The 222,229-nt window shown below is 61.1% G+C and carries 245 protein-coding genes, 4 tRNA genes, 1 other RNA gene and 1 riboswitch (2 of these 251 running past the window's edge); of the genes, 119 read left to right on the forward strand and 131 right to left on the reverse strand.

Translation table 11 applies throughout. The features are described from left to right. Window positions 1-800 carry the 5' portion of an RluA family pseudouridine synthase gene (locus Q0974_RS11050; protein WP_299327550.1) on the reverse strand. 157 nt of this gene lie to the left of the window's left edge, so 800 of the gene's 957 nt are visible here — the first part of the coding sequence; it begins with the start codon at window positions 798-800; its stop codon lies off the left edge, out of view. 17 nt (window positions 801-817) lie between these two features. Here Q0974_RS11050 and Q0974_RS11055 point away from each other — a divergent pair, with 17 nt between their 5' ends. Together Q0974_RS11055 and Q0974_RS11060 are read left to right on the forward strand one after the other, a co-directional pair. Beyond that, on the forward strand, window positions 818-1,231 hold the full coding sequence (locus Q0974_RS11055; RefSeq protein ID WP_366943594.1) for a M67 family metallopeptidase: 414 nt from the start codon (window positions 818-820) through the stop codon (window positions 1,229-1,231). A gap of 33 nt (window positions 1,232-1,264) precedes the next feature. Further along, window positions 1,265-1,894 (forward strand): histidine phosphotransferase family protein, encoded by a 630-nt coding sequence (locus Q0974_RS11060; RefSeq protein WP_299327552.1) that lies wholly within the window; start codon window positions 1,265-1,267, stop codon window positions 1,892-1,894. 94 nt (window positions 1,895-1,988) lie between these two features. On the opposite strand, the gene Q0974_RS11065 is transcribed toward Q0974_RS11060, so the two are convergent. The 24 genes from Q0974_RS11065 to Q0974_RS11180 form a co-directional block, all read right to left on the reverse strand. Then, on the reverse strand, window positions 1,989-2,819 hold the full coding sequence (locus Q0974_RS11065) for a tyrosine-type recombinase/integrase (protein ID WP_299327554.1): 831 nt from the start codon (window positions 2,817-2,819) through the stop codon (window positions 1,989-1,991). Window positions 2,820-3,207: 388 nt separating this feature from the next. Continuing rightward, window positions 3,208-3,369 (reverse strand): hypothetical protein, encoded by a 162-nt coding sequence (locus Q0974_RS11070; RefSeq protein WP_299327556.1) that lies wholly within the window; start codon window positions 3,367-3,369, stop codon window positions 3,208-3,210. A 4-nt stretch (window positions 3,370-3,373) separates the two neighbouring features. Beyond that, complete coding sequence (locus Q0974_RS11075; protein ID WP_299327558.1) at window positions 3,374-3,811, reverse strand: hypothetical protein; 438 nt, start codon at window positions 3,809-3,811, stop codon at window positions 3,374-3,376. Beyond that, window positions 3,812-4,081 carry a hypothetical protein gene (locus tag Q0974_RS11080; protein ID WP_299327560.1) on the reverse strand — a complete coding sequence of 90 codons (270 nt, stop codon included), beginning with the start codon at window positions 4,079-4,081 and terminating at the stop codon, window positions 3,812-3,814. A gap of 309 nt (window positions 4,082-4,390) precedes the next feature. Then, window positions 4,391-4,630 carry a hypothetical protein gene (locus Q0974_RS11085; RefSeq protein WP_299327562.1) on the reverse strand — a complete coding sequence of 80 codons (240 nt, stop codon included), beginning with the start codon at window positions 4,628-4,630 and terminating at the stop codon, window positions 4,391-4,393. A gap of 6 nt (window positions 4,631-4,636) precedes the next feature. Continuing rightward, complete coding sequence (locus tag Q0974_RS11090; protein ID WP_299327564.1) at window positions 4,637-5,542, reverse strand: hypothetical protein; 906 nt, start codon at window positions 5,540-5,542, stop codon at window positions 4,637-4,639. Window positions 5,543-5,744: 202 nt separating this feature from the next. After that, complete coding sequence (locus tag Q0974_RS11095; protein WP_299327566.1) at window positions 5,745-6,104, reverse strand: hypothetical protein; 360 nt, start codon at window positions 6,102-6,104, stop codon at window positions 5,745-5,747. Then, window positions 6,101-6,487: a hypothetical protein gene (locus tag Q0974_RS11100; protein ID WP_299327568.1), complete on the reverse strand. Its 387-nt coding sequence runs from the start codon at window positions 6,485-6,487 to the stop codon at window positions 6,101-6,103. Before Q0974_RS11100 ends, Q0974_RS11095 begins: the two co-directional genes overlap by 4 nt. Continuing rightward, on the reverse strand, window positions 6,484-6,678 hold the full coding sequence (locus Q0974_RS11105) for a hypothetical protein (protein ID WP_299327570.1): 195 nt from the start codon (window positions 6,676-6,678) through the stop codon (window positions 6,484-6,486). The genes Q0974_RS11100 and Q0974_RS11105 overlap by 4 nt, the downstream gene beginning before the upstream one ends. A gap of 5 nt (window positions 6,679-6,683) precedes the next feature. Next, the gene (locus Q0974_RS11110; RefSeq protein ID WP_299327572.1) at window positions 6,684-7,010 is read right to left on the reverse strand and encodes a hypothetical protein; all 327 of its coding nucleotides are present in this window, start codon (window positions 7,008-7,010) and stop codon (window positions 6,684-6,686) included. Next, window positions 7,003-7,287, reverse strand: a complete 285-nt coding sequence (locus Q0974_RS11115; protein WP_299327573.1) for a hypothetical protein — start codon at window positions 7,285-7,287, stop codon at window positions 7,003-7,005. The genes Q0974_RS11110 and Q0974_RS11115 overlap by 8 nt, the downstream gene beginning before the upstream one ends. A 44-nt stretch (window positions 7,288-7,331) precedes the next feature. Next, window positions 7,332-7,532, reverse strand: coding sequence for a hypothetical protein (locus Q0974_RS11120; RefSeq protein WP_299327574.1), 201 nt, complete (start codon window positions 7,530-7,532; stop codon window positions 7,332-7,334). After that, on the reverse strand, window positions 7,532-8,038 hold the full coding sequence (gene ssb, locus Q0974_RS11125; protein WP_299327575.1) for a single-stranded DNA-binding protein: 507 nt from the start codon (window positions 8,036-8,038) through the stop codon (window positions 7,532-7,534). The genes Q0974_RS11120 and ssb overlap by 1 nt, the downstream gene beginning before the upstream one ends. After that, window positions 8,038-8,241 carry a hypothetical protein gene (locus Q0974_RS11130; RefSeq protein WP_299327577.1) on the reverse strand — a complete coding sequence of 68 codons (204 nt, stop codon included), beginning with the start codon at window positions 8,239-8,241 and terminating at the stop codon, window positions 8,038-8,040. The genes ssb and Q0974_RS11130 overlap by 1 nt, the downstream gene beginning before the upstream one ends. After that, the gene (locus Q0974_RS11135) at window positions 8,241-8,921 is read right to left on the reverse strand and encodes a hypothetical protein (protein ID WP_299327579.1); all 681 of its coding nucleotides are present in this window, start codon (window positions 8,919-8,921) and stop codon (window positions 8,241-8,243) included. The genes Q0974_RS11130 and Q0974_RS11135 overlap by 1 nt, the downstream gene beginning before the upstream one ends. Continuing rightward, window positions 8,918-9,643: a hypothetical protein gene (locus tag Q0974_RS11140; protein WP_299327581.1), complete on the reverse strand. Its 726-nt coding sequence runs from the start codon at window positions 9,641-9,643 to the stop codon at window positions 8,918-8,920. Before Q0974_RS11140 ends, Q0974_RS11135 begins: the two co-directional genes overlap by 4 nt. Next, a complete protein-coding gene (locus Q0974_RS11145) occupies window positions 9,640-9,855 on the reverse strand; it encodes a hypothetical protein (RefSeq protein WP_299327583.1) in 216 nt (71 codons plus the stop codon). Before Q0974_RS11145 ends, Q0974_RS11140 begins: the two co-directional genes overlap by 4 nt. Window positions 9,856-9,928: 73 nt before the next feature. Then, window positions 9,929-10,198: a hypothetical protein gene (locus Q0974_RS11150; protein ID WP_299327585.1), complete on the reverse strand. Its 270-nt coding sequence runs from the start codon at window positions 10,196-10,198 to the stop codon at window positions 9,929-9,931. Beyond that, the gene (locus Q0974_RS11155; RefSeq protein ID WP_299327587.1) at window positions 10,195-10,494 is read right to left on the reverse strand and encodes a hypothetical protein; all 300 of its coding nucleotides are present in this window, start codon (window positions 10,492-10,494) and stop codon (window positions 10,195-10,197) included. Before Q0974_RS11155 ends, Q0974_RS11150 begins: the two co-directional genes overlap by 4 nt. Next, entirely contained in the window at window positions 10,487-10,669 is a 183-nt protein-coding gene (locus Q0974_RS11160; RefSeq protein WP_299327589.1) for a hypothetical protein, read from the reverse strand. Before Q0974_RS11160 ends, Q0974_RS11155 begins: the two co-directional genes overlap by 8 nt. Continuing rightward, window positions 10,666-10,851, reverse strand: coding sequence for a hypothetical protein (locus Q0974_RS11165; protein ID WP_299327591.1), 186 nt, complete (start codon window positions 10,849-10,851; stop codon window positions 10,666-10,668). The genes Q0974_RS11160 and Q0974_RS11165 overlap by 4 nt, the downstream gene beginning before the upstream one ends. After that, window positions 10,851-11,114, reverse strand: a complete 264-nt coding sequence (locus tag Q0974_RS11170; RefSeq protein WP_299327593.1) for a hypothetical protein — start codon at window positions 11,112-11,114, stop codon at window positions 10,851-10,853. Before Q0974_RS11170 ends, Q0974_RS11165 begins: the two co-directional genes overlap by 1 nt. 116 nt (window positions 11,115-11,230) lie before the next feature. Next, complete coding sequence (locus tag Q0974_RS11175; protein ID WP_299327595.1) at window positions 11,231-11,548, reverse strand: hypothetical protein; 318 nt, start codon at window positions 11,546-11,548, stop codon at window positions 11,231-11,233. Window positions 11,549-11,594: 46 nt separating this feature from the next. After that, entirely contained in the window at window positions 11,595-11,912 is a 318-nt protein-coding gene (locus Q0974_RS11180; RefSeq protein WP_299327597.1) for a helix-turn-helix transcriptional regulator, read from the reverse strand. Between Q0974_RS11180 and Q0974_RS11185 the strand changes: the two genes are divergently transcribed. Then, window positions 11,911-12,204, forward strand: a complete 294-nt coding sequence (locus tag Q0974_RS11185; protein ID WP_299327599.1) for a helix-turn-helix transcriptional regulator — start codon at window positions 11,911-11,913, stop codon at window positions 12,202-12,204. The two genes, Q0974_RS11180 and Q0974_RS11185, sit on opposite strands and share 2 nt — an antisense overlap. Before the next feature lie 2 nt (window positions 12,205-12,206). Here Q0974_RS11185 and Q0974_RS11190 read toward each other — a convergent pair whose 3' ends face one another. After that, window positions 12,207-12,530: a hypothetical protein gene (locus Q0974_RS11190; RefSeq protein WP_299327601.1), complete on the reverse strand. Its 324-nt coding sequence runs from the start codon at window positions 12,528-12,530 to the stop codon at window positions 12,207-12,209. Window positions 12,531-12,718: 188 nt separating this feature from the next. On the opposite strand from Q0974_RS11190, the gene Q0974_RS11195 reads away from it, so the two are divergent. The 33 genes from Q0974_RS11195 to Q0974_RS11355 all read left to right on the forward strand — a co-directional run bounded on the left by Q0974_RS11195 (window position 12,719) and on the right by Q0974_RS11355 (window position 37,009). Then, complete coding sequence (locus tag Q0974_RS11195; protein ID WP_299327603.1) at window positions 12,719-12,865, forward strand: hypothetical protein; 147 nt, start codon at window positions 12,719-12,721, stop codon at window positions 12,863-12,865. Next, window positions 12,819-13,580 carry a hypothetical protein gene (locus tag Q0974_RS11200; protein ID WP_299327605.1) on the forward strand — a complete coding sequence of 254 codons (762 nt, stop codon included), beginning with the start codon at window positions 12,819-12,821 and terminating at the stop codon, window positions 13,578-13,580. The genes Q0974_RS11195 and Q0974_RS11200 overlap by 47 nt, the downstream gene beginning before the upstream one ends. Continuing rightward, a complete protein-coding gene (locus Q0974_RS11205; protein WP_299327607.1) occupies window positions 13,573-13,986 on the forward strand; it encodes a hypothetical protein in 414 nt (137 codons plus the stop codon). The genes Q0974_RS11200 and Q0974_RS11205 overlap by 8 nt, the downstream gene beginning before the upstream one ends. Then, on the forward strand, window positions 13,983-14,132 hold the full coding sequence (locus Q0974_RS11210) for a hypothetical protein (protein ID WP_299327609.1): 150 nt from the start codon (window positions 13,983-13,985) through the stop codon (window positions 14,130-14,132). The genes Q0974_RS11205 and Q0974_RS11210 overlap by 4 nt, the downstream gene beginning before the upstream one ends. Further along, complete coding sequence (locus tag Q0974_RS11215) at window positions 14,125-14,463, forward strand: hypothetical protein (RefSeq protein ID WP_299327611.1); 339 nt, start codon at window positions 14,125-14,127, stop codon at window positions 14,461-14,463. Before Q0974_RS11210 ends, Q0974_RS11215 begins: the two co-directional genes overlap by 8 nt. A gap of 202 nt (window positions 14,464-14,665) precedes the next feature. Next, entirely contained in the window at window positions 14,666-15,334 is a 669-nt protein-coding gene (locus tag Q0974_RS11220; RefSeq protein WP_299327613.1) for a hypothetical protein, read from the forward strand. A 141-nt stretch (window positions 15,335-15,475) separates the two neighbouring features. Next, a complete protein-coding gene (locus Q0974_RS11225) occupies window positions 15,476-16,909 on the forward strand; it encodes a DnaB-like helicase C-terminal domain-containing protein (RefSeq protein WP_299327615.1) in 1,434 nt (477 codons plus the stop codon). 183 nt (window positions 16,910-17,092) lie between these two features. Continuing rightward, window positions 17,093-17,401: a hypothetical protein gene (locus Q0974_RS11230; protein WP_299327617.1), complete on the forward strand. Its 309-nt coding sequence runs from the start codon at window positions 17,093-17,095 to the stop codon at window positions 17,399-17,401. Continuing rightward, window positions 17,398-17,673 carry a hypothetical protein gene (locus Q0974_RS11235; RefSeq protein WP_299327619.1) on the forward strand — a complete coding sequence of 92 codons (276 nt, stop codon included), beginning with the start codon at window positions 17,398-17,400 and terminating at the stop codon, window positions 17,671-17,673. The genes Q0974_RS11230 and Q0974_RS11235 overlap by 4 nt, the downstream gene beginning before the upstream one ends. After that, window positions 17,666-18,235, forward strand: a complete 570-nt coding sequence (locus Q0974_RS11240; RefSeq protein ID WP_299327621.1) for a hypothetical protein — start codon at window positions 17,666-17,668, stop codon at window positions 18,233-18,235. Before Q0974_RS11235 ends, Q0974_RS11240 begins: the two co-directional genes overlap by 8 nt. Window positions 18,236-18,425: 190 nt before the next feature. Next, window positions 18,426-19,163: a hypothetical protein gene (locus tag Q0974_RS11245; protein WP_299327623.1), complete on the forward strand. Its 738-nt coding sequence runs from the start codon at window positions 18,426-18,428 to the stop codon at window positions 19,161-19,163. A gap of 27 nt (window positions 19,164-19,190) precedes the next feature. Next, entirely contained in the window at window positions 19,191-19,454 is a 264-nt protein-coding gene (locus Q0974_RS11250) for a hypothetical protein (RefSeq protein ID WP_299327625.1), read from the forward strand. A gap of 1 nt (window position 19,455) precedes the next feature. Then, window positions 19,456-19,926, forward strand: coding sequence for a hypothetical protein (locus tag Q0974_RS11255; protein WP_299327627.1), 471 nt, complete (start codon window positions 19,456-19,458; stop codon window positions 19,924-19,926). Between the two features lie 91 nt (window positions 19,927-20,017). Then, complete coding sequence (locus Q0974_RS11260; protein ID WP_299327629.1) at window positions 20,018-21,268, forward strand: terminase family protein; 1,251 nt, start codon at window positions 20,018-20,020, stop codon at window positions 21,266-21,268. Beyond that, window positions 21,253-23,091, forward strand: a complete 1,839-nt coding sequence (locus Q0974_RS11265) for a hypothetical protein (protein ID WP_299327631.1) — start codon at window positions 21,253-21,255, stop codon at window positions 23,089-23,091. Before Q0974_RS11260 ends, Q0974_RS11265 begins: the two co-directional genes overlap by 16 nt. Before the next feature lie 282 nt (window positions 23,092-23,373). After that, entirely contained in the window at window positions 23,374-24,090 is a 717-nt protein-coding gene (locus Q0974_RS11270) for a hypothetical protein (RefSeq protein WP_299327633.1), read from the forward strand. A gap of 16 nt (window positions 24,091-24,106) precedes the next feature. Continuing rightward, window positions 24,107-25,195: a N4-gp56 family major capsid protein gene (locus Q0974_RS11275; RefSeq protein ID WP_299327635.1), complete on the forward strand. Its 1,089-nt coding sequence runs from the start codon at window positions 24,107-24,109 to the stop codon at window positions 25,193-25,195. A 51-nt stretch (window positions 25,196-25,246) separates the two neighbouring features. Then, on the forward strand, window positions 25,247-25,399 hold the full coding sequence (locus Q0974_RS11280) for a hypothetical protein (RefSeq protein WP_299327637.1): 153 nt from the start codon (window positions 25,247-25,249) through the stop codon (window positions 25,397-25,399). Continuing rightward, the gene (locus Q0974_RS11285; RefSeq protein ID WP_299327638.1) at window positions 25,396-25,977 is read left to right on the forward strand and encodes a hypothetical protein; all 582 of its coding nucleotides are present in this window, start codon (window positions 25,396-25,398) and stop codon (window positions 25,975-25,977) included. The genes Q0974_RS11280 and Q0974_RS11285 overlap by 4 nt, the downstream gene beginning before the upstream one ends. Beyond that, entirely contained in the window at window positions 25,970-27,361 is a 1,392-nt protein-coding gene (locus tag Q0974_RS11290; RefSeq protein ID WP_299327640.1) for a packaged DNA stabilization protein, read from the forward strand. Before Q0974_RS11285 ends, Q0974_RS11290 begins: the two co-directional genes overlap by 8 nt. Further along, the gene (locus tag Q0974_RS11295) at window positions 27,354-27,899 is read left to right on the forward strand and encodes a hypothetical protein (protein WP_299327642.1); all 546 of its coding nucleotides are present in this window, start codon (window positions 27,354-27,356) and stop codon (window positions 27,897-27,899) included. Before Q0974_RS11290 ends, Q0974_RS11295 begins: the two co-directional genes overlap by 8 nt. Then, window positions 27,896-28,264 (forward strand): hypothetical protein, encoded by a 369-nt coding sequence (locus Q0974_RS11300; protein WP_299327644.1) that lies wholly within the window; start codon window positions 27,896-27,898, stop codon window positions 28,262-28,264. Before Q0974_RS11295 ends, Q0974_RS11300 begins: the two co-directional genes overlap by 4 nt. 1 nt (window position 28,265) lies before the next feature. Further along, window positions 28,266-30,257 carry a hypothetical protein gene (locus Q0974_RS11305; protein WP_299327646.1) on the forward strand — a complete coding sequence of 664 codons (1,992 nt, stop codon included), beginning with the start codon at window positions 28,266-28,268 and terminating at the stop codon, window positions 30,255-30,257. Further along, window positions 30,257-30,985, forward strand: coding sequence for a hypothetical protein (locus Q0974_RS11310; protein ID WP_299327648.1), 729 nt, complete (start codon window positions 30,257-30,259; stop codon window positions 30,983-30,985). Before Q0974_RS11305 ends, Q0974_RS11310 begins: the two co-directional genes overlap by 1 nt. A 661-nt stretch (window positions 30,986-31,646) precedes the next feature. Then, window positions 31,647-34,118 carry a hypothetical protein gene (locus Q0974_RS11315; protein ID WP_299327650.1) on the forward strand — a complete coding sequence of 824 codons (2,472 nt, stop codon included), beginning with the start codon at window positions 31,647-31,649 and terminating at the stop codon, window positions 34,116-34,118. Between the two features lie 201 nt (window positions 34,119-34,319). Further along, window positions 34,320-34,727 carry a hypothetical protein gene (locus tag Q0974_RS11320; RefSeq protein WP_299327652.1) on the forward strand — a complete coding sequence of 136 codons (408 nt, stop codon included), beginning with the start codon at window positions 34,320-34,322 and terminating at the stop codon, window positions 34,725-34,727. Then, window positions 34,720-35,052, forward strand: a complete 333-nt coding sequence (locus tag Q0974_RS11325) for a hypothetical protein (RefSeq protein WP_299327654.1) — start codon at window positions 34,720-34,722, stop codon at window positions 35,050-35,052. The genes Q0974_RS11320 and Q0974_RS11325 overlap by 8 nt, the downstream gene beginning before the upstream one ends. Next, window positions 35,049-35,666 carry an N-acetylmuramoyl-L-alanine amidase gene (locus Q0974_RS11330; protein WP_299327656.1) on the forward strand — a complete coding sequence of 206 codons (618 nt, stop codon included), beginning with the start codon at window positions 35,049-35,051 and terminating at the stop codon, window positions 35,664-35,666. Before Q0974_RS11325 ends, Q0974_RS11330 begins: the two co-directional genes overlap by 4 nt. Further along, window positions 35,663-35,905 (forward strand): hypothetical protein, encoded by a 243-nt coding sequence (locus tag Q0974_RS11335; RefSeq protein ID WP_299327658.1) that lies wholly within the window; start codon window positions 35,663-35,665, stop codon window positions 35,903-35,905. The genes Q0974_RS11330 and Q0974_RS11335 overlap by 4 nt, the downstream gene beginning before the upstream one ends. A gap of 61 nt (window positions 35,906-35,966) precedes the next feature. Beyond that, on the forward strand, window positions 35,967-36,206 hold the full coding sequence (locus Q0974_RS11340) for a hypothetical protein (RefSeq protein ID WP_299327660.1): 240 nt from the start codon (window positions 35,967-35,969) through the stop codon (window positions 36,204-36,206). An 8-nt stretch (window positions 36,207-36,214) separates the two neighbouring features. Further along, window positions 36,215-36,406 (forward strand): hypothetical protein, encoded by a 192-nt coding sequence (locus tag Q0974_RS11345; RefSeq protein ID WP_299327662.1) that lies wholly within the window; start codon window positions 36,215-36,217, stop codon window positions 36,404-36,406. After that, window positions 36,406-36,771 (forward strand): hypothetical protein, encoded by a 366-nt coding sequence (locus tag Q0974_RS11350; RefSeq protein ID WP_299327664.1) that lies wholly within the window; start codon window positions 36,406-36,408, stop codon window positions 36,769-36,771. The genes Q0974_RS11345 and Q0974_RS11350 overlap by 1 nt, the downstream gene beginning before the upstream one ends. Further along, window positions 36,752-37,009 carry a hypothetical protein gene (locus Q0974_RS11355; protein ID WP_299327666.1) on the forward strand — a complete coding sequence of 86 codons (258 nt, stop codon included), beginning with the start codon at window positions 36,752-36,754 and terminating at the stop codon, window positions 37,007-37,009. Before Q0974_RS11350 ends, Q0974_RS11355 begins: the two co-directional genes overlap by 20 nt. Before the next feature lie 229 nt (window positions 37,010-37,238). On the opposite strand, the gene Q0974_RS11360 is transcribed toward Q0974_RS11355, so the two are convergent. The 4 genes from Q0974_RS11360 to Q0974_RS11375 all read right to left on the reverse strand — a co-directional run bounded on the left by Q0974_RS11360 (window position 37,239) and on the right by Q0974_RS11375 (window position 38,688). Then, the gene (locus Q0974_RS11360; RefSeq protein WP_299327668.1) at window positions 37,239-37,520 is read right to left on the reverse strand and encodes a hypothetical protein; all 282 of its coding nucleotides are present in this window, start codon (window positions 37,518-37,520) and stop codon (window positions 37,239-37,241) included. Window positions 37,521-37,592: 72 nt separating this feature from the next. Further along, on the reverse strand, window positions 37,593-37,781 hold the full coding sequence (locus Q0974_RS11365; protein WP_299327670.1) for a hypothetical protein: 189 nt from the start codon (window positions 37,779-37,781) through the stop codon (window positions 37,593-37,595). A 399-nt stretch (window positions 37,782-38,180) separates the two neighbouring features. Then, entirely contained in the window at window positions 38,181-38,408 is a 228-nt protein-coding gene (locus Q0974_RS11370; RefSeq protein WP_299327672.1) for a hypothetical protein, read from the reverse strand. A 28-nt stretch (window positions 38,409-38,436) separates the two neighbouring features. Then, on the reverse strand, window positions 38,437-38,688 hold the full coding sequence (locus Q0974_RS11375) for a hypothetical protein (protein WP_299327675.1): 252 nt from the start codon (window positions 38,686-38,688) through the stop codon (window positions 38,437-38,439). A 182-nt stretch (window positions 38,689-38,870) separates the two neighbouring features. Here Q0974_RS11375 and Q0974_RS11380 point away from each other — a divergent pair, with 182 nt between their 5' ends. The 10 genes from Q0974_RS11380 to Q0974_RS11425 all read left to right on the forward strand — a co-directional run bounded on the left by Q0974_RS11380 (window position 38,871) and on the right by Q0974_RS11425 (window position 46,814). Then, window positions 38,871-41,222 carry a chemotaxis protein CheA gene (locus tag Q0974_RS11380; RefSeq protein ID WP_299327677.1) on the forward strand — a complete coding sequence of 784 codons (2,352 nt, stop codon included), beginning with the start codon at window positions 38,871-38,873 and terminating at the stop codon, window positions 41,220-41,222. Then, window positions 41,219-41,653, forward strand: a complete 435-nt coding sequence (locus Q0974_RS11385) for a chemotaxis protein CheW (protein WP_299327679.1) — start codon at window positions 41,219-41,221, stop codon at window positions 41,651-41,653. The genes Q0974_RS11380 and Q0974_RS11385 overlap by 4 nt, the downstream gene beginning before the upstream one ends. Before the next feature lie 86 nt (window positions 41,654-41,739). After that, the gene (locus Q0974_RS11390; protein ID WP_299327681.1) at window positions 41,740-42,126 is read left to right on the forward strand and encodes a response regulator; all 387 of its coding nucleotides are present in this window, start codon (window positions 41,740-41,742) and stop codon (window positions 42,124-42,126) included. 52 nt (window positions 42,127-42,178) lie between these two features. Continuing rightward, a complete protein-coding gene (gene cheB, locus Q0974_RS11395; protein ID WP_299327683.1) occupies window positions 42,179-43,192 on the forward strand; it encodes a chemotaxis-specific protein-glutamate methyltransferase CheB in 1,014 nt (337 codons plus the stop codon). Continuing rightward, a complete protein-coding gene (locus Q0974_RS11400) occupies window positions 43,189-44,043 on the forward strand; it encodes a CheR family methyltransferase (protein ID WP_299327685.1) in 855 nt (284 codons plus the stop codon). Before cheB ends, Q0974_RS11400 begins: the two co-directional genes overlap by 4 nt. 38 nt (window positions 44,044-44,081) lie before the next feature. Further along, window positions 44,082-44,774 (forward strand): N-acetylmuramoyl-L-alanine amidase, encoded by a 693-nt coding sequence (locus tag Q0974_RS11405; protein ID WP_299327687.1) that lies wholly within the window; start codon window positions 44,082-44,084, stop codon window positions 44,772-44,774. Between the two features lie 6 nt (window positions 44,775-44,780). Continuing rightward, window positions 44,781-45,162, forward strand: an RNA gene (gene rnpB / locus Q0974_RS11410) — RNase P RNA component class A. A 60-nt stretch (window positions 45,163-45,222) separates the two neighbouring features. Continuing rightward, window positions 45,223-45,858 carry a Yip1 family protein gene (locus Q0974_RS11415; RefSeq protein ID WP_299327689.1) on the forward strand — a complete coding sequence of 212 codons (636 nt, stop codon included), beginning with the start codon at window positions 45,223-45,225 and terminating at the stop codon, window positions 45,856-45,858. A gap of 114 nt (window positions 45,859-45,972) precedes the next feature. After that, on the forward strand, window positions 45,973-46,521 hold the full coding sequence (locus Q0974_RS11420) for a J domain-containing protein (protein ID WP_299327692.1): 549 nt from the start codon (window positions 45,973-45,975) through the stop codon (window positions 46,519-46,521). Continuing rightward, window positions 46,494-46,814, forward strand: a complete 321-nt coding sequence (locus Q0974_RS11425) for a hypothetical protein (RefSeq protein ID WP_299327694.1) — start codon at window positions 46,494-46,496, stop codon at window positions 46,812-46,814. Before Q0974_RS11420 ends, Q0974_RS11425 begins: the two co-directional genes overlap by 28 nt. Here the strand turns inward: Q0974_RS11425 and Q0974_RS11430 are convergent. From Q0974_RS11430 to Q0974_RS11475, 10 genes are all read right to left on the reverse strand, one after another. Beyond that, window positions 46,805-47,233, reverse strand: coding sequence for a SufE family protein (locus tag Q0974_RS11430; RefSeq protein WP_299327696.1), 429 nt, complete (start codon window positions 47,231-47,233; stop codon window positions 46,805-46,807). The genes Q0974_RS11425 and Q0974_RS11430 overlap by 10 nt on opposite strands. Before the next feature lie 128 nt (window positions 47,234-47,361). Further along, a complete protein-coding gene (locus Q0974_RS11435; RefSeq protein ID WP_299327697.1) occupies window positions 47,362-47,604 on the reverse strand; it encodes a hypothetical protein in 243 nt (80 codons plus the stop codon). A 36-nt stretch (window positions 47,605-47,640) separates the two neighbouring features. Next, the gene (locus tag Q0974_RS11440) at window positions 47,641-47,910 is read right to left on the reverse strand and encodes a hypothetical protein (protein WP_299327699.1); all 270 of its coding nucleotides are present in this window, start codon (window positions 47,908-47,910) and stop codon (window positions 47,641-47,643) included. Between the two features lie 28 nt (window positions 47,911-47,938). After that, window positions 47,939-48,208, reverse strand: coding sequence for a hypothetical protein (locus tag Q0974_RS11445; RefSeq protein ID WP_299327701.1), 270 nt, complete (start codon window positions 48,206-48,208; stop codon window positions 47,939-47,941). A 12-nt stretch (window positions 48,209-48,220) separates the two neighbouring features. Then, a complete protein-coding gene (locus tag Q0974_RS11450; protein ID WP_299327703.1) occupies window positions 48,221-48,547 on the reverse strand; it encodes a hypothetical protein in 327 nt (108 codons plus the stop codon). Window positions 48,548-48,558: 11 nt separating this feature from the next. Continuing rightward, on the reverse strand, window positions 48,559-48,861 hold the full coding sequence (locus Q0974_RS11455) for a hypothetical protein (protein ID WP_299327705.1): 303 nt from the start codon (window positions 48,859-48,861) through the stop codon (window positions 48,559-48,561). 48 nt (window positions 48,862-48,909) lie between these two features. Further along, window positions 48,910-49,287 carry an envelope stress response membrane protein PspC gene (gene pspC / locus Q0974_RS11460; RefSeq protein WP_299327707.1) on the reverse strand — a complete coding sequence of 126 codons (378 nt, stop codon included), beginning with the start codon at window positions 49,285-49,287 and terminating at the stop codon, window positions 48,910-48,912. Between the two features lie 25 nt (window positions 49,288-49,312). Continuing rightward, window positions 49,313-49,648, reverse strand: coding sequence for an envelope stress response membrane protein PspB (gene pspB, locus Q0974_RS11465; protein ID WP_299327709.1), 336 nt, complete (start codon window positions 49,646-49,648; stop codon window positions 49,313-49,315). A gap of 3 nt (window positions 49,649-49,651) precedes the next feature. Then, entirely contained in the window at window positions 49,652-50,338 is a 687-nt protein-coding gene (gene pspA, locus Q0974_RS11470; protein ID WP_299327711.1) for a phage shock protein PspA, read from the reverse strand. An 85-nt stretch (window positions 50,339-50,423) separates the two neighbouring features. Further along, entirely contained in the window at window positions 50,424-50,597 is a 174-nt protein-coding gene (locus Q0974_RS11475; protein ID WP_299327713.1) for a hypothetical protein, read from the reverse strand. A 198-nt stretch (window positions 50,598-50,795) separates the two neighbouring features. On the opposite strand from Q0974_RS11475, the gene pspF reads away from it, so the two are divergent. The 4 genes from pspF (at window position 50,796) to Q0974_RS11495 (ending at window position 53,908) form a co-directional block, all read left to right on the forward strand. Then, window positions 50,796-51,812, forward strand: coding sequence for a phage shock protein operon transcriptional activator (gene pspF / locus Q0974_RS11480; protein ID WP_299327715.1), 1,017 nt, complete (start codon window positions 50,796-50,798; stop codon window positions 51,810-51,812). Window positions 51,813-51,866: 54 nt separating this feature from the next. Then, window positions 51,867-52,433, forward strand: a complete 567-nt coding sequence (locus tag Q0974_RS11485) for a tetratricopeptide repeat protein (RefSeq protein ID WP_299327717.1) — start codon at window positions 51,867-51,869, stop codon at window positions 52,431-52,433. 128 nt (window positions 52,434-52,561) lie between these two features. Continuing rightward, the gene (locus tag Q0974_RS11490) at window positions 52,562-53,125 is read left to right on the forward strand and encodes a tetratricopeptide repeat protein (protein ID WP_299327719.1); all 564 of its coding nucleotides are present in this window, start codon (window positions 52,562-52,564) and stop codon (window positions 53,123-53,125) included. Window positions 53,126-53,290: 165 nt separating this feature from the next. Further along, window positions 53,291-53,908 carry a superoxide dismutase gene (locus Q0974_RS11495; RefSeq protein WP_299327721.1) on the forward strand — a complete coding sequence of 206 codons (618 nt, stop codon included), beginning with the start codon at window positions 53,291-53,293 and terminating at the stop codon, window positions 53,906-53,908. Between the two features lie 33 nt (window positions 53,909-53,941). On the opposite strand, the gene Q0974_RS11500 is transcribed toward Q0974_RS11495, so the two are convergent. From Q0974_RS11500 to Q0974_RS11520, 5 genes are read right to left on the reverse strand one after another with little or no spacing between them, the layout of a single operon-like run. After that, a complete protein-coding gene (locus Q0974_RS11500; protein WP_299327723.1) occupies window positions 53,942-54,568 on the reverse strand; it encodes a septation protein A in 627 nt (208 codons plus the stop codon). A gap of 3 nt (window positions 54,569-54,571) precedes the next feature. Next, window positions 54,572-55,513: a signal recognition particle-docking protein FtsY gene (ftsY, locus tag Q0974_RS11505; RefSeq protein ID WP_299327725.1), complete on the reverse strand. Its 942-nt coding sequence runs from the start codon at window positions 55,511-55,513 to the stop codon at window positions 54,572-54,574. Then, window positions 55,510-56,754 (reverse strand): tRNA (N(6)-L-threonylcarbamoyladenosine(37)-C(2))-methylthiotransferase MtaB, encoded by a 1,245-nt coding sequence (gene mtaB, locus Q0974_RS11510; RefSeq protein ID WP_299327727.1) that lies wholly within the window; start codon window positions 56,752-56,754, stop codon window positions 55,510-55,512. Before mtaB ends, ftsY begins: the two co-directional genes overlap by 4 nt. After that, a complete protein-coding gene (gene dapF, locus Q0974_RS11515; RefSeq protein ID WP_299327729.1) occupies window positions 56,751-57,563 on the reverse strand; it encodes a diaminopimelate epimerase in 813 nt (270 codons plus the stop codon). Before dapF ends, mtaB begins: the two co-directional genes overlap by 4 nt. 57 nt (window positions 57,564-57,620) lie before the next feature. Next, a complete protein-coding gene (locus Q0974_RS11520) occupies window positions 57,621-59,273 on the reverse strand; it encodes an EAL domain-containing protein (protein WP_299327731.1) in 1,653 nt (550 codons plus the stop codon). 240 nt (window positions 59,274-59,513) lie between these two features. Between Q0974_RS11520 and ffh the strand changes: the two genes are divergently transcribed. The 8 genes from ffh to Q0974_RS11560 all read left to right on the forward strand — a co-directional run bounded on the left by ffh (window position 59,514) and on the right by Q0974_RS11560 (window position 66,491). After that, window positions 59,514-60,968, forward strand: coding sequence for a signal recognition particle protein (gene ffh, locus Q0974_RS11525; protein WP_299327733.1), 1,455 nt, complete (start codon window positions 59,514-59,516; stop codon window positions 60,966-60,968). A gap of 33 nt (window positions 60,969-61,001) precedes the next feature. After that, complete coding sequence (rpsP, locus tag Q0974_RS11530; protein ID WP_299327735.1) at window positions 61,002-61,601, forward strand: 30S ribosomal protein S16; 600 nt, start codon at window positions 61,002-61,004, stop codon at window positions 61,599-61,601. A 3-nt stretch (window positions 61,602-61,604) separates the two neighbouring features. Continuing rightward, window positions 61,605-62,084 (forward strand): ribosome maturation factor RimM, encoded by a 480-nt coding sequence (gene rimM / locus Q0974_RS11535; protein ID WP_299327737.1) that lies wholly within the window; start codon window positions 61,605-61,607, stop codon window positions 62,082-62,084. Continuing rightward, window positions 62,081-62,434 carry a hypothetical protein gene (locus tag Q0974_RS11540; RefSeq protein WP_299327739.1) on the forward strand — a complete coding sequence of 118 codons (354 nt, stop codon included), beginning with the start codon at window positions 62,081-62,083 and terminating at the stop codon, window positions 62,432-62,434. Before rimM ends, Q0974_RS11540 begins: the two co-directional genes overlap by 4 nt. Then, on the forward strand, window positions 62,431-63,174 hold the full coding sequence (trmD, locus tag Q0974_RS11545; protein WP_299327741.1) for a tRNA (guanosine(37)-N1)-methyltransferase TrmD: 744 nt from the start codon (window positions 62,431-62,433) through the stop codon (window positions 63,172-63,174). Before Q0974_RS11540 ends, trmD begins: the two co-directional genes overlap by 4 nt. 1 nt (window position 63,175) lies before the next feature. Then, on the forward strand, window positions 63,176-63,586 hold the full coding sequence (gene rplS / locus Q0974_RS11550) for a 50S ribosomal protein L19 (protein ID WP_299327743.1): 411 nt from the start codon (window positions 63,176-63,178) through the stop codon (window positions 63,584-63,586). A gap of 78 nt (window positions 63,587-63,664) precedes the next feature. Next, complete coding sequence (locus tag Q0974_RS11555) at window positions 63,665-64,132, forward strand: GNAT family N-acetyltransferase (RefSeq protein ID WP_299327745.1); 468 nt, start codon at window positions 63,665-63,667, stop codon at window positions 64,130-64,132. A 154-nt stretch (window positions 64,133-64,286) separates the two neighbouring features. Beyond that, window positions 64,287-66,491, forward strand: coding sequence for a DPP IV N-terminal domain-containing protein (locus Q0974_RS11560; RefSeq protein ID WP_299327747.1), 2,205 nt, complete (start codon window positions 64,287-64,289; stop codon window positions 66,489-66,491). Here Q0974_RS11560 and Q0974_RS11565 read toward each other — a convergent pair. Continuing rightward, a complete protein-coding gene (locus tag Q0974_RS11565) occupies window positions 66,488-67,282 on the reverse strand; it encodes a DUF2189 domain-containing protein (protein WP_299327749.1) in 795 nt (264 codons plus the stop codon). The genes Q0974_RS11560 and Q0974_RS11565 overlap by 4 nt on opposite strands. Before the next feature lie 214 nt (window positions 67,283-67,496). Between Q0974_RS11565 and Q0974_RS11570 the strand changes: the two genes are divergently transcribed. Next, window positions 67,497-68,525, forward strand: a complete 1,029-nt coding sequence (locus tag Q0974_RS11570) for an aspartate-semialdehyde dehydrogenase (RefSeq protein ID WP_299327751.1) — start codon at window positions 67,497-67,499, stop codon at window positions 68,523-68,525. Between the two features lie 143 nt (window positions 68,526-68,668). Here Q0974_RS11570 and Q0974_RS11575 read toward each other — a convergent pair whose 3' ends face one another. Then, on the reverse strand, window positions 68,669-70,246 hold the full coding sequence (locus Q0974_RS11575) for a DHA2 family efflux MFS transporter permease subunit (RefSeq protein ID WP_299327753.1): 1,578 nt from the start codon (window positions 70,244-70,246) through the stop codon (window positions 68,669-68,671). A 77-nt stretch (window positions 70,247-70,323) separates the two neighbouring features. Continuing rightward, window positions 70,324-71,367, reverse strand: a complete 1,044-nt coding sequence (locus Q0974_RS11580; protein ID WP_299327755.1) for an HlyD family secretion protein — start codon at window positions 71,365-71,367, stop codon at window positions 70,324-70,326. A gap of 208 nt (window positions 71,368-71,575) precedes the next feature. On the opposite strand from Q0974_RS11580, the gene Q0974_RS11585 reads away from it, so the two are divergent. The 5 genes from Q0974_RS11585 to Q0974_RS11605 all read left to right on the forward strand — a co-directional run bounded on the left by Q0974_RS11585 (window position 71,576) and on the right by Q0974_RS11605 (window position 75,008). Continuing rightward, window positions 71,576-72,223 (forward strand): DsbA family protein, encoded by a 648-nt coding sequence (locus tag Q0974_RS11585; protein WP_299327757.1) that lies wholly within the window; start codon window positions 71,576-71,578, stop codon window positions 72,221-72,223. Beyond that, window positions 72,220-72,672, forward strand: coding sequence for a GFA family protein (locus Q0974_RS11590; RefSeq protein WP_299327759.1), 453 nt, complete (start codon window positions 72,220-72,222; stop codon window positions 72,670-72,672). Before Q0974_RS11585 ends, Q0974_RS11590 begins: the two co-directional genes overlap by 4 nt. Beyond that, window positions 72,669-73,433, forward strand: coding sequence for an alpha/beta fold hydrolase (locus Q0974_RS11595; protein ID WP_299327761.1), 765 nt, complete (start codon window positions 72,669-72,671; stop codon window positions 73,431-73,433). The genes Q0974_RS11590 and Q0974_RS11595 overlap by 4 nt, the downstream gene beginning before the upstream one ends. A gap of 38 nt (window positions 73,434-73,471) precedes the next feature. Beyond that, window positions 73,472-74,047 (forward strand): TetR/AcrR family transcriptional regulator, encoded by a 576-nt coding sequence (locus Q0974_RS11600; protein WP_299327764.1) that lies wholly within the window; start codon window positions 73,472-73,474, stop codon window positions 74,045-74,047. A gap of 76 nt (window positions 74,048-74,123) precedes the next feature. After that, window positions 74,124-75,008 carry an SDR family NAD(P)-dependent oxidoreductase gene (locus Q0974_RS11605; RefSeq protein WP_299327766.1) on the forward strand — a complete coding sequence of 295 codons (885 nt, stop codon included), beginning with the start codon at window positions 74,124-74,126 and terminating at the stop codon, window positions 75,006-75,008. Between the two features lie 54 nt (window positions 75,009-75,062). Here the strand turns inward: Q0974_RS11605 and Q0974_RS11610 are convergent, their stop codons facing one another. The 4 genes from Q0974_RS11610 to Q0974_RS11625 form a co-directional block, all read right to left on the reverse strand. Beyond that, complete coding sequence (locus Q0974_RS11610; protein WP_299327767.1) at window positions 75,063-75,440, reverse strand: hypothetical protein; 378 nt, start codon at window positions 75,438-75,440, stop codon at window positions 75,063-75,065. Between the two features lie 137 nt (window positions 75,441-75,577). Beyond that, window positions 75,578-77,038: an AMP nucleosidase gene (locus Q0974_RS11615; RefSeq protein ID WP_299327768.1), complete on the reverse strand. Its 1,461-nt coding sequence runs from the start codon at window positions 77,036-77,038 to the stop codon at window positions 75,578-75,580. Next, a complete protein-coding gene (locus tag Q0974_RS11620; RefSeq protein WP_299327769.1) occupies window positions 77,031-77,507 on the reverse strand; it encodes a peroxiredoxin in 477 nt (158 codons plus the stop codon). Before Q0974_RS11620 ends, Q0974_RS11615 begins: the two co-directional genes overlap by 8 nt. A gap of 85 nt (window positions 77,508-77,592) precedes the next feature. Then, the gene (locus tag Q0974_RS11625) at window positions 77,593-78,555 is read right to left on the reverse strand and encodes an NAD-dependent epimerase/dehydratase family protein (RefSeq protein WP_299327771.1); all 963 of its coding nucleotides are present in this window, start codon (window positions 78,553-78,555) and stop codon (window positions 77,593-77,595) included. 92 nt (window positions 78,556-78,647) lie between these two features. Between Q0974_RS11625 and Q0974_RS11630 the strand changes: the two genes are divergently transcribed. Together Q0974_RS11630 and Q0974_RS11635 are read left to right on the forward strand one after the other, a co-directional pair. Continuing rightward, a complete protein-coding gene (locus Q0974_RS11630) occupies window positions 78,648-78,929 on the forward strand; it encodes a hypothetical protein (protein WP_299327773.1) in 282 nt (93 codons plus the stop codon). Window positions 78,930-78,989: 60 nt separating this feature from the next. Then, window positions 78,990-79,499 (forward strand): YqgE/AlgH family protein, encoded by a 510-nt coding sequence (locus tag Q0974_RS11635; RefSeq protein ID WP_299328503.1) that lies wholly within the window; start codon window positions 78,990-78,992, stop codon window positions 79,497-79,499. On the opposite strand, the gene Q0974_RS11640 is transcribed toward Q0974_RS11635, so the two are convergent. Together Q0974_RS11640 and Q0974_RS11645 are read right to left on the reverse strand one after the other, a co-directional pair. Next, window positions 79,496-81,208: a bifunctional sulfate adenylyltransferase/adenylylsulfate kinase gene (locus tag Q0974_RS11640; RefSeq protein ID WP_299327775.1), complete on the reverse strand. Its 1,713-nt coding sequence runs from the start codon at window positions 81,206-81,208 to the stop codon at window positions 79,496-79,498. The two genes, Q0974_RS11635 and Q0974_RS11640, sit on opposite strands and share 4 nt — an antisense overlap. A gap of 4 nt (window positions 81,209-81,212) precedes the next feature. Next, window positions 81,213-81,632, reverse strand: a complete 420-nt coding sequence (locus Q0974_RS11645) for a hypothetical protein (protein ID WP_299327777.1) — start codon at window positions 81,630-81,632, stop codon at window positions 81,213-81,215. Between the two features lie 18 nt (window positions 81,633-81,650). On the opposite strand from Q0974_RS11645, the gene ahcY reads away from it, so the two are divergent. From ahcY to trxA, 9 genes are all read left to right on the forward strand, one after another. After that, window positions 81,651-83,060, forward strand: coding sequence for an adenosylhomocysteinase (gene ahcY, locus Q0974_RS11650; RefSeq protein ID WP_299327778.1), 1,410 nt, complete (start codon window positions 81,651-81,653; stop codon window positions 83,058-83,060). A 196-nt stretch (window positions 83,061-83,256) separates the two neighbouring features. Continuing rightward, window positions 83,257-85,389, forward strand: a complete 2,133-nt coding sequence (locus Q0974_RS11655; RefSeq protein WP_299327780.1) for a TonB-dependent receptor — start codon at window positions 83,257-83,259, stop codon at window positions 85,387-85,389. 116 nt (window positions 85,390-85,505) lie between these two features. Then, complete coding sequence (locus tag Q0974_RS11660; RefSeq protein WP_299327782.1) at window positions 85,506-87,866, forward strand: PAS domain-containing sensor histidine kinase; 2,361 nt, start codon at window positions 85,506-85,508, stop codon at window positions 87,864-87,866. Window positions 87,867-88,187: 321 nt separating this feature from the next. Next, window positions 88,188-88,670 carry a tRNA (adenosine(37)-N6)-threonylcarbamoyltransferase complex ATPase subunit type 1 TsaE gene (gene tsaE / locus Q0974_RS11665; RefSeq protein WP_299327784.1) on the forward strand — a complete coding sequence of 161 codons (483 nt, stop codon included), beginning with the start codon at window positions 88,188-88,190 and terminating at the stop codon, window positions 88,668-88,670. Further along, window positions 88,667-89,659 carry a phosphotransferase gene (locus Q0974_RS11670; RefSeq protein WP_299328505.1) on the forward strand — a complete coding sequence of 331 codons (993 nt, stop codon included), beginning with the start codon at window positions 88,667-88,669 and terminating at the stop codon, window positions 89,657-89,659. Before tsaE ends, Q0974_RS11670 begins: the two co-directional genes overlap by 4 nt. Next, window positions 89,656-90,417 carry a nucleotidyltransferase family protein gene (locus Q0974_RS11675; RefSeq protein ID WP_299327786.1) on the forward strand — a complete coding sequence of 254 codons (762 nt, stop codon included), beginning with the start codon at window positions 89,656-89,658 and terminating at the stop codon, window positions 90,415-90,417. The genes Q0974_RS11670 and Q0974_RS11675 overlap by 4 nt, the downstream gene beginning before the upstream one ends. Continuing rightward, window positions 90,410-93,385, forward strand: a complete 2,976-nt coding sequence (addB, locus tag Q0974_RS11680; RefSeq protein ID WP_299327788.1) for a double-strand break repair protein AddB — start codon at window positions 90,410-90,412, stop codon at window positions 93,383-93,385. Before Q0974_RS11675 ends, addB begins: the two co-directional genes overlap by 8 nt. Window positions 93,386-93,615: 230 nt before the next feature. Next, window positions 93,616-97,095 carry a double-strand break repair helicase AddA gene (gene addA, locus Q0974_RS11685; RefSeq protein ID WP_299327790.1) on the forward strand — a complete coding sequence of 1,160 codons (3,480 nt, stop codon included), beginning with the start codon at window positions 93,616-93,618 and terminating at the stop codon, window positions 97,093-97,095. 53 nt (window positions 97,096-97,148) lie between these two features. Continuing rightward, complete coding sequence (trxA, locus tag Q0974_RS11690) at window positions 97,149-97,475, forward strand: thioredoxin TrxA (protein WP_299327792.1); 327 nt, start codon at window positions 97,149-97,151, stop codon at window positions 97,473-97,475. A gap of 1 nt (window position 97,476) precedes the next feature. Here trxA and Q0974_RS11695 read toward each other — a convergent pair whose 3' ends face one another. Further along, window positions 97,477-98,274 (reverse strand): inositol monophosphatase, encoded by a 798-nt coding sequence (locus Q0974_RS11695; protein WP_299327794.1) that lies wholly within the window; start codon window positions 98,272-98,274, stop codon window positions 97,477-97,479. Further along, the gene (argJ, locus tag Q0974_RS11700) at window positions 98,271-99,470 is read right to left on the reverse strand and encodes a bifunctional glutamate N-acetyltransferase/amino-acid acetyltransferase ArgJ (protein WP_299328507.1); all 1,200 of its coding nucleotides are present in this window, start codon (window positions 99,468-99,470) and stop codon (window positions 98,271-98,273) included. Before argJ ends, Q0974_RS11695 begins: the two co-directional genes overlap by 4 nt. A gap of 131 nt (window positions 99,471-99,601) precedes the next feature. On the opposite strand from argJ, the gene Q0974_RS11705 reads away from it, so the two are divergent. From Q0974_RS11705 to Q0974_RS11715, 3 genes are all read left to right on the forward strand, one after another. Further along, a complete protein-coding gene (locus Q0974_RS11705) occupies window positions 99,602-100,270 on the forward strand; it encodes an energy transducer TonB (protein WP_299327796.1) in 669 nt (222 codons plus the stop codon). A 103-nt stretch (window positions 100,271-100,373) separates the two neighbouring features. Next, window positions 100,374-103,115: a preprotein translocase subunit SecA gene (secA, locus tag Q0974_RS11710; RefSeq protein ID WP_299327798.1), complete on the forward strand. Its 2,742-nt coding sequence runs from the start codon at window positions 100,374-100,376 to the stop codon at window positions 103,113-103,115. Between the two features lie 31 nt (window positions 103,116-103,146). Beyond that, window positions 103,147-104,934 carry an adenylate/guanylate cyclase domain-containing protein gene (locus Q0974_RS11715; protein ID WP_299327800.1) on the forward strand — a complete coding sequence of 596 codons (1,788 nt, stop codon included), beginning with the start codon at window positions 103,147-103,149 and terminating at the stop codon, window positions 104,932-104,934. Between the two features lies 1 nt (window position 104,935). On the opposite strand, the gene Q0974_RS11720 is transcribed toward Q0974_RS11715, so the two are convergent. From Q0974_RS11720 to moaA, 3 genes are all read right to left on the reverse strand, one after another. Further along, window positions 104,936-105,010, reverse strand: a tRNA-Asn gene (locus tag Q0974_RS11720). A gap of 85 nt (window positions 105,011-105,095) precedes the next feature. Then, window positions 105,096-105,872, reverse strand: coding sequence for an NAD kinase (locus Q0974_RS11725; RefSeq protein WP_299327801.1), 777 nt, complete (start codon window positions 105,870-105,872; stop codon window positions 105,096-105,098). Further along, window positions 105,869-106,888 carry a GTP 3',8-cyclase MoaA gene (gene moaA / locus Q0974_RS11730; protein WP_299327802.1) on the reverse strand — a complete coding sequence of 340 codons (1,020 nt, stop codon included), beginning with the start codon at window positions 106,886-106,888 and terminating at the stop codon, window positions 105,869-105,871. The genes Q0974_RS11725 and moaA overlap by 4 nt, the downstream gene beginning before the upstream one ends. A 189-nt stretch (window positions 106,889-107,077) precedes the next feature. Between moaA and Q0974_RS11735 the strand changes: the two genes are divergently transcribed. Next, window positions 107,078-109,057, forward strand: coding sequence for an EAL domain-containing protein (locus Q0974_RS11735; protein WP_299327803.1), 1,980 nt, complete (start codon window positions 107,078-107,080; stop codon window positions 109,055-109,057). Here Q0974_RS11735 and mfd read toward each other — a convergent pair. Continuing rightward, entirely contained in the window at window positions 109,054-112,512 is a 3,459-nt protein-coding gene (gene mfd, locus Q0974_RS11740; RefSeq protein WP_299327804.1) for a transcription-repair coupling factor, read from the reverse strand. The two genes, Q0974_RS11735 and mfd, sit on opposite strands and share 4 nt — an antisense overlap. Beyond that, complete coding sequence (locus Q0974_RS11745; protein WP_299327805.1) at window positions 112,509-112,775, reverse strand: succinate dehydrogenase assembly factor 2; 267 nt, start codon at window positions 112,773-112,775, stop codon at window positions 112,509-112,511. Before Q0974_RS11745 ends, mfd begins: the two co-directional genes overlap by 4 nt. A 72-nt stretch (window positions 112,776-112,847) precedes the next feature. Here Q0974_RS11745 and recG point away from each other — a divergent pair, with 72 nt between their 5' ends. After that, window positions 112,848-114,908: an ATP-dependent DNA helicase RecG gene (gene recG / locus Q0974_RS11750; protein WP_299327806.1), complete on the forward strand. Its 2,061-nt coding sequence runs from the start codon at window positions 112,848-112,850 to the stop codon at window positions 114,906-114,908. Here recG and Q0974_RS11755 read toward each other — a convergent pair. Beyond that, entirely contained in the window at window positions 114,905-115,249 is a 345-nt protein-coding gene (locus tag Q0974_RS11755) for a PilZ domain-containing protein (RefSeq protein ID WP_299327807.1), read from the reverse strand. The two genes, recG and Q0974_RS11755, sit on opposite strands and share 4 nt — an antisense overlap. Window positions 115,250-115,398: 149 nt before the next feature. Between Q0974_RS11755 and Q0974_RS11760 the strand changes: the two genes are divergently transcribed. After that, complete coding sequence (locus Q0974_RS11760) at window positions 115,399-116,778, forward strand: MATE family efflux transporter (protein WP_299327808.1); 1,380 nt, start codon at window positions 115,399-115,401, stop codon at window positions 116,776-116,778. On the opposite strand, the gene tyrS is transcribed toward Q0974_RS11760, so the two are convergent. Continuing rightward, on the reverse strand, window positions 116,775-118,007 hold the full coding sequence (tyrS, locus tag Q0974_RS11765) for a tyrosine--tRNA ligase (RefSeq protein WP_299327809.1): 1,233 nt from the start codon (window positions 118,005-118,007) through the stop codon (window positions 116,775-116,777). The genes Q0974_RS11760 and tyrS overlap by 4 nt on opposite strands. Window positions 118,008-118,084: 77 nt before the next feature. Between tyrS and Q0974_RS11770 the strand changes: the two genes are divergently transcribed. Both Q0974_RS11770 and Q0974_RS11775 read left to right on the forward strand, forming a co-directional pair. Further along, entirely contained in the window at window positions 118,085-118,633 is a 549-nt protein-coding gene (locus tag Q0974_RS11770; RefSeq protein WP_299327810.1) for a DOMON-like domain-containing protein, read from the forward strand. Further along, window positions 118,630-119,841, forward strand: a complete 1,212-nt coding sequence (locus Q0974_RS11775) for a DUF1343 domain-containing protein (protein WP_299327811.1) — start codon at window positions 118,630-118,632, stop codon at window positions 119,839-119,841. Before Q0974_RS11770 ends, Q0974_RS11775 begins: the two co-directional genes overlap by 4 nt. Here the strand turns inward: Q0974_RS11775 and Q0974_RS11780 are convergent. From Q0974_RS11780 to Q0974_RS11790, 3 genes are read right to left on the reverse strand one after another with little or no spacing between them, the layout of a single operon-like run. Next, entirely contained in the window at window positions 119,838-120,557 is a 720-nt protein-coding gene (locus tag Q0974_RS11780; protein ID WP_299327812.1) for a VIT family protein, read from the reverse strand. The genes Q0974_RS11775 and Q0974_RS11780 overlap by 4 nt on opposite strands. Before the next feature lies 1 nt (window position 120,558). Further along, window positions 120,559-120,972: a hypothetical protein gene (locus tag Q0974_RS11785; RefSeq protein ID WP_299327813.1), complete on the reverse strand. Its 414-nt coding sequence runs from the start codon at window positions 120,970-120,972 to the stop codon at window positions 120,559-120,561. After that, window positions 120,972-122,156, reverse strand: a complete 1,185-nt coding sequence (locus Q0974_RS11790; RefSeq protein ID WP_299327814.1) for a VWA domain-containing protein — start codon at window positions 122,154-122,156, stop codon at window positions 120,972-120,974. The genes Q0974_RS11785 and Q0974_RS11790 overlap by 1 nt, the downstream gene beginning before the upstream one ends. A 153-nt stretch (window positions 122,157-122,309) precedes the next feature. On the opposite strand from Q0974_RS11790, the gene Q0974_RS11795 reads away from it, so the two are divergent. Next, complete coding sequence (locus tag Q0974_RS11795; RefSeq protein WP_299327815.1) at window positions 122,310-123,026, forward strand: SDR family NAD(P)-dependent oxidoreductase; 717 nt, start codon at window positions 122,310-122,312, stop codon at window positions 123,024-123,026. A 22-nt stretch (window positions 123,027-123,048) separates the two neighbouring features. Here the strand turns inward: Q0974_RS11795 and Q0974_RS11800 are convergent, their stop codons facing one another. Together Q0974_RS11800 and Q0974_RS11805 are read right to left on the reverse strand one after the other, a co-directional pair. Continuing rightward, window positions 123,049-123,894, reverse strand: a complete 846-nt coding sequence (locus tag Q0974_RS11800) for a MoxR family ATPase (RefSeq protein ID WP_299327816.1) — start codon at window positions 123,892-123,894, stop codon at window positions 123,049-123,051. Between the two features lie 145 nt (window positions 123,895-124,039). Then, window positions 124,040-124,714, reverse strand: a complete 675-nt coding sequence (locus Q0974_RS11805; RefSeq protein WP_366943596.1) for a hypothetical protein — start codon at window positions 124,712-124,714, stop codon at window positions 124,040-124,042. Between the two features lie 196 nt (window positions 124,715-124,910). On the opposite strand from Q0974_RS11805, the gene Q0974_RS11810 reads away from it, so the two are divergent. Both Q0974_RS11810 and Q0974_RS11815 read left to right on the forward strand, forming a co-directional pair. Next, complete coding sequence (locus tag Q0974_RS11810) at window positions 124,911-126,815, forward strand: glycosyltransferase family 4 protein (protein ID WP_299327817.1); 1,905 nt, start codon at window positions 124,911-124,913, stop codon at window positions 126,813-126,815. Further along, window positions 126,812-127,963 carry a glycosyltransferase gene (locus tag Q0974_RS11815; RefSeq protein ID WP_299327818.1) on the forward strand — a complete coding sequence of 384 codons (1,152 nt, stop codon included), beginning with the start codon at window positions 126,812-126,814 and terminating at the stop codon, window positions 127,961-127,963. Before Q0974_RS11810 ends, Q0974_RS11815 begins: the two co-directional genes overlap by 4 nt. 18 nt (window positions 127,964-127,981) lie before the next feature. Here Q0974_RS11815 and rpoD read toward each other — a convergent pair whose 3' ends face one another. The 4 genes from rpoD to Q0974_RS11835 form a co-directional block, all read right to left on the reverse strand. Further along, the gene (rpoD, locus tag Q0974_RS11820; RefSeq protein ID WP_299327819.1) at window positions 127,982-130,003 is read right to left on the reverse strand and encodes an RNA polymerase sigma factor RpoD; all 2,022 of its coding nucleotides are present in this window, start codon (window positions 130,001-130,003) and stop codon (window positions 127,982-127,984) included. A gap of 23 nt (window positions 130,004-130,026) precedes the next feature. Beyond that, entirely contained in the window at window positions 130,027-131,847 is a 1,821-nt protein-coding gene (dnaG, locus tag Q0974_RS11825; RefSeq protein WP_299327820.1) for a DNA primase, read from the reverse strand. A gap of 44 nt (window positions 131,848-131,891) precedes the next feature. Further along, complete coding sequence (locus Q0974_RS11830; RefSeq protein WP_299327821.1) at window positions 131,892-132,608, reverse strand: hypothetical protein; 717 nt, start codon at window positions 132,606-132,608, stop codon at window positions 131,892-131,894. Between the two features lie 78 nt (window positions 132,609-132,686). Next, window positions 132,687-133,145: a GatB/YqeY domain-containing protein gene (locus tag Q0974_RS11835; RefSeq protein ID WP_299327822.1), complete on the reverse strand. Its 459-nt coding sequence runs from the start codon at window positions 133,143-133,145 to the stop codon at window positions 132,687-132,689. A gap of 140 nt (window positions 133,146-133,285) precedes the next feature. Between Q0974_RS11835 and carA the strand changes: the two genes are divergently transcribed. From carA to Q0974_RS11860, 5 genes are all read left to right on the forward strand, one after another. Beyond that, entirely contained in the window at window positions 133,286-134,527 is a 1,242-nt protein-coding gene (gene carA, locus Q0974_RS11840; protein ID WP_299327824.1) for a glutamine-hydrolyzing carbamoyl-phosphate synthase small subunit, read from the forward strand. Then, window positions 134,524-135,177 carry a hypothetical protein gene (locus Q0974_RS11845; RefSeq protein ID WP_299327826.1) on the forward strand — a complete coding sequence of 218 codons (654 nt, stop codon included), beginning with the start codon at window positions 134,524-134,526 and terminating at the stop codon, window positions 135,175-135,177. The genes carA and Q0974_RS11845 overlap by 4 nt, the downstream gene beginning before the upstream one ends. Next, window positions 135,178-138,510: a carbamoyl-phosphate synthase large subunit gene (gene carB, locus Q0974_RS11850; RefSeq protein ID WP_299327828.1), complete on the forward strand. Its 3,333-nt coding sequence runs from the start codon at window positions 135,178-135,180 to the stop codon at window positions 138,508-138,510. It begins immediately after the preceding gene. Window positions 138,511-138,588: 78 nt separating this feature from the next. After that, a complete protein-coding gene (gene greA, locus Q0974_RS11855) occupies window positions 138,589-139,068 on the forward strand; it encodes a transcription elongation factor GreA (RefSeq protein WP_299327830.1) in 480 nt (159 codons plus the stop codon). Window positions 139,069-139,093: 25 nt separating this feature from the next. Next, on the forward strand, window positions 139,094-139,720 hold the full coding sequence (locus tag Q0974_RS11860; RefSeq protein ID WP_299327832.1) for a rhomboid family intramembrane serine protease: 627 nt from the start codon (window positions 139,094-139,096) through the stop codon (window positions 139,718-139,720). 3 nt (window positions 139,721-139,723) lie between these two features. On the opposite strand, the gene Q0974_RS11865 is transcribed toward Q0974_RS11860, so the two are convergent. The 6 genes from Q0974_RS11865 to Q0974_RS11890 form a co-directional block, all read right to left on the reverse strand. Further along, on the reverse strand, window positions 139,724-139,960 hold the full coding sequence (locus tag Q0974_RS11865; RefSeq protein WP_299327834.1) for a DUF4170 domain-containing protein: 237 nt from the start codon (window positions 139,958-139,960) through the stop codon (window positions 139,724-139,726). 71 nt (window positions 139,961-140,031) lie between these two features. Then, window positions 140,032-140,640 carry a phospholipid-binding protein MlaC gene (locus Q0974_RS11870; RefSeq protein ID WP_299327836.1) on the reverse strand — a complete coding sequence of 203 codons (609 nt, stop codon included), beginning with the start codon at window positions 140,638-140,640 and terminating at the stop codon, window positions 140,032-140,034. 89 nt (window positions 140,641-140,729) lie between these two features. Then, window positions 140,730-141,200: a hypothetical protein gene (locus Q0974_RS11875; RefSeq protein WP_299327838.1), complete on the reverse strand. Its 471-nt coding sequence runs from the start codon at window positions 141,198-141,200 to the stop codon at window positions 140,730-140,732. A gap of 2 nt (window positions 141,201-141,202) precedes the next feature. Next, window positions 141,203-141,589 carry a hypothetical protein gene (locus tag Q0974_RS11880; RefSeq protein ID WP_299327840.1) on the reverse strand — a complete coding sequence of 129 codons (387 nt, stop codon included), beginning with the start codon at window positions 141,587-141,589 and terminating at the stop codon, window positions 141,203-141,205. Next, entirely contained in the window at window positions 141,586-142,008 is a 423-nt protein-coding gene (locus Q0974_RS11885; RefSeq protein ID WP_299327842.1) for a phage holin family protein, read from the reverse strand. The genes Q0974_RS11880 and Q0974_RS11885 overlap by 4 nt, the downstream gene beginning before the upstream one ends. Continuing rightward, window positions 142,005-142,466, reverse strand: coding sequence for a hypothetical protein (locus Q0974_RS11890; protein WP_299327844.1), 462 nt, complete (start codon window positions 142,464-142,466; stop codon window positions 142,005-142,007). The genes Q0974_RS11885 and Q0974_RS11890 overlap by 4 nt, the downstream gene beginning before the upstream one ends. A 153-nt stretch (window positions 142,467-142,619) precedes the next feature. Here Q0974_RS11890 and eno point away from each other — a divergent pair, with 153 nt between their 5' ends. The 4 genes from eno (at window position 142,620) to Q0974_RS11910 (ending at window position 146,874) form a co-directional block, all read left to right on the forward strand. Continuing rightward, window positions 142,620-143,894: a phosphopyruvate hydratase gene (eno, locus tag Q0974_RS11895; protein WP_299327846.1), complete on the forward strand. Its 1,275-nt coding sequence runs from the start codon at window positions 142,620-142,622 to the stop codon at window positions 143,892-143,894. A 97-nt stretch (window positions 143,895-143,991) separates the two neighbouring features. Beyond that, window positions 143,992-144,303, forward strand: a complete 312-nt coding sequence (locus Q0974_RS11900; RefSeq protein ID WP_299327848.1) for a septum formation initiator family protein — start codon at window positions 143,992-143,994, stop codon at window positions 144,301-144,303. 226 nt (window positions 144,304-144,529) lie between these two features. Beyond that, entirely contained in the window at window positions 144,530-145,480 is a 951-nt protein-coding gene (gene pdhA / locus Q0974_RS11905) for a pyruvate dehydrogenase (acetyl-transferring) E1 component subunit alpha (RefSeq protein ID WP_299328512.1), read from the forward strand. Further along, window positions 145,480-146,874 carry a pyruvate dehydrogenase complex E1 component subunit beta gene (locus tag Q0974_RS11910; protein WP_299327850.1) on the forward strand — a complete coding sequence of 465 codons (1,395 nt, stop codon included), beginning with the start codon at window positions 145,480-145,482 and terminating at the stop codon, window positions 146,872-146,874. Before pdhA ends, Q0974_RS11910 begins: the two co-directional genes overlap by 1 nt. Window positions 146,875-146,901: 27 nt before the next feature. Here the strand turns inward: Q0974_RS11910 and Q0974_RS11915 are convergent, their stop codons facing one another. Genes Q0974_RS11915 through Q0974_RS11925 form a run of 3 tightly spaced genes read right to left on the reverse strand, consistent with a single transcriptional unit; the run spans window position 146,902 to window position 149,752 of the window. Further along, a complete protein-coding gene (locus tag Q0974_RS11915) occupies window positions 146,902-147,555 on the reverse strand; it encodes a TadE family protein (RefSeq protein WP_299327852.1) in 654 nt (217 codons plus the stop codon). After that, complete coding sequence (locus Q0974_RS11920; protein WP_299327854.1) at window positions 147,555-148,172, reverse strand: TadE/TadG family type IV pilus assembly protein; 618 nt, start codon at window positions 148,170-148,172, stop codon at window positions 147,555-147,557. The genes Q0974_RS11915 and Q0974_RS11920 overlap by 1 nt, the downstream gene beginning before the upstream one ends. Then, complete coding sequence (locus tag Q0974_RS11925; RefSeq protein WP_366943597.1) at window positions 148,169-149,752, reverse strand: pilus assembly protein TadG-related protein; 1,584 nt, start codon at window positions 149,750-149,752, stop codon at window positions 148,169-148,171. Before Q0974_RS11925 ends, Q0974_RS11920 begins: the two co-directional genes overlap by 4 nt. Before the next feature lie 99 nt (window positions 149,753-149,851). Between Q0974_RS11925 and Q0974_RS11930 the strand changes: the two genes are divergently transcribed. The 3 genes from Q0974_RS11930 (at window position 149,852) to Q0974_RS11940 (ending at window position 152,364) form a co-directional block, all read left to right on the forward strand. Continuing rightward, a complete protein-coding gene (locus Q0974_RS11930; protein WP_299327859.1) occupies window positions 149,852-150,499 on the forward strand; it encodes a squalene/phytoene synthase family protein in 648 nt (215 codons plus the stop codon). A 56-nt stretch (window positions 150,500-150,555) separates the two neighbouring features. Continuing rightward, complete coding sequence (locus Q0974_RS11935) at window positions 150,556-151,023, forward strand: EF-hand domain-containing protein (RefSeq protein ID WP_299327861.1); 468 nt, start codon at window positions 150,556-150,558, stop codon at window positions 151,021-151,023. Window positions 151,024-151,176: 153 nt separating this feature from the next. Next, window positions 151,177-152,364: a M20/M25/M40 family metallo-hydrolase gene (locus tag Q0974_RS11940; RefSeq protein ID WP_299327863.1), complete on the forward strand. Its 1,188-nt coding sequence runs from the start codon at window positions 151,177-151,179 to the stop codon at window positions 152,362-152,364. On the opposite strand, the gene trmFO is transcribed toward Q0974_RS11940, so the two are convergent. Further along, the gene (gene trmFO / locus Q0974_RS11945) at window positions 152,361-153,740 is read right to left on the reverse strand and encodes a methylenetetrahydrofolate--tRNA-(uracil(54)-C(5))-methyltransferase (FADH(2)-oxidizing) TrmFO (RefSeq protein ID WP_299327865.1); all 1,380 of its coding nucleotides are present in this window, start codon (window positions 153,738-153,740) and stop codon (window positions 152,361-152,363) included. The two genes, Q0974_RS11940 and trmFO, sit on opposite strands and share 4 nt — an antisense overlap. A gap of 101 nt (window positions 153,741-153,841) precedes the next feature. Between trmFO and Q0974_RS11950 the strand changes: the two genes are divergently transcribed. After that, window positions 153,842-154,507 carry a lysoplasmalogenase gene (locus Q0974_RS11950; RefSeq protein ID WP_299327867.1) on the forward strand — a complete coding sequence of 222 codons (666 nt, stop codon included), beginning with the start codon at window positions 153,842-153,844 and terminating at the stop codon, window positions 154,505-154,507. A gap of 10 nt (window positions 154,508-154,517) precedes the next feature. Here Q0974_RS11950 and Q0974_RS11955 read toward each other — a convergent pair whose 3' ends face one another. From Q0974_RS11955 to yaaA, 4 genes are all read right to left on the reverse strand, one after another. Beyond that, window positions 154,518-155,363: a TauD/TfdA family dioxygenase gene (locus tag Q0974_RS11955; RefSeq protein ID WP_299327869.1), complete on the reverse strand. Its 846-nt coding sequence runs from the start codon at window positions 155,361-155,363 to the stop codon at window positions 154,518-154,520. 105 nt (window positions 155,364-155,468) lie between these two features. Further along, complete coding sequence (gyrA, locus tag Q0974_RS11960; RefSeq protein ID WP_299328515.1) at window positions 155,469-158,156, reverse strand: DNA gyrase subunit A; 2,688 nt, start codon at window positions 158,154-158,156, stop codon at window positions 155,469-155,471. 122 nt (window positions 158,157-158,278) lie between these two features. Beyond that, complete coding sequence (locus Q0974_RS11965) at window positions 158,279-158,977, reverse strand: SDR family NAD(P)-dependent oxidoreductase (protein WP_299327871.1); 699 nt, start codon at window positions 158,975-158,977, stop codon at window positions 158,279-158,281. Continuing rightward, window positions 158,974-159,732: a peroxide stress protein YaaA gene (yaaA, locus tag Q0974_RS11970; protein ID WP_299327873.1), complete on the reverse strand. Its 759-nt coding sequence runs from the start codon at window positions 159,730-159,732 to the stop codon at window positions 158,974-158,976. Before yaaA ends, Q0974_RS11965 begins: the two co-directional genes overlap by 4 nt. Window positions 159,733-159,928: 196 nt before the next feature. On the opposite strand from yaaA, the gene Q0974_RS11975 reads away from it, so the two are divergent. Continuing rightward, entirely contained in the window at window positions 159,929-161,239 is a 1,311-nt protein-coding gene (locus Q0974_RS11975) for a hypothetical protein (protein ID WP_299327875.1), read from the forward strand. 105 nt (window positions 161,240-161,344) lie between these two features. Beyond that, on the forward strand, window positions 161,345-162,604 hold the full coding sequence (locus tag Q0974_RS11980; protein ID WP_299327877.1) for a hypothetical protein: 1,260 nt from the start codon (window positions 161,345-161,347) through the stop codon (window positions 162,602-162,604). Window positions 162,605-162,610: 6 nt separating this feature from the next. Here Q0974_RS11980 and Q0974_RS11985 read toward each other — a convergent pair whose 3' ends face one another. Beyond that, window positions 162,611-163,096, reverse strand: coding sequence for an Lrp/AsnC family transcriptional regulator (locus tag Q0974_RS11985; RefSeq protein WP_299327879.1), 486 nt, complete (start codon window positions 163,094-163,096; stop codon window positions 162,611-162,613). A 166-nt stretch (window positions 163,097-163,262) separates the two neighbouring features. On the opposite strand from Q0974_RS11985, the gene Q0974_RS11990 reads away from it, so the two are divergent. The 4 genes from Q0974_RS11990 to Q0974_RS12005 all read left to right on the forward strand — a co-directional run bounded on the left by Q0974_RS11990 (window position 163,263) and on the right by Q0974_RS12005 (window position 166,338). Continuing rightward, a complete protein-coding gene (locus Q0974_RS11990) occupies window positions 163,263-164,945 on the forward strand; it encodes a HAMP domain-containing sensor histidine kinase (protein ID WP_299327880.1) in 1,683 nt (560 codons plus the stop codon). After that, on the forward strand, window positions 164,929-166,005 hold the full coding sequence (locus Q0974_RS11995; RefSeq protein WP_299327882.1) for a polysaccharide deacetylase family protein: 1,077 nt from the start codon (window positions 164,929-164,931) through the stop codon (window positions 166,003-166,005). Before Q0974_RS11990 ends, Q0974_RS11995 begins: the two co-directional genes overlap by 17 nt. A 71-nt stretch (window positions 166,006-166,076) precedes the next feature. After that, window positions 166,077-166,151, forward strand: a tRNA-Ile gene (locus Q0974_RS12000). Between the two features lie 110 nt (window positions 166,152-166,261). After that, a tRNA-Pro gene (locus Q0974_RS12005) sits at window positions 166,262-166,338 on the forward strand. A gap of 43 nt (window positions 166,339-166,381) precedes the next feature. On the opposite strand, the gene Q0974_RS12010 is transcribed toward Q0974_RS12005, so the two are convergent. Both Q0974_RS12010 and Q0974_RS12015 read right to left on the reverse strand, forming a co-directional pair. Further along, window positions 166,382-167,176: a transporter substrate-binding domain-containing protein gene (locus Q0974_RS12010; protein ID WP_299327883.1), complete on the reverse strand. Its 795-nt coding sequence runs from the start codon at window positions 167,174-167,176 to the stop codon at window positions 166,382-166,384. 183 nt (window positions 167,177-167,359) lie between these two features. After that, a complete protein-coding gene (locus Q0974_RS12015; protein WP_299327885.1) occupies window positions 167,360-167,632 on the reverse strand; it encodes a hypothetical protein in 273 nt (90 codons plus the stop codon). A gap of 386 nt (window positions 167,633-168,018) precedes the next feature. Here Q0974_RS12015 and ettA point away from each other — a divergent pair, with 386 nt between their 5' ends. Together ettA and Q0974_RS12025 are read left to right on the forward strand one after the other, a co-directional pair. After that, window positions 168,019-169,698, forward strand: a complete 1,680-nt coding sequence (gene ettA, locus Q0974_RS12020; RefSeq protein WP_299327887.1) for an energy-dependent translational throttle protein EttA — start codon at window positions 168,019-168,021, stop codon at window positions 169,696-169,698. A gap of 51 nt (window positions 169,699-169,749) precedes the next feature. Beyond that, complete coding sequence (locus Q0974_RS12025; protein WP_299327889.1) at window positions 169,750-170,052, forward strand: hypothetical protein; 303 nt, start codon at window positions 169,750-169,752, stop codon at window positions 170,050-170,052. A gap of 10 nt (window positions 170,053-170,062) precedes the next feature. On the opposite strand, the gene Q0974_RS12030 is transcribed toward Q0974_RS12025, so the two are convergent. From Q0974_RS12030 to Q0974_RS12050, 5 genes are read right to left on the reverse strand one after another with little or no spacing between them, the layout of a single operon-like run. Then, the gene (locus Q0974_RS12030; protein WP_299327891.1) at window positions 170,063-170,785 is read right to left on the reverse strand and encodes an NYN domain-containing protein; all 723 of its coding nucleotides are present in this window, start codon (window positions 170,783-170,785) and stop codon (window positions 170,063-170,065) included. A 16-nt stretch (window positions 170,786-170,801) separates the two neighbouring features. Then, on the reverse strand, window positions 170,802-172,292 hold the full coding sequence (gene putP / locus Q0974_RS12035) for a sodium/proline symporter PutP (RefSeq protein WP_299327892.1): 1,491 nt from the start codon (window positions 172,290-172,292) through the stop codon (window positions 170,802-170,804). Between the two features lie 52 nt (window positions 172,293-172,344). Then, on the reverse strand, window positions 172,345-172,980 hold the full coding sequence (locus Q0974_RS12040) for a carbonic anhydrase (protein ID WP_299327893.1): 636 nt from the start codon (window positions 172,978-172,980) through the stop codon (window positions 172,345-172,347). Then, window positions 172,980-173,291, reverse strand: a complete 312-nt coding sequence (locus Q0974_RS12045) for a hypothetical protein (protein WP_299327895.1) — start codon at window positions 173,289-173,291, stop codon at window positions 172,980-172,982. The genes Q0974_RS12040 and Q0974_RS12045 overlap by 1 nt, the downstream gene beginning before the upstream one ends. A 2-nt stretch (window positions 173,292-173,293) precedes the next feature. Next, window positions 173,294-174,256, reverse strand: coding sequence for a sodium-dependent bicarbonate transport family permease (locus Q0974_RS12050; RefSeq protein WP_299327897.1), 963 nt, complete (start codon window positions 174,254-174,256; stop codon window positions 173,294-173,296). A 76-nt stretch (window positions 174,257-174,332) separates the two neighbouring features. Between Q0974_RS12050 and lipA the strand changes: the two genes are divergently transcribed. Then, a complete protein-coding gene (gene lipA / locus Q0974_RS12055) occupies window positions 174,333-175,265 on the forward strand; it encodes a lipoyl synthase (protein WP_299327899.1) in 933 nt (310 codons plus the stop codon). Window positions 175,266-175,275: 10 nt separating this feature from the next. Continuing rightward, complete coding sequence (locus tag Q0974_RS12060; protein WP_299327901.1) at window positions 175,276-175,761, forward strand: type II toxin-antitoxin system RatA family toxin; 486 nt, start codon at window positions 175,276-175,278, stop codon at window positions 175,759-175,761. Here the strand turns inward: Q0974_RS12060 and Q0974_RS12065 are convergent. The 3 genes from Q0974_RS12065 to Q0974_RS12075 are packed head-to-tail and all read right to left on the reverse strand — an operon-like array spanning window position 175,719 to window position 177,908. After that, window positions 175,719-176,222, reverse strand: a complete 504-nt coding sequence (locus tag Q0974_RS12065; protein ID WP_299327903.1) for a CinA family protein — start codon at window positions 176,220-176,222, stop codon at window positions 175,719-175,721. The two genes, Q0974_RS12060 and Q0974_RS12065, sit on opposite strands and share 43 nt — an antisense overlap. Before the next feature lie 2 nt (window positions 176,223-176,224). Next, window positions 176,225-176,758 (reverse strand): hypothetical protein, encoded by a 534-nt coding sequence (locus tag Q0974_RS12070; protein ID WP_299327905.1) that lies wholly within the window; start codon window positions 176,756-176,758, stop codon window positions 176,225-176,227. A 1-nt stretch (window position 176,759) separates the two neighbouring features. Then, window positions 176,760-177,908, reverse strand: coding sequence for a bifunctional 2-C-methyl-D-erythritol 4-phosphate cytidylyltransferase/2-C-methyl-D-erythritol 2,4-cyclodiphosphate synthase (locus Q0974_RS12075; protein ID WP_299327907.1), 1,149 nt, complete (start codon window positions 177,906-177,908; stop codon window positions 176,760-176,762). A 71-nt stretch (window positions 177,909-177,979) separates the two neighbouring features. On the opposite strand from Q0974_RS12075, the gene dusB reads away from it, so the two are divergent. The 5 genes from dusB (at window position 177,980) to hflX (ending at window position 184,661) form a co-directional block, all read left to right on the forward strand. Further along, on the forward strand, window positions 177,980-178,978 hold the full coding sequence (gene dusB, locus Q0974_RS12080; protein WP_299328517.1) for a tRNA dihydrouridine synthase DusB: 999 nt from the start codon (window positions 177,980-177,982) through the stop codon (window positions 178,976-178,978). A 111-nt stretch (window positions 178,979-179,089) separates the two neighbouring features. Beyond that, window positions 179,090-181,357, forward strand: coding sequence for an ATP-binding protein (locus tag Q0974_RS12085; RefSeq protein ID WP_299327909.1), 2,268 nt, complete (start codon window positions 179,090-179,092; stop codon window positions 181,355-181,357). Then, window positions 181,357-182,742 carry a sigma-54 dependent transcriptional regulator gene (locus tag Q0974_RS12090; protein ID WP_299327911.1) on the forward strand — a complete coding sequence of 462 codons (1,386 nt, stop codon included), beginning with the start codon at window positions 181,357-181,359 and terminating at the stop codon, window positions 182,740-182,742. The genes Q0974_RS12085 and Q0974_RS12090 overlap by 1 nt, the downstream gene beginning before the upstream one ends. Window positions 182,743-182,854: 112 nt before the next feature. Continuing rightward, on the forward strand, window positions 182,855-183,340 hold the full coding sequence (hfq, locus tag Q0974_RS12095; RefSeq protein ID WP_299327913.1) for an RNA chaperone Hfq: 486 nt from the start codon (window positions 182,855-182,857) through the stop codon (window positions 183,338-183,340). 10 nt (window positions 183,341-183,350) lie between these two features. After that, window positions 183,351-184,661: a GTPase HflX gene (gene hflX, locus Q0974_RS12100; RefSeq protein WP_299328520.1), complete on the forward strand. Its 1,311-nt coding sequence runs from the start codon at window positions 183,351-183,353 to the stop codon at window positions 184,659-184,661. On the opposite strand, the gene mazG is transcribed toward hflX, so the two are convergent. The 11 genes from mazG to Q0974_RS12155 form a co-directional block, all read right to left on the reverse strand. Beyond that, entirely contained in the window at window positions 184,658-185,443 is a 786-nt protein-coding gene (gene mazG, locus Q0974_RS12105) for a nucleoside triphosphate pyrophosphohydrolase (protein ID WP_299328523.1), read from the reverse strand. The genes hflX and mazG overlap by 4 nt on opposite strands. A gap of 152 nt (window positions 185,444-185,595) precedes the next feature. Beyond that, the gene (locus Q0974_RS12110; RefSeq protein WP_299327915.1) at window positions 185,596-185,928 is read right to left on the reverse strand and encodes a hypothetical protein; all 333 of its coding nucleotides are present in this window, start codon (window positions 185,926-185,928) and stop codon (window positions 185,596-185,598) included. An 80-nt stretch (window positions 185,929-186,008) separates the two neighbouring features. Next, window positions 186,009-186,602: a TIGR02281 family clan AA aspartic protease gene (locus Q0974_RS12115; RefSeq protein ID WP_299327917.1), complete on the reverse strand. Its 594-nt coding sequence runs from the start codon at window positions 186,600-186,602 to the stop codon at window positions 186,009-186,011. Next, window positions 186,599-187,366: an MBL fold metallo-hydrolase gene (locus tag Q0974_RS12120; protein WP_299327919.1), complete on the reverse strand. Its 768-nt coding sequence runs from the start codon at window positions 187,364-187,366 to the stop codon at window positions 186,599-186,601. The genes Q0974_RS12115 and Q0974_RS12120 overlap by 4 nt, the downstream gene beginning before the upstream one ends. Beyond that, complete coding sequence (locus Q0974_RS12125) at window positions 187,363-188,139, reverse strand: TatD family hydrolase (protein WP_299327921.1); 777 nt, start codon at window positions 188,137-188,139, stop codon at window positions 187,363-187,365. The genes Q0974_RS12120 and Q0974_RS12125 overlap by 4 nt, the downstream gene beginning before the upstream one ends. Before the next feature lie 24 nt (window positions 188,140-188,163). Further along, a complete protein-coding gene (metG, locus tag Q0974_RS12130) occupies window positions 188,164-189,729 on the reverse strand; it encodes a methionine--tRNA ligase (RefSeq protein WP_299327923.1) in 1,566 nt (521 codons plus the stop codon). Beyond that, window positions 189,719-190,702: a DNA polymerase III subunit delta' gene (locus Q0974_RS12135; RefSeq protein ID WP_299327925.1), complete on the reverse strand. Its 984-nt coding sequence runs from the start codon at window positions 190,700-190,702 to the stop codon at window positions 189,719-189,721. Before Q0974_RS12135 ends, metG begins: the two co-directional genes overlap by 11 nt. Next, complete coding sequence (gene tmk / locus Q0974_RS12140; protein WP_299327927.1) at window positions 190,699-191,322, reverse strand: dTMP kinase; 624 nt, start codon at window positions 191,320-191,322, stop codon at window positions 190,699-190,701. Before tmk ends, Q0974_RS12135 begins: the two co-directional genes overlap by 4 nt. A 6-nt stretch (window positions 191,323-191,328) precedes the next feature. Further along, window positions 191,329-192,474 carry a D-alanyl-D-alanine carboxypeptidase family protein gene (locus Q0974_RS12145; RefSeq protein WP_299328526.1) on the reverse strand — a complete coding sequence of 382 codons (1,146 nt, stop codon included), beginning with the start codon at window positions 192,472-192,474 and terminating at the stop codon, window positions 191,329-191,331. A 45-nt stretch (window positions 192,475-192,519) separates the two neighbouring features. Next, a complete protein-coding gene (locus Q0974_RS12150) occupies window positions 192,520-193,512 on the reverse strand; it encodes a septal ring lytic transglycosylase RlpA family protein (protein WP_299327929.1) in 993 nt (330 codons plus the stop codon). Beyond that, window positions 193,496-194,425 carry a lytic transglycosylase domain-containing protein gene (locus Q0974_RS12155; RefSeq protein WP_299328529.1) on the reverse strand — a complete coding sequence of 310 codons (930 nt, stop codon included), beginning with the start codon at window positions 194,423-194,425 and terminating at the stop codon, window positions 193,496-193,498. The genes Q0974_RS12150 and Q0974_RS12155 overlap by 17 nt, the downstream gene beginning before the upstream one ends. Window positions 194,426-194,636: 211 nt before the next feature. Between Q0974_RS12155 and Q0974_RS12160 the strand changes: the two genes are divergently transcribed. Both Q0974_RS12160 and Q0974_RS12165 read left to right on the forward strand, forming a co-directional pair. Next, window positions 194,637-194,726: transfer RNA gene (locus tag Q0974_RS12160), tRNA-Ser, on the forward strand. Between the two features lie 255 nt (window positions 194,727-194,981). Next, the gene (locus Q0974_RS12165; RefSeq protein ID WP_299327931.1) at window positions 194,982-195,635 is read left to right on the forward strand and encodes a glutathione S-transferase family protein; all 654 of its coding nucleotides are present in this window, start codon (window positions 194,982-194,984) and stop codon (window positions 195,633-195,635) included. Here the strand turns inward: Q0974_RS12165 and Q0974_RS12170 are convergent. Both Q0974_RS12170 and rpmE read right to left on the reverse strand, forming a co-directional pair. After that, the gene (locus Q0974_RS12170; RefSeq protein ID WP_299327933.1) at window positions 195,632-195,877 is read right to left on the reverse strand and encodes a hypothetical protein; all 246 of its coding nucleotides are present in this window, start codon (window positions 195,875-195,877) and stop codon (window positions 195,632-195,634) included. The genes Q0974_RS12165 and Q0974_RS12170 overlap by 4 nt on opposite strands. An 81-nt stretch (window positions 195,878-195,958) precedes the next feature. Then, complete coding sequence (gene rpmE / locus Q0974_RS12175; RefSeq protein ID WP_299327935.1) at window positions 195,959-196,189, reverse strand: 50S ribosomal protein L31; 231 nt, start codon at window positions 196,187-196,189, stop codon at window positions 195,959-195,961. A 109-nt stretch (window positions 196,190-196,298) separates the two neighbouring features. Then, window positions 196,299-196,448, forward strand: a riboswitch (cobalamin riboswitch). A gap of 22 nt (window positions 196,449-196,470) precedes the next feature. Between rpmE and Q0974_RS12180 the strand changes: the two genes are divergently transcribed. After that, window positions 196,471-196,776 carry an ABC transporter ATP-binding protein gene (locus tag Q0974_RS12180; RefSeq protein WP_299327937.1) on the forward strand — a complete coding sequence of 102 codons (306 nt, stop codon included), beginning with the start codon at window positions 196,471-196,473 and terminating at the stop codon, window positions 196,774-196,776. A gap of 3 nt (window positions 196,777-196,779) precedes the next feature. Here the strand turns inward: Q0974_RS12180 and fabZ are convergent, their stop codons facing one another. From fabZ to Q0974_RS12245, 13 genes are all read right to left on the reverse strand, one after another. Beyond that, the gene (gene fabZ / locus Q0974_RS12185; protein ID WP_299327939.1) at window positions 196,780-197,262 is read right to left on the reverse strand and encodes a 3-hydroxyacyl-ACP dehydratase FabZ; all 483 of its coding nucleotides are present in this window, start codon (window positions 197,260-197,262) and stop codon (window positions 196,780-196,782) included. Next, entirely contained in the window at window positions 197,259-197,867 is a 609-nt protein-coding gene (locus Q0974_RS12190; protein WP_299327941.1) for an OmpH family outer membrane protein, read from the reverse strand. The genes fabZ and Q0974_RS12190 overlap by 4 nt, the downstream gene beginning before the upstream one ends. A 35-nt stretch (window positions 197,868-197,902) precedes the next feature. Then, on the reverse strand, window positions 197,903-200,647 hold the full coding sequence (bamA, locus tag Q0974_RS12195) for an outer membrane protein assembly factor BamA (protein WP_299327943.1): 2,745 nt from the start codon (window positions 200,645-200,647) through the stop codon (window positions 197,903-197,905). 54 nt (window positions 200,648-200,701) lie between these two features. Further along, a complete protein-coding gene (rseP, locus tag Q0974_RS12200) occupies window positions 200,702-201,835 on the reverse strand; it encodes an RIP metalloprotease RseP (RefSeq protein ID WP_299327945.1) in 1,134 nt (377 codons plus the stop codon). Then, window positions 201,832-202,998, reverse strand: a complete 1,167-nt coding sequence (locus Q0974_RS12205) for a 1-deoxy-D-xylulose-5-phosphate reductoisomerase (protein ID WP_299327946.1) — start codon at window positions 202,996-202,998, stop codon at window positions 201,832-201,834. The genes rseP and Q0974_RS12205 overlap by 4 nt, the downstream gene beginning before the upstream one ends. Beyond that, window positions 202,995-203,783, reverse strand: coding sequence for a phosphatidate cytidylyltransferase (locus Q0974_RS12210; protein WP_299327948.1), 789 nt, complete (start codon window positions 203,781-203,783; stop codon window positions 202,995-202,997). Before Q0974_RS12210 ends, Q0974_RS12205 begins: the two co-directional genes overlap by 4 nt. Further along, complete coding sequence (locus tag Q0974_RS12215; RefSeq protein ID WP_299327950.1) at window positions 203,780-204,535, reverse strand: isoprenyl transferase; 756 nt, start codon at window positions 204,533-204,535, stop codon at window positions 203,780-203,782. Before Q0974_RS12215 ends, Q0974_RS12210 begins: the two co-directional genes overlap by 4 nt. Continuing rightward, window positions 204,532-205,089: a ribosome recycling factor gene (gene frr / locus Q0974_RS12220; protein WP_299327952.1), complete on the reverse strand. Its 558-nt coding sequence runs from the start codon at window positions 205,087-205,089 to the stop codon at window positions 204,532-204,534. The genes Q0974_RS12215 and frr overlap by 4 nt, the downstream gene beginning before the upstream one ends. Further along, entirely contained in the window at window positions 205,089-205,817 is a 729-nt protein-coding gene (pyrH, locus tag Q0974_RS12225) for a UMP kinase (protein WP_299327954.1), read from the reverse strand. The genes frr and pyrH overlap by 1 nt, the downstream gene beginning before the upstream one ends. 118 nt (window positions 205,818-205,935) lie before the next feature. Continuing rightward, window positions 205,936-206,859, reverse strand: coding sequence for a translation elongation factor Ts (gene tsf / locus Q0974_RS12230; protein WP_299327956.1), 924 nt, complete (start codon window positions 206,857-206,859; stop codon window positions 205,936-205,938). Between the two features lie 89 nt (window positions 206,860-206,948). Next, window positions 206,949-207,707: a 30S ribosomal protein S2 gene (gene rpsB / locus Q0974_RS12235; RefSeq protein ID WP_299327958.1), complete on the reverse strand. Its 759-nt coding sequence runs from the start codon at window positions 207,705-207,707 to the stop codon at window positions 206,949-206,951. Between the two features lie 433 nt (window positions 207,708-208,140). Beyond that, window positions 208,141-208,926, reverse strand: coding sequence for a CDP-diacylglycerol--serine O-phosphatidyltransferase (gene pssA / locus Q0974_RS12240; protein WP_299327960.1), 786 nt, complete (start codon window positions 208,924-208,926; stop codon window positions 208,141-208,143). Next, a complete protein-coding gene (locus Q0974_RS12245) occupies window positions 208,923-209,657 on the reverse strand; it encodes a phosphatidylserine decarboxylase (RefSeq protein WP_299327962.1) in 735 nt (244 codons plus the stop codon). The genes pssA and Q0974_RS12245 overlap by 4 nt, the downstream gene beginning before the upstream one ends. A gap of 137 nt (window positions 209,658-209,794) precedes the next feature. Here Q0974_RS12245 and Q0974_RS12250 point away from each other — a divergent pair, with 137 nt between their 5' ends. Continuing rightward, window positions 209,795-211,015, forward strand: a complete 1,221-nt coding sequence (locus Q0974_RS12250; protein ID WP_299327964.1) for an NADP-dependent isocitrate dehydrogenase — start codon at window positions 209,795-209,797, stop codon at window positions 211,013-211,015. A gap of 54 nt (window positions 211,016-211,069) precedes the next feature. Further along, window positions 211,070-212,845 (forward strand): cation:proton antiporter, encoded by a 1,776-nt coding sequence (locus Q0974_RS12255; RefSeq protein ID WP_299327966.1) that lies wholly within the window; start codon window positions 211,070-211,072, stop codon window positions 212,843-212,845. A 266-nt stretch (window positions 212,846-213,111) separates the two neighbouring features. On the opposite strand, the gene alaS is transcribed toward Q0974_RS12255, so the two are convergent. The 8 genes from alaS to smpB all read right to left on the reverse strand — a co-directional run. After that, entirely contained in the window at window positions 213,112-215,748 is a 2,637-nt protein-coding gene (gene alaS / locus Q0974_RS12260) for an alanine--tRNA ligase (RefSeq protein WP_299327968.1), read from the reverse strand. Between the two features lie 70 nt (window positions 215,749-215,818). Next, entirely contained in the window at window positions 215,819-216,445 is a 627-nt protein-coding gene (locus tag Q0974_RS12265; protein WP_299327970.1) for a glutathione S-transferase, read from the reverse strand. A gap of 132 nt (window positions 216,446-216,577) precedes the next feature. Further along, on the reverse strand, window positions 216,578-217,093 hold the full coding sequence (locus tag Q0974_RS12270) for a hypothetical protein (protein WP_299327972.1): 516 nt from the start codon (window positions 217,091-217,093) through the stop codon (window positions 216,578-216,580). Window positions 217,094-217,300: 207 nt separating this feature from the next. Continuing rightward, window positions 217,301-218,377 carry a recombinase RecA gene (gene recA / locus Q0974_RS12275; protein ID WP_299327974.1) on the reverse strand — a complete coding sequence of 359 codons (1,077 nt, stop codon included), beginning with the start codon at window positions 218,375-218,377 and terminating at the stop codon, window positions 217,301-217,303. An 88-nt stretch (window positions 218,378-218,465) separates the two neighbouring features. Beyond that, window positions 218,466-218,825: a response regulator gene (locus Q0974_RS12280; RefSeq protein ID WP_299327975.1), complete on the reverse strand. Its 360-nt coding sequence runs from the start codon at window positions 218,823-218,825 to the stop codon at window positions 218,466-218,468. Window positions 218,826-218,903: 78 nt separating this feature from the next. After that, entirely contained in the window at window positions 218,904-221,354 is a 2,451-nt protein-coding gene (locus Q0974_RS12285) for a response regulator (protein WP_299327977.1), read from the reverse strand. Continuing rightward, complete coding sequence (locus tag Q0974_RS12290; protein ID WP_299327979.1) at window positions 221,354-221,908, reverse strand: DUF2062 domain-containing protein; 555 nt, start codon at window positions 221,906-221,908, stop codon at window positions 221,354-221,356. Before Q0974_RS12290 ends, Q0974_RS12285 begins: the two co-directional genes overlap by 1 nt. Window positions 221,909-221,930: 22 nt before the next feature. After that, window positions 221,931-222,229 carry the 3' portion of an SsrA-binding protein SmpB gene (gene smpB, locus Q0974_RS12295; RefSeq protein WP_299327981.1) on the reverse strand. The gene runs 184 nt beyond the window's last position, so the window shows 299 of its 483 coding nt (coding positions 185-483); its start codon lies off the right edge, out of view; the stop codon is at window positions 221,931-221,933.

Here is a 222,229-nt window from a genome sequence, read left to right on the forward strand (position 1 = left end):
GGTTTGGGCCTGCCATAGACCGGATCGCCGATCAGCGAATGGCCGATATGCGCCATATGGACGCGAATCTGGTGCGTTCGCCCGGTTTCCAGCCGGCATTCGATCAATGTCGCATTATTCAGCGCCTCAATGCGCTTGTAGCGTGTGATCGCATGTTTGCCGTGCGGCGGCTCGACAACCGCTATTTTCTTGCGATTGCGCGGTGATCGCGCGAGGTTGGTTTCAATTTTATCCTCAGACTTATTCACAAGGTTATGCACTATCGCCTTGTAAACACGGTCGATGCTGTGGGCAGCGAACTGTTTGGCGAGGCCTTCATGCGCCTTGTCGGTCTTCGCCGCGACGATCAGCCCGGACGTATCCTTGTCGATCCGATGGACGATTCCCGGCCGCGCAACGCCGCCAATCCCCGATAACCGCCCCGCACAATGATGCAGCAGCGCATTGACCAGCGTGCCGTCCGCATTGCCCGCTGCAGGGTGAACGACCAGACCGGCCGGCTTGTCGATCACGATCAGGTGCTCGTCCTCGAATACGATATCGAGCGGAATATCCTGCGGTGCCGCTTCCGCGGGCTCCGGTGCGGGCACCGAAACCGTGAAATTCTGCCCTTTTTCGACGGCGCTTTTCGGGTCACGCGCTTCCGAGCCATCGGCCTTCCGCACATGGCCTGAGGCGATCAGCTTTTTCAGTCTTTCGCGCGAGAATTGCGGCAATGCGGCCGCCAACGCCCGGTCCAGGCGCCAGCCATCGGCTTCGGCGGCGATACAGGCTTCCAATGTCGACAAGTCCCCCGCCATTGCGTAACAATTTGGGGGTGATCGTCACAATTTCAAGTGCCGCAAAGCGCGAAATTCTGCGCCATTGCGCGGAATCTCCCGATATCGAGGCATGCGGCCTGTTATTCGGCCAAGAAGACCGTATCGAACGCGCGAAACCGGCCGAAAATGTCGCGGAAAGCCCAGCGGACAGCTTCGAAATCGATCCGGCGGCGTTGTTCGCCGCCATTCGCGCCGAACGGGCCGGCGGTGATGCGATTATCGGCCATTATCATTCCCATCCCACGGGCGCAGCCACACCGTCAGCGCGGGACGCCGCGATGGCGCTCGATACAGGCCGGTTGTGGCTGATCGTGTCCGGCGCGGAAATGCGGCTCTGGCGTGCCATCGAACCCGGTCGGCTCGCACCTGTGGAGCTAGCCCTTGCAAGCCCCGCGTCCAGCCGACATTAGGGGCTAAGGGCCAGCAACGGGAACTGCGAGACGATGGACAGCAAAAGCGTTGAATTTGCGAGCCTTTTGGCCTCGCGCCTATGCCATGACCTGTTGAGCCCGATCGGCGCGCTCAATAACGGAATCGAGCTGCTCGCGGACGAGCATGACCCGGAAATGCGCGAACGCTGCATGGAATTGCTGGCCGAGAGCGCGAAAACTTCGGCCACCAAGCTCAAATTCTTCCGGCTGGCTTTTGGCGCGGCGGGCGGTTTCGACGACGAGATCGACAGTCGCGAGGCGAAGACGGCGATCGAGGGCCTGGTGGGCACACAGGGCCGGGTGGAACTGGAATGGCTGGTGGAACAGCCGAGCATGTCCAAAGCGAAGATCAAGATCCTGCTCAATCTTGCGCTGATCGCTGCCGACGCGCTGGTGCGCGGCGGGGCGCTGCTGGTCGGCGCCGAGGGCAGCGAGATCGTCGTGCGCGCGGAAGGGGACCGGATCGTGCTCGATCCTGAGCTTAAAACCGCGTTGCTCGGCAAGACCGATGCCGAGGCGCTGACGCCGCGTGCTGCGGCCGCCTGGCTCGTCCATATTCTCGTGCGCGAAGGCGGTGGTGAGGTGCAGGTCTCCGAACCGGAGGATAATGTGCTGCTTTTCGGCGTAACTTTCGCCGATTGAAGCCGCCAAGAAACTGGTATTCGTAAACGACATCTTTAGGTAATCTCCCGGTTTTCTGCGGTTTTGCCGCGATATTTTCCAGATATTTTCCAGTTCACTTTTTGTTTTCCCATTTCAGGATAGCCGCTGTACCCATCTTTTCCTGGTCGATCTTCTTCGCGTAATGCTCGACCATCTTGTACGACTGACCGCTGATGGCCGCTGTCTCGGCAACGGAGCACCCGGCTTCCAATAGTGCGATGACGGCGTTCTTTCTGAGGCCGTGCGGAACGATGTCAGCACCATGCCCCTTTGCCCATAGCTTGATGCGCCGCCGAAGCGCCTCGGGCTTGGCAGGATGACCCAAGAGCGTGATACCTTCCGGTCGGCCTAGTATCTCGACCAGCCCGCTGTGGAGCTGGATCACGAGCGGTGTGCCGGTCTTTTGCTGCACAACCTTAATACGGCCATGCTCAATGTCCCGCCATGTCATTCGACACACGTCGCCGATGCGCTGCGCGGTGTAATATAACAGGCCGACGCTGCGCCGGATTAGCGGATCGGGGTCGACCAGCGCTTTCTCAACCAGCCATACGGGCCACGGATCGTGCTCGCCAAGCTCGTGCCGATCGATCCCGTCGCATGGATTGCGCTCGATCATATCGCGCTTCACCGCGACCGCGAACACGTTGCGCGTGACGGCCAGCATCAAATTTGCTGCCCCGAGATTGCCCCTGTCTTCAAACGGGCGGATCATCTTGCGGACGTGCCGCCGCTCGACAAGTTTGACCGGGGCCTTGCCGTGCTCGGTTGCGAGTCGGTGTAGATAGAAGCCATATGTGCGCTGCGTTCCGGCCGACTTGCTGGGCAATACCGTGCGCTCGTACAGTGCGACAAGACTGGCGAGCGTTTCCATCTTGCGGTTGCGGTTCGAGCGCGCACCCATGCAGCGCGCATAGGCCTGCCCAAATTCCGGGTCGGCAATGTCAGGCAGGCGCACGAGCTTTTCGCCGCGAAAATAGTAGTACGTCTTGCCGCCCGCCCGGACGGGTTTCACATGCAACGGCAATTTCCTAGCCAAGGCCCGCCTCCTTTTCCCATTGCGGAGCGCCTTGCCCTGTCAGTCGATCAAGGCTTTCATCGATTGCGCCCTTCTCCCATAGCTTGCGCTTTCCGAGCGTGACGGGCAAGGGCAGTTCCCCCGCGTCAACCTGGCGCTCAAATTCCGCGCCGGACAGACCGCAATACGCAGCCGCCCAGCGACGTGGCAGCATACGCGGCCAATCAGGCAAGGCAGCCCGCTGCGTCACGCCGCCCCTTGGGGGTGGGAGGGGTTAGTCATTTGTCGGCCTCATCTCGCGAATGCCCTTGCGCCAGCATTTGTCACGTCCGGTTCGGCGCAGGAAATCGCGCACTGGCTGTTCGTCCTGCGCCATGAAATCGGAGCTAGTGCTGCCGTGGTTCTGCGGCTGTAGGGGGATGGGCTTGGCGGTCATGCGCCTATCCCCAAGTCCGGTGTTTTTCGGCGACCCATTCGAGCCCGTCATATTCTTCGATGGAGTATTCGACGCCATCCGGTATCTCGACGACGCTCAGGGCTGCAAAACGAGAATTGGCTGCATCGCCGTACTCTTTGATTGTCGCCACAAGATCGGGATCGGAACGGAAGCCGTCTTCGTCGCTCAAGTCGTATAGCCACCACCCATGTTTTTTCCTGGCTTCGATGTAGGTCGCGTATTCTTCGGGCCGCTCTTCACGCTCCGTGATACTGACAAACGGCGGCTGTTCGGACGGCGGGATTGTCCAAAATTCGTCATTACCAAATTCTGTTTCTCTACCCCAAACCTTGATGCCTTTGCGGGAGGCCAGCGCCAGCGTGGCGTCTTTGCTCAGCCCGAACCCGCCGTGGCATTTGTTGATGACAATCTCCTGCATCATTCAATCTCCTGCCGGGTCAGTGCCGCCCGGCTCGGCTTTGGTGAGGTAGTTGCGGACGGCTAGGCCGGTTTTGTTTAGCCCAATAACGAGGTTGCCGCGCGTTCCGACCAGCCCCTTGGTATCGAGCGCCCGAAGCACGCTGCATGAAACGCCGTATGCCGATTTGGTAATCATGGTTGGCCAGTTGACGCCGACAAACACTGGCAGTTTATGCACCGCCCGCCGCTGCGCCTCACTCAGCCCCTCTGCTATTTGTGGTATGTCAGTCATGAGATGCGTCCATCTCGCTCGCGGAGCGTTGGACCTCTTCCCCAAACTTGGACAGTCGAAAGCCCCACTCAAGATTGCCGCTGCTCATTATAAGTTTCGGTTCGCGAAGAATGCCAAATCTGCTGTCTTTTCCGCGCCAAAGCGAGTAGACTTCTTGATAGCGGGTGTAGGGAGTTCCTGGGATCGTCCGCCTTGCGCTCAGCCACTTCAAAGCGCGCTTGCTCCTAGCGGTTAGGCGAGAGGCCACCTTTGTGGCGTCCATCTCCCAATTAGATAGCTCGTCAGGCGCAAGTATTAGGTCTTTGAGGCTCACGACCGCTTCTCCTTTTCGGCAAGCATGGCGTCGGCGAACATGCCGCAACGCTTTGCCACGTCTTCGGGTTTGTGGTTTTCCCAAATGTCTCGCGATGCCTGAGCAAGTGCGTGGGCAGCGTACCAATCCCAAAGCGACATGCCCGGCGTAATGTTCTGATAAATGACAGCCGATCCGGCGCGCTTCTCTTGCGTCACATACGGAAACGCTGGCCCGCCGTCTTTTTCCTGTGTCATAACCTATTACTTATCTGTGAGGGTGGAGAGGGCGGCTTCAAGGCCGTCGTACGAGCGAATTAGCCTAACGACGGGCGCGCTGCTCCAGCTCTGCTTGGAGGCGTCTTTGTCTGTCCTGACCGCCTCAGCATCAACTTCTTTGCGAGCATCTAGTACCTCCCGTGCCGCCTCTACGATCTTCGCTGTTCTGGCCAAGGTTTCCTCAAGCTCGATTTCCATCGCGAAGGTCTCGTCAGCCATGATGCGCCCACGCTCGATATGCTGGGCGGCAAGCTCTAGGTGCATCTTTTCCTGATCGCATTCCGACCGACTGGCGATCTCGCGCAGCTCGTCAGCCACTTGCTTGTCATCTTCGCCGGGGCCGTACTCTTGCAGGCGTTTGGCTGTTCTGGCGCGCTCGGCGGTGATATCCGCGCCGGACAAAACGCACCCGTCATCGTCACCATATCCCGCAGCCATCATAATGTTGGCGAATGTGCCGATCACGTCATCCTCTAGGTTCCCGTGACCATCACATCCGGCGTATTCTTTGGCTCCTACGCTGTCAGCAAAGACCCTGAGCGCAAAGTCTATTCCGGGAGTCAGCACATCATCGGAAGGGGCGGGGAGGGACGAAGGCGCAGCCTCCCCGTCTGCCAGTGCGCGAATTTCCTCTATTTCCGCGCCGTGCTCCTGCTGAAATATGCTATTGGGGTGCCACGCTCCCTCATAGAGATACAGCAATCGCCTGATCTTGGCGCGCAGCCGTTCGATTTCCGGCGTTGCTGGCGCTGTTTCGGATAGGGCTGCGATGGCCGCATCACGTTGCTTGGCAGCCAGTTCGTACCGCTCCTTCCATGACAGAGCATGCCAGTCAGCGCCGGTTATTTCATTTTCCAGTGCTTCGCGCAGCCGTTCGGTGTCTCGGGTCATGGGCGGGGTTCCTTGGTCTTACCGCCGCACTTCTCGCGCGGGCCTTCGCAACCGGCACAGGGCGATTTACCGGCCATGACCTCAGCCCAAACCGTTGCGCCGCCAAGTAGGCAGTCCGCAGGAACGTAGCCCTGCATCTTTGCCATGCCGAGCTGCATGTCATCGCGGTCTGCCTCGTCTTGATCGAAATAGTGTAGCTTCATCACCCCTCTCCCTTGAGCTTGGCGAGACGTTCTAGCGCCTCTATGACCTCTCCCATATCGAGTGGGGGAGGTGAGGCCGCCAAAGCGTCGTCGAGCGCGATCAGCCAGCGCATACCGCCGTCCGGGCAGTCGTCCGCATCGACAACCTTTTCGATCCAGTTACGCGCGCCTGTGGCCGCCTCCCGCAGCCCGGCATCGGGTGTGGCGCGGAGGGCGGCGAGAGCGCGCTTCATGGTCGCGCCTTCATCGTAATGTCCCGCACGATAGCCATTCTTCCACATGCCATCTTCACTGCTGCCGCGATGGCATTTGTCGTCCAACAGGATCGCAATCTCCCGCGCCTGCTCAATATCTGTCATGCTGATTGCTCCTGTTCGGCGCGGGCTGCGCTAGTCGCCCACTCGACATACGCGTCCCATGTGAGGCCGAGATATTTGTGAAGGGGGTGTACGCTGTCGCTGTCGTGCCATTCCGCAACTTTGCGCTCTATTTCATCGACCGGCTCGCGAAGGGCGGATAGGACCGCATCGACGATCACGCTTACCGAGTAGCTGTCGCAATTGATGGCGGCCAACTTCGCCCGCTCTATCTGCTCATCGGTGAAGTTGAGTGCATCGGTGCGGGCTTCGGCCATTGCTTCGAGGGTTATCGGGCTGCTCTCTCTGAGAACGTTTTCCTCAACCGGAAGGCCATGCCGCTCATAAGCCGCCGCCAATATCTCTCTGTTTCGCTTCTCGGTCATGCTTGGTGCTCCCAAGGGTCATGGTCGGCGCGATCCACAACAAAGCGGCGCAGCTTGTCGCGAACCTCCTCCATGACGGCCGTCATGCCTTCGATGTGCATTTGCGGTGGTAGGCTCACGGCCTGCATCGCGAGCGCGCTGTCGAGGCTGTCTGACATTTGGCCTAGCTCGTCCAATTCTTCTTCGGTCATGCTGCTTACCTCAAATTCATCCTTGCGCGTTCGGTGGATTGCTCGGTACGCCATGCTTCAAAGGCCAGTCTCTTTGCGACGGCACGGGCCTCGGTCTTGCGATAGTCGTAATTTGCCAGCTCCCATTCGGCGGCGGCTGTCTTGTATGCCTCATCTGCCTGTGCGCGGTGCTCGGCCTCACCGATTGCCAGGCCATCGCCACGGTATTTGACGAACATTGTCGAGCGGACTTGCTTGCGACGTTCGTCCATGGCCTCTGCTTTGGCGCGGGCGTTCCCAGCCTCCACAAGCAGCTCCTCCATGTCGGCTATGGCGCGGTCTAGGTCAGGCACCTTCCGTCTCCTGATAGTGCGCCAGATTCCATGCCGCCGCGTAGAGAAGATCAACGCCGTACCGCTCGAAAAACTGACCATGGTTAAGCGCCTCAACGCTGTTCTTGCTGTCCCATATGATCTGGTGCAGATCGGCCCGTAGCGGCACGACAAGCCAGTGTGAGCGCGATCTGCGCCCGCCATCGCGGGTTGAGGTCACATGATGCAGGGTTACGTCGTCATAGCGGCACGACACGCAGCATGGCCGTTCAAGCGTCCATGCGTGGTAGCGCTTCATTGCGGCTGTTTTCTGCACCGATGGCTTGAAGAGGAAATGGGCTGTCATTTGGCGTAGCGGTTCCGCACTGGGACGAGTGAACGGGTCAAGTCCATGCTCGCCCGCTTCATCGCGGCGACCTCTTTGCAGCCAGAAATCCCGGCATATTCATCAGAATGGAGTCGCTTTTTTGCTTCAATGGCTAGCCGTGAAAACCGCTCCGCTTCGTTCAAAGCGCCATTGATGATTTTCAGATAGTCGTCCATCACCGACACCGCCTTTCATGCGTATCGGAGAAGGGTGTGGCGAACGGAACGCCATCTGAATCCAGATCGTCATCGAACGCGCCGCCACCGCCGCCCTGGTTTGCCTGATAATCGCCAGTGGTGTTTTGGCCGCCCGTGCTGGCTTGACCTTCGCCCTGCCCGTCGAGCATCGTCATGCTGCCGTTGAAGCCGTCGATCACGACCTCGGTCGAATAGCGGTCGTTGCCGGACTGGTCCTGCCATTTTCGGGTGCGGAGCTGGCCTTCGATATAGACCTTGCTGCCTTTGCGTAGATAGCGTTCGGCGACACCAGCCAGTCCCTCGGAAAAGATCGCCACGCTATGCCATTCGGTTCGCTCGCGGCGTTCGCCGGTCTGCCTGTCCTTCCAGCTTTCCGAGGTCGCGATCCGCAGATTGCAGACCTTGCCGCCATTATTGAAGGTGCGCGTCTCGGGATCGCGCCCGAGATTGCCGATCAGGATTACGCGGTTAACTGAGCCGGCCATTATTCGCCCTCCAACTCGTGTTCAAAGTCGTATTGCTCGGCAAGTTCGCGCGTCAGGACTTGCGCCTCGTGATCGGCGTTGCTTTCGGCTTCCTGTATCCATTGCTGGTAGGCGGCTTCGTCGGCCTCCTTCTGGCTTGCGGCCTCAATGACCTCATAGCTGCGGCCATATCCCGCATCCCACATGATTAGATATTTCTGCACTATGCGTTCTCCTTTGCCTGTTTTGCGATCCAGCGCTTTGCCTTCTCAAAGTCCGTCGCAACCATATCCGTCACGGCGTTGGCCTCGGGATCAGCTTTGCGGAGCATGTTCACGACGTCCTGAGACGTGACGCCCGGCGCTGCATCGATAAGCACGGTAATTTCGTTCAGTTGGGCGGGGCTGATCTTCTGTGGGCGCTCTACGGGCTTCTTTTCATCCGCGCCGAACTCCGCGCGCATCTGCTCCACATATTTGTCGTCATCGTGCTGTCCCATGTGAATGTCAGCGCCGATGCCAAGAAATTTGAGCGCATTGTTGACCGCGTCGGTGAACGCTTTCTTGAAAGCCTCGTCATCGCAGAAGTCGTTACCGGTGCGCTGCGAACGAACCTTATCGCCGCCCACACCATAAACGATGTTTTCACGGTCGCCGTGCCAGATTGAAGCGGTGCAGTAGACCAGTGACTCTTTCTCGCAATGCACCATCTCAAATCGGGGTTCGCCGATACCCCAGCCCTGCCCACAAGGGCCGAATTGCTCGGTCATCTTTTTGATGATCCAGATGGGCTTGAGCGACGTTCCCTTGAAGCCGCCAGGGCGAGTGAATGGTTTGGTGTGTGCCGGGTCACTCTTGCCGAGCGCATCCCAAAGCATAAGGTTTTCGTCTAGGCTGTCGCTCATGCCGCCACCTTTTCATCGGTAAACTGAACGCCCGGCACGTCATGCTTCTTTGCCCGTGCGTCGGCATCCGCGAGCTTCTGGATCAACTCGACAAAAGCATCCGGGTTTGTGCGGACGTAGTGGTTCAGAGCGTCGCGGCGATTGACGATTGTCGCCGTCCAGTGCGTACGCAGTCCGATGGCCCGCGCGCCGCCCTTTGCGTGCGTCTTTTCGCGTTCGATCTTGGCGGCGGCCTTTTCGGCTTCCTCCGCCTCTTTGATCTTTGCCTCTGCTTCCGCACGGGCGGCAAGGCCATCGGTTTGCGCTGCCTGATGGGCTTTGCGTGCCTCTTCGGCCTTCCGCTCCGCTTCTTCACGGGCGAGGCGTTCGCGCTCTAGGCGCTCGGCTTCCAGCTTCTTCAACCATGGAGCCATCGCGTCTTTGGCGACCTTGACCGCCATGTCTGCGCGTTCGAGTATCGGCTTCCATTTGGCCTGCACGGCCTTGCCAGCGTCATCGTGCGGCTTCTTTTCCGCCCGGCGCTGTGCATCCGCATCCTTTTTCGCCGTGCGCAATTCGTCTATGATGCGGGAAACGCCATCGGCTTCGGCTTCGGAATTGACGCCGGACCCGTCGAGGAAATTCTGCGCCTCGACAAGCAAATCTTCGATATGCGTCTTGAAGCCGTCGATAGGCTCGGGCGGGTTATTTCCGCCAATCGTGGCGCGTGGGTTGTCGGTCATGCCGCTTCTCCATATTGCCGGGCCACGGCGTCATCGTAGGCCTCTTGGATCGTCGCCCCGCGTCCGATATCCTCGGACAGGTGCCAGCCAATAAGACGGACGTGAAAGCTCTCTTCGGGCAGCAATTCTGTCGGTGCCCGGCGCGTGACGGTCTGCACGTCATTGTCGCGCATCCATTGTTCGATCATGCCATTATACTCCCAGCGATCCACACAGCCCCGATGGCAAGGGCAGCCCATGCCTTGGGATCATGTGCGGCGTTTAGAATGATGGTTAGGGGGCGGTTCATCGCCGGTATTCGAGGACATATTCTTTAGCCTCGTCCCTAGTCATGTCCTCGCCGGTCCAGTCATTAGTGATCGGCCCGTCAACCGCATCGATCATGTCGCAGATCGCTTGCTTCTGTGTGTCTGTATCACGCTGCTGCATTGCGCCCATTGAGGTCGGCTCTTCATGGTAGCGCTTGAAAGCCTCATGGGCGGCGCTGCCTTCGTTGAAAGACCAGCCTTTGAGAGTGCCCCATTTGAGCAAAAGGTGTTCGGTCGTATCGCTCATGTCGTCGCTCCATATTTACGGTCCAGCGCGGCCTCCATTTCCTCGGCTGTGTGCGGACACGACAGCGAGCTTTCGCCACAGATCGGGCAAGGTGGGTACGGCGCGGCGGGGTTGAGGGGCTGTGGCAGATCGTCGATAGGCTGAAGGGCTTCAATGGACGGCATTCCGCACAAGTCGAGAAAGTCGCCAGCGGTGTATTTGCCGCGCACCATTTCCTCGCGCGCCGCCTCCATCGCCTCAACACGGCACAGATCGCACCTGTCCTCATAGGGAAGGTCACAGCAGGGGTTAGGCATTGAAGCTCTCCCCGCATAACGGGCAGTAGTCTTTGCCTGTCTCGTAAAGGTGTTCGCCGCGCTTGCATGATGGCGTTTGCACGATACGGCGCTTTGCATCACGCTGGGCGATGTCCCGCCTGCGCTGTGCAATGCGGCCGGCCCTGGAAAGGGGATCGTGCGTTTCGTCGCTCATGCCGCCAGCTCCGCCATCTCGCGCCGCGCACGTTCGGCCGGTGTCTCGGCATCTTCACGCATACGCTCGGCAACATCGTCTGCGTTCAGGTCGTACCCATGGCAGTGCGTGCCAAGCCATTCGATCAGGTCGGCCAGCGCAAAATCGTCCAGCGCTGTTATCTGTGCTTTGAGGGAGGGCATTAGGCCGTGGCCTTGGGGAGCGCCTTGACGTCCATGGCGTCGGCGGTCATCATCTTGGCGGTTTCGCGGCCAGCGCTTGCAGCCTCATCGGCAACAATTTCAACAATGCGCCGCGAAAGATCAGCGGAAAGGTTTAACTTGACCTCTCCACGCTCGCCCTGAACTTCTATGGTGGCTTCAAACGGCGCGGAAGCTTTTACCTTTCTGTAGCTGCCGTAGTAGTCGCCTTGGCGCCGAACTGTCAGAGACTTGAGGATCATCATTCGCTCCTGCATTATGCAAGAGCGGGGTGCCCTTGCTTACAGGGGCGTTGTAACAATTTGTTGCAATTGATGCAAGGGAAAAATGCAACTATTTGTTGCAATCGAGTTGGGCTAGGTCATTCGCATGCCAGCGGCGGGCGCTCAAAGCCCGTCATAACCCACGTTTCCAGATTATCATCCCAACGACCGTACATTGTGTAGGCGCAGCGGTGATTAATAGGCTGTCCGCCGCTGATCTGCGTGTTCTGAGACCAGTAGACGCTATTGCCGATTGCGGTCGCGCTTCCGGTGTTGCTTTGGTAGGTCGGCGTGACATACGAGCGATCCATTACCCATTGAAAGGCGCGGGTGCCGTCCGGCATGTCGAAAGCGTTGGCTGGAGGCCCGTACCGCACCATCACTTGTTGTATAGGATCGCCGACGAAGCCGTCCATTATTGAGCTAGCACAGCCTGTTAGCGCCAAAAAAACTGCTAGCGGCCTAATCATCGGTGCCGGTTTTGGTGATTGTTTTGGCAATTTCGGTTAACTGCCTTTTCTCGCGTAAGCTGGCGTGAGCCCATATATCAATAATGTCTGCGTCCAAATCGGATGGGTCGTGTTCCAGCAGCATGCCTGGTGTCGTGTCAAGTGCGGGCGCAATCTTGCGAAGCCACTTTGCCGACAATTCCGTTCGCCCTCGCTCCAAATAGCCAACAACCTGGTGGCTCGTACCGATCCGTTCGCCCAACTCCGCCTGCGACAGCCCGCGATGTTCACGCCATGCGCGCAGGTAGTTAGGAGCGTCTGTTTCGGACATGGCAACATTTTGGCGCAATCCCGTATCCGTCGCGATAGGCGGGCTGTTGCAAAAAGTTCTTGCATTATATGCAACAATATGTTGCAATACAGTCATGGCGAAGATTCACGATGACATTGCGGCGGAAACGGGTGTGACTGCGGCATATGCGCGAATGCTAGACAATGGCACGCGCACTCCCTCGCGCGATCTTGCGTACGAGATACACGAGAAGTTCGGCCTAAAGTTCGGCCATCTTGCCAATATGTCGGATAAAGACATTGCGACGCTCCGCAAGTTGGAGCGCGCATGACCCTACGCCCTGCTATCGAACGCGACGACAGACGCTTGTTCAGCATTCCATTTTTCGATGGCGTCCTGGACCCTCGCGCTGGTCTGCATGGCATGGGGGATCGACATGGAGCGTATAACCCTCTGCGATCCGCTGTAGCTGGTGAGATAGACCATGCCGTTTCGGATTTCGGCTTCGGACGGTTCCGTAAGCTCAACAATGGCCGTGGTTTCGGGAACGATAATTTGACCGCTTTTCGCGGTTTTGACGGCGATAATGATGACGCCAACCGCACAAACGCACGCGGCAATGCAAATAACAAACCACATAATCGGATAATCGGACATTCAGGCTCCCCCTCCATGCGACGCTGGGGTTCCCATGTCATCGCCTTATTTCGACCCGATCGAACAGCATTACGCCCATTTGCGGCGGTTACAATATTAAGACCACCTTTACGGGTGATTACTTGTTCGCTGCGGACCTTTTTGGGGGGGTATAGTTTCGCGTCCAACCTGTCCTTTCGGGTGGGTGCATGACCATCCTCGGTATCATCATCGCCACTGTCTGTTCCACTCTCGCGGCTGTCGTCATCGCTGCGAACCTCTTGCTCCGCTCGCTTGGCGACGATCCCGATGAGTATCGGGCGGATGATATCGGCGAGGGGTCTAGCCATGGGTAGCGCCCTTATCGCTTGTGAGTTTTCCGGCATTGTCTGTGCCGAGTTCCGTAGACGCGGGCACGAGGCCTGGTCGTGCGACGTGCTGCCGACCGAAGGCAATCCGGCGTGGCATATCCAGGGCGATGCAATTGAAGCCGCCTATTCGCGGCCATGGGATATTCTGATCGCGCATCCGCCCTGCACCTATCTGGCGAACAGCGGTGCGAAGCATCTGTATGCGGGCATGAAGAAAGAGAACGGCCCGAATGCCGAACGCTGGGCAAATCTCGGGGCGGCTGCGCAGTTTTTCCTGACCCTCTGGAATGCGCCGATCCCGCGCAAGTGCATCGAAAACCCGATCATGCTGGGCCATGCCCGGCGACTGTTCGGTATTCCGAAACACAACCAGATCATTCAACCGTATGAGTACGGGCATGGGGAGACCAAGGCGACCTGTCTGTGGCTGCACAATCTGCCTGATCTTGAGCCGACAGACGAGGTTGCGGGCCGCGAACAGAAAGTGTTTCGCATGGCCCCGTCGCCTGATCGCTGGAAAGACCGCTCGCGCACCTTCCGGGGCATCGCGCAGGCCATGGCTGACCAGTGGGGCGCACTTATCACCGACACGCCTAACGGCGTTAGCGCGGCCAGCGCTCCCTCCGCCCGGTCGTGCGATGTTTCTTCTCCTTTCCATGAGGCAAACACTGGCACGAAAGGTCAACGGAATAATGGCTGACGAAAACGCGATCATGCGCGATACGCTGCTGACGATCCGGCATGAGCTGGACAGGCGGCGCATTCCCTTAAAGGTGTGTGCGGCCAATGCAGAGGTGTCCTATTCGACGTTTCTGTCGTGGTTCCCGGCCAACGGCACGCCGCAAATACCATCGCTGGCGTCTTTGCCTAGATTATCGCGCGCCCTGCCTGACGATCTGCTTTCGCTACTGGTTCCCGATGGCCTGTATATCGTGCCCGGCCCGGAAGGCGTTGACTATGACGATGTAGCAAGGGGCTGCCACGCCTTCCTGAAAGCCAAAACTGACGCCCACCATCCCGATAGCCCGGACGGTCGCGAGATAAGCGACTGTGAGCGCGACACGCTTGATGCGCGGGTGATTCCGTTGCGGGGGAAGGTGGGGTGAAGATCAAAAAACGCATAGCCCTATGGAAGCTGGAACGCCGCCGCCAACGCAATCTGGCGAGCCTCGATCTGCAATCATGGTTGAAAAACCACAACGCACAGATGCGCCGCCTGGGACGGCGGGAGAAGGTGTTGGGGGATGGGTAGTGTGATCGTGCTCCCATTCCCCCCTGCGAAGCTCTCAGGCCATAATACGGGCCATTGGGGCGGCAAGAGTGGCGACATAGCCGCCCTGCGTCTCGTGGCGAAGCGAAAGACGCGAGAGGCGGCCCCGGAGATACCCGAAAAGGGCGACATAAATATCCATTTCCGTTTCGTGCCGCCGAACCGGCGCGGAGACCGGGTGAACTTCCCCAACAGAATTAAGCCGCTGATCGACGGGATCGCGGACGGGCTGGACGTGAACGATGCGCGGTTCCTGCCCAGCTATGAATTTGCCGAGCCCGCAAAGCCCGGATGGGTTGAGGTGACGCTGTGATAGCCACACTCAACCGATCGGATGGCACCTATGAGCGGCTGCGATTCGTGAAGACGCCCCGCGACATAGAGATAGACGAGATCAACCGCAGGCGGGCCTACAGGCGCGAACGGAGCGCGCGGCGGCTCGGAATAGCCCAGGACCGCCGATACGGCTTGCAGACGCTTGGAGAGGCCGCATGGCGCGTTGTGGAGCGAAGCCAATGACAGGGTTCGTGAAACTGCATAGGGGTTGGCGCGACAGCCCGATCTTTCGCGGCAAATTCAGCCGTGGCGAAGCTTGGCTATGGCTGCTTGAAAACGCCTGTTGGAAAGACACGCAATTCGACATCAACGGCAAAACGGTGATGCTTCGCCGGGGGCAATTGGTGACGTCACGCGCCAAATTGGCGGGTGCCTGGGGGTGGTCTGGAAGCGCCGTAGAGCGGTTTTTGACCCGTTTAAAAACCGAACAGATGATCGAACAGGAAACCGGACAGGGGCGATCAGTCATAACCATCACAAATTACAGGAAATATCAGGATAGAGAAAGCGAAACCGGACAAGAAGGCGAACAGGAAACCGGACAGCGACCGGACAGCGACCGGACAGCAAAAGAAGAAAGGGAAGAAAAGAAAGAAGATAAGAACAATAATGATTACGCGTTTTTTGGTCGCGTCATCAAGCTGACGCCCATCGACTTCGGCAAGTGGGAGAAGGCGTACGACCGGCTAGACCTTCGCGCCGCCCTCCAATCCCGCGACGACTGGCTGGCGTCCGAGGCCGATCCAAGTCTGCGCAAAAAGTGGTTTGTCTCAACGTCGAACTGGCTGGCGAAAAAGCAGCAAGAGGGTTTTGGCGGCGAAGAGATGGGGGAGTTTGCGAGTGTATGACTTGGCGACCAAAGCGAGCGGGCAAGCAGCTTTGCCCCGAGTGCAGCCACACGCGGAAAAACAAAAAGGATCGGTGCCTGTCGGTATCGAAAACGGAAACGGGTTTCGTGTGGTTTTGCCACAATTGCGGATGGAGTGGGCATGACGGAACAGATTCACGAGCGGCATCTGGATTGGATCGAACGGCGCGGGATAAGCTTGGAGCTAGCCGTCGCCATGGGGCTGCACACGAAAAGCGAAGGCGGAAAAAACTGGCTGGCAATTCCGTATCAGGAAAACGGGCAGGCAGTGAATCACAAATACCGGCTAACCAGCGAAAAGGCGCACCGCATGGACGAGGGCGCGCCGCTCACGCTGTGGAACCACGATGCGCTGCACGAGGACCGATCGGGGCCGGTTTTGATAACGGAGGGGGAGTGGGATGCGCTGGCGGCGATAACATCCGGGTTCACGCGGGCGGTGTCGGTGCCGAACGGCGCGCCACAAAGCTGGACAGAGAATGTGGAGGACGCGACCCGCTACCAGTTCATGCGGCGGAACCAGGCTCAACTAGACCGGATCGAAAGTTTCATCGTGGCGACCGATAATGACGAGCCGGGGCGTATCCTCGCGGCGGAATTGGTTCGATTGCTAGGCCCCGAACGCTGCAAGACAGTTCGCTATCCCGATGACTGCAAAGACCTGAACGATGTTTTGATCCTGCATGGGGGCGGCGCGGTGCGGGACTGTATCGATGCGGCAAAGGACTATCCGGTCAAAGGACTCTATCGTGCCGACGATTTCCCCGAGCCACCGCCTATTCAATCGCTTGATATCGGGATCGACGGAATGGATCGGCTGTTCAAGCTCGTGCCGGGAACGTTTGCGGTCCTGACGGGCTGGGCCGGGCAGGGCAAGACAAGCCTGTTGCTGGCAATGCTGGCGAAGCTCCTAAAGCGCGGTGTGCCGATGGCGGTCGCATCGTTCGAGACGATGGTGAAGCCGATCCTTATCCGCAAAATGAAGGCGGCTATTCACGAGTGCGCGGAGTTCGACGACCTTGCCCTTAAGCGCAACGATGCCGACGAATTGCTCAACACCAAGTTCGGGATCATCGCCCACTCACCATCGGATGACGATACGGAAATTGATCTGGAGTATCTGTTGGAGCTGGCAAAGGTCGCCGTATTGAGGGATGGCATTCGGCTTTTGGTCATCGATCCATGGAATGAAATCGAGCATAAGCGCGACGCTAACGAAACCGAGACGGAATATGTCGGCCGAGCTATCCGCGAGCTGAAAAAATTTGCGAAAAACTACCAGTGTGCGGTGTGGCTGGTTGCCCATCCTCGTAAGCCGCAATCGGACGGCGCTGGTCGTGCGCCGGGCCTATACGATCTGGCGGGATCGGCGAATTTTGCGAACAAGGCGGATTATGGGCTGGTCGTCCATCGCGGCGATCTGACTGGCAGCATTATCGATGTGAAGGTCGTGAAGGTTCGCATGGGCCTGCCCGGCATGGTCGGCAAGGTGACGCTCGACTTTGACCCGCAGACATCGAGCTACACGCCGTTCCGCATGGCGCACGCAGCATAGGAGACAAAACACCATGACCGAATGGCAAGACATATCGACAGTGGGCGATGGACGCGACAAGCGCATCAAAGAGCTTGAGCGACGCGTTGCGCAGCTAGAGGCTCGCCTTGACATGCTGTGCAGTTCTGGCTGCGTCCCTGCTTGGGCTATCGGCTATGACGCACCCCCACCGGAGCAAGACACATGAGCCGCTATCGTTCAAAGCCGTGCGAAATTGAAGCGGTACAGATCACGGCTGCCGACTTTAACGGTAAAAGCTGGGATGGCTCACCGTTTAGCGAAAAGCCTGATTGGCTGCTGAGCGCAATTGACGACGGCCGTATCACGGTCGCGCCGGAGAGCAACGAACACGACTACGCTATCTGGCACATCAATACCATTGAAGGCGAAGTGATAGCGCGCCCTGGTCACTGGATCATTCTGGGCATGGAGGGAGAGTTGTACCCCTGCAAGCCAAGTGTGTTCGAACGCCGCTGGGAGAAGGTCACATGAGCGAGATGGTTGAGCGCGTGGCGCGGGCGATAGCAACGGCGCAGTGGGGCGAAGATGATCGCATAGCGACTGAGGGTGACTTCATGGCTGCCCGCGCCGCCACCAAGGCCATGCGCGATCCTACGGATGAGATGGTGCGCAAGGGCGGTCATGCGAATGCGGAAGATTGGGACGGCGATGCTTACTCGAAAGACCCGCAGCGATGGGATGAAGACTCCCGCCGCGTTTGGCAATCCATGATCGACACAGCCCTAGGGGATGAGGATGGCTAGATCGGGCCGCAAGCGCAAACAGGGCGTCAAGCGCTACTCCAAAGGCAAGTCCAAGGGCCGTATCCAGCGCGCTCAGCCCCATGACAAGGGTAGCGAGGGCTATCAGCGCCGCAGAGCCGAGCATGAGGCGCTATGGGGCCGTAGAGCATCACAAGCCTATGACGCGCCGGGCAGGGCATGGGCGGCCGGATTGATAAGCGATCTGGAGCGCGATGCGTGCCGCGTGTTCAACATGGCCTATTGGTCAATGATACCAGGCAAGCCTAGATCAACCACGCTTTCGCAATTCGTTCCCGAGGCGCGCAACATGCGCGTTGGCGAATGGCTGACCGAAATGGAAAGGCAGGAACGCGAGCGCCGCCGGGAGGCCATGATAATCGACGTGACGAACCGGATCGATGCCTTGGGCAGGCACGTGCGCCGGGCTTTCGACATGGTGGCTGTAGACGACACCGCAGATGAAGGACCTGCATGGCTGGACCGGCTGACAAGCGCCCGCCCGCATGACGTTGACCGGGAGATGATGAAATATTGCAGGCGCGGCATCCGGGAGCTGTTTTGAGGGGCTTGACTTTTGGCGGCAACATCTGTATGCGCAAATGCAAAGTAGGAATTGCGCCTAGCGCACAGGGCTCGACGGGAAACTGCCGGGCCTTTCCGCAGCGAAATAACCTATTCCCGCATCCGCCACCCGGCGCACCTCACATAAACCTTAGTGGATAAGCACGTCCGGCAATGGCTGGCGCGGGGAGATGGCTATGCTGGGAATTGGGTTTGGCCTAACGACAATTCGGTATCCCGGTATAGACCGGCGCGTAGCATCACTCTCTCCAACCGCATGGTATGACCCATCCGACCTTTCGACGCTCTGGCAGGATACAGGCAAGACAACGGCTGTAACCGCTGCTGACGATCCCGTTCGTGTTGTCGAGGATATCAGCGGCAATGGCAATGATCTCGTTGCGCCATCTGACGCTGCGCGGCCGCTCTATAAGACAGCCGGTGGCCTTCGCTGGTTGGAGTTTGACGGCACCGACGATGCGATGGCGGATGCTTTCACGCTGGTCCGGCCTTGGGAGAGGATTACAGCCCTACGTGTGTTGACCTATGTCAATAGCACGGCGATGTTAGACGGTTACACGCTCAGCGGCGGTCGGCTGCGGATGATCGCCCCCGATCCGGGGCTGAACTTTTTTGCCGGTTCAAGCTTGGATTTCACAGACGAAGTGGCAACCGGCAATGATTTTGTCGCAACGATGCGCGGAGATGGGTCGTCAAGCCGTGTTGCGATTGATGGCAACGCCTATGCGACGGGCAATGCGGGCACAAATGACCCTGATGGGGTTTCGGTAGGCGCGCGGGGCGGGCTAACCGCGCTCTTTTCGAACATGCGCTATTATGGCGACTTCATCAAATCAGGAACCATGTCTGACGCAGACATCGCAACCGTTCGCACGTGGGCGGCGGGTAAGGCTGGGGTGTCGCTATGACGCAATACGCAAATCTAAGGAAAAGCAATGGCTGACACATTTGGATATGAAAACGCGGTGGCGGATCCCGCCTCAACAGCCGTTGCGGTTACGCCAAATGACTCGACCGCACTCGCCCGCACGACAAAAGCTCTTTATGTCGGAACAGTCGGTGACGTTGCCGTAAAGATGCGGGATAGTGGGAATACAGTGACATTCCCGAACGTACAGACCGGCTCAATCCTGCCCGTCCGTGTAACGCATGTGATGAGCACAAATACAACCGCCTCTGACATTGTTGCGCTAAGTTAAGATGCCGCGCGTATTTGAAGACGACCAAATTCAGGAGCTTTTGGACCGCACCGAAAAAGGTGAGTCTCTCACAAGCATCACCGCCGATTCAAGAATGCCGGGACGAACGACGGTCTACAATTGGCAAGACAGTGATCCCGATTTTTCCGAACGTTTCCGTGTAGCCAGAGCGCGCGGCGTCCATGCGTTGGCTGAGGAATGTTTGGAGATAGCGGACACAGCAAAGCCTGAGGATGTGGCCGTCGCCCGCGTTCGCATAGATACGCGGCTCAGGCTGGCCGGGAAGTGGCTTCCCAAGATTTACGGCAATTCGGTTGATGTGAAGCATAGCGGGGAGATTCGGAACCGCCATGACCTCAGCCGCCACACAGCCGATGAACTCGACGCGCTTGAACGCCTTGTCGCAAAAGGTTCCGACGCTGAGGGAGATAAGAGCGGAGAAGGCCAGGCGGGGTCTGATACCGTTCACTAATTACACCAACCCAAGCTATCAGCCTGCCAATCATCACAGGCTAATCGCGGACAAGCTGGAAGCCGTTGAGCGCGGTGAAATAGATCGCTTGATGATCTTCATGCCGCCACGCCATGGCAAGTCTGAGCTGGCCTCTCGGAAATTCCCGGCGCGGTATCTTGGTCTGCACCCGTCAAGGCATGTCATTGCCGCGAGCTACAACAGCGATCTCGCCAAGGATTTTGGCCGGGACGTGAAGCATCTCATGCTCGGGCCTGAGTTCGGTGACATATACCCCGGCGTTCGGCTGAGAGACGACAGCCAAGCCGCTGACCGCATGAATACGGAGCAAGGCGGGGCTTATTACGCTGTTGGCGTCGGTACCGCGACGACGGGCCGTGGCGCGCACTTGGCGATTATTGATGACCCGCTCAAGGATCGGGAAGAGGCGGATTCGCAAAACACACGCGAGAAGGTTTGGGATTGGTATCGCTCGACATTGTTTACGCGCCTCATGCCTGGAGGGGCGATAGTTCTTATCCAGACGCGCTGGCATGAAGACGACTTAGCTGGGAGGCTTTTAGAGGCGCAGCCGGGGCAATGGGATGTGTTGGAGCTGCCAGCCATTGACAAGGCTGGTCAGGCTTTGTGGCCCGAATGGTATCCGAGAGATGTTCTCGATAGGATAAGAGACACTATCGGCCCGCGCGAATGGTCTGCGCTTTACCAGCAGCAACCGCAACCAGACGAAGGCACATATTTCCAGCGCGAATGGTTCAAGACATGGCGAAAGCTTCCCCAACTGCGGGTTTATGGCACGTCAGACTATGCCGTTACCGAAGGCGGCGGGGATTACACAGTCCACACCGTTTGGGGCGTGGACGCAGATGACAATATCTATCGCATAGCAAAGTGGAGCGGCCAAACTGCCGCAGACGAATGGATCGAGCGCAAGCTGGACCTGATTGCCAAGTACAAGCCGCTGGCCTGGTTCGGGGAGGGCGGGGTGATCCGCAAGGCAATTGAGCCGATGCTGACCCGCAGGATGCGCGAGCGCAAGATATTTTGCCGCATGGAATGGATTGCGAGCGTTGCCGACAAGCCGACGCGCGCAAGGGGCTTCCAGTCACGCGCGGCGATGGGGAAGGTGTTCTTTGAACCCGGAGCCGATCTGAGCGAGTTTCTTATGTTCCCGGCCGGTAAGCATGATGACGAAGTCGATACGGCCAGCTTGCTTGGTCAGGCGTTAGACCAGGCGCACCCGGCCATCGTGCAACGCAAGCGGCGCAATGAAAATGAAGATGCTTGGGATCGGGCGTTTGCCGGTACCGAAGGCGAGGAGGGCGGATGGAAAACGATCTGACTCGCCCGGCCCCGGAGGTCGCGCCCATGGTGGCAATGTTCGATGAGTACGAACAGGCGACGCAAGAAGAGCGTCCGCGCAATGAGCGAGACATCGACTATTACCACAACCATCAGTTGACGGCCAAAGAGATAGCCGAGCTAAACCGCAAGAATCAGCCCGTCGTCACTTACAACCGCATTCGGCGCAAGATTAACTATCTGTTGGGCATGGAGCGTCAGGCGCGCCGCGACCCCAAGGGCTTCCCGCGCAATCCAGGTGACGATGAGGCGGCCAAGGCGGCCACTGACGGTATCCGTTACGTGTGCGACAGCGAGGATTGGGACGAAGTCAAGTCAACGGCTTGGGAGGACATTCTTGTTCCCGGCACCGGGGCGGTGATGGTCGGCTTGAAACAGGACAAATACGGCCTGACACCGTCGTTGATGGGGATACGCTGGGACAGGCATTTTGCGGACCCGCATTCTATCCGCCACGACTATAAGGACGCGACCTATCAGGGCATCGTCACCTGGTATGATCGCGATCCAGCGATTGCCCAATGGCCTGACGGAAAAGAGGCCATCGAAACGACCATATCTCGTTTTTCGATGACCAGCACGTTCGATGACAAGCCGCAATGGTCAAAAATGTGGGCAGACCGCCAACGTAATCGTATCCGGGTTATCGAGCTTTACTATCTGTCCGAGGGTGTCTGGCATCGCTGCGTATTTACGCATGGCGGCTTTTTGGAGGACCCTGAGCCATCGCCCTATCTTGATGAGGAGGGCGAGCCGACAAACCCGATTGAAGCGCAGAGCTTGTATGTGGATCGGGACCTAAACCGCTACGGCGACGTGCGGGACATGATTTCCCCGCAGGACGAAATCAACAATCGCAGACGGCGTGCTCTGCATCTCTCCAATGCCCGTCAGGTCCGGCTCGGTTCCAATGCCCTTATGGGGCCGAAAGAGGTCAAGAAAGAGCTGGCGCTGGCCGATGGCGTTCTTGAGGGCGATGACATCGAAATTCTGCAGACGGGCGATATGAGCGCGCTGAACATTAACCTGCTGCAGGATGCAAAGAACGAGATCGATCTGTTGGGCGCTAATGCTGCCCTACAGGGCAAGAATGAAAACGACATGTCCGGCCGGGCCATTCTCGCCCAACAGCAGGGGGGCATGGTTGAAGTGGCAATGCCGTTGGATCGGCTGCGCCATCTGACGCTGCGGGTGTATCAGGCGATTTGGAGCCGCATTCGTCAGTCATGGGATGGCCCGCGCTGGGTCCGGGTCACAGAAGAACAGGGCAATACGCGTTTTGTCGGCTTTAATCAGCCCGTCACGGTCGGTCAGGTCATGCAGGAGCGCATTGAACAGGATGAGGCCCTGCAGGCAAGGGTGGCAAGCGATCCCGCCGCCCAGCAGCGCCTACAGGCGTTTATGCAGAGCCCGCAGGCGCAGCAGGTGGCCGAAGTGCGCAACATGCCGCTGGAAATCGACATAGACATTGTGATCGATGAGGGCATGGACGCCCCGAGCGTTGAGGCCGAACAGTTTACCGAGCTGGCGAAGCTCGCGCAAAGCGGTCTGCCGATCCCGCCCGACATTCTGATTGAGGCGTCTGCCCTTCGCGATAAGGAAAAGATACTTGAAAGGCTGCGTCAGCCCGATCCTGCACAGCAGCAGGCTCAGCAGGTTGCGCAGGAATTGGCGATGCGGCGCGAAACGGCCGAAATCGGCAAGATCGAATCCGAGACATATGAGAATATGGCAGAGGCTGAGCGTGATGCGACGGAGGCCAATGCGAGGGCAATCGAAACTGGCCTGAGGGTGGTGGAATGACGCTCTTGGACCGCATCGGCAAACGTATCTCGCGTAGACTTTACCGGGCATCTTTTGCGGACTGGCGCTTGGAAAGCAGGGCTCGGATTTTCGCCGATAGTTGGCCGTGGTCATGGCGCAAAGATGGGCGCTGGCGACACATACTGCCGGGCATCAAAAGACTGAAACAGGACAGCCGCCGCCGGGCTTAACGGGCGTTTCGATAGTCAGTGGTCGTTTTCACTGGCCCCGCCGCCGGGGACCGGGCGTTTCGTCATGCCTACGACACAGGCAAGGGAAAGCATGGATAAGGAATTAGAGGAAGCACTTGAAGAGCAGCCGGTAGAAGAGGTTCAACCCGATTCTGCCGTCCCGACTGAGCCCGAGGTTCCAACCGAACCGAGGGTGCCGACAGAGGCCGATGCGGTGGCAGCGCCGCCGGGGCTTTTGGAGGAACGGGACAAGCGCAAAGAAGCAGAGTTTGAAGCGCGACAATTGCGCCAGCAACTCGAACATCTGACCCGTCAAGAGCCGGAGCCTGAAAAGGTGCCGGATGTATTCGAAGAGCCCGAAAAGTTCGTCGAATATATGCGTGGCGAGATGCAGAGGTCTCAGGCCTCAACTGCGGAAGCGCTGTTCAATCAGAACCTCAACTGGTCTGAGCGTATGGCTGTGCAGCAGCACGGCCGGGAATTGACCGAGGAAGTCAAGAATTGGGTCATTACCGACCTGAATCAGAGCGACCCGGCACGAGCGCAGGCCATTATCCAGAATGCGGACCCGTACGGAACGGCCATTCAGCTTTACCAGGAACAGAAGAACGCACAGCAATTTGAGGGCATGGACGCCTCTCAGATTGCGGCGTTCAAGGCGTTTCTGGCGCAACAGGATGGCAAAACAGCGGAGGCCCCGAAAGCCCCCGTTGCCACAGCAAACGCGCCGTCCAAAGCTCCGTCAACCAAGACCCCTCCAGTGGCTTCGCCGGAGGATATTGACCTTGATGAGATTTTCGGCGGCTGATCTCAAGGAATGAAAAATGGCACAGACTGCAGCCGCTGCGGGCCTTACGCCCCAGCAGTGGGATGCTCAGTTCAATACTGAGTATCTCGGTAACAACCCGTTCAAGCCCTATATGGGCACGGGCACCAACTCGATTATCCAGGTCAAGCGGAACCTGACGAAGAAAAAGGGTGACTCGATCACCTATGCCCTCGTCAATAAGTTCACCGGCTCGGCCAATGACGGTACCTCAAAGCTGGAAGGCAATGAGGAGGCGGGTGTCAGCCGGTCACACAAGCTGACCGTAGGCCTTCGCCGCAACGCGTTCTCGACGACCGAGTTCGAAGAGCAGAAATCAGCGATTCCTTTGCGCAAGGCGTTCAAGGATGAGATGATGAATTGGGCGATTGAAGAAGATATCGATCGCGTGATTGAGCAGCTCTATTCGATCAACGGCGTCGTCTATGGTTCGGCTTCCGAGGCAAACAAGGATGCATGGCTTGTCGATAATGCCGACCGCGTGCTTTTCGGCGCGGCGAAGGCCAACAATTCGTCCAACGATCATTCGGCTTCACTGGCGAATGTCGATGCGACGAATGACAAGCTGACGCCGGACGCGCTCTCGCTGATGAAGCGGATTGCGCTGTCAGCCAATCCGAAAATCAAGCCGGTACGGGTCGGCGGGAATAACAAGCGGTACTATGTGGTTTTTGCACACCCGCTGTGTTTCCGTGATCTGAAAGCCAATTCGACGATCCAGCAGGCCCAGCGCGAGGTCACTCTTGCCAACCAGAACAACAAATTGTTCCAGGGCGGCGACCTCGAATGGGACGGCATGATTATCCATGAAGTGGATGACATGACCACCCTGTCGGGTGTTGGTGCAGCCAGCATCGATGTTGGCGGCGTGTTCTTGTGCGGTGCGCAGGCCATGGGTCTTGGCATCGCCAAGCCTTGGAACACCGTCGAGAAGACCGAAACGGACTATGACAACGAGTATGGCTGCGGTGTTCGCTGCATCGACGGACTCGACAAGATGACGTTCGGATCGGGCTCCGCTGACACCGACGATCTCAAGGATCATGGCGTTGTGACCGGCTATTTCGCCGCCGTCGCCGACGCGTAATCCTGAACCGGGGCGGGCTTTCGGGTCCGCCCCTTTTTACGGAGAACCGAAATGGCAAAGTTCAAGCACAATGTCCCGGGGGGCCCTGTCCCTGTGTACGGGCAGAAAAAGAAGATCAAAGCCGGAGTCGTTTTTGAAATCAAGGACGAACGTTTGGCTGAGAAGGCGCGTTCGAACCCGGATTTTGAAGAGGTCAAGAAGTGACTACCTGTGCGGAAGTCATCGCGTTTGCCATGCGGCGAGCGCGGGTCATTGAGCCCAGCTCAAGCCCGACGACAGAAGAGGAAGCGGACGGCATGATCGTTCTGCAGGACCTCTACAGTTCATGGGTCGCCAATGGTATTTTCGGGCCGCTGACGCAGGTCTACAAGACCGAGGATTACACGGCAAAAGAGGGCGAGCGGGTCACTACCACGGGGTCGCCGACGATCACGGTTCCTGACGTCTACACCGACAATGATGTGCTGGACACGCCGCGCACGCCGTACGACCTTTCCGTTGTACAGGTAGCCGATACGGTGGCGGACACGGTCAACACCTATATTTACGACCGCACGCAATGGGTAGATATTGAGGGGCTGGTCAAGACCGACAATGCGCCATTGGAGGGGTTTGGCGTTGGCGGGCTGGGGGCCTGTCTTGCATTCGAATTGGGCGAGTTTTTCGGGTCATCGGCTAGTCCGGGCCTTATCCGCGCCCGCAACAGGTTCATAGGCGCACTGAGAACGACATCAGGCCGCGCTTGTCATGTCGAGCCGACCGAGAACACCGACTATGCCTAACGCGTTCCTGGGTACGTCTCATTTTGACCGCGAGCAATTTGCCGAGATCATTCTGGAGAACATGCTACCCGAGCGTGTGCCGACCGAGGACGAGCCGGTTGCGCTGCTTTCACGGCGTGGACTTGTTGAGGAATTGGAGGTCACGGGAGTTGGTGAAGTAGAGGGCGTTTTCAGCCAAGATGGAACGCTCGGCGGGGACTTGTTTACGACGGTTTTGGGAACGCTTTACCGTGAAACAACCTCGCTCGGCGCGATGGGAGTGACAAGAGTCCCATCTTTCGCTGGCGGCGATGACCAGATTGTTGCCACCACGGGGGCTCGCCTTAAGCACTATAACGGAACAACCTTCTCGACGCCAACATTCCCCGATAGCGCCAATGTTGTTGCTGTCGGCTATCTCGACGGCAGATTTCTTGCCGTTCGCGAAAATTCGGACCGGGTGTATTATTCGGCTATTGGCGACGGAACGTCTTGGGATGGGGCGGACTTTATTGAGGCCGAAAGCGAACCGGACGCGCTGCGCGATATTCGGATATTGAACGGTACGGCTGCGCTTCTCGGTTCGCAGACAATAGAGTTTTTTGCGACCACTGCTAACGCATCACTGCCCTACCAAAGGATTCAGCTCCGTAGCTATGGTCAAGGCCTGCTAAACGTTAATGCCTGTGATGTCGTATCGATCGGCGCGCGGGACAGTCTGGCTTTCGTAAGTGCTGATTTTGGTGTTTATTTGGATACAGAGAAAGTGTCGCCGCCTTGGCTAGACCGCAAAATCGAAGACGTGGCGGGCGCTGAAATATTGCTGTTCGGCTTTGTGTTGGACGGACATCATTGCTTTGCTGTTTCGCTAGTCACGGAAACCTTTGTGTTCGATACGCAAACTGGCGCGTGGGCTGACTTTGGGTCATCGGGGAATAAATGGGGTGCTATCGGCTCCGCTGTCCATAATGGCCTGACTGTTTTTGCCGCCGCCGGGATCGCCAAGGTAGTTAAGTTCGGAGGCGAAACAGAAAATACCGATAGTGCGCTTGACGGCAACACAGAATTTACCCGCACCGCAACCGCTATCATCAGGTCAGATTATCCATTCCCGATAGACGACATCACCGCCGAAATGGCGGTGGGGCAAACTACCTCCTCCACGCCTCCAACGTGCGACATGAGACTTTCGCGTGATCAGGGCGAGACATGGACAAGCTGGCGCTCGGCTTCTTTCGGCGCGACAGGTAAATATCGGACTCGGGCGACAATTCGCCGATGGGGCATGATCGACGCGCCGGGTGCTGTGATTCAGTGGCGCTATACGGGAAATGATGCGGCAGTAAGGCCAAGGCTTTCTGCGATAAAATATAACACTCTGGCAGCGAGCCGTGACCGTGGCTGATCTGGAGCGACTCGAGGCGTTTGAGCCCATCGTCACGCCTGACGGAATGCCTGAGACGCAGTTCCAGTACCTCATGCAGCGCATCATGGAGGAACTCGAAAACAGGCTGTCGCTGGAAGGCGGCACGCTGACGGGCGGTTTGACGATTGATGGTGACTTAACGGCTTCGGGCAATAATGACTTTACTGGACTTACGGATTTATCCAGGTCCGGCACTGTCCAAATGCGGGTTGGTTACGCCACTGGCGGGGTCCGAAACAGCCGCATTGATTTCTATAATGGCGAAACGACTCTTGTTGCCAATATGCAGCAGGTCTCCGGCAGTCAGGTTAGAATAACCAACGAAAGCACCGGCGACTATCTCAATCTCGGCAACGCCGCTGGCGAACTAGAGTATCATAGCGGATCGGCCACTTATGACATCGGCTATTCGGACGGCACGACAGGCGGTTCCGGGTCTGCGGGCGCAGGCAATCAATATGTCGAGCTGAACATAGGCGGCGCGACGTACAAAGTGCTGCATGACGGAACGGTTTGACCCGCTCATTCGACGCAAACGTAATTTCGCAAATCATTGGAAAGAATGTTTGGGCAGCGGTCGCCAACCGCTTGAACGTGTTCCTTATTGATCCTGCGGGACTGTTTGCTTTCGAATGGCGCGGGCCGGGCAATTTTGAGGGTCATTGGGCGGCCACAAGCGATAGTGCGATCAAATGCGTGCGGGCGGGGAGAGAGGCCCTGCGCCTGATGTTCGCAGAATATGGCGCGGAACAGATTTGGGGCGCGACTCCGATAGCCAATGAGGTGGCGCGTCGATTCAACACACTGTGCGGGATGCAATCGCTCGGCATTGTCGAAATGCCGGATCGCGGACCTGCGGAGATATTCGTGAAAAGGATGTAGTATGCCGACAAGCCTTATAAGCGCTGGCATCAGCGCCATCGGCTCTATTGGTGGTTCACTGCTTGGCGGCAGCTCTACCAAAAAGGCCGCGCAGACCGCTTCCGATACGTCTCTTGCCGTCAACCAGCAGAATAACGCGCTTGCACAGAATATCTACAATCAGAATGTCAATCGTTCTAATCCATTCGTGCAATCGGGGATCGGTGCAACAAATCGTCTGAACAGTATTCTCGGGCTTGGGTCCGTATCTAGTGGTAACAATGCGGCTCCGAGCTTTCCCAGCTACGGGGGTGGTGGCTCACCGAGTTTCGGGGGCACATTCCCGATAATCCCAGGATACACGCCGCCAACGTCAGGCAACGCCTTCTCTGGTATTCGTCGCGAGGGCATGATGCCGGGCCTTGTCCATCCCAATTCAGGTGGCGAGCCCATTATGCTTCCGGGCTTCGGCCCGCCTGCGTCTATAGCGCCCGGCGGTTCACCCCCTTTCACCAACGTGCCCGGCGGGCTTGTGCCGGGCTTTGGCAATCAGCCGCAGAGCAACCAGACATATACGCCAACCGCTCAGACCACATCTCAGCCCGCACCGCAGGGCGACCCGTTCGCCAATTTCCTGAGCGCGGGCAATCTTGATGCTGGCGGCCCTGCCGCGCAGTCGCTTTCGTCCGATGTTGAGTATACACCTGCATCTCGCGGCTCGAACTTTTCAACGAGGGTGAGGTATACACCCGCTTCGCAGGGCCGGCTGTTCTCAACCAGAGTAAGGTTCCAGCCCGCTTCGCAAGGCGAAGAGATCGAAAATGCGGACAGGTTCGTAAGTACGCTTGCAGGTCCATCCTATTCCAGCCTGTCAAGAAACCAAGACCCGAGAACCGGTCGTGCCCAGACCTCACTATCGCAGTTCCGTCCGACACGTGTCGGGGGCGAGCTGACAAGCGGTATGATCGGCACCGCGCTCGATCCCGGATCGTTTGACGATTACAGGGAAAGCACCGGTTATGATTACCGGCTTGGGCAGGGCGTAGAGGCCTTGCAACAGGCAGCGGCTTTTGGCGGTTCGCTCAATAGCGGCGACACGATGCGTTCCCTCATCCGCTTTGGTCAGGATATCGGCTCTGCCGAGCGCCAGAATTATCGAGGCGAGCTGGACAACTACATCCGCTACAATGACGCCTTTGCGCAAAATGAGCGAGGCTATCGCGATGACAGGTCCGACCTGCACGAGGCTCGTCTGACCGATAACAGGCGCTACACCGACACATTCCGGCGCGGCGAGCGGTCCTATCTCGATAATCGCTCTGATTTGAACCAAGCTCTCGACAGGGACAATCAGCGCTATGTGGACGCCTACCGGCGCGGGGAAAGAGGGTATCGCGACGACCGCCGGGACTTGAATGTTGACCGCCTGACTGACAATCGGCGCTATGCCAACAGCTTTGCGGAAGCGCAGCGCGGTTACGTCGATGCTCGCTCGGATGCTGATTTTGCGCGCCGCTTTGCCGTTGGTCAATATGGCGATCAGTTCGCAGAAGCAAAGCGCGCTTATGTCGATAGTCGCTCAGACGCAGATTTTGAGCGGCGTTTTGCGCTTGGCCAGTATGGCGACCAGTTCGCTCAGAACCGCCGGGAATATGCCGATAGCCGCTCGGATGCGGACTTTGCCCGCCGGTTCGCAGTTGGGCAGTATGGCGACAATTTCGCACGTTCGGAACGCGCCTACCAAGACAGCCGGGGCGACTATGACCGTGCGCTGAGAAACGATCTGTTCCAGCTCTACTTGCAGCAGCTTTCTCAGCAGCAGGGCGTGGGGCTGTCAGCCTCTAACGCACTTGCGGGTGTCGGAACCAACTATGTCGGTCAGGTATCCAGCAACAACCGAGCTGCTGCCGACATAGCCGCTCAAGCTGCTATCGCGCGTGGCGCGGCCAACAATAATACATATAGCAGTATCGGTAATGCGCTTGGGTCATTTATCGGGGGGATTAACTTCTGATGGTTGATTTTTCGCCGCTCCTGCAGACGCAGGAACGCATCGCCCCGATGTTTCAGGCGGGGCTTGCGCTCGGCCAGCAAAGGAATGCGCTGGCACGGCTGTATGATAGCGAAACAGGCAATGATAACGAAGCGCTTGGCGATCTGTATCGCGTAAACCCGCAATTGGGCGCGCAGCAGGAGCGCCGCCGCCGCGACGATCAGCTTATCGATTTGCGCACACAACAAGCCGCCGCCGCCCAACAGGAGGCCCAACGTGAGCAAGCAATGAGCCTGCAGTTGCTCGGTGCGCGGTTCATGGCCCCTGCGAACCAAGAAGATTATCAGGCGAGACGCTCAGCAGCGATTAGCCGAGGGGTGCCGGAGCAGGCTATTCCACCCGCTTACGATCCGGGCTTTATCGAACAGCAACGCCTTATTGTGGAGGGCTCGTCTTCTCCCGATCAAACGGCGTTGATGCAGAATATCGAATATATTCGCTCGCTTGATCCAAGCATAACGCCACAGCGCGCTGCTGAGATTGCGCGGCAGAATATTGTGAGGCCCATCACGATAGGCAGTCCAGCGACCGGCGTTGACGTTATCGACACGACGCGTCCAACGAATGCCTCGCCGATCCGCCGCAACCCCGAAACGGGTGAGATGGTGCGCTGGAATCCTCAGACCGGCCAATGGGAGCCCTATACAGGAGACGCTGGCGGCAACGCTGGCGGCGGGTTTCCGCAGTAGCGGACGGTCGCGCGGGGAGCGCAACAACAACTATGGAAACATCATGGACGGGCGCTTTGCCCGATCGCAGCCGGGCTATGCTGGTTCGGATGGCACGTTCGCCCGGTTTGAGACGCCTGCGCATGGCCGCCGTGCTATGGTCGCTTTGCTCGGCAACAATGGATACAGCCGCGTGGCGCGTCAGAACGGCTTGTTAGGCGTGATGTCCCGCTATGCGCCGTCTGGTCACGGAAACAACGATCCTCGGGCCTATGCACGGGCCGTAGCGCGGGAAATGGGTATCAACCCTACCGCACCCTTGGATATGAGCAACAGGGCGCTGCGCGAGCGTATGGCAACGGCAATGGAGCGCGTTGAGACCGGCGGCGCGACAACCCGCAACAGATGGTTTGGAAGGTAGCGTATGCAAAACATTCCCCCGCCGCCTCCCGGCTTCACTGAGGATGTGGCCCCGCAGGGCTCTATCTACTCGCGCCCTGCATCACCCCCTCCGCCTCCACCGCCCAATCCAGGCACGGGCTACCGAATGAACCCGGACGGCACGGCTGATCCTATACCGGGCGGTTCGGCTGATCCGTCACGTCCCGGCGCGCCCCCGCCTCCCGGGCCCTCGCAATCAGAGCAAAGGGCACAGGGCCGCCGTCAGCGCGCAGCAGAGGCATTGCGCCAACTTGATGAGGTGGAACGCCTATTCGAGCAGCATTTTGAGGGCGAGGGGGATCGCGGCGTTGTTGAATATGTGCCGGGCTTTGCCAACCCAACTAACCAAAATTTCAATCAGGCGAGCCAGCGACTACTTGCCTTGGTCCGCCCCGCTATCGCTATGTCTGCACGCGAAGGTGATTCCGACAGGGAAATGGCGATCTTTGAGAGCTATATTCCAAGCTCAACGTCATTCGACGTAACCAATCGCAACACCATTAACACGCTTCGGTCCATGCTTGAGAATCTATCGCAAGGCGTGCTGCCTAGCGAAACAGAAGCGCAAATGGGCGGCTCGCAGAGAGCGGCACCGGCTAACAATGCGCCACAAAGCGGTGTCATTCCTCCGCAGGAAGTGCCGCCGCGCCAAGATGTTGGCAACGGGCTTGGCAATATGGCAGTCGATGAAACGCGCCGTCAGGTGGCGCGTTCCACTGCCATTGCGGGCCTTGGCGAGAATGCAGGGCAGGAAAGGGGAATTGTAGAAGCGGGCGATGATCGTCTGCTTTCCGCTGTTGACGAGTTGATACGCGATCCGAATGTCAGCACATCGCAGATTGTGCAGTTTCTCAGCGAGCGCCGCGTGGATTTAACGCCCGAACAGGTTGCTGCCATTCGTTTTTATAAGGAAAACCCCGACCAGCCCGCCCCCGATGCAGTTTATGATGGCGAGGTACGGGATGCGACAATGCCAGAGGCCTATCTTACGGGCGCGGCCGACTTTCTAACGGCGGGCTTTGGCGATGAACTTGGTCTGTATGACAGCGAAGTTGCTAACCAAGCGCAGGAGGACCGCCCGCTTTCATATTTCGGCGGACAGCTCATAGCGGGCGGGCTCACTACGCCTGCGGCAGCCGTCGCCACTCCCGGACGCGCAGCCGCCACCGCTTCCGCTTTTGGCGGCGCGCATTCAGCGGGCTCCACGGACGGAGATGTGAGCGACCGCCTGTCTGCGGCGGGGCGGGGCGCGGTTCTTGGCGGCGCAACTGGCTATCTAGGTCAGCGCTTTGTGGGCAGCCTTAGCGACCGGATTGCGGCGCGCACCCAAAGACGGGCGGCCCGGCAAGCGGAGCGGAGCGATGTTTTTCAAGCTGCGCAACGCCAAGGGATTGATCCACTGCCCGCCGATGTCGGAGGCCCCGCAACGCGGCGCTTGAGTGGCGGCGCTGCGCAAGGATTTGTTTCCGGCCCTCCTGTTATACGCGCAGCTGAAGCGGCCAATGAGGCTACTGGCGACGCCCTTGCGCGCACGGCACAAAATGTCGGCAATGTTGCTGACCGCACTGGTGCGGGACAGGCCGCACAACGCGGTGCGCGAGAGTTCCTAGACGAAAGCGCGCGGCGCGAGCGCGATCTTTTTGAAGCGGTGCCTATCCCAGATGACACCGCAGCAGTGACGACTAATTCGCGCGAGGCGCTGCAAGAAATAGCGGGGCAGTTTGAGAGTAACCCGCGCTTGCGTGAGGCCTTTGCCGACGAACGTCTTGCGACATATGCCCAGGCCCTAGAAGACGGGCTGTCTTATCAAGACTTGCGTGCGTTCCGGTCGCGGATCGGCGAAATGGTTGAGAGTGCCCAAGTCGGAGCAGAAGGCTCCTCTCGCGCATCCTTGCGCCGCCTCTATGGAGCGCTGTCAGATGACATAACGGAAACCGCCCGCGCCGTTTCCCCGCGCGCCCTCGCGCTGGCTAATCGGGCCGTACAGTATTCGCGTGGGCGTCACTCCCGCCGCGAAGGCGTCTTGCGTATGATTTTGGGGCGCGATTTTAACGCCACGCCCGAACAGGCGTTTAATGCTATCGAACGGCTGACTACGCAAAAGGGTAGCGTCTCCGAATTATCCCGCGCCCTGCGTTCGATGCCCGCAAGCGAGGCGGCTTCGGTGCGCGCAACGATGATCGAACGCCTTGGTTTGGCAAGGGCTGGCGGCCAAAACGCGGATGGTGATGCGTTTTCAATCGCAACATTTTTAACCAACTGGAACAACATGAGCCCGCGCGCGCGCGCCGTTCTTGCTGGTAATCAGCCGACATCATTGGCTCTTAACGACTTGGCTCGCTACGCCGGGGCCGCGAAAGATTCGGCTCGCTACGCAAATTCGTCCAACACGACAGGCGCTGTGCTGACGCAATCTGCGCTTACAAGCGCCCCGGCAATCTTCATGCAAGACCTAACGGGCGTTTTATTGGCGGGAACGGCGCTAGGCGCTCAATACGGCGCTGGCCGACTGCTTGCTTCGCCTAGCGTTGCTAGATGGATGGCACGCGCCCCGCGCCAAGGGGCGCGTCCGTCTCGCGTCCGCGCATGGATTAGGAATGCCCCCAAGGGGATCGGGCTACAGCCGCAAGCGCGAGAGGCTCTAGAAGCTCTATTCCGAGGCCCGCGCCCTGCAATGTCAGGTGACGATCCAGAAGAGAGCGCAGAACAGTAGGGCTGATTTTAGCGCTTTCACCCGCCCGCAGGGATAATTTCCAAGATCACGCCTCTGTATAGCGGATTTCATCACCAATGAAAAGGATGCGGCCCGACCCTGTGCGCTCACACGGGGCCGAGCCTGACCGCAACCGTTCATGAAGGGAACGATTATGGCTGACAGCTCTATAATTGCCGACAAAGCAAAAAGTCGAATCCGATGACCAAAACCCTGACGCTGGCCGGCCTGAGTGCGTTGCCGGTATCCATAGCCGCCACCATCCCGATCTCGACGAATGGCGAGCTGAACACAACCGGCATGATGATTGCCGCTGTCATCGGTTCTCTGGCCGCTGCGATGTATGCGGCGCGTAATGCTCGGCAAGACAAGAAGTCTGCTGGCGATGCAGCGTTCGATGTTCTGGTCGCGATCACATCCGGTATCGGTATTGGATATTATCTCGGTCAGCCTGCTGAACGCGTCATAGACCGCGTTGTGGACATACCGCCGGAAGCTGGCGCGCTGCTGATGGCTGCATCCGGCGCACAAATCATTGGCTGGCTGGTTGAGGGCAATCTGTTTGGCTGGGTACTCGACCGCCTTGGCAGGAATAACAAAGATGTATGATGTTTACGCGGCCGCCCACTTGGCGGTGATGGCCGTCAACGCTGTCTGTGTTGGCATCTTTTTCGTGGTGCTGCTCAAGGCCTCCTATTTCGATGATCGGCCGGGCTGGCGCTGGGCTTTTCTGGTCGCCTGCATTGTCGCTGCAAGCGGCCTCTTAGCCGACATCGTCAACTGGCAATATTACGCCCGCGAGGTCCATTGGGAATCTCTCATCCGATACGCGGGCAACATGGGCATCAACTTCTGCGCAATCGGTTTGCATTGGCAGCTCTGGCGTAGCTCGCTTGTCAAAGGGTCCATGCTGGATCGGGAGGGGCGGCGATGAAGTGGATAGCACAATGGATCGCAGACGCATTCAAGGAGGCTGAGAAGGCTATGAAACCGAGCGGCAAGAAAGTCTTTATCAATATCGGTCACGGCAAGAAGCCCGGCCGCCACGATCCAGGGGCGGTGCATGCGGGCACCGGCAAGACAGAATACGACCTCAACGTCATCGCCGCCAACGCCTGCAAAGCCTTTCTGGAAGGCAAGGGCCATAGCGTCACGCTCGGCGGCAACGAAGGCGGAAACTATGCAGGCGGCAAGCTGGCGCGCGGCCACGATGTAGGCGTATCCCTGCACCATAATTCCGCTGTTGCATCGGCGCAGGGCTCTGAGTGCCTGTACCATCGTCGCAAACACACCGCCGAAGACATCGCATTATCCGGTATGATCGCGGGCGAGCTGGCTACGGAGTTAGGCATCCGCAATCGCGGCGCAAAGTCGCTTGGGGCGTCCGTCCTGTCCGGCATGAAAGACGTGGGCGTTCCGGTCGCCGTGCTGCCCGAGTTGTATTTCATTCACGAGCAACCCAACAATCCCGATCCGGCAGTCTTTGAGGAATGGTCAAAGCGCGGCGGGGAGGCGGTTGGGCGTGCAATTCACGAGTATCTGTCATGAACATCTTCAACGCAGAATCCCGCAAGAACGCACTCAAGCTATGGAGCAATTGGCTAGCTGTTTTTGCTGCGTCCGCCGCTGCATGGGCGGTCGAAAACCAAGCCGTTATTCTCGCATGGGTTGAAACCATCGAACAGCCGTATCGTTCAGTGCTGACGTTCTTTTTCGTTGCCGCTGTGCCGATCTTTATTCGGATGCTGAATCAGCCGGGGCTGCATGAGGAAACAGACAAGAACTGAGTTTCGGTAAAATACCGGGAGCCGAGCGCGGGCAACAGCGCACAGAAGAAGGAAAAGAAGAATGTTCACAGTGAAAAGCATCAAGCCGGATGGTTCGGAGTATATCTGCGGTCCGTTTCAGTCGGTAGGCCGAACGCCTGACCATCGCGAAGTTAACTGCTTTGGCGACGGGCCGGGCGCGGTACACACCTTTTCGGAACGGGAGACTGACGAGCAGTTAGACGAAGGATTGGCGCGTCAATCTACCCGCATTTACGTCATGAATGAGCGCGGCGCGACCGTTGCTCAATACAACATATAGGCTTGACGATGGCACGATACGGCACCGTTTCTCGCCGCATCACGAGCGAGGAAATCGAATGGTATGACGACGAAGAGCCGTTGATGCCGGATATCCAAGTTGATTTATCGGAAGCTGTCGAGACGGGTTTAGTCGATCCGTCCGGCAGCACAATCTACCGACTGCCCAATGGCATCGGTTTCTGTGCGGAGGTAGATTGATGGCATTTGCACTCGCAAACTGGAAATACGTCACCATGGGCGCGCTCACCCTACTGGCGGGGTGGTTCTATCTCGAATGGGGTAACGCGGAAGCCGAGGCGGATCGCTACGAGATGGCGCTGTCCGTATCCAATGCCAGCGTCGATGTTTTGGAAGCTGAGGCCGCCGAACGGATGCAAGAGGCCCGCGAGCGCGACGAACGCGCAAGACAGGCTGCCGAGGATGCCCGGAGAGACGCAGAACGCTTCGCCCGTGACCGGGAAGCCCTAACCGAGCGCAATCGTGCCCTGACGGCGCTTGTACGGGACCGTGGCGATTCCTGCCCGGCTGATGAGGAGGTGCTAGATGCGCTGGATAATCTTTAGTCTGTTGTTCGCAGGGTGTGCGGGCACGCCGGCCATCCAGGTTCGCACTGTTGAAATTCCGGTCGTTGAACTGCGGCACTGCCTAAGCACAGACGATATTCCCGCCACTCCCGAGCCGTTTGATCGCGGCGATGAAACCGACGCCCGCAACCTTCTGGCGCTGGCAACCGCCAATCTGCGCGAGTGGCGACAGTATGGTGTTGAAAGCCAAGCGACCATGCGGAGATGCGCAGAATAGGCTTGCGATTCCAGTGGTTTTGGGGTAGAGAAATAGGGCGCAGGTGGGAAGCTGGCGCTCATAGGCTGCGGCGGCGCTGAAAGCAGAAGCGCTTAAGTCACGTGGTAAGGCCCGGAGAGCCACAGCGGCAGAGATGCCTGAGTCATGGCGAAAGTCCATGCTCGACTGCACCGGGGAGCCTCAGTTGCGCGAGGCCCGCAGCCTACCCAAACACCCGTAGATCGGCCATTCAAGATATTCCTGCGATGGTCTCGGCCCTGCGCTCCCCGTTTAATCCGTCGCGATCATCTCTGAAATCAGCGACGTTGGCACCGAGCGCCTTCGCCGCATTAATGATGAGTTCGTTTTGGCCGCGGCGATTGTTGAGCCCCTCGATTTCCGGCGACTTAAAAACCCCAAGATCACCCGCGACCTTTCGGGCGAGCGCAAGCTGTTCATCCGTAATACGATGAGCATAGGTCCGGTCTTGGTGCCCATCTTCGAATATGGTTAGTCTGAGTTCTATGCCCATCAATTCCTCCAATATAAGATAGCTACCACAACCCCCGCCATAGCGATAGCAGCCGTTACTAGGGGGAAGGGGTCAGGCCGGGTCATCTTTGAGGGCCACCGCAATGCACCACGTGATCGCGAATAGAATTGGAGCGAAAAAGGCCGCCAAGGCTGCTGCGATGCCAAGTCGATTTTCGATCACTACCATGAGCGCGACGACGGCCAGCGCCACAGCAATGATAGCCGACACTAACCCCATGGCCTTAATCCAGTGCACCATCACTCTCCATATCACGGGCACGTAGGGCGGCCGCGCAGAGGGCTAGCGCCGGAGTGGTCGCCTCGGCTCGCGAAATCACATCACTTCTATCGCCTGACCATAATCTGGCTATCGGCTTTTCGCCCAGCGTCGTTATCACCGGCCTGAGGCCTTCCGGCACCAGCGTCATCGCTGCGTCGAGAGAAGCCGTGTAGCGCGGACAAAGGTCGTCTAGGTCATCGGAGTTTATAACGCTACGATAGGTTTCCAGATAGCCTGATAATGTGCCGGGGCGAGGATTGTTTGGCGGCCCATCCTGCCCAAATGGACGGTCGCCGAACGCGGCTAAATGAACCTCAACGTCAGTTACCCGGCTCGGCCCGTCCAGCCCTTCTATTCTATCTGCTAGGTCTGAGAGGGTCATTGGGCGTCGCCATGAACCCACGGGCAGTCGCGCCCAGCCTTGCGATACAGCGCAGCAAGCCAGCCATATGCGAGGCCGTCAAGGGCATCGTCGTCAAGGTCGGCAATGGAGATGGCGGGCGCTGCTTTCATGCCATCCTCTCGCTTGCCGGGCTTCTGTTTGACCCGCGCAAAGTTCGGCGGCTTCCACTCTTCAAGTTCGACGCTTTGCGTAATTGTCATCATCTCTTCCTATATGCCGGGGGTTGGTGGGTTAGGCGGGTGCCGTCAGGTTAACGGAGCGCGTGAACGTTGCCGGCTTATCAGGCAGGCCAAGCGATAGAGACACTGGCGGCACAATGATCTGGCCGGGCTTGATCCTCTCGCCGTCGGCATAGGCGCGCCCGGCCCGTATCAATTCGCTGGCATCGCCAGTATTCTTGGCCAATCCAGCCTCTTTAAGGGCGAGACCGCAGGGCATCCGTGCCATGCTTGCCGCAATGTAGTTTCTCTGCGCCATCATCATTCTCCTTTATTGCTCGGGACGCCGCAGAACATTTTCCAATATCGCTGCGGAATGGCGGGCTTTCGTGGCCAATTTTCCAGCCTGATTGACTATAAACGGCGGAATGCTGCGGAATTTGTATAACGACATCTTAACCATCGCAGCCCATCAAGCCTGTCAGGCGGATTTCCTGGACGGGCTCGATGGACGATCTTCTCGCTGAATTCATTGCCGAAACGCGCGAGACGCTGGATACGATCTCCGGCGAAATCGTCGCCTGGGAGGCCGATCCGGGCGACCGGAAGCGTCTCGACGCGATTTTCCGCTTTTTCCATACCGTCAAGGGCAGCTGCGGATTTCTCGATCTGACCCATATCCAGCGTGTCGCGCATGAGGCCGAACAGGCACTGTCCGAGCTACGTGACGGCACGCGCGAACCCACGCCGCGCCTTGTCAGCACCATTCTCGCCGTCATGGACCGCATCGGGGCGATGGCCGATGCGCTCGAACGCGGCGAAGAGATTGACGAAAGCCACGATGAGCCGCTGATCGCCGCACTTGGCGGCAAGGACGACGAAGCGGCCGCTCCTGCGCTTCGGACGGCAACGGAAATGCGACACCCTGCGCGCAGCATTCGTGTCCCGCTCGAACTGCTGGACCGGCTGATGGGCGGCGTATCGGATCTTGTCCTCGCCCGGAACGAATTGTCGCGTCAGTTGCGCCGCACGGCCGGCGAGGATCAGGTCGAAACGGCGTTCGAGCGGATGTCGACCTGTGTCGCGGAAATGCGCGACGCAATTACCTGGGCGCGCATGCAGCGGATCGAGAGCCTGTTTGCCGCTTTGCCTCGGCTCGTGCGCGATCTCTCGGCTGAGCTTGGAAAATCGGTCCAGCTCGATATCGACGGGGCCGATGTGGAGCTCGATCGCGAGATGATCGAAATGCTGCGCGATCCTTTGACCCATATCGTCCGCAACGCGCTCGATCACGGCATCGAGCCGCCCGAGGGCCGCCGCGCCGCAGGCAAGCCGGAAACCAGCATATTGCGGATCGGCGCGCGCCAGTCCGGCAATCAGATCCAGATCAGCATCGCCGACGATGGACGCGGTATCGATCCGCATATGCTCAAGGATCGGGCGGTGCAGGGCGCGAGTCTGAGCGCTGAGGCCGCGCAATCGATGAGCGATGTGGATGCACTGGAACTCATCTTCCAGCCGGGGCTGTCGACGGCAGATGCGGTCAGTACCGTGTCGGGACGGGGCGTGGGCATGGATGTAGTGCGCTCCAATGTCGAACGCATCGGTGGCTCGATCGATATCGAGAGCGTGGTCGGCCAAGGCACGACATTGTCGCTTCTCGTCCCACTGACGCTGACGATCATTCCCGCTTTGATTTTCGGCGTCGGCGAAGGCCGCTACGCCATTCCGCGCGCGAATATCGAGGAAATCGTGTCGCTGGGTCGGGACCGCGCGGAGATCGAGGCGATAGGCGGCACCGAGGCGGCTCTGATACGCCGGAAGCGATTGCCGGTGGTCCGCTTGGCTGCGGTCATGGATATGGATCACGCCGAGAGCGCTGCATCCGGTACGGATCGTGCGCAACATCTCGTGGTCGTGCGTGCGAGCCGGAGGGAGCGGTTTGCCGTCATGGTGTCAGCCGTGTTCGATCATGAGGAGCTGGTCGTCAAACCGGCCGCACCCTCAGTCATGCAGGCTGGCTTTTACGCGGGAACCGCGCTTCCCGACAATGGTATGCCCTTGCTATTGCTCGATATTGCTGGTCTGGCAGCCGTTGCCGGGCTCCGCCTGGGTATGGCCGATCCGCAGGAGAATCGGGTCGCAGCTGAGCCGGACGCCGCGACCGATGTTTTGATATTTACCGATCTGGATGGCTGCCGCCGCGCCGTGCGTATGGCACTGGTCAACCGGATCGTCGATGCCGATGCTGACCAGATCGTCGAACGCGCGGGCGGCCTTCGCCTCGTCATCGACGAGGAAACGGTGCCCGTTGTCGCAAGCGGCGATCTGCCGAAAACGGGACATGTCCGGCTTTTGCGGCTGAGCGACGGCGAAAGCGCGATAGCCTATGCGATCGGCGAAGGCGCCGCCGATGTCGGTAAGTTTCCCGAAACATTCGATCGCGCACGTGGGACCGGCCGCATATTAGGCGTGGCCGTCGTCGATGGCGAGCCGGTGGAACTGCTCGACGCACATTTCCTGTTCGCCGAATTTTCCGAACGTCCGGCGATATCAGTCGAACAGCCGCGATGCCTGGTGATCGGCGGGGACGATTTGTGGCGGCGCGAATTGCTCGCACCGCTCATCGAACAGGCGGGCTATCGCGTGACCTTCGACGAAGACGCAGAATATGACGTCGCGATCGACGCCAGCGGCACGGACCAAGATTCAGACGGCCAAGATTTCGAAGGAACGGAGGCGGACGTCGTTCGGCTCAGTGCTGATCCATCGCCCGGAAAGGACAGGATCTACCGCTACGACCGCACGGGAATTGTCGATGCGCTGCATGCGCGACGGAAAAGGAGGGCTTCCGGATGAGTCAGCTCTATCTTGTCGCCGAGATCGCCGGCACGCGTTTCGCAATGCCGGCCGATACGGTGGAATCCGTCGTTACCGCGTCGGACATCATTCCGGTGCCCCGGGCCGCGCCAACGGTTGCCGGCATTGCCGCCTTGCGGAGCAAGGTTATCACGGTGATCGACACGCGCGCGGCCATCAACGGCAGCAAGGCGCGCATTGCTGCCAGTCAGTTGTTGATCGTCGCCAAGCTCGACGACTTTCTGTACGGCTTGGCCGTCGACAAGGTTCATGACGTTTGCGAATATGCGACCGCGCCCCGGAAGCTCGGCGCGGCATTCGAACCCGGCTGGCGGCGCGTATCGACCGGCATCATCGAACTGGATGGCGCGGCCATCGTCGTCCTGAACCCTGCAACGCTCGTCGCCGGCTCGGATTCCGTAGCGGCCTGACGGCTTCATACCGGTCCCGAAATTAACGCTGCGGTTACTCCGATCCATTATGGACGGAGTGTTGGGAACGAATGGGAGCGTCCTTCGTGAAGAAATGTCTTGTGGTCGATGATTCGAAGGTCATTCGAAAAGTCGCGTGCCATATGCTCGAAACGCTGGATTTCTCGGTCGTCGAGGCCGATCATGGCGGCGAAGCGCTGGAGCGGCTGAAGACCGATATTCCCGATGTCGTTCTGCTCGACTGGAACATGCCGGTGATGGACGGCATGGAGTTTCTCGACGCCATGAAGGCGCTTGCGCTCGAAACACGCCCCAAGGTCATCTTCTGCACCACCGAAAACGATGTCGACCATATCCGGCGCGCCATGGCCGCGGGAGCCGACGAATATATCATGAAGCCGTTCGATCGGGAGACGCTGCAGAGCAAGATCGAAATCGTGCAGGCCGGTGCGGTGAATGGCCAGTCAGCCTGATCGCCCGCTTCCAGACGAACACGCGCGCTCCCGACCCCGGAACATCCTGGTCGTGGACGATTCCGCCGTCGCCCGGCTGATCGTCCAACGGGTAGTCAACGATACCAAGGGTCTGAAAGTTGCCGGCCATGCGATTAGCGCCGAAGATGCGCTGGAAAAGCTACGCACCATCTCTCCCGATCTCGTCATCCTCGACATTGAAATGCCGGGTATCGGTGGCATCGAGGCGATGCCCGACATCATCCGCGAAAGCGGCAACGCACCCATATTGATCGTCTCCTCGCATTGCCGGGAGGGCGCGGAAGCGTCGATCAAGGCGATGGCGATGGGCGCCAGCGATATCGTGCTGAAACCCGACAGCCCGGATGCCAATGGACGCTTTGCGGCCGTATTGACCGAAAAAATGTGTCGCCTGACCGATCCGCTGAGTTCGGGTAAGGCGCCGCGCAATATCGCCGGGCGAACGGCTCCGACGCCATCCCCGCACCCGGTGCATTGCCTGGCGATCGGGGCATCGACAGGCGGGATCCACGCGCTCTCTATTTTCCTGTCGTCTTTGCGGGATGACGTGACCGCGCCGATCCTCGTCACCCAGCATTTGCCCGCAGACTTCATGATCTATTTCGCACGACAACTGTCCGCGATCTCGGGACGCAAGGCCGCGCCTGCACGTGACGGCCAGTCGCTCATCGGCGGCGAGATAGTGGTTGCGCCTGGCGATGCGCATCTCGCGCTTCAACAGCATGAAGGCATCGTGCGCGTGGCGCTCGACCGGAGTCCCATGCCGAGCGGCGTCTGCCCGTCCGTCGATGTCATGCTTTCGAGCGTTGCCGAGATTTTCGGAGACACTGCGGTGGGTGTGGTGCTGACCGGGATGGGACGGGATGGTGCGCACGGTGCCGAGGCGCTGGCACGGGCAGGAGGCGAGATACTCGCCCAGGATCGCGAAAGCGCGGTGGTATGGGGTATGCCGGGCGCCGTCGCCGAACAGGGCTTTGCCAGCCTAGTCGCCACGCCAGCCGAACTCGCCGCGCATATCGGCCAGCGGGAAAGGACGGTCCGATGACCATAGCGCCGTCGACCATGCGGATACTATCGTCGCTGCTCGAAGCGCGGACTGGTCAATGTTTGTCCGAAGGCCGGCATTGGCGCGTCGAGATGGCGCTGAACCCCATTCTCAAGAAACGCGGGATCGAGGACTGCAACGCGCTGGCCGCGAGTCTGGCCGCGCCCGACGCGCGCCGACTGAGCGATGAAACTGTCGAAGCGCTGCTTAACAATGAGACCTATTTCTTCCGCGATCATGACGCATTTGCCGACCTGCCGCGCGTGTTCGAGGCGATCGCGGCCAACCGCAAAGGCCGCAAGACGCTCCGGATCTGGTCCGCGGGTTGTTCGACCGGTCAGGAAATCTATTCGGTGGCCATGCAACTGCGCGATGACGAACGGCGCTGGCGGGACTGGTCCATCGAGCTGCTCGGTACGGATATTTCCCAATCCGTCATCGATCGCGCGAAACGCGCGGATTTCAGCCAGTTCGAGATTCAGCGCGGCCTGGCCGCCGGCCATATGCTGCGCTGGTTCGAAAATAGCGATGGCCGATGGCAGGCGCGCGATACATTGCGGGATATGGTGCACTTCCGGCGGCATAACGTGTTGGATGTGCCGCCGCCCGGCCAGTTCGACGTCATATTGTGCCGCAATGTGATGCTGTATTTTCCGGGTATCAATCGGGCGAAGGCGCTCGCCAATCTGGCCCGCGCATTGGCACCCGATGGCGCCCTTATGCTTGGCGCGGGAGAAACGGTTCTGGGCTATAGCGACCGTTTCGAGATATTGCCGGGCGTGCGCTCGCTCTACCGGCTGGCTGCCGCCGAACCGCCGCAAATCCTCAGGGTTGCCGCCGCCGGCTCTTGACCTTCGACGGGAAAACGGGCGGTATCGCAAAACACGCCATGCCCATCGTCGAAACGCCTTCGCCGAATTTCAACGACCGCGAGCTGCCGGTCTCGATGATCGTCATGCATTATACGGGCATGGTGGACGCCGCTTCCGCGATCCGCAGGCTGACGATGGCGGGTTCGGGCGTATCCTCGCATTATCTTGTCAACGAGGACGGGACGGTGCTGCGCATGGTCGATGAGGGCAAGCGCGCCTGGCATGCCGGTGTCTCCTATTGGCGGGGGATTACCGACGTCAATTCGGCGAGTATCGGGATCGAAATCGTCAATCCCGGTCATGAATATGGATATCGGCCCTTTCCGGACGATCAGGTCGCGGCCGTCGTCCGGCTGACCCACGAAATCCGCAAGCGCCACGATATTCCGCGCGCGAATGTCGTCGGGCATTCCGACGTCGCGCCGGCGCGCAAACAGGACCCCGGCGAACTCTTTCCCTGGGAAAAGCTGGCGCGGCTCGGGGACGCCTTGGCGCGGCCGGAAAATGCGACGACCGATCCGGGATGGACGGACAGCGCCTTTCTCGTTGCACTTGAGCGCTTTGGCTACGATATCGAAGACAAACTTGCGGCGGTCGTCGCCTTTCAGCGGCGGTTCCGGCCCGAACTGATTGACGGAACGATTGACGGACAGAGCCGCGCCATTCTTTTCCGCCTGCTCTTGGATCGGGAGCAGGGCGAGTCTAGATAGAAAGGGCCAGAGGGCCGGGCGGCCGCGGGGCTTTATGCCGCGAGGAAAGTCCGGGCTCCATGGACCCACGGCGCCGGATAACTTCCGGCGGCCCTGAGCGCGTCGAAGGGCTAGGGAAAGTGCCACAGAGAGCAGGTCACCACATCCTCTTGCGAGGACGGTGAAAAGTGAAAGGGTGCGGTAAGAGCGCACCGCGCGCGCCGGCAACGGCCGCGGCACGGCAAACCCCGCCGGGAGCAAGACCGAATAGGGATGGCATATGGGCCCGGGTCCGGCTCGCCGTCCGGGTTGGTTGCTTGAGGGCGGGAGCAATCCCGTTCCTAGAGGAATGGCCGCACAGGCGGAGTGATCCGCTGGACAGAACCCGGCTTACAGGCCCTCTGGCAGTGATCTCCGGCACAGCCGTTCAGAACCCCGTCTGCTTTACGAATCGGGCAATTTCGTTCACATGAACGGTATCAAAAGGGGAAGAATTATGAGCTTAATCGATCGCGCGAAGAATATTCTGTTGTCGCCGCAAACCGAGTGGCCGAAGATCGACGGAGAAACCAATACCGTGGGCGGCCTTTTCACCGGCTATGCCATGATTCTGGCGATCCTGCCGGCGATCGGCTCTGTCATCAGCTCGGTGGCGATTTCGGGCGCACTTGGCGTGCCGGGCCTTGGGATGGGCTTTGTGCTCGTTTCCGCCGTAGTAAGCTACGTCATCAGCCTTGGGGTTATGTATCTCATGGGTATCATCGCCAACGCGCTGTCGCCCAGCTTCGACGGCCAGAAAGACCAGCTCGCCGCCATGAAGACGGTGGTCTATTCGGGTACGCCGATCTGGGTTGCTGGCTTGCTGAGCTGGATTCCGATTCTTGGATGGCTTCTCGCACTCGCAGCCTTTGGCTATGCGGGCTATCAGATTTATCTCGGATCGCAGGCGACTTCGAAAGTGCCGCAGGACAAGGCGGTCGGCTTTACGATCGTGCTCATCCTGATCTGGATCGTCACTTACATCGTGATTTCCGGTATCATCACAGCCATGCTGATCGGTAGCATGTTCACCGGTGCCATGGGTGCAGCAGCGCTCTATGGCTAGATAAATGGCTAGATAACCGGACATGCCGGGGCACCAAGCGCCGGCGAAAAAGAAACGGGCCATGGCCAATTTGGCTGTGGCCCGTTCTCTTTTCGGACGCTAGGATTGTAGGCGATGGCAGGTACAAGACGATCGAATGATTGGGGTTTCCCCCGCTGGCGCGGCTATGATTCTGCGCGCGATACAGTTGAAGTGCGCATTTGCGACCGGCATGGTTGCAACGAGCCAGGGACCTGTCCCGCGCCGAAGTCGCCGAACAGCCCGGAACGCTGGTATTTCTGCGAAAAGCACGCCGCCGAATACAATCGCAACTACAATTATTTCGAGGGCCTGACCAAGGAGCAGCGCGATCAGCGCGCCCGCGAGGAGCAGCGCGATGCAAGCGGGTTTGGCCAAGCGTCCCATTATGGTTGGGGCGGGCCCGGAGACGGGACGCGTAGCGCCGACGAGATGCGCGCGCTTGAGATTTTCGAACTCGACAGCGATGCCGATTTCGCGGCCGTCAAAAAAGCCTGGCGCGCGCTCGCCAAGGAAAACCACCCGGACGTCAAGCCGGACGATGCGGAGGCTGCCAAGCGGTTCCAGGCAGGGCAGGCGGCGTTCGAAGTGTTGCGCGCGGCCGAGGAACGGCGCGAATGGAAGGGCGCGGCATCAAGACCGTAAGATCCGAATGGGAAACCGCCATTTTGGTCTGCCGCAAATGCTCGAAACGCGCGGGCGGCGGTTTCGGGCCGAAGGGCAAGACGCCGCTCGCTAAGGCGCTGCGCAAACATGTCGGCGGCAAGAAGGGCCGCAAGGCGAAAACTGCCATTCTCGAAACCAAATGCCTGTCGGCCTGCCCCAAAAAGGCGGTGACGGTCGTACGCACCGACGATCTGCTCAACTGGAAGCTCTTCAAGCCCGGTACGCCGATCGATCAGGTCGCCGATGCGCTGGGTGTCGCCGCTCAGGAATAGCGTTCGGCGGTCTCGCGGATCAGCGCGATCATGTTTGGAATGCCCTGGGTCCGGTTCGAACTGAGCTGGTTTTTCAGGTCGAAAGGCCCGAGACCGTCCTCGATATCGGTTGCCAGGATATCGGCCGGTTCGCGATCCTGCACGGTGAGCAGCACGAGCGCGATGATGCCTTTGGTGATCGCCGCATTGCTGTCTGCGAGAAAATGCAACCGCCCGTCATCGGTTCGCGTGGGATAGACCCACACGGCCGCCGAACAGCCCCGGACGAGCGTCGCATCGGTTTTCAGCGCATCGGGCATGTCTTCGAGGCTCTGGCCGAGATCGATGAGCAGCCGGTACCGGTCGTCGCTTTCGAGGAATTCATATTCCTCGCGCACATCATCAAGAGAAGAAGGGTCGAGAGAGGGGAGATTGGTCATGGCCGCCCATTTAGGGGCTGGCCGGCCACTCGTCACCCCGGCACGAAGCCGGGGCCTTTCCGGCGGGAGTTTCTGGCCGAGCCGAAAAGATTCCGCGGGGCAAGCGGAATGACGAAACTGGGGAAATCCTAGGGTTCGATCCCTGCGGCGATGGCTTCCAGCTTGCGGACCCGTTCCTTGAGATCGGCGACCTCGATCCGCGATCCGGTGCTCGGCGCGGGCACGTCGGCGGACATCGCCGCCTTTTGCTGGAGTTCGAGCCGTTTCAGCTCCAGCCAGCCGCGCCATCCCCGGAGCGCCGCGTAGCTCGCGATTATCAGCCCGATCAATCCGGTGGCTGCCATCGCCAATGTCGGTATCTGATCCTGCATGATTATACCTTTCTTTCCTGAACCTTATTCTCTTCTCTAGCTGTGCGTTCTGTCGCGCAGAGCTTCGATTTCCTGTTCGAGCCGATTGCCCTTGTCGGTGGCGATCCGCTCGAGAACGGCGATCCGCTCTTTCAGCTGTTTGATCTCGTCCCGCATCCGGCCGGCATCGGGGTCGACGATCCGGCGATCATTGCCATCATCGTCTTCAACGATTCCGTGCTCAGCCTTGTATTTCGCTCTCAATACGCCGGCGATGGAAACGATCAGAACGATCGCAACGACCATCGAAAAAGGATTGTCAAACATCTATGGTCTCCCTGAACCTTTTCCCTGTTTAGTTGAGCGGTTTATCCCGCAGATTTTCGATTTCATCAGCCAGTCCCGTCGAACGATCCGTCAGGATGCGCTCGAGCGTCGCGACCCGCTGTTCGAGCCGTTCGGTCTTGGCCGCATATTGCGCGGCTTTCTCCGCGGCTTCTTGCGACAGCGTTTCCATTTGCGCCTGCCTAAAGTCTGTCCAGCGATGGAAAGCGATATAGCCGAACACAATCGTAACCGGGATCACGACGACCATGAAAAGAATGGCGAGTGTGTTGAAATCCATCTTGCGCGTCCTCTACTTCGCTTTGTCTTCGAGCTTGGCGATCTCCTGATCGAGACCATAGCCGCTGTCGGTGACGATGCGTTCGATGACGCCGAGCCGATCCTTGAGGCCCGCCAGCTCGTCGCGCAGCTGCGTGTTTTCCTGGTTGAGCAATTTGATCTGATCCTTGCTCTCGCGGTCAATCTTCGGCTGCACCGAATGGCCCCAGCTATTTTCCAGCGGATAACCATGTTTGATCCGCATCCAGGTTGTCACAACCCAGCCGATGACGCCGACCGTAACGATGACCGCGATAAACGGCGCCAGATCGCTGAGCAGTCCGGGATTGTCTGAAAACATCGCTTATCCTCCTATTTCGCCGCGTCGCGGAGATTTTCGATTTCATCCGCGAGCCGTGTGCTGCCGTCCGTCGCGATCCGTTCGAGGACCGAGATCCGTTCTTCGAGCCGGACGATCTTGTCTTTCAACTCGCCATTCTCGTTCGAGAGCAGCTCGATCTTGCGGCCGGTTTCCGGATCGTTCCGTTGGGTCGAGCCGCCCCATTCATTTTCCAGCGGATAGCCGTGCTTGGCGCGGATCGCCGTCGTGATGATCCAGGCGAGGAAGCTCATCCCCACGATCGCCAAGACAAAGATCGGACTTCCCCAACTCATCTGTAATTTCCTCCCTGAACCTTCTTTCCTGAACCTGTTGCGTCCGCTTTAGCGCAGCGCCTCGATTTCATCTGCGAGGCGCGTGTTGCGGCTCGTCACCATCAGCTCGACATCGGCGAGCCGGCGGTCGACATCGCGAAAGCGCGAGCGGATTTCGTTGACCGAGCGGCGCGGATTGGCCCGCGTGCCCTGCCAGAATTTTTCCTCTTCCTTGTCGTCATATAGGCCGAGCGGCTTTTTCGGCGCCAGCCAGGCGACGAGGAAATAGACCAGAAACAGCGGCGGGAAGAAGAACAGCGCGGTGATCATGAAGCCGATCCGGGTCCACAGCAAATCGATCCCGGTATAGTCGGCGACACCCGCGCAGACGCCCAGAAACTTCGCATTCTGCTTGTCGAGATAATATTTCGTGCGGCGGTCATGCATTGTCGGTCTCCCTGTTCGTCGTTCGTTACCGCCGGCGTTCCGCGCGGCTCATGTCTTTTTCCGGCACCCGGGGTTCGAGGCGATCCTCGAGCCGCTCTTCGATGCGATCGTCCATCGGGCGGTCCTGGCGCAGGATGCGATCGCGTGCCCATTCCGGATTATCGGCCGCGATGATCCGTTCGATCGAGTGCATCCGATCGTCCAGTCGGCGCGCGGCGTCATAAAGTTCATCCAGCAGGTCTTCGTCTTCCCGCGTCATCGATCCGGCGCGCTTCCATTGCGTGGAATAGTGGAGGATCAGCCAGGGAAGCCCGATGAAGAGCATCCCGACGACGCCGATGGGTACGAGGATGTCTTCCATTATTTACGCTTCCTTCTCTTCGGAGGGTTTCCCGCTCGCCTTTTTCATCGCGGCGAGTTCGGCTTCGATCTTGTCGCTGGTTTCCAGCTCTTCGATTTCCTGTTCGAGCGTTTTCGGCTGACCGTTGCCCAGCGCGAGCGCATCGGCGCGACCTTCGGCCATATCCACATGGCGTTCGAGCATCTCAAAGCGCGAGAAGGCGTCCTGCACCCGGTCGCCATTGTAGAGGTCGCGCAGTTTGATCTGGTTTTCCGCCGTTTCGAGGCGGGTCGAGATGCTGTTCTGGCGGCTGCGCGCTTCGCGGAGCTTGCCCTGCAGCTTGGCGATATCTTCCTCATAGGCGCGCAGCGATTCGTCGAGCGCTTCGATCTCGCCGTTGAGGCGCGCGGCCATGTCCGAGGCTTTCTGCTTTTCGACGAGCGCCTGTTTGGCGAGGTCTTCGCGATCCTTGGAGAGCGCCAGCTCGGCCTTTTCCTTCCAGCTTTCCTGGAGCTGTTCGAGCTTGGTGATCGAGCGCCGCATTTCCTTCTGGTCGGCGATCGTGCGCGCGGCGGACGCGCGGACTTCCACCAGGGTTTCCTCCATCTCAAGGATGATCATCCGAACCATTTTGGCCGGATCTTCTGCCTTGTCGAGAATGTCGGTCACATTGGCGGCAATGATGTCGCGCGTGCGGGAGAAAATTCCCATGGTAGCTACTCCTAATGTCCCTCGCTTGCTGTGTGGCGGCCGGGGAGGGGGAGGGGCTGCCGCCTCCCCGGCCTGTTCTGACGGCCTAGGCAATCTGGCCGGTAACGATGATCATATCCGGATCGGCCTGCAGCTGAACCGGCTGGCTAGGGTCGTTGGCCTGCACCGGCCCGACAGTTCCCAGCACACACATCCCCGAAACGGCCAAAGCGGCCATGCCAGCGAGGATATTTTGGCGGATGTCCTTCAAATTCGTCATATCGTATCTCCTGAACCTTGGCCCGTATCCGGACAGTGAAACTGATGTTATCGTCTTTGCGACTGTTAACGCCCCATTCATAGCAGGGAGCGTGCCAGTTTCTGAATATATAATATTATCAGTAATTTATGCGAATTATCATATTTACCGAATAGGTCTCTATTGCCATTGTTTGGTAAATTACCCTAAATGCTGGGAATGGAACGCGAAACCCAATTTGTCGGAGAATCCGGGGCTTTTCTGGACGCCGTCGAAATGGCGAGCCGGGCGGCCGCGCTCGAACGGCCCGTACTCGTAATCGGCGAGCGCGGGACGGGCAAGGAATTGATCGCCGAGCGCCTGCATCGGCTGAGCCAGCGCTGGGAAGGGCCGCTGATTACGCTCAACTGCGCGGCGCTGCCCGAAACGCTGATCGAGGCGGAGCTGTTCGGCCATGAGGCGGGCGCCTTTACCGGCGCGACGCGCGCACGGGCCGGCGCCTTCGAGGAAGCCGATGGCGGCACATTATTCCTCGACGAGCTGGCAACGCTCTCGCAAGCGGCGCAGGAACGGCTGCTCCGCGCCGTCGAATATGGCGAGGTGACGCGGATCGGGTCCAATTCTCCGCTCAAGGTCGATGTGCGGATCGTCGGCGCGACGAACGAAAATCTGCCGAGCCTTGTGGAGCGCAACCGGTTCCGCGCCGATTTGCTCGACCGGCTGTCGTTCGAGGTGGTTACGCTTCCGCCGCTCAGGGTGCGCGACGGCGATATCCTGGTGCTGGCGGATTATTTCGGCCGACGTATGGCGGTTGAGCTCGATTGGCCGGGCTGGCCGGGCTTTGGCGATGAGGCGGTGAAGATATTGATCGGCCATGACTGGCCGGGCAATGTCCGCGAGCTGCGCAATGTCGTGGAGCGCTCGGTGTATCGCTGGGAACGGCCTGACGACCCGATCGACAGTATCCAGCTCGATCCCTTTGAATCGCCATGGCGGATACCGGATGAGCCGCCGCGCGCTAGCGAAGCGCCCGGCGAAGCGCCGCAACCTGCGGCCCCAGCGCCGGCCAAGCCGGTCGTCGGCGATTTCAAGGCCGCCGTCGAGCAATATGAGAAAGAAATACTCGAAACGGCGCTGGAACGGGCCCGTTACAATCAGCGACAGACCGCCAAAGCATTGGGATTGACCTATGATCAGCTCCGTCATGCGCTCAAGCGGCACGATATGATTGGCTGACTCGCCAAAAACGCCGGAATATTCTATATTGCAAGCCAACAGAGGAGAATTGCCATGCGTCAATCGTCTCTCTTGATCGCGCTTGCCACCGCCGGCCTCGCTGCGGGGTCGGCCTCAGCCGCAGTGAGCGTGATCGGTAACTCGAGCGCGCGCGCCTGCTATGAATCGGCCCTGGAGGAGCGCTCCGGTCCTGGCGATATCCGGGTATGCACCGATGCCATTGAGGATCGCATGATCACCGGGCGGGATCGCGTCGCCAGCTATGTTAATCGCGGTATTCTCTACGTGCGTAACGGAAATTATGCGCAGGGGATCGCGGATTACGACCGGGCGATCGCGCTCGATGGCACCGAACCCGAAGCCTATCTGAACAAGGGTCTCGCCTTGCTCCATCAGCGTCGCGAGACGGCCGATGTGGTCTCGCTACTGACGACGGCGATCGAGAATGGCACGCGGGAGCCGGCTCTGGCCTATTATGGGCGCGGGGTTGCGCATGAAATGAACGGTGACATCCCGGCAGCCTATTACGATATCCGCCGGGCGACCGATATCGATCCGGAATGGGATCTTCCGGCGCGCGATCTGTCGCGCTTCCGGGTCGTTGGCGGTCAGGGCGGATAAGATATCCGGCGGGAGACGCCGTTTGTCGGCGGAATTGGCCCGTTCGGCGAATTACCGGCCAGATTGACGGGAATTTCTGCGATAGTCAGAATGCCGAAATACGAGCCGAACTTTAGGAGAATATGCTCATGAAACTCATGCTCAAACTGGCCGCAAGTGCGCTCGCCGTAACGACCGTCGCAGGTACTGCCCAAGGTGCGGTGCAAGTCGCCGGCAATAGTTCGGCCGAAACCTGCTACGTTTCCGCAGCGCGGCAATCCGATTCCCGGTCCGATCTGCAGCCCTGCAACTTCGCGCTCGATCAGGAAGCGCTGACCTATCGGGATCGCATCGCGACCTTCGTCAATCGCGGGATTATCCAGTTCCATCGCGGACAATATAATCTGGCGCTGGCCGATTTCGATCGCGCGCTGAGCATGGACGCCGAGCAGCCCGAGGCGATGCTTAACAAAGCGATCGCACTGATGCGGCGCGACGAACGCGGTGACGAGGCACTGCCAATCTTCACGCGCGCGCTGGAACTTGGAACGCAGCGGCCGGCCGTCGCGCATTATGGCCGCGGGCTCGCGCATCACCTGAACGGCGATCTGACCGCCGCCTATATGGACATTCTGACCGCGACCGAGCTCGCGCCTGAATGGGATGCACCGCGTAACGATCTATCCAACTATATCGTCGAGCCGACCGGCTAAGGTTCGGCACCGGCAGACGGCAATGCGGCCGGTCGCTTCGGAGGGGAGCGGCCGGCCGTACTGTATGCGCGGCGTTCAGGAATTTTTCTGATTTTCCTGCGACGGATATCTTGAAGAGCGGGTGCGTTCCCGTAATGTGTGCGCAAATCAACAGGAGATACCCCCATGGCTTTCGAACTTCCCGATCTTCCCTATTCGAAGGATTCATTCGGCGATTTGATCTCGTCCAAAACCTTCGATTTCCATCACGGGAAGCATCATCAGGCCTATGTCACGAAGACCAACGATGCCATCGAGGGCGGCGATCTCGCGGGCTCATCTCTCTCCGAAGTCATTCTGGCCGCCAAGGAAAACGGCAACCAGGGGTTGTTCAATAATTCGGCGCAGATCTGGAACCACAGCTTCTACTGGAAATGTCTGAGTCCGGACAAGCAGAACCCGTCCGGCTCGCTTGCCGCACGGATCGAGGATTGCTTCGGATCGAAGTCAGAAATGCTGAGCACGCTGAAGAACGAGGCAGTGGGCCATTTCGCCAGCGGCTGGGCTTGGCTGATCCTCGATGGCGACAAGCTTGAAGTGACGTCGCTGCACGATGCGGACACGCCGGTCGCGCATGACGGCATGCTGCCGCTGCTCACCATCGATGTCTGGGAACATGCCTATTATCTGGATTTCCAGAATGATCGCGGCGCCTATGTCGATGCGCTGCTCGAGCATGTGAACTGGGAGTTCGTGGCGCAGAATATGGACGGCAAAGGCGTCAGCCGCGCCGATCAGGGCTAAGCCGAACTGTCAATTCCCACCGGTATCCGGCGCTTATTCGTGGGCGTCGGGCACCGGCGGCTCGTCGGCGCCCTCCAGATCGAGGCCATGTTTTAACAGCATCGGCACGTTCGCGAAGGCGAATATCAGGGTGAGGGGTATCGCGCCCCACAGCTTGAACCCGACCCAGAAATCGGTGCTGAAATTGCGCCAGATGACTTCGTTCAGCGCCGCCATGGCGAGGAAGAAGATCGCCCAGTTGCGCGATAACAGATCCCAGCCGCGATCGGTGAGCCCCGGATAGACGCTGCCCAGAAGGGCCTGCAGCGTGGGCCGCTTCGCCATCAGCCCAAAGATCAGGATCGAGGCGATGAACACATAATAGATAGTCGGCTTGAGCTTGATGAAGGTCTCGTCGCGCAGCAACAGCGTGACGCCGCCGAACACGAGCACCATGACGCCCGAAAAGAGCAGCATCGGCGATATCTTGCCGACCTTTGCCCAGGAATAGACCATCGCCGCCATCATTGCGGCCATGAACGCGCCGGTCGCGTAGAATATGCCGAGCGGTGGCGGCGCGAGAAAATTCACTACGAAGAAGATGATCACCGGCCCGAAATCGAGCGCCATGCGCATGCCCGAGGGCAGGTCCTTGGCCGCTTCCGTTTGCGTGTCGCTCATACTCTAGTCTCCGTCGAACTCGTCGGCCGCGGTGATCGCCCGCGCCACCGCGCGTGGATCGAACGGCCGCAAATCTTCCAGCGTTTCGCCGACGCCGATCGCGTGGATCGGCAGGCCGAACTTCTCCGCCGCCGCGACCAGAACGCCGCCACGCGCCGTACCGTCGAGCTTCGTCATAACAAGCCCGGTGACATTGGCCACCTCTTTGAACACCTCGATCTGCGACAGGGCGTTCTGCCCGGTGGTGGCATCGAGCACCAGGATCACATTGTGCGGCGCTTCTTCATTGAGGCGGCCGAGCACCCGGCGGATCTTGGAGAGTTCGTCCATCAGATGGCTTTTGTTCTGCAGTCGTCCGGCCGTATCGACGATCAGAACGTCGGTGCCGATCTCCGTCCCGCGCTTCACGCCTTCGAAAACGAGACTCGCGGCATCGCCGCCCTCTTCGCCGGCGATGATCGGCACGCCGAGCCGGTCCGCCCAGACTTTCAGCTGCCCGATGGCGGCGGCGCGGAACGTGTCCCCGGCGACCAGCATGATGTTATAGTCATCTTCGAGAAATAGATGGCCGAGCTTGGCGATGGTCGTCGTCTTGCCCGATCCGTTCACGCCGATGACGAGCATGACCTGGGGCCGCGGAAAGGCGTCGATTTCGAGCGGCACGGCGACGGGTGTGAGGATCGCCTCCAGCTCTTCGGCGACAATCTCGCGGATATCGAGTTCGGACAGGTGCCGGTCGAAGCGACCGCTCGCCAGCCGGTCCCGCACCCGGGCCGCGACCGACGGGCCGAGATCGGATGCGATCAGCGCCTCTTCGATTTCGTCGAGGGTTTCCTCGTCGAGTTTCTCTTTGGTCAGAAGCCCGGTCAGATTTCCGCCGAGCCTGTCCGATGTCCGCTTGAAGCCAAACCGTAATTTTTCGCCCCAGCTTGTCCCGTCGCTCACCCGATATCCCCGATCGCTATGCCGTCCTCTATGTCCGCTATATGCGCGCGGACGATCTTGCCTGTCATATCGCCTTCGCCCGAATGGCCCCGGATCGCAACCTCCGCGAAACTCTCCGCATGACCCGCGCCATTTTCGCGCTCCACGAGTACATTTTGCCGCGTACCGACCAGGTTTTCGAGAAATGCGGCCTTTTGCCGCGCCGTCGCCTCGCGCAGCCTCTGTGCGCGTTCCTTGCGCAGCGGGACTGGCACTTGCGGCATCTTCGCCGCGGGCGTGCCCCGGCGCGCGGAATAGGGAAAGATATGTCCATAGACGATCTGGCAATCGTCGATCAGCACCAGTGTGTTCGCCGCCATCGCGTCCGTTTCGGTCGGGAAACCAGCGATGATGTCGGCACCGATGGCTATTTCGGGGCGCTCGGCCTTGAGCCTCGCGACCATATCGACCGATTGCGCGCGGCTGTGGCGGCGTTTCATACGCTTGAGGATCATATCGTCGCCAGCCTGCAGCGAGAGGTGCAGATGCGGCATGAAACGCGGTTCGCCGGTGATAATCTCGAACAACCGATCGTCGATTTCGATCGAATCCAGCGAGGAGAGACGCAGGCGGGGCAGGGCCGGTACGCCTTTCAGGATACGTTCGACGAGCAGGCCGAGGCTCGGGCTACCGGGCAGGTCCGGGCCATAGCTGGTGACGTCGACGCCGGTCAGAACAATTTCCTGAAAACCCTCATCGACCAGCGCCTTGATCCGATCGACGACGAGACCTGCGGGCACGGAGCGGCTGTTGCCGCGGCCATAAGGGATCACGCAAAAGGTGCAGCGATGGTCGCAGCCATTCTGCACTTCGACGAAGGCGCGCGCGCGGTCGGAAAAGCCGGTGACGAGATGCGGTGCGGTCTCGCGGACGGCCATGATGTCCGAAACGAGCGAGCGGTCCGATACGAAGCTTTCGGGCAGCATCTTTTCGCGGTTGCCCAGCAGGCGGCTTACTTCCGGCATATCGGCAAAGGTTTCGGGTTCTGTTTGCACTGCGCAACCGGTCACGACGATTTCCGCCTCGGGCCGGGCGCGCTTTGCCTTGCGGATCTGCTGCCGGGTCTTGCGCACGGCTTCGGCCGTCACCGCGCAGCTGTTGACGATCACCAGATCGTCGCGATCCGCCGCCATGGCGCGCATCGCCTCGCTCTCGGCGAAGTTCAGGCGGCAGCCGAGCGTGATGAGGTCCGGCCCGCTCATTGCAGCGCCTCCAGATCGACTTCGCCGGAAAAGACATGGGTCGCCGGCCCGGTCATGCGGATGCTTTTCCCCGGCGACCAGGCGATGCTAAGATCGCCGCCCGGCAGGTGTATGGTAACGTCTTCGTCGACCAGCTTGCGGCTGATCGCGGCGACAGCGGTCGCGCAGGCGCCTGTGCCGCACGCCTTGGTGAGCCCCACGCCGCGCTCCCAGACGCGCAAGGCAATGCTGCCATCGCTTTCCACATGGGCGACATTGACGTTGACGCGCTCGGGGAAAAGCGGATCGCTTTCGATGATCGGCCCGAGCCGCGCCAGATCGACGGCTCCAGCGTCATCGATGAAGAATATCGCGTGCGGATTGCCGACATTGACGGCGAACGGATTTTCGAGCGTTTCCCAACCGACCGGCATGTCGGCCGTATCCATCGCATAGGCGAGCGGTATCGCGTCCCATTCGAAACGCGGCATGCCCATGTCGAGCATGGCACCGCTATCTTGCGCTTCTCCCGAGATCACGCCGCCCAGCGTTTCGATCGTCGCGCTATCCCCTGCGAGAAGCGTAACGCAGCGGGCGGCATTACCGCAGGCTTCGACTTCGCCGCCATCGGCATTGAAGATGCGCATCTTCAGATCGGCTTTGTCCGAGGGTTCGAGCAGGATCAGCTGATCGCAGCCTATGCCCGTGCGCCGGTCGGCCAGGGCCCGCGCCATCGCTTCGGTCATGGCGACGGGATGCGCGCGTCCATCGACAATGACGAAGTCGTTGCCGAGGCCGTGCATCTTGTGAAAGGCCAATGCGGTGCGCATGGCGCGCGATTTAGGGGCGGTGCGGGGCGCTGTCCACTGACGCGCGGCTTGGAATAGCTAGCCCGTGCGGCGCAGCTTGCGCAGATCGTCGAGCGCTTCCTCGGCGACTTCGTCCTTCTGGCGCGATGTCAGCATGTCCTTGTCGGCCAGCAGTCGGCGGGTCTGGCCGATGGCCATCGGTTTGCCGAAATACCAGCCCTGCCCGGCCATCGAGCCCAGATTCTTGAGGCTTGCCTCGATCTGTTCATTCTCGATGCCTTCGGCGGTGACGGGCAGGCCGAGACTGCTGCCTAGGCGCGTAATCGCATCGACGATGGCCGCGCTCTCATTATCGTCGTTGATCGACGTAACGAAGCTGCGGTCGATCTTGATCCTGTCGAAGGGCAGGGCGCGCAGATGCGCGAGGCTCGAATAGCCGGTGCCGAAATCGTCGAGCGCGACGCGGATGCCCTGGTTCTTCAGGCTTGAGATAATCGACTGGGCGATGCCGAGATTGTCGAACAGGGCGGTTTCCGTGATTTCTATTTCGAGCCGGTTCGGCGGGAAATTCGTCTCGGTCAGCAGCTTGATGATCTTCTGTGCGAGCCACGGGTCTTTCAGCTGGGCCGGGGAGATATTGACCGAGAGGCTGAGCTGCTGATCCCAGTCCCGCGCCTCGATAAAGGCCTGGCGCATGACGCATTCGGACAGGTCGGCGATCAGGCCGCATTCCTCGGCAACCGGAATGAAATCGTCAGGCAGAATAATGCCTTTTTCCGGATGTTCCCATCGGGCCAGCACTTCGAAACCATGCAATTTGCCGGTCAGCAGATCGATCTGCTGTTCGTAATAGGGCTGAATCTGGCCCGCCGGGATACCCTTGCGCAGACCTTCCTCGATCCGGTTCCGCTCTTCGAGCATACGCTCCATGCTGCCATCGAACCAGACGGCCCGGTTCTTGCCCTGATGCTTGGCCGCATACATTGCGATATCGGCGCGGCGCAGCAGCGTATCGATGCCGTTGCAGTCATGGTCCGAGCGGGCGATGCCGACCGATGCGCTGGTCTGGATCGACTGGTTTCCGATTTCGAACGGATAGGAGATACGCTCGACCAGTTCATCTGCGATGGCGTCCACGGCCGCTGGGTTGGTAGGATCGAACTGGAAGGCTGCGGCGAATTCGTCACCGCCGAGCCGCGCACCCAACGCCGATCCGGGCAGGGCGCTCATGATCCGCTTGCCGACCTCGCGCAGCAATACGTCGCCGACATGATGGCCGTTGAGATCGTTGATATATTTGAAGCTGTCGAGATCGATCACGAGCATGGCGACGACCCGGTCGCGTTTCTGCGCCCGCTGCATCATTTCGCTGCCTTCGCTGGCGAGAGCCCGGCGATTGAGGAATCCGGTCAGCGGGTCCTTGTGCGCCAGCAGGCGGGCGCGCTTGGCGGCGTCCATATGCGCCTGGATTTGCTTCGTGACCTCATTGTGGTGGCGCCAGCCCAGCAGGATCAGCGCGATGTTGAGGATAAGCGCGACGGCAAGCACCGGATCGCGTTCGGAGGCCGTGCCCGCGATGATGTTGGCGATCACTTCGCCGCCGATCGCGGCGAACATGAGGATAGCCGCCATGGCGACAGCGCCCGAAATGAGCGCGCGTGGACGTGTCTTGCTGCGCGTAGCAGCGGCTTGCGATGGTGACGTCGAAGCGATGGTCTCGCGTTCGGCCATGTCTCAATCCCCGTAAACTGCGGTTTCTTTTGCACGAATGAGGTGAAGACGGCGTTAATTTCGCCTGTCATCACACTTCCCTTGAAAATGTGCGAATTCGCGCGTATTTGCGCCGCAACAGTTCCGCGAGGAATGCAGATCACGCGCCGAAATGGCGTCCGCTGGCCGGCGAGGTTTCGCCCGCCGGCGTTTTTTGCGTTACGCTCCTGCATTCGCCGGGGAACAGGAAGGATTTGAAAGATGTTCGACAGTCTCAGCGATCGCCTCGGCGGCGTATTCGACCGCCTGAAGGGCCGCGGTGCGCTTAGCGAGAGCGATGTCCGCGCCGCCATGCGCGAAGTGCGCATCGCATTGCTTGAGGCTGACGTCGCACTGCCTGTCGCGCGCGAGTTCATCGAGAATGTCACCGAACAGGCGATCGGCGAGCAGGTCCTGAAATCGGTCACGCCCGGCCAGCAGGTCGTCAAGATCGTCAACGATGCGCTGGTTGAGATGCTCGGCGCTGAAGCGTCGGAACTCAATGTTGCCGGTACGCCGCCCAATGTGGTGATGATGGTCGGCCTGCAGGGTTCCGGTAAGACGACCACTACCGCCAAGATCGCCAAGCGGCTTAAGGAAAAGTCGAACAAGAAGGTGCTTATGGCGTCACTAGACGTCAATCGCCCGGCCGCGCAGGAGCAGCTCGCCGTGCTCGGCACGCAGACCGAGGTCGCGACGTTGCCGATCGTCGAAGGCCAGCAGCCAGTCGATATCGCAAAACGCGCCATGCAGGCGGCGAAGCTTCAGGGTTTCGACGTCATCATGCTCGATACGGCGGGCCGGCTTCATGTCGATCAGCAGCTGATGGACGAGATGAAAGCCGTCGCCGATGTCGCGACGCCGGAGGAAATTCTCCTCGTCGTCGATGCGCTGACTGGCCAGGACGCAGTCAATGTCGCGCAAAACTTCACCGAGCAGGTGCCGCTGACCGGCACGGTGCTGACCCGGATGGACGGCGATGCGCGCGGTGGCGCGGCGCTCTCGATGCGCGCGGTCACCGGTACGCCGATCAAGTTTGTCGGCGTCGGCGAAAAGCTTGACGAGATCGAAGAGTTTCATCCCGAGCGCGTCGCCGGGCGCATCCTTGGCATGGGCGATGTGGTCAGTCTCGTCGAACGCGCGGCCGAAACGGTCCAGAAGGACGAGGCCGAAGCGTTCGCGAAAAAGATGGCCAAGGGCCAGTTCGATATGAACGATCTGCGCACGCAGCTCTCGCAGATGCAGCGGATGGGCGGGCTTGGCGCGCTGGCCGGCATGATGCCGGGCATGAAGAAGGCGCAGGCCGCGATGGCGCAGAGCGGCATGGACGACAAGGTGCTCGTCCATATGGACGCGATGATCGGCTCGATGACCAAGGAGGAGCGCGCCAAGCCGGCGCTGCTCAACGCGAAGCGCAAGCGGCGCGTGGCCATGGGCTCGGGCACGACCGTGCAGGAGGTCAACCGGCTCCTGAAGATGCACAAGGAAATGTCGACCGCGATGAAGCGCATCAAGAAGATGGGCGGCATCAAGGGCCTTATGAAGATGTTCGGTGGGGGCGGGCCCGACGGCCTGCCGCCCGGGGACGGCGCGATGCCGCCCGGCGGTATGCCCGGGCTGCTTGGAATGCCGGGGCAGGGAATCCCACCCGATCTCGATAAATTACTGAAACGCTAGAAATATTTGGATTTACGAAAGAAGGAAATATCAATGCCAGTAGCAATTCGGCTGTCGCGCGGTGGCGCCAAGAAGCGGCCTTACTACAAGATCGTCGTGACCGATTCCCGCAAGGCGCGGGACGGCAAGTTCATCGAGCGGATCGGCAGCTATAACCCGCTGCTCGCCAAGGATGATCCCGAGCGCGTGAAGCTCGATGCGGACCGCGCCAAGCATTGGCTGTCGGTCGGCGCCCAGCCGTCGGACCGCGTGCTCCGTTTCCTCGACGCCGCCGGCATCATGGAGCGCACGCCGCGCAACAACCCGCAGAAAGCCGAGCCGGGCGCGAAGGCGAAGGAACGTGCTGAAGAGAAGGCCGAGAAGGAAGCCGCCGCCAAGGCCGTGACCGAAGCGCCTGCCGAGGAAGCTCCGGCTGAAGAGGCTCCGGCCGAAGACGCCGAAGCGCCTGCTGAAGAGGCCGCCGCCGAAGAGGCACCGGCCGAGGAAGCCGCTGCGGAAGAAGCGCTTGCCGAAGAGGCCAAGGCCGAGGACGCGCCAGCTGAGGAAGCCGCGGCAGAGGAAGCTCCCGCTGAGGAAGCGGCCGCTGAAGAGGCTCCCGCCGAGGACGCCGAGAAAGAAGAAGCCAAGAGCTAAGCTTTGGCCGAAAAGCGCATTACCCTCGCCGCCATCGCCGGAGCGCACGGCATTGGCGGCGAGGTGCGCCTCAAGATTTTCTCCGAGAACCTGACGAGCTTCAAACGCTACAAGACGTTCGAGGCGGACGGGCAAACCCTCACGCTCAAATCCGTGCGCGAAACCGGCAAACAGCCGATCGCGCGCTTTGCCGAAATCGCGGACCGCAACGCAGCTGAAGCGTTGCGCGGTAAGGAATTAACAGTGCCGCGCTCGGCGCTGCCGCCGCTCGAAGATGGCGAATATTATCACGCGGACCTCATGGGTCTGCCCTGCGTCACCGAAAGCGGCGAGCCCGTCGGCGAAGTGATCGCCATCGAAAATTTCGGGGCTGGGGACATTCTGGAAGTCCGGAGACCGGATGGATCGGATTTTATGGTACCGATGAAAGCGGCTAGGCTTAGCCAAACGTCTGTAACTCTGGACGATGATTTTCTGCTGTGAGCAACGTTGCCGATGAGGTTTTGGAAATTGCCCGTGAGATAACGGGGTATCAAGAAGCAGATTGCTCATCTGCAATCGATCAGGATTTCAACATGGCTGGCGATGATGTGACGGAATTCGTTCGAACTCTGCACCAGCAATTTGGCGACGTCGTTTACGAAATTCCATGGCATAGATTCACGGATGAAACAGAAGGGTTGGGTCTGTTCGCGCCTGTCATGCTAATTTGGTACTTACTTACATGGCCTCTACGCGGACGATTTGGTCGCCCGTCAACTTTGGAAAGACTTGAGGTCCGACATATTGCCTTTGTGATCGGACGCGGCGAATGGGTTGAGCCAAAGCAATGACCTTCGCCGCCACCATCCTCACCCTCTACCCGGAGATGTTTCCGGGGCCGCTCGGTCATTCCATTGCGGGCCGCGCACTGGACGAAGGGAAATGGGCGCTGGAAACCCTGCAAATCCGGGATTTCGCGACCGACAAACATCACACGGTGGACGATACGCCAGCGGGTGGCGGGGCCGGGATGGTGATGAAGGCCGATGTGCTGGCGGCCGCCATCGATGCGGCGCTGGAGCGTCAGCCGGATGCGCCGGTGCTCGCCATGTCGCCGCGCGGCGCGCCGCTTACGCAGCAACGCGTGCGGGAACTTTCCGCCGGGCCGGGCGTCACCATCCTGTGCGGCCGGTTCGAGGGGTTCGACGAGCGGATTTTCGAGGCCCGACCGGTTGAGGAAGTGTCGGTCGGAGACTATATCCTGTCCGGCGGAGAGATTGGCGCGCTGGCGCTGCTCGACGCTTGCATTAGGCTGCTTCCCGGGGTAATGGGCGCGGCTTCAAGCGGCGATGAGGAAAGCTTCGAACAGGGGCTGCTCGAATATCCGCATTATACCCGACCTCAAGAATGGGAAGGGCGCACGATCCCTGAAGTGTTGCGATCGGGGGATCATGCGAAAATCGCTTCGTGGCGCAAACGCCAGGCGGAAGCGATTACACGGTCACGGCGGCCGGATCTGTGGGAGCGCTATTCCAGCGCTTCGGATCAGTCGCCCTCTGGCGCGCAACGGGACAAAGCAAAGGACGAATGAGATGAATCTCATCGAACAGCTCGAGGCGGAAGCCATCGAGAGCATTACGAGCGACAAGAAATTGCCCGAGTTCAAAGCGGGCGACACATTGCGCGTGGGCGTGAAGGTCGTCGAGGGCGACCGCACCCGTATTCAGAATTTCGAGGGCGTGTGCATCGCGCGCACCAATCGCGGCATGGGATCGAGCTTTACGGTTCGCAAAATCTCGTTCGGCGAAGGTGTCGAGCGCGTATTCCCGCTCTACAGCCCGAATGTCGATAGCGTGACCGTGCTCAAGCGCGGCGTCGTACGCCGGGCGAAGCTCTACTATCTGCGCGGCCGCACCGGTAAGAGCGCGCGCATCGCCGAAAAGCGCGACGATCGCGAAACCAAGACGATCAAGACCGAAGCGGCGGAGGCCAGCGAAGGCTGAGATCGCGGTTAGCGATATGGAGTAGCAAAGGGTCGTCCATCGGGGCGGCCCTTTTCATATGTTCACGGGAGCACGTCCATGAAGAGCGATTGCGAAATCCGGGCAGCGACCGGTGCCGACATCCCCGCGATCAAGGCGATCGCAGATGCAACTGAGCTGTTTCCTTCCGACATGCTCGACGCCATGATCGCCGGATATCTGGACGGCGATGCGGCCGACATCTGGTTCGTCGCTGCGCAGGACGGGCAAACGGTTGCCTTTGGCTTTTGCGAACCAGAGCGGATGACGGAAGGCACATGGAACTTGCTTGCGATTGGCGTCGTTCCCGAGCATCAGGGTAACGGGATCGGTGGTGCGATGATGGCCTATCTCGAAGAGAAGCTGGCTGCGGCCGGCGCGCGCGTCCTTATCGTCGAGACGATGGGGACACCGGAGCTGGCAGCGACGCGGACATTCTACGCGAAAAACGGCTATGCGGAAGAGGCCCGTATCCGCGAATTCTACGAAGCGGGTGCGGACAAGGTCGTTTTCTGGAAGCATTTCTAGGGCAAGTTCAACGCTCCATTTGTGTCTGCGCGTCGCGGTCATGAGCTGCGGGTAGAGATGCCATGTCGCGTCGCCCACTCAGTCTCGGACACGATCAGCGCATGGGCATATGATAGCCGCTTTCGTTTCGCCCGGAGCTTGGTTATCGTTGCGTATGCGCTATCTTCTTTTCTTCGGGCTCGCCGCCCTTTCGATCGCCCCGGCCACGGCCGAACCTCTCACCCTTGAACGGGTTTTCGCGGACCCGGCACTGGACGGGCCGTCGCCGCGTGGGCTGCAGTTATCGCCGGACGGCGCGCTTGCGACGTTCCTGCGCAATCGCGACGACGATGCGCAGCGCTACGATTTATGGGCCGTAGAGGCAGCGACCGGTCAATCGCGTATGCTCGTCGATTCCGAAGCGCTGGGCACCGGCGCCGAGCTTTCCGAAGAGGAACTGATGCGGCGCGAGCGGGCGCGGCTGAGCGGCGTGCGCGGCATCGTCAGCTATCAATGGTCGCCCGATGGCCAGACGATCCTTGTGCCGCTCGATGGCGATATCTATCTGGCCGAGCCGGATGGCGATGCGCGCCGGCTGACCGAGACCGAGGCGACGGAGCTGGACGCGCAAGTGTCCAAGACCGGCCGCTATGTCTCCTTCGTCCGCGATAGTAACCTCTATCGCATCGACGTCGAAAGCGGAGATGAATTGCGGCTGACGCCCGACGGCGGCGACGCGATCAGCTGGGGCGTGGCGGAATTCGTCGCGCAGGAGGAAATGTCGCGCACGGTCGGGCATTGGTGGTCGCCGGATGACCGCTATCTCGTTGCCGCACGGGTGGACGAGACGCCGGTCGATCTGGTGACGCGCACCGCGATCGGCGCCGAGGGCACGCGCGTGTTCGAACAGCGCTATCCAGTTGCCGGGTCCGCCAATGCGATCGTTGATCTGTTCGTGCTGACGTCTGACGGCGAGACGCGGACGCCGATCGATCTCGGCGAGAATGACGACATTTATGTCGCGCGGGTCGACTGGTCGACCGACGGCTCGACGATCTTCGTTCAGCGGCAGAGTCGGGACCAGCGGCGTCTCGATATGCTGGCGGTCGATCCGGCCACCGGCGTGTCCGAAATTCTCTTTACCGAGACGGCAGAAAGCTGGATCAACCTGCACGATAATTTGCGCGCGCTTGCCGATGGCAGCCTGATCTGGTCGTCCCAGCGCGACGGCTTTTCCCATATCTATCACTTGCAGGACGGGAACTGGCGCCAGCTGACGCGCGGCGAATGGGAAGTTGAAGATGTGCTCGGTATCGATAGTGCGCGCGGCCGCATCTATTTCACGGGCAATCGCAGCACGCCGATCGAGCAGCATGTCTATTGGATCGATATGCGCGATCCGGGAGAGCCCGTGCAGATTACCGAAGATGGCTGGTGGAACGATGCGGTTATGAACAACGGCGCGGCCAGCGCACTGATCTACCGCTCCAACAGCAATCAGCCGCGCCAGGTCTATCTCGCCGATGCGGAGGGCGAGACGCTCGCGCAGATCGAGGAGAATGCGCTGGATGCGGACCATCCCTATGCGCCGTATCTCGACAGCCATCGCACGCCGACATTCGGGACGATTCCGGCGGAAGACGGCACACCGCTCTATTATCGCATGATCACGCCGGAGCTCGAGCCAGGTCGCCGCTACCCGGTATTCGTACAGGTTTATGGCGGTCCTGGGGTCGGTCGTCAGGCGCGGCAGATTTGGGCGAGGGATGCGGCGCTGCAGCAATATCTGGTCGATCAGGGCTGGATCGTCTTTTCGATCGACAATCGCGGATCGCCGAACCGCGGCAAGGTGTTCGAGGATCATATCAACCGGGCAATGGGCACGGTCGAGGTGACCGATCAACTGGCGGGGCTGGACTGGCTGCAGGCCCAGCCCTTCGTCGATCCCGAGCGCATCGGCGTCTATGGCTGGTCCTATGGCGGCTATATGGTGCTGCATATGCTGCAGGTCGCGCCGGGCCGTTTCGCGGCGGGCGTATCCGGCGCGCCGGTCACGCGCTGGGAGCTATACGATACCCATTATACCGAGCGCTATCTCGGCAATCCGACGACCGATCCGGGCCCCTATGAGCGCGGCAATCCCGTCACAAACGCCGAAGCACTGGCCGATCCGTTACTGCTGATCCACGGGATGGCCGACGACAATGTCATCTTCGAGCATTCGACCGTCTATATGGGCCGGCTGCAAGAAGCGGCGATCCCGTTCGAACTGATGGTCTATCCGGGCGCGACGCATCGGGTGAGCGGCGAAGGCCGCCAAGTGCATCTGTGGCGGTCGATCACCGATTTTCTGGACCGTACCGTCCGGGGTGAGCGTTAGCGCCCGATCTCGGCCAGCGCGTCGCGATCCACGATCCGGGTGTAAAGATGCCAGGTCGCATAGCCGAGCACCGGCAGCGCGACCGCCAGCCCGATCAGCAGCGGTATCGCGGCAACGGTCAAGATCACGCCGACCATGATGCCCCAGCGGATCAACACGCCCGGATTTCTGCGGAAGGCGGCGAGCGAGGTTGCAACGGCGCGTTCCGCGCTGACCTTGCGGTCGACAAGCAACGGCAGCGATACGACGCTGACCGCGAGCACGACGAGTGCAAACAGGATACCCACAAGGTTGCCCACAATGATCATCGACCAGCCGGCCTGGGTCGTCAGCACATTCTGCGCGAAATTGGCGATCGTTCCCGGCGGTTCCAGACCGAAGAACATCGTGTAGACGAGCGTTGCCGCGGCGAGCCATGCGCCGAAAATGGCGAGCAGGCCGATGCCGACCGCCGCGATGGAGAGAAAGGACTCGCTCTTCAGCACGCCGAAGAAATGCCACCAGCTTGAATCGCGCCCCGCTTCGCGGCGCTTCGCCAGTTCGTAGAAGCCGGTCGCGACGAGCGGGCCGAGCAGTGAGAGGCCCGCGAACAGCGGAAACAACATGGAGATATCGCTGCCGCTCACGACGACAGACGTGACTGCGCCGATCAGGGGATAGAGCAGGCCGACGAAGATCAGATCGCCGCGCTTGGCCTTGAAATCTTCATAGCCGGCCGCGAGGCTTTCACTGAGGTCGGCCGCGGAAATGGTGCGAACCGGCAGCGGCACGCCAGCCGGGGTACCGGGCATTAATGCATCTTGTGACATAGCGCTCTCCCTCGGCAGAGACGCCTGCCGCACGCGGCCCTTTGGATTGCGGACGCGGACAGTGTAAGCCGAATCGGCTGGCCAACGCAAATGACGCTACGGAATGCTCGGTTCTTTGCTTCTCCGCGCGGTTCGGCTTGGCGAATGGCGGGACACGCACTAGATGATGCGCCTGCCAACAAGAAGGTACGCAAGCATGGGATATCGGGTAGCGGTTGTCGGAGCGACGGGGAATGTCGGGCGCGAAATGCTCGCCTGCCTCGCCGAGCGCGAATTTCCGGCGGACGAAGTCGCGGCGGTCGCCTCGTCGCGGTCGCAGGGCATGGAGGTCGAGTTCGGCGAAACGGGTCGGATGCTCAAATGCAAGAATATCGAGCATTTTGATTTTTCGGGCTACGATATCGCGCTGTTCGCGGCGGGTTCCGGCCCGGCCAAGGAATATGGGCCGAAGGCTGCGAAGGCCGGCTGTACGGTCATCGACAATAGCTCGCTGTTCCGCATGGACCCGGATGTCCCGCTGATCGTGCCGGAAGTGAATCCGGAAGCGATCGACGGCTATCTGGCGAAGAATATCATCGCCAATCCCAATTGTTCGACGGCCCAGCTCGTCGTTGCGCTCAAGCCGCTGCACGATGCGGCGACGATCAAGCGCGTCGTGGTCTCGACCTATCAGTCCACGTCGGGCGCCGGGAAGGCGGGTATGGACGAGCTCTTTAAGCAATCGCGCGATATCTTTGTCGGCGATACGCCCGACGCCGAGAAATTCACCAAGCAAATCGCCTTCAACGTCATTCCGCATATCGATGTGTTCTTGGAAGACGGATCGACCAAGGAAGAGTGGAAGATGATGGTCGAGACGAAGAAAATCCTCGACCCGAAGATCAAGCTCAGCGCGACCTGTGTCCGCGTGCCGGTGTTCGTCGGCCATAGCGAGGCGGTGAATATCGAGTTCGAGAATGAGCTGTCCTCCGAAGAGGCGCAGACCATTCTGCGCGAGGCGCCGGGCATCATGCTCGTCGATAAGCGCGAGGATGGGGGCTATGTCACGCCGGTCGAATGTGTCGGCGACGGCGCGACCTTCATCAGCCGCGTCCGCGAAGACCCGACCGTCGATAATGGCCTCGTCCTGTGGTGCGTATCGGACAACCTCCGCAAGGGCGCCGCGCTCAACGCCGTGCAGATCGCGGAACTGCTCGGCCGGCGGCATTTGCAGAAGGCGGCCTAATTCCTCCCCTGCAAGGGGAGGGGGACCACGAAGTGGTGGAGGGGTATCCCGCTATCTGAGAGGAATTTGCCTGTCCTAGAGGATAACACCCCTCCGTCAGCCCTGCGGGCTGCCACCTCCCCCTAAGTAGGAGGATTTGTGGATCACTCCGCCGGCTTCAACTCGCCGTCCGGCTCTTCCTCCTCGACAGTCGCCGTGCCTGTTGCGGGCAGCTTCTTGAGTAGCATCGAGGCGGGGACGGCGATGATGCAGCCCCACATGATCAGCCAGAAATTATTGACGTAACCGATCATCAGCGCCTGCCGGCTGATTTCGCCCTGAAGCAACGCCACGACCTGATCGGGCGGCAGGTTCAGCCGCTCCAGCCCCATGGACGGTATCGTCGATGGTGTGATCGCCTCGGCCATGTCGGCATTGCTGATCTGCAGGTTGCGCGCGACGTTACTGGCCGTGATCGAGATGCCGATCGACGCGCCGACGTTGCGCAGGAGGTTCATGAGCGCCGCGCCTTCGGGACGCAGGCTGACGGGTAGGGTGGCGAAGGCAATGACGTTCAGGGGCACGAAGATGAAGCCGATGCCGACGCCCTGGATAACGCCGACGAGAATGATCGGACCTGAATCCATGCCGATCATCCAGTTTGTCATCATGTAGCAGGACCAGGCCGTGACTGCCCAGCCGATGGCGAGGATGACGCGCGCATCCATGACGTTCATCAGCCGCGCGGCGATGCCCATCGCCACGATCACGCCCAGCCCGCGCGGCGCGAGCAGATAGCCGGCCGTGATCACCGGATAATCCAGCACGCCCTGCAGCATCGGCGCGATGAGCGCGATGATCGCGAAGACGATGACGCCGACAAAGGCGACGAAGATCAGCGAGCCGACAAGATTGCGGTCGGTGAAGATCGCGGGCGTCAGCAACGTGTTCTTGCCGGTCAACATATGGACGACGAACACCCAGAAACCGATTATCACGCAACCGATGCCGATCCAGATCGATGTGCTGTCGAGCCAGTCCAATTGCTGCCCGCGGTCGAGCACGAGCTGAAGCGCGGCAAGCCCCAAGGCGAACATGGAGAAGCCGAACAGGTCGAAGCCGCGTTTTTCGATCTTTCGGCTCGGCAGCAGGAAATAGAGCATGGCGAGGATCACGGCGCCGATCGGCAGATTGACGTAAAATACCCAGCGCCAGTTATAATATTCGGTGATATAGCCGCCGATCAGCGGCCCAAGAATCGGCCCCATGACCGCGCCGAGGCTCCAGATCGCCATCGCCTGCCCATGTTTGTGTGACGGGTTGATGTCGAGCATCGCGGTTTGCGAGATCGGTCCGATAAAGGCGGCCGCAATCCCCTGCATGATGCGGAAGGTGACCATCTGTTCAAGGCTCGTCGCCGCGCCGCAGAGCATCGATGTAAATATGAAAAAGGCGACCGACCATAAGAACAGGTTCCGCGAGCCGATCCGGTCGGCCAGCCAGCCGGTAATCGGGATCGCGACCGCCGTCGCCACGATATAGCTGGTCAGCACCCAGGCAATCGTATCGATCGTCGCGCCGAGGCTCGTCTGCATATGGGGGAGGGCGACATTGGCGATCGTTGTATCGAGGATCTGCATCATCATCGCCATCATGATAGCGAAGGTCAGAAGCCCCTTATATTTGACGGGAAGGAGGGCATCGCCGTCGGGCGTGGCAGCAGCTGCTGGATTGCTCGCCATGGCCCTTGAACCGTTAGCCCTGAGCCTGTCGAAGGGCGCCCTTCGACAGGCTCAGGGCTAACGGAAACATCAAGTGGCTAGCGCTCGCCATCTTCGCGGATATCGACGCGCACATCGGCGCTGAGGCCGGTGATCATCTGCCGTGCGGGCGTGCCCTCTATTTCGATACGCACGGGCACGCGCTGCGTCACTTTGACCCAGTTGCCGGTCGCGTTTTGCGCCGGGAGGATCGAGAATTCCGCGCCCGTGCCCGCGCCGATGCTGCCGACCCGGCCTTGCACGACGAGATCGGGATAGGCGTCAAAGGTAATCCGGGCGGTCTGGCCGATGCGCATCCGGTCGAGATCGGTTTCCTTGAAATTGGCTTCGATCCAGGTTTCGTCGCGCGCGACGATGGTGAGCACGGCCGTTCCCGGGCTCGCCATCTGACCGATCTGCAGGCGCTCCACCTCGCTGATCGTGCCGCTGACGGGTGCGCGGATGACTGTGCGCTCAAGGTTGAGCTGCGCCTCGTCACGCATGGCGCGGGCGGCGGCGATGGCGGGGAATTCGCCCCGCGAGCGCGTATTGCCGACGGCGGCGCGGGCGTCCTGCTGCGCGGCGCGCGCCGTGTTCAATCGGGCCTGCGCATCGTTGAGTTCGGCGGTGAATCGGTCGATCCGCGCTTGGGTGTTGAAGCCGCGATTCATCAGTTCGCGCTCGCGCGCTAGGTTACGCCGGGCGAGCTCGACATTGGCCTGGGCCGTCGAGATGTCGGCACCACTCGTCGAGATCGCGGTTTGCGCCTGGCTCAGCGCGAGCTGCGCGTCCGCGATATCGGCATCGGCCTGCTGGACGGCGATGCGATAGGGTTCGGGATCGATGCGGAAAAGGATATCGCCGGCTTCGACCTGCTGGTTTTCCTCGACCAGCACGGCGACGATCCGCCCGCCGACTTCGGGGCTGATCTCGATGATGTCCTGCTGAACATAGGCATTGTCGGTCGACACGTAGCGGCCCGAGGTCATGTACCAATAGACGCCGAAGCCGATGACGAGGGCGGGCACGATGAGCATGGCGATCAGCCGCACCGGCGATCGCTTCTTCTCAGGCTTTTCCTCTTCAGCCTTCGTATCCGCCATTATCTGCGGGTCTCGCTCGGCCACGTTTGCCCCATCCTCTCAGACAAGCGCCTAGAATCGCAGAATCTTGTCGCCTTGGCGAGCCATTTCGCAAAAAGAAGTGGACAGTGAGTCTTTTGAGTCACAGTGGCTTCGCTACGATTTTCGGCTTATCAGCCGGTTAACCGCGCGAAACCGGTCGCAATCACAGTCCAGAGGGGAGCTTTCCATGACCTTGCACGCCGATCTATATTGGTCCTTTCGCAGCCCCTATAGCTATCTCGCGACCGGCAGATATCGGGATTTGACCGAGAAATATGCGCTCGATATCGCGCTGAAGCCCGTCTATCCGCTGGCGATCCGCGAGCCCGATTTCTTCGAAAAGAACCATCCGAACTGGCTGAGCTACACGTTCACCGACATCTTCCGCCTGTCGCAATATCTCGGCATTCCAATGGCGCCGCCCAATCCCGATCCGATCGTGCAGGATATCGCGACGCGCAAGATTTCCGATGACCAGCCCTATATCTTCCGGCTGATGCGGACGGGGCAGGCGGCTGCACGCCGGGGCAAGGGCTTTGCCTATGCCGACGAAGTGTCGCAGCTGATCTGGACGGGTACGACGGACTGGCACGAGGGCGATCATCTGGCCAAGGCGGCCGAACGGGCGGGGCTCGATCTGGCCGAGCTCGACGCAGAAGCCGAAGCGGAGCCCGACGCACTGGACACCGAAATCGCGGCCAATCAGGAGGCGCTGGAGGCGGCCGGCCATTGGGGCGTGCCAACGCTCGTGTTCGACGGCGAGCCGTTCTTTGGGCAGGACCGGATCGATGTGGCGGTCTGGCGGATGAAGCAGAACGGCCTTGAAGAACGATGAGTGAGGCGCTGACCGGCGGCTGCCAATGCGGCGCGGTACGCTTTACGGTCAGTGGAGGCCGTCCGCCTGTCTATGCCTGCCACTGCCGCGAATGCCAGAAACAGTCGGCCAGCGCCTTCGCCCTGTCGGTTCCCGTCGCTCGCGACCGCCTGACAATCGAAGGCGAAACCGCCACGTGGCAGCGGCTTAGCGCGTCGGGCGCGACGACGACCTGCCATTTCTGCCCGCGATGCGGGACGCGGCTCTATCACGAATCGAGCCGCAGCCCCGAACGCATCACAATCAAGGGCGGCGCGTTCGACGATACAAGCTGGATCGCACCGCAGGCGCATCTCTGGGTGTCTCGTAAGCAGCCTTGGGTCATGCTCGACCCGGACGTGCCGACGCATGACACCCAGCCGGAAGATCTCTCCGCCTGGCGCGACGGACTTGTGGGAGACTGGCGGTGACCGAAGCCGCCGAACCGCACTTCTTCGAAAGCGATGATGGATACCAGCTTGCCTGGCGCGAGCTGGGCGAGGGGCGCCCGGTGGTGTTGCTCCATGGTTTCTTTTCCAACGCCTTCACCAACTGGCTGCGTTATGGTCATGCGGAGAAGATCGCGGCGAACGGCTATCGCGTCATAATGCCGGACCTGCGCGCCCATGGCGACAGCGCCAAGCCGCACGATCCGGACGCCTATCCGGCCGATATTCTCGCGCGTGACGGACTGGCGCTAATCGCGCATCTCGGGCTCAGCGAATACGATCTCGGCGGCTATTCGCTTGGCGCGCGGACTGTGGTGCGCATGCATGTGCTGGGTGCGTGGCCCGCGCGGATGATCGTTTCGGGCATGGGCCTGTCCGGGCTGACGAGCCTTGCCAGCCGCGCCGCGCATTTCCGCCATATCCTGACCAATCTCGGCGAGCATCCCAAACATTCGCCCGAATGGATGGCCGAAGCGTTTCTGAAGACTACGAAAGGCGATCCCGAAGCGTTGCTGCAGGTCCTCAACGTCTTCACGAATACGCCGGAAGAGGCGATTCGCGCCATCGCCGTGCCGACGCTGATCCTCGCGGGCGAGGAAGACCAGGACAATGGCAGCCATGAAGATCTTGCCGCCCTGATCCCGGATGCGACGCATGTCGAGGTTCCCGGCGGCCATATGAGTTGTATCGTCAAACCCGAATTCGGGCAGGCGCTCGCGGACTGGCTGGGCGAAGCGTATTAAGCTTTCCGTTGCGCCTGTTTCGCCGCTAAGCTCGGTCCATGAACGCGCTCAGCACTCGTGATCGTCTGATCGATTCCGCCTTCCGGGTCGTCGCCCGCGACGGCCTGGATGCGGCGAGCGTCAAGGCGATCGCGGCCGATGCGGGGGTCAAGCCGGGGCTGCTCCACTATCATTTCGCGACCAAGGACGAGGTGCTCGAGGCGGCGGTCGAGCGCGGCCTGTCCGCCTATCTCGACGATCTTGCCGCCTTGCTCGCGACCGAGCCGCCCGAGCGGGTGCTCGGTGCCTATTCCGCGTTCATCCGCGACAATCTGGATTCGCACCGGGATCTGTTCCGCGTACGGCTGGGCCTGGCGGTCCGGGCGATGAACGATCCGGGCCTCGGCGCGAAACTGGCCGCCGCCAATAGCCGCGCGCTCGATTCGATGGCGCAGATCATCGCCGCGCACAAAGGCGCGAAACGGGTCGGCAAGAAACATCTGGCGGTCGCGCGGACGATCAAGGCAGCGTTCGAGGGCATGATGCTCTCTTGGCTCAGCCAGCCCGACTTTCCGATGCGCGAAAGCTTCGACGTGTGGGAAGCGTCGGTCCAGAAAATGCTCGACGATCTATGAGTACGCCTTGACCGAGCATCGCCCGGCATCTATCCGTTTTTGTGATTTGGTTGGTTGACCAACTAGGAGACTATACATGCGTATCGTGATGACGGGCGCGACGTCGGGACTGGGCGAAGAAACCGCGCGGCGGCTGCTAGCCCGCGACGATGTGACGCTGACCATCGGCTCGCGTTCCGGCGCCGGCGATCTGCCGGAGAGCGACCGGCTTACCGTGCTGCCGCTCGATATGGCGCGGCTCGCCGATGTCGAGACATTCTGCGAGCGTGTCGGCGAGAAAGAACCGATCGACGCGCTCGTCCTCAACGCCGGGCTGCAACTGTCGAAGCCCGCGACGAGCCCTGACGGCATCGAGCTGACCTTCGCCGTCAACCATCTCGCCCATTTCCTGATGATCGAGCAGTTGCGCGGACGGCTGGCCGAGGGCGCCCGCGTCGTGCTGACGGCGAGCGGCACGCATGATCCGAAAGAAAAGGCGCCGGTTACGCCGCCCGATCACGCCAATGTCGACTGGCTTGCCTATCCCGACCGCGATCCGCAGCTGCCCAAGGGCACGCGGCAACGCGTGATGCGCGCCTATTCGACGTCGAAGCTGTGCAATATTCTTACAGCCCACGAACTGGCGCGGCGGCATCCCGAGGTCGCGACGCTCGCTTTCGATCCCGGCTATGTGCCGGGCACGGGACTCGCCCGCGAATATCCGCGTTGGCTGATGGCCATCGTCTCGCGGATCATCGTCCACAGCATGGCAAAGGACCGGACAAGCACGGTGCCGGTATCGGGCGGCTATCTCGCTGAGCTCGCCGTCGACCCGCGCCATGCGGATGCCGCAGGTGAATATTGGTCGGTGCGCGGCACCGATCTTCTCAAGGTCGAGCCATCGACCTTGGCGCGCGATGATGATGCGGCGCGCAAGTTGTGGAACGATAGCGCCGCCTTGCTCGCCGCGCTCCGGACATAAAAAGGGCGGCGTCCAACCGGACACCGCCCGTTCTAACAGTTACAGTGATGCGGCTTAGTTTGCCGTCGGCGCGGCCTTCGGTTCGTCGGTCGCTGTGTCCTCAGTGCCCGTGTCGATCGCCTCTACGGTATCGGCACCGGTATCGTCTTTCGCGGCCTTGCGCTTGTCGTAATATTTCTTGCCGACCACGGCGCCCGCGGCTGCGGCGGCGATGCCGCCGGCGACAGCGGCCGTCTTGCCGGGATTGGCCTTGACCGTTTCGACGGCCTTCTTCGCGCCGTCGCCGATCTTGCCTGTGGCGGTCTTGGCGCTCTCGCCGACCTTGCCGGCTGCGCCCTTCGCGCCGTCGCTGAACTTGCCGACGACGACCTTGGCGCTGTCGCCGATCTTGTCGATCGCGCCTGTTTTGTCGGTTGGGGTCTTCTGGGTCATGCTGCTGTCTCCTTTGATTGCTTATTATCTGTTCGTCCACGAAACCAATGCGCGGCGGGGCCCGAATGTTCCGTACCGGCAGGCCTCACATGGGAAGCCACAGCCTATCGGCAAAGCGCGTTTTGCTTCGATAGAGCCTATCGGAAGGGCGGTTCGTCGAAGGCGCGCAGCTTGCGGCTGTGCAATCGCGATCCGAAACCCCGCAATTCGTCGACTGCCGCAATGCCTATCTCGATATGCTCGCGCACCGCGCGATCGTAAAACTGATTGGCCTGGCCCGGCAGTTTCAGCTCGCCATGGAGCGGCTTGTCCGACACGCAGAGCAATGTCCCATAAGGCACGCGGTAGCGATAGCCTTGGGCGGCGATGGTTGCCGATTCCATGTCGATGGCGACGGCGCGGGAGAGCGAGAAGCGTAGCGCCGACTGACTATAGCGAAGCTCCCAATTGCGATCATCGGTGGTGACGAGCGTGCCGGTCCGCATGCGCTGTTTGAGCGCATCGGCCTCTTCTCCGGTCACGGTACGCGCCGCAGCTTCGAGCGCCTGCTGTACCTCGGCGATCGGCGGGATCGGGATTTCGGGTGGCAAGACGGTGTCGAGCACATTGTCGTCGCGCAGATAGGCATGGGCGAGCACATAATCCCCGATCCGCTGGCTGGGCCTTAGCCCACCGCAATGCCCGATCATCAGCCAGGCTTCCGGGCGGAGCACGGCGAGATGATCGGTGATCGTCTTGGCGTTGGACGGGCCGATGCCGATATTGACGATGGTTATGCCCGCACGGCCCGGCGCGGTCAGGTGATAGGCGGGCATCTGATGCTTGCGCGCGGCCGCCGCCGTCTCCAGCGCTTCCGGATCGGCGTTATCGGCGGTCAGCTCGATCCCGCCCGCGCCCGACAAGCTGGTATAACCGGTATCGCTTTTGAGCTGTTCGCAGCCCCAGCGGACGAACTCGTCGACATAGCGCTGATAATTGGTGAACAGGATATAGCGCTGCACATGTTCGGGCGGCGTGCCCGTGTAATGGCGCAGGCGCGCGAGGCTGAAATCGGTGCGCAGCGCATCGAACAGGGCGAGCGGATGATATTTGGCGAGGCGGCCGTCCCATGTCCCGTCGGCCAGTTCGTCGCCGATATGGGAGAGTTCGGTCGCCGGAAAATGCCGGGCTAACTCTTCTGCGCGCACCGCGCCCAGCTCGATTCCGCTGCCGTCGAGCACATAGGGGAAGGGGATTTCCTGATGGCTCGGCGCGACTTCCACTTCGACGCCATAATCGGCCATCAGCATGCCGAGCTGTTCGGCCAGATAGTCGCGATAGATTTCCGGCCGCGTCACCGTGATCGCATAGGTGCCAGCCTCGCCGAGCCGACCATAGGAGCGCGGCGGGCGATCGCCCTTCGGTCCCTCGCCATCATAATGCAGGCGGATTTCGGGATAGGCGAAACCGCCCGATTCCCGCAGCGCCGGATCGGGCAGTGCGCCGTCATCTATATAGGCGCGCACCGCCGCCCGCAGCCGATCGATGCTCTCATGGTAATGCCGGTCGAGCGTATCGATGACTGCGGCGACGGCGCCGTTTCGTTCGGACTCAGTCAAGCTGACCCAGCATATGTTCGGCTGAGCTCACCTTATATTCGCCCGGCGCTTCGACGTTCAGCTTTTCGACGACACCGTCATTGACGATCATCGAGAAGCGCTGTCCGCGCGTGCCCATGCCGAAGCCGGTGCCGTCCATCGTCAGGCCGACGGCCTCCACGAACTCGCCATTGCCGTCGGCGAGCGCGGTTACCTGATCGGCGTCCTTGGTCCATTCGCCCATCACAAAGGCGTCGTTGACCGCGGTCGTCGCGATCTCATCGATGCCCTTGGCCTTCAGCTCGTCGGCTTTCGCGACATAGCTCGGCAAATGCTGGGCCGAGCAGGTCGGCGTGAAGGCGCCGGGCACAGAGAAGAGGGCGATCTTCCGGCCGCCGAAAAACTGATTGTGATCGACCGGCTGCGGGCCGCTCTCGGTCATCGTCACAAAATTGGTTTGCGGCAATGTATCGCCTTCGCTGATGCTCATCTCTGTCTCCTGTCTGATGGGGGTGATTCCCGATAATGAGACCATGAATGTAGGCGCGCGTCACGCAATTTCTATGACAGCTTCGCTATAATTGCGCGCGTTCGGCGGCGATTGTCCGTGCGATGGCTTCGTCCAGCGGAACGGGCGGCGCGAAGCGCAGCCGTTCGGAAAGCCGGCCGGAAGAGATCGTGAGCGGCACATCGAGATTCAGCGCCGCGATCACCTGGGCCAGCGGGCTTTCGGGCGCCGGTCCGATTTCGAGCGCGCCAGTCCAGCCAATCGCTTGCGCGAAACGCGTCACCCAGTGGCGATGGCTTTCGGCCGGATAATCGCCAATATTGAATATGGTGTTGGTGGCATCCCGATGAACCGCCGCCGATGCGATCGCGGCCGCGACATTGTCGATATAGCCGTAACTCGTGATCCAGTCCGCCCAGGCCGTCGGCACGGTCAGAGTCTCAACGCCCGCAAGCATCGGGGCGATCACCCAGCGGAAACGGTGTTGCCGGTCGCCCGGGCCATAGACCATGGGCAAGCGCAGGATCGTCCATTCGCCGGAAAAGCGCCGCACAGCCGCTTCGGTCGGGATCTTGTCATAATCGTCGCGCCAGCGTTCGGGGTCGTCCGCTGCTCTCGCCGTATCGCCGCGATAGGGGAAGCGGCTTTGGCGCAGCGGGGCATCTTCGGTCATCGGTTCGCGGACGGGTTCGCCGGTCTCGCGCCGCAGGAGCAGTCCGTAGTTGCGATAGACATCGCAGGAACTGATCATCGTGTAGCGCGCCACCGCCCCGTCCAGCGCATTGACGAGATCGGCCGTCTCATCCTCGGTATAGACGATCATGTCGATGACCGTGTCGATGCGGTGCGCGCGAATAGCGGCCAGAATGGATTGCGGGTCGCTGCGATCGGCGATGAGATGCGCTTGGCCGCCATCGCCATCGGCCGGCGCGCTGCGCGATAACCCAAATGCGGCATGGCCGACCTTTTCCAATGCCGCGATTACCGCCGCGCCAATCGGCCCCGTGCTGCCGATGATCAGACATCGCATGATCCGGCTCCTCTCCTTATCGATCTATCGCACGCAACCCAGGCTTGTTAGAAGCGTTGCAGATAAAGCGCCCGAGGCAAGTGGAGTATCGCATGCGTATCATGATCGTCACCCTGATGGCCCTGCTTTTGAGTGGCTGTATCGTGCGCACCGCCGCCGATGTGGTGACCGCGCCCGTTCGCGCTGTCGGCCAAGTCGCCGACTGGGCGACGACGAGCCAGGACGAAGCCGATCGCAACCGCGGCCGCGAGATTCGCGAAGAAGAGGAACGGCTCGGCCGCGAATATCGCGAATGCCTCGAGGATAATGAGCGCGCCTATTGCGACGAGATTTTCTACAGCCGCTCGCGCTACGAGCCGCCCCAGGACGATTGATCCGGCTTGGCTGATTCACCGCCCTTCTATTCCGGCCAGCTGCTGCTCGCTTTGCCCGGCATGGGCGATCCGCGGTTCGATCGGGCGGTGATTGCGATGTGCGCGCATGACGAGCAGGGCGCGCTCGGCATCGGAATCGGGCATGCGATCGCCAATGTCGGCTTTCATACCTTGCTCAAGCGCCTCGAGATCGATGTCGGTGAGGCGCCGGACGCGCCGGTCCATATGGGCGGGCCGGTCGAGCCGCAGCGTGGTTTCATCCTGCACAGCCTGGACTGGGGCGGCGAGGACAGCGTGCAGGTCGGAGATAAATGGGCGCTGACGGGTACGCTCGACATATTGCGCGCGATCACCGAGGGCAGGGGGCCCGAACGCTGGCTTTCTGCGCTCGGCTATGCCGGCTGGTCCCCCGGCCAGCTCGACGAAGAGATGACCCGCCATGGCTGGTTCACGGCCGAGGGCAATGCGGAAATCCTTTTCGATACCGACGCAGAAGATCGCTGGGCCGAAAGCTATCGCAAGGCCGGAGTCGATCCGGCGCTATTGGCGCATGATGCGGGGCACGCCTAACTCAGATACCCCAGATTTTCGAGCTTCAGCAGCACCTGCTGTGCGGCCTGGTCGATCGTGATTTCGGTCGTATCGATCCGCATTTCGGGATTTTCCGGTTCCTCATAGGGATCCGAAATGCCGGTAAACTCCTTGATCACACCGGCCCGCGCCTTGGCGTAAAGGCCCTTGCGGTCGCGCGCTTCGCAGACTTCGAGCGGCGTGTTCACATGGATTTCAATAAAGCCGCCCAATGGCTCGATCATCTCGCGCACCTTGCGGCGGCTGATCGTATAGGGCGCGATCGGCGCGCAGATCGCGATGCCGCCATTCTTGGTGATCTCGCTGGCGACAAAGCCGATCCGCTCGATATTGAGGTTGCGGTGCTCTTTCGAGAATCCGAGCTCGCTCGACAGGTTCTTGCGGACGATATCGCCGTCGAGCAGGGTCGTTCGGCGGCCGCCCATCTCCATCATCTTGGTCATCACGGCATTGGCGATGGTCGATTTACCCGAACCGGAAAGCCCGGTGAAGAACAGTGTGAACCCTTGCTCGCTGAGCGGCGGATGGCGCTCGCGCAGTACCTCGATAACGTCCGGGAAGGAGAACCAGTCCGGGATATCGAGATTGAGCTTCAGCCGCCGGCGCAGCTCCGTTCCAGAGATTGTCAGCTGCGTCTCACCCTCTTCGACCTCGTCGACCGGTGCATATTGGGCGCGTTCCTGAACATAGACCATCATCTGGAACGGAACGAGCGAGACATCGATCTCTTCCTCATGCTCGCGGAACAGCGTCTGCGCGTCATAGGGACCGTAAAAATCCTCGCCCTTGGAGTTTTTGCCCGGCCCGGCATGGTCGCGGCCGATGATGAAATGGGTGCAGCCATAATTTTTGCGGATGATGCCGTGCCACACAGCCTCGCGCGGCCCGGCCATGCGCATCGCGAGCGGCAAGAGGCTGAGCGCTGAGGTCTGCTCGGGATAATGCTGCATGAGCTTTTCGTAGCAGCGGACACGCGTGAAATAGTCGATATCGCCGGGCTTGGTGAGGCCGACGACCGGGTGCAGCAGCAGGTTCGCCTCGGCCTCGCGCGCGGCGCGGAAGGTCAGCTCCTGATGCGCGCGATGCAGCGGGTTTCGCGTCTGAAAGGCGACGACCTTGCGCCAGCTCCATTTGGCGAACAGGTCGCGCAGCTCCTGCGGGCTGTGCCGGTTATGGGTGAAATCGAAATGCCGGGGCGCCTGCACGCCGCGCAAGGTGCCGCCCAGATAGACGGGATTGGCATGGTGGAGCAGCCGGTCGACTTCGGGGTGGAGATCGTCATCCGTACCGAGCACGCCAATGGCTTCGGCCCGGCGGTCCGGCGTCCATTTGTCCGAGATTTCCATCGTCGCGACGAGCACCCCCTCGCGGTCGCGCAACGTGATGATCTCGCCCTCGCTCACCGTATCGGCGAACTCCTGCGTTACATCGAGCGTGACCGGGATCGGCCATAGCAGTCCGTTGGCCAGCCGCATCTCGGAGACAACGCGGTCATAATCGGCCTTGCCCTGAAACCCTTCGAGCGGGGAGAAGCCGCCATTGAGCAGCAGCTCGATATCGCACATCTGGCGCGGCGTGAGATCCCAGGACGCCCAGTCCTTGGACTTCGCCTTCTCCGCCTCGGCCTCTTCCGCGCCAAGATACAGATTCTTGAGCTCGCCGCCATGCGGCTCCTTAAGGGCGCCCATAGTTTCACTCCCTAATCGGTTCGTCGTCTTCGAACCGCGCGATAAGCAGATAAGTGCTGGGGAAGGCAAGAAGGAATATGGCGCTTATCCCCTTCGGGCATGTACTGCGAAATCCGATCTCGTCATTCCAGCGAAAGCTGGAATCTCTGGCCGCAAACGCCTTGCCTATCCGCCTGAGATCCCAGCTTTCGCTGGGATGACGGATACCACCTGTTTGCAAGGGGATAATCGCCATCTTAATGGCTATGTCTTTCGCGGGTTCCATTTTTGCGTCTGCTTCGGCGGCAGGAGATACAATCCTCTGATCAGAGGCAGCATATAAAGAAATCTTTATATCCAGCTTGTCATGGGTGCACGCGGCCGGTATATGTAATGCCACAACGGTCGCCGATTTGTCGCGCGGCCCTTCTTTTTGCAAACGCACAGAACATAGGAGCCCTTCATGGCCACCGACGTCCTTGAAGCCAAACAGGATTACATCGTCGCCGACATTTCCCTAGCCGATTATGGCCGGCGTGAACTCGACATTGCCGAGACCGAAATGCCGGGCCTTATGGCGACGCGCGAGGAATATGGGCAGGAACAGCCGCTAAAGGGCGCACGGATTGCGGGCTGTCTGCATATGACGATCCAGACCGCGGCGCTCATTGAAACGCTGACCGCGCTTGGCGCCGAAGTCCGCTGGGCCTCGTGCAATATCTATTCGACGCAGGACCATGCCGCCGCCGTGATCGCGGCCTCGGGCGTGCCGGTTTTCGCCAAGAAGGGCGAGACGCTCGCCGAATATTGGGAATATGTCGACCATATCTTCCAGTGGGGCGATGAGCCCTGCAACATGATCCTCGACGATGGCGGCGATGCGACGATGTACATCATCTGGGGTGCGCGCGTCGAAGAGGGCGAGGAAATGCCGGCGCCGACCAACGAGGAAGAAGAGGAAATGCAGAAGGTGCTCAAGCGGCGCCTCGAGCAGAGCCCCGGATTCTTCACCAGGACGCGCGACGCGATCAAGGGCGTCTCGGAAGAGACGACGACCGGCGTGCTGCGGCTTTATGAGCTTGCCAAGCAGGCGAAGCTGCCTTTCCCGGCGATCAATGTGAATGACAGCGTCACCAAATCGAAGTTCGACAACAAGTACGGTTGCAAGGAATCGCTCGTCGACGGCATCCGCCGCGCAACTGATGTGATGATGGCGGGCAAGACGGCCGTCGTCGCCGGTTATGGCGATGTCGGCAAGGGCTCCGCTGCCTCGCTGCGCGGTGCCGGCGCCCGCGTGATGGTCACCGAGATCGATCCGATCTGCGCACTGCAGGCGGCGATGGACGGATTCGAAGTCGTGACGATGGACGAGGCCGCGCCGCGCGCCGACATCTTCGTCACCGCCACCGGCAACAAGGATGTGCTGACGCTCGACCATATGCGGGCGATGAAGGACATGGCGATCGTCGGCAATATCGGCCATTTCGACAATGAGATTCAGGTCGCGGGCCTGCAGAATCTCGAACATGTCGAAGTGAAGCCGCAGGTCGATATGTACACCTTCCCGGACGGCAAGCGCATCCTGCTGCTGTCGCAGGGACGTTTGCTCAATCTCGGCAACGCGACCGGCCATCCGAGCTTCGTGATGTCGGCGAGCTTCACCAACCAGGTGCTCGCGCAGATCGAACTGTTCAACAATCACGGCACCTATGGCCATCAGGTCTATGTGCTGCCCAAGCATCTCGACGAGAAGGTCGCCAAGCTCCATCTCGACAAGCTGGGCGTGCAACTGACCGAACTGTCCAAGGAACAGGCCGCCTATATCGGCGTCGAAGCCCATGGGCCGTTCAAGTCGGACCAGTATCGCTACTAGGGTCGGGACCCCAAACGAAACCGCTGATAATCGAGCAAAAAGGGCTGGACCGCCGATGGCTGTCCGGCTCTTTTTTATGGCCGCTGCGCCCTCGACCAACACCCCCGGATTATCGACTGACGGCGACCGGAACAGGGTTGATATGATGTAACGTTACGCCTAGGACGCCGCGATTCATGAAACGGAAGAGATTGTAATGCGTCACTACGGAATTCTCGCAGCCAGCGCGGCCCTTATTGCAACCCCTGCCATGGCGCAGGACTCCGATCCGCAAGCGCGGGCGAGTGTGCTGCATGGCGATAATCAGGCGGGTATCATCGTTACCGCTGATTATCTCGACGATCTCAGCCTGATTGCGGGCGCTTCGACCTTGTCCGGCACGGAGCTCGATCTGAGCTTGCGTCCCCAGATTGGCGATACGCTGACGGCGCTGCCCGGCGTCTCCGCAACATCCTTCGCGCCGGGCTCGTCGCGGCCCGTGCTGCGCGGTTTTCAGGGCTTTCGTATCCGTACGCTGACCGACGGGATCGGCGCACTGGACGTGTCCAACACGTCGGTCGACCATGCCGTTACGATCGATCCGATCACGGCCTATCGTATCGAGGTTCTGCGCGGACCGGCGGCTCTGCTCTTCGGCAGTCAGGCGATTGGCGGCGCGGTGAACGTATTCGACCGGCGCATTCCGGTCGAGGTGCCCGACGAAGTGATCCATGTCGATGCGATTACGTCATACGGCTCGGCGGCCGATGAGTGGAATATTGCGGGCGGCTTCGATCTGCCTTTGACCTCGAAGCTCGTCCTGCATGTCGACGGCAGCTATCGCGACGCCGACGATCTCGACATTTCCGGTTTCACCCTGTCGCCCGAACTGCGCGCCGAGCAGCTTGAAGTTGTCGCGGAAGAGACCGAAGAGGGCAATCTCGACGAGGCCGCGGAGGCGCAGGAGCTTGTCGATCTGCGCGGCACCGTGCCGAACAGCGCGATCGAAACTTGGACGGCGGGCGCCGGCCTTGCCTGGATCGATAGCTGGGGCAGCATCGGCGCTTCGATCAGCTTCTACGACACGCTTTACGGCATCCCAGCCCGCCCCGGCGCCGAACATCATCACGAGGAAGGTGAAGAGGACGAAGAAGAAGGCGAGGAAGAGGAGGAAGAAGGCCCCGTCACCATCGACTTGCATCAGGTCCGCGCCGATCTGCGCGGCGAAATCCTGACCGGCGGCGGCTTCTTCGAACGCATCCGCCTGCGTCTGGGCTATTCGGACTATACGCATACCGAGTTCGAAGGCGACGAAGTGGGCACGCTGTTCCTGGTGGAAGGCGTCGAAGGCCGGCTCGAACTCGTACAGACCGAACGCAACGGTTGGCGCGGTGTAATCGGCGGCCAGCTCTACGTTCGCGATTTCAACGCGATCGGCGCCGAAGCCTTCGTCCCGCGCAACAATACCGAACAGGTCGGTATCTTCACGTTGCAGGAAATCGATTTCGGCGAGCTCGGCCTGGAATTTGCCGGGCGCTATGAGCATACGAACGTCTCATCGCCCACCCAGTCGATCGACCGGAACTTCGATTCCTTCTCCTTCGCTGGCGGCTTGCATTACGACTTTGAGAGCAATGTGCGGATCGGCGCGAACCTCTCGCGGTCCGAACGCGCGCCGTCTGCCGAAGAGCTCTTCTCGAACGGTCCGCATATCGCGACCCAGGCGTTCGAAATCGGCAACCCCAACTTCACGACCGAAAAGAGCATCGGCCTCGAAACCTATGTCCGTGGCGATGTCGGCGGCGTCGCTTTCGCGCTGACCGGCTTCGTGACATGGTTCGACGATTTCATCTTCGATACCGACACGGGGCTGGAGGAAGACGATCTTCCCGTTTTCCAATATTTTCAACGCGACGCGACCTATTACGGTTTCGAGGCGGAAATTTCCGCGACGCTGGCTGAAACGGGCGGGTTCGAGATCAATGCCGATGCCGTGGCCGACTATGTCCGCGCATCGATCGACAATGGCGGCGGCCCCGTGCCGCGGATTCCGCCATTCCGTCTGCGCGGCGGCATCGAAGCGCTGTCCGACAATTTCGACACGCGCGCGGAAGTCGAATGGGTGGCCGAGCAGGATCGCGTGGCCGCGTTCGAAAATCCGACCGACGATTTCACGATGGTCAACGCCTCGATCGCCTGGCGCCCCTGGGGTCGTGAGAATGGCACGGCGTTTTTTGCATCGGTGAACAACCTGTTCGACGTGAATGCGCGGCGTCACGCGTCCTTCACCAAGGATTTCGTGCCGCTGGCCGGCCGCGATTTCCGGTTCGGCGCGCGCTTCCGCTACTAGGCGTACACATAATACGAAAAAGCTGCGATCACTCCCAAGCCGGGGGTGATCGCATCTTTCCGTAGGCCCCCGCGCCGGTCTAGAAGCGAGCGCATGATGCAGGGCGGCCCAGCGCGATGATTACCGTTTCGACGACGACGGCGGTGGTGACCGGCATGCTGCTCGCCGCCTGGCTCGGCGTGGCGGTCTGGGCGACGCTCGCCGGGCTGCGACGCAAGGCGGCGGGCGAGCGGGCGGCGGCGGCCGCGCGGCGCGGCGGCATGCTGCTCGAAAGCGCGCCCACCGCCTTCATGATCGTCGATGCGAAAGACCGGATCGATCCGGGGCCGGGGCTCGAACACTGGCTCGGCCTGCAGACCGCGCCCAGGCGGCTCGCCGATTTCCAGGATCTGCTGAGCGAGAAGCGGTTCGCCGCCTTCACCGAAACCGTCCGCGACGCCCGCCGCACGGCCAAACCTTTCGGTATGGAACTGCGCATTGCGGGATCGGACCGCATCCTGTTCGCGCGCGGCGGCCCCGCGCCCGATCCGCTGGGCGGCAATCAGGCGGCGATGATCTGGCTATTCGACATGACGGACACGCGCAGCGAGATCGCGGCGCTCACCAGCCAGGCCGATCGCGCGGGCGACGCGCTGGAATCGCTCTCGCGCCTGATCGAGGCCGCGCCCTTCCCGATGTGGCATCGCGGGCCGGACCTTCGCCTCACGCTCGTCAATCAGGCCTATGTCCGCGCCGTCGAGGCCGAAAACGCCGCCGAGGTCATCGCGCGCGGGCTGGAGCTGATCGAGCTGCCGGGGCCGGACAGCGCCCAGGCCGTCGCCGCGCGCGCCCGCGAGGAGGAGACGGCCCAGTTCCGCACCGTCCCGGCGACGATTCGTGGAGAGCGCCGCGCGACGCGCATCGCCGATATCCCGCTCGGCGATGCCGGGGTCGCCGGCTATGCGGTCGATATCGAGGAGCTGGAACAGGCGCGCGCCGAGCTGGCCCGTTTCGGCCGCGCCCAGCGCGATATGCTCGATCTCCTCTCCGCAGGCGTCTCCCAGTTCGGGCCGGACCGCTCGCTGACCTTCTCCAACCAGCCCTTCGAGCGGCTGTTCGAGATGAAGAAGGAATGGTTGGCCGACCGCCTCGAATTCGATCGCGTGCTGGACCGGATGCGCGAGGTCGACCGCGTGCCCGAATCGCGCGATTTTCCCGAATGGAAGGCCGAGCGGCGGCACTGGTTCCAGTCCGGCGACGAACCGATAGAGGAGACCTGGCTGCTGACCGATGGCACGCATCTGCGCGTCGTCGCCCAGCCCATGCCGGATGGCGGATTGCTGCTGATCTTCGAGGACCGCACCGAACAGGCGCAGCTTGCCAGCGCGCGCGACATTCTGCTGCGTGTGCGCACCGCAACGCTCGACAATCTCTCCGAAGCCATCGGCGTGTTCGCCGCCGACGGGCGCTTGCACATCTGGAACCGCCGCTTCCGCGAAATCTGGGATCTGGAAGAAGCGCTGCTCGCCGATCATCCGCGCGTCGATGCGCTGACCGGCGCGATTGCCGATCAGTTTCTTGGCGCGGGCAGCCCGGAGGCGATCCAGGAGGCGGTGCGCGTCGCGACTAATGAGCGGCAGGAGCGGACCGGGCGGCTTGCCTTGCGCGACGGCCGCTATTTCGATTTCGCCGCCGTACCGCTGCCCGATGGCAATGCGCTGTTCACGCTGCTCGATATCTCGGACAGCAAGCGGATTGAAGCGGCTTTGCTCGAACGCAACGAGGCGCTGGAGGCCGCCGACCGGCTCAAGACCGCCTTCGTCTCCAATATCAGCTATGAGCTGCGCACGCCGCTGACCTCGATTGCGGGGTTCGCCGAGATGCTGGACGGCGGCTATGCGGGCGAGCTGCCCGAACAGGCGGCGGATTACGTCAAATCGATCCTCGATTCCGTGGCGACGCTACGCGTGCAGATCGACGAGGTGCTGGACCTGACCCAGGGCGAGGCCGAAGACCTGCCGATGGAGCGCGCCGAGGTCGATCTGCAACTGCTCTGCGAGGAAGCCGCCGCCGATGCCCGCCAGCGTGCCGGCGCGCGCAACCATGAATTCGTCGCCGAGATTGACTGGTCGGTCGGCAGCGTCACCGGCGACGCCCGCCGCCTGCGCCAGTCGCTCGATCATTTATTACGCAACGCGATCCGCTACACACCCGAAGGCGGCCGCATCCTCCTCCACGCCGAAGGCACGACGACCGAGGCACGGATCACGGTCTCCGACAATGGCGCGGGCATCAGCGAAGACGAACAGGCGCGGGTATTCGACCGCTTCCATCGCGGGGCAGGGGAGCAACAGTCGCGGGCCTTGGGGTTGGGCCTGCCGCTGACAAAACAGTTCGTCGAAGCGCATGGCGGGGCGCTGGAGCTCAAAAGTGAACCGGGGGAGGGGACGTTCGTGACGGTGGCCTTGCCGCGGGATGGTGAGGCTGGTGAGCGTTAGTTATTCATAGAAGTGATTTTGGATGAGAAGAATATGAGTCAAAAATGACTCATATTGATTAACTTCCAAACTTATCCACACCAGATGCGCTTGTAGCAGAATCAACAAACCGCCATACTGCTCTCGCAAGGCGACAATCTGTTCCAAAAGATTGTTGCTGGTTGCGGCAGAGATGGTGAAGGTGGCCCTTGCGCAGTTCCTTCCAAAAGGATTTGCGCTCCATCATCTCTGCCGCGCCACGCAGCCTAGACGGTGACGCAAAATGTGACAAGTCATCCCAACGCTTTTCGTTATTCGAATTAGTCTTTAGCGAACCTCCTTATGTGCGATGACTTTCTACTGTCTGACGAAGCCGCGACCCTCACTCTCGGCTCCCGCATCGCTGCCATCCTCCGCCCCGGTGACGCTATCGCGCTCCATGGCGATCTCGGCGCAGGAAAGACGACGTTGGCGCGGGGCATTTTGCAGGCGCTGGGTCTCGAAGGCGAGGCGCCGAGCCCGACATTCGCCATCGTCCAGCCCTATGAGCCGCCCGAAACGCGTATTCCGGTCTGGCATATCGATCTCTACCGACTCGACGATCCGGAAGAGCCGCTGGAGCTCGGGCTGGACGAGGCGCGGCGGGAGGTCGCGATGCTGATCGAATGGCCCGAACGGCTCGGCGCGGGGCTGTGGGAGGATGCGTTGCGGCTCCACCTGTCCATCGCGCATAAGCGGGGCGAAGGCGGGGCGGGGCAGTCCACCGCTCGGCGCTTGACAGCGACGGTTCCGCCCGCTTGGGAGACGCGATGGCCACTACCATGAAAAACCCCGAGTCCGCGCCCGATTTTCTCGCGGCCAATGGCTGGGGCGATGGGGCGTTGCTGCCGCTGGCAGGCGACGCCTCTTTCCGCCGCTATTTCCGCGTCGTTGCGCCGGGGCGGACCGCCGTGCTCATGCATGCGCCGGCGGATGTGGAGGATAGCCGGCCCTTTATCGACGTCGCCGATCATCTCAACCGGCTCGGCTTCGCCGCGCCCAAGATCATGGCGAGCGATCTCGAAGAGGGCCTGATCCTGCTGGAGGATTTTGGCGATGCGCGCATGCGCGAGGTCGTCGACGCGGCGCCCGAGAGCGAGGCGCGCATCTATCGCGACGCGGTGACGCTGCTCGGCGTGTTGCACCGCTCGGGATCGGGCGAGCTGCCGGCTTACACGATGGATGAATATCTGCGCGAGGCGCGGCTCTTCACCGAATGGTATGCGCCGGCGCTGTCGCTCAATGTCGATGAGACGGGCTTCGATGCGGCGTGGCAGAAAGTGCTTGGCCCGCTCACCGAGCTCGACGATCCGGTGACGGTGCTGCGCGATTATCATGCGGAAAATCTGATGCTGCTCGAGGGGCGGCACGGGATCGGGGCGCTGGGGCTGCTCGATTTCCAAGACGCGCTGGCCGGGCACCCGGCCTATGATCTCGTCTCGCTGCTGCAGGATGCGCGGCGCGATGTCACGCGCGAGCTCGAAGAGAATATGCTGACCCATTATCGCGTCACCAATCCGGTCGAGGACAGCCGCGCGTTCGAGGCGGCCTATGCGATCCTCGGTGCGCAGCGGAATGCGAAGATCCTCGGCATCTTCACCCGGCTGTGGAAGCGGGACGGCAAGTCGCGCTATCTGTCCTATCAGGCGCGCGTCTGGCGCTATCTGGAGCGGGACCTCAGGCATCCGGCGCTCGCGCCCGTCGCGGCATGGTTCTCGGCGAATGTGCCAAGCGCGAAACGGGCCGAAGCCTGGCAGGGAGGATCGCCGCGATGAACAAATATAGCGCGCCGCTCACCATCCGCCCGGCCGCAGAGGGGCCCGAGATCGATACGGCGATGGTGATGGCCGCCGGGCTCGGCAAGCGGATGCGCCCGCTGACCGCGACAACGCCGAAACCGCTCATCCAGGTACAGGGCCGCGCGCTGCTCGATCATGTGCTGGACCGGCTACGCGATGCAGGCGTGTCGAAAGCGATCGTCAACGTCCATTATCTTGCAGACGCGGTCGAGGCGCATGTCGCGCGGCGCGCCGGCGATATCGCGATCACCGTATCCGACGAGCGTTCCGAGCTGCTCGAAACCGGCGGGGGCGTGACCAAGGCGCTGCCGCTGATCGACGCCGATCCCTTTTTCGTGATGAATTCCGATGTGCTCTGGGTCGACGGGCCGAGCGATACGCTGCGCCTGCTCGCGGCGCGCTGGGACGCGGACAGGATGGACGCACTGCTGCTGCTGATCCCGCAGGCCCGCGCGCATTGCCATGGCGGGCGCGGCGATTTCCATATGGACGGCCTCGGGCGGATATCGCGGCGCAGCCGGGGCAAGATCGCACCTTTCGTTTATTCGGGCATCCAGCTCGTTTCGAAGCGGCTTTTCGAAGATGCGCCTTCGGGCCCATTTTCCACGAACATTCTCTGGGACCGCGCGATAGAGCAGGGCCGGGCGTTCGGCCTTGCGCATCAGGGGCTGTGGTTCGATATCGGCACCCCGCCCGCGATCAGGAAGGCCGAGGCGCTGCTCGTGGATGGCTGAGGCCGTCCGCCTACGCGTCTACACCATCCCGCCCCACCGGGCCTTCGCCGATGCGCTGGCGGCGGGCCTCATCCGCATGCATGGCAAAGACGCGCTGGGCCTGGCGCGCGGCATCGTCCTTGTTCCCACCAACCGTACGGCGCGCGCCATCCAGGACGCCTTCGTCCGCCGCACCGCGCCCGGTTTGCTCATGCCCCGCCTCGTCCCCATCGGCGATCCGGAAATCGCCGAGACGCTGGGCAGCGCACTCGATCCGATCGGACAGGGCGCCGAGGTCCCGCCCACAATCCCGCCGCTCGAGCGCACGATGCGGCTCGCGACCATCGTCCAGCGCGTGCGCGGCCGGATGGGCGATCCCGTCGATGCGGGCGAGGCCGTGCGGCTTGCGCGCGATCTCGGCGCGACGCTCGACCAGCTGCTGATCGAACAGGTCGATCCGCGCAAGCTGCCGGAGAGCGTCGAGGCCGACCTTTCCGCCCATTGGCAGGTCTCGCTCGATCAGCTCGATGCGATCCTCACCGAATGGCCGGCCGAACTCGCCAAGCTCGGCAGGATCGACATGGCCGAACGCCGCAACCGCCTGCTCGGCCATATCGCCGAACGCTGGCGGGAGGCACCGCCGCCCGGCTTCGTCGTGGCGGCTGGCATCGCCTCGACCGCGCCCGCCGTCGCCGCCGTGCTGCGCACCGTCTCGCGGATGGAAAATGGTTCGGTGGTGCTGCCCGCGCTCGATATCACGATGCCGGAGGCGGAATGGGATGCGCTCGGCCCGCATGAACCCGATCCGGACACCGGTTTCCGCAAGCGCGCCATCGAGACCCATCCGCAATTCGCGCTCAAGCTGCTGCTCGACCGGATGGGCGTGGCGCGCGGCGAGGTCGCGCGCTGGCGCTGGGGTGGCGGGCGCGATTCCCCGGCCGTGCGCACGCGCGCGATCGGCAATGCGATGGCGCCGGCCGAATTCACCGGCAAATGGAACGATCTCCCGCCGCGCGAACGGCGCTTGTCCGGGGTACGCGGGCTTGAACTGGCGACGCCGGCCGAAGAGGCCCAGGTCATCGCCATCGCCATGCGCGAAGCGCTCGAAGAGCCGCGCCGGACGGCCGCGCTCGTCACGCCAGACCGCGCGCTCGCGCGCCGCGTCTCGGCCCATCTGAAACGCTGGGGCATAGACGCCGACGATTCCGCCGGCCGGCCATTGTCCGAGGAGCCGCCGGGGACACTGCTGATCGCGCTGGCCGAGGCGGCGGCCGAGCGCTTCGCCCCGGTGCCTCTGCTCGCCCTGCTCAAACATCCGCTGGTGCGCGCGGGCGAGGCGCGAGGTGGGTGGCTCAATGCCGTGCGCCGTTTCGATATCGCCATGCGCGGCCCACGCCCGCGGCCGGGTCTCGACGCGGTGACGGCCTATCTCGGCGCGTTGCTGGCCAATGTGCGCGACCGGGAGAAATCGGCACTCGCCGGAACGCTGGATTGGTGGAAGGAGGTCGCGGCACTGCTCGCGCCGCTGGAACAGGCGGCGAGCCGCACGAAAGATCTGCCCGGTCTCGTCGCCGCGATCCGCGAGGCCGCGACCCGTCTGGCCGGCGATGCCGTCTGGTCCGGTCCCGATGGCCGGGAGGCCGCGCGCTTTGTCGCCGATTGCGAAGCGCAGTCGGCGCTCGGGCCGGCCGATGCGACGATCGCCGATCTTGCGCCGCTGCTCACCCATCTGATGGCCGATATCGCGATCCGCCCGCCACAGGGCGGCCATCCGCGCCTCTTTATCTGGGGCGTGCTCGAGGCGCGGCTGCAACAGGCCGACTTGATGATCCTGAGCGGCCTCAACGAGGGCGTCTGGCCGAACCTGCCGGCACCCGATCCCTGGCTCGCGCCGAGGCTGCGCGCCGAACTCGGCCTGCCCGGCCTCGAACGCCGCATTGGGCTGGCCGCGCATGATCTTGCGAGCGCGCTTGGCGGCCGGCAGGTGCTCGTCACCCGCGCCCGGCGCGATGCGAGCACACCGGCCATTGCCAGCCGCTTCTGGCTGCGCATGGAGGCGATGACCGGCGGCCTGACGCGCGCGCCGCGCTTCAAGGCCTGGGCGCAGTCTATCGATCGGGGCGAGACGGTCGCGCCCGCCGCGCGCCCCGCACCCCGTCCGCCGCTCGCCGATCGGCCCAGGCATATTTCCGTGACACGGGTCGACCGGCTCAAGGCCGATCCCTTCGCATTTTACGCGCAATCGATGCTGAAGCTCTCGCAGCTCGATCCCGTCGATGCCGAACCCAGCCCCGCCTGGCGCGGCTCGGCCGTGCACGACATTCTCGAAGACTGGTTTCACGGCGATCAGTGCGATCCCGACAAGCTCGTCCAGCGCGCCGAGACTTTGCTCGATGCGAGCGATGCCCACCCGCTGATGCGCGCGCTGTGGCGGCCCCGGCTGATCGAGCCGATCCGTTGGATGGCCGAACGCGTCCGCGCGCAGATCGCCGCCGGCCGCGTGCCGATTGCCGCGGAGATCGACGGGGAGATCGAGATTTCGGGCGTCACGCTAACAGGCAAGGCGGACCGGATCGACCGGCGCGAAGACGGAACGCTGGCGATCATCGATTACAAAACCGGCCAGCCGCCCAGCCCGGCGGCGGTCGAAGCGGGCTTCGCCATGCAGCTCGGCCTACTTGGCCTGCTGGCCGATCGTGGCGCTTTCGACGGCGTCGAGGGCGAAACCAAGGCGTTCGAATATTGGTCCCTCGGCAAGGACGGCGACGGGTTCGGCTATGTGAAGGAACCGTTCCGCAAGCGCGGCGAGATCGAGATCACACCCGACAATTTCGTCGCCCATGCCGCCTCGGTCTTCGCGAATGCCGCCGAACAATGGCTGATCGGCGAGGAGCCCTTCACGGCGAAGCTCCACCCCGAATATGCACCCTATGGCGAGTATGACCGGCTGATGCGGCTGCAGGAATGGTATGGGCGCGGCGATGGGTAAGCGGGTGCCAAAATCCTCCCCGCGCCACGCAGTCCCTATTTCCAAAGGAGTTGGGGCATATGCTGCTCAAACAGCTAACGCCCGTCATCCCAGCGAAAGCTGGGATCTCAGGCGGATAGGCTCGGCGCTTGTGGCCGGAGATTCCAGCTTTCGCTGGAATGACGTGATTGGATTTTCTGACTCAGGTCCGAAAGGGATAAGTCCCAAAGGGGTTTGGGGAGGATTTGCGCATGCCTAAGCGCCTCACCCCCCTCTATCCGCTGACCGGCGAACAGCGGGACGCGTCCGATCCCGATGCGCTGGCCTGGCTTTCCGCCTCGGCGGGAACGGGCAAGACGCAGGTGCTCACGGCCCGGGTGATGCGCTTGCTGCTCTCGGGCGTCGATCCCGCGTCGATCCTGTGCCTGACATTTACCAAGGCGGGCGCGGCGGAGATGGCCGATCGCATCCATGCGCGGCTTGCGCATTGGGTACGGCTCAAAAGCCCGTTGCTCGCCGCCGAACTCATGGCGCTCGGCGAGGCGCATGATCCGGACTCGGTCGCTCAGGCCCGGCGGCTGTTCGCGCGCGTGCTCGACGCGACAGGCGGGGGGCTGCGTATCCAGACCATCCATGCCTTCGCGCAAAGCCTGCTCGCGGCATTTCCGGCCGAAGCGCGCATCGTGCCCGGTTTCCGGCCCATCGAGGGGCGCGAACAGTCGCTGCTGATGCGTGAGACGCTGGCCGCGATGCTGGTGGCGGCGGAAGAGCGGGGCGACAATGCGCTGATCGCCGATGTGCAGCAATTGAGCCGCAGGCTGGGCGAGCAGGGCGCCGAGCGCTTTCTCGAGCGCTGCGCCCATGCGTTGGAGGCGATGATGGGGCTCGGGCCGCCCGAACTGTTCGGGGATGCGTTAAGGCGCGCGCTGGACGTGCCGCTTGGCGATGTGGATGCGGCGATCATCGCGGAATGCGCCGACGGCGCGTTCGACATGGCCGCGCTGCGCCAGGTCGCCAAGGCGAATATCGCCTGGGCGAGCAAGACGGGCCTTGCGAATGCGGATTTCATCGCGGAGTGGACGGCATCGGACGCGGAGACCCGTGCGGGGCGGCTGGAAGAGCTGCGCAATGTCTGGGCGACGAAGGCCGGCGATCTGAAGAAATTCAGCTCAAAGCAGCTCGATGCCGATCCGGATTACGCAGAACTGTGCGCGGCGCTCGATGCGGACGTGGCGCGGCTGCTGGGCCTGCGTATCAAGTCGGAATTTGCCGATTTCGCAGCCGCGGCGCTGCGCGCGGGCCGGATGTTTGCCGAGAATTATGCGGGTGCCAAGCGCCGAGCGGGCGTGCTCGATTTCAACGATATGATCGGCCTGACGCGCGACCTACTCAACCAACCCGGTATCGGTGAGTGGATCCGCTACAAACTTGATCGCTCAATCGATCATATCCTCGTCGACGAGGCGCAGGATACGAACACGGCGCAATGGTCGATCATCGCAGCCTTGAGCGGCGAGTTCTTCGAGATCGATCCCGACAGCGCCGATGCCGTGCATCGTACGATCTTCGCAGTTGGCGATTTCAAACAGGCGATTTTCGGGTTTCAGGGGACCAATCCGGAGGCTTTCGAAGCAGCGAGACAGGCTTTTTCCGGCCATATCGCAGCGCGCGGGCGCGAGCTGCGCGATCTTAGTCTCGACAAGAGCTATCGGTCCTCGCCGCCAATTCTTGAGCTGGTCGATGCGGTGATGGCGGGAGTCGGCGGGGACGCTATCGGCCTGCCGGATGGGCTGCGCGCGCATATCAGCGCGCATGAAGGGCGGCCGGGGCGGGTGACTTTGCTTGAGCCGGTGCTCGGCGCGGCGGTGGACGACGCCGATCCGGGCGAGGAGAGTTGGCTTGCCGACGCCAAGCTCGCGCTGGCGCGCAAGATGGCGCAGCAGGTGAAAGGCTGGATCGCCGAAGGACCGGACCAGATGTGGCTGGCGGGCAAGGGCAGGGCGCTGCGCCCCGAAGATGTCCTGATCCTCGTGCGCAGCCGGGGTGAGCTCGCTTCGCTGCTGGTCGCGCGGCTGCATGAGGAGGGCGTACCGGTAGCGGGCGTCGACCGGTTGATGCTGACCGATCCGCTGGCGATCCAGGATTTGCTGGCCGCGCTGCGCTTCGCGCTTCAGCCCGAGGACGACCTCAATTTCGCGAACCTTCTGGTGTCGCCGCTGTTCGGCTGGTCGCAGGAGCAACTTTACACACTCGCACGAAACAGAAAAACGAGCCTTTGGAGCGTGTTTCGTGATAGATTTGATACTGAATTGCAAGAAAATAGCGAATTCGGCGATACCCTTCTCGGTGTAAACGAAATACTCAACCAAGCCGATTTCGTGACGCCCTACCAACTTCTCGAATCCATCCTATCGGGCCCGATCCAGGGCCGCAAAAAACTGCTCGCCCGGCTAGGCGAAGAGGCGCGCGATCCGATCGAGGAATTGCTCAACGCGGCCCTGCTGTTCGAAGCCGATAACCCGCCATCCCTGCAACACTTCATCGACTGGTTCGATCGCGGCGATGCCGAAATCAAACGCGATCCCGCGGCCCCACTCGATGCGGTGCGGGTCATGACGGTGCATGGCGCAAAAGGTCTGCAAGCCCCGCTCGTCATTCTAGCCGACGCGACCTTCGATCCAGACCTGATGCGCAGCGGCACTGTCGATTTCGCGATAGACGATGATAGCCTGCCAGTCCCGCTCCCGCATCCGCGCAAGGCAGAGCAGGTCGACGCGCTCGCTGACGCCGTCGAACGCGCGAAAGCGGCGGATCGCGAGGAGCATTGGCGGCTGCTCTATGTCGCGCTGACCCGTGCCGAGGAGCAACTGGTGATCGGCGGATCGCTGGGCCCGCGCAATCGGAACGGACCGCCGGAGGATAGCTGGTACAGCGCGGTCGAAAGGGCGATGCAGGGTTTCGAAGCTGAGGCGGAGGAAAATGATATCTGGTCGGGCATGCGGCAGTTCGACGGTACGCGCCCCGCTACGCAGATGTCCCGTAAAACCGCGCCCCGCCGGTCAACCGCGCCCGATCTGGAGAAACCAGACTGGCTCGATCAATCGGCTCCGCAGGAAGAACGCCCGCCCCGGCCGCTCGCGCCATCCTCTCTCGGTGACGATCATGTGTCCGACCCGCCGCCCGATGCCACCATGCACGCGGCGGCCGAGCGCGGCCGGCTGCTACACAGCCTGTTCGAGCGGCTGCCCGACATTGCGGCGGATGAGAGGCGCGATGCGGCGCGCACCTGGTTGGAACGATCTGCCGGCGTTGAGGATTCCGAACATCGGGAGGCGCTGGTTTCCGATGCGCTCGCCATTATCGAGCATCCCGATTTCGCCGAGATTTTCGCGTCCGATGCCATGGCCGAAGCACCGATCGCGGCGGTGGTTGGGGAAATCGTCGTTTCGGGTACAGTCGACCGTCTGCGCGTCACCGACGACCGGGTGCAGGTCATTGATTTCAAGACCGGCAGTTTCGTGCCGGACGATACCGACGCCGCACCCGTTGCTCACATCCGCCAGATGGCGGCCTATGCGGCGGCGCTAGCCGTTATCTTTCCGGACCGCAGCATAGAAACAAGCTTGCTCTATACATCCGGCCCGCGCCTGATTTCGCTGTCTGATCAGGATATTGCGGCACACAAGCCCGGCTTGCCCCGCACAGAGCAAAGTTTGTCGCGCGCAGGTTGAGCGCGAGCGGGGCGCACCCTACATGCTGCTTAACCGATAAGGAGATACAGATCATGGCGACCAAGCCCGTTACCGACGGAAGTTTCGAACAGGATGTTCTCAATGCTGATGGCCCGGTTCTCGTGGACTTCTGGGCCGAGTGGTGCGGCCCGTGCAAGATGATCGGCCCGGCGCTTGAAGAACTTTCCGACGAAATGGCCGATCAGGTGACGATCACCAAGGTCAATATCGATGAAAACCCGGAAGCCGCCGCCAAATATGGCGTGCGCAGCATTCCGACCATGCTGATCTTCAAGGGCGGCGAGAAGCATGCCGAGAAGGTTGGCGCCGCACCCAAGATGCAGCTCAAACAGTGGATCGAGAGCGCTGTCGCGGTGTAGCTTAGCCGAACAATATTTCGGCCGCCCAGTCCCATAGCTCGGGCGTGGCGGCCGACAGCAGGTCCGGATCGCGGCGCGCCACACTGTAAGCATCGCCGTCCGGCCACGCGGTTTTGCCCCCCGCTTCTTCAAGAAACAGGACTCCGGCCGCATGGTCATAAGGGTATGACTTGGCGAATAGCGCTATGTCGTTTTGACCAAGGGCCACGCGCGGATATTGCTCGCCAGCGCAGCGCGGGATCGGAACGATAGTCAGCGTTCCGTCGGCGCGATTCGCGAAAGCCTGCTGCCGATCCTCATCCATAAAATGCAATCCCAGAGCCGCAAGTGGCTGACTGTGCGGGCTGGTGTGTGACGCGATCCGCTCGCCATTCAGATAGGCACCCTGACCGCGCGCGGCATAGCAGATACGCGGAGTCAACGGATCGAATATCCAGCCCGCCTGGGCTTCGGAATCGGCGAGCAGCGCAATCATCAGTGCAAAGGGCGCCCTGCCTTCCGCAAAATTCGATGTTCCGTCGAGCGGATCGATCAACCAGATCATGCCCCGGTCCAACGTCTCGAGCAGTTCCGGGTTTTCAGCAGCGCCTTCTTCGCCGACAATCCGCGCCTCCGGCAGAAGCTTGGTCAGTCCTTCTGCAATACGCTCTTCGCTTGCATGATCGACGATTGTGACGATATCCCCCGGCGCCTTTTCAGCAATATCTTCGCTCGCGAGCTGCTGAAAACGCGGCAGCACGATATCTTTCGCAACCGCGCGCATGAGCATGGTGACCTGCTCGGCGAGGATCGGGTTCATGTACGGTAATCCGCGTTGATCGAGATATAGCCATGGGTGAGGTCGCAGGTCCAAACGGTTGCATGGCCGTTGCCGATCCCCAGATCGACGCCGATTTCGATATTGTCGCCCTTCAAATGCGCCGCGACGGGCGCTTCGTCATAGCCGTCCACGGCCAGCCCGTTTTCGGCCACTTGCGTTGCGCCGAACCGGATCGAGAGCCGGTCGCGGTCCGCCGGTTCGCCGGCCTTGCCGACCGCCATAACGACCCGACCCCAATTGGCGTCTTCCCCCGCAATCGCGGTTTTCACGAGTGGCGAATTGGCGACGGACAAGGCCACGCGCCTCGCGCTTTCGCCGCTCTCCGCGCCTTCGACCCGAATCTCGATAAATTTCGTCGCACCTTCGCCATCACGCACGACGAGCTGGGCAAGCTCCAGACAGACGGCTTCGAGTGCGGCGGCGAAGGCATCTGCGCCGGCATCGTCCATCGCGGCAAGAGGTGAATTGCCTGCCTTTCCGGTCGCGAAGAGCAGCACGGTATCCGATGTGGAAGTGTCGCTATCGACGGTGATGCAATTGAAAGTTTTGGCGACGGCGCGGTTCAGCATGTCCTGAAGCAACGCCGGCTCTATGGCCGCATCGGTGAAGACAAAGCCCAGCATCGTCGCCATGTCCGGTGCGATCATGCCCGATCCCTTGGCGATGCCGCTAATCTGCACGGTGGTGTCGGCGATCACGGCGCTGGCCGTCGCACCCTTGGGGAAGGTGTCTGTCGTGCCGATAGCGCGCGCGGCGTCCTTCCAGCGCGCTGCATCCGCTGTAAATACCGCATCCAGCCCCGCTTCGGCCTTGTCGATGGGCAATGGTTCACCGATCACCCCGGTTGAGGCGATAAACACTTCGTGCGGTTCGCAATCGAGGTGGTCGGACACCTTGGCCGCAATCGCCTCGACCGCATTGCGCCCCCGGTTGCCGGTGAATGCGTTGGCATTGCCCGCATTGACGACGAGCGCGCGCGCTTTTCCATGCTGGAGCGCATGGCGGCACCATTCGACCTCGGGAGACGGGCAGCGCGACCGAGTGGTGACACCAGCCACAGCAGTATCTTGCGCGAGTTCGACAAAGGTCAGATCGCAGCGATCCCAAGTCTTGTAGTGTGCGCGCGAAACACGAGGGCATGCGCCTCGAGGCGAACACGTAACTGGAAAATCGATACCTTTGCTCTTGTTTTTCGTCATGGCGGCCCGCCTATCCTTACTTATTGCGGAGGGGAACTGAAAAGTTGTCGTAGGGCTAGCTGGATCGTACTAGACTTCGCAAAATCATATCTAGGGCAGCATTCTACATGAGAAAATTTTTGGTCAGTTTTGCCACTGCATCGGCCGCAAGTATTGCATTGGCTAACCCCGTATTTGCACAGACACAGCCAACCCCAGCAGTTCCGTTAGGTAATCCAAGCTTGTGGATTACCAATGCCGACTATCCGGCTATGTCAATCAGGCTCGAAGAAGAAGGTACAGCCGGTTTTCGGTTGCGGGTTGGTGCTGACGGTAGAGTGAAAGAATGCACGATTACTTCATCAACGGGCTCCGAACTGCTCGATGAGCAAACATGTGGAGCGCTGACGTTTAGGGCGAGGTTTGCGCCTGCGCGAGATGGGGAAGGAAATCCGATCGAGGGATCATATTCCAGCTCTGTACGATGGGAGATTCCTAGATCGTCACTTGGCGATATGGAAGATGCGTCGCTTGGCGTGAGGCCGTCAGCATACTTGGTTGAGTTCGTTGTCGATTTTGCCGTGGATGGAACGGTCTTGAATTGCCAGCTAGCCTTTGTCGAACCTGCGAGCGAAATTGTAGAGGCTATGGAGCAGCAGTTCTGCCAGCAATATGAATATTCAGGATTTCAAATACTGCCTTACACGGACGAGGATGGTAATCCGGTTCCCAGGCGAATCCGAACGCGGATGAGCACGTCAATCGAGGAAATCCCGGAGAGCGATACCGTGGAATAATTGACTATCCTCCCCCCGATCCCTACATCGCGCGCCTAGGTTTTTCGGGGATTTCGGGCCGTTTTTCGCGGCCTTCCCAGCACAATAAACGTCAGGAACGCCCATGTTTGGCGGCATTGCCAAATCGCTATTCGGATCGAGCAACGACCGGTATCTCAAGAAACTCGACAAGATCGTGGCGCAGATCAATGCGCTGGAGCCCGACATCCAGGCGCTCGATGATGAGCAGTTGAGAGCGCAGACGCCGAAGCTGAAGGACAGGCTCGCGGCTGGCGAAACGCTCGACGATGTTCTGCCCGATGCCTTTGCGACTGTGCGCGAGGCGGCGATGCGGACGCTTGGGCAGCGTCATTATGACGTGCAGATGTTGGGCGGTATCGCGCTCCATCGCGGCGAAATCGCGGAGATGGCGACGGGCGAGGGCAAGACGCTGGTCGCGACGCTGCCGACCTATCTGAATGCGCTCGAGGAAAAGGGCGTCCATGTCGTCACAGTCAACGACTATCTGGCTCGGCGCGACGCGGAATGGATGGGGCAGGTCTATCGCTTCCTCGGCCTTGAGGTCGGCGTGATCGTGCCCAATCTGCCTGAGGAGCAGCGGCGCGCGGCATACGCAGCCGATATCACCTATGGCACGAATAACGAGTTCGGCTTCGATTATCTGCGCGACAATATGAAATATTCGCGCGCGCAGATGGTGCACCGGCCGTTCAACTTCGCGATCGTCGATGAGGTGGACTCGATCCTGATCGACGAAGCGCGGACGCCGCTCATCATCTCCGGTCCGACCGAGGACAAATCCGAGCTCTATATGGGCGTCGACGCTGTGGTGAAGCAGTTCGATGAGGAGGATTACGAGCTCGACGAGAAACAGCGCGCCGTTACGCTGACCGAGGATGGCACGGAAAAAGCCGAACGGATGCTCGAAGAGGCGGGGCTGCTCGAGGGCGCCAACCTTTACGATTACGAAAATACGCTGGTCGTGCATCACCTGCAGCAAGCGCTGCGCGCCAATACGCTGCAGAAGCGCGACAAGGATTATCTCGTCAAGAATGACGAAGTCGTCATCATCGACGAGTTTACCGGACGCATGATGGAAGGGCGCCGCTGGTCGGACGGGCTGCACCAGGCGGTCGAGGCCAAGGAAGGCGTACCGATCAAGCCGGAAAACCAGACGCTCGCCTCGATCACCTTCCAGAATTATTTCCGTATGTATCCGAAGCTCGCCGGGATGACGGGCACAGCGCTGACCGAGGCGCCGGAATTCTTCGACATCTACAAGATGAACGTCACGACCATCCCAACCAATGTTCCGATCCAACGGATCGACGATACGGACGAATTCTACAAGGACGAGATGGACAAGTTCGCGGCGATTGCAAAGGCGATCGGCGAAGCGAGCAAGAAAGGCCAGCCCGTGCTCGTCGGCACCGTGTCGATCGAGAAATCGGAACTGCTTTCGGAGTTTCTCAACAAGGAGAAGGTCGAGCATGCGGTGCTGAACGCGCGGCACCATGAGCGCGAAGCGCATATCGTCGCGCAGGCTGGCCGCACTGGCGCCGTTACCATCGCGACCAATATGGCGGGCCGCGGCACGGACATTCAGCTCGGTGGCAATGTCGAGTTCCGTATCGAGGACGAACTCTCCGAGATGGAAGAGGGGCCCGAGCGCGATGCGGCGATCGAACGGATCAAGGCCGAAGTCGCCGAAGAGAAGGAAAAGGTGAAAGCGGCGGGCGGTCTGTTCGTTCTCGCCACCGAGCGCCACGAGAGCCGCCGGATCGATAACCAGCTGCGCGGCCGGTCCGGGCGTCAGGGCGACCCGGGCCTGTCGCGCTTCTATCTCTCGCTCGATGACGATCTCTTACGCATTTTCGGACCGCAGACGATGTTCGCGAAGATGGTGCGCAGCAATCTGGAAGAGGGCGAGGCGATCGTATCTCCCTGGGTCGCGAAAGCCATCGAGACCGCACAGAAGAAGGTCGAGGCGCGCAACTACGATATCCGCAAACAGGTCGTCGAATATGACGATGTCATGAATGATCAGCGCAAAGTGATCTATGAGCAGCGCGGCGATATCATGGATGCCGAAGAAGTCGATGATATCGTCGTCGATATGCGGGCCGAGACGGTGAACGGCATTGTCGCCGATCATTGCCCGCACGGCACCTATCCTGAACAATGGGATATCGACGGGCTGAAGAAATCGGTCGATGACATATTGGGCGTCCAGCCGCCGATCGACGACTGGATGATAGAGGATCAGGTCGAACCGGACCTCATCGAAGAGCGGTTGCTTGAGCTGGCTGATAGGACCGTTGCCGAGAAATCGGAAGACATCCCGGCCAACGACTGGGTCGAGGTCGAAAAGAGCATATTGCTGCAGAATCTCGATACGCAGTGGAAGGAGCATCTCTCGACGCTCGATGCGCTGCGCCAGGTCGTGAATCTGCGCTCCTATGCGCAGAAAAAGCCGATCGACGAATATAAGCGCGAAGCCTTCGCCATGTTCCAGCTGATGCTCGTCAATATCCGCGAAGAGGTCACTAAGACGCTGGCGTTTGCGCAGTTCACCCGGGCCGAACCGCCGCCCTTGCCGGACCTGCCGGACTTCATCACGACGCATATCGATCCGCTTACCGGCGAGGATAACAGCGCGGACATCGATGCTGGCGATCTCGGCTTGGTGAAGGCGAAACTTCCGCCGCGCCAGTCGGGCGCGCCGCGGCTTGACGAGATGTCGGCCGGCAATCCCGAAGAATGGCAGGGCAAGGTGAGCCGCAATGCGCCATGCCCATGCGGTTCGGGCCGGAAATTCAAGCATTGTCACGGCGCGCTCAAATAGCGGGTCCATCGGAGCGGCGCGGGGGCGGTTGATGACCATGGATGCCGCCGCCAATCCCCTTGCGCTCGCCAGAGAAGCGCGCACCAATGGCGACTTTCTCGCGGCCTACGATATCGCCATGACGGCGAAGGCCGAAGGCCTGTCACATCCCAAGCTCGATTACTTCGCTGCGCTCGCCTTGGCCGATATGGGCGAGACCGAGCGCGCGGCCGAACTCTATGCGTCGGAAGGACTCGCAGACGAACCGGATAGCGATATCCGGGCGCTCAACGGCCGGCTGAAGAAAGAGTTGGCGCAGCGCTCGCCGGGTGAGACGCAGGCTCGACTTTTCGCCGAGTCCAGCCAGGCCTATCATGCGCTTTACGACGAGACGCATGCCTATTTTCCGGGCGTAAACGCCGCGACGATGGCGCTCCTGGCTGGCCAAGAGGCCGACGCCAGGAGCCTCGCGCGCGAAATTCTCGCGCATCCCGAAATCGCCGATCCCGACGACTATTATGCCTTTGTTACGGCGGCCGAAGCCCATATCATTCTCGACGATGGACCGGCGGCACTGGCGGCGATGCAAAAAATATCGGGGCTCAGCGGTATTCAGGCTGGCCAAAGAGTTTCGACCCTGCGCCAGATGCATCTGATCCAGCATATCGTGCCCGCGCGCCAAGTCGCGATTGCGCCACTGCTCGGTCTTCTACGGCCGGCACCCGTGCTCTATTACTCGGGGCATATGTTCGTCGAGGACGAAGCAGTTGAGGCGCGGTTGGCCGCCGATATTGCCGCCGCTTTCGACGAAATCCGGCCCGAGTTTGCCTATGGCGCGCTTGCCTGCGGCGCCGATATCATGATTGCCGAGGAAGCCCTGAAGCGGGGCTGTGAGCTGAATCTCGTTTTTCCCTTCGACATCGACGACTTCATCGCGCAATCCGTCGTGCCGGGCGGGCAGGGATGGCTGGACCGTTTTCATCGCTGCCGCGAACAGGCCAAGCGCGAGAGCTTCGCCACCGATTCCGAATATATCGGCGATCCGAAACTGTTCACCTACGGATCGCATATCGCGATGGGGCTCGCGCGTATGCGGGCGCGGCATCTGCATACGGAGGCCGTGCAACTGGCGGTCCTCCAACAGGATTCCGAAAGGAAAGCGGCCGGAACGCTGCGCGATGTCGAGAAATGGCAGAGCTTTGGGCAGCGGGTGCGGATCGTCGATCCCGGTGCCATCGATCGCAATCTGCACCGCCCGCCTGATATCACTGTGCCCGCCGAAGTGTCGCGCGGCGCTTACTCACTGATATTCGCCGATTTCGCCGGTTTTTCGAGCCTCAATGAAAGCGTCCTGCCGCTATTCAACCTTACGGTTCTCGGTCGGATGGGACGCGTACTCGATGCCCACGCAGACAAAATCCTGTACCGCAACAGCTGGGGTGACGCGCTTTATGCCGTGATCACCGAGCCCGAATATGCGGCCAGCATCGCGCTCGAACTGCAGCAACGGCTCGGCGACATGCCGCAGGAGTTACTCGATTGTGCGGGTCCCAATTGCGGGATGCGTGTGGGTGTGCACCACGGCCCGATCTACCGGGCCTTCGATGCTGTAATGCAGCGCGAATCCTTCTTCGGGACCGAAGTGACGCGGACGGCGCGTATCGAGCCCGTTACGCCGACAGGCGAAGTCTATGTCACCGAAGCGTTCGCGGCGATGCTGGCCGTGCAGAGCGAGCAGCCTTTTGTTTGCCAATATGTCGGCCAGGTACAGCTTGCGAAAGGCTATGGCGCGCTTGCGATGTACAAGCTCGATCGGCGCGGCGATGTTCTTGAAGGGTAAGTGGCTCCCCGGGTCTGATTCGAACAGACGACCGATCGGTTAACAGCCGATTGCTCTACCGCTGAGCTACCGGGGAATGCACTTGAAAGCCGCCGCACGAAGCAAGGTTCATCCGGCAGACGCGCGCCTATAGCAACGCTTTGTGGAACTATGCAAGCATCTCAAACGATGAATTGTTCACGCCAGATACGATCATCGAGCGCATGTTCGGGATCGAACATCAGCGAAAGCGTAAGGCTCGTATCGAGGCGCACTTCCACCGTCGCAACATCGCGCACCTCGCGTTGGTCGGCGACGGCGCTGACCGGCCGTTTGAGGGGCTCGAGAACCCTGAAAGCGATACGCGTCGTGTCCGGCAATATGGCGCCGCGCCAGCGCCTCGGCCGGAACGGGCTGATCGGCGTCAGCGCGACCAGATTCGATCCCATCGGTAAGATCGGGCCGCGCGCTGAGAGGTTATAGGCGGTCGAACCGGCCGGCGTGGCGACGATCACGCCGTCGCATACCAGTTCCTCTATCACGACAGCATCTCCCGCCATGACTTCCAGTTTCGCCGTCTGCCGGGTTTCTCTAAGCAGCGAGACCTCGTTGATCGCCGGGCTGGAGACAGTATCTCCGTTGATCGTCACGGCGTCCATGCGCAGCGGCGTCACCGAGAATGTTTTCGCCTTATCGAGCCGTTTCTCCAGTCCGTCCGGCCGCCATTCGTTCATTAGAAAGCCGACAGTGCCAAGGTTCATGCCGAAAACTGGCAATATCCGGTGATCAGCCAGCATCTGGTGCAGAGTCTGTAGCATGAAGCCATCGCCGCCCAGGGCAATGACCCCTTCCGCTTCTTTCAGATCGACGAATTCGTGCCGTTCGCGCAGAAGTGTGTCGGCCGCCTGCGCCTCCTCGGTCGGCGAGGCGACGAGCGCATATTTGCCGTCGATGGTCATCCGCCGGTGACGCTCATATGGCGTGTGACGGCGGGCTGCGCGTCATCCGCGCCAATATGGAAGTCATGGCGACGCGGCTTGCGGATCATCGCCTCATCGAGCACCTGGTCGAGTGCCTCGCGCCCGCCCTCGCGCAGCGCGGACTTGAGATCGAGATGATCGTCATGCCCGAGGCACATATAGATTTTTCCGGATACGGTAACTCGCACGCGGTTGCAGCCATCGCAGAAATTGTTGGTGAGCGGGGTGATCAGGCCGAGTTTGAGACCGAGTTGCTCGACATTCCAATAACGTGCTGGTCCGCCTGTCCGCTCGGCGAGCGGGATCAGCGAAAATTGCTGCTCGAGATCGTGCTTGACCGCATCGAGCGGCAGATAGCGATCGCTCCGATCATCGTCGATATGCCCGAGCGGCATGGTTTCGATCAGCGTCAGATCGTGGCCTTGATCAGCGCACCAGCGCATCATCGGTACGATATGGTGGTCGTTCATGCCGGCAAGCGCGACCATGTTGATCTTGACGCGCAAACCGGCCGCCTGTGCCGCCGCAATGCCGTCCAGCGTTTTCTCCAGATCGCCCCATCGCGTGATATAGCGAAAGGCATCCGGGTCGAGCGTATCGAGGCTGACATTGACGCGTTTCACGCCTGCGTCCGCCAAAGCGTCCGCATGGTCTGCAAGACGCGTGGCATTGGTGGTCATCGTCAGTTCGTCAAGACCGCCACCGTTCAGATGACGGCCGAGCCGTGCGGCCAGATCGGTTACGCCTTTGCGGACAAGCGGTTCGCCACCGCTCAGCCGGATTTTGCGCACGCCGCGCGCGATAAAGGCCTCGGCGATCATATCGATTTCTTCGAAGGACAAAATCTCCCGGCGCGGCAGAAATTCCATCTTTTCGGCCATGCAATAGCGACATCTGAGGTCGCACCGGTCGGTCACCGATATCCGCACATAGGTGATCCGTCGGCCGAACCCGTCGGTCAGCGGCCGTGTGTCGGTGGTTGCTGCGCCAGCCATGCCCAAGCCCTAGGGCGGGGCCGGTGCTGGAGCAAGTGTGGATCAGAACATTGCGCGCGCCATGCGGCGCTCTAGAGTATCGGCACGCGCTGCGAGCCTTTTCGCATAGTGGAGGCGAAAGCCATATCGACCTTTGCATCTTCGACCGGCAATCCGCTTTTCCTGATTTCGTTCCGACAACGCAATGAAATGGCGGCCATCGTCGAACGGGCGGGCTGGACACCGATTGCGGCCCGGCGTTTGGAGAAAGCCGAACGGCGCTTCATTCTCTCAGGTTCGCGTATCGCACTGGTCGACGCGCGCGGCGCATTCGAGGACGGGCTCGCAGCAATCGCCGCTCTGGCGGAACCAGTGGAAGCCAATGCCGCGGCGCTTGTCGTGCTGATTTCCAAGACGGACATCGCGCAGGTCGACGCGGTGTTCGCGGCCGGTGCGACGCATTATCTGGCGAGTCCATTTGGCGAGCAGGAGTTGGTGCAGGCGTTGCGCTTTGCCGACCGATTTACCGAGCGTTTGGGTGGACGTTTTCATCGATCCGCCGAGCTGACGGGCGGGGGAGGGGACACGCTCAGCTGGCGGTTCGATCCCGAAGGCGGCGAAGTGGCGCTGGACCCGGCCCTATCCCATCTTCTCGGTCTCTCGCCCGAGAACGCCACTCTGTCAGCTTGGGACGATTTTGCCGCGCTGCTGGGCGAGAAAGCAGCGGAGGAGGGCACGCGTACACTGCGACAGCTCTCGGAGACGGCTGAACCCACAGCGTTCGCCCATGATATGCCCGGTTCGGGCGGTCAGCGGATGGTCCATCATCTCACGCTTGACGAAGCGACTGGCGAGGTTCGGGGACTAGTCGAACTGCCCGATGAGGAGGCCGACGAACCAGCGCGGGCGGAGCATGACTATCTGACCGGTATCGGCGATGTGCGCGGCGCTTATCGATGGATCGACCGGCAGCTCCAGGCCGAATCCGGCAATCTGGCCCTATTGCTGATCTCACTGCACAGGTTCGAACGCATCAACCAGGCCTATGGCAATGCGATCGGCGATGCGGCGCTCAAGAGTATGGCACGCCGGATCGAACGGCTTGTTCTCGATATGCCGGTTGCGAAAAAACTGGTCGCACGATTGGCAGGTGCCGAGTTTGCCGTCGGCCTTGCTCCCGGTGTCACGCTCGACGAAGCGGAATTCGCGGCGCGGCAGCTGGTTAGCGTCATCGAGCAGCCCTTCATAACCGACGGGCAAGTAATCCGGCTCAAGGCGCGCTGCGGCATCGTGACCGACACGGCGGACGATGTGGACGCGGCGGCCGTCATGCGCCGCGCGAGCGTGGCACTCGCCGAGGCGCGCGACAGCGATAGTCAGCCAATCCGGGTATTTGGAGTGGAAGAGGCGGTTGAAGCGGTTCGCGACAGTCGGCTCGAGATCGATTTGCGGCTCGCGCTGGATCGCGATGAAATCGATATCCTTTTCCAGCCGCAAGTGTCCGTGACTTCCGGAGCGGTCCTTGGCGTCGAGGCCCTTGCGCGCTGGCGGCATCCGCAATTTGGCGAACTGGGCGCGATTGCGCTTTTCGCGGCGGCCGAGCGCTCGGATTATGTGACCGAATTGTCAGCGCATGTGCAGGCCAAGGCGGTACGGATGGCGGCGCAATGGCCGGATGTTCTCAAAGATCTGCGGCTGTCGATCAATGTGACCGCCGCCGACATGGCGGAAGCTGATTTTGTCGATCGTTTCGTCGATATGGTCGACACATCCGGTTTCGAGCGATCCCGGATGACGGCTGAGGTTACCGAAAGCGGTCTTATCGAAGATCTTGGCGTCGCGGCCGATCGGCTTGCGCGGCTTCGAGCGGAAGGCTTTCGCGTCGCGATTGACGATTTCGGGACCGGCTATTCGAGTCTCGCCTATCTGAAATCTTTGCCGCTCGATTATCTCAAAATCGACCGCCGGCTGAGTCAGGACATTGCTGGCAGCGCGCGGGACCGCATTGTCGTGACCGGGGTTATCGAGATGGCGCGGTCTCTCGGCCTGTCGGTGATTGCCGAGGGCGTCGAAACACAGGAGCAGCTTGAACTGCTCGCCGAGCAGGGCTGCGAACTCTACCAGGGTTTTCTCTGTTCGCCGCCGATCGATGTCGAAGCACTTGCGAAAACGGTGTCGGCGCAAAACTAACGCGCAGCCTTGGCGAGACCTTTCGAGAGTTGCAAAGCGCCGTTGAGCCGCGCCTGCGGATCGCCCCAATTGCGCGTGATGACGAGTTTGTGATCCGGGCGGAGCTTGGCGGTGCCCTTCAGCCGTTCGACATAGTCGATAAGTCCGGCCGGATTCGGGAAACTGTCCTTGAAGAAGCTGACCAGCGCGCCGCGCGGGCCGACGTCGATCTTGGCGACATGCGCAGCCTTGGCGTTGAGCTTCGTCTCGATCACCTTAAGCAGATTGGCAGTCGGCGCGGGAATGTCCCCGAAGCGGTCGATCAGCTCTGCGGCGAAGGCCTCCACTTCTTGGCGGTTTTCGAGCGCGTTCATGCGACGATAGAGACCCATGCGCAGATCGAGATCGGGCACATAATCGTCGGGAATGAGGATTGGGGCGTCGACGGTGATCTGCGGTGAGAAATCGCGCTTGTCGTCTTCGAGGCTGATATCACCAGCCTTGGCCGCGACAATTGCGTCTTCGAGCATCGACTGGTAGAGTTCGAAACCAACCTCCTTGATATGGCCCGACTGTTCGTCGCCGAGCAGGTTGCCCGCGCCGCGCTGGTCGAGATCGTGGCTCGCGAGTTGGAAGCCCGCGCCCAAAGATTCGAGATCGGAGAGTACACCGAGCCGTTTCTCCGCCGCTTCCGTCACGATCCTGTTGGCCGGTGTCGTCAGATAGGCATAGGCGCGTTCCTTTGAACGCCCGACACGGCCGCGCAGCTGATAGAGCTGAGCGAGGCCGAACTGGTTGGCGCGATGGACGATCAGCGTGTTAGCCGAGGGGATATCGAGCCCGCTCTCCACGATTGTCGTCGAGAGCAGCACGTCATATTTCTTGTCGTAAAAGGCGCTCATACGTTCTTCGACGGTCGTCGGGGGCATTTGGCCATGCGCGGTGATGAAGCTGACCTCGGGGATTTCTTCACGCAGAAACTCTTCGAGATCGGGCAGGTCGGCTATGCGCGGGGCGACGAAAAAGCTCTGCCCGCCGCGATAATGTTCGCGCAGCAACGCCTCGCGCAGCACGACCGGATCCCAGGGCATGACATAGGTGCGTACGGCCAGCCGGTCGATCGGCGGTGTCTGGATGACGGAGAGTTCGCGCAAACCCGACATCGCCATCTGCAGCGTGCGCGGGATCGGGGTGGCGGTCAGTGTGAGCACATGGACGTCGGATTTCAGCGCTTTCAGCCGTTCCTTGTGCACAACGCCAAAGTGCTGCTCTTCGTCGACGATTACGAGGCCAAGCCGCTTGAACTCGACCGACTTGGCGAGCAGCGCATGCGTGCCGATTACGATATCGATAGACCCATCGGCCACGCCTTCGCGCGTCGCCTTGACCTCCGCGTTCGGCACGAGCCGGGACAGGCGGCCGATCTTCATCGGAAAGCCCGAAAAGCGCTCCGTGAAACTGGAAAAATGTTGCCGGGCGAGTAGGGTGGTCGGACAGACAAGCGCGACCTGCATCCCCGCCATCGCCGCGACATAGGCGGCACGCAATGCCACCTCCGTCTTACCGAAACCGACATCGCCGCACACCAGCCGGTCCATCGGCGTGCCCTTACCGAGATCAGCGATGACCTGCTCGATGGCCCGGTCCTGGTCTTCGGTTTCGGCATAGGGGAAGCGGTCGACGAAACTTGCATAGCTTCCATCGGGTTTCGCGATATCGGCCTTGCGCAGAGCCCGCGCGGCGGCGGTTTCGATAAGATCGCCGGCGATTTCGCGGATCCGGTCCTTCATCCGCGCCTTGCGCCGCTGCCAGCCTTCGCCGCCGAGCTTGTCTAGCCCGACGCCGTCGGCAGTCGCGCCGTAGCGCGAGAGCACATCGAGATTCTCGACCGGCACGTAGAGCTTGTCGCCGCCTGCATATTCGAGCGCGACGCAATCGTGTGGCGCATTGCCGACGGGGATCGAAGTCAGCCCCTCATATTTGCCGATGCCATGTTCGCTATGGACGACAAGATCGCCCGGCGAGAGCGTCGCAAGCTCGTTGAAAAAGGCATCGGCGTCCTTCTTGCGCCGCGTGCGCCGCCGCAATCGGTCGCCGAGCATGTCCTGTTCGGTAAGGACGGCGACATCTCGTGCCGTGAAACCATGATCGAGCGGGATGACCGATAGCGCGACCCCGCTGCCGAGCGCCGCCTGCCAATCGTCTGCAATTGCGGCGTCAGCGAGGCCATGCTCTTCGAGCAACCCGCCGAGCCGCTCGCGCGCCCCGCGGCTATAGCTGCCCAGAATGACCGTCTTGCCGTCCCTGCGCAGTGTTTCGATGTGCGAGACGACCGCCTCATAGACGTTCGCATTCGCTTTGCGCTCTGGTGCAAAGTCGCGCGCGCTGCTGACGCCCATATCGATAACAGTATCGCTTTCCGGTTCGGGAAATGGACTGGTGAGGTGCAGCGGCGATTCCGTTATCTGCGTCTGCCATTGCGCATCGGAGAGATACAATGTGTCCGGATCGAGCGGGCGGTAGCTGCCCGGTTCGGACGTGCGCATATTTTCGCGGTTGCGATGATAATCGGAGATCGCCTCGAAACGCGCTTCGGCGGCGGCTGGCGTGCCGCCGTCGCGGACATGGATTGCGTCACTCTCGAGATGATCGAAAAATGTCGCCAGCGATTCTTCGAATAATGGCAGCCAATGCTCCATGCCGGCCAGCCGCCGCCCTTCGCTGATCGCCTGATATAGTGGGTCGCCCGTCGCCGTGGCGCCGAACAGCTCGCGATAGCGGCCGCGAAAGCGCTTTATGTTTTCCGCGTCGAGCAGAGCCTCGGAAGCCGGGAGTAGGGTGAAGCTCTCCGCTCGACCGGTCGTCCGCTGATCGGCGGGATCGAAGCGTCGGATGCTTTCGATTTCGTCGCCGAAGAAATCGAGACGTAACGCTTCCTTCTCGCCGGATGGGAACAGGTCAAGGATCCCGCCCCGCACGGCATATTCGCCGGAATCGGCGACGCTCTCGACGCGGATATAGCCATTGGCTTGCAATCTGGCGGTCAGATCGTCCCGCTCGATCCGCTCGCCAGGGGCGAGGCGCGTAACCAGCTGCCGGATGCGGAACGGCGTCAGGGTGAGCTGCGTGACGGCGTTGACGGTCGTCGCCACGATGCGGGGCCTGTCACTGTCCCGCTGCAGTTCGTGCAATGCCGCAAGCCGTTCGGCCGATATACGCAAGCTCGGGCTGGCGCGGTCATAAGGGAGGCAGTCCCATGCCGGGAAAACGATGATCTCGATCTCGGGCGCGAAATAGCCGGCCGCATCGGCAAGACCGCGCATCGCCGCGTCGTCCGGCGCGATATAGACGAGCGGCTTGCTCTTGAACGCCGCCGCGCGCGCAAGATCCACCATCAGCGGGGGCAGAAAACCGGCCGGAGTACCGCTGAGCGTCAGCGGTTGCTGCGCGTCCAGGATCGTCTGAATATCGGTCATTTGGCGATCGGAATGTAATCCAGTTGCTGCATGCGCCGCATCATCGGGCCGTCGATGTCAGCGGGCGGCGTTTCCGTGCCGATCGCCCAGGCCATGATCAAGACATCGTCGATCTCGAGCAGCCGTTCGAACCAGTCGGTCTCCGCCGCCGTCCACCCGGCCGAAAACCGATCGAAAAAGCCACCGATCAGCAGGTCGGCTTCCTTCGTCCCGCGATGCCAGGCGCGAAACTTCAGGCGTTTGAGGCGATCCGCGTGATCCATGCCGGCTCCAACAGCAAAAGGCCGACAGGCGCTGGCGCGGCCTATCGGCTTCGGTGTACAGCCTACCTAATCATGCGCCCGGAGATTCTCAATCCGCTCTTTGCCGAAATCGAGACGCTGAAGGGCGTCGGGAAGGGACTGGCCAAGCCGCTAGGGCGGCTGAAGCTCGAACATGTCGGCGATCTGCTGTTTCATCTGCCCACTGGATGGATCGACCGGAAACATGTCGAGACGCTCGATATGGCCGATGCCGGGCGGGTGGTGACCGTCATTGTCACGCCGATCGACTATAAGGCGGGCGGGCCGCGCAGCCCCTTGCGCATTCAGGCGGCGGACGGGGAGGGCAATGTGATCAGCCTCGTCTATTTCAACAATCCGGGTTGGGCGAAGAAGCTGTTGCCGCTGAGCGAAGCGCGGGCGATTTCGGGGCGGATGGAGCTATACGGACAAGAGCTTCAGATCGTGCATCCGGACATGGTTGTGAAGCCCGAAGACATTGCCGAAATTCCGAAGCGCGAAGCCGTCTACGCGCTGTCCGAGGGCCTGACGAATAAGCGTATCGCCCAACTGGCCGAACAAGCGCTGGAGCGCGCGCCCGAGATGCCCGAATGGATCGAACCAAGCTTGAAGGAGCGCGAGGGTTGGCCGGGCTGGCGGGCTGCTATCGCGACGGCGCATACCAATCCGGCGGACGAGAAAGCCCGCCGCCGGCTCGCCTATGACGAGATTTTCGCCAACCAGTTGGCGCTGGCGCTTGTTCGGCAATCGGCGCGTAGCCGGCGCGGCGAGGCGCTGCGGCCGGATGGTCGGTTGCGGGATCAGTTACGGCTGCCGTACGAACCAACCAGCGCCCAATCGCGCAGCACCACCGAGATCGAGGCCGATGTGCAGCAGGATAAGCCCATGCTGCGCTTGCTGCAGGGTGATGTCGGCGCTGGAAAAACGCTGGTCGCGGTCAACGCGTTGCTGATGGCCGTCGAGTCGGGGACGCAGGGGGCGTTGCTTGCGCCGACAGAAATACTCGCGCGCCAACATTTCGATACGATCACGAAGATGCTTTCCGGCCTGCCGGTCAATGTCGCCGTGTTGACCGGACGCGATAAAGGCAAGACGCGCGAATCCACGCTGATGGGCTTGGCCGATGGGTCGATCGATATCCTGATCGGCACGCATGCGATCTTCCAGGAAGCTGTGCGCTACAAGAAGCTCGTTCTCGCGGTGGTCGACGAACAGCATCGCTTCGGCGTCGCGCAGCGGATGATGCTGGCGCAGAAAGCCGAGCGTCCGCCGCATCTGCTGGTGATGACGGCGACGCCGATCCCCCGCACACTGACGTTGACCCATTATGGCGAGATGGACGTGTCGCGGCTCGACGAAATGCCGCCGGGCCGTCAGCCGATCGAGACTCGGGTGATGTCGGTTCAGAGGCTCGACGAAATCGTCGACGGCCTGGGTCGGCATATCGGCAAGGGCGGACAGGCCTATTGGGTGTGTCCGCTTGTCGAGGAGAGCGCGCTGTCGGATCAGGCGGCGGCCGAGGAGCGAGCGCGGCTCTTACAAGCGCGATTCGGCGAAGATCGGGTCGGGTTGGTTCACGGCCGCATGAAAGGCCCGGAAAAAGATGCGGTCATGGAGCGTTTCCAGCGTGCCGAGCTGGCGGTGCTCGTGGCGACCACCGTCATCGAAGTCGGCGTCGATGTGCCCAATGCGACGCTGATGATCGTCGAGGGCGCAGACCGCTTCGGTTTGGCGCAGCTCCACCAACTGCGCGGCCGTGTAGGGCGCGGCGATGCCCAATCGATCTGTCTTTTATTGCGCGGTGATATGCTGAGCGAAACGGCACGGGCGCGGCTCAAACTGCTGCGCGAAACCAATGACGGTTTTCGGATAGCCGAAGAAGATCTGCGATTGCGCGGGGCAGGGGAGTTGCTTGGCACGCGCCAGTCCGGCGAAGTCGGATTTCGCGTGGCGCCGCCCGAACTGGTCGCCGAGCTTGCGCCGATCGCTAACGACGATGCGCGGCTGCTGATCGACAATGAAGGGGGGATCGAAAGTGCGCGCGGAGAGGCAGCGCGGATCGCGCTCTATCTCTTCAAGCGGGATGCAGCGGTGCCGCTGTTGCGTTCGGGCTAGTCTTCGTCGTTCTGCGCTTTGTGCGGCGTGGAATCGAGCAGCTGGCGATAGCCGCGCGCATCGAAGGGCCGGATGAACTCAGCGCCGATCCGGTCGCTCAGTGACCAGACGATGCGGGCGTTGACCTCACCGATCAGCGGCAGATCGAGACGCACCAGCGTTCCCTCGCGATAGGCTTTCGGTGAAATCGCCATAAACCCAAAGGGCGAGAGGTTGCCGACGAGAATTTCGTGGCCGTCCTCACCCGGTTCGTGCAGCGCGGCACGGATCGAGACGGCGTCACGCGCCGCCCGGCGCTTCTCAACGTCAAAAATATGCTGGGCAAGAGGTTGCGCACTCATCCCGAAATCTCCCAAAACACTGGAATCACGCGATTGTAGTGGCACAAACTCTTTAAACGCTCCCAAAGCGATGTGGCTAATTCGCGGTTTACCATTCGGTATTTCCGGAAATCCGGGATTTTCGACAAACGCACTTGTCAGGCTGGCCCATGCCCAGCAAAGCCCTGCGGATGCCGGATAAGCGCGATCTCACCCAAGGCAGTGTCCGGTATCAGCTGATACGACTGGCTGGTCCGCTCGTGTTCGGGATCATCGCGCTGATCTCCGTCGGGATTGTCGACGCCTATTTCCTCGGACAACTCGGTACGGAGCCGCTGGCGGCTATCAGCTTCGCTTTTCCGGTCTCCTTCGCGATCACCAGCCTTGCCATCGGCCTGTCCGCAGGGACGGGGTCGGTGCTTTCCCGCTCGATCGGTCGCAAGGATCGCGGCCGCACGAAACGGCTCGCGACGGACAGTCTGGTCCTCGCGCTGCTGCTGAGCATCTTCGTTGCGATTATCGGCTATCTTACGATCCGCCCGCTCTTCTCGCTAGTTGGCGCCGAGGGTCGCATTCTCGACCTGATCGAGATCTATATGACGATCTGGTATCTGAGCCTACCATTGCTGGTCATTGCGCAGGTCGCCAACAATATCCTGCGCGCCAATGGCGATACACTGGTGCCGAGCGGCTTGATGATCGGTTCTGCGGTCATCAACATCCTCCTCGACCCGCTCTTTATTTTCGGCGGTTTCGGAATCCCGGCGATGGGTATCGAAGGTGCGGCCTGGGCATTGGTCGCCGGACGTCTGTTCATCCCGCTGATCGCGATACCGGTGCTGATCTTCCGGGACCGGATGCTGGATTTCATTCTCCCGAACCTTGCCGACATGCTGGACAGCTGGCGCGAGATTTTGCGGATCGGGCTGCCCGCAGCCCTCGGCAATGCCGTCAATCCGATCGGCATATCGATCGTAACGGCGATGCTGGCTGTCTATGGCGCGGAGACCGTCGCCGGTTTCGGTGTCGCCACGCGACTCGAATCCTTCGCCTCCATTCCGATGCTTGCGCTGTCCGGTTCGATCGGGCCGCTTGTCGGGCAGAATTGGGGGGCGGGCAAGTTCGATCGGGTGCGTGAGGCCGTTCGCTTTGCCATGACGATCTGTATCGTCTGGGGCTTCGCCACGGCGGCGATCTTTGCCTTTGCGGCCGATCCGCTTTCGGCGCAGTTCAGCGATTCCGCGACGGTCACAGAGGAATCGCGCCTCTATCTCTGGGTCGTCCCGGCGACGCTGGCGGGTTATGGCGTGACGATCGTAGCGGCCGGGGCATTCAACGCGCTGGGCCGGCCGATGCTCGGGCTGGGTCTCTATCTTATTCGGACAGCCGCGCTCTATGTGCCGCTCGCCGGCATCGCGACCCTCCTGTTCGCGACCACAGGTGTCTATGCGGCGATCGCGATTACCAATGTTCTGGCCGGCATCGCCGTCTATTTCGCGACATTCCGCTGGCTAGAGGGGATGATCGCAAAGGAACGCGCAGCCGGCTAGCCGCGCGTCAGCACGCCATGCTTCTTCTTGCCGAGGCTGAGTTTCTTCTCGTCGCCTGGCTGGATGATGATGACGAAGCCGGCATCGGTGACCGGCTTGTCATCGATGCGCACCGCGCCCTCGGCGATCTTGCGCTTGGCCTCGCCATTGGAAGCTGCGAAGCCGATCGCCGTACAGGCCGCGCCGAGCCGGATACCGTCCGCCGGCACTTCGAGCGTGGGTAAATCCCTGCCGACACCACCGGCGCCAAAGGTCTCCGCCGCGGTCGCTTCGGCGGCTTTGGCCGCCTCTTCGCCGCGCACCATGGCGGTTACCGCATTGGCGAGCAGCGTTTTCGCTTCGTTGATCTCCGCGCCTTCGAGCTCTTCGAGCCGGGCGATCTCGTCGAGCGGGACGTCGGTGAACAACCGCAGAAAACGTCCGACATCGCGATCGTCGGTGTTGCGCCAATATTGCCAGAAATCGAAATTGGGCAGTTGCTCTTCGTTGAGCCAGACGGCGCCGGAGACCGATTTGCCCATCTTCTTGCCGTCAGCGGTTGTGATCAGGGGCGCGGTAACGCCGAACAGCTCCGCGCCGTCGATCCGCCGCGCCAACTCGATGCCGTTGACGATATTGCCCCATTGGTCGCTACCGCCGAGCTGCAGCTGACACCCATGATCGCGCGCGAGCTTCAGGAAATCGTAGGCCTGCAGGATCATATAATTGAATTCGAGAAAGGTGAGCGGCTGTTCGCGATCGAGGCGGAGTTTGACGCTATCGAAGGTCAGCATCCGGTTGATCGAAAAATGCTGGCCGACCTGCCGTAGAAACTCGATATAGCCGAGTTCGGAAAGCCAATCGTCGTTATTGATGAGCAGCGCGCCGGTTTCGCTATCGTCAAAGCGCAGGATTTTGGCGAAGGAATCGTGGATGGCAGCGATATTTGTGGCGAGTTTTTCCTCGGTTAGCAGCTGGCGCACATCGTCCTTGCCGGACGGATCGCCGATCTTCGCCGTGCCACCGCCCATGATCACTATCGGCCGATGCCCCGCCTGTTGCACGCGGCGAAGCAGCATGATTGAGGCGAGATTGCCGATATGGAGCGAGGGCGCGGTCGGATCGAAACCGACATAGCCGGCCACGACCTGTTTGGCGGCGAGCGCGTCCAACCCCTCAGCGTCGGTCAGCTGATGGATATGGCCGCGTTCTTCGAGTAGGCGCAGCAGATCGGATCGGTATTCGGTCATGCGGCGTCCGTTACAGGCTGGGCGCGAGCTGTGCAATTGCGCCTATGCCGCCGGGCCCAAACTTGCCAAAAGGCCGTATGACTTTTCGGCTTTCCTGCCATCCCGACACGCCGACTGATACCGTGCACGGCGTTGAAGTGAAGCATGAATGGAAATCGCGCGACACGCTGTGGTTGCGCTATTTTGTCGATTGTCCGGTCGATCGTCTCTTCATTCCCGGTCCCGCGGAACCGGAACGCATGGACGATCTCTGGCATTCGACCTGTTTCGAATTGTTCCTGCGCGAACCCGGAGCAGCGCCTTATTACGAGTTCAACTTTTCTCCCTCGAGTAGATGGGCGGCCTATGGCTTCACCCATTTCCGCGAAGGTGCGCATGACCTTGCGGTTCCATCCGATCCGGCCATTGCTCCGCTCGATGCAGGCGATAGCTATTTCGCGCTTGAGGTCGATGTCACCCTTCCGCCTGATCGAATCTACCCGGCCATGCTGGCGGCAATATCGGCGATCATCGTCGATGCCGACGGGAACAAGACATATTGGGGCTATCGGCATCCCGAGGGCAAACCGGAATTCCATCATGCGGATTGCTTTGCGGCGCGATTGACGCCACCCGAGGCCGCATGAAATTCGGAATTGATCGCCTTCTCGAAGACCCCGAACTCCGCAACCCGCTGGAAGGGCAGCGGGTTGCGCTGCTTGCCCATCCGGCGTCTGTCACCGCCGATCTTACCCATAGCCTCGACGCGCTGATTGCCGCCGGGATCAACGTCACCGCCGCTTTCGGGCCGCAGCATGGGATCAAGGGCGACAAGCAGGACAATATGGTCGAGACCCAGGATGATAGCGATCCGGTGTACGGCATACCCGTATTCAGCCTGTATGGCGAAGTCCGCCGCCCAACCGGCCAGTCGATGGGCACCTTCGATACGGTGCTGATTGACCTGCAAGATCTGGGCTGCCGCATCTACACCTTCATCACGACGCTGCGCTACATGCTCGAAGCCGCCGCCGCGCATGGCAAATCGGTCTGGGTGCTGGATCGCCCCAACCCCGCGGGCCGCCCGATCGAGGGGATGACTTTGCGCGAGGGCTGGGAGAGCTTTGTCGGGGCCGGGCCAATGCCGATGCGGCACGGACTCACGATGGGCGAGATGGGGCGCTGGTTTATCGGCCATTTCGGCATCGACGTCGACTATCGGGTGATCGAGATGGAAGGCTGGGCGCCGGACAGCGGGCCGGGCTACGGCTGGCCGGAGAGCCGCATCTGGATCAACCCGAGCCCTAACGCTGCCAACCTCAACATGGCGCGCGCCTATGCCGGCACAGTGATGCTGGAAGGCACGACGCTGAGCGAGGGCAGGGGGACAACGCGCCCGCTCGAAATCTTCGGCGCGCCAGATATCAACGCCCATGCCGTGCTGGCCGAGATGGAGCGGCTTGCGCCGGATTGGCTGGCTGGCTGCACGCTGCGCGAAATCTGGTTCCAGCCCACCTTTCACAAGCATGTCGGCGAACTCTGCCATGGCGTCCATATCCATGCCGAGGGTAGCGCATATGATCACCAACAGTTCAAGCCGTGGCGGCTCCAGGCGCTGGCCTTTAAGGCGATCCGGCGGTTCTATCCGGACTATGAAATCTGGCGCGGCAAGGATTTCGCCTATGAATATACCGAAGACGTGCTGGCTATCGATGTGATCAATGGCTCACCCCTGCTGCGGGAATGGGTGGATGACAGCCAAGCCGAACCGGGGGATCTTGAGGCAATAACCCAGCCCGATGAGACCGCATGGCGCACGGAGTTGGAGGCCAGTCTAACCTACCGCTCGTCCTAGACCGCCGACCCGATAAGCGTGCCGATGCCTGCCGTCACTGCCATGGCCAACGCGCCCCAGAAGATAATCCGCGCTGTCGCAACGCCGATTTTCGCGCCGCCCGCCCGCGCACTGGCGACGCCGAGCAGTGCCAGGGCAAGCAAAGTGGCGGCGGCGACCCAGGCGATCAGCGCTTCCAGCGGAGCGATCAAAGCTATTGCGAGCGGCAGCGCCGCCCCAGTTGCGAACGCTGCAGCAGACGCTAGCGCGGCCTGCACCGGCCGGGCCCGTCCTGTATCCGAGATGCCCAGTTCGTCGCGGGCATGGGCGGCGAGCGCATCATGCTCCATAAGCTGGTGCGCGACGGTCCGCGCGGTTTCGCGATCGAGGCCGCGCTTTTCGTAGATAGCGGCGAGCTCGTGGAGCTCTGCGGCGGGCTGTTCCGTCAGTTCGCGGCGCTCGCGCTTGAGATCGGCTTTTTCGGTGTCGGCCTGCGAACTCACCGAGACATATTCGCCCGCCGCCATCGACATCGCGCCGGCAACCAGCGCGGCAACCCCGGCGATAATCACGCTCTCCCGGCTCGTTGCCGCGGCGGCGACGCCGACGATCAGGCTGGCGGTCGAGACGATCCCGTCATTGGCGCCCAGCACGGCGGCGCGCAGCCAGCCGACACGGTGCACGAGATGGGTTTCGCCGTGCGGCCGGCTCGGAAGAGGCGGCGTGCGGCGTGCCATATCAGGCGTTTTCCCGTGATCGCCGCGCCGCCTTGTCGGCGATACGCGCGAAGGCCCAATGCAACGCGGACCAGCATATCGCCGTTAGCCCGCCATAGCTCGCGCCGATAAGCGCGAGATCGAGCGCTTTCGGGTGGGAGACCCCGGCAATCGCCAGCGTCAGGCCCAGCAACAGTCCGCCGGCTGCAAAGCCGCAAACGGCTAGCACGGCATATCGTCCGAGATCGGCTTTCATCTTCCGGGCCAGCACCGCATGCATCGGCCAGAGGATAAGAAACGCGCCGATCAGCGTGAAGGGCAGGGCGTCGATTGCAGCCTGACCCGGCTCCAGCGGGAAGAGTATGTTACCGGCGATCAGTCCGCCGACCGCTGCGCCAGCCGATGCGGCGAATCCTGCGGCGCGGGAGCCTGCCACTAATTCCCCTGCTTCCGCGTCAATTCCCGCATCGCGTCGTCAAGCCCGTCCAGCGTCAGCGGATACATGCGGTCGTTCATAAGCTCGCGGATCACCTTGGTGCTCTGTGAATAGCCCCACTGCGCCTCGGGCACGGGGTTGAGCCAGGCCGCCGCGGGATAGGTGTTGGTCAGCCGGTGCATCCACACCGCGCCGGCCTCCTCGTTGAAATGCTCGACCGAGCCGCCCGGATGGGTGATCTCATAGGGGCTCATCGAGGCGTCCCCGACAAAGACGAGTTTATAATCATGCCCATATTTGTGGAGCACGTCCCAGGTCGGCGTGCGTTCGGAAAAGCGCCGCCGGTTGTCCTTCCACAGGCCTTCATACGGGCAGTTGTGGAAGTAGAAGAATTCGAGATTCTTGAATTCGCTGGTCGCGGCGCTGAACAGTTCTTCGCACAGCTTGATGTGCGGATCCATCGAGCCGCCGACATCGAGAAACAGCAGCACCTTGATGGCGTTGCGGCGTTCGGCGCGCATATGGATATCGAGCCAACCCTTGCGCGCCGTGCCATCGATCGTGCTCTTGATATCGAGCTCGTCCTGCGCCCCGTCCCGCGCGAATTTCCGCAGCCGTCGCAGCGCGACCTTGATATTGCGGGTGCCGAGTTCCTTGGTCGAATCGAGATTCTGGAACTCGCGCTTTTCCCAGACCTTGACCGCCTTGCCATGCTTGGCCTTGCCGCCGATCCGCACACCCTCGGGGTTGTAGCCCGAATTCCCATAAGGCGAGGTGCCGCCCGTGCCGATCCATTTATTGCCGCCTTCGTGGCGTTTCTGCTGTTCCTCGAGCCGCTCCTTCAGCGTCTCCATAATCTCTTCCCAGCTGCCGAGCTTCTCGATCTCGGCCATTTCCTCTTCCGAGAGATATTTTTCGGCGACGGCTTTCAGCCAGTCCTCGGGTAGCTCGACCGCATCCTCGCCATAGGTCGTTTCGATGCCCTTGAAGACTTTCGCGAACACCTGGTCGAACCGGTCGAGCAGGCCCTCGTCTTTCACGAAGGTGGCGCGGGCGAGGAAATAGAAATCCTCTGGCCGTCGCTCGATCACATCCTTGTCGAGCGCGTCGAGCAGGGTGAGATGCTCTTTCAGGCTGGCCGGGATGCCGGCGGTGCGCAGTTCATCGACAAAGGAGAAAAACATGGGCGGGCTTTCGATATTGGTCCGGACGGGGCCGATAACTTCACACGGCTTCACACACTGAAAAAAGCAAAAAACTTGTACGGCTTTCCGTTGACGGCAACTATGACAGATCGAAACCGTGTAGGAAAGCAGCGGACAACGTAGGAGAGCGATATGAGCGATTTTTCGGGCAAGCATGTGCTGGTGACGGGCGGCAGCCAGGGCATCGGCTATGAGACGGCGAAGGCTTTTGCGGACGCCGGCGCAGAAGTCACGATCACCGGCACGCGTGCATCGGCGTCCGATTATGACGATGATCTGTCCGCTTTTAGCTATGTCCAGTGCGACGTCAGCGACGATGCACAGCGTGTCGCGCTATGCGACGGGATCGAGCAGCTCGATGTGCTTGTGAACAATGCCGGAATGGGCGGTGGGGCGACGGAGTTTGAGATGGATACATTCCGCCGCGTGCTGGAAGTCAATCTGATGTCGATCCACGACATCACGACGCGGCTGTTTCCACTGCTTGAGAAAAGCGGCGGCAATATCGTCAATATCGGCTCCTGCGCGTCCTTTCTCAGCATCCCCAACGCGCCCGCTTATACGACGAGCAAGGCGGCCGTGCTCGGCATCACGCGCGCCCAGGCCGATCACGGCGCGAAGCGCGGTGTGCGCGCCAATATGGTCGCACCCGGCTTTATCGAAACGCGGATGACATCGGGCTTGGACGAAAATGCCGAGTTCAAGGCGAAGCTCGTCCGCACCATCCCGATGCGCCGCATGGGCACGCCGGACGAAATGGCGCCGATCGTGCTGTTCCTGGCTTCAGAGGGGGCGAGCTACGTCACGGGCCAATCGCTGATCGCGGACGGCGGGCTAGTGTTGCACTAACTGCGATGGGCAGAACCGTCCGCTAATTCCCCTCGCGCCGGCTCATAAAGGCCAGGCGCTCGAACAGCATCACGTCCTGCTCATTCTTCAGCAGCGCGCCGTGGAGCGGCGGGATCAGTTTCTTTGGATCGCGTGAGGTGAGAACCTCCAGCGGCATATCCTCGTGGAGCAGCAGTTTCAGCCAGTCGAGAAGCTCGCTCGTGCTCGGCTTCTTCTTGAGGCCCGGCACGTCGCGGACTTCGTAGAAGATATCCATCGCCTTGCTGACGAGCATCTTCTGGATGTCCGGGAAGTGGACGTCGATGATTTCCTGCATCGTCTCGCGATCGGGGAATTTGATGTAATGGAAGAAGCAGCGGCGCAGGAAGGCGTCGGGCAGTTCTTTCTCATTGTTCGAGGTGATGACGACGATCGGGCGCTCCTTGGCGACGATCTCTTCCTTCGTCTCATAGACATAGAATTGCATCCGATCGAGTTCCTGGAGCAAGTCGTTCGGAAACTCGATATCGGCCTTGTCGATCTCATCGATTAGCAGGACAGGAAGTTCGGGCGAGGTGAACGCCTCCCAGAGCTTGCCCTTTTTGATATAGTTGGAAATGTCATGGACGCGCTCGTCGCCGAGTTGGCCGTCGCGCAGGCGGGCGACAGCGTCATATTCGTACAGCCCCTGTTGCGCCTTGGTTGTCGATTTGATGTTCCACTCGATCAGCGGCGCGTCGATCGCCTTGGCGACTTCGTGTGCGAGAACGGTCTTGCCGGTGCCGGGTTCGCCCTTCACGAGCAGCGGGCGGCGTAGGGTCACGGCCGCGTTGACGGCCACCTTCAAATCGTCGGTGGCGACATAGTCCTTGGTTCCGTCAAAACGCACGCGCGATCCTTCCCATTGCAATGAAAGAGGCCCGAAAGCGGGCCTTTCCGTTAACGTCAATTGGTAAGGGATAGGCGGAAGGGGTGCGCGTTGCAACCGTCAGTAATGCAGGAGCCGGGCGAGGGCAGGGCGGCGATACCGCCGCTTACCACATGTCGCGTGCGGCTTCGCGGGCTTCGAGCAGGTTCCACAGGCCGCGATGCTGGGCGAGGATCTGTTCGGCGCCGAACGTCATGGCGCGGTTGACCATCTGGTCCGCGCCAATCGTATCGGCAAGCGCGAGCGTTTCGGCCTGCTCGGGCAGCGCGGAGAGCGGGGCTTCTACGTCAAGCCGCGCGGCCGCGGAAATCAGCACCGGGCGGATCGCCTGCCAATCCAGTATCAGCGCCATCGCGGCGCCGAGTGCACAGCCGGTTCGTTCCGAGCGCGCCAGGGTTTCGATCGCGTGGCGCTGGCTTAAAGCGGCCGCTTCGCTCTTGTCATGGCCGGGCGTGCTAGGCAGCGGGCCGGCGGCGACCGTGAGTTGCGAGAGAAACAGCCGTTCGCGGGCAAAACCCTGTTCGGCCTGATCGAGCCAGCCGCGCGCATCGGGCAGGGCCGTTTTCAGCGCCGCCAGTTCGACGACACCGGGATGCTGGCCGTGCAGGATGCTCAGATAATGGACGGCATCGGCAAGGTTGCGGGCGGCATCGGGTCCTTCGTTAAGCGCTTCGCTGGTGACATAGGCATGGGCCGCCGAGCCATCGCCATCGACCATTGCCGGCAGGTTCTGGCCGAGGCTGGATTGATCAGCGGATGCGACCACGCCAATTTTCATCATCGATCTCCATCAAGGCGGCCATTTCCGCCATCATTCGTCCCGAGCAAAGCTCTCCATAGATGCCGGGCGTAAAGACCGGGTTTATAAGCCGTTAGGGCGGAATTGACGGAGGTTAAGGCCGGCATCGCGATCGTCCCGGCGCCCCTGGCGCCACGCTTGACAAATATGCGCCCATATCCGAGCGCTCCGAACCGCAATGGCCAGTGAAGACATCGACGGTCCGCAAGGGCGGGACAGCGGGCCCCAGGGCATTTCGCGCGCGGTGCTGGAACGGGCGGAAACGCTCGAAAACGAGCTTGCCGAAGCGCGTGTTGCGCTGCGTCGTTACGAGAAGGGCCGGGCAAAGGCGACGGCCGGTGAGATCGAAGCGGCCCGGCAGGGCGTGATGAACCAGCTGTCGTACCGGTTCGGTAACGAGCTGCAAAAGGCGCTGCGCAATCCGCTGCGTCTCGTAATCCTGCCGATATCGCTGGTCCGCCAATGGCGCGATTTCCGGAAGAGCAAGACTTCGGGCCAGCCGGACGAGACTGTTGAGAGTAATCGGCACGATAGCGCCGAAGCTTCGGTTTCGGATATGATCAGCCACGACGTTGCGCGCGAGATGTCGGTCGAGGCGCTGGCGGGCATTGGCGTTAAGAAATTGCGCAGCCTGCTGCGCGATTTCACTGGCTTGGGCGAAGTCGACATTCAGGTCCGGCTCGCCGAGGCGCTGTGGCTGCGCGAGAAAAGCGTCCATACCGGCATCGCCTTGCGGCTGAAGCGCGGGCAGCTGGACGAGCTCGATCCCGAATGGCTGCCGCTATTGCCCGAACGGCCACTGCAAGACAGCGATCCGAACACTGTCTTGCATCTCTTCAAAACGATCTACCCGCTCGAATCGACGGGCGGGGCGGTGCGCAACTGGTCGATCGTCACCGAGCAGCGGAAAGCGGAATTGCGTCCCGTCGTTGCCGTGTCTCCCGCGCGCCTGCCGCAGAATATCACGGAAGCGAATGGCGGACGCGACGGGCGTTTCTCGGTCGAGCGGGAGGGCGTTCCGATCCATTTCTGTCATCTCGCGACGCTCGACCGCAAACGCATTCCGCACGATGTCATGGTGACGTTTGAGACGAATATCCTGGGTGATTTATGCGAGCGAGAAAGGGTCTCGCTGATCCATGCTGCGTCCGGTTTTCGCGGCTATGAAAATGCGCTCAAAGGGCTGGCACTGGCGCGCAGCCACAATCTGCCCTTCGTGTACGAGGTCCGTTCGTTCCACGAACATACCTGGACCGCGCATTTCGATGGGATCGAAGATACCGAGATGACGCAGCGGCGCATGGCGCAGGAAAATCGCTGCATGAAGGCCGCAGACGCGGTCGTCACTATTTCAGAAGCAATGGCCAAGCAACTCGAACAGCGTGGGATTGAGCGGGACCGGATTTTCATCGTCCCCAATTCGGTCGAACGGCATTTCCTGGAAGACGTCGACCCGGATTCTGTCGAGGTGTTCAAGCGCGAATATGGGCTGAGCGGGAAGACGGTGATCGGCTATATTTCCAATATTTCTCGGCGTGAAGGGCACGAAGTGCTCTGTGAAGCGATGGCGCAGCTGGTTGGCGATCGGCCGGATGTGCACCTTCTGCTGGTCGGCGATGGCGGCCATCGTGAATCCATCGAAGCGCGGGTCGACGAGCTTGGCATCACCGATTCCGTGACCTTTACCGGCCAGATCGATCATAGCCGGATCACGGCCGCCTATGCGGCGATCGATCTGTTCGTGGTGCCGCGTCTGCCCGATTATGCGTCCGACTATGTGACGCCTATGAAACCGATCGAGGCGATGGCGATGCGGCGGCCCATCATCATGTCAGACCGTCCGGTATCGCGCGAGCTGCTCGGCGAGGAGGAGCGCGGGCTTTATTTCAAGACTGGCGACGCTGGCGATCTGGCACGCGTCATCGGCGGCGCACTTGCAGATGTCGATGGCAGTGCGCGGCGCGTCGCAGCGGCGCGGCAATGGGTCGAAGAGACCCGAACATGGGCCGACAATGTCGCGCTCTATGAGCCGGTATATGCGTTTGCGCGAGACCGGCATGACGCCAACGGAAGCGCGAAATGAGCCATCCGGGGACCCTGTTCAATCTACCGTGTACGCGCGAGGAATCGCTGGCGCGCAAATATAGCGAAATTGCCGCCGACCGCGCCGGACACGGACCGCCACGATTGCTGGTCTGCTGGCCCGCCGCGCGGATGAACAAGTTTCAGTCGCTACTCTACCGTTGCGCGCCGGACTGCGGCTTCGCCGTCGAGCGCATCTCCGATCTAGCCGAGCTCGAAGAGATTTTCTGGCCCGGGGGCATTGTTTTCAATGCGCACTGGTTCAACCCGTTGCGCAATGGCGTCGATAGTGCGGAGGAATTACAGGCCAATATCGACGCGGCATTTCAGGCGTTCGCCACGTTCCGGACGAGAACCGGCGCGAGATTCGTGTGGAGTGGACATAATCTCAAGCCCCATCGCTCGGCCTATCCCGAAGCCGAGATCACTCTGCGTAAACGCATCCTGCAGGAATTCGACGCCGTGCATTTGCTTGACGGCGACCATGCGGGCGAGCTGCAAAAGGCCTATGATGTGGAGATCGGTCACTGGTTCAATGTCGGCCATCCGCATTATGGCGGGGCCTATGCCGACCATATCGAACGGGCTGAAGCGCGCGAGCGGATCGGTTTCGATCCCGGCGCGCGGATATTGCTCTTTTTCGGATCGGTGCAGCGCTACAAGGGCATTAGCCGGTTGATCGAAGCGTTTCAGGCCGCGCGCCGACAGGGCTGCCATGACCTGCGGCTGATCATCGCCGGATTTCCCTCGGACAAAGACTATGTCGCCGAGGTGTCCAAAGAGGCATCGCGCGATCCGGCGATCCGCTATTTCCCGAACAAGGTGCCGGACGATGATATCCAGCTCTATTTCCGGACTGCGGACGCGGCGGTGCTTCCCTATTCGGGCGACCAGCTCAATTCGGGCGCGGCAATGCTCGCGCTATCCTTCGATTGCCCCGTTATCGCGCCGAACGAACCGGCATTTCAGCGGCTCAGCCATTATGGCATCGCGCTCTACGACAATACCGATCCCGCGGCGTTGGGCAGGGCGCTGCTCGATTTCGATCATCGCCTGATCCCGACCGATTTCGCAGCCTTCCGGCGCGAACATGATTCCCACGCGATATCGCGCGCCTTTTTCGATAACTTGAAGGCGCTGTTCGAATAGGCGAATCCATGCTCGGGCCTATTGGTCGAGGAAGCTCCGCATCTTGCGGCTGCGGCTTGGATGTTTGAGCTTGCGGAGCGCTTTCGCTTCGATCTGGCGAATGCGCTCGCGGGTCACGCTGAACTGCTGGCCGACCTCTTCGAGCGTATGATCGGTGTTCATGCCGATGCCGAAGCGCATACGCAGCACCCGTTCCTCGCGCGGGGTCAGTGAAGCGAGCACGCGCGTCACCGTTTCCTTGAGGTTCGACTGGATTGCCGCATCGACCGGGATGATCGCATTCTTGTCCTCGATGAAATCGCCGAGATGCGAATCTTCCTCGTCGCCGATCGGAGTCTCCAGCGAAATCGGCTCCTTGGCGATCTTCATCACCTTGCGGACCTTTTCAAGCGGCATCGAGAGGCGCTCGGCCATTTCTTCAGGCGTCGCCTCGCGGCCCTGCTCGTGCAGGAACTGGCGGCTCGTCCGGACCAGCTTGTTGATCGTCTCGATCATATGCACAGGGATGCGGATCGTGCGCGCCTGATCGGCGATGCTCCGCGTGATCGCCTGGCGGATCCACCAGGTTGCATAGGTCGAGAACTTGTAGCCGCGGCGATATTCGAACTTATCGACGGCCTTCATGAGGCCGATATTGCCCTCCTGGATCAGGTCCAGGAACTGCAGCCCGCGATTGGTGTATTTCTTCGCGATGGAGATCACGAGGCGGAGGTTAGCCTCGACCATTTCCTTCTTCGCGATCCGCGCTTCGCGTTCGGCCTTCTGTACCATATTCACGATACGGCGGAACTCGCTGAGCGAAGTACCCGTCGCTTGGCTGATCTCGGCGATTTCGGTGCGGATGCGGTCGACGGCTTCGCCTTCCTTGTCCGCGAATTTCTTCCACTTGGCGTCGATCTTGGCGACTTTTTTTAGCCAGCCGTCTTCGAGCTCGCGGCCCATATATTCTTCGAGGAAGGATTTGCGCGGCACTTTGTGGCGTTCGGCGAGGCGCAGCATCTGGCCGCCGAGAGCGGTGAGCCGTCGGTTGTAGCTGTAGAGCTGATCAACCAGATATTCGATCTTGGTCGCGTGGAACTGGACGCTTTCGACCTCGGCGGTCAGCTCTTCGCGCAGATTCTGATAGCGCGTTTCCTGACCCTTCGGAAACTCCTTGGTCGAACCCAGCGCTTCCAGCCGGCGCTCCTGGATCTTCGAGAAGGTCTTGTAGAGCTTGGTGATCTTGGCGAAGCGCTCGAGCGCGTCAGGCTTCAGCGCCTCTTCCATCTGCGCAAGGGAGAGCTGATTGTCGTCGTCCTCATCTTCTTCGCGGCGGCGCTTGGCGGTCGCGGCATCGACATCATCGTCGCCGCCATCCTCATCATCGCCTTCGTCATCCTCGTCATAATCGTCATCATCGTCTTTGATCGAGGGGCCAGCCGTTTTTTCCGAAATCTCGCCGTCATCGTCGTCATTCTCGACTTCCTCGGCGGTCGGCCCCTTGGTCAGCATCGCCTCGAGATCGAGAATTTCGCGGAGCTGCATTTCCTCATTGTTGAGCGCATCCGACCACTCGATGATCGCGTTGAAGGTGATCGGGCTTTCGCACAGCCCCATGATCATCATGTCCCGCCCGGCTTCGATCCGCTTGGCGATGGCGATCTCGCCTTCGCGGCTTAGCAGCTCCACTGCGCCCATCTCGCGCAGATACATGCGGACCGGATCGTCGGTGCGGTCGGCGGCTGTTTTCTTCTTCGGCGCCTCGACGGTCTTCTTGTCCTTGCCGTCGATCGATTTGGGCTGGGCCTTCTCTTCGGCCTGCTCCTCTTCGCCGGCATCTTCATTCTCGACAAGGTTGATGCCCATTTCCGAGAGCGCAGACATCGCGTCCTCGATCTGGTCGGAGTCCATCTGATCCTGCGGCAGCGCCTCGTTTAGCTCGTCATAGGTGAGATAGCCGCGCTTCTTCGCCTTGGTGATGAGCTTCTTGACCGAAGCCTGGTTGAGATCGATTACCGGTGCGTCGGTATCGTCTTTTGCCGCCGTTTTTGCTTTTGCCATGAATAACCTTGTGCTTGTCGCCGCTACGCAGCGGCTTCCCCTAATGATTCCAACTCGTCGTGCAAGCGTTGCTTTTCCGCCATCAATTGCTTGCGCCGTTCCGACTCCCTGTTCCAGACACTCTCAAAATCCTCTGACTCGGCCGCTTGTTCCAGATTGGCGCGCACATTTTCCAGATTCTGATCGAGTTCCTGGCTGCGGGCGATGGTTTCGATAGCGGCTTCCAGATCCCGTATCGCGATTTCCGGTTCCGTCTTCCGATAGAAGAAAGAGAAGCCCAGATCGCGCCAGGAATGCCGTTTTTCCGCCGATTCCAAGTCCGCATCGGTCAATATGGTTTCGATCATGTCTTCATCAAGGTCCGGCCGCTCGAAAGCCGCGCCGACGAGGAGGTCGCGCCAGCGCGCGAGCACCGTTTCGCCGATGACCAGAGATTGAATCTGATCCGCGCGCGATTTGACGACTGCCGGATAGCGCGAGAGGCCGAGAAGAATGGCGCGGACATAGGTATCGAGCCCGGTGAGCCGGTTGCGCCCGGCCGTCGCCGCCATTGCCTCGCGGACGAAATCGACTTCCTTCTTTTTCCAGCCGAACGCGTCCCAGAAGCGCTGGCGGAATTCGCGGCCGAACTCCTGCCGCATGGCCGGATCGCCAATAGCGTCAGCCAGAGCGTTCATGCGTTGCTTGAGTTTGGCGCGCGCCGTGGGGCTTTTCGGGTCGATCTTCGCCGCCTCGTGCCGCCACAGGAACGCATCAAGGCTCAGCGGTGCGTTAAATTGCGCGCGCAGGCTATCCGTGCCGCCGGACCGGATCACATCGTCCGGGTCCTGACCCGGTGGCAATTGAACGAAGGCCAGCGTTCGGTCGGGCCGGATCGCCGGCATGGCGCGGTCCACGGCGCGCATTGCGGCCTTTTGCCCGGCCGCATCGCCATCGAAACAGAAGATCGGCGCTTCGTCGATCCGCCAGAGCATTGCGAGCTGGTGCTCGGTCACGGCGGTGCCGAGCGGGGCGACGGCTTCGCTGAAACCGGCCTGGTCGAGCGCGATGACGTCCATCTGGCCTTCGACAACGATAATTCGTTTGGCGTCGCGTGCCGCGGGCGAGGCGCGATCGAAATTGTAGATCGTCCGGCCCTTGTCGAAGAGCGGGGTGTCCGGCGAGTTCAGATATTTGGGTTTGCCGTCACCGATGATGCGGCCGCTGAACGCGATGACCCGGCCGCGCGGGTCGCGGATCGGGAACATCAGCCGACTGCGGAAACGATCATAGGGCGAGCGCCCGTCTTCCGGCACGGCGATCAGACCCGCCTCGATCAGCATATCGCGCGGGAACTGCTTGAGTGCCTCTTCCAGCTTGCCGCGCGCATCGGGCGCGAAGCCGAGGCCGAAGGCGCGCTGCGTCTCTTTCGTGATACCGCGTTCTTCGAGATAAGTCCGGGTCTCCGCACCCGTAGGACCGTTTAGTTGCTCTACATACCAGTTGGCCGCCGCTTCCATCACGTCACGCAGGGATGCTGATTTCTCCTGCCGCTCACGCGCTCGGGGATCGGGTGCAGGCATCTGCATCCCAGCGTTTTCCGCCAGTTCCTTTACCGCATCGATGAAAGTCAGCCCACGCGTCTCGGTGATAAAGCTGATCGCGTCGCCATGCGCGCCGCAGCCGAAGCAATGATAGAAACCCTTCTCATCATTGACGAAGAAGGAAGGCGTGTTTTCCTTGTGAAAGGGGCAGCAGGCCTTCCACTCGCGGCCGGCTTTCTGGAGTTTCGTGTGCTTCGAGATGACGCTGGACAGCGTCGTACGCATGCGCAGTTCGTCGAGGAAAGCAGGCGAAAGGGACATATCCCTATTATAATCAAACTAGCGCGATTGGCTGCGGATTTCAATCACCCGGCTGGGGATGTTTCGCACACGGCCGCGATCTCTCCACCGACGGTCGGCATCGGGCCGGGGCCGGTGGCTTCCAGCTCGTCGGCGACGAACAGATATTCGCCCTCCGGGCCGCTCGGCGGCTGGGTTGTCTGCCAGAAAAAGGTGATCGTCTCGCCCGTGCTCCAGCCCGATTCCTCAGGAAAGCTCCAGATGATCCGGTCGTCGACGCAGCTGATCGAGGCATTGAAGCCTTCGGCCAGCACTTCCTCGGCATCATATACCGCATAGCCTGCTATGCCGGTGAAACCATGCGCCGGAAAGGCGAGCGCGAAGCGCGACGCGCTTTCGACCGGACGGACTTCTTCGGGCATTTCGAACGGCGGATCATTGGGGCCGTCGAAGCCCGGCCGCACTTCATAGATATAGGTGTAGATCGTGCCCTCTTCGGTCGTGCCCGGATCGCAGGGATCGATGCCCTCGGGGCATTGCACCCGGCTTGCGATATCGCCGATCGCCACACCGTCTACGATAAGCGAGGCTTCGACCTCGGGGCCGAGTGGCCCCTGAATCGTTCCACCCAATGTCAGCGCAGCGAAATCGGTCGGCGCGATGATATTCACCGGCTCGCTCAATGTGGTATCTTCGGCCGGGTCGGCGGGCTCTTCGATCGGCGCGCCCGAACAGGCGGCAATCACAAGGGCAAGGGACAGAATCGGAAGGGCGCGACGCATGGATATCCTGGTTCGGACTATTCGGGTTTAAGGGAGTCAACGCCGCATGTCGGCGCGCGGTTCCGTTGCGTCAACCCGTCAGCCGCCGATCAGCCGCGCTTTCACCAGCCCGCTCGCCGCGCCCATATCGATTTCGCCGCCATGGCGTGCCTTTAGCTGCCCCATGACTTTGCCCATGTCCTGAGGGCCTTGCGCGCCAAGCTCGGCGATCAGCGCGTCGATGACCGCGCCGGCTTCCTCATCGCTCATCATCGCCGGTAAAAATTCTTCGATGACGGCGACCTCGGCCTTTTCGACATCGGCCAGCTCCTGCCGTCCGCCCTCTTCATACATGCTGATCGACTCGCGGCGCTGCTTCACCATCTTCTGCAGCACTTCGATCACCATGGCGTCATCGTCCTTCGCTCCGCCTTCGGTACGCAGCTCGATATCGCGGTCTTTCACCTTGGAGAGAATGAGGCGCAGCACTGCCGTTCGCCCGCTGTCTTTCGCCTTCATCGCCGCCACCTGGGCCGCCTTGATATCGTCGCGCAGCATCGTCTTGTTCCTTTGCAATTTGCCGCCGGTTACCTAGCTGGGGATAAAGCCTGTGACCAGCCATTGACCCGCGCAGAGTGCCCGCCTAGCTGACAGCCGTTTGCGCGGCCTGCAGACTCGACGACATAGGACAACCCGCCATGGCGAACGCCAAAGCCACCAGCACGCCCGCCAAAGTGCCTGGGGTCGCGACGGGCGTATTGGTTTTGGCGGATGGCACCTGCATTTGGGGCAGGGGTTTCGGCGCGGAAGGCGAGGCGGTCGGCGAGGTCTGCTTCAACACCGCGATGACCGGCTATCAGGAGAGCATGACCGATCCGTCCTACGCCGGGCAGATCATCACTTTCACATTCCCCCATATCGGCAATGTCGGCACCAATGCCGAGGACGAAGAAGCGGGCAATCCGCATGCGCTGGGCTGCATCGTCCGCGAGGACGTCACCGATCCCAGCAGTTTTCGCTCGATCCAGCACTACGACCAATGGCTGAAGGTGAACGGCCGGATTGGGCTCTCCGGCGTCGATACGCGGGCACTGACCCGGCTGATCCGGCTGCAGGGCGCGCCCAATGGGGTGATCGCGCATAATGCGGGCGGCGAATTCGATCTCGACGCGCTCAAGGCCAAGGCGGCGGAGTGGCCCGGGCTGGAAGGCATGGACCTCGCCAAGACGGTCAGCACGACGCAGCAATATGAGTGGGATGAGGGCTTGTGGCGGTTGGGCGAAGGCTATGCAAAATCTCCCCTCCCGCAGGCGGGAGGGGTCGGGGGTGGGCAAAGCGACGAACCCACCCCTAGCCCCTCCCGCAAGCGGGAGGGGAACTTACCCCATGTCGTCGCCATCGATTATGGCGCCAAGCGCAATATACTGCGCCATCTCGTCAATGCCGGTGCGCGGGTGACGGTCGTTCCGGGCGAGGCGTCCTATGACGACGTGATGCGGCACGAACCCGACGGCATCTTCCTCGCCAACGGCCCTGGCGATCCGGCGGCAACGGGCGAATATGCGGTGCCCGTCATCAAGCAACTGCTCGATACCGGCAAGCCGCTGTTCGGCATCTGCCTTGGCCACCAGATGCTGGGGATCGCGGCGGGCGCGCAGACCGTGAAGATGCACCAGGGCCATCGCGGTGCCAACCATCCCGTCAAGCGCCTCGAGGACGGCCGCGTCGAGATCACGAGCATGAACCACGGCTTTGCGGTCGATATCGACACGCTGCCCGGTGGCGTCAAAGCGACGCATGTGAGCCTGTTCGACGGCAGCCTGTGCGGGCTGGAACTGGAGGATCGGCCGGCGTTCAGCGTGCAATATCATCCGGAAGCGAGCCCCGGCCCGCAGGACAGCGCCTATCTGTTCGCGAAGTTTGTGGGGCAACTGCGGTGATTGACGAAGATTTAGAAAAGGAAATCTTGCGCTACCTACTCCGGGATCAAGCTATGCTTGATAGTGAAAATTACGAACCCTCCCCGACTTCAAAGATTAGAGCGCATCTGGAAAAATCTACCTTTTCTGAGGTTGCCGACTTCTCCTCAGCTATGGGACTAGCGAAACTTGATAATTTTCTGGACGAAATGGCTAACGATGGCCTTCTTGAGGATTTTCTCGACTCTGGCCTAGAAGAGAAAACTTACCGCGCGACTGATCACGGTGAGTTTGTCGTTTCGTTCGATGATCATGCAACAGGGCTTGTTGTAGAAGAGCTTGATTTTAGAAACCCATCAGACGTGGATTTTCCCGTCTCTGGTGAAGTTTTGGATAGTATCGATTGGACCGGTCTCGGCAAGGCAGCAACACCCGAACAAGTGAATGCCGTACGCGCGAGCGCCCTCAATCTAAAGAACGTGATCATTCAATCGGACGTTGATGACCAGACTAGGCTTAATGCACTGCGAAGGATCGATGCCGTCATTGCGTTAATCCAAGCACCAAATACGCCTTGGCGAGAGGTAGTTCAGATTCTGAATTCTCAGTATTTCACAGCATTTTTAGCTGTAGCCAATATTGTCCAACTCATAATCGGAATGGCTAGCTAAATGCCCCGTCGCACCGACATCTCCTCCATACTGATCATCGGCGCCGGCCCCATAATCATCGGCCAGGCGTGCGAGTTCGATTATTCTGGGACGCAGGCGGTCAAGGCGCTCAAGGAAGAGGGCTATCGGATCATCCTCGTCAATTCGAACCCGGCGACGATCATGACCGATCCGGAATTGGCGGATGCGACCTATGTCGAGCCGATCACGCCGGAGATCGTCGCGAAGATCATCGAGAAGGAGCGGCCGGACGCGGTGCTGCCGACCATGGGCGGGCAGACGGGGCTCAACACGGCGCTGGCGCTGCACGAGGACGGCACGCTCGAAAAGTTCGGCGTCGAGCTGATCGGGGCGGATGCCGACGCTATCGACAAGGCCGAGGATCGGCTGCGCTTTCGCGAGGCGATGTCGAAGATCGGGTTGGAGAGCCCGCGCTCGATGATCGCCCATACGATGGACGAGGCGCTCAAGGGGCTGGAATTTGTCGGGCTGCCGACGATCATCCGGCCGAGCTTTACCATGGGCGGCACGGGCGGCGGGATCGCGTACAACAGGGAAGAATTCGAGGAGATCGTCCGCGGCGGCCTCGCCGCCAGCCCGACCACCGAAGTGCTGATCGAGGAATCGGTGCTGGGGTGGAAGGAATATGAGATGGAGGTCGTGCGCGATCGTGCCGACAATGCCATCATCATCTGCTCGATCGAAAATGTCGATCCGATGGGCGTCCATACGGGCGATAGCATCACCATCGCGCCCGCGCTGACGCTGACGGACAAAGAGTATCAGATCATGCGCAACGCATCGATCGCCTGTCTGCGCGAAATCGGCGTCGAGACGGGCGGGTCGAATGTGCAGTTCGCGGTGAACCCGAAGGACGGCCGGCTCGTGGTGATTGAGATGAACCCGCGTGTGTCGCGCTCCTCGGCACTGGCCTCCAAGGCGACGGGCTTTCCTATCGCCAAGGTCGCGGCGAAACTCGCCGTGGGTTACACGCTCGACGAGATCGACAACGATATCACCGGCGTGACGCCGGCGAGCTTCGAGCCGACCATCGACTATGTGGTCACCAAGATTCCGCGCTTCGCCTTCGAGAAATTCAAAGGCGCGGAGCCAGTGCTGGGCACGGCGATGAAGTCGGTCGGCGAGGTCATGGCAATCGGGCGCAGCTTTGCCGAAAGCCTGCAAAAGGCGCTGCGCGGGCTCGAGACGGGGCTGGTCGGCTTGAACTGGGTCGATGAGCTGGTCGGCGCGCCCAAGCCACGGATCGAGGCGGCGCTCTCCGAAGTCTCGCCGGCGCGGCTGCTGGTGACGGCCCAGGCGTTGCGCGAAGGGCTGAGCGTCGAGGAAGTCCATGCGATTACGAAGTACGAGCCTTGGTTCCTCGCGCGGCTGTCCGAGATCGTCGAGGCGGAAAAGGGCGTCATCGAGAATGGTCTGCCCAACGATGCCGAGGGGCTGCGCAAGCTCAAAGCGATGGGCTTTTCCGATAACCGGCTCGCGCGGTTGGCGCTGGCATCGGTCCATATCCGCGAGGGCATGGAGAAGGCCGCCTACAGCCCGGGCCTGATCGGCGAGGCGTTGCACGCGATGGCGGGCGCGGTGACCGAAAGCCAAGTGCGCGAACTGCGCCACAAGCTCGGCGTGCGCCCCGTGTTCAAGCGGATCGATACCTGCGCGGCCGAGTTCGAGGCGAAGACGCCGTATATGTATTCGACCTATGAGGCGCCGAGCTTTGGCGAGCCGGAATGCGAGAGCCAGCCGACGGACCGCAAAAAGGTCGTAATCCTCGGCGGTGGGCCGAACCGGATCGGGCAGGGGATCGAGTTCGACTATTGCTGCTGTCACGCCTGTTTCGCGCTCGAGGACCAAGGCTTCGAGACGATCATGATCAACTGCAACCCGGAAACGGTGTCGACCGATTATGACACATCGGATCGGCTCTATTTCGAGCCGTTGACCGTGGAGGACGTGCTCGAAATCCTGCATGTCGAGCAATCGAAGGGCGAACTGGCCGGGGTCATCGTGCAGTTCGGCGGGCAGACGCCGCTCAACCTTGCGCAAGCCCTCGAAGAGGCGGGCATTCCGATCCTCGGCACCTCGCCGGACGCTATCGACCATGCCGAGGACCGCGAACGCTTCGCCGATCTCGTCGCCGAGCTGGACCTGAAACAGCCGGAAAACGGCATCGCGCGCAGCGCGGAGGAAGCGCTGAGCGTTGCGCAGAAGATCGGTTATCCAGTGCTGATGCGGCCCTCCTATGTCCTTGGCGGGCGGGCGATGGAGATTGTCGACAGCGATGCGCAGTTGCAGGACTATATCCAGACGGCCGTGCAGGTGTCGGGCGACAGCCCTGTGCTGATCGACCAGTATTTGCGCGATGCGATCGAGGTCGATGTCGATGCGATTGCCGACGGCGAGGATGTGGTGGTCGCGGGCGTACTCCAGCATATTGAGGAAGCCGGCGTCCATTCCGGCGATAGCGCCTGCTCGATCCCGCCCTACAGCCTCCCTGACGATGTCATCGCCGAGATCGAGCGGCAGACCGAAGCGCTCGCGCTGGCGCTCAAGGTGCGCGGCTTGATGAATATCCAGTTCGCGGTGAAGGATGGAGAGGTTTATCTGATCGAAGTCAATCCACGCGCCAGCCGGACCGTGCCCTTCGTCGCCAAGGCCATCGGTCATCCGGTCGCCAAGATCGCGGCGCGGGTGATGGCGGGCGAAAGGCTGGCCGAACTGCCGGAGATCGACCGCGCCATCGCGCATATCGCGGTGAAAGAGGCTGTCTTCCCGTTCGCTCGCTTTCAGGGCACCGATCCGGTGCTCTCGCCGGAGATGAAATCGACGGGTGAGGTGATGGGCATCGATAGCGGATTCCCGATCGCCTTCGCCAAGTCGCAGCTGGCCGGCGGCACGACGCTGCCGGGCAAGGGCAGGGTGTTCGTGTCGGTCAAGGACAGCGACAAGCCGCATATCCTGCAAGCGATCAAAGACATCAGCAGCTATGGTTTCTCGATTGTCGCGACTGGAGGCACGGCGGATTTTCTGATCGAGAATGGCGTCGATGCGGAACGGATCAACAAGGTGGCGCAGGGTCGACCCCATATCGTCGATGCGATTGTCGACGGGGATATCGATCTGATTTTCAATACCACCGAGGGCTGGCAGTCTCTGAAGGACAGCGCGTCGATCCGAAAATCGGCGGTTTCCAACAAGATTCCCTATTTCACGACGGCGTCGGCGAGCGCCGCCGCCGTGCAGGCTATTGGCGCGCTGCGCACGACAGAACTTGAAGTACGGCCGCTACAGGCCTATTATTCACCTGCCGAAAGCTGATCCCGACAATTTGTGCGGAAAGAGCAGGCGGACCCGGACGGGCCGCCAGACGGCAGGTTTTTGACGAAAGGTAAGGCAATGGCGACGATAGAAAAGATGCCGATGTTGCTGGAAGGCTATGAACGTTTGAACGCCGAGGTGAAGCGCCTGAAAGAGGTGGAGCGCCCCGAAGTCATCGACGCGATCGAAGAAGCGCGCGCGCATGGCGATCTCTCGGAAAACGCCGAATATCATGCGGCGAAGGAGCGCCAGGGCCAGATCGAAGCTACGATCGCCGATTATGAAGACCGGCTGACGCGCGCCCAGGTCATCGATCCGAAGGAACTTTCGGGCGACAAAGTCGTGTTCGGTGCGACCGTGCATCTGCTCGACGAGGACGACAAGAAGATCAAATATCAGATCGTCGGCGAGATCGAGGCGGACGCCAAGTCAGGCAAGATTTCGTACAGCTCGCCGCTGGCGCGCGCCCTGATCGGCCGCAGCAAGGGCGACGAGGTCGAATTCACGGTTCCCGCCGGCGACAAATATTTCCTGATCGAAAAGATACAGTTCGTATAAGGCGGCGGAGCGAGCGCGTTTCGGCATGGACTGGCAGACCCGCCTCGCTCAATCGTCCCTGACGACCAAGATCATTCTCGTAACGGCGCTATGCTGGTTCCTGGTGCTTGCGCTGGGCCAGGAGAACTGGGCCTATGGCTTTGGTGGTTTCATTCCGCTGCGGCTTGAGGACGGTTTCGAGATACCGGGCGCGCTTCCGGTAATCCTGACGCCGCTTTCGGCGACGCTGTTGCACGCGGATTTCATGCATCTCGCCTTCAATATGCTGCTGATGTTCGTGTGTGGAAAAGGCGTCGAACAGGCGCTGGGCGGGCGGGGTCTGATCGGCCTGTATGTTATCGGCGCCTATGTCGCGGCGGGCGGCCATTATCTGTTCAATGCCGACAGTGCCGGGCCGATGATCGGCGCGAGCGGCGCGGTTTCGGCCGTTATCGGCGCCTATGCGCTGCTCTATTCCAAACCGCGCAACGGCGTAGGCGGCTGGCGGCACGTTGCCGCACTGGCCGGGGCATGGATCGTCATCCAGCTGCTGATCGGGCTGACGACGCTCGGTTCGCCGGCGCAGATCGCCATTATGGCGCATATTTTCGGGTTCGGCGCAGGGCTGCTGCTCGCGCGCCCGCTTCTGCTCTGGCGCTATCGCGACGCCTAGCGCTTACTTTTTCGCGGGCTCGATGATTTCGGGTTCGAGCAGTCGGTGCAGGTGCACGACCACATATTTCATTTCAGCATCGTCGACGGTGCGCTGCGCATGAGAGCGCCAAGCCTCTTCGGCCTCCGCATAATTGGGGAAAATGCCCACCAGATCCATTGATTCGAAGTCGTTGAAATCGAGCGTGCGCGGGTCGGAAACCCGGCCGCCGAATACCAGATGCAGTTTGTTTTCACTCATGGCGCGCCCCATAATGGAAAGGCGGCGATATTGCTACCGCCGCCTATCAGAGTTTTTCGTTTTTCGGTCGCTTACGCGCCGCGGCGCTCCATGAACTGCACGAGCCGGTCGAACCCGTTGCGCCGGATATAGCTGTCGAAATCCTGCGCCTGATTGAGCGTCAGATTGATGTTGGCGACACGCATATTGTAGACCTGATAGGCGCCACCGGACCGAGTCAGATACCAGATTGCAGAGACCGGCCGCGAACCCGGATTCGTGATCCGCGTCTGCACCAGATAGGTGCTGCCGTTCTGCCGCGCATTCGTTACTTCGACATTGGCGCGCGAATAGCTCGACAGGCGATCGGCATAGGTGCCGAGAATGAAGCCCGGCAGTGCGCGTTGATAAGCGCGATACTGGCTTGTCGTGATGTCATCGCGCCAGCGCCGGATCAGCCGGTCGCCGATCTGTTGGACCGCAAAATGCTGACCGAGCAGCGAGCGGAAGCGGCTGCGCCGTTCGGCGGAGCTACCGGTCCGCAAGACCGCAAGGCCGTCTTCGGCAAGGCTTTCGACAAAGGCCGAAGGGCTCGACTGGCTAACCGCAGCATGTGCGGGCGATACGAGTGCCGGAGCGCCAATCGCGGCGACCGTCATCGCGCCGACTAGAGCCAATTTCGGAAAACGCATAATCGTCATGTCAAAAAACCCTGTCGTTGCAAGTCGTTGACGGCATTAGCCGATAATGGCTGAACCGCGATTGAACTGGCTCTTAACCGGACCGACAGTCAGTCTTCGCCGCGGGCCTTGCGGACGGCCGCCGTACTGGCCTCGCTGGCGGCGGCCTTCGCGCCGTCCATTACCTTTTGTGCAGTTTCGCGGGCAGTATCCTTAACGAAGCCAAGCTCGTCCAGTTTTTCCTGACCGACAGCCTTGGCTGCCTCAGCGGCTTCCCGCGCCCGGCCGGTTATTTCGGATCCATAGGGGCCCAGCAGTTCGGTTTCGCGGCGCGTGCGCGGCAGCAGAGCGCCGATCAGCATGCCGATGCCAAGCCCACCGACAAGCGCAGCCAGCGGGTTATTCTCGACCGTATCGGCAGTGCGGCGTCCCGCGCCTGCCGTGCGTTCACGAGCGCCGGCATAGAGTTCGCTGGTGCGTGCTGCGGCGCTTTCATAGGCGTCGCCTGCCCGGGCGCGGGTCGCGCGATAGGATTCGCGGACAGTTTCGCCGGCTTTGCTTGCCGTATCCTTGATGGTCATGGTCAAACCTCCTCGGTTATCTTCGTTACGGCCGGGCTTTCATCGTTCCCCGCCTGGTCGTCTATTCTCTGCTCCGGCAACGAACTGAAATCGTCACCGGTTTCATCGTTTTTTGACAGTCTGGAGCGCACGGCTTCCGCAATGGGTTTTCGCAGCAGGAACAGGCCGACTGCCACACCTACGCCGATGATCGTTCCGCGTCGCTTCCGGGCGCCCTGCGAGACTGTGCGAACGGCGCTACTGGCCCCGTCCTTGAATTGGCCGACCGCGTCCTTGGCGATGGCGTTGGGCGCAAGTCGCTGCTTGGCGATGTCGAGCGAGCGGAACCAGTTGGCCCGGGCATCCCGCTCGGCGCGGCGCGCATCTTCCAGCCGATCCCGCGCGCTCATCGAACGTCTTTCGTGGTCTCAGCATGGTCCGCCGCATCACGCGCGGCGAGGGATGGCGCTACGTCATATTCGTCGTCTTCGAACAGCTTTTCGTCGAGATTGGGAAATGTGCGTATACCCCAAAGTATCAGCAGGCTCGCAACAATGAGTCCTATCGCGCATACGACGATACCGGCGACAAGTGGCCCCATCACCTCCGAAAGTGCGAGCACCAGCGCCATCAGCAGGGCGACGAGCGCCGCCGCCGCGATCATGAGCGCCACAACCATAAGCGCGGCGGCTTTCCGGGCCTGCGCAACACGGTAGAGGACAACGGCACGATAGAGTTTCAGCCGCGATTTGGCGAACTGCTCTCCATCTTCCAACAGTCCGGCGACCACCTCCCGATAGGTCGCATCGTCTGCGTGGTGATCGCTCATGCGTCGTCCGTTTCTCCAAGGCCGGATTTCACGAGGCGGGCGATCGCGAAACCGGCGACCGCTGCGATGCCGATCGCGACTGCAGGACTGCGGCGTACGAAGTTTTCGACATCGCGAACCATATCGTCGACTTCCTTGCCATCGAGCTTGTCGGCAAATGCTGCAACGGCACCGGCCGCCTTACGTGCATATTCACCGTAATTTTCGCCGAGCCGTTCGTCGACGGATTTCGCGGCATCGTCCATCGCGGCGGACACATCCTTGATCGCGCCTGTCGCCTTGTCCTTGCCCTGCGTTGCATAATCGCGGGCCTGCTGCGTCGCCTGCGTCTTGAGGCTCGTGGCCTCCTCCTTGATACGCTCTTTCGCCTTGGTCACCGTCGTCTTACCGGCTTCCTCGGCAGGCACATCGATAACCGCGTCGGTGCTTTCGGGCAGGTCGGTTTTCTTGGTAGCCATAACTCTTCCTCCGTAACGAAATGCCTATCTGTGTATTAAGCGCACAAAACGCAATGATGTTCCCGCTTCTGCGCAGCATACAGCATTTGCTTCGCGGACGCAGCATGGATAGAGGAACGGCGGTAAACAGCCCGTAATCGAGAAGGTTCTTTCATGACTGCCATCGCCGACATTCGCGCCCGTGAAATCCTCGATAGCCGCGGCAATCCGACCGTCGAGGTGGATGTTGCGCTCGAAGACGGGAGCTTTGGCCGCGCCGCCGTGCCGTCGGGGGCGTCGACTGGTGCCTATGAAGCGAATGAGAAGCGCGACGGCGATGAGGATCGTTATCTGGGCAAGGGTGTGTCGAAAGCCGTAGCGGCGGTGAATGGCGAGATCGCCGAGATGCTGCGCGACGCCGATGCCGAGGAACAACTCGCCATCGACCATGCAATGATCGCGCTGGACGGTACGCCGAACAAGGCGCGGCTCGGCGCGAACGCCATTCTTGGCGTCAGCCTGGCGGTCGCCAAGGCGGCGGCCGAGGCGCGTGGCATGCCGCTGTATCGCTATGTTGGTGGCACGTCGGCTGTGACGCTGCCGGTGCCGATGATGAACATCATCAATGGCGGCGAACATGCCGATAATCCGATCGACTTTCAGGAATTCATGGTCATGCCTGTAGGCGCAGACAGTATCGCGGAGGCCGTGCGCTGGGGTGCGGAGATCTTCCATACGCTCAAGAAAGAGTTGCATGATGCGGGGCACAGTACGGCGGTGGGCGACGAGGGCGGGTTTGCGCCGAATATCGGCTCGACGACCGATGCGCTCGATTTCATCCTAAGCTCGATCGAGAAGGCCGGATACACGCCGGGCGAGAATGTGATGTTGGCGCTCGATTGCGCGGCGACCGAGTTCTTCAAGGACGGCAGCTATGTGATGGCGGGGGAGGGCAAGACGCTCTCGCCGGAAGAGATGGCCGCCTATCTTGCCGATCTGTGCGGCAACTATCCGATCCTTTCGATCGAGGATGGCATGGCCGAGGACGATTTTGAAGGCTGGAAAGCGCTGACCGATGGGGTGGGCGATACAGTCCAACTCGTGGGCGACGATCTGTTCGTGACCAATAGCGAACGCTTGGCGATGGGCATCGAAAAAGGTCTCGCCAACTCGCTGCTCGTCAAGGTCAATCAGATCGGCACGCTGACCGAAACGCTCGACGCCGTCGAGATGGCGCACCGCGCGAGTTACACGGCCGTGATGTCGCACCGCTCGGGCGAAACCGAAGACGCGACCATCGCCGATCTGGCCGTCGCGACCAATTGCGGCCAGATCAAAACCGGCAGCCTCGCCCGCTCGGACCGTCTCGCCAAATACAACCAGCTGATCCGCATCGAGGAGGAACTGGGCGGCGTCGCGCATTATGCGGGGCGGGAGATCTTGCGGTAGAATCTACTCGTCGCACGCCAGATTCCGTTCACCGCAAAAGCGAATCGCCTCATGAATCCCCCTTGAATCCACGAGTCGCTTGTGATTCAACACGTGCATGACGCGGACGCGATCTCTCGCCAATATTTTGAAATCCGCCGCCGCGCCGGCGCTGGCGATCCTCGTGATTGCGAACTTTGCTGGTTATGCGCTGCTCGGGCCCAACGGGCTTTTCGCCTGGGGCGATTATGCGCGACTGCATGATCAGCGCCAGGTCGAACTCTCTCAGCTGAACGAAGAGCGCGAACGGCTCGCCAACAGGGTCGAGCTGCTCGATCCTGACAGCGTCGATCCGGACCTTGCCGATGAGCTTGTCCGCAGAAATACGGGGCAGATTCGGGAAGACGAACATATCGTCCCTATGGACTGACTTTCCCTTCGCGCGACATTGCGAAATCGCTGCTGCTCCGCCATAGCCGAGAGCATAGTCAGCAACAGGGAAGGTCCCGACCTTGGCGAAGGCACCTGCTTCCAAGAAACGCGCTCCGCGCAAATCTCCGGCAAAGAAATCCACGGCCCGCAAACCCGCCGCTAAAACCGCGCCCGAGCGCGAACGGCCCGCGGAGCCAAAGCGGCACAAGGCCACAAAGGACGAACTGCTCGAATATTATCGCCAGATGCTGCTGATCCGCCGGTTCGAGGAAAAGGCGGGTCAGCTTTACGGGCTCGGTCTGATTGGCGGATTCTGCCATCTCTATATCGGCCAGGAAGCCGTTGCGGTTGGCCTGCAATCGGCGCTCGACGGGGACAAGGACAGCGTCATCACCGGTTATCGCGATCATGGGCATATGCTCGCCTATGGCCTCGATCCGAAGGTGATCATGGCGGAATTGACCGGCCGTGCGGCGGGTATTGCCGAGGGCAAGGGCGGGTCGATGCACATGTTCTCGGTCGAGCACCGCTTCTATGGCGGCCATGGGATCGTCGGGGCGCAGGTGCCGCTCGGCACGGGCCTCGCCTTTGCGCACAAATATCGTGAGGATGGCGGCTGCTGCCTCGCCTATTTCGGTGACGGCGCGGCCAACCAGGGCCAGGTCTACGAAGCCTTCAACATGGCCGAACTCTGGAAGCTGCCGATCATATTCGTGATCGAGAATAACCAGTACGCCATGGGCACGAGCGTTAACCGCTCGTCTGCCGAGGACCAGCTGTATCGGCGCGGTGAGAGCTTCCGCATTCCCGGCCTGCAGATAAACGGCATGGATGTGCTTGAAGTGCGCGGCGCGGCGACGGTCGCGCTCGACTGGGTCAGGAGCGGGAAGGGGCCGATCCTGCTCGAACTCAAAACGTACCGATACCGTGGCCATTCCATGTCCGATCCGGCGAAATACCGGTCGCGCGAGGAAGTCCAATCGGTACGCGAAAAATCCGATCCGATCGAAGCGGTGAAGAAAGAGCTGGAAGCCGCTGGCGTCAGCGCGGACGAGATGAAAGCGACCGACAAGGAGATCAAGACGATCATCGCCGAGGCAGCGGACTTCGCTGAAAGCTCACCCGAACCCGATCCGTCCGAGCTCTACACGGACGTGCTGGTGGAGCAGTATTGATGGCCATCGAACTGAAGATGCCTGCGCTGTCGCCCACGATGGAGGAAGGCACGCTGGCAAAATGGCTGGTGTCCGAGGGCGACGAGATTAGCGCCGGAGACATCATGGCTGAGATCGAGACCGACAAGGCGACGATGGAGTTCGAGGCCGTCGATGAGGGCGTACTGGCGAAGATTCTCGTGCCGGAAGGCACGGATGATGTGCAGGTAGGCACGGTGATAGCCATGCTGGCCGAAGAGGGTGAAGATGCGGATGCTGTCGAAGCGCCAGCCGCGTCCGACGCGCCGCCCGTGCCCAAACCGGCAGAGATGGAAGCGCCGCAGAGGGAACCGGCGGATGACGGCATTGTACCGCCCGCACGACCCGAGGGCAGCGCGCGCCCTAGCGATCCCGAGGTACCCGAAGGCACAGAAATGGTGTTGCTTACCGTACGCGAAGCGCTTCGCGACGCGATGGCCGAGGAAATGCGTGCCGACGATCGCGTCTTCGTGATGGGCGAAGAAGTCGCCGAATATCAGGGCGCGTACAAGGTGACGCAGGGATTGCTCGACGAGTTCGGCGCGAGGCGCGTAATCGACACGCCGATCACCGAATATGGCTTTGCCGGCGTGGGAACGGGCGCGGCGATGGGTGGTCTCCGCCCGATCGTCGAATTCATGACCTTCAACTTCGCGATGCAGGCGATCGACCATATCGTCAATTCGGCCGGCAAGACCAATTACATGTCCGGCGGACAGATGCGCTGCCCGATCGTGTTTCGCGGTCCGAACGGCGCAGCAAGCCGGGTCGCTGCGCAACATAGCCAGAATTACGGTCCATGGTATGCGAGCGTGCCGGGGCTAGTGGTTATAGCACCCTATTCAGCGGCTGATGCCAAGGGTCTGTTGAAGTCTGCGATCCGGACGATCGACCCGGTCGTGTTTCTCGAAAACGAACTACTTTACGGGCAGAGTTTCGACGTACCCGATCTCGACGACTATGCGCTGCCAATCGGAAAGGCGCGAACGGTGCGCTCGGGCAACGACGTGTCGATCGTCAGCTATTCGATCGGTGTTGGCATCGCGCTGCAGGCCGCGGACAAATTGGCAGAGGAGGGGATCGAGGCCGATGTTATCGATCTGCGCACGCTGCGCCCGCTCGACAAGGCAGCCGTGCTCGAAAGCCTCTCCCGCACCAATCGCATGGTTGTCGTCGAAGAGGGATGGCCCGTCTGTTCCATCGCGTCCGAGATCGTCACGATATGCATGGAAGACGGTTTCGACGATCTCGACGCCCCGGTCATGCGTGTCACGAACGAGGATGTGCCGATGCCCTATGCGGCCAATCTCGAGAAGCTGGCGCTGGTCGATGCCGACAAAGTGGTCGCCGCAGCCAAGGCTGTGTCCTACCGGTGATGCCGGCTATCGCTGGCGTTCGAGACGTCAGCAGCTGTTGACCGTCAGCGATTGCGTGTTCGAAATGTCCTGATTGGTCCGGTCGCGCACGTTGAATGCGCTTTCGTAGCGGATCTGCCGCGAACCGAGGATATTCATGTTCGGGATTAGCGGCTGATATTCGTACGTCACTTCGACGAACATCACGGCCGTTCCGTCGGCTGCCGCAATTTCGCTGCCTGCGGGTCCCATACCATTGGCGAGAGTTGCATTGGTACGGCCCTTGCCTTCGAGTCCATAGGACGGCGTCACCGAGGTCAGCTGACCCATGCAGCGTTGCCAATTGATCATCTGGCCTTCGTTCGCGCCGGTCTGGTTGTTCGGCTGCAGCGAGGAGAGGACGACCCGGCCATTCGGCTCGAAATCGATCGCTTGGCCGACGAGACCTGCGCCCGCGAACACCTCGTAAATATTGGCTTCGTCTATCGCCGTATCGACACGACCGGCATTATCCGCGACGGTCATCGCGATCTGGCTGACGCGCAGATGCGCGAGCGCAAAATTGGCCGTTTCCAGCCCGCCGAAAATCAGTGCGAGCACGATCGGCAGCGAGAAGGCGAATTCAACAAGAGCGATGCCCTTGCTGTCCTTCTTCAGCCGGCGATAGGCGGCGATCCGTTTGATGAACTTTCTGCTGGTCATTAGACACACACCGTTGGTGGCGGATTCTGGTCGTCATAGGGCTGGTTGCGGACTGCCGTACGGGCATTGATCGTATAGTTGTCCGATATGCCGATCAGGCTGGCCATCGGAACGATCCGCGGCATCGTAACGGTTACCTCGTAGAAAACGACATCGTCGGCGCCGCCCTGACCGGCCGCACCGGCATCGACGTCGAAAGCACCGTTTCGGTTGATGTCTTCAAAGCAATCTCCGGCGTCATACTCGCCATTATCGTTATGATCGGTCAGCAGCTTCTCCGCATTGCCGACGCCGGAAAACTCGTAGAAGCTCGTCTGCTCGATCGTGAACGTCGCGTTGCGCGCGATATTGTTCACGCGATCCTTGATGGCGTTTTCGATACGCTCCTCGGTCGTGCTGCCCGCATAGCCGCTGAAATCAGGTGTCTCGACGACCGCAGTGCGCGCGACATCGTTGAGCACGCCCTGAAGCTGCGCCCGGACATAGCTTTGATAGCCGAGGTCGAAGGCGCCGAGCAGCACGATCATCAGGGGGACGACCAGCAAACCGAACTCGGTCGCCGCCATGCCGCGTTCGTCGCGGGAAAGCCTGCGCGATAAGGTCTTGCCAATCCTCATTGGGTCAACCTCAAGCGGCCGATGCCTGCGCCGATCCGTTCGAACACGTCTTCGAGATCCGTGCCGTCGGTGATGAAGAAGTGGCCGGAACTTGTGGCGCAGGGTTCGACTTCATCCGTATCGACATTGTCGAAGGCGATGATCCAGATCGTCATGCCCATATTCTTGGCCGCGCTGCACGCCGAGAGGAAACGCGCGATATGCCGGCTTTCCTGGCCGCCGGTACCGGTGAGGCGATTGTTGAAATTCCAGTTGCCATAACCGGTGTAATCATTGCCGGTCGGCACAAGGTCACCGTCGGTCAGGAAGACGATATGTTTGGAAACCGGAATTCCATTATACATGGTTGGGTTGCGCGACGCGTTTATGCCGGTCGACGACAAGAGCCGGGCGGCCCAGATCAGGCCGAGGTCGTGATAAGTGTTACCATTGACGATCGCTGTCGCGTCGTTGACCGCGGTCTGATAGGCCGTTTCATTGCCATAGACGGACAAACGCGAGGCCGGCGCCGGGCAATAGCCATCGTCATCATAGTCGTTCTCGTCCGGATCCCAGCGGCCATATTGGCGGTCGACGTCGTTGCCGCGTTGCGCGATCAGGTCGATATCGTCTTGGGTTACGGTCAGGCTAATGTCGAAATCGCCATTGTTATAGGAATTGCCGATCGTTGGGCGTTCCTCGACACAGGCGCTGCCGCTTTCGCGCCAAGCGCGGATGCGCTGACTCTTGTTTGCGCCTTCACTGAACCACTCGGTGGCGTTGATGTCGACGCCGATATATTCCTCAGTGCCGTCTCCATCGGGATCCTGCGGATAGAAGCTCCTCCGCAAGATATCCCGCGTCCGCAGAATGCCGCCGACATTCACGTTCATGGAATAGGGTACGAACCCGTATCGCGTCCGCGTATTGGGCGTGCCGTCAAGCGCCCGGTAAAGGCCCATCGCGCCTGTTCTCAACCGGCTGATTTTCGATGCGCCACCGCCGCTCGGTGCGCTGTTCATCGAGCCGGTAACGTCGAGCACGACCATGATGTCGTTATTGCCGAAGTCCTGGTCGGCGTTGCACGACACGCTGATCCCGATCGTGTCCTTGCCGAACAGCCCCATAACCGATGTCGGTATGTCCGCGCTGGCCGCAACTTCGATGATCGACCGGTCGGTATTGTTACGCGAAACGGTCCGCGTAACATTCTGTGCGTTCATTGTGGTCGATGGAAAGTTGAAGTCGAAAAACCGTTCGCCTTCGTCCCGTACGTCCGCGTCGAAGACCGTGCCGGACATCGAACGTCGCGCCGCCAGAGCCGCGGCGTCGCATGCATTTTGCAGCTTGGCCTGCGCCATATAGGCGCGGCTCATATCGAGGCCGGAACCGATCATGCCCGCGATCGGCACGAGCGCCGCGGCGGCCATGGCCAAGGTGTTGCCGCGCGCGTCGGTCCGCAGACACGACAGAAAAGAAACGACGCCAGCGAATCGGCGCGACCCATTCTCTTTCGACGACTTAAGCATATCTTTCCCCTGCCTTTTTTCGGCATTACGATCTCTGACGGGTGGAACGCGCATCGGGCGCATCTCACCCATTCGGGTGGCTTATGAACGGACAAACTTAAGCGGACCTCACCGGGCAGGGTTAACGCAATCTTTGCCATGACCGCTGGCCGCTCTAGGAACGAGATCATCGTGGAACGTCTTGCCGACCCCGAACGCGAACTCGCGCTGAGCTATGCACGGCGGCCTGCCCGCGACCATCTGCGGGCTCTATGGCTTGTCGACGAGAAGTTCGGTGGAATCGTTGCCGGAACGACCGATCCGACTATCGGCGAGATGCGCCTCCTCTGGTGGCGGGAAGCGCTGACAACAGCGGCGAACGAAGACCGCGCCGAACCCTTGCTCGAACATGTCAAAGGCGTGCTCGCCGAGAGTGGCGGCGAATGGGGCGCAATGGCCGAAGGCTGGCACGCCCTGCTGCAGGAGCCGCTGGGCGATGCGGAGTTGGATCGTTTCGCGAATGAGCGCGGGAGCAGGTTGTTCAGGCTATCCGCCCAGCTACTGACCGATGACGTGCCGCCATGGATAGAGGCGCAGGGCAGGGGATGGGCGCTCACCGATCTTGCCTATCGTATCAGCGATCCCGGGATAAGCGATCTGGCCCGCTCCAAGGCCCGAGATGTGCTCGCCGGAGCGGAAAGTCGGCGATGGGCGCGACCTTTACGTGCGCTGGGTGCATTGGCCGTGCTGGCGGATCGCGACGCTCGAGCGAGCGAGCGAAGTCAGGGCGCTCCAAGTCGCGTCGCCCGTATGGCATGGCATCGGCTGACGGGCCGCTAAACGATATTGGTCTGCTGAACCGAAGGCGTTAGACATGGAGGTCGGGAGGACGACAAATGGGGCGATATATTGCAGGCGCTGTTTCGGCGATGCTGTTGATCGCCGCTGGACTGTTTATCTGGGAGACGGTCGCGCGGCAGGATGAACCGCCGCCGCCTGCGCCACCCCCGCCGGCTGTCGAGTCCCCCGATCCGATGGAGGCGCCCGAGCCCGCCGGCATGGGCCCGCCGCCGCCCGAAGCCACGGAACTCACCCGCGAGCAGCGCCGCTTCGGCCGCTATGACCGGGACCGCGACGGCATCATTACACGGGTCGAGATGATGAGCAGCCGGACGAATAGTTTTCGCCAGCTCGACACGAACGGCGACAATTATCTGACATTCGAAGAATGGGCGGTGCGGACGAGCGAGCGCTTCGCCGGTGCCGATGCCGATGGGTCTGGCACGCTCACACCGGAAGAGTTTGCAACGACGCGGCAACGGCGCTCTTCATCCTCCTCTTCCCGCTCGCGCTGTAATTGTTGAGTTGACGCGACCGGCTGCGGACGGAACAGTCCGCTGATGCACACAGGCCTCTTATCGATCGCCGCGCTGGTCGCGCTTCCCGTCTCCACGGCTGTGGCCGCGCAAGATTCTGCAGGATTCGCCTCAATCGATCATGAGGCTGAGATCGCTTCCATGCGTGAGGATCCGCGGATCGTGGCGGCCTATGCGCATATCGCCGGGACCCACGAATCTCGGTTGGCCGATATGGTGACGCTCAACGAGGTGCCCGCGCCACCGTTCGGCGAGGAAGCGCGGGCAGTCGTCTTTGCCGAGATGATGCGGGAGACGGGCTTTGGCGAGGTGGTGATCGACGCAGTCGGCAATGTCGTGGCAACCCGCGCAGGTACGGGTGATGGCCGATCGGTGATGGTCGCGGCGCATCTCGATACGGTGTTTCCGATCGAAACCGATGTCACGGTGCGGATCGAGGGCAACCGCTACACGGCACCGGGCATCGGCGACAATACGCGCGGCGCCATCATGCTGCTGCAGTTCGCATCGGCGATCGCGGAAGCCGATATCCAGACAGACGGTGACGTTATTCTGGTCGGCAATATCGGCGAGGAAGGGCTCGGCGATCTGCGCGGCGTGCGGCACTTGTTTCGCGAAGGGGCCGATCGTCCCGATTCTTTCATCGCGATCGACGGCGGAAATGAAACGCGGCTCGTGACCAGCGCCGTGGGGTCGAACCGCTATCGTGTGACATTCAACGGCCCGGGTGGGCATAGCTGGGGCAATTTCGGCGACGCCAACCCACATCATGCGGCCGCGCGCGCGATCACACGCTTCATTAACGCCGCCCACCCGATTACGCAGGAGGGACCGCGATCCAGCTACAGTATCGGCCGGACAGGCGGGGGAACATCGGTCAACTCGATTGCGTTTGAAAGCTGGTTCGAAGTCGATATGCGCTCGGGCGATCCCGCGAAGATCGAGGCACTGGATGCGGCGTTCCACCAGGCCATGGCTGATGGTTTGGAGGCCGAGAATGCGGTGCGCGGTGGTGGCGAATTGCTGACCGTCGAGATTGAGTCCATCGGCCGCCGCCCGGCGGGTCGCGGCAGTCTCAATACGTCGCTGGTCCGGCGTGCGGGCATTCTCTACGCGGCCGAGGGCATCCGGCCCAGTTTTGTTGCGTCGTCAACCGATTCCAATATCCCGATTTCCCTCGGCATTCCGGCCATTACCATCTCCCGGTGCGGGAACAGCCAACGCGCCCATTCACTCGACGAATATTGGGAGGATGACGGCAACGTTCCGCTCTGTACGATGCGCGGGCTAATGCTGGTACTGGCCGAGGCAGGCCTCACCGAAAACTAGGCGGCCTTACGCTCCATATCGCCGCGCCACTCCGCCATGGCGGCCCGCGCCCGCGCCGTCATCGCTTCCTTGCGCTGTTTCTTGTGGACACGCTCGGCGAGCGGGGGAAACAGGCCGAAATTGATGTTCATCGGCTGATAGTCGCGCGCATCCGCGCCGCCCGTGATATGGCCAATCAGCGCACCCAGGGCGGTTTCCGGCGGCGGAGAGGGCAATGTTTCGCCCCGCAGTTCCGCTGCCGCAAAGCGCCCCACCATCAGGCCGACGGCTGAGCTTTCGACATAGCCTTCGCAGCCCGTGATCTGTCCGGCGAACCGGATATGCGGTGCGCTCTTCAGGCGCATCTGGCTGTCGAGCAGCTTGGGCGAATTGATGAAGGTGTTGCGATGCAGTCCGCCAAGCCGCGCGAATTCGGCCTTTTCGAGCCCCGGTATCGTCCGGAGTAACTCGACCTGTGCGCCATATTTGAGCTTCGTCTGAAAGCCGACCATATTCCATAGCGTGCCCAGCGCATTATCCTGCCGAAGCTGCACGACCGCATAGGGCCAGCGACCGTCTGGGAACTCGGGCGTCGCCATGTGCGGATTATCGAGCCCGACCGGCTTCATCGGCCCATAGCGCAGCGTATCGACGCCGCGCTCGGCCATCACCTCGATCGGCATGCAGCCCTCGAAATAGGGCGTATCCTTTTCCCAGTCCCGAAACTCGGTCTTCTCGCCATCGATCAGGCCTTGATGGAAAGCCAGATACTGGTCCCTGTCCATCGGGCAGTTGATATAATCGCCATCGTCGCTCTCGCCCTTACCCCAGCGCGAGGCCATCCAGGCGATATCCATATCGATGCTGTCCCTGTGGACGATTGGCGCGATGGCATCGAAAAAAGCGAGCGCATCATCACCGGTCGCCGCGCCAATACTCTCGGCCAGTGAGAGGGCGGTCAGCGGCCCGGTCGCGACGATGGTCAGGCCGCTCTCGGGCAGGCTGTCGATCCGTTCGCGGACGATCTCGATATTGGGATGCTCAGCCAGCGCCTGCGTCACCGCATCCGAAAAACCATCACGATCCACGGCGAGCGCCGATCCGGCCGGCACTTTGTGTGTATCGCCGCAACGCATGATCAGCGAGCCGAGATCGCGCATCTCCTGATGCAGCAACCCGACCGCATTGCGTTCGGCATCGTCGGATCGGAAACTGTTCGAACAGACGAGCTCCGCCAGCCCGTCCGTCTGATGCGCCGGCGTCATGTCGCCCCCATTTTTAACAGAGGCGCCGCGCATTTCGGAAAGACGGACCTTCACGCCCTGTTCGGCGAGCTGCCAAGCAGCTTCCGATCCGGCGAGCCCTCCGCCGATGATGTGGATTTGGTAGTCGCTCATTGTCTTGAGTTCGCTAAGTTCCCAGGGTTGATCGGGTTGCCTTGCGCCACCCTGATCGATTGTTACAACATCATAGCGCGAATAGGGGGCCGTAGGACAGCATGACAGAAGAATCATCCGCAAAAGCGGGCGGTCTCGTCCTGCTGCTCGCGCTGTTTGCGGGCCTCAGCTACTATCTGGCCGCGCAATTTATGGAGCCCTCCGCGCTGCTTATCGCTTGGAAAGGGGTGGGCGTCGGCCTGCTAGCGATTTGGGCGGCGATGCAGGCCCGCAGTGTCGATGGCTGGCTGATCGCTTGGGTTTTGGGGTTTGGCGCGACCGGCGATATCGCGATCGAGGCCTTGGGCATGTTTGAGGGAGGCGCGGCGTTCATGGTCGGGCATCTGATCGCGATTACGCTCTTCTTCCGCAATCGCCGTGCAGAGACGAGCCTGAGCCAGAAGGCGCTGGCGGTGCTGCTCGTCCCTGCGGTTATCTGGATATCCTGGATGCTGCCGGGCGACAGAAGCATGGCCACCGATATCGCGCTCTATGCAACGCCGCTGGCCTTTATGGCGGCGCTCGCCTGGCTCAGCCGCTTTTCACGTTATCTGACGGGCATCGGCGCTCTGCTGTTCGTCATCTCCGATCTGCTGATCTTCGCGCGGATGGGGCCGCTGGCGAATTCCCTGATTCCAGACCTCTTGATCTGGCCGCTCTATTTCACCGGGCAGGCGATGATCGCGATTGGCGTGGTGCGTACGCTCGCGGCAGACCGCGCGCAGTAATCAGCGGCCCTTAACTCGGCCGATAGGCGCCGATGGTCGTCCGGTGCAGCAGCCTGTCATGGCCCTCATAACCACCGGTCGCCTTGTGCAGGACCGAGCGATTGTCCCACATGACCAGCATGCCCGGTGCCCATTTGTGGCGATAGACGAACTGGTCCTGCGTCTGCCACGCATATAGCTCCATCAGCAGGGGCAGCGCTTCGCCTTCGTCCATGCCGTCGATCCCGGCGATATAGCCGACCGTTCCGAAAATGCCGGGCCGTCCGGTTTCGGGGTGATTGCGGATGATCGGATGAAGCCGGGTCTCCTTCGCCTCCTCGGAGGGGCGAATATCCATCGACCGGCCTTCATCCTTTTCGCCGTACATGCCTTCGGGTGCATAGGCATTCTTCGCAGAATGGACTGCCTGCTTGCCATTCAGCCGGGCGCGCAGCTCGTCCGGCATCGCATCGAGTGCGGCATGCTGGTTCGCGAACAGCGTATCGCCGCCCGATGGCGGGATCGTGATACCGAAGAGACAGGTGCCGGCGGGCGGATGTTCCTGGAAACTCCAGTCGGTATGCCAGTTCTCAGCGAACAGCGGCGCGGTCTCGGCGGCGTCGCGCTGGATAGCGATCACATGCTCGCGGCCCGGTATCGGCGCGATGAAGGGATCGTCTCCGAACGGCCCGAAATAGAGCGTGAACCGTTCGAGATCGTCGTCGCTGAGCGTCTGGTCGGGGAAGCTCAGGACATGATGTTCGAGCCAGGCGGCGCGGATACCAGCGATGATGGTGTCGGATAACGGCTGCGACAGGTCGATGCCGGTGATTGTGGCGCCGCAGGTTTGGCTGGAAGGCGTAATGTCGATGCGCATGCCACACCCTATACCGTTAGTCCTGAGCTTGTCGAAGGACGTCTATCGGCGGAGAAACGGGCTTCGACAGGCTCAGCCCTAACGGTATTGGATAAAGCGCGGTATTTATTCCTTGCTCTCGCCGCCCATCTCCGCCGCCACGGCTTCCTCTGCCGCATCCTCCGGAGCTTCCTCTTCGTCGATCAGCGCGACGCCGACCACCTTCTCCCCCTCGGCGACGTCAAGCAGCGTCACGCCCGCCGTGCTGCGGCCCATGACGCGGACATCGCTGACATTCATCCGGATGAGCTTGCCCTGATCGGTGATCAGCATGACCTGGCTGTCGTTGCTCGCCGGAAAGCTCGCCACGACTTTGCCGTTGCGCTTGATGTTGTCGATATTGACGACGCCCTGGCCGCCGCGCTTGGTCAGGCGATACTCATAGGCGCTAGACCGCTTGCCATAGCCATTCGCGCAGACTGTGAGGATAAACTCTTCGGCCGCGATCATCTTGTCCATGATTTCGGGCTGCAGTTCGGGTTCGTTATCGTTATCCTTCCAGGGCGCGGCCTTCAGATAGGCGTCGCGCTCCTCGATCTCGGTGCCCGTCGCACCCATTACCGAGAGCGAGATAACCGCATCGTCGTCCTTGAGCGTAACACCGCGCACGCCGATGGCAGTGCGGCTCGCAAAGGCGCGGACATCGGTGGCGGAGAAGCGGATCGCCTTGCCGTTGCGCGTTGCGAGCAGCACATCGTCGCTCTCCTGCAGCAAAGCAACACCGATCAGCTTGTCTTCGCTATCCTCGGTAAAGCGCATGGCGATCTTGCCGTTCGACGGGATATTCTCGAACGCATCCATCGAATTACGCCGCACGCTGCCTTGCGCTGTGGCGAACATCACATGCAGGCTCGCCCATTCGGCCTCGTCTTCCGGCAGTGGGAGGACCGTGCGGATGAACTCGTCCTCGGCCAGCGGCAGCAGGTTCTGCATCGGCCGGCCCTTGGTCTGTGGTCCGCCCTCGGGCAGTTTCCAGACCTTCATCCGGTAGACTTGTCCCTTGTTCGAGAAGAAGAGCACGGGCGTGTGCGTCGAGGTGACGAACAGCCGGGTGACGACATCCTCTTCCTTCGTCGCCATGCCGGCCCGGCCCTTGCCGCCGCGGCGCTGCGCGCGGAAGGTCGCCAGAGGCGTGCGCTTGATATAGCCCGAATGGGTGACGGTCACGACCATCTCTTCGCGGGCGATCAGGTCCTCGTCCTCGATATCGAAATCGCCGGCCGTGATCTCGGAGACGCGCGGCGTTGCATATTGCTCGCTGATCTCGTCGAATTCGGCGCGCATGACAGCGTAGAGCTTCGCGCGGTCGCCGAGAATATCGAGCAGCTCGGCGATCTTTTCGGCCAGCTCCTTGAGCTCCGCGCCGATCTCGTCGCGGCCAAGCGCCGTCAGCCGATGGAGACGCAATTCGAGGATCGCGCGGACCTGTGCGTCGGAAAGCTTGTATGTATCGCCCTCGATTGCCGTTTCTACGGCTTCAACTAGCTGGATATAAGGCCGGATTTCGGCGATCGGCCATTCGCGCGCGAGCAGAGCGGCGCGGGCCTCGGCCGGGTTCGCCGATCCGCGGATTATCCGCACCACCTCGTCGAGATTGGTGACGGCGACGACAAGGCCGAGCAACAGATGCGCGCGCTCGCGCGCTTTCAGGAGCTCATATTTGGAGCGCCGCGTGATGACCTCTTCGCGGAACTGGATAAAGGCCTGGATGATATCGCGCAGCGTCAGCGTTTCCGGCCGCCCGCCCCGGATCGCTAGCATGTTCGCCGGGAAGCTCGATTGTGCGGGCGTGTGGCGCCAGAGCTGATTGAGTACGACATCGGGCGTTGCGCTCTTTTTCAGCTCGATGACAACGCGCACGCCGTCGCGGTTCGATTCGTCACGTATGTCTGAAACGCCCTCGATCCGTTCGTCCTTGGCGGCCTCGGCGATCTTCTCGACCAGCGCCGACTTGCCGACCTGATAGGGAATAGCGGTCAGTATGATGGCGCGTTTGTCGCCGGCCTTTTCCTCGATCTCGTGGCGAGACCGCATGATGATCGAGCCGCGGCCTGTCTCATATGCTGCCCGCGCGCCCGAGCGGCCTAGGATCAGCGGCGCGGTCGGGAAGTCGGGCGCCGGCACGATCTCCATCAGCTCGGCATTGGTGATCGCCGGATTGTCGATAAAGGCGCGGCAGGCGTCGAGCACCTCGCCGAGATTATGCGGTGGGATATTGGTCGCCATGCCGACCGCAATGCCGCCCGCGCCATTGACGAGGATGTTGGGGAAGCGCGCCGGTAGAACCTGAGGCTCTTCGGTCGAACCATCATAGTTCGGGATGAAATCGACCGTATCCTTGTCGAGATCGTCGAGCAGCGTCATCGCGACCTTGTTGAGCCGCGCCTCGGTGTAGCGCATCGAGGCGGGCGGATCGGGGTCCATCGAGCCGAAATTGCCCTGACCGTCGACAAGCGGCACGCGCAATGACCAGTCCTGCGTCATCCGGGCGAGCGCATCGTAGATCGCACTGTCGCCATGCGGGTGGTAGTTGCCCATCACATCGCCGACTATCTTCGCCGACTTGCGATAGGGTCGACCGGCGACGAATCCGCCTTCCTGACAGGCATAGAGGATGCGGCGATGCACGGGCTTCAGGCCGTCCCGAACGTCGGGCAGGGCGCGCGCCACGATCACCGACATCGCATAGTCGAGATAGCTCGACTTCATCTCGTCGACGATGTTGATCGGGCTGATGTCCGACGGGTTCGCCATGGTCGTCTGGTCGTCGCTCAAAGCGTCACTTTCCGTTGTGAAATATCTGTGAAAAGCCTAGCAAAACTGCGGGAATTAGGCGAGCCGAAAGCCCGATTTATCCACAATTGCGGCCGGGTGCGTCAGGGCGCGATTTCCTCGCCGTCCCAGGCAAAGATATGGCCGCTATCGGAGGGCTTCAACCCGTCGAGCACATCGAGTAGCTGCAGCGCCGCGCGCTCGGGATCGAACAGCTGTTTCGCCGGTACGTTGCGCTGAAACGGTTCGCTCAGCGGCGTGTCGACAGTCCCGGGGTGCAGGCCGACGATGATCGCGCGATCATTCTTGCGCCTATGCTCGATGGCGAGGTTGCGGATCATCATGTTAAGTGCTGCCTTGGACGCGCGATAGCCATACCAGCCGCCAAGCCGATTATCCGAAATGCTGCCGACGCGTGCCGATAGCGCGGCGAAGGTCGCCGGCTCGCTCTTGGGCATGAGCGGCAGAAAATGCTTGGCGACGAGCACCGGCCCGATCGTGTTCACCGCGAAATTCCGGGACAGCCATGCCGCGTCGAGCTCGCGCATGGTTTTTTCCGGTCCTGCCGGCCCATCATGCAAAATGCCGGTGGCGACGAAGATCAGCGACGGGGGAGGGGTATCAGCCAAGCCTTCAGCAGCGGCAGCAATGCTCGCTTCATCTTGGATATCGATCGCGCCATCAGGCCCACCCGACCGAGAGAGGCGGATAATCCGGGCATGCTTGCCTTCGGTTTCGAGCGCATCGGCGAGCGCGCGTCCGATTCCGCCGGACGCGCCGATAACAATCGCGCTGCCCGTCATCGCCGGATGAAGCGCCAGCTATTCTCGTCCGAGCCCTCTTGCGTATATCGATAACCGTCGCTGTCGAAGTCTTTCAGCGCTTCGGGGTCTTCCAGTCGGTTTTCGCACATATAGCGGGCCATCATGCCCCGCGCGCGCTTGGCTTCGAAACTGTTGAAGCGGAGCCCGTTCGGGCCGTCTTCGCGAAAGTCGATGGTGATCACCCGGGCGGCCTGCGTCGTGCGCGAATTTTCGACCGCTGCCCAATATTCCTTGCTGGCGAGATTGACGATGACGCCCGAACCGTCGGCTTCCAGATCCTTGGCGAGCAGATCCGCGATCTTGTCGCCCCAGAAATCGGTCAGTTTTTTGTAGCGCGGCGCCCATTTGGTGCCCATCTCCAGGCGATACGGCCGGATCGCATCGAGCGGCCTCAGTAGGCCATATAGTCCCGACAGGATGCGCACATGATCCTGCGCGAAGCGAATTCCCTCATCGTCGAGCGATCTTGCTTCGAATCCGGTGTAAACATCGCCCGAAAAGGCGAAGATCGCCGCGCGCTCGGGCTGATCCCAGAAATCCTTGTACCGGCCATAGTTCAGCTCAATAAGCTTATCCGATACCGGCATGATTTGCTTGAGCTTTTTCTTGGTCAGGTTCGATGCGGCCGAGACCAGGCGTTCGGTTTCGTCCGGCAGACGCGCCTCGGTAGAATCGATCGGACGGATGTCGCTGTCGAAATCAAGCGACTTGGCAGGGGAGATAAGTGTTAGCATACGGCCCGGTTAACGTTTCATACCGCCATCGTCAAAGCGGGTTTTTCTATTGAAAACCAGCAGTTCAACCGATGTTCAGTCGCCAACAGGCAAAACCGGTTCATCCAACGTAACTTGTTCTCCGGCTCATCCGTTAGTAGCAGGCTACCGAACGGTTCATATGGGGCACAAGAAAGATATTAGGAGAAGCAATTCCATGAAACGGGTTTCCACAATGGGTCTGGCCGCCGCACTGGTTTTCGGCGGTGCTTCCGTCGTCGCTACAGCGCCGGCCGTCGCGATGCAGGCAGAAGAGCCGGAAGAATTCGATCCGGGCGAAATTTCCGACGAGGTTCGCGCGGTTGTCGTGGCCGTGCAAACGGCACTGGAGTCAGAAGAGGCTATGCCGGATACGGCGGCACTGCTTACCCAGTTGCAGGGCGCGGTACCGATGATCCAGAATAACGATGACCGGTTTATTCTCGGGCAGCTCATGCTGCAGATGGCGGCGCGCATCCAGAATGCGGGCGGCACGGCGGAGCAGGTGCAGGCAGCGCAAATCCCGGGACTGCGGCTCGGTCTTGAAAGCAATCGCGTTGGCGTCGAGCAGCGACCTGTCTACTGGCTGGCCATCGGCAACGCGGCGAACAGCGCCGATGATTCGGCCGGGGCGATAGAAGCCTATCAGAATGTGCTGCGCTACGATCCCGATAATGCGGACGCGCATATCCAGTCTGCGCTTGCGCATTTCCGCGTCGATAATGATGCAGCGGGCTATGCAAGCGCCAGTGCGGCGTTCGAATCGCTGCGCGCGGCGGGGCAGGAAATTCCGTCGAGCTGGCACACGGTACCATTTCGTAACGCCTATGAGACGAACGATGTTGCCCGCGTCGTCGAGTTCGGCACGGCATTTCTGCAGTCGCACCCGTCGCCGCAGAATTGGAACGAGGTTTTGCGCGTCTTGCAAACCGCTGGCAGGCTCGAAGAGCAGGCCAATCTCGATGTCCTGCGCCTGATGCGGGCGACGAACGGTTTGGACGCTAATTTGGTGAACGAATATGTCCGGCTTGCCGCATTGCGTGGCCTGCCGCGCGAGGCGCAGGATGTGTATCAGGCGGCTCTTGCGGGCGGTGCGATCCAGGCCGATCAGGAAACGGCGAGCGAACTGGCTGCAGCCATTCCGGGAGATCAGGCAGGCCTTGCCGAGTCTGAAGCGCAGGCGCGCAGCTCAGCCGCGGGCCGGGTCGCGTTGAATACGGCCGACGCCTATGCGTCTTACGGCGACAATACGAAAGCGCTCGAACTCTACGATATCGCGCTCGAAAAAGGCGGTGTCGATGCTGGTACGGTGCATTTGCGCAAGGGTGCTCTGCTCTACTCTATGGGCCAGATGGATGCGGCACGCGCCGAGTTCGAGGCCGTGACCGGCGATCGGGCTCCGCATGCGGCTTTTTGGCTCCAATGGCTGGATGAGCAGGCGGGCGGTTCGGCAGCAACTGCGGCCGCAGAACCTGCGAGCGCCGAATAGGGCGAGAGGCAGGACAAGCGGAAAAAATTTGGGGACGGCGAGATGGTATCGCCGTCCCCATTTCTTTATGCGCATGGGAAACGCGGGAAAATCGAGGTGGGCGTAGTGAAAAAACTGATCGGACTGGCGGTTGCGGGAACGATATTGGCGGTCATGCCCTCTGGCGCGCCGCTTCTGGCGCAGAATGCGGCGGTCGATTACGATTTGACTCGCGATGTGCGGCGGGCCGCCCAACAGGCGCAAACAGCAATCGGCCAGAGCAATTTCCCGGCTGCCTCGGGATATCTGTCCCAAGCTTCTGCTGCCGCCCGCACGGAGGGCGACCGGTATCTGATCGCGACGTTGCAACTGGACGTGGCGAACCGCACGTTCAACACGGCAGCGCAGGTCGCCGCGATCAACACGCTGCTGGCCAGCCCATTGCTATCGGCCGAGCAAGGCGCCGAACTCTACTATCACCGCGCCCGGATATCCTTTCACGCGCAAAATGCGGAGGCGGCGCGGACCGATCTGCAGGCGGCGATCGATCGCGGCACGACGAACCCGAGGGTATTCGTCGCTATGGCCAGCCTGACGAACGAACGCGGCGATCATGCCGGTGCGATCACGCTTGTCGAGCGCGCCTTTGCGATCCATCGCACTGCGGGCATGCGGATCCCGGTCGACTGGTATCGGCGCGCCATCCATTTTGCCCAAGAGGCCAACGATACGGCGCGCGTCGTCAGTTTTGGCCAGGCGCTGGTCGCCGAGCATCCTACTCAACGCAACTGGCGCGACGTGATCGTGCAGCATCGCTCTGCCTATCCGGCTGATCCGGAAGCAGCGCTCGATTTGTGGCGCCTTCAGGATGCGGCCGGCGCGCTGACCGGCGAGTTTGATTATCGCGATTATGCACAAGTCGCGCATGGCCGGGAATTACCGGCCGAGATCGAGCGGATCGTCCAGGCCGGGCGGGCTGCAAGCATTCTCGATGGTCGCAATGCCGAGATCGCTGCGCTCGATCGTGGCACTACGCGTGCCGCGCAGAGTTTGCGCAGTGCGCTTCCAAGACGGGCTGAGGCGGCGATGAGCGCGGCAGCCGGCGAGAGCGCTATGGCGGCGGCGGACGGCTATATGTCGCTTGGCGAATATGCGGCGGCCGCGCCGCTTTACCGCGCGGCAATAGAAAAGGGCTCTGTCGATACGGAATTGGCTGCACTACGGCTCGGTATCGCGCTGGCGCGCAGCGGGGATGGCGCTGGAGCGGTTGCTGCGCTCGATCAGGTTGTCGGCCCACGCGCGGGGGTTGCGCGCCTGTGGCGGGCTTATGCGGGTCGAATACAACCCGTTCCGGCTCAGGCTCCGGCAGCGACGCCGAACGGCTAGCCGCCGCTATTCCGCCATATCGACCGGAACACCGGGCAGCGCCTTGGCGGTCCGGATCGTCAGCGACGTCTTCACGCTCTCCACATTGGGAAGGGTGGTGAGGCTCGATGTCAGGAAATCCTGGAAATGCTGAAGGTCGCGCGCGACGATCTTAAGGATAAAGTCGATTTCGCCGTTGAGCATATGGCATTCGCGCACAAGCGGAAGCGTGGCGATCCGTTCCTCGAAGGCGCGCAGATCGTCTTCCGCCTGACTTTTCAGGCTGACCATCGCAAATACGGTTATGCCATAACCCAATGTCCGCTCATCGAGACGGGCATGATAGCTTTTGATCGCACCGCTATCCTCAAGCGCGCGCACACGTCGCAGGCAAGGCGGCGCGGTCAGTCCGGCGCGGCGGGCCAACTCGACGTTTGTGATGCGCCCCTCGTCCTGCAAAGTTGCGAGGATCAGCCGATCGATGTCGTCGAGAGCGGGGGATGCAGACTTCATAGTCAAATCCTTCGTGAAACCACTATTCGTTATAATTATATGTCCCGAAAAAGCAATTGTGCCAGTATCGCACAGATGAAAAAGCCGGGTTCCGTTAACCATTTTACCCGGCTATCGCGAAACCCAGTAGCAAGGGCGGCTCGCGGTGCCCGAAGCGGGGTTATGAATGCGATTTGACGACATGTTGGCGACCGTCATGGCGCAGCCGGCCGATACACCGGTTGCGCGCATATCGGCTTGGCGGCAGCTTGTTGATGTCCTGGCGCAACGCGAGGATGTCGCGCTTGACCCCGATCATGTGCATGCCTTCGCCAAGCTCGACGAATGGCAGATCGACGTCCCGGCGGAGATTAAGCTGGAAGCCGCCCAATCCTTGTCTGGGCGCCAGCTTCCGGCCTGGCTCTATGCGCATTTCGCCGAAGAAGAGGCGGAAATCGCCCGGCCCGTCATATTAGGCGCGTCTGTGGACGATGAGGATCTGCTCGACCTGTTGCCGCAGATGCGGGCCAGCTCACGTGCGCTATTACGGCACCGGCGCGATCTCAGCTCCGAAGTGCGCGATGCGCTCGACCGATTCGGTGCATCGGACATGATCCTCGAAAATCAGTCGATCGAGGCGCCGGATACAGACGCCGATATTCTCGGACTCGACCCTTCCGACGCGATCCCCGATGTGTCCAAGCAGAGTGCCGTGCAGGGAAATGTCGAACAGATTCGCACGCTTGTCGAACGGATCGAGGCGTTCCGAAAAACACGCGATGCCGAATTCGAACAGCCTCTATCGGCGGACCAGGTTGCCGAGTTCCGTTTCGAGGCCGGGCCGGACGGCGTTATCCGCTGGGTTGAGGGCGCGCCACGCGGTCCGCTGATCGGTCAGACCATCGCTTTCAGCGCGGATGCGTTAGAGTTCGGTGTCGATGGACATGCTGCTGGCGCTTTTCGCCAGCGCGCGCCGTTCCGCGACGCGCGCCTTATGGTGGCGGGGGAGGGGCCTGCCGCGGGAGCGTGGCGGATTTCGGCCGTACCCTTTTTCGGAGAGGATGACGGGCGTTTCGCGGGGTACCGGGGCATGGCGCGCCGACCGCGCCGCGACGAAGAAGCAACAAGTGGCGATGCCGAGCGGACCGGGCTCTTCGGCTCGAGTCTTGAGCCCGATTCCTTGCGCCAACTCATTCATGAACTGCGCACGCCGCTGAATGCGATTATCGGATTTGCCGAGATGATCGACGGACAACTGCTGGGTCCGGTGTCCACCCTCTATCGCGAGCGGGCGGGCGACATTGCGCGCGAGGCGGGTCGTTTGCTCCAATCGATCGACGATATCGACACCGCCGCCCGGGCCGAGACGGATCGCCTGGCGCTGTCTTCGGAACGCGTCGATGTCGCATCGATTCTCCAGCGCCTCCACGATGTCTATGTCGATCAAGCCCGGTCGCGCGATGTCGATCTCGCGGTGCAGATTGAGCATGGTTTGCCGGCGCTAGACGCCGATCCGATCGCGATAGAGCGGATGGTGGAAAGGCTGCTCTCTTCGACGGTTGGCCTTGCGGGTGCGGGCGAAACGATCGACGTTGCGTGCGTGCGGGACGGAAGCGATGGCGATGTGATCGTCGCGTTCGACCGACCCGCATTGCTGACCGGACAAAGTGAGGCCGAACTGCTCGATCCGGGTTATTCGCCGGACGGTGACTGGCCCGATGCGCCGGCATTGGGCCTTGGTTTCGCGCTGCGCCTCGTCCGCAACATCGCGCGGGAAGTGGACGGACGGCTCGATATCGAACCGCAGAGATTTGTCCTGCACTTGCCCGTAAATGATGCTAGCGCCTTGCCGGGTGAACGGGGCAGATAGGCATAACGGGGATCGGCGGAGCGCCGCACGCGGCGATGCCGACCGCCGGGTCGGCCGCATAGACCGACCGGCAGACCCCCGTGCCTATGCGCCGCTTCCCGACGATTTCGGCCCGCATTATGTGATATTCGTCGATACCGAAGAGGAATTCGACTGGGAGCAGCCGCTGAGCCGCGACAATGTCGCGGTGACCGCGATGGAAGGGCTGCCCGAGGCGCAGCGTTTTTTCCGCGAGGCGGGCGCATTACCGGCCTATATGGTCGATTATCCGATCGTCGATAATGATCGCAGCGCGGCGATCATCGCCGAAATGCATGCACGCGACGGCTGCGAAATCGGCACGCAATTACATCCCTGGGTCAATCCGCCATTCGAAGAAGAAGTGTCCGGTCCGACGAGCTTTACAGGTAATCTTCCGATAGACCTTCAGCGGGAAAAACTGAAACGCCTGACCGAACGAATAGCGGACCGGATCGGCGAACGCCCGGTTCTGTATCGTGCCGGCCGCTACGGTATTGGCGAGCAAAGCGCGGCCTTGCTGGAAGCCGAGGGGTATCGCCTGGATACGTCCGCGCGCGCGCTCTTCAACTATTCGGAGGAGGGCGGCCCGGATTTTTCGCGGTTCCGCACGAACGCCTTTTGGGCCGGCCCGAAACGCACTTTGCTCGAACTGCCGCTGACCTCGACATTTGTTGGCCCACTGCGCGGTTTTGGCGCCTCCCTGTTCGCGTGGGGCGAAAAACTGGCGCTCTGGCGGACCTTTCTCGCGCGTACGCGGCTGCTGCAGCGCGTTTCGCTGACGCCGGAGGATTATCCGCTCAATCTCGCGCTCGACGCCGTCAAGCGGCTCGTTGAAGATGGCGCGCCGATCATTGGCCTCTCATACCATTCACCCTCGGTGGTGCCTGGCCATACGCCCTATGTCCGCGATGCGGCCGATCTGAAGGCCTTTTACGCCTGGTGGGATGGGGTGTTCGAACTGCTCGCCCGGCACGGCGTTACCGCGGTGCGCGCTGCCGATATCATAGCCGCGGCCGACCGGGCCCGCGCATCACAATAGAGGAGCGGTGCGGCGCGAAAGCCGCTTGCCATGCCGCACATGCTTTGGCAGGGCGATGCCGCTGAACGGTGGGGCCTGTAGCTCAATGGTAGAGCCGGCCGCTCATAACGGCTTGGTTGGGGGTTCGAGTCCCTCCGGGCCCACCAATCTCCGGAAAGAGCAAACATCCGGGGGATGTTTCCCCGGAAAATTCCCGAGTGACAGCGAAGGGTATGTTGCGCTTAGGCCCAACGCATCCTAAACGCGCTCTTCCGGTCGGGGAGTGGCGCAGCCTGGTAGCGCATCTGTTTTGGGAACAGAGGGTCGCAGGTTCGAATCCTGTCTCCCCGACCATTCCAAATTTTCCATATCTCCCTGTCCGGGGATCGATAGCCGGTTATTGCGGCATCATATCGACGGCCCAGTCGAGCGTGTCGAAATAATGGCGGTAGCGGTCCGCGAGAAACCCGTCGGCCTCACGCATATGGACCCAGCTATTGAGGAAATGGAGCAGCCGGCCCTCATCTTGGCGTACGACGAACCCGGCCACGCTCGAAGTCAGGGGTTCCGACAGGGGTAGGGAAATGCGATCGCCGTGGCGCAGGGCGTAGATCCGTGCTTCCGGCACGCTGGCGACATAAGCGTCGGCCCGGCCGAGAAGGACGGTGGCTTCCGCGCCGCTGGGCGTGGAGAAGCTTATGACATTGGCGTCGGGAAGCATCTCGGCGGTTATTCTTGATGCCAATGTGTCCTCGACCACCGCGATCGTCATGTCTGGCGTGTTGAAATCGGTAACGGCGCTGGGCTCGTCCGTAACAGACGGGCCGGTCGCGATCGTCATTCCGGTCGTGAAATAGGGGATGGAGAAATGGAAGCGGCGGGCGCGTTCTGCGGTCATTGCCACGCCGGCGGCGATCATATCGATCTCGCCATTGGCGAGCGCGTCGAAAATCTCGTCGAAATTATAGAGTTCGAGCCGCGCCTCGACACCAAGATCGCTTGCGATGTTGTTAGCGATGTCGATTTCGTGCCCGGCGAATTCGCCCTCGCGGTCGAGATGCGTCCAGGGCGCGAAGATCGAGACACCCACAATCAGTTCACCGCGCTCCTGAATATCGTCGAACGCATCCGCTGACGCGGCAATCGGCGTAGCGAACCAAATGGCAATCACGAGCGTGTATATGAATTTCATCGCACATCCCCTTCCACGACCATGGAAGAGTGACCGATGACGCGCCGGGCTTCAAGCATTAACGGACGTGCTGCGCGATTCCGCGCAATGTCCACACGCGCGGGGACGGCGCAAAAAAAGGGCACGACCCGCTTGGGTCGCGCCCCTATTTTTCGTTGATCGACCCGAAGGCCGATCGCCAAATTACATGGCGTCTTCAGCCATTTCTTCGCCTTCGGCCATGGCATCGTCGACCATTTCTTCGCCTTCGGCCATGGCATCTTCAGCCATCGCATCGCCTTCGGCCATGGCGTCTTCAGCCATTTCTTCGCCTTCAGCCATCGCGTCTTCAGCAACTTCTTCCGTCGCTTCTTCGGTGGCTTCGGCGCCTTCGTCGGCGGTTTCCGTAGCGGTTTCGCCACAAGCGGCCAGGGCAAACATGCCAGCCGTCGCAAGCGCAAAGCTAAGTTTCTTCATTACAAGTGCTCCCATAGCATAAATTCAGGGCCTGGCTCTGCGCCAATCCCAGCGCGCTGCCATAGCGTCCATTCACGGAACGTCAACTTGTAATTGCGCGTCCGTACCGAAATAATCCGCCGGTTTTGCTGCGCTGCAGCAAGGTTTTCAGCCGATTCTCCCGTGATTCCCGATAGCGAGCATAAAAGCGTGCCGTCGGCGAAATGGGGCGAAATTGTGAACTGTCCGGCGATATTCTGCGTGATATGATTCGGCCGCCTCGCTACGCGCATGGTGCGGTCTGAGACCGTATGGCTTCTTGACCGTTTCAGCGTTTGCCAATTGGTCTCCGCGCGCCTACATCGCGGCCAAATTCCCGCAATCCAAACTCGGAGCGTACACGACCTATGGCCGCGCAATATTCCTTCGTCATGAAGGGCATGACCAAAACCTTCCCCGGCGCCCGCAAGCCGATCCTCGATCAGGTCCATCTGCAATTCTATCCGGACGCCAAGATCGGCATCGTCGGACCGAACGGCTCGGGCAAATCGACGCTGATGAAGATCATGGCCGGCATCGATACGGACTTCACCGGCGAAGCCTGGCCAGGCGAGGGGATCCGCGTCGGCTATCTGGCGCAGGAGCCCGAACTCGATCCCGACAAGACGGTCAAGGAAAACGTCATGGACGGTGTGCGCCCCGTCGCCGATCTTGTCGATCGCTTCAACGAGATTTCCGGCATGATGGCCGATCCGCCCGAAGACGCCGATTTCGATGCGCTCATGGCCGAGATGGGCGAGCTGCAGGAAAAGATCGACGCGGTCGATGGCTGGACGCTCGACAACCAGCTCGAAATCGCGATGGATGCGCTGCGCTGTCCGCCGGGCGATGCGAGCGTTGAAAATCTCTCGGGCGGCGAGCGGCGCCGGGTGGCGTTGTGCCGCCTGCTGCTCGACAAGCCCGATATCCTGCTGCTCGACGAGCCAACCAACCATCTCGACGCCGAAAGTGTCGCCTGGCTCGAAAAGCATCTGGTCGATTATCCGGGCAACGTCATCCTCGTCACCCATGACCGCTATTTCCTCGACAATGTCGTCAACTGGATCCTCGAGCTCGATCGCTCGCGCTATTTTGTCTATGAGGGCAATTATTCGACCTATCTCGACAAGAAGGCGATGCGGCTCGAACAGGAAGAGCGCGAGGACAAGGGCCGGCAAAAGGCAATCGCGGATGAGCTGGAATGGATCCGGCAGAGCCCCAAGGCGCGCCAGACCAAGTCCAAGGCCCGCATCAAGGCGTTCGACGAGCTGGTCGAGGCGCAGGAAAACCGCTCGCCCGGCAAAGCGCAGATCCTGATCCAGACGCCTGAACGCCTCGGCGGCAAGGTGATCGAGGCCAAGGGACTTTCGAAAGCCTATGGCGACAAGCTGCTGTTCGAAGACCTGACGTTCAGCCTGCCACCGGGCGGTATCGTCGGCGTGATCGGGCCGAACGGCGCGGGCAAGACGACATTGTTCAAACTGATTACCGGACAGGAAGAGCCGGACGATGGCGATATCGCGATCGGTGAGACCGTGAAGCTCGGTTATGTCGACCAGAGCCGCGATGCGCTCGACCCCAACCACAACGTTTGGGAGGAAGTTTCCGACGGGCTCGATATCTTTACCTTCGGCAAACATGAGGTGCAGACGCGGGCCTATGTCGGCGCGTTCAACTTCAAGGGCACCGACCAGCAGAAAAAGGTCGGCCAGCTATCGGGCGGCGAGCGCAATCGCGTCCACATGGCCAAGATGCTGAAAGAGGGTGGCAATGTGCTGCTCTTGGACGAACCGACCAACGATCTCGACGTCGAAACCCTGCGTGCGCTGGAAGAGGCGCTCGAAAGTTTCGCCGGCTGCGCCGTGGTGATCTCGCACGACCGCTTCTTCCTCGACAGGCTGGCGACGCATATCCTTGCCTTCGAGGGCGATAGTCATGTCGAATGGTTCGAGGGGAACTTCGAGGCCTATGAGGAGGACAAGCGCCGGCGGCTAGGCGACGAGGCCGACCGGCCGCATCGGATGACGTATAAGAAACTGACGCGGTGAGCTTGACAATTAGTTCTTGTTATGTTCTCATCGCTCTTTTGGGAATTGATAATGAACGAACTCTCACGACAACTTACCGCGAATGTGCACAAACTTGATGGAGCGCTAAATTTCAACTTAGAGGTATTTGGTGATCACATTGCCGAAAGGGAAGGCTATCAACGCCATCAGGGATTAGAAGCACTGCGGTTCTATATTATCGAAAAGTTCAAATGGCTGCCTCGGGATGTGAGAACCATGTCATTGGATGACATGCGCTTTATTCTCGAAGAGGAAATGCATGGTTGGACGCTGCCGGAGGATGCCAAAGAGGCTTACAAGATTGACGATCTGAATCCGATGGTCGGCGAGTAATGAAATAGCCTCACCGCAAGCGCTTCACCCAAACCTGCCCGTTCTCGCGCTTCTCGGTTGCAAAATTCGGGATGTCTTCGATCAGATCGCTGAGGCGCGTATAGCCATAGTTGCGGACGTCGAAGCTCGAGCGATTTCCCGCTCGCTGTCCCACCGCGCTTAGCGCCGCGAAGCCGTTTTCGTCGCGTTTGGCGGCGTCATAGGCGTCGATGAGGAGGGCGACGATTTCCTCGTCGACCGTGCCTTTTTCGCCGTTTGCGCCGCTGCCTTTCTGGCTCTCTGCGCGGATCAGCGCATCGACATCGATGAAGCGGCTGCACGCCTGTTTGAAGGCGTCGGGCGTTTTGGCGCTGCCAAAGCCGTAAACGGGCAGCCCATCCTGTCGGATGCGCATCGCCATCGGCATGAAATCGCTGTCAGAGCTCATGATCCCGAAGCCATCGACGCGCCCGCCGAATAGCAGGTCCATCGCATCGATTGTCATCTTCATGTCGGTCGCATTCTTGCCCTTGGTCAGGTCGAACTGCTGCTGCGGCTCGATGCCGTAGCGGTGCAGCTTGTCGACCCAGTTTTTGAGCGCCTGTTTGCGCCAGTTCCCATAGGCGCGGCGGATGTTCACATTGCCGAGCTCTGCCAGCACGGTGAGCACCGGATCGATGCCCTGATGCGATGCATTGTCGGCGTCGATAAGGAGGGCGATGTTCGCATTGTCGCTGCTGTGATTGTTGGGCATGCGTATCTCTCTTTGCTCAGGCCGTGCGCGCGACGCGGGCCTGTTCGAAGGTTTCGGTAATGCTGTCCGCCGGTTCGCGGCCGAACAGGCTGACAAGAATGGCGACCGCACCGCAGACGATAAAGCCCGGCACGATCTCGTAGATCAGCGACGATAGCGTAGCGCTCTCGGCAAGGACCGGGGCGTAGATCCAGAAGAGGACCGTTGCCGCGCCGGCGATCATCCCGGCGAGCGCGCCATTGCGGGTCATCCGATCCCAGGTCAGGCTGAGCAGAATGATCGGGCCGAACGCTGCGCCGAACCCGGCCCATGCATTGGCGACCAGGCCAAGGACGTTGCTTTCGGGATTATAGGCGAGGGCGATTGCCACAAGGCTGACCGCGACGACCGATAGCCGGCCGATCGTCACCAACTCGGTCTGGCTCGCTTCCTTGCGCAGATAGATGCGATAGAAATCCTCGGTCAGCGAGCTGGATGAAACGAGTAGCTGCGATGAGATCGTGCTCATGATCGCGGCGAGGATCGCGGCGAGCAGGAAACCGGCGATCAGCGGGTGGAACAGGATTTGGCTGAGCAGGATGAAGATGGTTTCGGGGTCTTCGACCGTGAGGCCGTTTTCAGTGGCGTAGGCAAGGCCGATCAAGCCGGTCGAGAGCGCACCGATGAGCGTCACGGCCATCCAGCTCATCCCGATATTCCGGGCGCGCGGCACGTCCACGACACTGCGGATTGCCATGAAGCGCACGATGATATGGGGCTGGCCGAAATAGCCGAGGCCCCAGGCCATGGCTGAAATGATGCTGACCAGCGTCATCCCGCCAAACAGATCGAGCAGGCCGGGGTCGACACCGGTCAGCGTCGTCTGCAGGCCGGCAATCCCACCAACATCGGTCAGCGCGACGACGGGCACGAGGATCAGCGCCACGAACATGATGCAGCCCTGCACGAAATCCGTCATGCTGACCGCGAGGAAGCCGCCGAACAGCGTGTAGACGACGACCACACCCGCCGTGATCCAGAGGCCCAGCGCATAATCGGCGCCGAACGCGCTTTCGAACAGCTTGCCGCCCGCCACAACGCCGCTCGACGTGTAGAGCGTGAAGAAGATCACGATCACGATCGAGGAAATGACGCGCAGCATCCGGCTCTTGTCCTCGAAGCGCTTCTCAAAATAGTCGGGGATCGTGATCGCATCGCTGGCGACTTCCGTGTGGACGCGCAATCGCGGCGCTACGACGATCCAGTTGACGAGCGCGCCGATGAATAAGCCGATCGCGATCCAGCTTGCGCTCAGCCCCGACACATACATGGCGCCCGGCAGACCGAGCAGCATCCAGCCCGACATATCCGACGCGCCTGCCGAGAGGGAGGCAACCGCCGGACTAAGCTTGCGGCCGCCCAGCATATAGCCCGAGACGTCGTCGGTGGATGTCCGCCAGGCATAGAGCCCGATGCCGAGCATCAGCACGAAATACAGCGAGAGAGAGACGATCTGGCCGGTTTCCATATGGGTCAGCCTTTAGCAGCCGGATAAAGCTTGGCTAGTGGCGCAGCGCCTATCAGGCGGGATGAAATTCCTCGGTTTCATCATCCATGACGTGCAACTCGCCCTCGGATATCGCGAACCAGCAGCCATGGAGCTTCAACGTCCCGGCCGCCTCATGTTCGGCGACATAGGGAAAGGTGCGCAGGTTGCGGATGCTGATCCGGATTGCCTCATGTTCGAGCGCGCGCTGCGCATCGAGCGACGGATCGGCCTTGCACCGCTCGATCACGCGGTCACGGCCCTCGTCGATAATTGTGATCCAGTCATCGATGAAACTCGGGCCGGGTGCGCCGCGATCCTCGTTCTTCAGCGCGGCCGTGATGCCGCCGCATTTGCCATGGCCCATCACGACGATGTGGCGCACTTCCAGATCGACGACAGCGAACTCGATGGCGGCGGAGGCGCCGTGCAGACCCTGACCCGGCTGATAGGGTGGCACGAGATTGGCGACATTGCGCAGCGCGAACATCTGGCCCGGTACCGTATCGAAGATGGTCGCCGGATCGACGCGGCTGTCACAGCAACCGATAACCATCACCGGCGGATGCTGGCCGTCATGGTCGAGATTGTCGTAACGGCGTTTCTGTGCCGCGTAATCGCCGGCGCGGAAACGGTAATATCCATCGATGAGTGCACCGAATTCGGGCATCAGAAGCGTTCCCCGCGCACGACCTGCACATCCGATACGGTCAGCAACAGGCTGTGGCTGTCGAGCTTGGGCGCAAGCGCATCGACCAGCGCATCGGCCTTCTCTTCGGATGCGATGGTGAGAAACAGCACTTTGTTTTCCGCGCCCGAAATCCGGTCGTTGCGCCAATTGCCGTGGCGGCCCGAACCCGACTGGACAGGGACCAGCGAATAGCCGGCGATACCGACATCCGCCGCCGCGCGGATCGGAACACCGGCAAGCGGCTTATCGACCAGAATTTCGATGCGTTTGCGGGTGACGGTTTCGACCATGATTATCCTATCGCCTGCGCCAGTGCGGCGAAGAGCGGAATGCCAAAAATGATGTTGAAGGGAAAGGTCACGCCGAGCGACATGGAGAGATAGAGGCCCGGATCAGCCTCGGGCAGCGCCATGCGCATGGCCGCGGGAACGGCGATATAGGAGGCGCTGGCCGCCAGAACGCCAAGCGCCGCGGCCGAGCCGACATCAAGGCCGATCATCGTTCCAAGCACTGTGCCGATCGTGCCGTTGATCAGTGGGAAGACGATGCCGAGCGTAGTCAGCCGGACTGTCATCGCCCTGGCTTCGACCAGCCGCCGCGCGGCTACCAGCCCCATATCGAGGAGGAAGAAACAGAGCACGCCCGTAAATGGCACAAGAAATAATGGCGCGATCGGCTCGAAACCACTCGGCCCGGCAATCAGCCCAATGAAAAAGCTGCCCATCAACAATACAACCGACGCGTTAAGCAGGACTTCGTGCATGAGTCCGCCGCCATTCCCGTTATCGTCGCGCTTCTGGCCACGGCGGGCCAGCATCAAACCGCTGATGATCGCGGGTGTCTCCATCAGCGCCAGCACGGCGACCATATAGCCGGCCGGTCCCATCGACTGGCCGGTGAAGATTTCCGATGCTGTCACGAAGGTGACAACGCTCACCGAGCCGTAATGCGCTGAGACAGCGCCGGCGTTGACCCGGTCGAGCTTGCCGAAACCGGTCAGCAGGGCATAGGCGAAATAGGGGATCAGGAAGGAGAGGGCGAGGCCGGCCACCGCAGCCAGCGCCAGCTCCGGCGTGAATCCCGATTCCGAAACCGCGACGCCACCTTTGAGGCCGATCGCCGCCATCAGATAGAGCGAAAGACCTTTGGCGATGGCTTCAGGGATGGCGAGGTCCGAGCGCGCAAAGGCCGCGAGCATGCCGAGAATGAAGAAGAGTATGACCGGCGAGGTCAGCGTGGAAATCACGATGTCCATGGTGTGGCGCTAGATCATCACCCGCGGCTTGCCAACTATGGTTGGATTCGCCCCTGTGCATTGCTATTTGGGCCGCATGACAGACACCGTCGCCATCGAAACCGCCGAAAAACCTCGGCCCCGCCGCCGCAAGCCGGACTGGATCCGGGTGAAGGCGCCGATGGGCGATACGTTCAACGAGACACGCAAGCTCATGCGCGAGCTCAATCTCAACACGGTTTGCGAAGAGGCGGCATGCCCGAATATCGGCGAATGCTGGTCGAAGAAGCATGCGACGGTCATGATCCTCGGTGACGTCTGCACGCGCGCCTGCGCTTTTTGCAATGTGAAGACAGGCATGCCGGGGGCCGTCGATCCGCTCGAGCCGCAACATACGGCCGATGCGGCTGCCAAGCTGGGCCTCGAACATATCGTGGTGACGTCTGTGGATCGCGACGATTTGCCGGATGGCGGGGCTAGCCAGTTCGTCAAGGTGATCGAAGCGCTGCGCAAGACGACGCCCAAAACGACGATTGAGATTCTGACGCCCGATTTCCGCAACAAGTCGGAAGCGGCGGTCGAGGCGATCGTCGAAGCGCGCCCCGACGTGTACAATCACAATCTGGAAACGGTTCCGCGGCTCTATCCGACGATCCGGCCTGGTGCGCGCTATTATGCGTCGCTGCGCCTGCTCGAACAGGTGAAGCGGCTTGATCCGTCCATCTTCACTAAATCGGGCATCATGCTCGGGCTCGGCGAAGAGCGGATGGAAGTGCATCAGGTGATGGACGATATGCGCTCTGCCGGCGTCGATTTCCTGACCATGGGCCAGTATCTGCAGCCGACACCGAAACATGCGAAGGTCGTCGATTTCGTCAGCCCACAGGCGTTCGATGCCTATGCCGGGATTGCGCGCGCAAAGGGCTTTCTACTCGTTGCCTCGAGCCCGCTGACCCGCTCCAGCTATCATGCTGGCGACGATTTCGAGAAACTGCGCGCGGCCCGCGAAGCGCGGCTGGCCAAGGCCTGAGCGCGTATCGATGCCGCGCCATAGCGAAACCCGGCATGTTTCTTACACCGCCGAGCAGATGTTCGATCTGGTGGCCGATGTCGGCCGCTATGCGGAGTTTCTGCCCTGGGTTGTCGCGACACGAATCCGATCGAATAGCGATACCGCGATGGTCGCCGACCTCGTCGTCGGCTTCAAATCGCTGCGCGAAACCTTCACGTCCAAAGTGAACAAGCAACGGCCGAACCGGATTGCCGTCGATTATCTCGATGGGCCGCTCAAATATCTGCACAATGAGTGGGGCTTCGAACCGCATCCCGATGGCGGTTGTACCATCGAGTTCTGCGTCGATTTCGCGTTTCGCAGCCGCGTATTCGAAAGTCTCGCCGGTCAGGTGTTCGACCGCGCGCTGAGAAAGATGACCGACAGTTTCGAGGCGCGTGCCGACGCGCTCTACGACGATAATCGCGCCGGTTATTCGGGGAGCAGCAGCTCCAGCGCCCATAGCGCCGCCTGAAGGCGGACGCCGGCGCGGCCATTATCTTCGAACAACTGGCTGTAGCTTTCCGTATCCGCGCTCCGCACGGCTCGCCCGAACATAACGGTACCGACAGGTTTTTCCTCAGTTCCGCCGCCCGGACCGGCGACGCCTGTGATCGAAACAGCGATGTCCGCGCCGCTCCGCTCCAATGCCCCGAGCGCCATCGCCGAAGCGACCTCTTCGGAGACCGCGCCGAGCTTTTCGATGACATCTTCGTTTACACCGAGAAGGCTGGTCTTGGCTTGGTTCGCATATGTCACGAAAGCGACTTCGAACACGTCTGACGAGCCCGCGATTTCGGTCAGCGCCGCGCCGACAAGACCGCCGGTGCAGCTCTCCGCGAGCGCGATCGTACGTCCTGCATCGCGATTGGCGTCGACAACACGGCGCGCCTGCTCGATCAGCATTTCGGGCAACAGGTTTTCGGGAACGGCCATTGTCAGCCCGTTTCGGCCTCGCAAATCGCGAAGGGTCCGGCCTCGTTCGACTCGTCGTCACGAGTGCCCAATTCGATCAGCAGAATCAGAAGCCCGGCGAAGTTACGCGAGGGCAGGGGCTCAAGAATCGTGAAAACACGATCGGCGGTCGGGCAGCTATCCGCATCCAGCATATCGTTCATCGCCACCGCGATACCCATTTCGAACAGTCCGAGGACAAGCTCGCCACCCGATTCTTCGACCGGCGGCGGGGTTTCGCCATCGTTCAGTATGCGCAATGCAATCGATGCGGCCTCGTCTCGCGCCATTTCGGCGGCCGGCGTATGACGTTGGCTGAGCAGGTTGCCACGTGCGACCAGGTCGCTATTGGCGGGGAGGAAGGGCGCGCACTGCTCCCCCACCGTGTCGATCAGGCTGGGCAGCATCGCCTGGATCACGGTTTCGGCTTCGGCATGTGTCAGGCAGGCGGGTTGCGCGGCAGCTTGCACGGATAGTCCCAGCAGAGCCGCCCCTGCGGCCACGATTTTCAGTCGCATTTCACTCTCCCATTTCGCCGAGCGTCGCGATCGCCTGGGCGGCGATGCCTTCGCCGCGACCGGTAAAGCCGAGCTTTTCGGTCGTCGTTGCCTTTACGCTGACAGATTTTTCGGGGATCGCAAGAATCTCGGCAATGCGGGAGCGCATAGCCGCCCGGTGCGGCCCGATCTTCGGCGCCTCGCAGATCAGCGTGACATCGACGTGGTGAATGGTCATAGCGCGCGCCGTGGCAAGATCGCGCGCATGTTCGAGAAAGCGATGTGACGGCGCGCCTTTCCATTGCGGATCGCTGGGCGGGAAATGATCGCCGATATCGCCATCGCCGAGCGCGCCGAGAATGGCGTCGGTCAGCGCGTGCAGCCCGACATCAGCATCCGAATGGCCCGCCAGCGCGCGATCGTGCGGGATCTCGACGCCGCACAGCCAGACATGATCGCCGTCGCCAAAGGCGTGAACATCATAACCAAGGCCGGTGCGGGTGATGGGGGGGGAGGGCATGGCGAAATCCTCGGCAAAGGTGATTTTCTTCAGCGCCGGATCGCCTTCGGCTACAGCGACTCTGTGCCCGGCGGCTCGTGCAATGGCAGCGTCGTCTGTCGCGGGTTCGGGCGCGGTCCAGTCGCGATGTGCGGCCAGAATGACATCGAAGCGGAACGCCTGCGGCGTCTGGATGGTGACGAATTCGGACCGGTCGACCGTGCTACCGTCGGTCCGCGCGAGGCTGTCGACGACGGGAAGTGCGGGGATCGCACCGGGGTCGGTTCCGAGAGCCGCGATCAACCGGTCGATAACGGTTATCGGCGTGAAAGGGCGGGCGGCATCGTGGATCAACACGATATCCGCGCCGCCATCCGCAGCGATAGCCTCCAGCCCGTTGCGCACGGATTCCTGTCTCGTTTCCCCGCCGATGACATGTGCAGCGACGGAACGTTCGGCAATTGCGTCGCGATACGCGTCTTCTTGGTCTGGACCGATAACTACTCGGATCGCATCGATCATCGGGTACGCGGCGAGTGCGTCGATGGCGTGGGCGAGTACCGGCTTGCCGCGAAACATGCGATACTGTTTCGGCATATCGCCACCAGCGCGCTCGCCTTTGCCGGCGGCGACGATCAATGCGGCGATATGCGGACGGTCCGTCATCCGCATCGCCTTAGCGGAGGCTCCGCTTGCCCGCCAACGCCTTATTCCCTAAATGCGCGCCAGAAAAGATACGCATGATGACGACGCTTGCTCCCATATCCATAGGTCCGCTGACGATCGAAACGCCGGTGATCCTGGCGCCCATGACGGGAGTCACCGACCGGCCGTTCCGCCGTCTTGTGCGCCGCTACGGTTCGGGGTTGAACGTGACGGAGATGATCGCCAGCCATGCGATGATCCGCGAGACGCGCCAGTCGCTGCAAAAGGCGGCCTGGGATCCGATCGAGGAGCCGGTGTCGATGCAGCTCGCCGGTTGCGAGCCCGCAGTGATGGCCGAAGCCGCGCGCCTGAACGAGGATCGCGGCGCGTCGATCATCGATATCAATATGGGCTGCCCGGTCAAAAAGGTCGTCAACGGCGATGCCGGCTCGGCGCTGATGCGCGACCTGCCGCTGGCCGCGTCTCTGATTGAGGCGACGGTCAAGGCCGTGAAGGTGCCGGTGACGGTGAAGATGCGTACGGGTTGGGACGACAACAGCCGCAATGCGCCCGAACTCGCGCGGATCGCCGAAGATCTCGGCGCGCAGATGATCACAGTGCACGGCCGCACACGCTGCCAGATGTATAAGGGCCATGCCGATTGGGCCTTCGTGTCCGAGGTCAAGCAGGCGGTCTCACTGCCGGTGATCGTCAATGGCGATATCTGTTCGATCGAAGATGCCGAAGAGGCGCTGCGCCAGTCCGGTGCGGATGGCGTGATGGTCGGCCGCGGGGCCTATGGGAAACCGTGGTTGCTGAGCCAGATGATGCACTGGTTCCGGACCGGCGAGCGGCGGCCCGATCCCTCGCTAGCCGAGCAGTATCGCGTGATTGTCGGCCATTATCGCGACATGCTCGATCTGTATGGCGAGAATGTCGGCGTCAAAGTCGCGCGCAAGCATATCGGTTGGTACACCAAGGGGCTGCCGGGCTCGGCCGAATTCCGCAACCGGGCCAATCAGGAAATGGACCCGGAGCAGGTCCTGCAGATGCTGGCGGACTTTTTCGGGCAAAACCTCGAACGCGAAGCTGCTTAAGAACGATCGCTGCACATTTGCGACAGACCGCCCGAACCGAGCGCTATTACATACGGATAGTTATGGAAAACTGTGTTTTCTATGCAACGGGCCTGTGTTAGCTCTGCAACGATGACCAGCGAGACGGTTTCCGGCGATCAGCTAGACGATGAAGGCGGCATGGACGGACTGCGCCAGAAGAGCTGGTTCATGCCGTCGATCGAGCTGACGACGCTCGGCATATTCCTCGCCATGGTCGCGCTCAGCTATTTCGTGCTGACCCGGCAGGGTCCCGACCAGCTTTTTCTGACGCCGTTCCTCACCGCGCTTCTGCTAGTCTCGATACTGGTCCCGGCAATGTTCCTGATGGTGCTGATCGCGCGGCGGATTGCGCAGCGCCGCGCTGCTCGATCGCCGATCGGGGGCAAGGGACGTCTGCATGTCCGGCTCGTGGCGCTGTTCTCCGGGATCGCGGCGGTGCCCACACTGCTCGTCGTCATCTTCGCGTCCATCCTGTTCCAATATGGCGTCGAGTTCTGGTTCTCCGAACGCGCGCGCGACACGCTCGAAAATGCGGGCAGCCTTGCCCAGGATTTCTATGTCGAGAGCCTCGAAGAAGTCGAAGCCGAGACCCGGACCATGGCGGCCGACCTCGCGCCGTTGGTCGAGGGACGGTCGTTCGAAACGCCGGAGTTCGTCGAGAATTTTGCCTTTCAGGTCTACGCACGCGAACTTTCTGACGCGGCCATTTTCACGGTAGGGGAGGGCGGCGAGGTTCGCACTGTCGCGCTCGTCAATCCGGACAATGATTCTCTGGAAACGCGGCTCACGGCCTCCTTGCTCGCCACGCTCGACGCCGAAAGCCAGTCGGCGGTCAACGATGCGGGCGACCGTTTCGAGGCGCTGGCGCGGTTCGGCGAAGAATCGCCCTATCTGATTTATGCGTCGCGCGCGTCCGACCCGCAGATGCAGCTGCAAACCGAGCGCGCAACGGCGATCCTCAACGATTATGACGAGCTAATCGATCGCGGGCAGGTCATGCAGTTGCGGTTTAACGCGGCGTTGCTGCTGATCTCGTTGCTGATTGTCGGGGCGGCGATCTGGATTGCGCTGAACGTCGCCGACCGGCTTGTCCGGCCCGTCGGTCTACTTGTCGAAGCCGCGCGCAAGGTCGCGGATGGCGATCTCTCGACACGTGTGCCCGTTCCTGAAGCGCGCGATGAAATCGGCACTTTGGCGAGCGCCTTTAACGGGATGACTGGCCGCCTCGAAGAGCAGACGGGTGCGCTCGTGCTGGCCAACGACCAGCTCGACAGCCGCCGGGCCTTTACCGAAGCTGTGCTTTCCAGCGTGACGGCCGGTGTCGTTTCTGTGGACGGCGAACGCCGGATACGCCTGATCAACCGGTCAGCCGCCGAGCTTATGGAAGTCGATCAGCAGGCCGTCATGGGCGAGTGCCTCAAGAATATCGGCCCGGAGCTCGACCGGCTGCTCGAAAGCGGCGAGGATACCAAGGTGATCCAGATGACGAGCAGCGGAGAACCGCGGACGCTCGCCGTGACTTTGGTCGAGGATCAGGGCGGCCATGTGCTGACCTTCGACGATATCACCCAGCAATTGCTCGATCAGCGGCGCGCGGCCTGGTCCGACGTTGCCCGGCGGATCGCACACGAGATCAAGAACCCGCTCACCCCGATTCAGCTCGCCGCCGAGCGGTTGCAGCGGCGCTTCGGGGAAACCGCCGATCCGGAAAGCGGCGTGTTCTCCAAGCTGACCGGAACCATCGTGCGCCAGGTCGGCGATCTGCGCCGCATGGTGGACGAGTTCTCGTCCTTCGCGCGCATGCCGAAACCGGTTTTCCGGGAAGAGTCGATCGTCGATATCGCGCGGCAGGCGATATTCCTGCACGAGGTTGCGCATCCGGAAATTGCGTTCAGCCAGGACGTTCCCGATGGTTTGCCGCCCGTCATCTGTGATCGGCGCCAGTTGGGGCAGGCGCTGACCAATGTCGTCAAGAATGCGGTCGAGGCGGTCGAGCAGAAACATGGGGTAGGGGAGGCCGGTGGCGAAATATCGCTGTCGATCTCGCAAGACGGTCCGCGGATTACGATCGATGTCGAAGATAACGGTGTCGGCTTGCCCGCCGAGCGCGAACGGCTGACCGAACCCTATATGACGACGCGCGAAAGCGGGACCGGTCTTGGCCTCGCCATCGTGAAGAAGATCGTCGAGGAGCATTTCGGGACGATCGGCTTTTCCGATCGGAGTGAGGGGGGGAGCCAGGTGCGGATCACACTCGATCTGGAGGCGCTCGAACCTCTGAAAGACAGGGAGGCAAGCGAGGGCGGCGAAGAGGACCGCCTCGAACAGTTAACGCGTAACGATGAGGAGACATCCTGATGTCACTCGATATTCTTGTCGTCGATGACGAAGCCGATATTTGCGAGCTCGTTGCCGGCGTTCTCGAAGATGAAGGCTATGAGGCGCGCACGGCGCGCAGCAGCGACGAGGCCATAGCGGCACTGGAAGAGCGGCGCCCGTCGCTCGTTCTGCTCGATGTCTGGTTGCAGGGTTCTAAGCTCGACGGCCTCGATCTGCTCGACGAAATCAAGCAGCGCGATCCAAGTCTGCCCGTCCTGATGATCTCCGGCCATGGCAATCTCGACACGGCCGTCGCCGCAATTCGCCGCGGCGCCGTGGATTTCATCGAAAAGCCGTTCGAGGCGGCGCGCCTTCTCCATCTGGTTGCGCGCGCGACCGAGACCGATCGGCTGCGGCGCGAAAATGAGCAGCTCAAGGCGCGGATCGGCGAGGAAGACGAACTCACCGGCAATTCGAGCGCGATCAACGGCGTTCGCGCGACCCTCAAACGCGTGGCGGGCACGGGAAGCCGCGTGATGATCACCGGCCCGGCCGGGGTCGGCAAGGAGGTTGCCGCGCGATTGTTGCACAACTGGAGCGGCAGGGCCGATGCGCCTTTCGTCGTTGTCAGTGCCGCGCGGATGACGCCGGACCGGGTCGAGGAAGAGCTTTTCGGGTCTGAAGACGATGACGGTCCCCGGCCAGGCCTGCTCGAACAGGCGCATGGCGGCACACTGTTTCTCGACGAGATCGGCGATATGCCTCTGGCCGCGCAGGGTCGCATATTGCGGGTTCTCACCGATCAGCGCTTTAATCGGGTTGGCGGGCAGCGCCTCGTCAATGTCGATGTACGCGTGATCTCAGCGACGGCGCGCGATCTCGAAACGGAAATCGCCCAGGGCCGATTCCGTGAAGACCTGTTCTACCGGTTGAACGTCGTTCCCGTGCATCTTCCGCCTTTGGCGGAACGGCGCGAGGATATCCCACCGCTCGTCGAACATTTCGCGGCCCGCTATGCGGCGGACCGGCGCGTGCCCAATCCGGAAATCTCCGACGAAGCGATTGCGGCGATGCAGGCCTATGAGTGGCCGGGCAATGTCCGCCAGCTGCGCAATATCGTCGAGCGGACGATCATCCTCGCGCCCGGCGACCGGATATCGCGGATCGACGCCGATATGCTGCCGGCCGAAATCCTCGAGGATCAGCTCCAGATCGCGCCGGACAAGGGCGCGAAGGCGATTATGGGCACCCCGCTACGCGAGGCGCGCGAGACATTCGAACGCGAATATCTCCGCGTCCAGATTCGCCGCTTTTCCGGGAACATTTCGCGTACCGCGACCTTTATCGGCATGGAGCGGTCCGCGCTGCACCGGAAACTCAAAACGCTGGGCCTGAACGAGTCGAAGAAAAAGACCTCCGATTGAAGTCGGCCACCGCCGACCCTACATTCCGGAAGAGGCGGGTCGCTGCCTCATCGAACAGACGTCGATCAACGATGCCCAGCGGGCCACGACCCGCCAAGAGCCGGAGGCCATAATGGCTGAAAAGGTCAACATACTTCAGGATCTGTTTCTCAACACGCTCCGCAAGTCGAAAACGCCTGTCACGATGTTTCTCGTGAAAGGCGTGAAGCTTCAGGGCGTTATCACCTGGTTTGACAATTTCTCGGTGCTGCTGCGCCGGGATGGCCAGTCGCAGCTTGTTTATAAGCACGCTATCTCGACGATCATGCCCGGCGGGCCGATGGACATGGAAGAGATCGAGCGGACTTTCGAGAAGGAAAAGCCCGGCAAGCTCCTGCAGGAGATTTTCCTCAACGCCGTGAAGCGCGAGCGGGACCCGGTCACGATGTTTCTCGTCAACGGAGTGATGCTGCAGGGCGAAGTGGCCGCGTTCGATCTATTCTGTCTGCTACTCAATCGCGATGGCCAGTCGCAGCTCGTCTACAAACATGCCATCTCCACGATCCAGCCGGCCAATGCCATCGATCTTGGCAGCGCTGACCCGGACGCCCAATCCTGAGCATTTTGCATTGAGCGTTTTCGATCGCGACGAACTGGACGGCCTGAGACGCGGTGACCGCGCGCTCGTCATATTCCCCGATTTCGGCCGCGACGAGAGCCGGGATAGCGATGCGCGGCTCGAAGAAGCCGCCGGACTTGCCGAAGCGATCGGGATATCGGTCGTCGAAAAGCGTGCACTGAATCTGCGTCAGGCGCGGCCGGCGACGCTGTTCGGCAAGGGGCAGGTGGAGCAATTGGCTGTGGCAACGCGGGTCGCCGAAGCAAACCTTGCCATAATCGATGCTGCGCTGAGCCCTGTTCAGCAAAAGAACCTTGAAGATGAACTCAGGGTCAAAGTGATCGACCGTACTGGGCTTATTCTCGAGATATTCGGCGAGCGTGCGGCCACCGCGGAAGGACGGTTGCAGGTCGAGCTTGCGCATCTCGATTATCAGGCCGGGCGCCTTGTGCGCAGCTGGACTCACCTAGAGCGACAGCGCGGTGGTTTCGGTTTTCTCGGTGGTCCGGGTGAAACACAGATCGAGGCCGACCGCCGCATGATCCGGGACCGGATAGCGAAGCTGCGCCGCGAGCTCGAACAGGTACGCCGGACGCGCAGCCTGCATCGGGCGCGCCGGCAAAAGGCGCCTTGGCCGGTGATCGCCCTCGTTGGCTATACAAATGCCGGAAAATCGACTCTTTTCAACAGGATGACCGGCGGTGACGTCATGGCAGCGGACTTGCTGTTCGCGACGCTCGACCCGACCATGCGCGAGATCGAGCTGCCCGGGCTCGACAAGGCGATCCTGTCCGACACGGTCGGGTTCGTCTCTGATCTGCCGACCCAGCTCGTCGCCGCGTTTCGCGCCACGCTCGAAGAGGTCAATGCGGCGGACCTGATTGTCCATGTCCGCGATATCTCGCATCCGGACAGCGATGCGCAGAATGCGGGCGTACGGCAGGTGCTGCGCGAGATCGGCGCGAGCGAGGGGGAGGGGAGCGCCCCGCTGATCGAGGCCTGGAACAAGATCGACGCGCTGGACGATGCAGCGCGCGAGCAATTGTGTAATGCGGCCGCCCGCCGCGACGATGTCGTGGCCGTATCGGCGTTGACGGGGCAGAGAGTCGAAGATTTGCGTCAACTAATCGTCGAACGGCTCGATCGCGGCAGTGCGATCCATGATGTGCGGCTATCGGTGTCCGATGGCGAGAATCTGGCCTGGTTGCATCGGAACGGAAGCGTTCTGGATCAACAGGTTAACGGTGATAGCATGCAGATTTCGGTGAAACTCTCGGCGATTGATTGGGAGCGGTTTCAGGATCGCGTGAACGCTGACTAAGCCTCACCGCGTTTGGCCGCGTCCCACAATTCCTCCATATCCTCCAGCGGCAATTTCGGAAAATCTTCGCCGGCGCTCGCTTCCATGGCACGAAACCGGCGCTCGAACTTGGTATTGGCGTTGCGCAAAGCGGTTTCGGGATCGATGTGCATCTTGCGCGCCCAATTGACCACCGCGAACAGCAAATCTCCAATTTCTTCAGTACGTTCCATGTCATTCTTCGCATGTTCGACTTCGTCGATTTCTTCCGCAATCTTGGCTTTCGGGCCTTCGGTATCGGGCCAGTCGAAACCCGTTCGCGCAGCGCGTTTCTGCAGCTTTTCCGCGCGCAGCAGAGCGGGGAGGGCGGTCGCCACGCCGTCGAGCGCGCTCTGGTCGCCCTTCTCCGCCCGTTCCGCCTCTTTGATCGCTTCCCAACCCGGCCCGCTATCGCCGTTTTGGGCTGTATCGCCGAAAACATGCGGGTGTCGGCGCACCATCTTGTCCGAAATGCCGTCCAGAACGTCCATGAGATCGAAATGGCCCATCTCTTCGGCCATGCGCGCATGAAAGACGACCTGCAGCTGCAAGTCGCCGAGTTCGTCTTTGAGCGCCGTCATATCGTCATGTGCGATCGCGTCCGCGACTTCATAGGCTTCCTCGATCGTGTACGGCGCGATCGACGCGAAATCCTGCTCAACGTCCCACGGGCAACCGGTTTCCGGATCGCGCAGCCGCGCCATGATTGTGGCAAGCCGCTCGATACGCTGTCCGAGATCGTCATTTTCCCGAGAAGGGCGCATTACGTCCATCGATGAGTAATCCCGATAATATACATTATGTTAAATTATATGTGGTTCCCGGTTACTGCCCTCTTGCCCGATGCCGCTATTCTATAAAGAAAGAGCACCCCGGCCAATGACCGGAGCGCTCGTTCTTGTGGTCAACGACCCGACTAGTAGTTGCCGTCGCCATTAACATCGCCGACAGCAACACGCACGCCGCCGCGCTGCTGTGCGCTTGAAGTCCGGCGGTCAAACCTGTTTCGAGCGCGATTGCTGGTCTGTCCGTCGAACACGCGGACATGCGGTCCGCCACCTGCTCCGCGCGCCTGCGGTCGCCGTGCGGCTTCCCGGGCGGACTGCACGGCGGGTAGCAAGAGCCCGACCTGCTGACTGTTTTGCAGTCCACGCAATTCGGTTGCCGAATGGTTGTGTTGCGCCGATGCCGGGCCGGCGCTGAGGCTGAAAGCGGCGATGGCCGCGATACATGCAATTGACGTCTTCATAACAAACTTCCCGATCACTGTGCGACGGAACGTGTTTCTCAAGAACAGAGCGCGCGTGCCGTGACGCGGATCACCGTTTCTCACGGTTCCAGGATCAGCCAATCGCCTTCGACGCCCCAGCTCGACAGTGAAGACAGGAAATTCATGCCGAGTACGTTGGTCCCGCCAAATTCCTCGGCAACGACGACTGGCATATTATCGCGCCGGATCGTGCCCACGATGAGCGTCCGGGCCTCGGCGCGATCGGCCGAGATCGGTCCGTTGGCGGTGTTCAATATCATCGGATAGCCACCGCCGGGTTCTACGCCGGACCGCTGGGCGGCGCCCACCGATAGCGCGGTGACCGTCGCACCGCTGTCGACCAGGAAGCGTTCCTCATTGCTGTTGATCCGGACATTGACCCAGAAATGCCCGTCTTCGGATTTTCGGATGCGCAGCGTTTCGCCGTCGGCAACGGTGTCCGGCGGGCTGATTTCATACCAGACACGTTGCCCGAACGCTTTGATATCGTTGCGAAATGCGTAGATCGTCAGCCCGACAGCGAAGATCGCGACCCAGGCGAGGGCCATTTTCGCGGCCTGACCGAGCGGGATACGGCGTGCGAAGAGGGCGCTGCCAACGACGACCAGCATCACGACGGCCCAGACTAGGCTAATCCCCTGCCCGTCGGTCATGTCAGCTCCACCTCCAAACCGTCATAGCCGGGCTCCACATTGTCCGGCAGTTCGTCGAGCAGCGTTCGATAGTCCATCGAATGGTCCATATGCGTCAGTATCGCCCGTCCCGGCTTTGCCTTTTCGATCCAGTCGAGCGTCTGTGCAAGATGCGGATGGGTCGGATGTTCGCGGCGGCGCAGCGCATCGACGACCCAGACATCCACGCCTTCAACGCATTCGAACGCCTTGGCGGGCAAGCCGGTGAAATCGGTCGTGTAGGCCATACTCTTGCCGCCATGGTCGAACCGCAGTGCCGCCGAGGTAATCGTGCCGTGCGGCATGTCGGCGGCCGTCACGGTGACACCGCCCAGCATGACGCGATCCGTGAGCGTCATGCCGTGCGCATAGGATGGGTAGGGCGCGTTGCCGCGGAACGCGAAATCAAAGCGTTGCTGGATTTCACGCAAGGTTCGGGGCCGGGCGAGACACGGCACCGGGCCGCCAAGCGCGAAATAGAGCTGCCGAAGCTCATCGATACCATGGCAATGATCGGCATGTTCATGCGTCCAGATTACGTGATCGATGCGTTTTACATTCGCATCGAGCAGCTGCTGGCGCAGATCGGGCCCGGTATCGATCAAGATGGTCTGGTTGCCGGCGGAAATCAGGATCGAGGATCGCGTTCGGCGGTTTCTGGGTTCGTTCGGATCGCACGCGCCCCAGTCATTACCGATACGGGGAACACCGGCCGATGTGCCGCAGCCGAGGACCCGCAGCTTCACGCCGCCGTCTTGTCGAACAACGTGTGGAAGTTATGTGTCGTATAGGCGGCGAGCTCTTCGACGCTCTCGCCGCGCAGGTCTGCTAGAAACGCTGCTGTGTCCGCTACAAAGGCCGGTTCGCAGGTCTTTCCCCGATTGGGCACGGGCGCGAGAAAGGGCGAATCCGTTTCAATGAGCAGTCGTTCGGCGGGCAGTTTCGCGGCCGTCGCCTGCAAGTCCTTTGCGTTCTTGAACGTCACTATGCCGGAAATCGAGATGTAGAAGCCGAGGTCCAGCGCGATATCAGCGAATTCCTGGCTCGCGGTGAAGCAATGAATGACACCGCGATAAGCGCCCTTTCCCATTTCGTCGGCCAGGATTTCGGCCGTATCCGCGTCGGCATCGCGGGTATGGACGATAAGCGGCAGGTCCGTCTCACGGCACGCGGCAATATGGCTGCGAAAGCTGGATTTCTGCTGCTCGCGATCCGAATGCTCGTAATAATAATCGAGCCCCGTCTCGCCGATCGCGACGACGCGCGGATGATCGGCTTTGGCGACCAGCTTGGCCGTATCGATATCGGGATGCGCATCGGCTTCGTGCGGGTGGATGCCGACCGACGCCCAGATATCGTCGCCCTTCTCGGCCGTTGCGATGATCGCGTCCCATTCGCCTTCGCGCGTGGAGATGTTGAGCATCGTCGAGACACCGCGCGCGCGCGCAGCCTCGATCACCTCATCCTGGCGCTCGACCAGTCCGTCATAATTCAGATGGCAATGGCTATCGACAAACATGTCAAAGAGATAGGGATTACGCCGCTAGCTGTCACCCTGCTCTTCCGGCATTTCGAGCCGGGGAAACACACCCTGCGGCGCAGGTAAGGTCAGCCCCGGTTCGAGCGGTTTTGCGAGCGCGGCGAAATCACGGGCTTCGGCGGTCTGTGCGAGCTGGTCGAGCAGCGAATCGGCCGAGGCCGGGATTGCCCAGCGCGCGAGGATGGCGAGCTGTCTTACCGCTTCGGCGCAGCGATAGAGGATAGCCCCTGCCCGCTCCGGATCGGTCTTGCGGACGGCCCAGGGTTGCTGCTCGGATATGTAAAGATTGGCTTCAGCCGCGCCCTTCCAGATCGCCTCGAGCGCCTGATGGATGGCGAACTCATCCATCGCTCCTGCAGCTTGTGTGGGTATCGCCTCGAAAAGCGCCATGAGCGCTGTATCGGCTTCGGTAGGTTCACCGGGATCCGGCACCGTGCCGTCGAAATTCTTGGCGATCATCGAGAGTGTGCGCTGGGCAAGATTGCCAAGATCGTTGGCGAGATCGGCGTTGCAGCGTGTGACGATCGCTTCGGGCGAATAGCTGCCATCGCTGCCGAAGCTGACCTCGCGGAGTAGGAAATAGCGGACGGAATCCACGCCGAAATTGTCGGCGAGCGCCATCGGATCGGTGACATTGCCGAGCGATTTCGATTCCTTCTGCCCGCGATTGAGCAGGAAGCCATGGCCGAACACGCGCGACGGGAGCGGCAGATCAGCGCTTATCAGAAAGGCCGGCCAATAGACGGTGTGGAAACGCACGATATCCTTGCCGATGATATGAACGCTTTCCGCCCCCTCCCCCCAATAGCGGGCGTAAAGCCCCTCCTCGTCCGGAAAATCGAGGCCTGTCAGATAGTTGGTCAGCGCATCGAGCCAGACATACATGACATGGTCATCATCGCCGGGCACTTTGACGCCCCAGTCGAAACTGGTGCGCGAGATGCTGAGATCACGCAGTCCGCCCTCGACGAAACGCGCAATCTCGTTGCGGCGGCTGTCGGGCTTCAGAAATTCCGGATGATTTTCGTATAATTCGAGCAGCTTGTCCTGATATTCGGAGAGCTTGAAAAACCAGCTTTCCTCCACCGTCCACTCGACCGGCGTGCCCTGCGGCGAGAGTTTTTCGTCCCCCTCCCCGTCGATCAGTTCCTTTTCGTCATAATAGGCCTCGTCGCGGACCGAGTACCAACCCTCATAGCGATCGAGATAAAGATCGCCCTTCTCTTCCATCCGTTTCCAGATCGCCTGCGCGGCGCGATGATTGGCCTCTTCCGTCGTTCGGATAAAGCGATCATAATCGATATTAAGAGCATCGCACATATCAATGAAATATTGCGTCATTTCATCAGCAAACTCGCGGATATCCATGCCACGTTCGCGCGCGGTCTTGACCATTTTTAGGCCATGTTCGTCCACGCCGGTCTGAAACCGCACATCTCGGCCCGAAAGCCGCTGAAACCGGGCAATCGCGTCGGTTGCGATCGCCTCATAGGCATGGCCGATATGCGGCTTCCCATTCGGGTAGCTAATCGCAGTCGTAACGTAGAATGGCTTGGAATCAGGCGTCATGCCGGGGTTCATGCAGCGAAGCGAGCAGTCCGGCAAGCGTGAAAACTGTGGCTTGCGGATCGAGCGATAGGCGTTGCGCCCCGCCGGCCAGCGAGCGGGCTTCCTCCCAGGCGCAGAGCGCGTTTTCGAGCGCTTTGCCTTCCAATGTCCGCGCATGCGCCGCTATTGCCGTCGGCGCGCGGTCGAGAAAGGCTTCGTAGCGCGGCTGCGCCTTTTTGAGCGCGAGGCTTTGCGCCAAGGCCGCACGGGCGCCGTTCCCGGTATCGCCCTGTTCGATCAATGTGGCGATGGCAGTATCGAGGTCCGCGATATCGAGGCCGGCATATTGCAGTGCCTGCCCCGGGGCGCCGTTGCCAATCCGGACCAGCGCAGCGCGTTCATCGGCATCGAGATTGGGCTCTGCCTGAGCGATGGCCGACGCCATGACGTCATCGGAAAGCCTTGAAAATTTGAGCATTCTGCAGCGCGAGCGGATCGTCGGCAATATTCGGCCGGGGCTGTGGCAGACGATTAGGAAGACGCAATTGGGTGGCGGCTCCTCGAGATTTTTGAGCAGCGCATTGGCCGCCGGGCGTTCCAGATCGTCGATTGCGTCGATCACTACCGCGCGCCAGTCCGACATCGACGGTGTAGTCGCGAATAGCGACTGGATACCGCGCACCTGATCGACGGTGATATTGCGGGCCAGCTCGTCCGGCTTGCGGTCCCGTGGCAGCCGTACGAGTTTGCGGAGGTCGGGATGGCTGCCCGCACGGATCAGCTGCGCCGTGGGATGGGTATCGGAGACCGAAAGCCCCTCCCCCAGCCCATCGGGCGCTGCAGCCTGTGCCAGCACGCGCTGCGCCGCCAGATCGGCGAACATCGCTTTCCCGACGCCTTTAGGGCCCGCCAGCAGCCAAGCATGATGCAGTTTTCCGCCGTCGAGCGCGCTGCGAAACGCTTCGATAGCGGAATCATGGCCAAAGAGCTTCATATCAGCCGCTCGCGAACCGCAGCGCGCACGGCTTCCGCCACCTGGTCGACGGTCTGCCCACCGTCGATGATGGCGAACCTGTCTGGCTCATTGCTCGCAAAGACGTCGAACGCTTCGGCGACTGAGGCATGAAATGCGAAATCGCGACTGGTAAATCGATCGCTCTCCGCACCGTCGCGCGCGATGGCCCGTTGCGTGCCAGCATCGCCATTCATGCGCAGCAAGACGGTGAGGTCGGGCCAAGTGTCTCCGATAGCTGTCTCGTTGATCGCCCGCACGATATCGACGCCAAGTTCGCCGGCTGCACCCTGATAGGCGAGCGTCGAATCGATGAACCGGTCGCAAATCACCCATTTGCCGTCCGCCAGCGCGGGGCGGATCAAGGTTTCGACATGATCGGCGCGCGCTGCGGCGAACAGATGCGCCTCGGCCATGGGCGTCAGCGGCGTATCGTTTTCGAGGAGCAGCGCGCGAACGGCGTCGGCACCCGGCGTACCGCCGGGTTCGCGGGTTTCCACCGTTTCGATTCCTTGTTCGTGAAGCCATGACGCCAACAGTTTGGCTTGCGTCGATTTTCCGGCGCCTTCGCCGCCTTCGAGCGTTATGAACTTGCCCGGCACGCGCCCTTATCCAAGGCCGAGCAGCGACATCAGTCCCGCCCAGGCTCGGCCGAAAAAGCCGCGTTCGCCGACCGCTTCTTCGGCGACCAGCGGCAAGCGCTGTGCCGGCATGCCCGGTGTCTCGACGACCAGATCGGCAATATGCTGGCCTTCGGCAATCGGCGCGCGGATCGGTCCCTCATAGACGATTTTCGCCTCGCGTTCGGAAACGAGGCCGGCAGGCACGGTGATCGCGAGGTCACGGGGCGCGACAAGCCCGACTTCGCCGGCGCTGCCGCCTTGCACCTGGGCCGAACCGATACGTCCGCCGCTCGCAACCAGCCGCCGCGATTGCCAGGCGTTGAAACCCCATTCCATGAAGCGCGTCGATTCACCGATCCGCTGATTGTAGGAATCGAGACCAGCAACGACCATCACGAGACGGCGTCCGTCCTGCACCGCCGATCCGGTGAAACCAAACCCGGCCTCTTCGGTGTGACCGGTTTTGAGGCCATCGGCGCCATTGACATTGCCCATTAGAGGATTGCGGTTGGGCTGGGTGATGGGCTGACCGCCCATAGTCTCGCCCCATGTGAACTCGCGCCGGCCATAGAATTGGCTATAATATTCGGGATAGCGGCGGATCGTCGCGACGGCGATCCGGGCAAGGTCCCGGGCCGAGACATAGCTCTCGCCTTCGTCGGGCCAGCCCGTGCTGTTGCCGAAATTGCTGCTTTCGAGGCCGAGCTCCTCCGCCTTGCGGTTCATAAGCGCTGCGAAAGCCGTTTCCGTGCCGGAGATGCACTCGGAGAGCACGACGCTCGCGTCATTGCCCGATACCGTGACAACGCCATAGAGCAGGTTTTCGATGCTGACCTGTTCGCCGGGTGACAGGAACATCGTCGATCCCGCACTGGGGCCGCTCCATTGGCGCCACGTATCGGGGCGGACCGTGCATTCCTGATCAAGCGAGATCTCCCCTTCGTCGAGCAGATCGAACACGACATGCGCGGTCATCATCTTGGCCATCGAAGCCGGAGGGATCCGCCGTTCGGCATTGCGCGCGAACAGCACTGCCCCCGAACTCATATCGACCAGATAGGCGATCGGCGCTTCGCCGTCATAGCTGGGGCGCTGTGCATGGCTCGATCCGGCCACCGCGACCATCGCCATGGCGAAGAGGATGGATAACTTACGCATATACTCGTCTCGTTCCTGTTATCGTGCACCATCCCGGAAAATGCGGGCATCCCCGAACCCGGCGGATCGCGCTTGGGACTGCGCCTGTTGGGCGGCAGCCCGTGTCGGATAGGGGCCGATCCTGACGCGACGAATATTGCCGGCTGACATGATCCGCACAGGGCCAAGGCTTCGCGCGCGATCTGCCAGCCGCTGAGCGTTCGATGCGTTCGAGAAGGCGCCGAGCTGGACATAATAGCTGCCGGTCGCGGCCGGTTGCTGCGTCGCTTGAGACGGCGGTCTCTGAGGTTCTTCCTCGACCAGCCAGTCGACGCCGGTGCTCTGCTGCCCGGAAGCGCCGCTGCCAGCCTGCGCGTTGTTGCCCGCCGAATCCGGCGGCGGTGTCGCCGGCGGGATGACGCCCCCGCCCCGCTCGAACTGCGCCCGTAACGCATCGAGCAGCTGCGGCGACGTATCGAGGCGCGGCTCAGCGGGTTGACCGGCCCGCAGGCGCGCGCGGTCGCTCTCGATAGGCTGAACCCGCCGTACGCGCACCGGCGCGGTGCCCTGTTCGACGATCCCGAGTTGCCGCGCCGCGCCGACCGACAAGTCGATAATCCGGTCTCCGGCAAAGGGACCGCGATCATTGACGCGCACCAGGATCGTACGACCGGTCTGCAGTGCCGTTACCTCGACATAGGAGGGCAAAGGCAAGGTACGATGGGCAGCGCTGATCCCGGATGGCCGGAAACGTTCGCCATTGGCCGTCGGGCGGCCGGACAGTTCTGCGCCATAATAGGAAGCGAGGCCGACTTCGTCATAATGCGATGGATCGGACGGCGTGTAGGTGCGGCCCGCGATTGTATAGGGCGCACCGATCTGGACCGGCGTGTCCGACACCGCTTCGCCATAGACCGGGCCCTGCCCGCCCGCAGACGCCGGCGGAAGCTCGCGCCCGCCGCTACCGCCGCACCCGGCAAGTACGACCAGCGAAAGCCCTGCAATCCATTTCGTCTTATCGAACAATTTCATCGGCCAACAACCCCACCGACAAGGCATAGAAATTCGAACAATTATAGTCGAGTATCACGCGATAATTGTTGGTGAGAAGATAGGCGGTGTTGCCCGGCCCATCTGGCTCGAGCAGCGTTGCCATGACGGTGTCGTCGGGCCAGATACCGCGCTGCGGGCGGATTCCGAGCTCCCGCCATTCGGCCATCGACAGCCAGCGGCTGTGTCGCTCCATGACGCGGGGGCAACGTGTTGCATTGGTGCGATTTTCTATGGCGCCGCGATTGAGCGAAGATGGCACGTTGACGGCTATTCCCCAAGGCTCGCCGCGCCGCCAGCCGGCATTGACGAGATAGTTGCCGATCGAAGCGAGCGCGTCCGCCTCGCTGCGCCAGATTTCCGCGCGTCCGTCGCCATCGCCATCGATCGCGAGACGCAGATAGACGCTGGGCAGGAATTGCGGATAACCGAACGCGCCAGCCCAGCTGCCGACCAGCCGGTCACGCGGCACGCCCCTGTCGATCATTTTCATGGCTGCTATAAACTCGCCCGCGAAAAGCTCCCGCCGTCGGCCATCATAGGCGAGCGTGGCGAGCGAGCGCGGCAGATCGAAATCGCCGGTAATTCGGCCATAGCCGGTTTCGTGACCGTATATCGCGATGGCGATCTTGCCCGGCACGCCGGTGCGCTCTTCGATATCGCGCAATTGGCCGATCACGCGGCGATAGGTCGCGACGCCGCCATTGATCCGCGTGGGATTGACGTGGCGGGCTTGATACGGCGCGAAAGGCGGAATCGGCGAATCGAAACTACCGCCGGGCTGGTTCCGATCGAGCCGAATGACGCGCGGATTATAGCTCAGAGTCGGTATTATCCGATCGAGCGTTTCCGGACGCACCCCTTCGGCAATCGCCTGGGCGCGCAGCTCCTGCATATAGGCACGGAAACCCGCATCGGTCTGCGCGGTGGCGGGGCTTGTCAGGCCGAAGCCCGCGATGACCAGGAAAAACGCTTTGATCAGTTTGAGATGACGCATCGGGATACCTTTCCCGCATTCTCCTGCCATAGCGGCGGGCGCAAAAGAAAGGCTTTTCGTCGCATGGCTTGCACAAAAGGGCGTTTGCACGATAAGCGCCACCGCAAGCGGACAGGTGGCCGAGTGGTTTAAGGCACTGGTCTTGAAAACCAGCGTGGGTTCACGCTCACCGTGGGTTCGAATCCCACCCTGTCCGCCACTCTGATAAGCCGGGTGGGTTTCTCGCCGCTTTCTGTAACGCCAGATTATCGCAGGGCTGGACGATTACCCTAAATTTCGGAAAGAGTGATTTGCGGAGGACTTCAGCCGTAGCCTTAAGAGTCCTGTTTAAGGCGACTTTGGGACTCTGCTGAAATGTCTGCTGACTGGCTGGAAGCGGCCAGGACATTACTTTTGTAAATCTGTTCGACGGTGAACTGACGACACGATTCTGGAGTTGTGATATTGTCGCAAGATGTCCGACAAACCACAGCTTCTGTACTTCGACATTCGCGGACGTGCCGAACCTATCCGCCTTCTCCTGAAAGACTTGGGGGTGCCTTTCACTGACAGGCAGATCACGCTGGAGGAATGGCCTGCACTTAGATCCTCGACGCCGTTCCGAAGGATGCCCGTGTACAGTGAAAGTGATCTCGAGATTCCGGAGACATTTGCGATTCTGAACCATTTGGGCCGGAAGTACGGCATGCTCGGCGACACTGAAGTCGCGCGTGTAAGATGCGACGTGACTATCGAGATCTGGAGGGACTATGGAAACCGGATAGCCCATACATTTGGCGCGCTGTCCAAATCGGAAGCGGACAGGAAAAGGTTCGTGGGCGAGGAACTACCCGAACTATTGAACCCTATCGAAATCTACTACGGCGCCCGCGGAACGGAAACGCCATACTGGGCCGGCGAAGTGATCACGATCGCGGATTTTGTAGCGTTCGATATGATTGATGGAGCGGCCAGCCAGTTTCCTGATGCCCTGGCGCGCTTCCCGGCTTTGAAAACATTCCGTGCGCACTTTGCGAACAGGCCAAACATAGAACGCTATCTGGTATCGTCTCGTAGGCCCGATGCACTGTTCTACGGGTCAAATGGAAAGATCTACCCAGCAGCTTAATGCTGCTCGTTTTGCCGTTCCTCGGCGCGTTCGGCGTTTGCGAGCAGGTCATTTGCGAGCTTGCGCGCGATATCTGGGGTTAGCGCACATTGCAGTACGCCGCTTTCTCCGCCTTCGATATCGGGGCCGAGCCCGTAATACATGAGCCGTAGCAGTATCTGGTCGGGCGCTATCGCCGATTCATATCCGTAAAACGGGTGCACGACGATATTGCCGTCTTCGTCCGTATCCCAGTTTTCCACGATACTCTCCTGCAGCTTGCGCGCGTTAGTGTTCGCCCCTTTACATGGGGACGTCAAACCGTTCTTCAGCGTGAAAAAGCCTTAGCTTTTCTTGAGGGTCAGTCCGCCGAAACGCTTGTTGAAGCGGTCGATCCGCCCGCCGCTATCGACGAGGTTACGGCTGCCGCCGGTCCATGCCGGGTGCGATTTCGGGTCCACATCGAGGCTGAGCGTGTCGCCTTCCGCGCCCCAGGTGGAGCGGGTCTGAAACTCGGTGCCGTCGGTCATCTTGACCGTGATCATGTGGTAATCGGGGTGAATATCGGTTTTCATTGCTATGGCTTTCCATGTGGCTGGTTACCGACCAGCCGGTTCAAGCGAAGGCGCGCATCTAGCGATTGCGGCGCTGCTTGACAAGGGCTTGCAGCCGCGCGTAGCCGCTGTTTTCAGCAAAAGGTGCCGTGCGCATAGCGCGGTGAAAAGGGAATCCGGTGCAAGTCCGGCGCTGTGCCCGCAACTGTCAGCGGCAAATCCCTCCTTCGATACTACGGGGTGCTGCCCGACACGGCCTGCGAAACACAAATTGATAGCGACGATATCCGAACTACTCTCGCGTGATGATGGCACGTGTGCTCGCGCCTGAATCGACAGTGCTATTGCTGGATGAGTCATACGTTAATCTCGATCCGCACTGGCAGTTGACGGTATTGGAGCGGCGCCGCGAAGAAGCGAATGCGGGCAGGACAGTGATTCTGTCGATCCACGATCTGGATCTCGCCCGCCATTATGGCGATAGGGTGATCGTGATCGACAAAGGGCGGGTCGTGCGAGATGACACACCGGAAAACGCTCTCTCCGCAGATATTCTCGAAGGCGTTTTCCATGTTGCGCGGCAAGAGGATCGCTGGGTCCGGGTCTAGTCCTTAGGCTTCCGGCGGATCGGCGATCATCGCCGTGAAATCGGCTTCGGCGACGAGCTTGTCATCAACATAGGCCTTGCCGGCGAATTTGCAGACCGGGAAACGCTTCTTCGAATAGCCGACCTTCAGCGTCAGCAGGCAACCCGGTTCGACCGGTGCGCGGAATTTCGCGCCGTCGATCGCCATGAAATAGACGAGCTTGCCGCTTTCGATTAGATCGAGTTCTTCAACGGCCATGATCGCAGCTGCCTGAGCCATCGCTTCAATGATCAGCACGCCGGGCATGATCGGGCGGCCCGGGAAATGCCCCTGGAAATATTCCTCGTTCATCGAAACGGCCTTGATCGCCGTTATTGATTCGCCCGGAACGATCTCCGCGACGCGGTCGACGAGCAGAAAAGGATAGCGGTGCGGAATGGCCGCCATCACCCGCTTGATATCAAGCGGGCCGATAGCGGTCCCTTCCGTCGACGGTGCCTCGCTCACCGGCCTTCAGGCTGGGCCGTGGTCGCCTGACTGGCTGCCTGTGCGGCGCGCAGCGTGTCGCCGGGGTTCCAGCCGGCCGGCGGGATTGCCTGTACGCTCGGTACGCGCGTATTGAGTTGGGTCGTCACGGCCGGAGTGATGTTGGCAGCCGTGTTCGGAGCCAGTGCCGCGACGGCGTTCGGTTCGAGAACGAGATCGACGTTCGAAGCAGTCATCGCGGCTTCGAGAGAATCATTGAAGTGTATGGCGATTTGTTCTCGGACATATTGCTGCGCCAGAGTGACGGGACGGTTCAGCGTCGCGAGTTCCTGCTCGGCGGCTTGGCGGCGCTGCGTAAAGGTCGTCACAGCCGCCGGCGGCGTCTGCGCATTGGGATTGGCCTGCTGCGCGGCTTGTGCGGCCTGCTGTAAAGGCAGCAACTCCGCCTGAAGCGCCTGAGCGCGCGTTTGTGCCTGCTGGATCTGCGCTGCATAGGTCGATTGAATCTGGGCTACCGCTGCCTGATAGGCTGTGGTCTGCTGTATAGCAGCATCGACGCCGACCACTCCTACGCCGCGAGCCTGCGCATGGGCCGGGGTCGCGGCGACCAGCGGAAGCGTGAGCAATAATCCTGCAAAAAAGTTCTTGGTTTTTGAAAACATTAGAATTGCGTTCCTATATTGAATGAGAAGATTTTATCCTCGTCTCCCTCTTCCTGAAGAAGAGCATAAGCGAGGTCGATACGGAACGGCCCGAATGGCGAGTTCCAGGATACGCCGACGCCGACCGTTACACGCGGCGAAGGCGAATCGCCAACGAAACGTTCTAGGAAGGGGGGTTGTGATGTTGCCAATAAAGGCGGATTTACCACACCATTGGTGACAGGATCGGTGGTACTAGTTTGCTCGTTGGTAACAGGATCTGTAAAGATGTATAACAGATTGCCATCTATATCACGAGCTTGAACGTTGATTCGCCCAGGCGTTGCTCCATCGCTACAGGGCGTGCGACCAACTTCATTGCCATCAGCATCAAGACACGGGAACGTCTGCAAGACAGGGTCCGTGACGCCGAATACGGCACCAGCGTCGATGAAGATCGAAGGCCGGAACCCGAGTTCCCTAGCGCCAGACCCAAGCGGTATCTCAAGCTCGGCGCGGGCCAGATAGTAAGCCCGGCCGCCGATCGCGTCGTCTTGGACACTTCGCGGATCGGTAATCAGATCGTTGGAGAACCCATCAGCGCCATCGCCCACGTTATAAAAGAAACGCTGTACCCGCGGCCCCACGCCGCGAATGTCGAACCCGCGGATCTGTGGTTCACCGAGGAAGAAACGGTCGGTCAGCCGGACATCGTCGATCCCTTCCCCAGGGCGATTCTCAAACGAGTAAATGTAACCGGCCTCGGCGCTTAGACCGAAAATGAAACCTGAGCCGAGATTGAAGAATTGATCGGCGTCGATCCGCGTGCGCAGATAGCGGACGTCTCCGAACACGCCGGCAAAATCCTGGCTGAGGATAACCCGGCGGCCACGGGATGGGCGGATATTGTTGTCGAGATTATTGTAGACGAGCGAATAGCCTATGCTCGAGATTATGCGATTGCCGATCGCATCGCAGAGGAAGCGGCCGGCAAGCAGCGGACTGCATTCATCGTTGATGAAGAAGGTATTCTCGTCGAGCGTAACATCTTCCTGGCTCAGGCCATAGCGCAGCGCGAGCGTCCAGAACTCGGTCAGCGGGACACCGGCCCGAATCTGGAAGCCCGTGCTGACCTGCTGAAAAGTCGTGTTGCGGTCGTTGCCGATGAAGTTGAAGGAGTCGAAATCGCGCCGGAACAAATCGACGCCGACCGCGATATTGCGGTCGAAAAGATAGGGTTCGGTGAATCCAAGCTCGATCGAGTTCGAAAAGCTCGACCAGTTGACGCCTGCGCGCAGTTCCTGGCCCTTGCCCATGAAGTTGCGCTGGCGGACCGAGAAATTCAGGATGAAGCGCTCAAGGCTTGAAAATCCCGCCGAGAGTTGCAGTTCACCCGTCGCATTTTCCTCGACATTCGCCGTCAGAACGATCCGGTCGGGCGCGGAACCCGGCGATTGCTGGATTTCGAAGTTTTCTTGGAAGAAGCCGAGCGACTGGATGCGCGCCTGGGAGCGCCGGACTAGGAAACTGTTAAATGCGTCGCCTTCCTGCAGGCGAAATTCGCGCCGAACGACCTTGTCCCGGGTGAGCGTATTGCCGTTGATATCGATGCGCTCGATATAGACGCGCGGTGTTTCCTCGATGCGGAAGCGCACATCCATCGTGCGGTCATCGCGGTTGATGTTGAATTCCGGCCGTGCCTCGGCGAACGCATAGCCGAGCAGGCCGGCCGTCTCATTCAGACTGTCGATCGTATCTTCGATCTGTTGCGCATTATACCAATCGCCGGTCTGCATCGGAATGAAACTCGAAAACTGCTCGGATCGGAAATCACGCAAGTCGGAATCGAGTTCCAAGTCTCCGAAACGGTAGCGCTCTCCTTCTTCTACGACGTAGGTGATGATGAAATCGCGGCGATCGGGAGTCAGTTCCGCCACAGCGGAAATCACGCGAAAATCGGCATAGCCTTCGGTCAGATAGAATTGGCGGAGCCTCTGCTGATCAAACGCCAGCCGGTCCGGATCAAATGTGTCGCTCGACGAGAAGAAGCGGAAAAAGCGCGATTGCTTTGTTGCCATTTCGGAGCGCAGATCGCTGTCCGAGAAAACCTCGTTGCCGATGACGTTGATCTGCTGGACGCGCGAGCGCGGGCCCTCGCTGATCTCGAACACGATATCGACGCGGTTCTGATCGAGCTCGACCATTTGCGGTTCGATGGAGGCGGCGAAACGGCCGCGCCGGCGATAAAGTTCGATAATCCGTGTTACGTCGGCGCGTGCGCGAGACCGGGTGAAAATCTGGCGCGGGGCCAGCCGGATTTCGGTGCGGATATCTTCATCGTCGAGCCGGCGATTACCTTCGAGCAGAATGCGGTTGATGACCGGATTTTCCTGCACGACGATCACGATATCGCCCTGATTGTCGCGAATTTCGACGTCGCGGAACAGCTCGGTCTCAAAAAGGTCGCGCAGTGCTTCGTCCAGATCTTCGCGCGTGTAGGTCGCGCCCGGAGCAAGTTCGATATAAGAGCGGACAGTATCGGGCTCGATGCGCTGGGAGCCCTCGACCTGAACCGAACGGATCACTGCGCCGGCGGCGAGGTCCGTATCCGTCTGCGTTGCTTCGGCTTCGGTATTGAACTCGGCGAGCGGATCCTGTTGGGACGTCTGCGCATGGGCGGGCACGGCAAAGCCGCCGAGCGCCGTACCGATCAGAAGGCCGGAAAGCCAAGTCCGTTTTGAAAATCGTGGGTTACTCAGATGCACGCAAACCGCCCTTATTATCTTATTCCGGTGGGAACCCGCCCTGCCCGATAGAAGTCAGCCGATCAAGCCGCTCAGTCGCTCCCAGACACCGAACGAACCCAGATCGATTACCGTCACCATCAGCATGAAACCCAGCAAGACGGCAAGACCCATACGAAAAGCCCATTCTTGTGCCTCTGGCTTTATCGGTCTTCTGCGAACGGCCTCGGCCGCATAGAACACCAGGTGACCCCCGTCGAGCATCGGAATTGGCAACAGGTTGATGAATCCCAGATTAATCGAGATCATTGCCATGAAGATCAGGAAGGCATATATCCCCAAAGACGCCGTTTGCCCGGAAATCTGACCTATTTTCAATGGCCCGCCAAGCTCCTGGATCGATCGTTGGCCGCGAATGATCTGCCACAGGCCGACCGTAATCATCTCGAGACTCGAAACCGTCTGGTCGATGGCCGCGCCAGGTAGTTCCAGCAAAGATAGCTGCTGGATTTCGATCGCCGATCCGTAGACACCGATCCGGCCGATCCGCGCTTCATTGCCGAACCGGTCTTCGACGGTCACGTCGGCGGTCGTGGCTGCGATAGTAAAAGGCTCGTCGTTGCGCTCGATACCGAACGTCATCTCCTCGCCTGGCCGAAGGCTCACGTAACGCGCCAGATCCTCGAACCGATCGATTTCCCGGCCCTGTACCGAGGTGATACGATCACCGATCTCAAAGCCGGCAACGTCCGCCGGAGAGCCTTCTTCCAGCGCGGTGACGATCGCCGGATTCTGAGCCTGGCCGTAGGCGGCGAATATTCCGATGAACAGGATGATCGCGAACAGGAAATTGATCATCGGCCCGGCGAGGATGATCAGGAAGCGTTGCCCGACGGGTTTGTATTGGAAGAGCTCCGCCTTCTCGGCATCGGGTAGAGCATTCGAATTGGGGTCGGGCTGACTCGCGGCGTTCAGATCGCCGGCGAATTGCACATAGCCGCCGAGCGGCAGCCAGCCGATCTTCCAGCGCGTATCATTCTTGTCGGTCCAGCCGGCGATCTCCCGGCCGAAGCCGATCGAAAATTTCTCGACCTTCGTATTAAACCAGCGGGCGACCAGATAATGGCCCATCTCATGCACAAAGACGAGTGGCCCGATGATCAGCAGGAACGCACCGATAGAATAAAGAATTCCGGGGCTTTCGATCATGCGGCGAGGGATTCCATCTGCTGTTGCGCATGCGCGCGCGCTTCCGCATCGATGGCAAATACATCGTCCAGCGTTTGCGGCGCGTCCGGCGCATAGCCGTTCAGCACGCGCGCGACAATCTCGGCGATATCGAGGAAACCGATCCGCTTTGCCAGAAACGCGGCGACGGCTTCTTCGTTCGTCGCGTTCAGGATCGCCGGGCGCGCGCCACCGGCTTCCATCGCCGAGCGGGCGAGCGCGATGGCGGGGAAACGCTCGGCATCGGGCTCTTCGAAATCGAGCCTGGCGATTTCGGCGAGGTTAAGCCGCTCGCACGGCGTATCCATGCGCTCGGGCCAAGCGAGCGTATGGGCAATCGGTATCCGCATGTCGGGCGCGCCGAGCTGGGCGAGCACTGAGCCGTCGCGATATTCGACGAGCGAATGGATGACGGACTGCGGATGGACGACAATCCGGCAATCGTCCGGCGGCAGATCGAAGAGATAGCGTGCTTCGATCAGCTCCAGCCCCTTGTTCATCAGGGTGGCCGAGTCGATCGAAATTTTCGCGCCCATCGACCAGTTGGGGTGCTGTATGGCGCGTTCAGGCGTCACATCGCGCATCTGCTCGCGTGTCCATTCGCGGAACGGTCCACCGCTGGCGGTGAGAATAATGCTTGCAATGCCGCCGGGCCGCTCATGATCGAAACACTGGAAAATCGCATTATGCTCGGAATCGACGGGTAGGATGGTCACGCCGCGCTTCCGGGCGGCTTCGAGCATCAGCGATCCCGCCGATACCAGCGACTCCTTGTTGGCGAGCCCCACGGTCGTTCCCGCTTCGATTGCCGCCATGACCGGGCGGACGCCCGCCGCGCCGACGATCGCCGCCATCACGAAATCGGCATCCATGGCCGCTGCATCGCAAATAGCTTCAGTGCCCGCCGCTGTCTCGATGCCGCTGCCCGCGAGCGCCTCGCTTAGCTCTCCAGCGAGCTCGGGATCGCCGATCACCGCCAGCTTCGCATTGTTTTCCCGCGCGGTTCTTGCAAGCCCCTTCACATCGCGATGCGCGGTCAGCGCGATCACCTCGAACGCCTCCGGCTCGCGGTTTACGAGGTCGAGCGTAGATTGGCCGACCGATCCGGTCGCGCCCAGTATCGATATGCGTTTGCGAGCGCTCATGACGCCCAGCCGGTAATGCTCAATCCGGCGACGCATATCGCCACGGGCAGCAAACCGTCCAGCCGGTCAAGCGCCCCGCCATGGCCAGGAAAGATATTGGAACTGTCTTTCACATCCGCCTTTCGTTTCAACCAGCTTTCAAGCAGATCGCCAAGCTGTGCGACTATCGCCAGCACCGCAGCGAAGATGACGATCAGCGCCGGTAGCTCGGTCGTCATCACGAATATGCCGCTCACCAGCATGGCGCTTGCAATGCCCCCGATCAGTCCGGCCCAGGTTTTGTTGGGGCTGAATGTGGGGGCTAGCTTCGGGCCGCCGATGGTTTTGCCGGAAAAATAGGCGCCGATATCGGTCCCCCACACTATCGCGAGCGTCCAAAGCGTCAGCACCAAACCACCCTGCTCGCGCAGGAAGACGATAGCGATCGACGCGGCGGCGATATAGGCAAAACCGGCAGCGAGGCGCGCGCTCCAGAATGCGAAGCCGAGCACGACCGCAACCACGGCCGCAGTCATAAGGTCGAGCCGGTCGACCGGCGCATAGGCCGGGCTGAAAACGAGCATGAGACAAACAATCACAATCGCGCCGGACAGAGTCTTGCGGGCTGGCAGTCTCAGCAACCCCCCGCATTCGTACATCATGATTCCGGCGAGCACAGTGACCAGCAGCCAGAAGCTCCACTGGCCGAACCAGAGCGCGCCGAGGGCGACGGCAACGAGTATGAGTCCCGTAATTGCGCGCTTCCACAAATTGCGAAAGCCGCTGGGCGCGGCGATTTCCGTCATAGACCGCCATAGCGTCGCTCGCGCCGCGCGAAATCGCCGACGGCATCGCGCAACGCCTGTTCGTCGAAATCCGGCCAGAGCGTGTCCGTGAAATAGAGCTCGGCATAGGCCGCCTGCCAGAGCAGGAAGTTGGACAGCCGGCATTCACCCGACGTCCGGATCAGCAGATCGAGCGGCGGGAGGCCATTGGTGCTCAACCGGCTGTCGATCGTCGAGGCGGTGATATCGGCCGCGTCGGCCCGGCCCTGCGCGACATCGTGGGCAATTGCCCGCATGGCTTGGGTGATCTCCGACTGCGATCCGTAGTTCAGCGCGACGACCAGGGTCGCTTTGCTGTTATCGGCCGTGCGGGCGATCGCGCCGTCGATCAGCTCGACGACATCAGGCTCGAAGGCCTGATAATCGCCGATGACGCGGATGCGGATGCCCTCCCCTGCTAGCGCCTCCAGTTCCTTACGTATAAACCGGCGCAACAGGTCCATCAGATCGGCGATCTCGGCTGCCGGCCGGCTCCAATTCTCCGAGGAGAAAGCGTAGAGCGTCAGCACTTCAATGCCGAGCGCGCCGGCCGCTTTTACGACGGATCGCGCTGCCTCGATGCCTTTTCTGTGCCCGGCAATGCGCGGCAGTCCGCGCCGCTGTGCCCAACGCCCATTGCCGTCCATGATGATCGCGACATGGCGCGGCACCCCCGCGCCGCTGCCCGTACCGGCCGCCGCGTCGTCCACGGATCGGGCCGGCTCGGCTGTCACAGTTCGAGAATTTCCTTTTCTTTCTCGCCGGCGATTTTGTCGATCTCGGCGATCTTGTCGTCGGTCAGCTTCTGGACCTCGGCTTCGGAGCGTTTCTTGTCATCCTCGCCGATCTCTTTCTTGTTCTCATCGGCCTTCAGCGCATCCATCCCGTCGCGGCGGACATTGCGGACAGCGACCTTCGCCTTTTCCGCATATTGCCCGGCAAGCTTGGCGAGTTCCTTGCGGCGCTCTTCGGTCAGATCGGGGATCGGCAGGCGGATCATCTGCCCGTCGAGCTGCGGATTGAGGCCGAGCCCTGCAGCGCGGATCGCCTTTTCCACCGGCTGCACATTCGAACCGTCCCACACCTGCACGGTAAGCATGCGCGGTTCCGGTGCGCTGACCGTCGCCACTTGGTTGAGCGGCATGTTGCTGCCATAGACTTCGACCTGCACGGGATCGAGCAGCGATACCGATGCCCGGCCGGTCCTGAGACCGCCAAGGTCTCCGCGCAGCGATTCAATGGCGCCGTTCATCCGGCGCTCCAGATCGCTCTTGTCATATTCCGCCATCAGGCGTCTCCTTCTTGCTGGACGGTCGTCGCGACGCCCTCGCCGGCGAGCACATTGGCAAGATTGCCCCGCTCCCGAATGTTGAACACAACGATCGGTATATCGTTGTCACGGCACAGTGCGACGGCTGCCGCATCCATCACCTTCAAATTGTCGGTGAGCACGCGGTTGAAGCTGAGGGTCTCGTAGCGCGTAGCGCCTTCGACCTCTTTCGGATCGGCATCGTAGACACCGTCGACGCTCGTGCCCTTGAACAGTGCATCGCAATTCATTTCGGCTGCACGCAGGGCAGCCGCGGTGTCTGTCGTGAAATAGGGATTGCCCGTGCCAGCCGCGAAAATAACGATCCGGCCACGCTCCATGTGCCGCATGGCGCGGCGGCGGATATAGGGTTCGCAGACCGAATCCATCGGAATGGCCGAAAGGACGCGCGTGTCCTGACCGATCTGCTCGAGCGCGTTCTGGACGGCGAGCGCGTTCATGACCGTTGCGAGCATGCCCATATAATCGGCGCTCGTCCGGTCGAAGCCTTTGGCCGCTGCGGCGAGGCCCCGGAAGATGTTGCCGCCGCCAACGACGAGGCAGAGTTCATGGCCGGCTTCTTTCGCCGCCGCGACTTCTTGTGCCATGCGGGCAGTCGTTTCCGGATCGATGCCGAACTGGCCGTCGCCCATCAGCGCTTCGCCGGAGAGCTTGAGCAATATGCGGTTATAGTGAGGGCGGGACATCGCCGGAATAGTCTCTCGTCAGGCTGATATGGATGCGGCGCGCACCCTAGTGGGGGTGCGCGCCGCTGCCAAGCATTTGATCATGCGCCTGTGAATAGCGCGCGATCGGAGAATTGCGCTAAGCACCGACGGCTGCGGCGACTTCCTCGGCGAAATTCTCTTCTTTCTTCTCGATGCCTTCGCCGAGCTGGAAGCGGATGAAATCCTTGAGCGCGATTTCGCTGCCCGCGTCCTTGGCCGCCTGCGCGACGACGTCTTCGATCTTCGTCTTGTTGTCCATGACGAAGATCTGGCTCATCAGCGCGTTTTCCTTGCGGTACTTCGCGATCGAGCCTTCGACCATTTTCTCGACGATATTATCGGGCTTGCCGGATTCGGCGGCCTTTTCCGTGGCGATCGCGCGCTCGCGCTCGATCATTTCAGGATCGAGGCCGTCGCCCGTCAGCGCCATCGGCGATGCCGCGGCGATGTGCATGGCGAGCTGCTTGCCGAGCGGTTCGAGCACGTCCGCACCCGCACCGCTTTCGAGTGCTACGAGTACGCCGATCTTGCCCATGCCGTCCGCTGCCGCGTTATGGACATAGGAGACGACGCCGCCGTTATCGACAGCAATCTTGCCGACGCGGCGCAGGCTCTGATTCTCGCCGATCGTGGAGATATTGTCGGTCAGCTTCTCTTCGACGGTTCCACCGTCGGGATATGCGGCCACCTTCAGCGCATCGATATCGGCGTCCGTGTCGAGGGCGATCTGCGTCACCTTGGCGACGAAGTCCTGGAACTGATCGTTCTTCGCGACGAAGTCGGTTTCCGAGTTGACCTCGACAGCCGCGCCGGTCGTGCCGGATACGGCAACGCCGACCAGGCCCTCGGCGGCCGTGCGGCCTGCCTTCTTGGCGGCAGCGGCGAGGCCCTTGGTGCGCAGCCAGTCGACAGCCGCTTCGATATCGCCACCATTTTCCTGCAGCGCCTTCTTCGAATCCATCATGCCTGCGCCCGTGCGGTCGCGCAGTTCCTTTACGTCCTTGGCGGAAAAGTCGGCCATGTGTCCGTCCTTATATTTGCAATTTCAAAAATTTTCGGCCGCCGGGCTGCGGACCCGGCGGTCGATCGCTTAAACGCGGATTGTTACGGCTATGCTTCGGCGATAGCCGGTTCGGCCGGCGGTTCGACGGCCGCGCCCAAATCTTCGCCCGAAGCAGCGGCGGCTGCCTGCGAACCGGCACCGGCTGCCGCGGCGATCGCTTCGCAATAGAGCCGGATAGCCCGCGCCGCGTCGTCATTCGCCGGGATCGGGAAGGCAATGCCGTCCGGGCTCACATTGGAGTCGAGGATCGCGACGACCGGGATGCCGAGCGTGTTGGCTTCCTTAATCGCCAGGTCTTCCTTGTTGGCGTCGATCACGAACATCACGTCCGGCAGGCCGCCCATATCGCGGATACCGCCGAGTGAAAGCTCAAGCTTGTCGCGCTCGCGCGTCAGCTGCAGGACTTCCTTCTTGGTGAAGCCCGACGTGTCGCCGCCAAGCTGCTCTTCAAGATTCTTGAAGCGCTTGATCGAATTGGAAATCGTCTTCCAATTGGTCAGCATGCCGCCGAGCCAGCGATGATTGACGAAATGCTGGCCGCAGGACTGGGCCGCTTCCGCGATCGGTTGCTGCGCCTGGCGCTTGGTGCCGACGAACAGGACCTTGCCGCCCGACGCGACCGACTGGCCGACAAAATCGAGCGCCCGCTGGAACAGCGGGACGGTCTGCGACAGATCGATGATGTGAACCCCGTTGCGATCGCCGAAAATATACGGCTTCATCTTCGGGTTCCAGCGATGGGTCTGATGGCCGAAATGTGCCCCGACCTCGAGCAATTGCTGCATGGTGACGGAAATGTCCGCCATAGTCTTTCTCCTTCCGGTTATACCTCTGGGAAGCAAGAATCGGGGCATCGGCCCCAACACCGGTATGTGCGCTTCCCATGTGGAATGCGCGCCAGATAGGCGGTGAACGGAAAAAATGCAAGCCCGGGGTTGACCGGAACATTAACGGAACATACAGAGTGGAACACAAGGCGAACATAAATACGCCGATATCGCCGAAGCGGCATGGGGTCGTCAGGCAGAAAGATGGAGATCGATATGTTTCAGACACTGGCCGCGATATTTTTCACCGGTGCGATGATCGCGCCTTTGGCGGTCATTGTTCTGACGGTGCATGGACATTGGGCACGGATTTGCGCTGCCCTGTCCGGAACGTCTGTTTCTGCGACATCGCCACTCGTCCGCAAGCCGCTGCCGCGCCGCGCTACGACGTCTGTCAGGGCATATCGGACAGTTACTCGGCGGACATCGCGCCCGTTTCAACCTGCGCGCGCCGCTGCCTGACCTTCGCATAGCGCCACATGCTGATCGGAATGCTGCCGATATAGGCGATGGCGATCGCCGAGAAGGTCACCCAGGGAATATTGACGAGTAGGACGATCAGTCCGGCGATGCCGACCAAGGCGCCGAAACGCAGCCCTCTGCGCAACCGGATGGACGACCAGCTGAACGTGGCGATATCGGACACCATCAGGAAGGCGATGAGCGCGGTCCAGGGCGCGACGATATAGAATTCACGGAACACAGGTTCTTCGGTGACCAGCGTCAGGAAGATCGGCAGCATCAAAAGGCCCGCACCGGTTGGCGATGGCACGCCGGTTAGAAAGCCGGCCGATTTATGCGGCTGTTCGTCTTCGTCGATGCTCGCATTGAATCGCGCAAGCCGCAGCGCGCAACAGGCGGCGAAAGCCAACGCGAATATCCAGCCGTAGCGGGGCACGGCTTCGAGCGCCCACAGATAGACGATCAGCGCCGGCGCGACGCCGAAGGCGATGACATCCGACAGAGAATCCAGTTCCGCGCCGAACCGAGTCTGGCCATTGAGCAGCCGAGCGATCCGGCCGTCGAAACCGTCGAGTACGCCAGCGATGACGATGAAGGTGAGCGCCGTTTCCCACTTCGCGTCGAGCGCGAAACGCACAGCACTTAATCCCATGCACAGTGCCAGCACCGTGATGCCGTTGGGGATAATCGCGCGCAGCGGGATTCCCCGCATCGATCTGCCGAGCCCGGGCTTCATTGCGATATGCCGAATGCGCGCATGTCTTCGCCGATTTTGGCGATGACGGTTTCGCCGGCCAGTGTTTTCTGACCCAGCACGACGCGCGGTGCCGTGCCGGCCGGTAGATAGACATCGACGCGGCTGCCGAAGCGAATAAGACCGACGCGCTGCCCCGCGACCACCATGTCGCCGGGTTTGACGAACGGGACGATCCGCCGCGCGACGAGGCCCGCGATCTGCGTGAAACCGACCCGCTGCCCATCGCGCGTTTCGAGCATGATATGCTGGCGTTCATTGTCTTCGCTCGCCTTGTCGAGATCGGCGTTCACGAACTTGCCCGATATATAGATGACATCCTTGATCGTGCCGCTCATCGGCGCGCGATTGATGTGCACGTCGAACACGCTCATGAATATCGATACGCGGCACATCAGCTCATCGCCCAGTCCGTCCGGCCCCGCCAGTTCCGCCGGCGGTGGCACATCGCGGATCAGCGTCACCAATCCATCGGCGGGGGCAATTATCAGATCGTCTCCGGTTGGCGTGACGCGGACCGGATCGCGAAAAAAGGATGCGATCCATATCGTGAAGCCGATGAGCGGCCAGGCCACTATGCCCCAGCCCAGCCACAGGAAGAAAATCGCCGCCGCACCGGAAATCGCCAGATAAACATAGGCCTCGGGATGGATGGTGGGCCACTGCCAGCGGACGGTACGCTCGTCCTCCGGCGGTTTTTGAAGCTCTGTCATGCCGATCTGATACAGTCGGTCACGCCGAAGAACAATCGGCAGCATTTTCCGGCCCGCACCCGGTTGATTGCACGCCCTTTGCGCCCTAGACCGGCGCAAATTCTCGAAACTCCCCTTTCCGGAAAGCGACACGGCACATGGCGACGAAGATCAAGGTCAAGAATCCGGTCATCGAAATCGATGGCGACGAGATGACGCGGATCATCTGGGAATGGATCCGCGAGCGGCTGATCCTGCCCTATCTCGATGTCGACCTGCATTATTACGATCTTTCCATCCAGAAGCGCGACGAAACGGATGATCGGATCACCGTCGATGCCGCCAACGCGATCAAAGAGCATGGCGTCGGCGTCAAATGCGCGACGATCACGCCGGACGAGGCGCGCGTCGAGGAATTCGATCTCAAGCGGATGTGGAAATCGCCCAATGGCACGATCCGCAACATCTTGGGCGGTGTCGTATTCCGCGAGCCGATCGTCATCGAAAATGTCCCGCGGCTTGTGCCGGGCTGGACCGATCCGATCGTGATCGGCCGTCACGCGTTCGGCGATCAATATCGCGCGACCGACATGCTCGTGCCGGGGCCGGGCAAGCTGCGCCTCGTGTTCGAAGGCGACGATGGAACGGTGATGGACGAGGAAGTCTTCAACTTCCCCTCCCCCGGCGTCGCGATGGCGATGTACAATCTTGACGACAGCATCCGCGATTTCGCCCGCGCCAGTATGAATTACGGCCTGCAGCGCGAATGGCCCGTTTACCTCTCGACCAAGAACACCATCATGAAGAAATATGATGGCCGGTTCAAAGACCTGTTCGAGGAGGTGTTCGAGAGTGAGTTCAAGGCCGATTTCGACAAGCTCGGGATCGAGTATGAGCACCGCCTGATCGACGACATGGTCGCGAGCGCACTGAAATGGAACGGCAAGTTCGTCTGGGCCTGCAAGAACTACGATGGCGATGTGCAGTCGGACACCGTTGCGCAGGGCTTTGGGTCGCTCGGCCTGATGACGTCCGTGCTGATGACGCCGGATGGCAAGACCGTTGAAGCCGAAGCTGCTCATGGCACCGTGACCCGGCACTATCGGATGCACGAGCAAGGCAAGGCGACCTCGACTAACCCGATCGCCTCGATCTTCGCTTGGACGCGCGGCCTCATCTATCGGGGCAAGTTCGACGAGACGCCCGAAGTGACGCGCTTTGCCGAGACGCTGGAACGCGTTTGCATCGAGACCGTCGAGAATGGACAGATGACCAAAGACCTCGCGATCCTGATCGGCCCGGATCAGGCCTGGATGACGAGCGAACAGTTTTTCGAAGCCATCCGCGTCAATCTCGAAGCCGCGATGGATGAATGGTAGGACAGCGCCGATAATCCGGTGACAAATCGCTAGCGGAGCCGCATCAAGCTCCGCATGATCCATGCTATCGAGTCGGAAGCATTCGGCAACGCGCTGGTAATCCTCGGCGCGGCGGGGATCGTCATTCCCCTGTTCGCGCGGTTCCGGATCACCCCGATCATCGGGTTCATCATGGTCGGCGTGCTTGTCGGCCCGTCCGGCCTTGGTTCTCTGACCGACCGCGCGCCTTGGCTTGTCCATATTACGATATCGGATCGCGAGGCGATCGAGCCGTTCGCCGAATTCGGTATCATCTTGCTGCTGTTCTCTATCGGGCTGGAGCTGTCTTTCAAGCGGCTTTGGGCGATGCGCGGCACCGTGTTTGGCGTCGGTGCGGGTCAACTTGTCGCCTGCGGCCTGTTTATCGGTGGCGCGCTTTACGCGATGGGGCAATCGCCGATCGGCGCGCTTGGTCTCGGTCTCGCGCTTGCGCTGTCTTCAACGGCCCTTGTCTTGCCGATGTCGGGGACGAAAACCCCCGTGGGCAAGGCCGCGCTCGGTATTCTGCTGTTTCAGGATGTCGCCATCGTCCCGATCATCTTCTTCCTCGCCGCGATGGGCCCGATGTCGCAGGACGCGGGCCTGGCCGCGCTGGGCTGGACGCTGCTCCTCAGCGTGGTGACGGTCGGCGCGATGCTGATCGGCGGCCGGTTGTTGCTACCGCGCCTGTTTGCGCAAGCCGCGCGCACCAAGACGCCCGAAGTCTTCCTCGCCGCCTGCCTGCTCGTTGTGATCCTCGCCAGTCTCGCCACCACCGCCGTTGGCCTTTCGCCGATCGTCGGCGCGCTGGTCGCCGGGCTCGTCATCGCCGAAACCGAATATCATCGCGAAGTCGAAGTGATTGTCGAACCGTTCAAAGGCCTCGCGCTCGGTGTTTTCCTCATCACGGTCGGCATGAGCGTCAATATTCCGGTGGTCTTGCAGAATTGGGTGTCTTTGCTGCTCGCAGTCGTCGGCGTTGTCGTTCTGAAGACGATCGTGATCGGCCTGCTGCTCCGATTCCAGGGCGCGCGGCGCGCGACGGCTGCCGAGGCCGGCATGCTGATGTCCTCGCCCTCCGAAACGACGTTGATTGTGCTCGCTGCTGCGCTGTCGGCCCAGCTCATCCAGCCGTCGACCGCGGCCTTCTGGCAAACCGTAACGGCGATCGGCCTCACCATCACCCCGCTCCTCGCCAAGGCCGGCGCGGTCGCGGCGCGCCGCGTCGAAATGCGGGAGAATGCCGTCGAACTGCCGGGTGAGAATGACGAGGATGAAGAGCGCGCCATCATCGTCGGTTTTGGCCGGGTTGGGCGCTTGATCGCCGAAATGCTGACCGAGCATGACAAGCCCTATATTGCCGTGGACTCGAATATCGACACAGTGGCGCGGGGGCGGCGCGAAGGATATCCAACGATTTTCGGCGATGTCTCGCGACCACAGCTGCTGGAAAATCTCGATCTCGATCGCGTGTCTGCACTGATCCTGACGATGGACGATCCGGTCAGCATCGTGCAGCTCACCAAGCGCGTGCGCGAGGCCTATCCCGATCTCACCATCGTCGCACGCGCCCGGGATCCCAATCATGCGGCCGATCTCTACCGCGCCGGGGCAACCGACGCTGTACCAGAAACGGTGGAATCCTCGCTGCAGCTGTCAGAAGCGGTGCTAGTCGATATCGGCGTGCCGATGGGGCCGGTGATCGCGTCGGTTCACGAAAAACGCGCGCAACTGCGCGAGGCGATCATGGAGTTGGGCGAGCTTGACTCCCTGCCCCAACTGCCGCGCGAGAAACTCCGCAAATTAGGCTGACTAGGTCGTGTACTCATAAATCAGACGGCTATGGCGTCCAAATGGCGAACATATCGGGCCGAAAGGCGCGCCGGGAACAGCCATTTTGTTCACAAGCGGTTTTCGGTTCGAGATGGAAGCCATTTGGGCGTCCCTGCGGGATTTGACCGAAATGGCCTATTGCTACGTCGGAGAGGCTTGAAATATTGACATATTCCTGCGCCTCTCCTTCTTGCACTGAGCCATTTCGCCTCAAACCATAGCCGTCTGATTTATGAGTACACGACCTAGCCGCCGATAGCGGCGCGGATCGAATCGAGCGCCGCGTCGGCCTTGTCGCCATCGGGGCCGCCGCCCTGCGCCATATCGGGCCGCCCGCCGCCGCCTTTGCCACCGAGCGTTTCGACCGCGGCACGGACCAGCGCCACGGAATCATGTGCTTTGGTCAGATCGTCGGTAACGCCTACGGCAATGCTTGCCCGCCCGTCATTGACCGCAACGATGGCGGCGATGCCGGAACCGAGGCTTGCTTTGGCGTCGTCGATCAGACCGCGTAGCGATTTCGGATCGAGGCCCTGCGCCACCTGGCCGGTAAAAGCCGTGCCGGCGATCGTCTCGCTGGCCGGTCCCGATGCACTTCCGCCGCCCATCGCCAGCGCTTTCTTAGCTTCTGCGAGTTCCCGGTCGAGGCGCTTGCGCTCCTCGACAAGGGCGGTGACGCGATCGGGCAGCTCGTCGGCGCTGGTCTTGAGCGCGTCGGCAGCGTGCAACAGCTTGGCCTCTCGCTCGCGATACCAGAGCCGTGCCGCCTCGCCGGTCAGCGCCTCGATCCGCCGTACGCCCGCCGACACAGCGCTTTCCGAAACGATAACGAAAAGCCCGATATCGCCGAGCGCGGACACATGGGTGCCGCCGCATAGCTCGACCGAATAGTCCGCGCCGCCGTCCCTCCCCATGGACAGCACGCGCACCTCGTCGCCATATTTTTCGCCGAAAAGCGCCAGCGCACCCGCTTCGACTGCTTCGTCGGGCGTCATCAGCCGGGTCGTGACCGCAGCATTGTCACGAATCTGTGCGTTAACATCGGCCTCGATGGCGGCGATCTCGTCGCGCTCGACGGCCTTGGGATGCGAAAAATCGAACCGCAGCCGATCCGCGGCGACGAGGCTGCCCTTTTGTGTTACATGGTCGCCGAGGCGGTTCCGCAAACCAGCATGCAGCAGGTGCGTCGCGCTGTGATTGGCGCGAAGCTGCGTGCGCCGTCCGGTATCGATGGCAAGCGAGACGACCTGGCCGGTTTCGATTGTACCCTGCTCGACCGTTACATGATGGGCATGGAGCCGCCCGAGCGGCTTGCTCGTATCACTGACGATGGCCGACATGCCGGTATCCGTCACCGTCCCCGTATCGCCCATCTGTCCGCCGCTTTCGGCATAGAATGGCGTCTGATTGGTGAGGAGGATCGCCTCATCACCGGCATTGGCCGAGTCCACCGTCGCGCCGTCCTTGACGATGGCGACGACCTGGCCCTCGCCTTCGTCCGCGGTGTAGCCGGTAAATTCCGTTCCGCCATGGGCTTCGGCGATGTCGAACCACACGGTTTCCGAGGCCGCTTCTCCCGAGCCCTTCCACGCGGCGCGCGCGGCGGCCTTCTGCTCGGCCATCGCCGCATCGAAGCCGTCGCGATCGACACCGAGCCCGCGGCTGCGCAGCGCATCCTCGGTCAGGTCGTAGGGGAAGCCATAGGTATCGTAGAGCTTGAAGGCGGTTTCGCCCGCCAGCACATCGCCCTCGCCCATGTCCGTCACGGCCTCGTCGAGCAGCTTCAACCCCTTGTCGAGCGTTCGGCGGAAACGCACTTCTTCGTGATTGAGCGTTTCCTCGACAAGGGGCTGGGCCCGGACGAGTTCGGGAAAGGCACCGCCCATTTCGGCCACGAGACCCGGCACGAGCCGGTGCATAAGCGGCTCCGTCGCGCCGAGAATATGGGCGTGGCGCATCGCTCGCCGCATGATCCGGCGCAGCACATAGCCGCGGCCTTCATTGGCCGGTAGCACGCCGTCGGCGATCAGAAAGCTGGCGCTGCGCAGATGATCGGCGATCACGCGGTGCGACGCTGCGGTTTCGCCGGTTGGCGCGGTGCCGGTCAGTTCGGCGCTTTCCGCGATCAGCGCCTTGAACAGATCGATCTCATAATTGTCATGCGTGCCCTGCAGGACGGCGGCAATGCGCTCCAACCCCATGCCTGTATCGATCGAGGGGCTTGGCAGATTGACACGATCCTCCTCGCGCTGGTCATATTGCATGAAGACCAGATTCCAGATCTCGACGAAGCGATCGCCATCCTCATCCGGCGATCCGGGCGGGCCGCCCGGGATATGATCGCCATGATCGTAGAAAATCTCGCTGCACGGCCCGCACGGCCCGGTATCGCCCATCGACCAGAAATTGTCGGACGTGGCGATCCGGATAATCCGGTCTTCCGGCAGGCCTGATATCTTGCGCCACAGATCGAAAGCCTGATCGTCGTCATGATAAACGGTGGCTGTCAGCCGATCGGGGGCGATCCCCCATTCCTTCGTGATCAGCGTCCAAGCCAGTTCAATCGCGCGGTCCTTAAAATAGTCGCCGAACGAAAAATTGCCGAGCATCTCGAAAAATGTGTGGTGGCGCGCCGTATAGCCGACATTGTCGAGATCGTTATGCTTGCCGCCCGCGCGGACGCATTTCTGCGAGCTCACGGCCGTCGAGTAATCGCGGCTCTCAAGCCCAGTGAACACATTCTTGAACGGCACCATGCCGGCGTTGACGAACATCAGCGTCGGGTCGTTATGCGGAACGAGCGGCGCGGACGGCACCTGCGCATGGCCCTCCGCCGCGAAGAATTCCAGAAAGGAACGCCGGATATCGTTGGTCGATGTCATGCGCGGGATGTAGGCAAGCCGGGCGGCATGGGCAAGCGGGCTATATGTCGGCTTCTTTGCCTCTCACGCCTCATGCATATGCATACGCACCGCCGCGGTGTAGCGCGCGTTTATAGGCGGGCCGATCATGGATTTTGTCGAGCCAGGCCAGCAGGTTCGGAAAGCGACTATCGAGGCCAGCGCGGTCGCGCGCAGCTTCGAGCGGGAAGCTCATCATGATATCGGCGGCGGTAAAACTGTCTCCGGCAAACCAGGGGCGCTCGAACAATTGGTCATTGAGCCAGCGCAGATGGCCCTCAAGCATGGCGAGCAGCGGTTTGCGCGCGGGGCGGCCGAGCAGGCCGAGGCGGCCAACGAAGAGTATCGCGAGCAGCGGCGGCATCATCGATCCTTCGGCATAATGGATGAACTGGCGGTAGCGCAGCGCTTCTTCGACATGGGACGGTGCGCCGAGCGCGCCGCCAGCCTTCGCCACCAGATACTCGACGATCGCCCCGGTTTCGATCAGCGTCCGGCCATCGGCTTCGATCATCGGCGATTTGCCGAGCGGATGGATTTGCTTGAGCGCTGGCGGCGCCAACATCGTCTTCTTGTCGCGCTCATAACGGACAAGATCATACTCGAGTTCAAGCTCTTCGAGCATCCAGAGGATGCGCTGCGACCGCGAATTTTCGAGATGATGGACAATAATGGTCATGGGCACCCTCCCGTCCCTGCTATGCTGCGGGCTTTTGCGTTGGCGAGCCGGATATAACCCGCTTGGCGTATTTGCCAGCGTGCAGATGCGATTGTGCGTTCGCCAAACGCAATCCGGCAACCCGGGCGCGTGCTAGTCGCTATCCGCGCTACGCTCGACCAAGCCCTGCCCCTCAATACCCTCGCGGACATCTTCGCCGACCTCGGCATTATGTTCCGCGACGGTCGCGATGAACTCGCCATCTTCGTCCAGCAGTACGGCTTCGTCATCCGAACCCATAGGCACGAGACGGATATAGACCGGTCTCGGATAGAGATGGTTGGACGCGCCGTTCGATCCGTCGATTACGGCTCCGATTCCGCCGCCGGCCAATATATTGCCAAAGGTGGAGCCGCCTAGGCGGCTCTGGACGTACACGAATTCGGGCTTGAAGCCTTCAAGCTCGAAATCGACTCGCAGATCGTCGCCACGCCGCATACTGAACTCGCATGGCGTGGTGCAGACCTGGCCTGTCGAGATTTCGACTATCGCGCCTTCTGGGTCGGACCAGAAACCGACATCTTGGCTCGTGCCGTTGAGAATTGTCGCGCAACCGCCGGTCGAAATGGCCAGCGGCACAATAAGAAATGATGTAAGAACTCTACGCATGGTGTCCCCCTATGAAGCGGCGCAACAAGCAGACGCTTGACCGGCTGTCAACGAAACTCTGCGCAGATATCGATGTTGTTTTTTTTGTGCCGGATCAGGCTCTTGCTACGCGCGATATTCTCGCCGCGATAGCTCCGGATATCCGGTCGACCATGTGAAAAGGGCCCGCCATTGGCGAGCCCTTATCGTCTATCGTCTTTTCGCGATCTATTCGCCGTCGTCGTCCGGCTCGGGTCCGGTCATCATTTCCTCGGCGACTTCCTCTTCCCTGCCGCGGATCGCGTTCTCGATTTTGGCGCAGATTTCCGGATTCTCGAGCAGGAAGGCTTTCGAATTTTCGCGCCCCTGCCCGATTCGCGTCGAATCATAGGAGAACCATGAGCCCGACTTCTCGACGATCCCGGCTTTGACGCCAAGATCGAGGATCTCGCCCATCTTCGAAATGCCCTGGCCGTACATGATGTCGAACTCGACCTGTTTGAACGGCGGGGCGACCTTGTTTTTGACGACTTTGACGCGCGTGGCGTTGCCGACAATCTCGTCGCGGTCCTTGATCTGGCCGATCCGGCGAATGTCGAGCCGCACGCTCGCATAGAATTTCAGCGCATTACCGCCCGAGGTCGTTTCCGGACTGCCATACATAACGCCGATTTTCATCCGGATCTGGTTGATGAAGATAACCATGCATTGCGAGCGGTTGATCGAGCCGGTGAGCTTTCTGAGTGCCTGGCTCATCAGCCGCGCCTGCAGGCCGACATGGCTGTCGCCCATCTCGCCCTCGATCTCGGCGCGCGGCACCAGCGCGGCGACCGAATCGATAACCAGAATATCGATGGCGTTGGAGCGGACCAGCGTATCGGCAATCTCGAGCGCCTGCTCGCCGGTATCGGGCTGGGAGATGATCAGTTCGTCTATATCGACACCGACCTTTTTTGCGTAGGCCGGATCGAGCGCATGTTCGGCGTCGATAAAGGCGGCCGTGCCGCCGGCCTTCTGCGCTTCGGCGATCGTGTGCAGCGCCAGCGTCGTCTTGCCGGAGCTTTCCGGGCCATAAATCTCGATGATGCGGCCGCGCGGCAGACCGCCGATGCCCAGTGCGATATCGAGGCCGAGCGATCCCGTAGACACGGCGTCGATCTCGATCGCCTCGCGCGATCCCAATTTCATTGCGGAGCCCTTGCCGAAGGCCCGGTCAATCTGCGCGAGTGCGGCGTCGAGCGCCTTCTGCCTGTCCATATCGCCTTTTCCGCCTTTGGAATCGATCACTTTGAGATGGGCTGCCATTGCCTGTTTCCCTCCTAGAAGCTCCGCGTCATTCGTTCAACGCCGAGCTTGTGTATACGGTTTGTTCTCCAAGAACAAGAGGGGAACACTATGAATGTCCGGTCACCGCCTTAATCGCCTCGTCGATGCCCTGAAGGGTAAACGGTTTTTCGACGAAAAGTCGCTGGCTATGGCGTCCCGGCGGCGGCTCGATATCGCCGCCACTGGTCAGGAAGAAGGGTTTGCCGCTGACCTCCAGCGCATCGGCGATCGGCCAGCTGGGCTGTCGATCGCGCAGATTGACATCGAGTATGGCGACATCGAAATCCAGCTCCTCGACGGCGTTGAGCCCCGATTCCACTGAATCCACTATCTGCACGACGCTATGGCCGAGCGCGTCCACGAAATCCTCAAGCATCATCGCGATCAGGCTCTCGTCTTCAGCGATCAATATGCGAATATTCGACATGCTTTTCTCGCCTATGCCCATTCATCGCTGCGATAAAGCGAATTCGATATTTCGGGGCAGTACCATGTCCGGACGCTTCTAGCTGTCAGCCGTGTCCAATATGGCGCGAACGGCTTCGGCGAGCTTCTGAACGGAGAAGGGTTTCGGCAGGAAATGGACCTGCTCGATATCGATGGATTTGCGCAGCTGTTCCTCGGCATAGCCCGACATGAACAATATCGGCACATCGGGCATCGTCTTGCGCAACTCATTCGCCATGGCGGGGCCATCCATGCCCGGCATCACGACATCGGACAGGACGAGATCGAAATCCTTGCGCTCGGCGATAATCTCCAGCGCATCTTCGCCGTCCTGTGCTGTCACGACCGAATAGCCCTGCCGCGTCAGCGCGCGTTCGGCGACAGCGCGGACCATATCCTCGTCTTCGACGACCAATATCGTACCGCTGCCCCAGGGCTCGGCGCTGGCAGGCGTGTCCGGTTTCGGCGCTTCGGTTCTTACCGGCGCATCCTCCCGCGCCGGTGCTGGCGCAGCGTCGTCGGCAGTATCGTCGCCGCGGTGGACCGGCAGATAGACGGTAAAGGCCGTGCCCTTGCCGACCTCGGAATCGGCGAAGATATAGCCGCCGGATTGCTTCACAATGCCGTAGACGGTCGAGAGCCCAAGCCCCGTGCCCTTGCCGACCTCTTTCGTCGTGTAGAAGGGCTCGAATATCTTGCCCAGCGCATCGGGCGCGATGCCGATGCCCGAATCCGTCAGCCGGAATGCCGTATATTCGGCCGCTGGCATCGCTTCATACCCCATGGCTTCCACTTCGCGCGCCGAGACAGCGAAGGTTTCGAGTTTCAGAACGCCCCTGCCCTCGCCATCCGTGCGCGCCTGGATTGCATCGCGCGCGTTGACGGCGAGGTTGACGATAACCTGTTCCAGCTGGCCGGGATCGGCGCGCACCGGGCCAAGGTTACGGCCGTGCCGGATGTCAAGCGACACGGTTTCGCCGAGTAGGCGCTTGAGGAGGTTGGACACTTCCGAAACGACATCGGGCAGTTGCAAGATCTGCGGCCGCAATGTCTGTTGCCGCGAAAAGGCCAGCAATTGCCGCGTCAGGCCCGCCGCGCGATTGGAGTTGGATTTGATCTGCTGGATATCGTCATAATCGCTGTCGCCCGGCGTATGGCGCATCAGCATCAGGTCACAATGGCCGATGATCGCGGTCAGGATATTGTTGAAGTCATGCGCAACGCCGCCCGCGAGCTGGCCGACCGCCTGCATCTTCGTCGCCTGCGCGACCTGCCGCTTGAGCTTTTCGTCCTCGCTATTGTCTTTGAGGCTGAGCAGGACGGCCGCTTCGCCAAGACCCGGCGCGCCTGCGACCGTCATCGCTACCGTTTCGTCGGGCTGATGTTTGAGGCGCAGCGCGATATCGGCGGATATCGATGCGCTATTGGCAAAACGCCGCACGGCATTGGCGACCGCCGTCTTGTCCTCGTCGACCACCAGATCGCCCGGATAGACGGGCTGCGCTTCGTCATCCAGGCCAGCCGCGCGCCGGAACGCGGCGTTCATATAGAGAAACCGCCCGTCCCGCTCCGCCAGCGCCAACCCCAGCGGCAGCATGCCGAGCAGCGCCTGGATGTTCTGGCGATCGGTGCCCTGCCCCGGTCCGGCAATATCGTCGAGCATGAAGAAGAGCAGCGGGCCGTCGGTCTTCGCGTCGGCTTGCAGCGGGACCTGAACGAGGCGCAGCGGCGGGCCGCCCTCGCCTTCGCGTGCCAGGCGCAGCAGTTGATCCTCACCGGTTTCGAGATAGTCCGTGAAAGCGCGTGAGCGCAGCCGGTCTTGCGGCGTATCCAGCGCGCGATGGCGAAACACCTGATTGGCGGCGATCATCTTGCCATCGGCATCGACGAGTACGCCCATGACGCCGGCGATACCCAGCGCTTTACCCGCCGAACTTTCCAGTAACCGGCGTGCATCGCCGACCAGATCGATCGTTGCAGCCGGCGCGAACCGCCAGACGAGGAAATCGCCCTGCTCCCCGCCCCGTTCGACCGATGCATCATATCGGCCGCGCGACGTAGCGAGAGACGGTGCGTTGCCGCGCCCGTCGCGCCATGCCGTCCGTCCGGCATTGGTCAACCGCTCAACCCCGTCTTCGGAAAAGGGCAATGTCGGCGGTGTCGGGGCGCCGCGAAACTCTCTCTCGAAAGGGCTGTTTGCGGCGATCAATATGCCCTGCCGATCGGTCACGGCCACGGGCATGGCGGCGCTTTCGATCGCCGCGCGGATCAATATGCGATCCGGGCCTTGAACCGTTTCGACCGTAGCCGGTTTGCGGCGCGCGACGATGAGCGCGATGCCGAATGCCGAAACGAAGAGCGTGGCAAAACCGGCGGCGAAGAACGGGCTTTCGAGCAGGAACATCAACAACGCCGCGGATGCGAGCCCCGCTATCGCAACGAAGGCGAGCAATGCCCGGTCGGCCAAGCGGCTGGCTGTATGTCCGGTTGGCGCGGCCTTGCTCGCCATCAGTCTTGCCCGGCCTTCGTGTCGGAAAGATGCCGGCGCTTCCAGCGCCTTGCGACGCGATAGCGCCAGAACCAGTCGGCAATCATATAGGCGATGACGGCGCCGATGACTGCCATGACCAGCAATCCGCCGAGCAGCGCCGGAGCGGCGTCGGTTGCGAACCAGGCCAGCCATTCCGACAATGCGGCGCCGTCGTCGATGAGCGCCTGGATGTGACCACCGTCGGCTTCGAGCCCGAACACCCGGTTGCCGACGAATACCCCGCCGATCAGGATGATCGGGGTCGTGATCGGGTTGCTCGTGAATGTCGTGGCGGCCGCGACCGGAATATTGGCGCGAAACGGCAGGGCGAGCAGCGCCGCGACGATCATCTGGATGCCGGGCACCATCACCAAAATGCCCACCACCATGCCGAGCGCAGCGCCGCGCGGCACGGATCGGCGGTTAAAGCGCCACAAATAGCTGTGCATGATGCGGTTGGCGAAAGGCCGAATGAAGCGGTTTTTCGCCAGCTCCTCGCGGCTCGGCGAATGTTTGCGGATCCACCGCATCATCGGGCCAGGTTCGCGCCGGGATTCAGCCACGATCGCGTAGCAGGCGGCCCTGTTCCCTCTTCCAGTCGCGCGCCTTTTCGGTCGCGCGCTTGTCATGCTGTTTCTTGCCCTTGGCGAGCGCCAGTTCGACCTTCGCCTTGCCTTTGGAATTGAAATAGACGGAGAGCGGCACGAGCGTCATGCCCTTGCGCTCGACCGCGCCGCGCATCTTGTTGATCTCGCGGGCGTGCAGCAGCAATTTCCGCGGGCGCTTGGCCTCATGGTTGAAGCGGTTGCCATGGCTGAATTCGGGAATATTGGCGTTGATCAACCAAACTTCGC

Origin of the sequence: Parasphingopyxis sp. (genome assembly GCF_028279465.1) — a bacterium.
Classification (GTDB): domain Bacteria; phylum Pseudomonadota; class Alphaproteobacteria; order Sphingomonadales; family Sphingomonadaceae; genus Parasphingopyxis.

Bases quoted from the DNA above. Each gene is read 5' to 3' on its own strand.
- Q0974_RS11795 (WP_299327815.1), top strand. From the start codon at position 122,310: ATGAGCGATTTTTCGGGCAAGCATGTGCTGGTGACGGGCGGCAGCCAG.
- Q0974_RS11240 (WP_299327621.1), top strand. From the start codon at position 17,666: ATGGCTAGATCGGGCCGCAAGCGCAAACAGGGCGTCAAGCGCTACTCC.
- pssA (WP_299327960.1), bottom strand. From the start codon at position 208,926: ATGAAGCCCGGGCTCGGCAGATCGATGCGGGGAATCCCGCTGCGCGCG.
- putP (WP_299327892.1), bottom strand. From the start codon at position 172,292: ATGGAAACCGGCCAGATCGTCTCTCTCTCGCTGTATTTCGTGCTGATG.
- Q0974_RS11150 (WP_299327585.1), bottom strand. From the start codon at position 10,198: ATGAGCGATACGACCGAACACCTTTTGCTCAAATGGGGCACTCTCAAA.
- Q0974_RS11660 (WP_299327782.1), top strand. From the start codon at position 85,506: ATGATTACCGTTTCGACGACGACGGCGGTGGTGACCGGCATGCTGCTC.
- Q0974_RS11955 (WP_299327869.1), bottom strand. From the start codon at position 155,363: ATGCGCATCGACATTACGCCTTCCAGCCAAACCTGCGGCGCCACAATC.
- rpoD (WP_299327819.1), bottom strand. From the start codon at position 130,003: ATGGCAAAAGCAAAAACGGCGGCAAAAGACGATACCGACGCACCGGTA.
- Q0974_RS11115 (WP_299327573.1), bottom strand. From the start codon at position 7,287: ATGAAGCGCTACCACGCATGGACGCTTGAACGGCCATGCTGCGTGTCG.
- ffh (WP_299327733.1), top strand. From the start codon at position 59,514: ATGTTCGACAGTCTCAGCGATCGCCTCGGCGGCGTATTCGACCGCCTG.
- Q0974_RS11585 (WP_299327757.1), top strand. From the start codon at position 71,576: ATGACCTTGCACGCCGATCTATATTGGTCCTTTCGCAGCCCCTATAGC.
- Q0974_RS12155 (WP_299328529.1), bottom strand. From the start codon at position 194,425: ATGCAGGAGCTGCGCGCCCAGGCGATTGCCGAAGGGGTGCGTCCGGAA.
- Q0974_RS11805 (WP_366943596.1), bottom strand. From the start codon at position 124,714: ATGATGAAAATTGGCGTGGTCGCATCCGCTGATCAATCCAGCCTCGGC.
- Q0974_RS11580 (WP_299327755.1), bottom strand. From the start codon at position 71,367: ATGGCGGATACGAAGGCTGAAGAGGAAAAGCCTGAGAAGAAGCGATCG.
- Q0974_RS11440 (WP_299327699.1), bottom strand. From the start codon at position 47,910: ATGTTTGACAATCCTTTTTCGATGGTCGTTGCGATCGTTCTGATCGTT.
- Q0974_RS11275 (WP_299327635.1), top strand. From the start codon at position 24,107: ATGGCACAGACTGCAGCCGCTGCGGGCCTTACGCCCCAGCAGTGGGAT.
- pspA (WP_299327711.1), bottom strand. From the start codon at position 50,338: ATGGGAATTTTCTCCCGCACGCGCGACATCATTGCCGCCAATGTGACC.
- gyrA (WP_299328515.1), bottom strand. From the start codon at position 158,156: ATGGCGAACCCGTCGGACATCAGCCCGATCAACATCGTCGACGAGATG.
- Q0974_RS11560 (WP_299327747.1), top strand. From the start codon at position 64,287: ATGCGCTATCTTCTTTTCTTCGGGCTCGCCGCCCTTTCGATCGCCCCG.
- Q0974_RS12030 (WP_299327891.1), bottom strand. From the start codon at position 170,785: ATGCCCAACAATCACAGCAGCGACAATGCGAACATCGCCCTCCTTATC.
- Q0974_RS11630 (WP_299327773.1), top strand. From the start codon at position 78,648: ATGCGTATCATGATCGTCACCCTGATGGCCCTGCTTTTGAGTGGCTGT.
- Q0974_RS11085 (WP_299327562.1), bottom strand. From the start codon at position 4,630: ATGACACAGGAAAAAGACGGCGGGCCAGCGTTTCCGTATGTGACGCAA.
- Q0974_RS11370 (WP_299327672.1), bottom strand. From the start codon at position 38,408: ATGATGACAATTACGCAAAGCGTCGAACTTGAAGAGTGGAAGCCGCCG.
- Q0974_RS11360 (WP_299327668.1), bottom strand. From the start codon at position 37,520: ATGGGCATAGAACTCAGACTAACCATATTCGAAGATGGGCACCAAGAC.
- Q0974_RS11565 (WP_299327749.1), bottom strand. From the start codon at position 67,282: ATGCCCGGTACCCCGGCTGGCGTGCCGCTGCCGGTTCGCACCATTTCC.
- Q0974_RS11195 (WP_299327603.1), top strand. From the start codon at position 12,719: ATGACCATCCTCGGTATCATCATCGCCACTGTCTGTTCCACTCTCGCG.
- Q0974_RS12145 (WP_299328526.1), bottom strand. From the start codon at position 192,474: ATGGCGATGGTCGCGGTGGCCGGATCGAGCCATGCACAGCGCCCCAGC.
- Q0974_RS11380 (WP_299327677.1), top strand. From the start codon at position 38,871: ATGGACGATCTTCTCGCTGAATTCATTGCCGAAACGCGCGAGACGCTG.
- carA (WP_299327824.1), top strand. From the start codon at position 133,286: ATGGCGAACGCCAAAGCCACCAGCACGCCCGCCAAAGTGCCTGGGGTC.
- Q0974_RS11890 (WP_299327844.1), bottom strand. From the start codon at position 142,466: ATGGCTACCAAGAAAACCGACCTGCCCGAAAGCACCGACGCGGTTATC.
- Q0974_RS11180 (WP_299327597.1), bottom strand. From the start codon at position 11,912: ATGTCCGAAACAGACGCTCCTAACTACCTGCGCGCATGGCGTGAACAT.
- Q0974_RS11170 (WP_299327593.1), bottom strand. From the start codon at position 11,114: ATGATGATCCTCAAGTCTCTGACAGTTCGGCGCCAAGGCGACTACTAC.
- Q0974_RS12265 (WP_299327970.1), bottom strand. From the start codon at position 216,445: ATGACCATTATTGTCCATCATCTCGAAAATTCGCGGTCGCAGCGCATC.
- Q0974_RS12270 (WP_299327972.1), bottom strand. From the start codon at position 217,093: ATGCGTAGAGTTCTTACATCATTTCTTATTGTGCCGCTGGCCATTTCG.
- trmD (WP_299327741.1), top strand. From the start codon at position 62,431: ATGACCTTCGCCGCCACCATCCTCACCCTCTACCCGGAGATGTTTCCG.
- Q0974_RS11925 (WP_366943597.1), bottom strand. From the start codon at position 149,752: ATGGGTGAGATGCGCCCGATGCGCGTTCCACCCGTCAGAGATCGTAAT.
- trxA (WP_299327792.1), top strand. From the start codon at position 97,149: ATGGCGACCAAGCCCGTTACCGACGGAAGTTTCGAACAGGATGTTCTC.
- Q0974_RS12135 (WP_299327925.1), bottom strand. From the start codon at position 190,702: ATGAAGCTCTTTGGCCATGATTCCGCTATCGAAGCGTTTCGCAGCGCG.
- secA (WP_299327798.1), top strand. From the start codon at position 100,374: ATGTTTGGCGGCATTGCCAAATCGCTATTCGGATCGAGCAACGACCGG.
- Q0974_RS11200 (WP_299327605.1), top strand. From the start codon at position 12,819: ATGAGTATCGGGCGGATGATATCGGCGAGGGGTCTAGCCATGGGTAGC.
- Q0974_RS11255 (WP_299327627.1), top strand. From the start codon at position 19,456: ATGCCGCGCGTATTTGAAGACGACCAAATTCAGGAGCTTTTGGACCGC.
- Q0974_RS12090 (WP_299327911.1), top strand. From the start codon at position 181,357: ATGTCACTCGATATTCTTGTCGTCGATGACGAAGCCGATATTTGCGAG.
- Q0974_RS11920 (WP_299327854.1), bottom strand. From the start codon at position 148,172: ATGAGGATTGGCAAGACCTTATCGCGCAGGCTTTCCCGCGACGAACGC.
- Q0974_RS11655 (WP_299327780.1), top strand. From the start codon at position 83,257: ATGCGTCACTACGGAATTCTCGCAGCCAGCGCGGCCCTTATTGCAACC.
- Q0974_RS11935 (WP_299327861.1), top strand. From the start codon at position 150,556: ATGGGGCGATATATTGCAGGCGCTGTTTCGGCGATGCTGTTGATCGCC.
- Q0974_RS11270 (WP_299327633.1), top strand. From the start codon at position 23,374: ATGGATAAGGAATTAGAGGAAGCACTTGAAGAGCAGCCGGTAGAAGAG.
- Q0974_RS12290 (WP_299327979.1), bottom strand. From the start codon at position 221,908: ATGATGCGGTGGATCCGCAAACATTCGCCGAGCCGCGAGGAGCTGGCG.
- Q0974_RS12050 (WP_299327897.1), bottom strand. From the start codon at position 174,256: ATGGACATCGTGATTTCCACGCTGACCTCGCCGGTCATACTCTTCTTC.
- Q0974_RS11080 (WP_299327560.1), bottom strand. From the start codon at position 4,081: ATGACTGACATACCACAAATAGCAGAGGGGCTGAGTGAGGCGCAGCGG.
- addA (WP_299327790.1), top strand. From the start codon at position 93,616: ATGCCTAAGCGCCTCACCCCCCTCTATCCGCTGACCGGCGAACAGCGG.
- mfd (WP_299327804.1), bottom strand. From the start codon at position 112,512: ATGACCGATATTCAGACGATCCTGGACGCGCAGCAACCGCTGACGCTC.
- Q0974_RS11290 (WP_299327640.1), top strand. From the start codon at position 25,970: ATGCCTAACGCGTTCCTGGGTACGTCTCATTTTGACCGCGAGCAATTT.
- Q0974_RS11900 (WP_299327848.1), top strand. From the start codon at position 143,992: ATGACGCGGACGCGATCTCTCGCCAATATTTTGAAATCCGCCGCCGCG.
- Q0974_RS11675 (WP_299327786.1), top strand. From the start codon at position 89,656: ATGAACAAATATAGCGCGCCGCTCACCATCCGCCCGGCCGCAGAGGGG.
- dapF (WP_299327729.1), bottom strand. From the start codon at position 57,563: ATGCGCACCGCATTGGCCTTTCACAAGATGCACGGCCTCGGCAACGAC.
- Q0974_RS11280 (WP_299327637.1), top strand. From the start codon at position 25,247: ATGGCAAAGTTCAAGCACAATGTCCCGGGGGGCCCTGTCCCTGTGTAC.
- Q0974_RS11250 (WP_299327625.1), top strand. From the start codon at position 19,191: ATGGCTGACACATTTGGATATGAAAACGCGGTGGCGGATCCCGCCTCA.
- Q0974_RS11705 (WP_299327796.1), top strand. From the start codon at position 99,602: ATGAGAAAATTTTTGGTCAGTTTTGCCACTGCATCGGCCGCAAGTATT.
- Q0974_RS11385 (WP_299327679.1), top strand. From the start codon at position 41,219: ATGAGTCAGCTCTATCTTGTCGCCGAGATCGCCGGCACGCGTTTCGCA.
- Q0974_RS11780 (WP_299327812.1), bottom strand. From the start codon at position 120,557: ATGGCACGCCGCACGCCGCCTCTTCCGAGCCGGCCGCACGGCGAAACC.
- Q0974_RS12210 (WP_299327948.1), bottom strand. From the start codon at position 203,783: ATGACGGAAATCGCCGCGCCCAGCGGCTTTCGCAATTTGTGGAAGCGC.
- pspF (WP_299327715.1), top strand. From the start codon at position 50,796: ATGGAACGCGAAACCCAATTTGTCGGAGAATCCGGGGCTTTTCTGGAC.
- rpsP (WP_299327735.1), top strand. From the start codon at position 61,002: ATGCCAGTAGCAATTCGGCTGTCGCGCGGTGGCGCCAAGAAGCGGCCT.
- Q0974_RS11455 (WP_299327705.1), bottom strand. From the start codon at position 48,861: ATGAGTTGGGGAAGTCCGATCTTTGTCTTGGCGATCGTGGGGATGAGC.
- tsaE (WP_299327784.1), top strand. From the start codon at position 88,188: ATGTGCGATGACTTTCTACTGTCTGACGAAGCCGCGACCCTCACTCTC.
- Q0974_RS12285 (WP_299327977.1), bottom strand. From the start codon at position 221,354: ATGGCGAGCAAGGCCGCGCCAACCGGACATACAGCCAGCCGCTTGGCC.
- Q0974_RS11135 (WP_299327579.1), bottom strand. From the start codon at position 8,921: ATGAGCGACAGCCTAGACGAAAACCTTATGCTTTGGGATGCGCTCGGC.
- Q0974_RS11435 (WP_299327697.1), bottom strand. From the start codon at position 47,604: ATGCAGGATCAGATACCGACATTGGCGATGGCAGCCACCGGATTGATC.
- Q0974_RS11140 (WP_299327581.1), bottom strand. From the start codon at position 9,643: ATGACCGACAACCCACGCGCCACGATTGGCGGAAATAACCCGCCCGAG.
- Q0974_RS11985 (WP_299327879.1), bottom strand. From the start codon at position 163,096: ATGAAGTCTGCATCCCCCGCTCTCGACGACATCGATCGGCTGATCCTC.
- carB (WP_299327828.1), top strand. From the start codon at position 135,178: ATGCCCCGTCGCACCGACATCTCCTCCATACTGATCATCGGCGCCGGC.
- Q0974_RS11940 (WP_299327863.1), top strand. From the start codon at position 151,177: ATGCGTGAGGATCCGCGGATCGTGGCGGCCTATGCGCATATCGCCGGG.
- pspB (WP_299327709.1), bottom strand. From the start codon at position 49,648: ATGGAAGACATCCTCGTACCCATCGGCGTCGTCGGGATGCTCTTCATC.
- Q0974_RS11325 (WP_299327654.1), top strand. From the start codon at position 34,720: ATGTATGATGTTTACGCGGCCGCCCACTTGGCGGTGATGGCCGTCAAC.
- Q0974_RS12025 (WP_299327889.1), top strand. From the start codon at position 169,750: ATGAACGAACTCTCACGACAACTTACCGCGAATGTGCACAAACTTGAT.
- Q0974_RS11950 (WP_299327867.1), top strand. From the start codon at position 153,842: ATGACAGAAGAATCATCCGCAAAAGCGGGCGGTCTCGTCCTGCTGCTC.
- Q0974_RS11060 (WP_299327552.1), top strand. From the start codon at position 1,265: ATGGACAGCAAAAGCGTTGAATTTGCGAGCCTTTTGGCCTCGCGCCTA.
- ettA (WP_299327887.1), top strand. From the start codon at position 168,019: ATGGCCGCGCAATATTCCTTCGTCATGAAGGGCATGACCAAAACCTTC.
- Q0974_RS11225 (WP_299327615.1), top strand. From the start codon at position 15,476: ATGACGGAACAGATTCACGAGCGGCATCTGGATTGGATCGAACGGCGC.
- Q0974_RS11775 (WP_299327811.1), top strand. From the start codon at position 118,630: ATGAAATTCGGAATTGATCGCCTTCTCGAAGACCCCGAACTCCGCAAC.
- Q0974_RS12110 (WP_299327915.1), bottom strand. From the start codon at position 185,928: ATGAAGACGTCAATTGCATGTATCGCGGCCATCGCCGCTTTCAGCCTC.
- Q0974_RS11590 (WP_299327759.1), top strand. From the start codon at position 72,220: ATGAGTGAGGCGCTGACCGGCGGCTGCCAATGCGGCGCGGTACGCTTT.
- Q0974_RS11090 (WP_299327564.1), bottom strand. From the start codon at position 5,542: ATGACCCGAGACACCGAACGGCTGCGCGAAGCACTGGAAAATGAAATA.
- eno (WP_299327846.1), top strand. From the start codon at position 142,620: ATGACTGCCATCGCCGACATTCGCGCCCGTGAAATCCTCGATAGCCGC.
- Q0974_RS11355 (WP_299327666.1), top strand. From the start codon at position 36,752: ATGCGCTGGATAATCTTTAGTCTGTTGTTCGCAGGGTGTGCGGGCACG.
- Q0974_RS11600 (WP_299327764.1), top strand. From the start codon at position 73,472: ATGAACGCGCTCAGCACTCGTGATCGTCTGATCGATTCCGCCTTCCGG.
- Q0974_RS12150 (WP_299327929.1), bottom strand. From the start codon at position 193,512: ATGAAATTGTTCGATAAGACGAAATGGATTGCAGGGCTTTCGCTGGTC.
- Q0974_RS11520 (WP_299327731.1), bottom strand. From the start codon at position 59,273: ATGGCCGAACGCGAGACCATCGCTTCGACGTCACCATCGCAAGCCGCT.
- Q0974_RS11965 (WP_299327871.1), bottom strand. From the start codon at position 158,977: ATGACGGGCAGCGCGATTGTTATCGGCGCGTCCGGCGGAATCGGACGC.
- Q0974_RS11095 (WP_299327566.1), bottom strand. From the start codon at position 6,104: ATGACAGATATTGAGCAGGCGCGGGAGATTGCGATCCTGTTGGACGAC.
- Q0974_RS11260 (WP_299327629.1), top strand. From the start codon at position 20,018: ATGATCTTCATGCCGCCACGCCATGGCAAGTCTGAGCTGGCCTCTCGG.
- Q0974_RS11245 (WP_299327623.1), top strand. From the start codon at position 18,426: ATGGCTATGCTGGGAATTGGGTTTGGCCTAACGACAATTCGGTATCCC.
- Q0974_RS11450 (WP_299327703.1), bottom strand. From the start codon at position 48,547: ATGTTTTCAGACAATCCCGGACTGCTCAGCGATCTGGCGCCGTTTATC.
- Q0974_RS12010 (WP_299327883.1), bottom strand. From the start codon at position 167,176: ATGAAATTCATATACACGCTCGTGATTGCCATTTGGTTCGCTACGCCG.
- Q0974_RS11220 (WP_299327613.1), top strand. From the start codon at position 14,666: ATGACAGGGTTCGTGAAACTGCATAGGGGTTGGCGCGACAGCCCGATC.
- Q0974_RS11815 (WP_299327818.1), top strand. From the start codon at position 126,812: ATGAGCCATCCGGGGACCCTGTTCAATCTACCGTGTACGCGCGAGGAA.
- Q0974_RS11865 (WP_299327834.1), bottom strand. From the start codon at position 139,960: ATGAGTGAAAACAAACTGCATCTGGTATTCGGCGGCCGGGTTTCCGAC.
- Q0974_RS11190 (WP_299327601.1), bottom strand. From the start codon at position 12,530: ATGTCCGATTATCCGATTATGTGGTTTGTTATTTGCATTGCCGCGTGC.
- Q0974_RS11745 (WP_299327805.1), bottom strand. From the start codon at position 112,775: ATGGATCACGCGGATCGCCTCAAACGCCTGAAGTTTCGCGCCTGGCAT.
- Q0974_RS11415 (WP_299327689.1), top strand. From the start codon at position 45,223: ATGAACGGTATCAAAAGGGGAAGAATTATGAGCTTAATCGATCGCGCG.
- Q0974_RS11830 (WP_299327821.1), bottom strand. From the start codon at position 132,608: ATGCGTCGCGCCCTTCCGATTCTGTCCCTTGCCCTTGTGATTGCCGCC.
- Q0974_RS11230 (WP_299327617.1), top strand. From the start codon at position 17,093: ATGAGCCGCTATCGTTCAAAGCCGTGCGAAATTGAAGCGGTACAGATC.
- tsf (WP_299327956.1), bottom strand. From the start codon at position 206,859: ATGGCCGACTTTTCCGCCAAGGACGTAAAGGAACTGCGCGACCGCACG.
- Q0974_RS11405 (WP_299327687.1), top strand. From the start codon at position 44,082: ATGCCCATCGTCGAAACGCCTTCGCCGAATTTCAACGACCGCGAGCTG.
- Q0974_RS11100 (WP_299327568.1), bottom strand. From the start codon at position 6,487: ATGACCGAGAAGCGAAACAGAGAGATATTGGCGGCGGCTTATGAGCGG.
- Q0974_RS11075 (WP_299327558.1), bottom strand. From the start codon at position 3,811: ATGATGCAGGAGATTGTCATCAACAAATGCCACGGCGGGTTCGGGCTG.
- Q0974_RS11575 (WP_299327753.1), bottom strand. From the start codon at position 70,246: ATGGCGAGCAATCCAGCAGCTGCTGCCACGCCCGACGGCGATGCCCTC.
- Q0974_RS11605 (WP_299327766.1), top strand. From the start codon at position 74,124: ATGCGTATCGTGATGACGGGCGCGACGTCGGGACTGGGCGAAGAAACC.
- Q0974_RS11445 (WP_299327701.1), bottom strand. From the start codon at position 48,208: ATGGATTTCAACACACTCGCCATTCTTTTCATGGTCGTCGTGATCCCG.
- Q0974_RS12045 (WP_299327895.1), bottom strand. From the start codon at position 173,291: ATGGTCGAAACCGTCACCCGCAAACGCATCGAAATTCTGGTCGATAAG.
- dnaG (WP_299327820.1), bottom strand. From the start codon at position 131,847: ATGTCCCTTTCGCCTGCTTTCCTCGACGAACTGCGCATGCGTACGACG.
- Q0974_RS12280 (WP_299327975.1), bottom strand. From the start codon at position 218,825: ATGTCGAATATTCGCATATTGATCGCTGAAGACGAGAGCCTGATCGCG.
- Q0974_RS11490 (WP_299327719.1), top strand. From the start codon at position 52,562: ATGAAACTCATGCTCAAACTGGCCGCAAGTGCGCTCGCCGTAACGACC.
- Q0974_RS12070 (WP_299327905.1), bottom strand. From the start codon at position 176,758: ATGCGACTGAAAATCGTGGCCGCAGGGGCGGCTCTGCTGGGACTATCC.
- Q0974_RS11350 (WP_299327664.1), top strand. From the start codon at position 36,406: ATGGCATTTGCACTCGCAAACTGGAAATACGTCACCATGGGCGCGCTC.
- Q0974_RS11155 (WP_299327587.1), bottom strand. From the start codon at position 10,494: ATGCCTAACCCCTGCTGTGACCTTCCCTATGAGGACAGGTGCGATCTG.
- Q0974_RS11755 (WP_299327807.1), bottom strand. From the start codon at position 115,249: ATGAGTGCGCAACCTCTTGCCCAGCATATTTTTGACGTTGAGAAGCGC.
- rseP (WP_299327945.1), bottom strand. From the start codon at position 201,835: ATGATCGAAAGCCCCGGAATTCTTTATTCTATCGGTGCGTTCCTGCTG.
- Q0974_RS12255 (WP_299327966.1), top strand. From the start codon at position 211,070: ATGATCCATGCTATCGAGTCGGAAGCATTCGGCAACGCGCTGGTAATC.
- Q0974_RS11725 (WP_299327801.1), bottom strand. From the start codon at position 105,872: ATGACCATCGACGGCAAATATGCGCTCGTCGCCTCGCCGACCGAGGAG.
- tyrS (WP_299327809.1), bottom strand. From the start codon at position 118,007: ATGACCGAATACCGATCCGATCTGCTGCGCCTACTCGAAGAACGCGGC.
- Q0974_RS11975 (WP_299327875.1), top strand. From the start codon at position 159,929: ATGAAACGGGTTTCCACAATGGGTCTGGCCGCCGCACTGGTTTTCGGC.
- greA (WP_299327830.1), top strand. From the start codon at position 138,589: ATGGCGACGATAGAAAAGATGCCGATGTTGCTGGAAGGCTATGAACGT.
- Q0974_RS11310 (WP_299327648.1), top strand. From the start codon at position 30,257: ATGGTTGATTTTTCGCCGCTCCTGCAGACGCAGGAACGCATCGCCCCG.
- Q0974_RS11915 (WP_299327852.1), bottom strand. From the start codon at position 147,555: ATGACCAGCAGAAAGTTCATCAAACGGATCGCCGCCTATCGCCGGCTG.
- Q0974_RS11640 (WP_299327775.1), bottom strand. From the start codon at position 81,208: ATGGGCGCCCTTAAGGAGCCGCATGGCGGCGAGCTCAAGAATCTGTAT.
- Q0974_RS11430 (WP_299327696.1), bottom strand. From the start codon at position 47,233: ATGACCAATCTCCCCTCTCTCGACCCTTCTTCTCTTGATGATGTGCGC.
- Q0974_RS11475 (WP_299327713.1), bottom strand. From the start codon at position 50,597: ATGACGAATTTGAAGGACATCCGCCAAAATATCCTCGCTGGCATGGCC.
- ahcY (WP_299327778.1), top strand. From the start codon at position 81,651: ATGGCCACCGACGTCCTTGAAGCCAAACAGGATTACATCGTCGCCGAC.
- Q0974_RS11620 (WP_299327769.1), bottom strand. From the start codon at position 77,507: ATGAGCATCAGCGAAGGCGATACATTGCCGCAAACCAATTTTGTGACG.
- recG (WP_299327806.1), top strand. From the start codon at position 112,848: ATGCGCCCGGAGATTCTCAATCCGCTCTTTGCCGAAATCGAGACGCTG.
- Q0974_RS11875 (WP_299327838.1), bottom strand. From the start codon at position 141,200: ATGACCATCAAGGATACGGCAAGCAAAGCCGGCGAAACTGTCCGCGAA.
- Q0974_RS12250 (WP_299327964.1), top strand. From the start codon at position 209,795: ATGGCGACGAAGATCAAGGTCAAGAATCCGGTCATCGAAATCGATGGC.
- Q0974_RS11555 (WP_299327745.1), top strand. From the start codon at position 63,665: ATGAAGAGCGATTGCGAAATCCGGGCAGCGACCGGTGCCGACATCCCC.
- Q0974_RS11345 (WP_299327662.1), top strand. From the start codon at position 36,215: ATGGCACGATACGGCACCGTTTCTCGCCGCATCACGAGCGAGGAAATC.
- Q0974_RS11760 (WP_299327808.1), top strand. From the start codon at position 115,399: ATGCCCAGCAAAGCCCTGCGGATGCCGGATAAGCGCGATCTCACCCAA.
- Q0974_RS11670 (WP_299328505.1), top strand. From the start codon at position 88,667: ATGAAAAACCCCGAGTCCGCGCCCGATTTTCTCGCGGCCAATGGCTGG.
- Q0974_RS11610 (WP_299327767.1), bottom strand. From the start codon at position 75,440: ATGACCCAGAAGACCCCAACCGACAAAACAGGCGCGATCGACAAGATC.
- trmFO (WP_299327865.1), bottom strand. From the start codon at position 153,740: ATGAGCGACTACCAAATCCACATCATCGGCGGAGGGCTCGCCGGATCG.
- rpsB (WP_299327958.1), bottom strand. From the start codon at position 207,707: ATGGCGGACATTTCCGTCACCATGCAGCAATTGCTCGAGGTCGGGGCA.
- Q0974_RS11420 (WP_299327692.1), top strand. From the start codon at position 45,973: ATGGCAGGTACAAGACGATCGAATGATTGGGGTTTCCCCCGCTGGCGC.
- Q0974_RS11500 (WP_299327723.1), bottom strand. From the start codon at position 54,568: ATGAGCGACACGCAAACGGAAGCGGCCAAGGACCTGCCCTCGGGCATG.
- mtaB (WP_299327727.1), bottom strand. From the start codon at position 56,754: ATGAGCGGGCCGGACCTCATCACGCTCGGCTGCCGCCTGAACTTCGCC.
- Q0974_RS11105 (WP_299327570.1), bottom strand. From the start codon at position 6,678: ATGACCGAAGAAGAATTGGACGAGCTAGGCCAAATGTCAGACAGCCTC.
- moaA (WP_299327802.1), bottom strand. From the start codon at position 106,888: ATGGCTGGCGCAGCAACCACCGACACACGGCCGCTGACCGACGGGTTC.
- Q0974_RS11635 (WP_299328503.1), top strand. From the start codon at position 78,990: ATGGGCGATCCGCGGTTCGATCGGGCGGTGATTGCGATGTGCGCGCAT.
- Q0974_RS11365 (WP_299327670.1), bottom strand. From the start codon at position 37,781: ATGGTGCACTGGATTAAGGCCATGGGGTTAGTGTCGGCTATCATTGCT.
- pspC (WP_299327707.1), bottom strand. From the start codon at position 49,287: ATGCATGACCGCCGCACGAAATATTATCTCGACAAGCAGAATGCGAAG.
- Q0974_RS12125 (WP_299327921.1), bottom strand. From the start codon at position 188,139: ATGTTTGTCGATAGCCATTGCCATCTGAATTATGACGGACTGGTCGAG.
- Q0974_RS11070 (WP_299327556.1), bottom strand. From the start codon at position 3,369: ATGACCGCCAAGCCCATCCCCCTACAGCCGCAGAACCACGGCAGCACT.
- Q0974_RS11495 (WP_299327721.1), top strand. From the start codon at position 53,291: ATGGCTTTCGAACTTCCCGATCTTCCCTATTCGAAGGATTCATTCGGC.
- Q0974_RS12015 (WP_299327885.1), bottom strand. From the start codon at position 167,632: ATGAAGAAACTTAGCTTTGCGCTTGCGACGGCTGGCATGTTTGCCCTG.
- Q0974_RS11990 (WP_299327880.1), top strand. From the start codon at position 163,263: ATGCGATTTGACGACATGTTGGCGACCGTCATGGCGCAGCCGGCCGAT.
- Q0974_RS11835 (WP_299327822.1), bottom strand. From the start codon at position 133,145: ATGCTGCGCGACGATATCAAGGCGGCCCAGGTGGCGGCGATGAAGGCG.
- frr (WP_299327952.1), bottom strand. From the start codon at position 205,089: ATGGCGGAATATGACAAGAGCGATCTGGAGCGCCGGATGAACGGCGCC.
- Q0974_RS11375 (WP_299327675.1), bottom strand. From the start codon at position 38,688: ATGATGATGGCGCAGAGAAACTACATTGCGGCAAGCATGGCACGGATG.
- Q0974_RS11205 (WP_299327607.1), top strand. From the start codon at position 13,573: ATGGCTGACGAAAACGCGATCATGCGCGATACGCTGCTGACGATCCGG.
- hfq (WP_299327913.1), top strand. From the start codon at position 182,855: ATGGCTGAAAAGGTCAACATACTTCAGGATCTGTTTCTCAACACGCTC.
- Q0974_RS11880 (WP_299327840.1), bottom strand. From the start codon at position 141,589: ATGAGCGCGCGGGATCGGCTGGAAGATGCGCGCCGCGCCGAGCGGGAT.
- Q0974_RS11485 (WP_299327717.1), top strand. From the start codon at position 51,867: ATGCGTCAATCGTCTCTCTTGATCGCGCTTGCCACCGCCGGCCTCGCT.
- rplS (WP_299327743.1), top strand. From the start codon at position 63,176: ATGAATCTCATCGAACAGCTCGAGGCGGAAGCCATCGAGAGCATTACG.
- Q0974_RS12115 (WP_299327917.1), bottom strand. From the start codon at position 186,602: ATGACCGACGGGCAGGGGATTAGCCTAGTCTGGGCCGTCGTGATGCTG.
- Q0974_RS12075 (WP_299327907.1), bottom strand. From the start codon at position 177,908: ATGCGGATGACGGACCGTCCGCATATCGCCGCATTGATCGTCGCCGCC.
- Q0974_RS11870 (WP_299327836.1), bottom strand. From the start codon at position 140,640: ATGACGATTATGCGTTTTCCGAAATTGGCTCTAGTCGGCGCGATGACG.
- Q0974_RS11810 (WP_299327817.1), top strand. From the start codon at position 124,911: ATGGCCAGTGAAGACATCGACGGTCCGCAAGGGCGGGACAGCGGGCCC.
- rpmE (WP_299327935.1), bottom strand. From the start codon at position 196,189: ATGAAAACCGATATTCACCCCGATTACCACATGATCACGGTCAAGATG.
- dusB (WP_299328517.1), top strand. From the start codon at position 177,980: ATGACGACGCTTGCTCCCATATCCATAGGTCCGCTGACGATCGAAACG.
- Q0974_RS11885 (WP_299327842.1), bottom strand. From the start codon at position 142,008: ATGAGCGATCACCACGCAGACGATGCGACCTATCGGGAGGTGGTCGCC.
- Q0974_RS11425 (WP_299327694.1), top strand. From the start codon at position 46,494: ATGGAAGGGCGCGGCATCAAGACCGTAAGATCCGAATGGGAAACCGCC.
- Q0974_RS11625 (WP_299327771.1), bottom strand. From the start codon at position 78,555: ATGCGATGTCTGATCATCGGCAGCACGGGGCCGATTGGCGCGGCGGTA.
- Q0974_RS11320 (WP_299327652.1), top strand. From the start codon at position 34,320: ATGACCAAAACCCTGACGCTGGCCGGCCTGAGTGCGTTGCCGGTATCC.
- pyrH (WP_299327954.1), bottom strand. From the start codon at position 205,817: ATGTCCCGCCCTCACTATAACCGCATATTGCTCAAGCTCTCCGGCGAA.
- Q0974_RS11165 (WP_299327591.1), bottom strand. From the start codon at position 10,851: ATGCCCTCCCTCAAAGCACAGATAACAGCGCTGGACGATTTTGCGCTG.
- Q0974_RS11860 (WP_299327832.1), top strand. From the start codon at position 139,094: ATGGACTGGCAGACCCGCCTCGCTCAATCGTCCCTGACGACCAAGATC.
- Q0974_RS11265 (WP_299327631.1), top strand. From the start codon at position 21,253: ATGGAAAACGATCTGACTCGCCCGGCCCCGGAGGTCGCGCCCATGGTG.
- Q0974_RS11235 (WP_299327619.1), top strand. From the start codon at position 17,398: ATGAGCGAGATGGTTGAGCGCGTGGCGCGGGCGATAGCAACGGCGCAG.
- mazG (WP_299328523.1), bottom strand. From the start codon at position 185,443: ATGCGCCCTTCTCGGGAAAATGACGATCTCGGACAGCGTATCGAGCGG.
- Q0974_RS12205 (WP_299327946.1), bottom strand. From the start codon at position 202,998: ATGAGCGCTCGCAAACGCATATCGATACTGGGCGCGACCGGATCGGTC.
- Q0974_RS11715 (WP_299327800.1), top strand. From the start codon at position 103,147: ATGACCATGGATGCCGCCGCCAATCCCCTTGCGCTCGCCAGAGAAGCG.
- recA (WP_299327974.1), bottom strand. From the start codon at position 218,377: ATGGCAGCCCATCTCAAAGTGATCGATTCCAAAGGCGGAAAAGGCGAT.
- metG (WP_299327923.1), bottom strand. From the start codon at position 189,729: ATGACGCCTGATTCCAAGCCATTCTACGTTACGACTGCGATTAGCTAC.
- Q0974_RS12065 (WP_299327903.1), bottom strand. From the start codon at position 176,222: ATGGCCGTTCCCGAAAACCTGTTGCCCGAAATGCTGATCGAGCAGGCG.
- Q0974_RS11400 (WP_299327685.1), top strand. From the start codon at position 43,189: ATGACCATAGCGCCGTCGACCATGCGGATACTATCGTCGCTGCTCGAA.
- Q0974_RS11305 (WP_299327646.1), top strand. From the start codon at position 28,266: ATGCCGACAAGCCTTATAAGCGCTGGCATCAGCGCCATCGGCTCTATT.
- Q0974_RS11215 (WP_299327611.1), top strand. From the start codon at position 14,125: ATGGGTAGTGTGATCGTGCTCCCATTCCCCCCTGCGAAGCTCTCAGGC.
- Q0974_RS11175 (WP_299327595.1), bottom strand. From the start codon at position 11,548: ATGGACGGCTTCGTCGGCGATCCTATACAACAAGTGATGGTGCGGTAC.
- Q0974_RS11160 (WP_299327589.1), bottom strand. From the start codon at position 10,669: ATGAGCGACGAAACGCACGATCCCCTTTCCAGGGCCGGCCGCATTGCA.
- Q0974_RS11570 (WP_299327751.1), top strand. From the start codon at position 67,497: ATGGGATATCGGGTAGCGGTTGTCGGAGCGACGGGGAATGTCGGGCGC.
- Q0974_RS11790 (WP_299327814.1), bottom strand. From the start codon at position 122,156: ATGTTTTTCTCCTTTGTCGATGAACTGCGCACCGCCGGCATCCCGGCC.
- Q0974_RS12245 (WP_299327962.1), bottom strand. From the start codon at position 209,657: ATGACAGAGCTTCAAAAACCGCCGGAGGACGAGCGTACCGTCCGCTGG.
- Q0974_RS11065 (WP_299327554.1), bottom strand. From the start codon at position 2,819: ATGGGTGCGCGCTCGAACCGCAACCGCAAGATGGAAACGCTCGCCAGT.
- Q0974_RS11330 (WP_299327656.1), top strand. From the start codon at position 35,049: ATGAAGTGGATAGCACAATGGATCGCAGACGCATTCAAGGAGGCTGAG.
- Q0974_RS11910 (WP_299327850.1), top strand. From the start codon at position 145,480: ATGGCCATCGAACTGAAGATGCCTGCGCTGTCGCCCACGATGGAGGAA.
- Q0974_RS11185 (WP_299327599.1), top strand. From the start codon at position 11,911: ATGGCAACATTTTGGCGCAATCCCGTATCCGTCGCGATAGGCGGGCTG.
- ssb (WP_299327575.1), bottom strand. From the start codon at position 8,038: ATGGCCGGCTCAGTTAACCGCGTAATCCTGATCGGCAATCTCGGGCGC.
- yaaA (WP_299327873.1), bottom strand. From the start codon at position 159,732: ATGCTAACACTTATCTCCCCTGCCAAGTCGCTTGATTTCGACAGCGAC.
- Q0974_RS11340 (WP_299327660.1), top strand. From the start codon at position 35,967: ATGTTCACAGTGAAAAGCATCAAGCCGGATGGTTCGGAGTATATCTGC.
- Q0974_RS11770 (WP_299327810.1), top strand. From the start codon at position 118,085: ATGACTTTTCGGCTTTCCTGCCATCCCGACACGCCGACTGATACCGTG.
- Q0974_RS12165 (WP_299327931.1), top strand. From the start codon at position 194,982: ATGTCCGACAAACCACAGCTTCTGTACTTCGACATTCGCGGACGTGCC.
- Q0974_RS12085 (WP_299327909.1), top strand. From the start codon at position 179,090: ATGACCAGCGAGACGGTTTCCGGCGATCAGCTAGACGATGAAGGCGGC.
- alaS (WP_299327968.1), bottom strand. From the start codon at position 215,748: ATGACATCGACCAACGATATCCGGCGTTCCTTTCTGGAATTCTTCGCG.
- Q0974_RS12040 (WP_299327893.1), bottom strand. From the start codon at position 172,980: ATGCCCGAATTCGGTGCACTCATCGATGGATATTACCGTTTCCGCGCC.
- Q0974_RS11335 (WP_299327658.1), top strand. From the start codon at position 35,663: ATGAACATCTTCAACGCAGAATCCCGCAAGAACGCACTCAAGCTATGG.
- Q0974_RS11695 (WP_299327794.1), bottom strand. From the start codon at position 98,274: ATGAACCCGATCCTCGCCGAGCAGGTCACCATGCTCATGCGCGCGGTT.
- Q0974_RS11120 (WP_299327574.1), bottom strand. From the start codon at position 7,532: ATGGACGACTATCTGAAAATCATCAATGGCGCTTTGAACGAAGCGGAG.
- Q0974_RS11735 (WP_299327803.1), top strand. From the start codon at position 107,078: ATGGCGGCCATCGTCGAACGGGCGGGCTGGACACCGATTGCGGCCCGG.
- addB (WP_299327788.1), top strand. From the start codon at position 90,410: ATGGCTGAGGCCGTCCGCCTACGCGTCTACACCATCCCGCCCCACCGG.
- Q0974_RS12060 (WP_299327901.1), top strand. From the start codon at position 175,276: ATGCCGCGCCATAGCGAAACCCGGCATGTTTCTTACACCGCCGAGCAG.
- lipA (WP_299327899.1), top strand. From the start codon at position 174,333: ATGACAGACACCGTCGCCATCGAAACCGCCGAAAAACCTCGGCCCCGC.